Source organism: Candidatus Nebulibacter yamunensis, from assembly GCF_024208055.1.
Classification (GTDB): Bacteria; Pseudomonadota; Gammaproteobacteria; order Francisellales; family Francisellaceae; genus Caedibacter; species Caedibacter lacustris.
On the sequence record NZ_JAMBMW010000002.1, the window covers coordinates 57672 to 221514 of the forward strand.

The following is a 163843-nucleotide window of genomic DNA, read 5'->3' on the forward strand; positions in this document are numbered from 1 at the left end:
AACAAATGTATTGTCAAGTAATTCTGTAACAACTTGCTTCATTTCTTGATCCCAAAATATTTAATCCATTTCAAGTGCTTCATATGAATATATAAGCACGGAGTAAGTGATGGCGACCAGATCCTGGTCTTTTTCCTGAATTTGTTGTTTTTTGTTCACTTTTCATCATCACGGGCACCGACGTTACTATACTGTTTAGTTGCAGTAATGTCGTCTAGGGTGCTCCTGTGTCAGATCATCCTGTGTGATAGAGACTGGTTGTTGAAGGTTTATTTGCGTCAACTTTATATCAAGCGATGTTCATCCATTTGTGCATACTTAACATTGCTAATCCTTGGAGTAACTTCTTCAGCCGAGCATTGTGCATACTTAACGTTCCTGACGCTTGGACTTATTTCCTCCGCTTTACAAGCATGCAATATGGATTCTTGGGAAGCATAAGATTGGTTTTTCATAGTGTAAACTCCTTCTACGTTAATGTTCTACAATCGATTTATAAGCTTGAAAGCCTCCAAACGACCAAAGTCATCCCTGTCAGATGGCAATCACCTTGTAACAACTGTGCACTTGTCGTAATAGTGTTTGGGCTTTCGCAGGAAATTTTCTCGAATTAAGGATAGAAAGTACAGCCCCAGAATTCAGGTGTTTTTCACAAAATCTCCAATTTTTTTGTTTTCTTACGGATACGAATCAGATTAGCATTTTTATGTCCTCTGTCCTCTGTCCTCTGTTTATATACAAGATCCCGTGATAATAGGCAATGCTGACTGCATGAGCGATTGTTGTAGCGTTAAGCTTGCTCTTCAGATTCTTTATGTGCCATTCTATTGTATGTGACGATAGGTAAAGCTTAGTTGCAATTTCCTTGCAGCCTAAGCCTTCAGCTGTCAGCCGCAGTATTTCAGTTTCCCTTTCAGTTAGCATGGCTAATTTCCTTTTTTCACCCTCGCACACATTGTATCAGCTACGCAGTTATGGCACAACTAGGCTACGAGTATAATGTAGAGAATAAATGAACTGTCCTTAGTCTCAAGGTCTATATGAATATGGATGTGGAAAATATAGTTGACAATAAATAAAGCTGATATTTATAGGGCTTCTAAGCTTGCAATTTTGGTGACAACAGCCAAAACTTCAGTCGCTTTTTTAAGTTCAGTTACAGACGGTAATGAAGGTGCAATGCGAATGTTGCTATCAATAGGGTCTTTGCCATAAGGATAAGTAGCTCCTGCACTGGTGAGCTTGACGCCTGCATCTTGTGCCATTTGAACAATTTTTTTGGCAAGCCCAGGTTTACTGTTAAAACTAATAAAATAACCACCTTTAGGTTTATCCCAAGTGGCAAATTTACCTGCTGCTCCTAGTTCATGCGTTAACACTTCATTTACAATATCAAACTTAGGCTTTAAAAGTGCAGCATGTTTTGCCATGTGTACCATAAAGGCAGTCTCATCAGGTAGAAGTTTTAAATGGTGAAGTTGGTTGATTTTGTCGTGACCAATTGTTTGTACTTTTAAGTGATGTATTAGCCAATCGATATTTGCTTTGTTAGCTGCAACAATTGCAACACCCGCACCAGCGTAGGTAACCTTAGAGGTTGAAGCAAACATAAACGCTCGATTAGGGTTGCCAGCCTGTTCACACACATCAAGGATATTTAAAATTTCTACAGGATCATCGATATTTAGGTGATGAACGGCATAGGCATTATCCCACATGATTCTAAAGTCACTGGCAGCGGTTTGCATATAAGCTAAACGTTTAATTACTTCATCGCTATAACTCTCACCAGTTGGGTTGCTATATTTTGGGAACACACCACATTCCCTTGATGTTCTTATCTGCTTTAACAAGTGCTTCAACCTTGTCCATATTAGGACCTGAACCTGTTAAGGGTACGGAAATCATGTCGATGCCAAAAGACTCACAAATAGCAAAGTGGCGATCATAGCCAGGCGTAGGACATAAAAACTTGATTTTACCTTGCTCTGACCAGCTTTGCTGCTCGTTGGGTAACTTGTGAACCAGTGCTTTGATAATGGTGTCATACATTAAATTCAAAGACGAGTTCCCACCAATAATAATTTGTTCGGGTTTAATGTTAAGCACTTTGGCAAATACCGCTTTCATTTGTGGTAATCCTGTGAGTAAATCAGGCGGGCTGTAGTTACGGTAATCGGGGGCGATCACAACATCCTTATGGTTTAAGTTATGTAATAAATCATCTGATAAACTCAACTGTTGAGGGCAGGGTTTGCCACGCGTCATGTCTAATTTCAGGTTTTGTTTTAAAAAACCTTGATAGCGTGATTTCAGCTCAGCTAATTGATTTGATTGGATAGTTACTGTCATGTTTTAACTCCAAGCGACTACTAGATAAATGTAAATACCAATATAAAGCAAGATAAAAACAAAAGGCATATAAGTTTCAATGCGCTTAAGTGGTGTAAATGAACCTTTTTGCATAGCAGTAACCCTCTCTGCTGAAAAGATAGGACTAGATGGCAGACGCTTCTCAAGTGCGCCAATCACTTGTTCTTTAATATTGACTGTATGGCGATAAAAACGCACTACACGCCACCAGCAGTAGCAAATAGCAAGTAAGCCTAATAGTGGTAAAACCAATAGCCCAAGCGACAACTCAGCGCTTGATCGACTAATGCCAAGTGCCATGATTCCAACAATAGCGATGTTAGTAATCAAGAAGAATAGATTAATTGAAATACGGCGAAAGCTCGCACGATCTGCCATTTCAACATAGATCTTATATTGCTCAATCAAAAGCGAATAGTACTGCTCATTGCTGAAATTATCCTGCTCTTCATTCCATAGATTATCCATGTTGATATTATCAAAACGACTCATGAATGATTAACTCCAAATTGTTATCAAATTCTACGACAGTCAGATTAGCAGATTTATAGCTATCGGACTATTGTAAAATGTGTCAATTTTTTGTTTATTTTTAGGAGTTTTATAGAGACCATGCTCATATGAACAAGATTATTCCTGCTAGGCTCCAGATAGTAACTGAAAATGGTGAGATCATTAAAACTATAGCCATACCTGCTTTTAGTCAAGTACATAAAAGTTAACAACGCCTTAAATAGTATATATTTTTTCATTGATGATTCACCGAAAGTAATTTATGTGCCTTATCTTTTCTCATCAACCGATATTATAGAGCTTTCAGAGATTCTTAAACAAAACTTATATCCTGTTAAAATAGCATATAAGTGAGGAGAACGCTCTTTATTGTTATTTGAGTACGTTATATACTCAAACCAGTCAAGGATAATAAAGTGAGGATGCTATGGTCAAAGCAGCAGTAATTCAAATGAGCTCTTGTCTGGCAGTGGGTATTAATTTATTGACGTTGAAGCGCATGGTTGAGCGTGCAGCAAGTGCAGGTGCTAAGCTTATTATTTTTCCTGATAGATGTACTCTTTTTTCTGTTAACGCAACTGATTATGACATCAATAAGGAGGTTTTAGGTGAAGGAAGAATACAGGATTATATTCAAAAATTAAGTCGCGAGAATGACGTTTGGATTATTGCCAGTGGGATTCCCATCGTATCTGAATATAGTAAGTTAAAATATTATTTGGCTACGGTCGTTTACAATGACTTGGGAAATTTAATAGAAGTATATTACCAATTACCACCTACGTTACCTGCTGTGTTTCAATGGACGCATATGTTGTTGCAAAACCAAGAGTATGGAGAGTTTGTCAAAATTGTTCAAACACCGTTTGCGAACATTGGACTTAGCACAACGTATGACATATTTTGTCCAGAAATTTTTCGTTACTTCAAGAGGCAAGGCGCTGATGTATTTGTATTAAGTGCGGCGATGGGTAGTGATTTGGGTGTACACGCTTGGACTATGTTATTGAAAACCCGTGCATTGGAAAACAGTACGATGATTTTAGCAGCTAATCAAAGTGGTTTTCATGAAGATGCAAATATGCTTTCGCATGGTAATTCTGCGATTATAGATGATAGAGGTCAAGTTGTTGACAGTGTCGAAATTGGTGAAAAAGTACTTGTTGTTGAGCTGAATTGTAATTCTTTTAAAAATATTTGTTTTGATCAAAATCCATTCCAGTTACAATATCGCAGATAGTTCTTAAACGAGGTGTCATTTATTTGTACGCCTCATTTTTTTAAAGAAGGTTAAATATGCAATTACATATGCCAAAAGTAGGTTTTTTGAGCTTAGGCTGCCCTAAAAATTTAGTTGATTCTGAACGTATTATTACCAAGCTTAAAACAGATGGTTATGAAATCGCAGCTGACTATGCCAACGCAGACTTAGTTGTTGTCAATACATGTGGCTTTTTGAACTCAGCAATTGAGGAATCACTTGATGCAATTAAAGAGGCTTTGGATGAAAATGGCAAAGTGCTGGTTACAGGGTGTCTTGGCAAAAAGTCCGAGATGATTTTAGAAAGATATCCTGATGTATTGGGTGTTTCAGGTCCACAAGATTATGAAAACTTGATAAAAGCAGTGCATAAGCATTTGCCAATTGAACATCATGCCTTTACCTCTCTTGTGCCAGCACAGGGGATTAAGCTTACACCACGTCATTATGCATATTTAAAGATATCAGAGGGTTGTAACAATAGTTGTACTTTCTGCATTATTCCAGATATTCGTGGTAAGCTAAAGTCACGTAGGATTGATGATGTGATGATGGAAGCAAAACGCCTAGTCAATGCAGGTGTTAAGGAATTGTTAATTATCTCTCAAGATACCAGTGCTTATGGGGTGGATATTAAATATGAACAAGCAAAGTGGAACGATGAAGTGTATCAAAGTCGTTTTGTTGATTTAGCGCAAGCACTATCAACGCTAGGGGTATGGGTGCGGATGCATTACGTTTACCCTTATCCTCATGTCGATAAAGTTATCCCTTTAATGGCAGAAGGTAAGATTGCACCATATTTAGACATTCCCTTTCAACATGCCTCAGCACGTATTCTAAAGCTTATGAAGCGTCCAGCCAATGCAACCAATACACTTGCTACCATTAAGCGTTGGCGTGAAATGTGTCCTGATCTTACAATTCGTAGTACTTTTATTGTTGGTTTTCCTGGAGAAACTGAGCAAGAATTTGAAGAACTTTTAGCTTTCCTGGAAGAAGCAGAGCTTGATCGCGTAGGTTGCTTTAGCTATTCGGAGGTTGAAGGTGCTCAAGCAAACGATTTACCAGGTCTAGTTGCAGAAGAAATAAAGCAAGCGCGTTTAGAGCGTTTTATGTTGGTGCAATCTAAAATAAGTGCCAAACGTCTTAAACGTCATATTGGTAGTGTACAAAAAGTTATTATTGATGAAATCCGTCATGATGAAGGTATTGCACTTGCACGCACGCAATATGATGCACCAGAGGTCGATGGCGTTGTGATTATTGACAATATCAGTAACAAACAGCTTTCTAAGGGTTTGTTTGTGAATGTTGAGATTATACAAGCCAATCAACATGATTTGTTTGCACGACTTACTAAGTAAATCATTAGTTATATGCGTTGCATAATGCACAAAAGCCTTGAAATGTTTTAGATATAGTTGATTTGAGTATTAGATTCAATGCATCTTACGGGAACTTAATATTATAAAAATATAAAAAATAAATTGAATTTATGAGTAGAGGTACTTTAGAATTTTGAACCAAAGTGGTTTTGGATTTAGCTTTTGTAAACAGAAGTACTCAAGGAGAAAGTATGCGTTTTATAAATACAGTTTTGATGTTACTTACGATTATTGGTGGCTTTAATTGGTTCACTTTTGCGGTATTTAACTTTAATATTATTGCAACTATTTTTAGTAATTCAGCAGTAGGGCAAAAAATAGTTTATGTCATTGTTGGTTTGTCAGCTTTGTACTGTTTAAGCTTGATTAAGGTAGTTTATAAGAGTAAATAAGTTTTCAGTATGAAAGCCTGTTGTAAAATTAGTTATTTTGATTAGAGAAGGATAACGTTACCTTCACCCATGTAATGATGAGTTAGCTGATTTCTTAGTGATGATTGAGGCAATTACTCCAAGTATATCCCAGGGATGTATCACAACATAAGTAGGGGTAGTACGCAAAAGGTTGGGCATACTTTCTAGCATGTAGAATTTTCATTAAAAGGATTAGAAATAGTCCTATGAGACTTTCCCAGTACATTATCCTTATTACTGTCACTATTGCTTGGAAGATTTAAAATATAATCTGCTATTTCGGCTTTTTTAAGAAACTCCTCCTGTGACATTGCCATTAAGCGAGAAAAACCTGGATGATCTGTAGAAATTTGTTCTTTCACCAATTCCTTAAATTCATCCAAGCTCATTAGAGAATTATTCCCTTTCACCGAACCAAAATCAAAATCATATTGACCTGCTTCTTTAGCCTGCTCTGAAGTTACACCGTGAAAGACCGCAAAAGGCTCAAGAGCATCTGGATATAATTTGATGTAGTACTCCATAAAATTGATATTTCTGAAATCGTTGATGTAACCAGTTACTGTTTGATTTTGATGAAGACGGTATGCATTTTGATTTCGAAGATATGAGGCAGGATAATCGCTATTATCGTTAACCATTCCTGTGTGGTCTATCCCCGCATAGGCATAATGAATAGTGCTAAATGTAATTAATACTGCGACGCTGTATATTGTCCTTTTCATGTTGCTTTTCCTTTCTGAACTAAATTAAACCAATGAAGAAAGGTCATCTCCCTTTCTCACTATCGAATGGTAATAAAAAAAAGCATGAGGTCAATAGGTTGCAAACCATAAAAAATAATTATCCATAATCATTGTAAAATCTGGCAGAGTTTTATTTTAACTTGAAAGCATTATGTCTATACTTGCGAGACTGCTTGGTATTATACGTTTAAGATTTATGTGGAAAAAAACCGTTATTTTATCGACGTTTGTTGTTATGAGTGCAGCTGTTGTATTTGCAGGTGAAGTATCACTGCCCTCAGCTAAGTTTAACTTTCAAGTAAACACGATTTCATCGGATTCAACCTATAAGCCTTTCCTTGCTTTTGTTGATAATGAGAAGACATATATTCGTTTTCCTCCAACCGTAACAAATGATAACATGCCAATTATTTTAGTAGATCAACTAGGTGATGCTAATACACCGATCATTTTGTGGCAACAAGGATACGTTGTAATCAATCAGCCTTCTAGTCATATTAAAATTTATAATCCTAAAACAAAAAAGCTTATTTATGATTTGACTTTCCCCGAGCAGTTTAATTATGCGGTTGTGCCACCTTCACCTAGAATTTTGCCTTATGAGTATGCTGGTTTCTTCGTTGGAGCAACTGTTGGAGCATCAAATATAGATGGTAAAGGCATATCAGCTGCCGGTGGTATGAAGGCAGGTTATGATTGGCATTTCTTGAAAGGATTTTTGGCTGGATTTGAATTTGGCTTTAACTATGATGGTAAAGTGTCAAAAGATTCTGTTAACTATAAGAGCTGGAATATAAATACAATGCTAAGAGCAAAATATTTGTTCCAATCTGGGTTTAGCGTTACAGGTAAAGCAGGTATAGCATACGTCAAAAATAGTCAATCTACCCCAGCTGGAGCAGCAAGTAATAGCATACGGAATACAGTTGCCCCTCGATTTGGTGCGGAAGTGGGTTATTTGTTTACCAATGGAATTGGTTTAAATTTAGAATACGATCATTTATTCTCAAGTTCGAAAGTACTCTCATTAAATAGTTTTCGGTTTGGGGTTTCGTATATTTTTTAAGAGCTTTGTAAAAAATGCAAATATGGAGTTTGTTTATGAAAATTGCTACAACCCTTGTTTTATTGACACTAACGAGCACACTTCTATATGCAAAAGAAAATAATAAAATCAGTGTGGATTATGCTTTGGGTGATTATTACTACCCCTACATTGATAAGGGGCAAACAGATAATGGTTGCTTGACACGTTTTGTGACAAAAGTATTTAAGAGTCAAGGTATTGAGCTTGGAGAGATACGCTGGTTACCATGGAGCGTGGCATTAAAAAGTTTAAATTATACAAAATCTGCTGTTGTTTCGTTTCCATGGAGTTACACAAAAGAGCGTGCCAAGGATTATTTGTACAGTGATATTTTATATACTAAGCAAGCCTATATTTGGGCGTTAACTGAACAAAAAGATAAGTTAATTGACTTTACCAAGCTTAATGGTCAAAAGGTTTGTATTCCACAAGGTTATGGTGCCTATGGTCAGATGAAAAGCATGTTTGAAGCAAACAAAGCTATGCGTATTACGACACCAACGATGCAAGATTGTTTTAATCAATTAAAAAACAAGCAAGTCATAGCGGTTTATGCAGGTGATGATGCTATGAAGAACATGAAAAACGTTGATAAATCTGCAAATATGCTTTTTGCAAAAGCATTTGCTGCTGATATGCAAACGCATTATTTGATCGCAGGAAAAAGTAATTTTTTATCGGTTAAGCTAATTTCGGCTTTTAACAAAGGCTTGGAAGTGAATAAATTTGACTTTGATAAATATTGTAAGCAATAGCGTTAGCATGCATTGATCAATCTTGAGAATCACAAGATATATCAGTTCTCTAAAATTAAGAAGTTGTTAATAAGCATTTTATATTAATTATTAAATAATAATATATTTTAATTTGTTCTATGGGTTTGATACTATCAGTGACAAATTAAGAACTGTTTATTAAAGGTTAAGATCATGAAAAATGTAAAAGTGGCAATAGTTGGTGCAGGGACTGCAGGACTTTCAGCCAGAGCTCAAGTTGCACAAGTAACGGATGATTATGTTGTAATTGATGGGGGTTATATGGGTACTACTTGCGCACGTGTTGGCTGTATGCCATCGAAAGTACTGATTCAAGCGGCAAATGACTTTGATCGTCGGAAAGTGTTTACCAGTGAGGGAATCTACGGGGCAGAGTATTTACAAGTAGATCATCATCAGGTAATGCAATTTGTACGTAAATTAAGAGATAGGTTTGTTCGAGGTGTTATAACTGATATGCAAGGATGGCAACAAGAGAAACTCATCAATGAATATGTACATTTTGTTGATTCCCATACTTTGCAAACAGAAAGCGGTCTGAAAATAAGAGCAGAAAAAATTATTGTAGCAACGGGATCAAAGCCAATTATACCAAAATCATGGCAAGTTTTTAACCGTCATATTATTGATACTAACCAGTTTTTCGAACTTGAAGATTTACCCGAAAGGATGGTGGTTATTGGACTAGGGATTATTGGTATTGAATTAGGACAGGCTTTAGCTAAGTTAGGTATTGATGTGACGTTGGTTGGATTAGGTAAAAGTATAGGTGGTTTAAGTGATCCTGTCATTCAGGAATATGTGGCATCTAAATATGTAGAACAGCTCAATATTTCTTTTAATGGCGCCAACCTGCTTGGGATTGATCACAATGATAAGCTGCAAGTTGAAATAGAAGGCAAAATTAAATTATTTGATAAGGCATTACTAGCAATGGGACGCACTCCTAACTTAAGCCAGCTTAAGCTTGAGGTATTGGGCTTGTCATTAGATAAAGGCATTCCACGCTATAGCGAAACAACCTATCAACTACAGCAGCAACCACATATTTATTTAGTTGGTGATGGTAATGCTCAGCGTCCGCTATTACATGAAGCAGCAGACCAAGGTAGGATCGCAGGCTTTAACGCTGTGCGTGCAGATAGTCAATGTTTTACAAAACGCGTAGCTTTAGCAATTACATTCAGCGATCCTAATATTGCAACAGTCGGCATGCGTTACCAAGAAATCATCAGTAGTGATATAGATTTTGTCATAGGTAAAGTTAGCTTTGAAGGGCAAGGGCGCAGTATCGTTAAATCAAAAGAACAGGGTCTATTGCATCTTTATGCCAGAAAATCAGATGGTAAGTTGTTAGGTGTAGAACTACAAGCTCCTGAAGGAGAGCATTTGGCACATCTGTTGGCATGGGCGATTGCCAATCAGATGACAGTTGATGAAGTTTTGACGATGCCATTTTATCATCCTGTTATTGAAGAAGGTGTGCGCACCGCATTAAGAGATGCCTCCAAGCAGTTGGCGACTAAGGAGCATGATTTAGAGCTGTTTCGGTGTAGTGATATGCCAATTCGGTAAATCTGCTGAATTATAATTGTAGAGTTCAGTTTTTATATGCTATGGTTTGAGGCATTAAGAGAGATTGCAAATTTTTGTTGTGAAGTCATCGCGACAAGGTGGGTGATATATTATAATATGCAGTCAGAACTACCTAAGTGGTCAGATTACAAAGGTTAAAACAGACTAAATCAATAGGGATTACACTTGCATGAAGAAAAATGAATTTTTGCGAAATGCACTGTTCTGGGGGCTTATTGCCATTGGATTAGTGTTTATTTTTAGCAATATGAGTACTAAGACAGATTCATCAACAGCGATGAAGTACTCAAGCTTTATTCAACAACTTAATAGTGGCAGCATTCAATCAGTCATGGTTGATGGACGTACTTTTATCGGTACGACGGATACAGGAGAAAAGTTTACAACTTATGCTCCATTACTTGATCAAAGCATTGTTGATCAAATGCTGAGTAAGAATACGGAGGTTTCAGCCAAAGCGCCTGAGAAACCAAGTTTACTATTGGCATTTTTATTTAATTGGCTACCACTTTTATTGATTGCTGGTTTCTTTATTTTTCTGATGATGCGTGCAGGCGGTGGCAAAAGTGGAGCTTTTTCATTTGGTAAGAGTAAGGCCAAGCTTTTAGGTGAAGACCAAATTAAGGTTACACTTGCTGATGTCGCTGGTGTCGATGAAGCAAAAGAAGAGGTCAGTGAAATTGTGGATTTCTTAAAAAATCCGGCTAAATACGAAAAAATTGGCGGTAAAATTCCTAAAGGTGTATTAATGGTGGGACCTCCTGGTACAGGTAAAACGCTATTAGCGCGTGCGATTGCAGGTGAAGCTAAAGTTCCGTTTTTCTCAATTTCAGGTTCCGATTTCGTTGAAATGTTTGTTGGGGTTGGCGCATCTCGAGTTCGAGACATGTTTGAACAAGCAAAAAGACGTGCACCTTGTATTATTTTTATTGATGAAATTGATGCTGTTGGACGTCATCGTGGCGCAGGTCTAGGAGGTGGACACGATGAGCGTGAACAAACGTTAAACCAAATGCTCGTTGAAATGGACGGTTTTGCCGATAATGAAGGTGTGATTGTCATTGCTGCAACTAACCGTCCTGATGTTTTAGATCCTGCGTTATTGCGTCCTGGTCGTTTTGACAGACAAGTAACGGTTGGTTTACCAAGTGTCAAAGGTCGTGAGCAGATTCTTAAAGTACATATGCGTAAAGTAGCAGTTGGTGAGGAAGTGCGTGTTGATTGGATTGCGCGCGGCACACCTGGTTTCTCAGGGGCTGAGCTTGCTAACTTGGTCAATGAAGCTGCTCTTTTTGCTGCACGTTCCAACAAAGAAATTGTTGGAATGGAGGAGTTTGAAAAGGCGAAAGACAAAATCTTAATGGGAGCAGAACGCCGTTCTATGGCAATGAGTGATGAGCAAAAACGCTTAACTGCGTATCATGAAGCAGGACACGCTATTGTTGGTCGTTTGGTGCCAGATCATGATCCTGTGTATAAAGTGAGCATTATCCCTAGAGGACGCGCATTAGGCGTTACAATGTATTTACCAGATGGTGATCAAGTCAGTCAATCGCGTGAACAACTACTTAGTCGATTATCGAGCATCTTTGGTGGGCGGATTGCAGAAGAGCTTATTTTTGGCTATGACAAGGTGACAACTGGAGCTTCAAATGATATTCAAGTTGCAACTAATATTGCTAGAAGCATGGTTACAAAATGGGGGTTATCAAACAAGATGGGACCAATCTTGTTTGACGAGGATGATCAGCAACCATTTTTAGGGCAAAGTATGAGTAAAAGCCCTAAACATTTCTCAGATAAAACCGCGTTAGATATTGACGAGGAAGTACGTCGCTTGATTGATGAAAATTATGCAAGGGCAGAAAAAATCCTACGTGAGAACGTTGACATTCTCCATGCTATGGCAGAGGCGTTGATGAAATATGAAACGATTGATTCAATGCAAGTAGATGACTTAATGGCGCGTCGTGAAGTCAGAGAACCAGGTGACTGGGGAGATAGTTATGTTCCTAAAGAGGAAAAGCAAACTATAGCAAATAGACCAAGAAACAATGAATCATCTAATGTGTCAGAAACCACTCTAAAAGAGTAAACTACACCTTTTTAACTTGTGGGAAAATTGGCTATTCGGCTTAAGTAGTTGATTTCATCAAATGATTTTTGTATGCGGCATATAAGGTTGATATATCCTGTCCAAAATATTGTTGATCATTTTCTTAAACATCTTGAGATTTTTGCTCAAACTGAGTGTATCTTTTAAATGTCTTTCGTTCTTTGTATTTCCGTGACTGTAAGCTAAGTATTCCTTTTGCTCTTAGAACATCAAATGAATATCCACGCCCATTTTTATTGATCAATTTAATCAAACCATTGATCGCCTCAGTACAGGCATTAGTATATTGATAGTCAAAGTAATTAAAGATTTCATCCTTCCAGTTGCTCACGGTTTTTGCCACTGACTCATAAAATACTTTAACGTTATCATCAATAAGAGTGAGCCAAGTGTCATACGCTGCTAATGCTTTTTTTCTATCTGATAACTCAAAAATACAAAAGAAAGCTTCTTTTAGAACATAAACCTGTTCTAATTGAGGGAATTTACCAAACCAGTCATATAATATAATTTTTTCCATCTCAGATAAATCACGTTGGTGCTTCAATAATAAATAACGATCATTCTTTAATTGTTTTCTCTCTTTGTGTGATAAGGCAGACTTAATTGATTTTCTTGCTTTTTCAAGCGCCTCTTGTGCTAATTTGACGACATGAAATTTATCAATGACAACAACAGCGTGTGGTAAAAGCGCTTTCACAACACTATGGTAAGGGCGCCACATATCAATTGAGACGACAGAGATTTTATGTCTATCAGGTAAGTTACTAATGTATTTTGACAGTGCCACTTTATTGCGATCAACAAGCATATCAATAAGGCATTTTTCTTTAACGTTTGTAATCACACATCGAGCTTTTCCAATCAGATGTGCCTCATCAATACCAAGTATTGTTGGTGTAATTGGTTTGTAGCTATTTATTTCTGGCGTTAATGATTCTTTAAATATTCTTCTTACCGTTTTCTCATCTAGACCAATTTCATCCGCAACAGATTGGAAAGTCTTATTGAACGCATTTTTATAAATATACTCGTGCAATCGATTTGTCATCAATGCTTTTTCGTGCATCTCACACGAGTGCTGATATAAGGTAGCACCACAGTCTTTGCATTTATAGCGTCTACGCTTAAGATAAATACCAACAAACAACCCATGTAATGGAATGTCACGATAAAGTGTTGTTTTGCTGCCATTTTTAATCAGCTTGCCAGTATTACAGGATTTACAGGTGGTCGGATCAATAACTATTTCAGCATTGATATAGCATCTATGATCAGCATCCTTTTTTAATATTAATGACACGAATATCACTTAGTTGTAAGTTGCCCACTGTCTGCCTTTTCAGAATAAATCATATCTGCAATCAAAGAAGTAATTAATGCCATTTTTTCTTTTTGTCCTAGCGCTTGCATGCTTAAATCCGTATGAGTACGTAGACTATCTACAACAGCTCTTTCTACTGATTGCGGCAAACTTCCCTCCATTGCGCGCTGTTTATCGTTAGCATGAATTTGTGCCATGGTTTTTTCATCTTTTTTCACTTTATCTTTAACACTGGTCACAAAATTGATAGCATCTTCATCACTAAAGTCCCCCGAAAATAACTTATTGAATTGATCGATAATTTTGCTCAAAACTTCAGTTTTCTGATCTCGTGCTTTAGCTTGACCTGGGTTAATGGCATCTATTTTGCTGCCTTTCAAGTCAATGCTTTGGGTTGCCTGTTTAGTTAGCTTGTAGTTAGTAAGTACCACATCGCCAATATCAACCTCAGGTGCTAGTTCAGTGGTATATAAATTTGGCAACAAGCCACGCGCATAACTTGAGAATTTTTCTAGTTCAATATCATTATAATCATGCACCTGAGACAAGAAGTCGTACATTCTGATAAAGGTTGATAACGATTTTTTAAACACATCTAAGTAATTTTTGGCTTCTGAGACTTCTTTTAGCTGTGAGTTTGCATTTTTGATAGCAATCTCATCATTAGAATCCTTTGCGCGATTAAGCTCAAGTTGTGCGTGCTTGATTGCCTCAATAGTCTGTCTATAACGCCCTTTAAATCTATCTGCTGCGGGCTTAATAGCAGCGCTCATTAGATTTTGTAGGTTTTTGTGCTGATAAAATACTGCCGAATAAGCATTTATTTCAGGTGTGGTAAATATACCATATTCATCAAGCTTTTCATAAAGCTCATACACTAAATTTTCATCAGTTACATCGGTGATTTCAGCCGCCTTATAGTATGGCTCAAACGCTTCTTTTATATCTTGAGCTTTATTGACAAAATCTAAGATAAAAACATGATCTTTGCCCGTATAGGTGCGATTTAAGCGTGATAATGTCTGTACAGCATCAACACCACTTAATTTCTTATCAACATACATAGCGCAAAGCTTTGGTTGGTCAAAGCCTGTTTGAAATTTATTAGCAACAAGCATGACTTGATAATCATCCGTATCAAAGGCATCACGCATATCACGCCCCTTTAATGTAGGATTCATATTGAGCTCAGTATATTCCTTTTCATCCCCTTGATAATCATCATTAACTTTACCAGAGAAAGCAACCATTGCTGCAACGTTATCAAAAAGTGGATTACCTTTATTTTTTTCTAAAAAGCGATCAAACTCAATTTTATATCTTACCGCGGCCTTGCGTGAGGAGGTAACCACCATTGCCTTGGCTTGGTAGTTTAATAATGATTTAATTGAAGTGGCAAAGTGATGAAGAATAATGTCAATCTTCTGTGCAATCGCATAAGGATGTAAAGTGGTATAGCGCTTAAGTTTGATTTTTGCCTGCTTGGTTTCTACTTCACGCTCGCCATCTTTTGAGATAATCTTTAACGCGGTTTCATAGGTTGTATAATCTTTCAAAACATCGAGAATAAATCCTTCTTCAATGGCTTGTTGCATGGTATAAACATGAAATGGTAGTGGCGGGTTGTCCTTGCCTGTTGGTTTACTTCGATTTGCAGGTCGCCCAAACAGCTCCATGGTTTTGTGTTTTGGTGTGGCAGTGAATGCAAAAAAACTGATATTGGTTAGTTTGCCTTTACTCTCAAGAGTTGCATTTAATACATCCTCAGCACTCATCTCATCATCAAGCATTTCAGCATTTAATACTTCCTTCATTTTTTGCGCTGTTTTGCCTGATTGAGATGAATGTGCTTCATCGGCAATAATAGCAAAGTTTTTATCCTTTAATGAAGTGGTTTTTTGTATCTCATCCAATACAAAAGGAAAGGTTTGAATCGTCACAGGGATAATCGCAGCACCATCTTTTAAGGCGACAGCAAGCTGATTAGATTTGCTTTGAAAGCTCAAGTTTCTCTCAATAGGTACCACTAAGCCGTCAACTTGCTCAAATTGTTTGATCGTTTGTTGTAGCTGACTGTCCAAAACCGTGCGATCGGTAATTACAATTACGGTATCAAAGTAACGCCTGCCTTCATTACTATGCAATGATGATAATTGATGCGCAAGCCATGCAATAGAGTTAGACTTGCCACTTCCTGCACTATGTTGGATTAAATATTTCTGACCAACCTTTTCAGTATGTACGGCTTGAAGTAATTTTCTCACCACATCAAGCTGGTGATAACGCGGGAAAATCAAACCTTCTTTTTTCTGCTTAACACCTTCAGCTGTTGTTGTTTCACCAACTTGAAGATGTATAAATTTAGCTAAAATATTGAGCAAACTCTCTTTGCTTAAAACTTCCTGCCATAAATATTCAGTTGCAAAGCCCTCTGGTTTATGCGGATTGCCTTTACCGCCATTATGACCTTTGTTGAAAGGCAAGAAAAAGGTATTTTTGCCTTCAAGCTTAGTCGTCATATACACTTCATCGGTACTCACTGCAAAATGCACCAACGCACCACGCTTGAAAGTAAGCAATGGCTCATCTTTACGTGTCGGCTTATCTTTTGGTAAACGATCTGATTTATATTGCTCAATTGCATCGTCAACCGTTTGCGTAAAGTCGGTTTTTAACTCGATGGTTGCCACAGGAATACCATTAACAAATAACACCAAATCAATGCTATTTTTATTATTTTCAGAATAAAATACTTGCCTGACTACGCGACAAATATTGGCATGATAATTACGTTCCAAAGTCTCATTATGTAACTGCGGTTTAAATTGGCATAGTTTTAATCTTGCTGGATGTGCTTTTATTTCATGTCGCAAATAATGCAAAGCACCTTTGTCATGAATCTTTTTCGCAGCGAGTTTGCTAATCTCATCATCTGCTTTATTTTTAAAGCGGTTTTGATATTTCTCATAGGCTTCAGGTTGTGTCGTTTTAATATACTCAAGTATATCCTCTGTATATAATGCCAATGACTTATTGTAGCCACTTGAAACGCCTTCAACCCAACCGCACTCGGGTGCGCACATATCTAAAACAACTTGCTCTTCCATTTTTTTCTCGTGATGTTTTGTACTCATTTATTGCCTCTTCCCTTTGGTAATTGATCAATGGCTATATCAAAATCACTTAACCGCTGATCATTATGCTTTATCTCATTGGCATGAAATGTATGATAAGCTTGCTCTGCTAATTGATTAGTTGCCCATTGGCGGAATCTTGTTGCAACATGAGATCTAACCCGATATCCCACTGAGATGATCATATCCAAATTATAATAATCAACAGCTCTATTTACTTGTCTCTCACCCTCAAATTGAACTGTTCGGAAATTCCGAACAGTTGAAATTTGCTCAAGCTCACCTTCTTCATAAATATGTTTAATATGTTCGCTAACCGTTGATTTTGAAACTTGAAATAGCTCAGCCATGTTTTTTTGAGACAACCAAACGGTTTCATCCTGCAAACGGACTTCTATTTTTGTTTTACCTGATTCAGTCTGATAGATAATAAATTGCGATTGATTTTCCACTGACATTAAACACACTCCCTTACGTCCACTTTGCCTGTGACTACCACGGTGATTAAGGCAGTACGTTTTTCTTTTAGCAGCTCAATCGCCTGTTCTGCTTTCTCAATTGTTTGATCTATTTTGGCGGTTTGTTGGTCTAGGTAGTTTGCGATGGCAGCTTGTTCTTGGATAGGTGGATATGGCGACTCAAAGTCATTTATATTGCCTGTGGTTAATTGATTTATAGTAGTTGTCAGAAAACTTCCAGATTGATACTCAAATAACGATGAATTAAATACCCAATATAAGTATCTATTATCAACATTATCAGATCTAAATACTATGGTAAATGCTCCAAAAGATAAGCCACTAGAGCTATCATCTATCATGGCATTTTTACCAATTAATTTTCTACTTCCATTTCTTGAGCATATTAAAATATCACCTTTCTTGGTTGTTAGCTTTTCTGAAATTTTACTTGAGACATAAACATTATCATCAAACGTAATTATACCATCTTGAATATTTGAAGACCTTAAAACCAAAGTACCATTATTTTCATTAGCAACGTCATTTGGACTATACGTAAGTCCAATTATAGCTTTACCTAAAAAGCGAAACTTTGATATATTCCACTTATCAGGAACCTCCCCCAACCATTCAACACCACTATCTTTCATTGTAACCGTTGGATCTAAGCCTTTGGTCACACAATGGGTAATTAAAGCTGTGCGTTTTTCCTTGGAAAGCACAATTAGCTTTTGATAATTGGCAATAAGCTTATCTATTTTGGCGGTTTGTTTATCTAGATAGTTAGCAATGGTGATTTGTTCTTGAGTGCTTGGAATGCCAATATATATAGAGCCAACTGTTTCGCTGTTTAAATTAAGTTGGGTACCCATTTTTCCAAGTCCCTGATAAGGTCGTTCACTCTTGAAGTTGTAATATAAATAATCTGAATTCAAAGAAAGCCGATCAAAATAAACAAATCCATCATGGATGCATGCTTTTATTTTTGAAATTATAGGCTTCCCAACGCTTGCAGCAATACTTAAGAATAGGCTTTCAGGCTCTATGGTAACACTTAAAGACTTTCCTAAATTAGATACTTTTTGAGTAGATGAATATAAATATTTATCGCTAGATGTAACATCCGATATTCTCACCCAAGAATACTCACCGTTATCATCAAAATACTTTGGATCATCTATAGGTGTTGGTGATGCACCACGCTTTATAGTGGCATGTCTTTTAATCTGATTTACACCCCAATGCTCAGGAATCTCCCCCAACCACTCAACACCACTCTCTTTATATTTTGGATAAGGCTTCAGTTTACCACTCACTGCTTGTCTCCTTGCGGAAAGGGAATCACATTATCAATACCAGCGACATTTTCGCCCTCATTAATGCAATCGCCATCAAGATACGACTGCCAAAGCGCAATTGGTTTAGTGTACTCTTTTTTAGTATGTGGGTTGGTGATTAAGGCACTTTGCCAGTAATCCATTGTTTTATTACAAACTATTTGACTCACTTCACCATGGCGGAAACATTCAAACTCTAGGATTTGTTTAAATTGATTGAGATGTGTCGTCACACTGCGATTATCCGTTTTACAAAAATCAAGCTGCTTTAACTGTGGCTCAAAATAATCACGAATCTGGCAACCGTAGTCTTCAAACCTTGGAATTTCAAGCTCATTAATCGCCCATTCGATCATTGCTGGCAGCGAATCAAAGAGATATTTTGCACCACCTATTTCAAACAATGGGATAGCTAATGTGACTCGCGTGTTAACGTGCATAAACACGGCAACATCTTTGCGTTGGATTTTTAACAAATCAACTGCCCAATCATCATAAAAAGGTAAAGACTGCTCTTTTGATTGTGGCAAGTCCATTATTTTAAGCCTGCTTGCCATTTTAGCCGTTAATCTAAATTGGGCCATTTATGTTTCCCTTAAAACGCAAAAGCCGCTAAAGTGTGCGTGAATCAGAGGCATAGCGGCTATGTTGCCCCTAAGTATATTCGCAAGGATCCGAAAATGCAAGCACCTCATGAATGCACCTCGCCCAAAAGCGCTAATATCTCTTTGGTAACTGCATCTAATTCTGCGTCAATTTCTGCTAACGCGCGTGGTGATTTATACTCGTAAAAGTAACGATTAAATGGGATCTCATAACCAACAATACCAATGTTACCATCCTTCTCATCGCGTTTACTCTCATCAATCCAGGAATCTGCTACATGCGGTTTGACTTCCTTTTCAAAGTAATCATAGATATCCTGTTGTAATGGGATATTTTCATAATCTCTTAAGTCAGTATTTGGCTCGGGGTTGCCTTTGCTATCAACACAGATTTCAGCATTATCATTGGTTTGAGAGAAATGTTTTTGCAGTAATTTAAATTGTGCTGCGGTCAGCTTGACATTTAGGTCTTTTATAAATTGATCTCGCGATAAGTACTCTTCTTTTTTGCAACTTGTTAAGGCATTCAATATTTCCTGTTGTTGTTCATCTTTAAGCTTCAAAAACGCGTTATCCTCTTTAAGCGCATTGATGTTGTTCTCGTCTTTTGGGTAAAAGGCAAGCTTTAATGGTCGCTCAATGGTTACCCGTCTAAAACCAAACTCAGTATAATCAAATAACTTACTTGTCTTAGTTTGTTCAAAGTTGCCATACGCTTGAACAATGTCAGCAATAACATCTTCATCTAAGTATTTACGTTTAGATCCCAATGACTTACGCATGGGGCTGCCTTTATCTGCGGCATTAATCAGTTGCACTTTGCCTTTGCGCTCAGGTAATTTTTTATTGCTTAATATCCAGATATAAGTAGAGATACCCGTATTAAAAAACATATCCGTAGGTAAAGCAATGATGGCTTCCAACAAGTCATTTTCAAGCACATAACGCCTGATTTCAGACTCCCCTGAACCAGTGCCACCTGTAAATAAGGGTGAGCCATTAAGAATAATCCCAATGCGACTGCCACCTTCTTGTGAAGGACGCATTTTTGAAATAAGGTGCATTAAGAACAATAACGAACCGTCACTAACTCGTGGTAATCCAGCGCCAAAACGCCCGTTATAGCCTTGGATCTTATGTTCATCTTTTACTGCCTTTTCAACCTTTTTCCATTCCACACCAAATGGTGGATTAGATAGCATATAATCAAATTTTTTAGACGTAAGTTGATCGTCACTCAAGGTATTGCCAAATTTAATATTATCTGCATCTTCGCCTTTGATTAAAATATCTGCCTTACAAATGGCAAAGGACTCAGGATTCAACTCCTGTCCATAAGTTTTTAAATGGGCATTGGGATTAAGCTCCGCAATATATTCACTGGCTGATGTTAGAAAACCGCCTGTGCCAACCGTAGGATCATAGAGTGAGCGTACCACGCCTTGATCAGTTAACATCGCATTATCTGCACTGAAAATTAATGAAGTGGCTAAACGTACAATGTCTCGTGGTGTAAAATGCTCCCCTGCAGTTTCATTAGATTCCTCGGCAAACTTACGAATAAGCTCCTCAAACAAATTCCCCATTTCATAATTTGAAACAGCTTCAGGGCTTAAATCGCAATCTTCATTCGTAAAGCGCTCGATGACCTTATAAAGCAAATTGGCTTCATCTAGGTAATGTATTTGATCTATAAATTTAAATCGATTAAAAATATCTTTGATATTGTCACTAAACGAATCAAGGTAGGTAATAAGGTTTGCTCTTAAGTTATCAGGGTCAGCCTTTAATTTAGCTAATGTATATTCCGATGTGTTATAAAACGTGTTTTGCGACTTAGCAGTTAAAATGGCATTTAGCGGAATGCCTAAATCTTTGCGTTTGGTGTATTATCGACAACATCTTGCCTTGTCGGCGCAAGAACTGCCTCAACACGCGCTAAAACCGTAAAGGGCAAAATCACCTTACCAAAATCAGAGCGTTTATAATCACCGCGCAATAAATCTGCAATTGACCATATCAATGAGGATAAGTTTTTTGTGTTCATTTTGTATTATCTAAAATCTTGAATAATCGTGAATCTAGCAGTAAAGGATGTCAAAATCAATGGCATCATCAACCATAAAAGCCGATATTTAAAATAATATTCAAAAATAAATCAACTATGTAAGCTGAATAGCCTTAATTAGGTTTCATTGACTGTTTTTTGTTAATCATTATTTGATGATGGGAGGAGGTAGGTTATGCAAAAAAATGCTCAATCAATTCGCAAGTGTACCAAACTCCAACACCACTGATTTCGGTTGGAATAGGAGCAAGCCCACCTTTATGTTTGCAAGAAGCTAAATCCATGTGTAGCCAACGAATTTCTTTGCCTACGAATTGTTGCAAGAATTTAGCTGCAAGAATATGGTCGGCATTACCCGTTACATAGCATTGTTTTAAGTCAGCGATATCTGATTTCAGTTCTTCTAAATAATGCTTATCCATTGGGAATGGCCAGACTTTTTCTGCGCATTTTATGCCATATTTGACGAGATTGTGCTGCCAATCATAATTGTTACTGAAAATGGCAGAGTATTCAGTACCTAGCGCACGCACTGCCGCACCTGTTAAGGTTGCATAATCAATCAGTAGATCTGGCTTTTGCTGGCTAGCAAGACAGAGTGCATCGGATAGTACCATTCGTCCTTCGGCATCGGTATCAACAATTTCAATCGTTTTACCGTTTAAAGCGGTAATGACTTCATTAGGTAAAAAAGCATTTGCACCAATATTATTGGTGGTAATCGCCAAATAACAATGCACTTGGAAAGGTACTTGTAAGATGCTTAACGATAGCAAGCTGCCAACTGCAACCGCGCTGCCCATCATATCATCATTCATGCCATACATATGTTGTGGTTGCTTTAAGCTTACTCCACCTGTATCAAAGCAAATACCTTTGCCGACTAAAGCAATGGTGTTAGTAAACTCCCTTGGTGTATAGGATAGCTTAACAATGCCCGCGACTTCTGATGCACGTGCTACTGCACTGAAAGCGCCTGCCCCCATATCTTGAAGTTGTGCTTTGTCATACAGTGTATATCCCCAACCTTCTGTTTTAGCCATGTTGGCTAATATTTCAATATAGATAGCGGGGGTTAAATAATTTGTAGGTAAAATAGTAAGATAGCGTGCTAACGCATTGCCTTTATGTTTGGCGATAATTTCTAGAAAATCACTTTCGATATAATCGCCAATGATATCAATTTCAGCATTGCATGGCTTATTATCGCGTTTAAAGTTAGGCATGTTTTGAGTGTGGGCAAGAAGTGCTCGGACACATGCTTCTACTGTTACATTATCTGCGTGATTAGTAATCAAGGCAATGTGTTTGGCTTCTAATACATTTGCCTCAGAAAGCAATTTAGAAAGATCCTTTAACCATAAGTAAAGCTCACAATCGCCTAGATTTTGTTTAACAATGATTCGAGTTCCTCTAGCGTTAGGTAGTTGAGTTAAATAGCCTTTCTTGTCGTGTGGCGCATAATACATTTTGCGCTGATATATCGTTTCTCCATGAGGTAGACTTAACCATTGCTGCTCGTCATTAGAAATAGCAATAATTACATCATATTGCTGTTGTGTTTGATTATAATCTTGAATAAAGTTTAACCTTGTTGCTGAGAGTGATTGTAGTACGTTCATTAGTAAGTCCTTAGACAAAAAAACTTTTTGCTAGAATGCCTTAGTATAACGAGACTCACAAGTAGTATAAACCATAATTTTACATATTTTGGGACTTAAAATAGCCGAAAAATTTAATGCAATGAGTGTACAATATTATGCGCATGTTTTACTATGGCAAGACTAAAAGATACCTCATCATTTTAGGTACCTAAAATGATGATTAAAGTGAGAAAGAATGGCATTGATAACTGATCAATCCATAAAAGCTAATCAACATTCTAAATTAAAGTTTAAGAAAATATGAGCAATAAGATTATTTTAAAAACCCCTGAACAAATTGAGAAAATGCGCGTTGCTGGTCGTTTGGCTGCTGAAGTTTTAGAAATGATTGAACCATATGTGGCAGTTGGTATTACAACAGCAGAGCTAGATAAAATTTGTCATGACTACATCGTTGATGTGCAAAAAGCCACTCCTGCACCTTTAAATTATAAAGGTTTTCCTAAGTCGATTTGTACATCGGTAAACCATGTAGTATGTCATGGTATTCCATCGGATAAGAAGCTTAAAAAAGGCGATATTTTAAATATTGATGTCACGGTGATTAAAGAAGGATTTCATGGAGATACCAGTAAGATGTTTTTTGTTGGTGGCAAAGAAAGTGCATCGATTATGGCGCAACGTTTAACAGAGGTGACTTATGAGTGTTTATTAAAAGCCATTGAGATTGTAAAACCAGGAAATATGTTGTTAGATGTCGCAAACGTGATAGAAAAACATGCCAAATCTCATAACTTTTCAATAGTAGAAGCATTTTGTGGTCATGGGATTGGTCAAAATTTTCATGAAGAACCACAAGTCTTACATTATGTTTCTAAAAATCCACAGGAGCATAAGTGTTTAAAAACTATCTTAAAACCAGGAATGACCTTTACGATTGAACCAATGATTAATGCAGGGAAAAAGCAAGTGACGATTTTGCGTGATGGTTGGACGGCAGTAACAAAAGATAAAAACCTTTCTGCACAGTGGGAACATACGCTTGTTGTGACTGAATTAGGTTGTGAAGTCTTAACTAAGCGCAAAGATGAAGTGATTTAGAGACATATTATGTTAAGCCAACGTCAGATCAATGAAGCTTGTCAAATGTTAAAACGAGACGGGCAAGAAATTAGCATTGCTAAAGTGCGTAAGCTCTTGCAAGGGCATTATTCTTTTTTTGATGTAGCTGACAAAGTTTTGCTTTTTAAAGAAAATCCAGATAAGGCACGTGAGCTTGCCAAAAAAGAGGTTATTATTGAGGATAAAAGACCAAACGGTTTAGCTTATGTCATTGATCAAGTGTTACTTACTTGTGCTTTGCATGAACATAAACAAATTACTTTAAACCTTAAAGATAAGTTACAGAATTTTGTTGATGCTGAAATTAAAAGTAAGACGCATGATTATGAACATAAGCTTAGAAAACTGCGTCAAAAAAATGATCATTTGGAAGTAAACTTTTATAGTCTTCAAACCCGTATTTTGCAGCTTATAGAAACTCAAAACGTACTAAAAGAGCAAAATTACAGCTTGCAACAGCAGCTGCAAAAGGCGCTTGCTCAGAAAAACTATCGCTTACCAGAGGAGCAAAATACCCAAAAACCTGCACAAATTCGTGATTTTCAGACCCAGATATCGTTTTTAAAAGCTGATTGTTGTGCCGTTTATGATATTGAGAAGCAGAGAATTGTGGTGAAATTGCCACCAAAGCATAAGTTAGAAAGAGAGTTTCAAAAAGGACTAAATAGCATTTATTTGCGTGCTAACGCTATCTATGACTTTGAGATGAAGTGTTGGTTTTTAGATCAATTTGAAGCAAAGACGATTAACCTTTTGGTACGTAATAACTTCGTTATTTCTAAAGAGTTGGCTTATGTGCTGCAAAAGTTGCAGGAACAAACGACTAATTAAGACTTTCAAATACATTTGTTAGTGTTAAAATAATCTCATTTTCATGAGTCTAAGGGTGTCGATTATGCCGTTTGTAGTAACAGAAAGTTGTATTAAATGTAAGTATGGTGACTGTGTTGAGGTTTGCCCAGTAGATTGTTTTTACGAAGGTGAAAATATGTTGGTCATTAATCCAGATGAATGCATTGATTGTGCTTTATGTGAGCCTGAATGTCCTGTGAATGCAATTTATTCCGAGGATGAATTGCCAGAAGATCAACTGGAATTTGTTGAGTTGAATCGAGAACTCTCGCAAGTGTGGGATAATATTACCGAAAAGTGTGAGCCACCTGAGGATGCCGATCAGTGGCGTGACATTAAAGCCAAGCGTCAATATTTAATCAAGTAGGCACGTTTATAAATGTTTAAAAAGAAGCCAGCTTTAGTGATATTGGATCGCGATGGTGTAATCAACGAAGACTCAGATGCTTATGTTAAATCAAAGGATGAATGGCAACCTATTGTAGGAAGCATTGAGGCGATTAAACTTTTGAAAAAGCATCATATTCCTGTGGCAATTGCTACCAATCAATCAGGTATTGCAAGAGGGTTGTTTGATCTTTTTGCTTTGCATGAAATGCACCAAAAACTTTATACACTTTTAGGTCAAGATGCCGATGCCATTTGGCATATTGCGTTTTGCCCGCATGTGCCAGAAGATGAGTGCATGTGTCGTAAACCAAAGGTTGGGTTGCTAGAGGAAATTAGTCAAAAACTCAAAATTCCACTTAATAAAAAAGTCTACTTTGTGGGAGATAGTTTTAGGGACATTGAAGTTGCATATAATGCAGGATGCATACCTGTTTTGGTTAAATCTGGTAAGGGACTCAAAACACTTACTACGCATCAAGAGGCATTAAAAGAAGTACCTGTTTTTGACAATTTATATCAATTTGTGGAATCAATTTTATGAAATTAATACGCGCTTTATGGCATGGTGTGTTATGGTTAAGACAAATCATTTTTGTTATTTACATCGCATTATTAACATTTATTTTGGCATTAATAACAGTCATTCTAAGCTTATTGTGTTTGCCTATTCGTATTCGACTCATTCCTGCTCAAATTTGGTCGACCTTAATGCGCTGGGGATTGGTAATTTTTTTGTGGCTTAGAGTCAGAATTGAAGGTGAGGAAAACTTATTAAAAGAGCCTTGTATCTATATTTGTAAGCATCAATCATCATGGGAGACAGTAATATTACATGGACTACTTCATAATATTTGTTTTGTGTTAAAAGAAGAGCTTTTAAATATTCCATTATTTGGACAAGCATTAAAAGTGGTAGATAGTATTCCTATTGATCGGAAACAAAATCTAAAGTCCTTTAAGAAGATCTTGCAAATGGGAAAAGAGCGTTTACATTCTGGTTTGAGCATTGTGATTTTCCCTGAAGGTACACGCGTTGCTATAGGGAACTATCCAAAATTCCATAAAACGGCGATTACCTTAGCTAAGTCAACAGGAGCAATGGTTGTTCCTGTGGCACACAATTCAGGATGCTTTTGGCCAAATAAAGCAGGACTCATTAAACCTGGGTTGGTGACACTTTCTATTGGTCAGGCGATTTCATCATCTGAGCTTAATATAGACGAATTAAATAATTATTGTTACCAATGGATCAACGATAAAGTAAAGCAAATTGGTGGTTAAAATTTTAAAAGGATAAAAAAATGAAGATTACAAAGGCGGTTTTTCCTGTTGCGGGTTTAGGGACCAGGTTTTTACCTGCAACAAAAGCATCACCAAAAGAGATGCTAACAGTTGTAGATAAGCCTTTAATTCAATATGCTGTTGAAGAAGCCATAGAGGCGGGTATTAATGAGCTTATTTTTGTAACGAGTACCCATAAACGCGCTATAGAAGATCACTTCGATAAAAATTTTGAATTGGAATATAACCTTGAACAAAAAGGTAAGTTGGATTTATTGGAAACTGTGCGCAATATTTTGCCTGCTGATGTTAATTGTGCCTATATTCGACAGAAAGAAGCATTAGGATTAGGGCATGCCGTACTTTGTGCTAAACCTTTGGTAGGCAATGAACCTTTTGCAGTGTTACTAGCAGATGACTTGATTGACAACGCTAATGGCAAGGGTGCGTTACTACAGATGATGGAGCAATATTATTATCAAAAATGTGGTGTAATTGCGGTGCAGGAGGTTCTTAAAAAAGACACAGGTTCCTATGGTATCGTAAAGACAAGAGCTGATAATAGTATCCAAGCGATTGTTGAAAAACCTAAACCGGAAAGTGCACCTTCGACGAATGCAGTGGTAGGTCGTTATATTCTACCTGGTGAAATATTTGATTATTTGGAAAAAATTCCTAAGGGTGCAGGTGGTGAAATTCAATTAACGGATGCAATTGCTAAACTTGTTGAATCTCAGCGTTTGGTTGCTTACCATTTTGATGGTACACGCTATGATTGTGGCGATAAATTGGGTTTCTTGATTGCCAACTTTGAATTGGCTGCACGTGATAAGGTGCTAGGTAAAAAGTTTATGGCTCATGTCGAATCAATGTTAAAAAATATTAAGCAAGGATAGGTGTAGTGTGAGCCAACAGGGTAAGGTTTATATTGTTTCAGCTCCTTCAGGTGCCGGTAAAACATCTTTACTTAAAGCATTTATTAAAAATCAAACCAATCTTGGGATTTGTGTATCGCATACAACACGTAAACCACGACCATTAGAAATAAATGGGGTACATTATCATTTTGTGTCTAAAGATGTATTTGAGCAAATGATTAAGGAAGGTGCATTCATTGAATACGCTCAAGTTTTTGACCATTACTATGGAACGTCTAAAAATGCGATTTCAGTTTTGACAGAAAAAGGTTTAGATGTAATTTTAGAAATCGATTGGCAAGGAGCAACACAAGCACGAGAAAATTTTAAAAGTAATTGTGTGAGTATTTTTATTTTACCACCCTCACTCTCTGCTTTATATGAGCGTTTAAAAAAGCGTGGTCAAGATTCAGATGAGATTATTCAAAGGCGTATGCAAGACGCAAAGAATGAAGTTTCGCATGCAAATGAATATGATTATGTTATTGTGAACGATGACTTTGATGAGGCACTAAAAGATTTAGAAGCATGTTTTCGTGTTCAAAAATTAAAATCTAATTTAGACTATCAATTGTGATCATTAATGTCAGAAAGATAAAATATGGTAAAAAAAGCGCTTATATTGGCATCGTTGTCATTGAGTCCTCTTATGGTTAATTCAATGTGTGAGGTGGATAAAATAGATTGTTCTGAATTTTCGTTGTCTCCTGCTATTGGTTATTATAGCTATAGAGAACCTGGCTTGATGAGTATTAAGGGACCAAGTATTGCACTTGATGGTAGTTATCAGTATATCGAACGAAATAGAATCACTTTGATGATTGAAGGACAGCTTGGTTTTGTGAATGGCAAATATGATGGACGTTTGAATGACAAACAACAAACACCTTTTCAGATGAATAATGATAACAGTTTTATATTTGGCATTTCGCCACGGATAGGTTATTTATTCCAATTTCCTAAAGTTTTAATTACCGTTACGCCATTTTTAGGATTAGGTTATCGTTATTTAAATAATGATACTTCAAACGACTCACATGGTTATTTGCGAGCATCAAATTATTTTTATATACCTATTGGATTACAGTTTACTTGGCTTCATAAAAAACTGGTTCTTGAATCAAAATTAGAGTTTGATTATTTAATCAGAGGTATTCAATACTCAAGTGTAGATGGGGGTATTGTTAATCAACAACGTGAAGGTTGGGGTGCTAATGGTAATATTTTATTGGGACGTAACCAGGGAAGTTGGATGTGGTTGATAGGACCTTATATTAGGTATTGGAAGATACAAACTTCAGATATCGCAAATGGTAATGCAGAAAAAGGATGGTATGAGCCAGAGAATAATACACTAGGTGTAGGAGTGATGGCTAAGTTTGTTTTTTAATCATAAACTTCTGGAAAAAAATGCCACCGTCAGTTAGGTTTGTATAGACGGTAGTTTATGGAATGATCACCATGTGTGAAAAAGAGTTACAATTACCTACTTTACCTAGTATTTTTCTGTGTGTGCTGGCGTCAATGGTCATTTATTTTGTTGCGCTTTTTTTACCATTTGGTGAATTTTCTGCATCAGGGAAGCATGCGTTTGCTGTTTTTTGCGTTGCGGTATTTTTATGGATAATTAATATTTTCCCGCTTGCAATTACAGGTATTATCGTTCTGTTTTTATTACCTGCTTCTGGTGTGATTTTTGCTCAAGATGTATATAGTTATTTTGGTAATTCTGCAACTTTCTTTGTGTTGGGTGCATTTATTTTAGCAAGTCCAGTTATGCGTTCTGGATTAAGCAAACGTTTAGCGATTACGATTATTTCTAAATTTGGTAAAGGCTCTAAGCGTCTTTGTATGTCGATTTTTGGACTTTCAAGTACTATGGCTTTTTTCATTAGTGAACATGCCGTTGTTGCAATGTTATTGCCGATTGTATTGGAAATTGTTACTGCTGCAAATGTGAATAAAAAGAGTCGATTTGCATTCGCAGCTTATATGGCAATGGCATGGGGGGCAATGATCGGGGGCACTGCAACGTTGTTAGGTGGTGCAAGAGCGCCTTTGGCATTAGGTATTTTGCAAGATAATTTTGCAACAAATGCTAAGATGGCACACGTTAGTCATATTGGTTTCTTTGAGTGGAGTTTATGGGTAATACCAATTGTGTTAGTTATGCTTTGCCTTGCAAGTATATGTGTGTTGATTATTGCACATCAAAGTGGTGCTAATATCGAGTTAGCAAGACAAAAGTTAATAGCGCATAAAAAAGAAATTGGACGGGTGACAAAAAGAGAAGTTTTAACTTTAATGGTCGTCTTATTTACAATATTTCTATGGATTTTCTATGGCACGGCATGGGGGCTAGATTGGATTTCATTTTTGGGTGTGATTTTGGCTTTTATCTTGCGTATTACCAACTGGAAAGAGATTGAAAGAGATGTGCAGTGGGGTATTATTATTATGTATGGTAGTGCGATTGCTTTAAGCGTTGCCTTACGTAATACCGGAGCTGCCCATGAAATGGTACAAGTGATAATAGATTTAGGGATTTCATCACCTTTGCTGATTATAGTTTCATTGATTGTTCTGGTAGCTATACTAACTGAGGTAATGAGTAATGCAGCAGCGGTCGCTATATTGCTACCTGTAGGCTTAGCATTATCTTTAGAGTACGGTATTGATCCAAGAGTGATAACTGTTGGAATTGCCACAGGTGCTGGGTTAACTTTTTTGTTGCCGGTGAGTACTCCGGCAATGGCATTGGTGCTTCACTCTGATCATGTTAAAATTCATGCTGTAATGGCATGGGGGATATGGCTAAAAATCTCTAGTATATTAGTGATTATTGTTGCAATTATATTTTATTGGCCACTATTGGGTGCACATCTCTTAATACAGTAGTAGTGGATTTTTTGACTTTGTTGGTATTAAGCTCTGAAAAAGCATAGAGCACGTTTTCAAGCTACAAAAATAGCGAAATTTCAGTTCTCCATTTATCGCGCCCGTATTTTACAGTAAACTTATGTCGCAAATGTAAGACCAAAGTGAATTAAGGTAGTGTATTGTGATAAAAGAAGTTAAAACGCGCTTTGCCCCAAGCCCAACGGGGTATTTGCATGTAGGTGGCACAAGGACGGCGTTATTTTCATGGGTGTATGCGCGTAAAAACAAGGGTAAGTTTGTATTAAGAATAGAAGATACCGATTTAGATCGCTCGACACCAGAAGCTGTGCAAGCGATCTTAGATGGTATGGATTGGCTAGGATTGAACGCAGATTATGAACCTTATTACCAAACTCAACATTTTGAGCGTTACAAAGGAGTAATTAATCAGTTATTACAACAAGGGAAAGCATATTGTTGTTATTGTTCACGTGAACGTTTAGATGAATTGCGTGATAGGCAAATGGCAAATAAAGAAAAACCACGATATGATGAACATTGCCGTCATTTAAACCAAAGTGAACAGGATGTATCAAAGCCGCACGTTGTACGCTTTAAGAATCCCAAGGAGGGTATCGTTAGTTGGTTAGATGCAGTCAAGGGTCAAATTAATATTGCCAACACTGAGCTAGATGATTTAATCATCCAGCGTACGGATGGTTCTCCAACCTATAACTTCTGTGTTGTCGTTGATGATATCGATATGGAAATTACCCATGTTGTGCGCGGTGATGATCACGTTAACAACACACCAAGGCAGATTAATTTATATTACGCATTAGGTGCAGATGTTCCTATTTTTGCACATGTACCAATGATTTTAGGGAACGATGGTAAGAAATTATCAAAACGTCATGGTGCAGTAAGTGTGATGCAGTATAAAGAGGAGGGTTATTTACCACAGGCGCTTATTAATTACTTGATTCGCTTGGGTTGGTCACATGGAGATCAAGAAATCTTTAGTATGGATGAGATATTCAAGTATTTTGATTTAAATGATATTAATGCCTCAGCTTCAACTTTTAATACAGATAAATTGAATTGGTTGAATCAACATTATATGCGTAGTTTGCCAGTAGAAGAGGTAGTAAAGCACCTGAAATATCACTTTGAACAGCAAGGCTTAGACATTACTGAGGGTCCTGAGCTTGAGCTCATTATCCCTGTGATGGCAGAAAAAGTAAAAACACTAAAAGAGTTGACCGAGCAAAGCCGTTATTTTTATCAAGGTTTTGAAAGTTATGATGAGAAGTCCGCAGTTAAGCATTTAACCAATGGATCGATTAAGTCATTACAATATGCATTAAAGAAATATGAAGCACTGACAGAGGTAGATTGGCAAGATGAAGCTAAGTTGCATCATGTATTAAAAGAAATTGCACAAGAGCTTGAGCTAGGGATGGGGAAAGTCGGAATGCCTGTTCGTGTTGCCATTACTGGTACCGCGCAATCCCCTGATATTGGCTTGACACTTAAGTGGATTGGAAAAGCGCGCACTTTAAAGCGCTTACAACAAGCGATTGATTTTATAAAAACTCGTGATGCTTAGCGTTGACCAATTTTATTGAGCTTCACTCCATGTTCTAGGTCTTTTTCGATTTTTTCCAAGCTTACCCCCTTTGTCTCAGGAACAAAGAATTTTAAGAAAACCATAGATAGGATACAAAATCCCCCAAATACAAAGAAAATGGAGGCATTGCCATATACTTTCATGAAGCTCAGTGCATTGGCCATCACAATACCAGCAAAGGTCCAATTGATCATAGTAGTAACAGTCATGCCGATTTCACGCCCTTTTAATGGAAAAATTTCAGCACATACAACCCAAGCAACAGGTCCCCATGAGCATGCAAAACCAAAGATATAAACCACAGCTGAAATTAGTAATATTGCCTTAGGCACAGCGCCAGGTGTAGTGCCGCCATTCGCTATGACTAAAAATGCAAAGCCTGCTGTAAACATAGAAACCATCATTACCACAGCACCGACGTATAAGAGTTTTTTACGACCCCATTTTTCAATCCATTTAATAGCAGGGAAGGTAAAGAGCATGTTTACTGTTGGAATGGCAAGTAAAGCAATAATTCCTGTCATGCCAGCATAGCCAAAAATAGTTGGGGCATAATAAATCATCATGTTAATACCAACGAGTTGCTGAAACATTTGTAATACCACTCCGACAATTAATATTTTCCAAAAATAACCTTTGGATAGCATAATGATTCCAGAGCCTTGATTTTCTATAATGCTTTCTTTAATTTCAGCTATTTCATCATTTATTTCTTTTTCAGAAGAGCGTACTCGCCTTAGTACTTTTAGAGCTTTGTCTTCTTTGCCTTTTAACATCAACCAGCGTGGACTCTCAGGCAAAAAGAAACTGCCAATGAACATAATTAATGCAAATATTACAATGACGCTAAACATTAAGCTAAGTGAAATCTCGAAATGTCCTAATGCTTTGACAATCATCACATTAGTAAAAGCGATTAAGAAAATACCAATTGTGATCATCAATTGAAATAAAGTTGCCATTCCCCCACGAATAGAAGTTGGCGCTGTTTCTGATAAATAAAGTGGTACTGTAAAAGAGGCAATACCAACGGAAAAGCCTAATCCAAAACGACAAGCGATTAAAATTTCAAGTGGTGGTAAAAATGCAGATACAAGTGACAATAACGTAAATAAAAATCCAGATAGTATCAGTACTTTTTTGCGACCAAGTATCCTTGCAAAAATGCCACTTAATAAAGCACCAAGAATACCACCCCACGCCAGTACAGCAGAGTAATGTTCCCCTTGTGTAGTAGTTAGTTCATAAATGTGATCAATTGTGGCAAGCGAATTGGCGATAAAACCTTGGTCAAGACCAAATAATAATCCACCTAAAGCTCCAATTAAACAAATCATGTAAACAATTTTCTTATATTGTTTGTTAGAAGTTGATTGTATTGGCATAAAAGTCCCCTGTGTAAATTAAGACAGGCATATTTTGCGTAGTGTTAATGCAGATGTCAAATAGTTACATTAGAGAATAGTTATTTACATTGTTCACAATAAAGAAATAATTATTGGTAATTATTAATATTAAGTGTAAATATCTGTAGATATTGCAAAGCTGATATTGATTCAATAAACAAAGTAGACACGCTTTTATGCAATTTAATAGTTGATTAAAATGCTCATTTAAATGATGATCATGAGTAGAACCACGTTTAAGTGGACTTTATTGATGAGGTTAATACTGTATGGAAGAATTGCATCAGATGGAATATTACTACCAATAATGGCAAAAAAAGTAGAAGCAAAGTTTAACACTAAGCTACTTTTAATGTTTGAGATGGGCATAAAAATATGCCCAAAAGTAAAAAGCAAGCAAGATACAACGTATCAAAAATCTGTATAAATGTATGAATATTTAAATGGTTTAAGCCAATAGTGTAAGTAGCAAAAGTATAGTTCAAAAGAAGAATATTCGCTGAATATAGCGATTATTTCTGATATGATTCAATCAGTTTGAGTAGAAGGTAGTAAGTAGCGATGAAAATTGCAATATTTGGTACAGGTTATGTTGGGCTTGTAACGGGCACCTGCTTTGCGGCGATGGGTAACCATGTTTGCTGTGTGGACATTGACAATAAAAAGGTAGAGAATTTAAAAAAAGGAATTTCTCCAATATATGAACCAGGCTTAGATGATCTAATTAAACGCAATGTAGCTAAAGGCAGATTAAGTTTTACGACGGAGGCAAAATCTGCGATTGATGAAGCAGAAATTATTTTTATTGCAGTAGGGACTCCACCTGATGAGGATGGTTCTGCTGATTTAAAATATGTGCTTCAGGTTGCAAAAACGGTTGCAAAATATATGAGTGAATATAAAGTCATTGTCAATAAATCGACTGTACCTGTGGGAACAGAGTATAAAGTAACAGAGACGATTTCAAATGTGCTTAGATCGCGTGGCGTCACGCTTGACTTTGACGTTGTATCAAATCCTGAGTTTCTCAAAGAGGGTGATGCAATTAATGATTGTATGCATCCAGATCGGATTGTGGTTGGTGCACATTCTGAGCGCGCCGCGGATATGATGCGCGAACTTTATGCACCATTTGACCCAAACCAAAACCGTTTAATGATCATGGATGTGCGTTCTGCCGAGATGACGAAGTACGTTGCAAATGCGATGCTTGCCACCAAAATCAGCTTTATGAATGAGATGAGTCAAATTGCTGAGCGAGTAGGTGCGGATATTGAAAAAGTACGAATTGGTATTGGTGCGGATCGGCGTATTGGTTATCATTTCATTTATGCAGGATGTGGTTACGGTGGTTCTTGTTTTCCCAAAGATGTGCGAGCGTTGAGTCAGACTTCGCATGAATATGGTTATAAAGCAAGGCTTTTAAATGCTGTACATGATGTTAATGATGAACAAAAAGAAGTATTGTTTAATAAGTTTTACAATTATTTTAATGGTGAAGTTGAAGGCAAAATAGTAGCCGTATGGGGACTTGCATTTAAACCAAATACCGATGACATCCGTGAAGCACCTTCTCGAGTGTTGATTGAAAAACTATGGCAACACGGTGTGAAAGTAAAAGCGTATGACCCAGAGGCGATGAATAATTTTATCAACACATATGAGAACCGTGATAATTACGAGTTAGCACAAGATGCTTATGATGCGTTATATGGTGCCGATGCACTTTTTGTAGTGACAGAATGGCAAAGCTTTAGAAGTCCAGATTTTGCTAAAATCGCGAGTAGATTAGCGCAACCTGTGATTTTTGACGGTCGTAACCTATATGATAAATCTCGCATGAAAAAAATGGGGATTGAATATATTTCAATCGGGCGTTAAGCGGTTGAGATATAGTCAAAAATTTTTATTACGCTGTTGATGCATCACAAAGCTATTATCAGCTATTTTTTGCTCGTCTTTGGATAAATCTGCTTGATAACCAATAATCATAAGATAACCATTTTTGGATGTAACGTTAAAATGGTAGTAAATACCGTTGATCAGACAGCTTTGTTTGGCATCACATTCAATTTTTGGAAATATTCCGCTTAGTGTTTTAATTGATTGTTCATAGTTATAATTGCTCATGATAATGGCATTATCTACGATATTGTAGTTGAGTGTTAGGTAACCGTTGTAATTGTGTTTGAGCTCGGCTTTTAAATCCTGAGCAACGGTTTGATAGGCTTTAAATTTTACAAAAAAAATAAAACTCATAAAAAATAATACTCCAAGGGCAATAAGTGTAACAAGAAGTATTACGGTTAGTTTACCGCTTGAAACACTTTCTTGATTTTCGATTTGACTTTGTGACATGACGATTCCTTGTTAATTTATACCAAAATATTTTTTATATAATGTATCAATATCTTTCCAGCGCTTATCATCATAAGGTAATAGATTAGAGGCAAGATAATCCCGTTCGCTGTTAAATGAAATTTCATCGCCATCTGCGCCATAGATTGCAAGGATTTTGATACGGATATCTAAATTTTTAGGTTCGCTATTTAACGCTTCTTGTAAAATAGTTTTAGCGTGTGCAATATCTTGTGCCTCTAGTAGTTCGTTGGCTTTTTGGAGTAGTTTTTTAATTTCATCTTTGGATGCTTTTTTGCTAATACGCTCAGTCTCAGACTGTTTGTTGATCACGGCACCTTCTTTATCTTTTGTTGGATCAGATGTCTTAGCATAAAATTGATCTTTCATTACACGTGTATCATGCTGGGCAAAAGTCGCTTTGCGTTTTAAGCGTCGCTGCCAAATTAAGAATATGACAATAACAATTAGTATAATGATTAGCCACTGATTATAATCCGTTTTAGCTTTAGTATGGATATTGATATTTGTGTTTTCAGTATTCAGCCTGCTATCTTTATTATGGTCAACGTTGGTGTTAGTTATTGCTGGTGTAATGACAATGCCTTCAATAGTAGAGTTAGAGTGTTGGCTGGTATTTATTTGATTATTATTTGTATTGACTATGGAATTTTCAGGTAATGAATAGAGAGTTGAATCTGATTGTTTAATTGAGATAGTGGATTGCTGTTTTTTGTTAGCAAGTGTGAAAGATGTTTCTGTGAGGGATAACGCTTGCTCAAGAGTCGATGCTGGATTATTTTGATTAAGGTACAGCGTATGACGTAATGTGTATAGTTTAACGCCATCTTCTACTTCTTGTTTGGTAGTTGGAATGAGTAGTTTTTGGTTGATATTAATAATATCGTCGTTAATAGAAGGATTTTCTTTTGAGTTAATTCCCTTGATGGCTTGGATCATATCTTTGTTTGGAGTGCCTAAAATACCGTGCTTGCTCGCAATTCGCCATAACGAATCCCCTGACTTGACGGTGTATGTTGTAAGTGCAAAAGCAGGTAAAATAGGGAATAAGAATAATAATAGTAGCATAAGCTTTTTATGCCAACTAGAGAGAGTGCTCACGTTTGCTCCTTTTTGTGTGATAAATCTAAGCTGTGATTGTAATCTAAATTAATTAGAATGACCACGGGCAAAAATCGGATGTTTGTTACTTTATGAAGCTGCTTGAAAATAGTTGCTTTGACTATTTTCAAAGTTTCTTGTGTCAAATTCACATTAAGAAACTACAAATAATTTCAAAATCATGAATCATAATTTATATAAATTCATCGATTTGATGAATGTATGTTAAAAAAAGACGACAATATGACAGAGTATTTTATTATGGTCACCATTGTTGATTAATGATTTAGCAGACCTTGAAAAAACTTATATATCCAAGTTTGCTGTTACTGGGATTATCATGCAATGGAGTGTCGGCGCAAGAGACTAACTCTCCTGTAAATAACCTTGTAAGCAGCATGTTTCCACTTAGTGCAAGTGATATTCAAAGCACTAAAAGTGAGATTAGTGCAAGACAAAAGGCAGCAGCTGTTATGCCAGCTATGAGTGATGCAAAAGGAGTCTCTCGCGTGGTTATGGCTGATACTAAACCAGGCTTTGCAACTTCCCCTCCTAATGTAAGGCTTGGTATTGGTGTAGTGAGTTCAATTATTTTTACTGATGCAAAAGGAGTGGTTTGGCCGATTACTAGTTATGTGATTGGTGACACAGAGGACTTTGCAGTCAATTGGGATAAAAAGGGTGGAATTATGATGCTTCAATCTAAGAAACCTTATGCTAATACGAACATGGCTGTGATGTTGCAAGGACGTGCAACACCTGTGACTTTAATGCTGCAATCCACACAAAAAGAATGGGACTATGAGCTTTATGTTCGTGTTGCTAAAGCAGAGGATGATACTCATTTGGAAAACATTAGACAATCCCCTTATCTGTTATCACTTCTATCTGGAATAGTGCCAGAAGGTGCAAAATCGTTAAGTGTTTCTGGAGAGCAGAACACAGGAAAATTTTGGCTTTATCAAGGTCATTACCTCATTTTAACTTCAGGTACACTCATTTCTCCCGCCTATATCAATCATATTGAAGATAACACTTTAGGGACGACTAACGTATATGAAATTGTACCCACTCCTGTCGTAATGATCTCCGACAATGTAGGGGTGCATAAAATCAATCTAAAGGATGAATAAAGTCATGTTGAAATTTTTGAAAAATCATCCACGTATTAGAATACTCATTATTTTTGCCATACTTGTCATTGTCTCAATTACAATGCTATTAAAGTGCTCTAAAAATGGTCAAACTTATTTGCAGTCACAAGTGAATGATAAAAAAATTGAGGTAAACCAAAAGAATCCAATAAAGGATGACCAATACCAAAAGCTCGTAGACCAGGATAGACAACAAAAAATTAAGCAAGCTGAACATAAAAATAGCAGTTATATTGAAGATGTTTTTGCTTCCTCAACTCCAACTGAAAAACAAGAAAACCAGGCTCAGGATTATCAACAGAAACAAATGGATCCTGTTACGTTTTATGACTATAAAAATAATCAGCAACAGGTAAATAAGCCAAGCGACACACAATCAACTAAGCACTCGTATGCTATGTCAACTATTCAAGAAAATTTAGCTGTGGATCCTCAAACTGTGCAGAAAAATTTTGAAGTCATTTTAAAGTCTTGGAATAAAGTTCCATCAATGAAGGAGGAGTTTGGTGAGTTAGCAAATGGTTATGGAAGCAAAGAATCATTTAGTGCTCAATCTAAAATGGCGATGTTTAAAGCAGGTGATATTCTTATTGCGGTGATTGATACGGCTGTTAATAGCGATCAACCTGATACGCCAATATTGGCTCACATCGTTGTGGGACCTTACAAACATGCAAAACTGTTAGGTAGTTTTGTCAGAGAAGAAGACAAATTAGTGGTGAAATTTACGACTTTATCCATTCCAGATCGAGCAGCAAGTATCAACATCAATGCTTACGCTATTGATCAAGCCACAGCCCAAACTGCGTTGGCAAGTGATGTAGACCATCATTATCTTTTACGTTATGGCAGTTTGTTCTCAGCTGCTTTCTTGCAAGGGTTTGGGACCTACTTCACTAATGCTCAAAACAACAGTGGTTGGTGTTATGTTGATCCAATGGGTGGAAAGCATTGTCAAGGAAGTGAAGCTGCATTAACGACGAAAAATGCAGCATATGCTGGGTTAGGGCAAATTGGTACAGCATTAAGTAGTGCGATGACGAAGCAATTTGATAAACCTCCAACAGTTACTTTAAATCAAGGTAGTGCAATAGGGGTTTTGATTATGCAAGACATAAAAGTTTAAAGACAAATTTAAGGTATAAAGTAAATGAGCAACTATGATTTTTTTGAAGATAATGAGAAAAATAAGCAGCCTGATCAAGAACAAGAGGGCAGCTCCAATCAGCAAGGGATGGAAGAAACCTCAACTGTAAATGACAGAAATAGTATGAATCGCTTAAGTGACAAGCTTAAAAATTTTAAATTTGAAAAAATTTATCTTGCTTATGGCTTGGCAGTATTTATGTTGATGGCAGGCGCTTATTTTATTTTTAGCACTTTATTTGCCAGTGATGATACATCTCATCCTAGTAGGACATCACAAATATCCTCTCCAAATACAAATACGCAATTTGTCAAAACCGAGCAGCGTATAATACAAAATGTCGATAACAAAGAGCTAACACAACGCTTACAAACAATATCAACACAACTAAATGATTTACAAACATCACAGGATAATAATAGCCAGCGATTTGAAAAAACCATCATTGAAATGGCACAGCATATTAAAAGCTTGGAGTCCAATCAAGCTCAGATGCTAAAAAGTATCCAAAGTATAATTAAATCGCTGGATGATATACAAAAAGCAGACCAAAGCAAAACTTTAATTTCACTTGTTACTGAACTTCAAAGGCAGTTGCAATATATGAATGCCAAGGAAATAAATATGAATGAAAAACTGCATTTAACAGCAGTAATTGATGGAATTGCTTGGCTTGAAGACAAAAAAGGCAGATCGATTACCGTAAAAGAAGGTTCGCAATTAGATGGCTATGGTAAGGTTTTGAAAATAGACAGTCAGGCATATAAAGTCTATACAGCATCAGGTTTTGTGTTTGAGTAAATAATTAAGATGAGTGAAAGATGAATTTCTTGTATAAAAGCGTTGAAGGTTTATTTGCTTGGTTAAATGCCATTAGCAATAAAACGATCTACAGTTATTGTGAGCTCGAAAGTGCAGATGATGAAAATACTTTAATTGCTAAAGATGGCAGCTTGATTTCAATATTGGAAATCAATGGCGTTAAGCATATGGTTGGCAATGATGAATATATCTATTTATGTGAAAAAATTACGGCTATTTTAACACCTTTATTGCAAAAACAAGGTGTCAGGATTAAATGTTTTTTTCGTTATGATGCACAAAGTACAGCGCAAGAAATAGATGATTTACTGTTGCCTTCACAAAAGAGTGCTAAGCGCTTAAATCTCAATTTAGATGATTATTTTGAGGCAAAGAAAGAAAAATTAGATGAGGTTTGTGTATTTGAAAAATGTTACTTATGTATCTGGAGCTCAGCTGGTTTATTAAGTGCACATGCTCAAAAGCAAGCTTACAGGAATAAGACTGAGCGTTTAAAAGATCAGAATGTAAAAATATCATCAAAGACACAACATTTTTTGCATGTGCTTAATGAAGTGCGATTACAGCATGCTGCATTATTGACAATGCTATTAGAGTCATTTACAGCAATGGGGTTAAGTACGCATATCATGCAAGTACGGCATTTGCTACATACAATCAAAAGGCAAATTGCGCCAGACACAACAGATAAGAGTTGGCAGCCACATTTACCAGGCGATAATTTATATCTAGGATATGAGGATAAAGATTGGTCGAACTGGTTATGGCCTAGTCTGTCTTATCAGTTATTTTGTGAAGATGGTGCTAATGTTAATATGTCTGAGTGTGTAATTGGTAACTACCGATATGCACCTGTAACTATCAGTTTGTTTCCTCAACATATTCAAGCGTTTTATGTTTTATTTAAAACTTTGAAAGAATATCAACTGCCTTGGCAAATGTGTTTTTCACTTACAGGAAATGGCATCAAAATAAGCCAAGTAAAATCATTATTAGCACAGTTTTTAACGTTTAGTTCGCATGAAAATAAATTGATTTGTAATGCACACAAATTACTCAAGCACATTCAAGAACACAGCGATATGCCAGTGGTTAAGCTTTCAGTAAATTTAATTACTTGGGCACCTAAATCAGAGATCGAGGAATTTCAAAAGCGTAAAGCAGCCTTAAATAAAGCAATACAAAGCTGGGGGAGTGCGCAAACGACCGAAAATTTTGGTGACCCATTTGCCATTGTTCAATCAACCTTATTAGCAATCAATCGTGAAGGCTTTCCTTGTGCAGTTGGTGCCCCATTAGGAGACGCAATAAAGCTTATGCCATTTTTTCGACCTGCAATTTCATGGGATTATGGTGCAACCTTATTTCGTACTCCAGATGGCAAACTATGGCCTTATCAAAGTGGGTCTTCAAAGCAAGTAAGTTGGATAGAGTTAATTTATGCACGATCTGGTTCAGGTAAGTCAGTATTATTAAATTCTCTTAACCTGTCTGCTTGTCTTTGCCAAGGATTAGAAGAGCTGCCTTATCTTTCAATTTTGGATATTGGACCATCTTCAAAAGGTGTGATCGATTTGCTAAAGTCCGTAACTAAAACGCCGAATATTGCTGAGCATTATCAATTTACATTTAGTTATAACGATGCGATTAATCCTTTTGATACGCATCTAGGTGCACGCGTTCCTGGTCATGCACATAAAGCATTTTTAATTAACTTCCTTTCCGCTTTATTGTTGGAAAATGTAGAAGCTTCTTTACCGGAAGGGATGGAAGCTATGTTAAATTTAGTTATTGATGAAGTTTATAAATTACACAGTGACGTTTATCAACCAAAGCTATACCAACCAGGAATTAACCCCGAAATTGATGATAAAATTAACGTTTTTAAATCTAACGATCATGGGCAATCATGGTGGCAGGTAACGGATAAATTATTTGAGCAAAATGAAATACGTTTAGCTCAAAAAGCACAGCGTTATGCCATGCCGTTACTTTCTGATTTAATTAGTGCAGTCAATCAAACAAGTGTTATTGATTTATATAAAACGCTAAAACTTTCCAATGGTGAGAGCTATATTCAGTATTTTTGTCGTAATATCACGACGGTAATTAAGAATCTACCTTCATTAAATCTTGTCACACGCTTAGATGTTTATGCAAAAGTAGTGGCATTTGATTTATCCTCTGTTATGTCGGCTGTATCGGCAAGTGATTCACGCATTTCAGTTATTGCTTATATGTTAGTACGCCATTTGACCGCAAGTTACTTTTTCGTTAAAGCACAAGATTTAGAGAGTTTGGCAAATGATTATCGACATTATCACAAACATAAATTACAGGAGTTACATAACGTTCCAAAACGCATTGTATTTGATGAGTTTCATCGCACGCGTGGTTGTGCACCGATTTTAAGACAGGTTTTGACCGACATGCGTGAAGGTCGAAAGCACAATGTGCAAATTGCATTAGCATCACAGTCCTTAACTGATTTTAACCACACTATGCTTGAGTTTGCTACTTCCGTTTTTATTTTAAGTGGAGGCAATCAAAGTGCATTAGAAAACACGAAGTCTCATTTTGGTTTAAACGAAACTGAAGCGCTTGCGTTAAAGTATGCAGTGCATGGTCCAAATAGTAATGGCATGAATTTTATTGGTCAGTTTCACACCATTAATGGTGTAAATACTCAACTACTTAATTTAAGCTTAAGTGCCTATGAGGTGTGGTTATTTACAACTACTTCGGAGGATTGTTATTTGAAAGAAAAGCTTGTTGAGCATCTTGGTGTCATTCCAAGCTTAACGCTTTTAGCACGTAAATTTCCACAGGGTAGTGCTAAACCCTATCTTGAAACACAAGCAATACTGCATTCAGATAAATCTATAAAACAAATTGCAAATGAATTAGTAGAAACTTTCATTGATCAATATTATGGGAGTATAAAGCATGCGTGATGCAATCGACATTCATCATTTTAAGACAGAAATTATTAATTATTGGCATGGCTTTAGTAAAAAAGAACTCGTCGATTTATTGACGGTTTATGATATTAAGGAAGCACAAGAAAATGATTTTCAATTTTCAAATGAATTTTATGAGCAATTCTATGAGATTTGCTTAGAGTCCTATCAAAAAGAACTTCTATCAGAAGAGTATGTTGAGGCAATCGTTAACTTGTGTGCAAAATTACCAACCACATTGATGATGTATTTCATGCAAAATGTACACAAGAAAAATTCAAATTTGTTTCAATTGGTCTATCAAAAATTAAGCAGTGATTCTGATTATCATGAGCTTTATAAGCGTTGTATGTCATTTGAAAAAAATTTGCTTTTAACCAGAGTGTGTAGTGAGTCTCGATTATTAATAATAGATACCGTGCTGACAAGACTAATGGAGGAAAACCATGCAGGCTAATGTGTTAAAGGCGATTACTGAGAAAGCTGAATTTTACAAAAATAATTTTAGACTCATGATTAAAATTTTATTAGTGAGTGTATTGCTAAACTTGGTTTTACTTTTAGGTTTGTGGTATAGCCATAAAGAAGAAAAAATCTATTTTCTTGCAATTGATAATCAGGGTGTAGTTAAAGAGCTTAATTTACCTCAAACACCAGTTGTGACCGAAGATATGTTGATCAATTGGGTTAGTCAGAATGTAAATAAACTGTATAAATTTGATTTTCTTAATTATAAAGAGCAAATTTTAGCCTTGAGACCCCTTTTTACAGATCATGGTTGGCAGGCATTTAATGAAGCCTTTAAAGATACAATTAAGCAAGTAGTAGATCAGAAAATGGTAGCAAAAGCGGTACTAAATGGTGTGCCAGTGGTAACGGCAGTGGGGTATATTGCTGGCATAAAAAGCTGGCAAGTACAAGTGCCTATACTGGTAACTTTCTCTAAAGGGCATGAGGCTGGTAATAATAATATGATTTTGAAATTAACGCTTCAGGAAAACACAGATATTTCAGATTTAGCAAGTGGACAATATTTTGGAATTACACAAATTATTCAGCTTAATGAAAAATAATGAATTGAGAAACCTCATATGAAAAAAACAAAAGAAAGTAAAGAGAAAATTAGATTTCGTCGCACAAAGAAAATGTTTCTAATTGATTCGTTTCAAAAGCAGCATAAATTTATTGCCAATATCTTTAAACAGGTATTTAAAGTTAGGCAACCTGAGCATGAAATGTCATATGAAGACTTAGCAGCAATAGGTGTAGATAGTAATCGTGTAATTTATTTAATTAGAAGATTTACCTTTATGCTGCGACTATGTTTATTGCTTGCTGTCGTTGATTATTTTTATGCGCTGTATTTATTCATCCATGGTTATATATTAGTTGGGTTAATGGCCATATCGGTTTTGCTATTACTTTTGGCCAACGCCTTTAAATATCATTTTTGGCGCTATCAACTATTGAAGAAAAAGTTAGGATGTCATTTTAAAGAATGGTTTAGTGATTTAGTAAAAGGAGTCAAATGATGGCAACGGGTATAACAGAAAACTGGAGTGCCTGGCAGGTACTTGATCAGCTATTTGGTTTTGATAGCCAAAATACTTCGGCATCTGCCGCCTTGTCAGGGCAAGCAAGTGATGTTGCTTTTAGGGAGCTTATTTATTATTTCAATTGTGGCATTATTATGGCAGTAATTGCTATTTATGCTTTTATTCTGGTAATTGGCACGATTAATACAGCAAAAGATGGTACTTTTTTAGGTAAAAATTGGAGTTCTTATTGGATTCCTTTGCGAACTATTTTAGGTTCCGCATGTGCAATTCCATTAAAATCAGGTTTTTGTATGGCGCAATACTTTGTTTTTTTGATGGTGGGCGTGAGCATTAATTTTGCTAATCAAGTATGGCAAAATACTTATGAAAAACTCGATAAGGATAAAGTACCGCCTGTGATGAGTTTTGATATATCAGATGGAGTGAAGACTGACATTGCTTTGTATCTTTTAGCAGGTTTTTCAGCAGATATGTTAAAAAACGTTGGTATGCCTACAGGTAGTGATAATAAATACGATGCTTTAGATACGACTAAAGTGGATCAAATGTCTTTAGTACAAGCGGCAATGAAAATCGAAAAAAACATTACCCAAAAGATGATTGATGACAATCAATTAGACGATATTTATGTTACGAAAGACAAAAAAATTAATACAGCCAACATAGAAAGACTCAAACAAGGTATGCAGCAATGGTCAGTGATTGAGGATGATAACTATGTTCAATTCGATGTTTACAAAATCATTAACCACTATATATTTAGGTTACCTATCACTCAACCTGATCAGTATAAAGTTTCTACGGCGTTAAATACTTATTGTTATGTTGAAAAAAAGGATCAAGGATCACAACCACGTTCTTGTCAAGACATGGTTAATAGTATTACGGCTATTCATAACAATAGTATGGATATTAATAAGCACCTAACAAACGATGCAGATGTTATTTCTACGTTGTCTCAGGCGATTGCCAGAGGGTTTCAACAGAAATTAAAGGAAGAAGCAAAAAATACCGATCAAGATAAAGTCAACTCTACTGAAGATGATAAAAAGGAGGGTGAAAATGACTGGTGGAATGCAGATCAAAAGTACTTTAAATTGGATGGTAATTTTGAAGAAGTATTAAAAGCATTTCATAATGACTTTGCAATATTTGATGACTTATTGTATAACAACCAGCAAAGTCAAATCACTATTGATAAAGTGGGTGTGACACTACAGTATTTAAAAAATAACAATAGCATTAGTAGCTTAGTTGACCATTATAATGATGGTTCTCTTGAATATAGACTTTATCCTGACACCCATGCAGATGAAAAAAATCCTAAGCATAATAAAGAGGTCAAATTAACTGATTATACAGAAAATGATAAAACAGATAAGTTTATTCAGTTGGATGTCACTAAGCTTAAACAGCAAATGATAGACGTTTTTCATAACGTGTACGGAGATAAGGATAATCAGTACTGTATGGATCAATTTAGCAAGCTTTTTCCTAATCAGCATATTATCGATGGTTTTAGTTGTAAGGATTTAATCGATGCGGTTGTTCCTTCTTCTATTTCAACAGATATTGGTAAGTATTTTTTAGTTATTCAAACGGCACTTGCTAATAGTAAATCAGGGATAGAAAGCTTGAAAGCAGAATATATCAGCCAATTTTTGTACTTAGTGCGTTTGTTTCAGCTAAATAATGTCGGTTTTTTCCATGAAGGTGCAGTAGTTGCTGATATTGCTTCTCCTGCGGAGAGTTTTTTAAATGGAATTTTCCAAAAAATGAGCCTTAATGCTGATGCAGGAGGAATGTTAAGTCAAATTTATAATATTGGTGAAGCAGTAACTCCTGGCGTTGAAATGACAAATGCCTTTTCAGCGTTAAGACAGATCCAAGGTGTGGGGCAGTCATTAATTAAAATGGTAGTTGATACTTTGCAATCTGTTACCAAAAAAACAGAGAAAGCTTTTACAGATGTTTTAATTGAAGTATCTACTATTCAGGGTGCGTCAAAACTTGCTGCATTAGGAACTGCGGCTTTTAGTTATTTTACACCTGGGTTGCCTGGTGTGATTTCTTCAATTGGAGATGTTGGTGCACAATTGGCGACCCTTATTACTATGACGAATTTAACGATGTCATTAGTATGGTTACCTTTAGTATTTTTTGTTTTAGTGACCTTATTTACCAATGCAGTTTTATTTGCACTTATTATTCCATTGACCCCGTTTATCTTATTTTGGGCGGGAAAGATTGCATGGTTGTTACTCATTATTGAAGCTTTAGTTGCAGCCCCTGTTGTGGCATTAGGTATTGTTTATCCAGAAGGACATGAAGTATTTGGTAAAGCGGAACCTGCTATTCAAATCATGTTGAACCTTGTCTTAAGACCTGTATTGATGGTATTTGGGTTAATTACTGCGATTATTTTGACATATCTGGTTATTGCCATTTCGGCAAAAGGATTTCACGCTGTAGCAACTCAAATTAGCAATGTGTATGGTACATCGAGTGACAGTTATGTAACGGGGACATTAAACTTATTATTGGTATTTATGTATGCAAGCTTTATTGGTTTAGCCTTTTACAAGTGCTTTTCATTAATTTATATTTTGCCAGATAAAATATTGCATTGGGTAGGTGGCACACATAATGAGCGTGCAGGTGCTGAGGATATGCAAGAGATGAAGTCTTCTGGTATGCAAAATGCTCAGGGTATGGCACAAGCAGGCACACAAACGGCAGAGAAATATAATCAAGGCAAAACAGAAGAAATGCATGGTGTTCAAAACATGGGCTCTAGTGCGGGACATGTCGGCACGTCTGTGGATAATTACAAATATCATAAAAATCAGAAAGGTAGTAGCGGTGGAGGTGGAAATAGTGCACATCTTAATAACCCCGTTAATCCTAACAAATAAGGCTTAAATCTTGTCATAAGTTATGAATGGAAGTGGAGAAATAAGATAATGAAAAATAAAATTAAATTAATTATTGGTTTAGGAGTCATTATATCCCCAATATGGGCTTTTGCTGTCACAGACTATTATATTACGATTAAAAACAATACCCCTTATACTTTGGTAGAACCAGGAACTTGGGTGGATGAAGGACGAGGATTTCAGACGAGTAAATCTAATATTAATGGAGGTAAAGAGTATACCTATGAAGTAGATGCTACATCTGGACCAGGCGGTGATACACGAGTAAGGGGGGGGATTGCTTATAGAATTAATGATTTTAATAATGATCGTTTTATGGCTGGGATTAAATTTAACATTGATGCCCATTCGGATCAATCACCACAATGGGCAGAGGCCTATACGAATGGGGATGATAACTTATTACACGTTGATTATAGATTTACAGGAAGTCGTTATCTTGAAGTTACAGTGACAGTAGCAATGAACGTATTCCCCTATCGTTTTATTTCTTTGGGACTCGGTTCTTTGAATGTTATCGCTTGTGGTCAACATGCAACGCCATTAGCAAATGGTTTCTATGGTAATCCGTGTAAAGGAAACAATGATAGCTTTCTAAGTATTGGTTTTGCAAATTCTCCTGATTTATGTAGATTGACGATTAATTCTAATGGAGAAATTAAAGACGGGTTGATTTCTTGTAATATGGGGACCGAAGCGCGTTATATTAAAGATAAATCTGCAATTGTCTTTGTATGCCAATCCAAAGGTTATGGCACGAGTTCTTGTCCGTGGTTAACTTGGGAGGGACAATCTGATTCATACAGTAAAGCTATAAATGGCACTTTTTGAGTATCTTTCAATGTTGTCTGTCAAGATTGTAAATACGTTATAAGATTCAGCAATTTGATGAATCTACTTATATACTATGGTGTCTTTTGAATAATGCTCATATAATAACAACAGATTTAACTAAATATACTCTAGGGGGAAACAATGAGTAGTCAAAATAATAATGGTAGTAAAAATGAGCAGTATAAGGTTAATGTTGTTTCAGATGAAAAAGCAATTGCTGCGATGAAAGAAGCTTTTAAACTTTCTGCAAAATTAGAGCAGGATTCAATTAATCGTTTTTCACAAGACAATTGGTTTAATCAACCAATAGAAAAAATAGATTATGATGTTAAAAGTGGCTCAAATTATAAAGGTGATATTTTCAAAGGTGGTTCAGACGTTGGAACACAGAATACCCCAAGATAATTGTTATTGGATTATATAATAGCTTTATGAAGTCAAGTTGACTTAAACCAGTAAATCGATTTCATCAAGCTCTAAAAGTTTCAACTGATGTTTTGATTGCAAGGTCACCTAGCTCTTGCAAGAAGAAAAGTACACTTTCGTTCCCATGATTAACATCAATAGATAGCGTTTTTTTATTTTTAATAAAGAGGAATTTTAATATGTCATTTGATTTAAATAATACGATTTTTTATGCAGTAAAAAAAGATGGTGCAAACAACTATGAAATAAAGGCTGTAGAAAAAGTTGGGTTTTATTCTGATAAATATATGAAGGATCAAGATAAATCTAAAGAACATTACTTGCTGAGTGTTAATAATTTAAAAAAGGATAAACGTGAAAAATTGTTTAAAAAGGATAAAGACAATAAATTTGATCTGTTGGAAAAAACCGAATGGTCAGAACAAGAACTTAATGAAATATTGGGTGTTAATTGGAATAACAATAAGATTGATTTTCAACAAGGTGCTGATTATAACTTTGCGCAATTGACTAATCTAAGTCAGGTTAAAACAAAGGATGAAGCAAAAGCTTTGGTAGAGGTGTTAAATACGCTGCTTCCTCAAGGTAGTGATGGCACTAAATTACCAAAATTTGAGTTCAAAAAATTTAAGCAGGATAAAAAAGACAATGCCACAATTTACACGTTAAAATCAGGCGAAGATGCTTACACTATCACCCAAAAAAGTGATGGCATAACTCATATTGAAGCAAGTAATAACGGAAAAGAGTTCGCACTTTGTGTACTGGCGACTGCTGCAACTTTACGTGCTAATACCCGAGCGAATTTAAAAGCAAAGGTTCTAGAAGCGGTAGATAAGCTGGATAAAAACGATCCAGACTTTGAAAAGAAAAAATATGAAAAAGTAAGAGAAATACTAAATATAGGTTTACCTAAACAGCAAGTTAATCCGCCAAAAGAACACCCTAATAGTAATTCTCAGAATAAATTGAAACAACCAAATGAGAATAAAAATTTAAACAAACAAATTCAGCAGGAAATAGTTCCTACCGTTACATTGAAATTAAAACCAATCTATAAAAAGAAAGATAATAATAAAGATGATGATGATTTAGATTGGAAGCAATATGAGGCAATTAAGGAAGCTTACGATAAGGCAGGTGTTCGCGTTAGATTGGATGATACAATGTTTGCAAAAAATCAAAAAGGAGAGTCGGCATATTCAGCAGAAGCACAAACAAAGTTACAAGAAATCTTTAAGAATAATGATTATTCTGAAGCATTTATGAATTATTATTTAGGCAAGCAAAATACAACTAGCGCAGAAAATGTTGGCACATTATCAACTTAACTATCAACTTGTTAAGGTCAAATTAACCTGGGGGGCTTATGTCTTCATTACAAACAAAAATAAAACAAATATCACAACAATTATTAGAGCAGCAACAGGAATTTGAATTCAAAAAACCACTATTGCAATTTTTAAACCAGGTTTATATAGAGCAAGGTAAAATTCAAGTTTTGCAAGATAAACTGGAAAAATTCATAGAATTGTTAGGTCGATATTTAAAAACGTATGCACATGTACATAAAGTAAATGAAGAAATAAATGAAGAAGACCAAGAAAATTTAGATGAAACCTTAAAAGGAATAGAAGTTTTTTACCATGATTTGCATAACAAGTATGAAGAGCAACAGCATCAGTTTAAAAAGAAAGAAAAAGTTAAGTTAAAAGGTGTTTATAGTAAAAATAAAGAGGCACATGATGCAAACGATGTTTTAGAATCACAATATGGAATAGCCGAAGATGATAAAATGACACAGGAAAAGGTGGAATTATTGGTGCAAACTTTAGATAAAGAACAGCCTTGTATTTTATCTTTTTCGCTGACCGAGAATAGCTTGTATAATTTAACAATGATCGTGCAGGAAATGTTAAGTTGTGATTGGCTAAAAGATAATATTTGCTTAAATTTATGTAAGAGTCGTAAATCTAAGTTAAACGATAAATGTTTATCACATATACGTGAGCTGTCTGAATTATTATCTCCTGGTGAGTATCAAAACCCTTTGTCTTTCTTGTTTAAGGAAAATAATGAAAAACCAGAGCAAATGCTGAAAATCGGTAAATTAATGTGATCAACATTGTAAGCAAAGTGAGTTATTGGTAATAAAATATCACATAATTTTATTTTTAAAAATTAAAAACCTTAATGCTATAAACACATTGATCGTTTAGTAAAGTGTGTACATATTTCAAGTATTGTTTGTATATTGATCTTTAGGTGAATATAAAGTAGTATTTGCCCACATTGTTCTAGCTATACGTAGAGTTAAATGTCTATTTGTAACAGAAAGGAAAATCTTAAAAAGATTTATTTTCATCATAAAAGTAGAGTAATCAATAGCTACTATGATGTTGTGTCACAGTTGACCCATACATTTCAGGTATCAGATGCAAGTTATGATAGAGTATATAAAAATAAAAAGGTCATATCATTTCCTATTCTCGTTAGAGAAACAACAGAGGAATGGCTAGATACCAGTTCAATACATGAGCCTTTACACCTTTATGATAATTTATTAGAGTTACCTTGTGTGTCAACCCTTGAAGAAGTTATTCCTTTTATACGTGAACAAGAGATTATAGAGTGTGAATATGGCTTTTTTGATAGGGTCCGTGTCTTACCAAACATTGTGACTTATAGAGTGTATAATGAAGATGACTCTATTAGTTCCTTAACCATTGTTACTAAAAACGGAGCGTTTAACGTTCGCGAATATGATTGGTACTTTAAAAAAATTATTAAAGAGATAGAAAAGAGATTATTTAGTTCTGACACTTTATTCTATGAGTTATTTGACATCACTGAATATATAGAACCAATCAAGTTGAACATGGGAATAGAGCAAGACAAATTTCCCTTTCAGCTGACAGATTCTGAAAATAGTTGTTTTTATTATATTTATCATGGGCATTATGATGCAAAATCTTTAGCCTCAAAACTTTCATTATCTCATAGGAGCGTTGAGAGAATTATTGCATCATTGATTGAAAAACTAGGTTGTGTAAATAAATATGACCTTGTTGTCGCCATTTCTAAGCGTCATGACTATATTAGAAAACTAATACAACGAAGTACATCACCCTACATTCGACTAAGGTGAGTTTGTATAATAAAGTATATATGCTCATCGTAACCATTTAATCTTTCGAATGTGTTTGGTAGAGAATATCTCCACCTTTATCAAAGCTTGTTACCTCACCTTTTAATTTCCATTGTGGTGTAAGTGAAAACGTTGCAATACCTTGTTGTTCCCCTGTGAATATTCCAACACCATAACTCAAGTAGAGTCGTGGCGTTATTTGTTTACCAATGAAGACAGCGGTGTTATTTTGTGTATTGCTTGTTCCATTTGTGGTATTAGTTGAATTATTGCTTAAGTTGCCAAGCGAAAATTCAGTTAGTGATAGACGATCCTTTAATTCATCAATCACACTGCTGCCACCTTCGTTAATTGCAATTAACAAAGCCATTTGAGAAAGTGAATCGGATGAAGTCTGATTGCTGTTCGAGCTTGTCAATACTTGTCCAAATAGAATAAAAGATAAAATATCGGTTTGTGACATAGCAGGATTAGAGAAAAGCTGAACTTTAGGATTGTTTGCTGTTCCTGTAATTTGAATGCCGATTGTCTCTGGTACATCAGGTTGTGAAAGTTTGACAGAAGTTGGGATGTTATAATAAGTAGTGATTGAAAGTAGGGGGTTATTAACAGAAGAGCTATTAAACAAGACCCTTGATTTAGGATCAACTGTGAAACGCTTGCCATAAGCAGTAAATATGCCATTAACAGGTTGCAAAGCTCCTATACCAAGCATCGGTTCGTTGGATTTACTTATGATATTAAGCGTACCTTCAATATTTGTGTTAATTCCAAGTCCTGAAATCGAAGCATTTTGCCCCATATCGATGTTGATATTCATGCTAAATGGTATTTTTTTTTGCGGTTCAAGTGCCTGGTTGTTATTCACATAAACGACGTCATTTTGGATAGTGTTTTGTAAGTTGCTTCCTTTCATGCCTGCCAGATTAACAATGAGCTGATCGATAAAAATACTACCAGTGAGCGTGTTATCACTATTTTGTTGACTAAAGTTAAGCTTAGGTGAAACGATTACTTCTATATCAGGCGTATTGATAACCTTAAGCTTGTGACCAGTTATTGTAATATTAGTGTTGATTTTACCTTGTTGAAAGAGACTAGTTCCCGAAATCGACAATCGTTCATGATCAATCATCGCTTGAGCCTCTATTTGAGCAGTCAGAGGCGTGTTGATCTTTATATTAGCATTCAAGTTTGTAAGAGTTGTATTAAGTGGAAGTAATTCGATTGTGCCATTGTCGAGTTTTAGATTGCCATTGATATTTGGATTAGAGAAGTTATTGCTGATAGAAAGTTTTGCATTGAGCGCTCCAGTTTTAATCAAGGTAGGAAACTTTGGGAAGAAGTTACTGATCCAGCCTAAACGCGTAGATTTGACATTGATATTACCATTAATCATTGCGCTCGTTAAATGAGCAAATTCAAAGTCACTGCTTTTTAGTGCAGCTATTATGCTGTTTTGTGGGAAGTGAGCATCAAGTTTGCTGGTGAGCGTTTTATTCTTGAGATCTACACTTGCATTTATATGAGTGAGGTAGATGAGTTTATGAATTGGATCAATTGCTTGTAATTCTTTAAACCAGTTACTGTTATTGCCAAAGAAAAAACCCTTTCCAGTAACATTAACGTTGGCAATGGGATTCTCATTTGCTTCTTGAGAGTATGTGCTATCAAAATCAACGACAAAAGTATCATTGCCATAGGGTAGATTAGGCATTAATTTCACGGGGGTGATCCTTCCATGTAGTGTTGCAATTATGGCACGAGGTGAAAAGTTTGCTTCTAGGCATAGCCTATTATTAGAAGAGGTCATTAAACAAAGCGTTGATAATGAACTGTTAGTTGGAGAGAGTTTGATTGTACTTGGATGCATGATTTGCCAGCGTTGCTTAAATTTTTTCAGCGTAAGGTTAAGCGTATCAATCGTTGCAATAAGCGTCGATAGAGAAAGTGATTTAAGCTTACTCTGAAGAGCCAGATTAACATCGTTTGAATCTACGCTTAATGAAAGATTAGTATTGTCAACGTTTAGGATGAGTTTTTGGGTATCAAAATTTTTGTATAGAAAATCACGAATATCTAAGTTAAAAGAAAGTGTGTGATAGTCTTTGTCATCAATAGCGATATTACCTTTAGAGGAAATGCCCCCACTAATGCTGAAAGGGTAATGATTTAGGTTGGTAATAAATACTTCCCACTTGGCTTTAAGTAATGCATTATTCTTAGTTAGTTGAAGTACAATAGAATCATTATTATGTGGGTTGGTTAAAGAGAAATCGTCGAGTTGAAATAAGCGAGTTTTATTAGTGAGTTTAAGTACACAGTTAAGCTTGATTTCATTGGCAAAGACATCGCAAAATTTCGTCTTTAGCTCCAGTTGATCCTCTTTAGTGTTCAGTATACCTCCAGCATTAAGATGTACTGGCCAGGTTTGATTAAGCGATTTAATTGCCAGTGACCAATTTAGTTTGTTGCTAAATAGCAAGGTGTTATCAATTTCTGCAATATGATTCAAGATGAGTTTAGTGTCAATTTGAGCGCCATTGAACAGACTTGTAAGCACATAAGGATAAGGTTTTTGTTGATAATAAACGTCCCCTTTACTAACTATTTGAAACAGTTTGCCAAAATCACCACGTATCGTTGTGTCTTGAGTCGTTAATTGTACACCTTGTTGAGAAAGGTTGACGTTTAGATCAAGTGTAGTTGAAAAAGGAGCATTTAAAATAATAAAGCCTGTTTTCAAGAAAGCATGTGCTTGATATTGTGGCAATTGAGCAGCGACAGAATCAAGGCTTAACTTATCCTTGATAAGTGATACATTTTTAGCAGAAAATGATCTAGCCTGAACAATGAGCTCATTATTCATGAGGTAGTCTACTTGATCGATGCTTATGGCATAAGCATTCAAGTCAAGTGGCATGCTAAAATCGAAAGCTTCAATATGTTGAGTTTTGCTATCTGTAATTTCTTCTACATTCGTATTAACATCTACGTAAACTTTAGAAAGGTTAAGCTTATTGACATCAAGTTTTTGTTTTGCAACTAAAGCCCACAGCGATAAAGAAAGTTGAACATTGCTTAAATGAATATTAACGACATCATTTTTGATGTCTAAGTTTTGCAATTGTAAACGGTTGATTTGTCCCTTAATTTCACCTTCTATGCTAATGCCCAATGGTTGTAAAAAGTGATTGGCAATGACTTTTGTGATTTTAAGCCCAGGCGTGGTAAAAAGTAAAAAACCAAGCGAAATTAAGACAATGAGTAGTAAAGTAGAGACACTAATAGTTAACCATTTAAAACACTTACCTAATTTTTTCATAGGTTTACTCCTATGCTCAGATCAAAGCGCCAATGCTGATCGTTTCGGTTTAACGTGCGTGTAAAAAAAGCCATAAAAGGTCCTAAAGGGGTTTTATAACTTAAACCTATACCTCCAGCTTTTAATATTTGTATGTCACTGAGATTGGGTTTGTTTGAAGCATTTCCTAAGTTGTAATAAAGCATGGTACTAAAATTGCCATAAATGCGTTGCTCAACGCCAGCAAAACCTGTTGCTAAGTAGCGTCCACCTGTGACATTACCATTGACGGTAGGTCCTTGACTTAAATATGGATACCCTAATAAATTAGCAATTCCACCTGCGTAAAAGCGAAAGTTAGGTGCAACGTCTTGAATATTATTAACAGTGGTAAAACCCCAATAACCAGCAAATAGCAGTCGATTCCAATCGAGATTAAGTAGAAAAGAATAATAAATGCTCATCATGTTGCGAATAAAGTTTTGATCTGACAAAGGGGATTTAATAGAAGCTTGTAATAGATTATTCCAAATTAAACCTTCAGAGTAAAAACCATTTTGTGTTGTACTATCATAAACAAGCGCAATCCCTGGTACCAAATATTTGCCATTAATATTATTTGAATTGGCAACTGTACTGTAGTTGGTCAAATATTGTTGGATACTAGTAGTTGCTTGCCAATTACCGTATTTGTGCGTGTGAATAAGACCAAAGTTTGTTTGGCGCTCATTATAAGTATCAGTTTCAATATAACTTTGTTGGGCATTAATATTCCAGTTGTCATGTAACGGATCTTGGCCTGGAAAAGTGTAACTTGTGCTAAAGGTGGTGTTAGCAGGAGAGGCTTCAATGTTGAATGAAAATTGCTGTCCTGTATTTGTTACGTGACGAAAAAGTGTGCCAAAGCTTACACGTGGTCCGGTGAAAGTGCCATAACCCACACCAAAGGTATAGTTACGCGAGTAATTTGCAGTAAGCTTGACATTAATTGGCACGGTTTTATTTTGCTGATCTCTTTGAGAGATTAATGGTACTATTTGTGCACTACTAAAGTAACCACTATCTTGCAAGCGTTTATTTGCTTGCGTTATTTTGTTTTGACTAAAGTTGCTCCCTTGTTTGATCAGAATCAAATCGTAAATAAACTCTGGTGAATACTCATAGCGGTTTTGTTTGATGTTAATTTCCCCTATTTTGTATTGCTCTCCTGTATCAACTGTCAGAACGATCTCTGCACTGTATTTTAATAGGTTGATGCGAACTTGATGTTCAGTTAGTGTTGCATCTAAATATCCCTCATTGAAAAAACTATCCGTGAGTAAGAATTTTGCCTTTTCATATTGCGTTTGAGTGAGTATTTCACCTTCTTTTAATGGAAAGTTATGTAGTGTTTTTTTCGCAAACTTACTTCCTTTGCCTGCGCCAACGATGTTCACATGTAGTGAGTTAATATAAAGTGGTGCATTGAGCTGGATATTAAAAATAACAATCCATTTGTTATTTTGGACCTTAAAATCAGTGTTGATGACTGGTTTATAATAACCATAAGGCTCAAGTAGAGTTTTGATTTCGTCATCACTTTTTTTAAGCAGTAATTGCATTTGATTTGGATGTGCTAAGGCAAAGTCCTTAAAGCGTGATAGGGTAATGTTATCAATAAGGCTTTGTTTGACTTTAGTATCGTTTATACCATTAATTTGAATTTCAAGCTCTGATTTTACCGAATTTTCAGCATGAGTGATGGCAATTAGACCACAGGCAAAAAGCAAACAAAAAATAATTCTCCTTAGCATTGTCTTTTTGCTGTGCCTATCGTGTTAGTGAGTAAATTTAGTATATTATAAGTTATCTTTTGGCATATAGAAACACACGCGAGAATGTCTTTACCTGAACATGAAAAATGGATGCAAGTCGCATTACAACAGGCTAAAAAAGCGTTGCAATATGACGAGGTACCTGTGGGTGCTGTGATTGTTTTAAATAATGAAATTATTGGAACAGGCTTTAATCAAGTGATTCGCTTATCTGATCCAACGGCACACGCTGAAATTATTGCCTTACGACAGGCTGGTATGGCAAAGCATAATTACCGCTTACCTGAGTGTGATATATATGTCACTTTAGAGTCATGTATGATGTGTCTAGGTGCGATGGTACATGCTCGCTTGAGGTGTGTTTATTTTGCAACAACTGAACCAAAAGCAGGTGTGATTTGCTCTCAAGCTCATTTACATCAATCTAATTTTTTAAACCACAGGTTAGATGTTCAGGGTGGGGTGTTAATGAAAGAAGCAAGCCAGTTATTGAAAGATTTTTTTAAAAAAAAGCGCAGTATTAATTGTTAACGCTATCTAGTGGCAGAATCAAGTTGCTCATTTAATTTGGATAATTTGGAGTTTACAAAACCTCGTGCACAAAGGCATGATTTGCTGGTTGAAGTCAAAGGTGTATCGGTTAATTCTGTTGATACTAAATTCAGACAAGGCAAAATGGACAAACCAGGCAAACCAAAAATGCAATAGGTAGAAGATAAACGATACTTGTAAAGCCTATAGACAGTGGTATAAATTAACGCAGAGAATAATCAAGGTTATAGAGAGTTATGAAGCAGTTTAAATTTTATCTACAACGCTTTTACGGTTTTGCTCCACAACTAAAGAGTCCTTCTGATTGGCAGCAGTGGTATCAAGGTCAAACAAAACTGCATAAATGTGAGAAAGTAAAGACGACACATTTACCGGCAAGTTTAAAAAGGCGTTCAAGCGATAGTGTGAAGTTAGCACTGGATATAGCATTTGAATGTTTAGGACAAGAAACACAAGTTGATTATGTGATCTTTGCGTCACAACATGGAGAAAGTTCGCGTATACAGTTGATATTGCAGCAAATTAGCAATAGACAGATGCTCTCACCTACTGATTTTTCCCAATCTGTGCACAATACTGCCTCAGGTTTATTGTCGATTACCAAAAATATCACGAGCAATATCAATTCGATCTCAGCTGGAGAGGACACATTTTTTATGGCTTTTTTTGAGGCTGTCGTTTATTTGCAATTAAATCCAAAAACCAAAGTAATGATTGTTATTTATGATGAAGTTTTACCTCTTCTTTATGAACGTTACCAAGTGGTATATGATCAGCAATATGCATGTGCTTTTATATTGACCGATACTCAAGCTCAAAATACAATTGCTATGACGTGTGATGTGAGTGCTTGTAACAATAGCAAGCTAAGAAGCGTTCCACCTGCATTGATTTTTATGGCATGGCTATACAGTAATCAACAAAATAGCTTAACAATGGATAGTGTGTTTTGGCGGTTTAATTGGTATAAAGAAGAAGTGTTGTCATAAAAGGTTAGGTAAGCAGAATGTTAAAAAAACAGGTCGGTTTTATTGGTTGGCGAGGCATGGTGGGTTCTGTGCTAATCCAAAGGATGACTCAAGAGCAAGATTTTAATCGATTTAACTCTGTTTTTTTCAGTACTTCACAAAAGGGGCAGATTGCACCAGAAGTCATAAATGGTAATGCAATACTTCAAGATGCTTATGATATGAAGCTGCTTACAGAAATGAATGTCCTTGTAACTTGTCAGGGTAGTGAGTATAGCCAGCGAGTGTTGCCACAATTAAGAAAGCTGGGTTGGAAAGGTTTTTGGATTGATGCAGCATCGTATTATCGCATGGAGCAAGAAAGTATGATTGTGCTAGATCCGATTAATCGTAAAAAAATAGATGCAGCATTGAATTCGGGTATTAAGAACTATATTGGTAGCAATTGTACAGTCAGTCTTATGATGTTAGCTATTCAAGGTTTAATCAATGCAGATCTGATCAATTGGATTTCAGTTATGAGCTACCAAGCAGTATCAGGAGCAGGAGCCAATGCCATGCAAGAGCTTTTACAGCAAACAGCAATTTTAGATCGTGATGTAGTGGCGACAGGCGATATTTTAGAAACTGAAAAAGCAATACGACTTAAGTCACAAAGTGAAGCTTTTCCGTGTATGAATTTCATGACAGCTATGGCATTTAATGTGTTGCCATTTATTGATACGGTATTGCCAAATGGTCAAAGTAAAGAGGAATGGAAAATTCAAGCTGAACTAAATAAAATCTTGACAAGAGCAGATTTGATTGCAATTGATGGCATTTGTGTACGTGTTCCTGTATTAAGAGCACATAGTCAAGCGTTAACTATTGAGCTTAAAAAAACAGTTAGCTTAAGAGAAATAGAAACGTTGTTAAGTTCAGCTAATCCTTGGGTGAGGTTTGTTGAAAATACTCCACAAGAAACAGCAAAATATTTAACACCTATGGCGGTGACAGACACCTTGAATATTAGTGTAGGACGTGTTAAAAGGACAAATTTATCTAATCGTCATATTCAGCTATTTACAGTTGGTGATCAATTATTGTGGGGAGCGGCAGAACCGCTAAGAAGAATGTTAAATATTTGTGTGATGGAGTAATAATTTTGGCTATGTGCAGCATCCAGTCCTTGATTTACCAATAGATTTAACTAATATAACGATAAATATTTACAGGAACCCTTTATAAAGGAGATAGCTAACATGAAAAACTATATTGCTTTTTTAAGACGTGCTTTGCTTGTGTTGTCCATGCTACCACTAACCATTATGGCTTCGTACGCAACTGGGACACAAAACAATGCATTTTCTGCAATGACAGGACCGCTTCAACAAATTATGGATGTCATCTCAGGTCCAATTGCGCAAATGGCGGGTGTTATTTGTATTGTGATAGCGGGTCTAGGCATTGCTTTTGGTGAAGGTGGCAGTGGTGTTAGACGTTTATTTCAGGTTGTGATGGGGCTTGCGATTGCCTTTACTGCTGCAAGCTTGATTTCTGGACTATTTAATCGTGGGTCAGGTCTTATTTTCTAAACGTCCATTTCTAGTGGTATGCTTGTGTTTATGATTGTGAGTTTAATGCTTGCAGTAGATAAAGAGCAAGAGGCAAGCTTTCATCTTACAATTTAAGCGTTGCAATAATTTAGAGCTTGATTGAGTGGTTTAAAACTCTAAATATGTTTTGAAAATATATTAAAGGATGTGGTTTAAATGGCAGTGCCAGGTTTTGTGATTAGAATACATAATTCGTTGACAACACCATTGTTAACAGCAGGGGTACCTAGACAGTTTTTTATTTTAAATGGGACTTTGGGGGCAGCAATTGTTCTTGGTATGCAGTCTTGGTATGGTATTCCAATTTTCATCGTTTTGCATACTGTAGCAGTACTGATGACAAAGAAAGATCCACAGTTTTTTCAGGTCATGGTGCGACATATTAAACAAAAAAATTATTATGGTGTATAAGAGATATGTTCAATATTGCTGAGTTTCGCAAAAAACCTGACAGAATTACCGATTTATTGCCGTGGGCAGTGCTTGTTGATAAAGGTGTAATATTGAACAAAGATGGATCATTTCAAAAGACATTTGGTTTTCGTGGACCTGATTTGGAATCATCTACACAATCTCAACTTGTCTCAATTACAGCAAGGCTAAACAATACCTTAAAAAGGTTAGGTTCAGGCTGGGCATTGTATATTGAGGCAAGACGCAAGCCTGCAATGCGTTACCCTTCGGAGAATTATTTCCCCGATCCAGTAAGTTGGCTTATGGATGTTGAGCGTAAGGATCTATTCGAACGTAAGGGTGAAAACTATGAAAGTGAATATTTTTTAACTTTCCAATATTTACCGCAAAGAGAATCAGTATCCAAGTTATCAGGACTGTTTGTCAAAGAGAAAAAAAGTGATGATGAGCACGATACTGGTTACAAAAAACTGATGAATTATTTTTTGGCAACGATCAATCAACTGTACGATATCATGCAAGATTTCATGTATGAGATTGATGAGTTAAGCGATGAAGAAACGCTGACTTATTTGCATAATTGTATATCAGAGCGTGCACATAAGGTGACTGTACCGGACAATCCAAGCTATTTAGATGGAGTATTGGCAGACACGCCACTGTTAGGAGGGCTTGAACCTAAACTTGGTGAGTATTATTTAAAAACTATTTCTATCTTAGGTTTCCCAACAACTTCGGTGCCAGCTATTTTGGATGGTTTGAATCATTTACCGTTACAGTATCGTTGGGTCACACGTTTTTTGCCGTTAGACAAAGATGAAGCAGAAAAAGTACTCAAAAGTTATAAACGCCAATGGTTTGCTAAACGAAAAGGTGGTTTAACTATCTTAAAAGAGGTGATGTCCAAAAGCGAAAGTGCAATGGTTGATAGTGCAGCTGTGCAAAAATCCAATGATGCAGATGAAGCATTGTCAGAGCTATCAGATGATTTGGTATCTTTTGGCTACTACACGGCAACGGTGACGGTTTGGGATGCCGATAGGGAAAAAGTTTATGAGAAGCAGCGTGAAGTTGAACGGGTGGTAAATGGTTTAGGTTTTGTAACTGTTTCTGAAACGATTAATTCAGTTGAAGCTTGGCTATCGTCTATTCCTGGACAAGCAAATGCTAACGTGCGGACGCCTCTAATGCACAGTTTGAACTTAGCACATCTGTTACCATTTTCTGCCGTTTGGGCCGGACCAGAGATGAATATGCACTTGAATGCACCACCACTGTTGTATGCGCGTACTGCAGGCAATACGCCATTTAGGCTGTCTAACCATATTGGCGATGTTGGACATCAGATGATTTTAGGACCAACAGGAGCTGGTAAGTCAGTATTATTAAATGTGATGGCAGCACAGTTTCTGCGTTATCAAAATGCGCAAGTCTTTATTTTTGATAAAGGTGGTAGTTTTTTTGCATTAACTCAAGGGGTTAAAGGGCACTTTTATGAAGTTGGAGATGTTGGTAAGGGTGGTTTGGTGTTTCAACCTTTGGCTGAGATTGATCAAAATAGTGAACGAGTATGGGCACATGACTGGGTGCTTGGACTTTTGGAGAATGAGAAGGTTGAAATTACACCAGAAGTAAAAGAAACAGTTTGGCTTGCACTTATTAATCTCTCAGAAGTTCCCAAGGAGCAAAGGACTCTAACGGGTTTAAGGTCTTTCGTTCAAGATAGGGCACTTAGAATGGCGTTGGACTCCTATGTATTAGGTGGTCCATATGGAGAAATTTTAGATTGTGATGAAGAGCATTTTAGTGATGCAAATTGGCAATGCTTTGAAATGGAACGCTTAATGGCGATGCCAAAGATTATTGCTCCTGTACTTGCTTATATCTTTCATGTATTAGAAAAACGATTTAATGGTTGCCCAAGTTTGATGATTTTAGATGAAGCATGGCTTTTCTTAGATCACCCAATTTTTGCATCAAAAATCAAAGAGTGGCTAAAAACGCTTAGAAAGTTAAATGTATCGGTTATTTTTGCTACACAATCCGTGGATGATGCCATTAAATCTCCTTTAGTATCAGCACTTAACGAGTCGTGTCCATCACGAATTTTCTTACCAAATGATCGTTCAATGGAGCCTGCTGTATCACAAGGTTATGAATCATTAGGGCTGAATTTAAGGCAAGTGCAAATTTTAGGGCACGCGATTCCGAAACGACAATATTATTTTCAATCACACAAAGGGAATTGTTTGTTTGATTTGGGTTTAGGTCCAATTGCATTGGCATTTTGTGCAGTAAGTAAACCTCAAGAGAGAAAATACATGCGTGAGATTTTGGCGCAGAATAAAGGTTATAACTATTTTCTAAAAAGTTATTTACATGGCAAAGGATTGGATTGGGCATATGAAATAATAGAAAAGCATTATAAAGGAGTAGACTTAAATGCAACCCAATAGCTTTCCTTTTGGTAAGGAGGTTCAGTCTTATCGTCAAGCTGAGGTCATAACACCCTTTCAAAAGCAGAATCAGTTATTTGATAAACCAATCGGACAGCTTGTCTATAAGTCATATATTTGGCGCGTAGTATTTTTTTGTGGTGTTGGATTCAATTTTATTTTAACGCTTATTTTAATCGCTTACTTTAATACTATTCCTTATAAAATTTTGGTTGAACAGATAACAAATAAGGGTTTTTTAAAGTCCCCGCCTCAAATTTTAAGCCCAAATTACATTGTAAATGAAGCTGTTGTGGCTGAGTTTATCAAATCTATGTTATTAAGTGTAAAGGGTGATAAAGCGTATGAAAGTTTTGTTGATGAAGTATCATGGTCGATTTTACAAGCTGGTTTAAAAAGTTTTAACAAAACACAGATGACACAATCTGTATTTAAAAATTTCATGATTAACGGTAATAACTTTAGCGTTGAATTAGTCGATAAAAACAACAAAGCAATTTTGATGATTTCTGGGAGGTTTGTTCATCAGCCACTTGAAACACAAAAACAGGTGAATATAAATCCTTTAGGAATTTATATTCAAAAACTGACAATCCAAAGGTTGTAATGAATGAAAGAAGAGCAACAAGGTAAAACAAACTATCAACGAGCCTATGAAGAGTGGGAAGCTCGTATTGGTAGTGCTAAAAAGCAAGCACGTAATTGGATGATGGCAAGCATTGCGATTTTGATTATTTGTATTTTATTAGTGCTAGCAATTATCATCGAAGCAAATAGACAAAAAATGTATGTTTACGTTGCCGAAGTAAAACCACAAGAAAGTGTTGTCAATGTCCAAACAGCTTCACAGAGTTATGTTCCAACGGTGGCGCAGAAAATTTCGTTTGCAAGTGACTTCATTAAGAATATTACTGAAATTCCGCTTGATCCTATTGTTTTAAATCGCCAATGGCAAGCAGCACTACTTTCTGTATCAGGGCGAGCAGAAGATCAACTCAAACAAGTGTATCAAGCGCTTAACCCGTTAAAGTTGATTGGTGATAAAACCATTACCACAGTGGTGACAAATGCAAATGAAGCGAGTAATAATAGTTTTGAAATCACGTTTCAAACGACAACTTATAACAGAGATGGTGCAGTTGAGAGTGTAAAAATTTACTCTGGAATTTTTACTTTCTCACCCAGCATTCCACCAAAAACTTTAAACCAAATGATCATTAATCCATTAGGGTTAAAATTAGGGTTCTTCTCATTTAGCGAAAAAGGATCAAGTCAATGAAATTGAAAAAAATAAGCCATTTACTTCCAATAACCACTATTGTAATGCTAGGTTGTGCAACCAATAGTTATCAAGGTGATATTGATTCAGGTAAATTTGTTGAAGCAAAGCAAGAAGGTAGTGCAGGTGCTAAAGTAATTCGTGAGTATATTCCTGTGCCTATGCCAGGACAACTTCGCCCTGTACCAAATGCAGAAGTTGAAAAAACGACACAAAAACCAATTTTGACAAAAGAGCAAGCAGTTGCACAAGCGAATAAAAATGCACAACACTTTCCGGATCAAAACGATTTCTTTAATGCAATGATGACATATAGTTATATGCCAGGTGCGATGTACACAATTTATACAGCACCTCTTAACATTACAGATATCGTCTTTGAACCTAATGAAAAAATCATTTCGCAAGCAGCAGGTGATACACTTAGATGGCAGATAGCATCTACTTATAGTGGCGAAGGAAAAGATTTGCGTTGGCATATTTTAGTTAAGCCACAAAAATCTGACCTTACTAACTCAATGATTATCACAACAAATAAGCGGACGTATCACGTGATCTTGAAATCAGTAGATCCAGATCAGGCAATGGTTTCAGTTAGATGGCAATACCCAAGTGATATGGTGCAAGGCTTTAATGGTGGTAATTTAGGGAATTTGAATGCTGGAGTTGAAAATAGTACATTACTGCCACCACCACAACAATTATCAGGTATGGATTTAAATTTATCAGAGATGAAGTTTAACTATACTTGGAGCATGTTAAAAGGTGATACGCCAGCGTGGTACCCTGAGCAGATCTTTAGCTCAGGACATCAAACTTATATCAAATTCCCACATGAAGTCGTAGTCAGTAATGCGACGATGCCTGTCCCATTTATTAAATCAAATGATGGTGGTTATGGTACGGCAAACTTCAACTGGCGGATGAAAGGCGATTATATGATTGTCGATACAGTAATCAAAGATGCATATTTGAAAATTGGAACAAAACAATCTGGTGAAACAGTCGTTGAAATTTCACAAAAATAAATATAATCAAGGGTTATTATGGCTAAGAAAGAGCAAGATAAACTTTCGGTAAGAACAACGCCACCAAGGTCATCTGAGCTAAACAAAAAGTTAATTACGTTCGTTGGCGGAGCATTATTACTTATCATTATCGTTGCATTTATTTTTTCAATTAATGCACCTAAAAAAACAACCACAGACATCAATAGCTCGAATCTTAGTGCCCATTCATCAGGACAGAATCTCAAGGTTTCAGATGAACTGTCTAGCTATAAAGATGCACAAGCAATTCGTAAAAAGCTAGGGATGGATCAACCCGTTAAGGTCGTTCAACAGGAGAATCCAGAGTTGCAGCGCATGATTAATCAGCAGCGCTCACAACTGCAAGAGTTGCAAGTGCAAATTAATAACCTGAAAACTCAACCAATAGCACCACAAAAACCAACTGAGCCAAGTTACTCACCAATGGATCGGGAGGCGATGAATGCGCCGATTTTCTTTGGTGGTGGAGCGCCTCGCCCAATTCCACAAGATAATCAGCAGCCAGAAAAAGCAGCTCAAGATGGTCAACAAACTGGAAAAACAGCAGAAGAGCAGAGAGAGAACTTCATGAAAGGCGGGCTTACGGCTAAGGATATTACCAATCAAAACATAATTCAAAAACCCATATCTGACAACGTCATTATGGCGGGTAACTCAATTCCTGCGATTTTGCAAACAAAAATTATTTCAGACTTGCCAGGTACAATTGTTGCTCGTGTGTCAAAAGATGTCTACGATACTTTAAGTGGAGGGGTGTTACTGATCCCACGTGGTAGTTCCTTGATTGGTCAGTATAACTCTCAAACTGTCTATGGTGATACCAGTGTCCAGGTAAAATTTATTCGTTTGATTAGACCAGATGGTACATCAATTATTTTACCAAATCAGCAAGGCATGGATGACTCAGGAGTATCAGGCTTAGCAGATGAAGTGAATAATCACTGGGGACAACTCATTGGTGCTGCGGCATTATCAACTGTATTTAATGTGCCAGCAGTAGCGGCTCAGGTAGCCAGCCAACAAAGTGGTGCAGTTTGTACTGTCAATAGCGATGGAACCAAAAGCTGTACACCCGACTATGGCCAAGTAGCGCAAAGCTCAGTATTGCAAAGCTTAGGTCAAACAGCAACTCAAGTAGGTGGTAAGGTTACAGAGCGTGCAATGAATATTAAACCTACAATTACTATTAACGCAGGTAAAGAATTTTCTGTTTTGGTCACTAAAGACACTTATTTACCGCCTTATGGGCAGAGTGAATAATGAAGCGCGGAATAATTTTACTGTTGACGATATTGAGCTTACATGCCTATGGCAATGACTATGGTTCGGATAATGGTAACAATATGTATGGTAATACTCCTGCAACCTCAGCAACTAATAATAGCAGTAATAACAATAATAATGCGCAAGGAAATCAGCAGCTTCTGCAAGAGATGAATAAGAAAACCTCTAAAGGTTTGAAAGTTTTTGATAAATTGTTACGGGATGACGGTCAATCAAAAGAAGACTTTCTTGCCGATGTGGGACAAAATCCAACTGCTGATCAGTTTGAAGGTGGTGATAGTAGTGGTGGTCGTGTTGAAAACCCGTTTGCAAAAATATTGGGTGCTGATGCACAAAGTAATCAATAGGTAAATTATGGCAGATGTAACAAATGTTTTAGGTACACGGTTATTAGACGATATCCAGTTTGGATTTATTGGGCAGATCAATCAGCAGCTTAGCACATTACAGAATTCTGCTTTAGCATTGTTAGCAATTGTTGCAGGATTAGAGCTTGTTATATTTGGATTAGTCTGGATTATTAAACATGACGAAGGTGTAGGCAATCTTATCGTTAAGATCATTAAGATTGGTTTTTTCTTTACAATCGTTAAGTATTTCCCCGAATTGCTAAACATGATTTTAGTTACCTTTCTTAAAGTAGGTTATATTATAGCACCTGAAAAATCGCAAGCGTTATTGTATAGTCCTGGTAAGGTTTGGGTGATAGGTTTTAAAGCTGGAGTGTCGACGATGAAGATCTCAGTAGAGTATGGTACATTTAATGTGGGACTTTCTATGCTTTACTTGATTTTAGGAATGGGACTTCTCTTGATTTTTGCTGCTATTGGTGCGCAGATTATTATTTCTGTAGTATTATTCTATTTTGTTGCGGTTTTATCATTAATTGTGGTGCCTTTAGGTGTGTTTAAACCGACTCAGGATTTATTCTATAAAGCGATTCAGCATTTGTTGCGTACAGGCGTTAGATTGCTAGCAGTGATTTTTATTTTAGGAGTTGCATTTACATTGTTCCAAAGCTTAAAAATTACATCAATTAGTGATTCAACCAGTTTAGAGAAACCATTAGCATTATTTTTTACGTCGTTTATCTTACTGATTCTGATTTATACTTTGCCTTCTTATTTGGCAAGAGCAGTTGGTAAACCGGGTGGCAATATCTTCCAAAATATGATGGCCCCTGCAACGGCAAATGTTGTCGTATCACCGTCGATGCAATCCACACATGTTTCAGTATCTCCTGTGGGAGCTGCTGCGTCTATGCATGGTGTAGCAGGTTCTAGTGTCGCAATGGGTGGAGCGGTACAATCAGGTGCTACTATTGTATCAGGTGGATCTTATGCAGGTAGTGGAAATACCAATGTCAACGTTTCAACCACTGTTCAAGGTGCTTCACTTAATAGTCGTAAGCAAGACAAAGTAGCAGAGGCTTCAACTGTTAACAAGAGTATTTCCGATAGTACCATACGTAAAATTAAAGAAGATTAAAATAAATGATCCGCTTTGAAGCACTTTATAAGGGACTTATTACCATTGTAATTTTTTACGTTATATATTGGATATTGTACACCTTTCATATAGGTTTTATTAAACAACTTACACCAAGTATGCCACAAGGGTGGTATTTTACTTATCCAGTGATTGCGTTAGATAAAGGTGATAACGTTGTTTTTATGCCTAATGCGCAAACAGAAGATTATGTAGTTGAACGTGGTTGGTTGCCAACTGGAGTGCCATTTATAAAGAAAGTTGTTGGATTACCTGGGGATTTTCTATGTATAAAGGATCAATCCGTTTATATTAATGAGAAGTGGATTGCAAGCGTATATATCAAAGATGATAAAGGCAGGTCATTACCTGTATTTAGGTACTGTGCACAAATCCCAAAAGATCAATATTTTATGCAAGGTGTTGCCCATTCTCATTCTTTTGATAGTCGATATTATGGGCTTGTTAGCCGTAACCAAATTGTGAGTAAGGCAATAAAGTTATGATACAAAGAGTATTAATTGAAGAACGCCAATTAAACATGCTAAGAACAGCATTTGGTCAGCAGATTATGGCGTATTTATATGATGATAAAATTATTGAAATCATGTTAAACCCAGATGGTCGAGTACATTATGAACGTATTGGTGAGGGAAAGGTTGCAACCGATATTTATATTCCAGCAGAGCAAAGTGAGAATATCGTTAAGCTTGTTGCTTCATTTAAGAATCACGTGGCTAATGAGGAGCACCCTGAAGTAGCTGCTGAGTTGCCATTCCAAGGTGCACGTTTTCAAGGTTGGTTACCTCCTGTTGTAAATCGTGCTTGTTTTTCGATCCGAAGACGTGCGATTGCAATTTTTACTTTGGACCAATACGTTGAGCAAGGTGCATTAACCAATAATCAGTCAGAAGGGTTAAAACGTGCTGTGCATGAACGTAAAAACATTGTCGTGGTTGGCGGAACGGGTTCAGGTAAAACCACATTTTGTAATGCATTATTGGCTGAACTAACAGGTAGTCAAGATCGTGTGCTGGTGATAGAGGATTTACCAGAGTTACAGGTAGACGTTGACGATTTGGTGTCGATGACAACAACCTCTTTTGTTAGTATGCGCGAATTAGTAAAGGGTTCGTTGAGAATGCGTCCAGATCGGATTATTATTGGCGAAGTTCGAGATGGTTCTGCCTTGGACTTGTTGAAAGCTTGGAATACAGGGCACCCAGGGGGAGTATGTACGATTCACGCCAACAGCGTAGAATCAACACCTTACCGCTTTGAGGATTTGATTCAAGAAGCCGTAGTAACTGTACCTAGAACACTTATTTTACAAGCAATAGACCTTATTGTTTTTATTGCCAGAGATAGAGCAGGCAAGCGTAAGATTACCGATTTGGTTGAATTATCTGGTTATCAAAATAATCAATATCTATTAACGCCTTATAAAGTATAGTATTTACACTGTTTTTCTTACGAAGCTTAGTTATACTATAGACAGTTTTATTTAATGGACTAATGTGCATGTTGTCATTTTTGTTATCACGCTTGCAAAGCAGAACACTTATTGCAATTGATTGGTCAGATCGCTATTTGCGCATAGTCGTTTTAAAGAAAAAAGCTATAGGTCAGTATGTATTGGAAGTCGCAGATTGCGAAGTATTGGAAGCAGGGATCATCGAGAATAATCAAATTATTGATTTCGCAACTGTGGCTGAAACGCTCATCGATTTGTTAAAACGAAATAAGGTGAAGAGCAAAAAAGTAGGATTTGTCTTAAGCAGCACCAATGTTATTAGCAAAACAATACAGATAGATAAAGGACTTAACGAAACACAACTTAAAGATGCGATCTTATTAGACTTCAATAAATACGTTTCTTATCCGGTTGAAGATACATTTTTTGATTTTAAGTTAATACCACAAAGTGATAGTACTAGCCAAGCACTATTACTTATTGCAGCACATAAAGACCACATTGAACAATATCAACGTTTGGCTAAAATCTGTAGGTTATCGATTGAGGTTATTGATGTTGATAGTTATGTGTTGCAGCGTTATATGCAGATTTTTCATGTCAGTTATAATGAAGATTATAATGTGCTCGTCTGTTTGAATTATAAACGATTTAAGATTCACATCTTTGATAATGATAATATTTACCTAGCTGAACATAAAAGCGTTTCTGCAAGCTTAAACGAAGAAGACTATTTGAATACACTTTCCGCTTGGCTTATACGTAATTTGCAGATGTTTGATGTATCTAATAAAGGTAAAAAACTTGAGCGATTGATGCTTTATGGTGATCGTGTTGAGATTGATAATTTGACGCAAGTAGTAAAAGACTTTACAGGGCTAGAGGCCATAATGATCAATCCTTTTACTCATTTGTTGAATATGAACCAAGCTCAACAAATTAAGCATGGTGCAGGTTATGTCCTTACGGTTGGTTTAGCAACAAGAGAAGGAATCAGCTGATGCACGAATTTAACTTATTGCCGTGGCGACAAATTTGTCAAAAGAGGCATTTGCAAGCACTTCTTTTTGACTTGATTTTCGTAGCACTAATAGGTGTTTTAATTACAATTATTTGGGTGATCATCGCTTCACAAGGATTGTCGAATCAATATAAGCGCAATAATTATTTAAAAGAGCAAACTACAGTTTATGCAAAAGAAAATGCTCGCATCGTTAAATTAGAGGAGGAAAAGATAGCATTATTGGGAAAAATTGAGCTATTAAACAATTTAGAAACTGAGCGTCAGAGAGTATTATCAGTTTGGTCGGGCTTATCTTCAGCTTTGCCTACATCCGTTTATCTAACGAGCATCCACAAAAATAAAAATGAACTTTCATTTGAAGGACGTGCTGAGCATAGTAAAGCAGTTGCACAATTGATGCGTGCCTTAGAAAACGATCCAACTTTTGATAGACCAGTGTTATCTAATATTAGTTTAATTGGTAAGCCTGGTTATGGTGCTGAGAATGCCTTTAAAATAACTGTTAACATTACTCAAAAAATAAAAAAGGAACCACAATGAAGAAGTTGATAATTGTGGTATTGGATAGCTTAAGCGTACAACCATTTTGGATCAAGCTTATTTTAAACTTAATCACCCTATTGTTCGTAATAGGGCTAGGTTATGTTACTGTAGTGAGTATGCGTTATCAACAAAGAGAAAATGCCTTTGCTCTTGAGTCTCAGTATAAAGAACAGTTGGTTAAGAGTATTTCACGTAGTAAGGCGTTACCTATATTGGCACAGCAAGTAGAAACCTTACAAGAAATATTTAACTATTCGCTTGATGCGTTGCCTACCGATAGTGAGCTACCACAATTAATAGAACAGCTATCAGATTTAGCCTTTCAAAATGGACTGCGTGTTAAGTTACTCAATCCACAACCATTGGAGTATAAAGAAAATTATGCAATTTTGGATATAGATCTGTCTTGTGATGGAACTTTTGAGCAATTGTCTAATTTCGTTAATAAACTAGAAACATTACCGCGTATTATATTGATTGAAAACTATCGTATTGTGCCTTATACCTCAGTCAGTGAATATGGGATATTACAAATGAGTATGAGCTTGCAAACTTTTAGCTTGAAGCTCAAACCAAATATGGGAGAAAACCAATGAAGGTTTGGTGCTTGATTTGGTTAGTAACACTTATGTTGTTGCTTTGTGGAAAAAATGCGCTTGCCATGCAAACGGATTTAGTAAGTTACGTAAATGAAATTTCGGCTAAAACACCCGCACAGGAAATAGCACCTTTACCAAAAATTAACGTAGTAAAAGTTCAACAGCTGAATTTAACCAACCTGCGTAATCCATTTGACACCCCAGCAAAACTACTCGTCAAAGAAGCACCTAAACAAGTTGTTGATGATAATAAGTACCAACCAAATTTAGCACGTAAAAGGCTGCCTTTAGAGCAAATTCCACTTGAAGACTTAAGATTTTCAGGTGTAATTGAACAAGGCGATCAAATTTGGGCTATTATAACCAACATTAAAAATCATCATGCAAATGTTGTACAACTTGGAGACTATCTGGGGCGAGATTATGGACGGATAGAGAAAATTACGGCAGAGTATGTAGAGATAGACGAGCGTAAAAAAGGAAAAGAAGGGAAATGGTACAAAGTAACAACGCTTTTAAAATTAAATCAGGTGGCTAAAAATGCTGAAAACTAAAGCACTTAAGTTATCTGTATCTATACTAACATGCGTTTTTACTTTGTCAGTAGATGCAAGTATTTTGCATTTTGGTTCGTTTTTAACGCTTGAATTAGATTTGTCAAAATATTTAAATCAATCAGCTGTGATTGATAAAAAAAGTGATGCTCCTGTTCCAAAAACAAATTTAGCTGTCATTCAAGGTACTACGGTAAAAGAAATAAATTCGCCAGAAAATATTTTAGAAGTAATAAAAAACCAAACAAATTTAACTAATATTTCGCATACGCATCGATTTATTGAGGATATTCGCTATCAGCGTTCAGTGAATAATGGTGGGGTATTGAAACTGCTGTGGGAAAAACAACCGGAAGCAATTGATTTCTTGGAACATAAAAATACTTTAGTGATCACATTTAAGAATACAAGCATTGCAGATTATTGGTTACATAGTATTGATACTACAATATTTAATACAATTGTGTCTTCGCTTGATTTGCAGCAAGAAGGCAGTTCACTTATTATGATTATGCGGATGGATGTCCCATTTCACTATACTCATAAAACAACAAGTACAGGACTTGAAGTAGAAATTAGTAATAAGCAAACGGAAATCGATGGATTTAGCGTTAATAAGAAAATTTCACTTAAATTTCAAGATGTACCGATCAGGTCACTTTTGCAAACAATGGCCCAATTTGCTGGTTTAAACTTAGTCATAAGTGATGGGGTTGAAGGGCAGGTATCATTGAGTCTCACTCAAGTACCGTGGGAGGAAGCACTTAATATCATTTTGTTATCAAAGAGCTTAGGGAAGCGGTTGATGGGGAGCATACTCTATATCGCACCTAATGCAGAGATTGCGGCACAAAATCAAGAGGCTGCGGTAGCTGAGCAAGCCAATCAAGCAGCAGCACCACTGACAACAGAATATATTCATTTAAACTACGCCAAAGCTGAAAATGTGATGAAGATGCTAGAATCTAGTAAACAGGGATTTTTGTCTTCACGCGGTTCGATAGCAACAGATGAGCGTACCAATATGTTGATTGTGACGGATACCAAAGACTATATCAGTGGCATTCGCTCGATGATTAATAATTTAGATGAGCCTGTTGATCAAGTGCTTATTGAGGCACGCATCGTTGAAGTATCAAAAAAGTCAGCATTTGATTTAGGACTTGGTTATAAAGCAAATAATGGCAAAGATAGTAGTATTAGTATCTTACCTAATTATCAAGATCCATCTAAACCAAGCCAAGGTTCAACCAATGCAACTTTAGCGTTTGCAGGTTTGTTTGGTGGGATTGATCTTACTCTTGAGTTATCTGCATTAGAAACAGAAGGAGATGCAAAAATCATTTCATCTCCACACTTGGTTGTAGCAGAGAATACAGAAGCATTTATTAAGCAAGGTAAAGAGATTCCATATAATGAAAGTAGTGCTTCGGGAGCTGCTAGTGTTGCGTTTAAAGAAGCAGTATTAGAGCTTAAAGTGAAACCTCAAGTCGCCCCAAACGGGGATGTTATTTTGGATGTTACCGTTAAAAAAGATGCGCCATCTACTGATGCGGAATTAAGCACAAGTGGAGAACCTGCATTAGACAAAAGGGAAATAAAAACAAAATTGATGATTAAAAATGGTCAAACAGTTGTTTTAGGCGGTATTTATGAAAAAACGATTGAATACTCTAAGAGTAAAGTTCCATTTTTAGGTGATATTCCACTTTTGGGTTGGTTGTTTAGTAGTGTCAGTAATAGGGTTGAGAATAAGGAGTTATTGATTTTTATTACTCCTAAAATTATTAAAAGCGAAACAAAGATTTAGATTTTTAAACAAAGAACTTACGTTATTTATGGCTTATTTTGCTAGTTTCCCTAGACTCTTTAAAATTAAGCCAAGCATCTGTGCTGAACTCCCCTAGATATAATCGATGACTCAGAGCAGGCATTAGCGTAAACTTTTAATCGCTATATAACGTAGCACGAGGCATCTTCTATCGTGAATTATTTTGTAGTATTACGCAAAACAGTTTGTGATGGATATATAAAATTGATGGAGGAAATTATGCCAAATCAAACTAAAAAAGTAGCCGTATTATTAGCAGGGTGTGGTTCATTAGATGGCAGTGAAATTCATGAAGCTGTATTAACGTTATTGTCATTATCAAAACGTGGTATTGACTATGAGGTTATTGCCCCGAATAAAAATCAACACCATGTGATCAATCACATCACAGGCCAAGAAATGTCAGAAAATCGTAATATGCTGGTTGAGGCGGCTCGTATTGCAAGAGGTAAGATAAAAGACTTGGCTCAAGTGCAGCCATATGATTATAGTGCACTTGTCCTACCAGGTGGTTTTGGCGCAGCCAAAAACCTATGTGATTTTGCTTTTAAGCAAGATGCAACCTATCAGGTTGACTCACAAGTGAAAAAGTTTATTGAAGCGTTTAAAGGTGAGCATAAACCAGTTGGTTTTATTTGTATTGCACCTGTGATTGCAGCCGAAATTTACCCAAGCGTAAGCTTAACAATTGGTCAAGATGAGGCAATAGCGAACATACTTCAACAAAAAGGTGCAAAACACGTTAAGGAATGTGTCAGTAGTGTATGTATAGATCATGACAATCAAGTAGTGACAACGCCTGCATATATGTTAGGAAAATCGATCGCTGAGGTAGCTGAAGGTATTGATAAATTAATTGAAGCAGTTGCCAGCTTGATAGATGAGAAAATTCATGTTTAATGTCTTAATCAAGATAAAAACGTGTAACACGAGGGTTAATGGCGGTAAGTATGGCATAGCTTGAAGTACCAATTTGTTTGGCAATCTGATCAACAGTCAGTTTTGGTACACCAAACAAAGTCACGACATCTCCAATTTTGATATCATGATTTGCACCAATTTCAATTGCCATTAAATCCATCGAAACTTTGCCCGCAGTGGGATAGGGGATATCGTTAATTAACACAGTTGTCCCATTTGGTGTAGATTGTGGATAACCATCACCATAACCGATACTGGCAATTGCGATATACGTGTCTTCTTCAGCAATATATCTACGATTGTAACCAACCGATTCACCTTTTTTGATCGGCTGAATGGCAATCACATGGCTGTGTAAAGACATCACGGAGTGAAGTGTACAACCAAGATCTTTTGCATCTTGCGCACAAGCTCCATATAAAGCAAGACCAATTCGAATCGTGTTGGTTTTATCAATGTTAGCATTCAGTAGAGAGGCAGCAGAGTTAAATGCACTGATATTGACAAGTTGTTTATCTTGAATAAGTTGATAAAAACGGGTTAATTGTAACTGGGTAAAACTTTGATCTTTATTTTCTGATTCTGCTAAATGAGTTAAGGCGTTTAGTGGTTTTTGATAGAACTGGGCCTTGTTGTATAAATCATTAAACTCGTTATAATTTAAGCCTAAACGATTCATTCCAGTATTGACTTTAAGCCATATTTCAGCGTTGCATCTTTTAAAATAAGGTACAAGTAATTCATATTGGTAAGTGCTATGAATGATAGGGATGAGGCTGTGATTGATCAACTTTTGTGTCATTTGTTGACAGAAAAAGCCGGAAAAAATAATGATTTTAGTATTTATGCCATAATCGCGTAGCTCAATACCTTCTTCAATACTCGCAACGCCAAAATAATCGCATAAACCATCTAGTGCATGTGCAATTTCAATTGCGCCATGACCATAAGCGTTTGCTTTGAGCATGACAATCACTTTTTTGTGTGGATGTAGTACTTTAATGTTGTGTAAATTTTGGTGTAAGTTTGTAAGGTGAATATCTGCAAAAGCTCGCAGATTGTGGTAGTTATTCATAACAAAAAGGCAAATAAAGTTAAAAATTTAACGATGTGTTTAGGATAACGCCTTTTAGAGTAAGTACAAGTTGTTTTGCGAGGCTATTGTTCTTAATAAATCATTTACCCTGAAATCTTTACTCTTTTTCGATGGTGACCAGTACCCTCTAATTTTGATAAAAGTTTACCGCAAAAATCGCTTGTGGGTTTTATTGGTAATGGTAATATAAAACTTCGTCAAATATCTAAGACTATAATACATAAATTATGTCGGAAACTTATACAATGCTATCGGTTTCAAGGATGAAACAACTCGGTGGTATTTTACTTATTGCAGGCACATCAATTGGTGCAGGCATGTTAGGTATTCCCTATGTGGTAGCCGCGATTGGTTTTAAAAGCGCAGTGGTTTTGCTTTTTATTAACTGGATCATCATGTTGGCTACAGCATTACTGATTGTAGAAGTGAACATTAGGCAGCCGTTATCGGCGGATTTAAATACGATGGCTTATGCTACGTTAGGTAGAGTGGGGCAATTCATTAACTGGATTGCCTACTTATTGCTATTATATGCTTTAACAACTGCTTATATTTCTATGGGTGGGAGTTTGCTTAATCAATATGTTTTACATTTATCAAGCTCAAGTGGTTATGGCGCTTTATTGTTTACGCTTCTGTTCGGGATGGTGATTTATTTTGGTACATCAGCCGTTGATCAGCTCAACAAAGTGTTTTTTACACTTAAGACTGTGTGTTTTATAGCGATTATTGTGGTCGTTGTGCCTTATGTACAAACCAATTTGTTAGAAAGTGATAGTTTGGGTATTGGTTATGCTTGGTATGCCTTTCCAATTTTAATTACTTCTTTTGGTTTTCATATAGTGATCCCGACAATCCGTAATTATTTTAAAAACGATCAGGCCCTGAAAAAAATCGTTATAATTGGTGCCAGTGTACCATTTGTGGTATATGTTATTTGGGTTGCTATAACTTTAGGAGTCATTCCAGTATTAGGAAATTATGGCTTTCAATATTTAATGAAACATAACATAGATTTAGGGTTAGCTTATCACAACCTTCTGAATGTAGATGTAGTCAGTGGATTTATTGTTGGTTTTTCTAACGTTGCAGTTACGACTTCATTTTTAGGAGTAACTTTAGCGTTATTTCATTTTAACCAGGATACTTATAAGCTTAAAAAAACGATGAAAGCGCGACTTGTGAATTTTGTAATCACCTATGTTCCGCCGTTAATATTTGCTGTATTTTTTGTCAATGGCTTTTTAGCTGCTTTAGGCTATGCTAGTATCTTTGTCTGTATTTTATTAATCATATTGCCAGCCTGCATGACATGGTCATTAAGACAAAAAGAAAAGCGTAATGGGTTATTGAGTAAGGCTTATCTTTTGCTGTTAATTGTAACGGGTGTATTTATCGTTATTCTCCAATTATTGGCAAGCATAGGACTTTTAGCAGTATTATCGTGATTTAACTTGAGTTTTCGAGTTTTTTTAGTAATAATTCGCACATCGAGTTTACGTCTGAATAATATTTCTGCTAAACCTTGCTATGTAGCGCTCTTTCTACTTTTATGAAAGTAAATAACGAATACGTGGAAAATACGTAAACTTTTAGGCTTAATATTGATTTTTCTACGTATTATTGATTTCACTCGCTCAGTGCTGGCGTGTTAAAGGTATGCGTAGTGTAGTGTAAAATTCTTGAAATAAGGGAATTCATGTCCGAAGAGAATCAAATTACTTATGAAGAAGTGTCAGCGATTGCTGATCGGTTAAATAAGGAGGGTCGTCGAGTCACCCTGGAGTATGTGCGTAGAGAGTTAGGTAAAGGTACACATGCACAAATTGCTGTATTTTTAGGTAAGTGGCAAAAAGAAAATACGCATTTATCGGAACAGGAAAAATCAAAAAATAGAACTCAATGTTTTCGTGACAAAAACCATGATAGGTCAAACGCTCAAGGTAAAGAAAGATCTAATATGCTTCGAAGACCTGATATGTCAACCTTTAAAGAGCATCGAACTCATCGACAACAGCAAGATGAACTAGAATCATTGCAAAAGCGAGCTTTCGCTCGTAATTCGAAACCCCAATTTATCACAAATGGGAATGGGGAAGAATCGTATGAATCTATTGCACCAATGGAAGAGCTAACGACAGAGCGTTTACAAAAAGAGCCAGTCATTATTCAAAAGTTATTTCAAGCAATGATCGCGATTAAAGCAGCAAGGGCAGTGGCACTAGAAGAGTATCAACAAGCCCAAAGCGAGCTCTTAAGCACTCGCATGGAGTGTGATCAAAAAGTGCGTGAATTTAAAAAATACGCTAATGAGCAGTTATTGGCATTGCAAAGTGAATATAGCCGTCTTAAAGCAATTACTGAACGTGAAGTCATTGCTATTCGTCAACAGCTAGACATATAATAATATTGCTAAGTTGGTCAGACAGTCGCGTCTTACCACGTTATTACATTAGTGTTTAGCTTAAAATTATTGTCTAAAGATTAAGATGTAAAAAGTGGTAGGGTGAGGAAAGTCCGGGCTTCACAGAGCAAGATGCCAGGTAATGCCTGGGAGGTGTGAACCTACGGAAAGTGCAACAGAGAGTAGACCGCCGATGGTATCTAAATATACACAGGTAAGGGTGAAACGGTGTGGTAAGAGCACACCGCGCTTTTGGTAACAAAAGTGGCACGGTAAACCCCATCTGAAGCAAGGTCAAATAGGGTTGTGATAGCATTGCTCGTGTTGCAACTGGGTAGACTGCTTGAGCATGATGGTGACATAATGCCTAGATAAATGACTGTCCACGACAGAACCCGGCTTATAGACTGACTTAGTAAACATATTAATGTTTATTTCTATACTTTCACTAGGGTTTTTGACTCATTTTCGTTATGCTTAAAGGCAAAGACTCTAGGCATTGTTATAAATAACGGACAAAGTACAAATGGTGAAAGTTACTGATCGCTATGTTTTAACAAAGGATGGTTTTATTGACTTTGAAAAATGGTTACCTTTGTTAGAGGAGTTTTATCCAAAGTCTAGGTTACAAACGATTGCTGGTGCTATTGATATTCTGGTGGAATATGGCATAGATCAACCATCAGTACATGGTGGAACATGTTTTAGCTATGGTGTGGAAATGGCCGCAGTGCTTTTTGATTTGCAAGCAGATGAAGATTCTGTAGCCGCCGCCTTATTATTTGAGCTGCACTATAACCAAAAAATTCCGCACGAAAAAATCATTGAAAGATGTGGCGAATCGGTGCTTAAAATCTTAGATGGAGCGTGTGCGATGTCCGCAGTACGCGCTTTGCAAAATGTAAAACCTAGCCAAACGCAGGTTGATACCTTTCGTAAAATGCTATTAACCATTGTTGAAGATGTACGTATTGTGTTGGTGAAGCTTGCTGATCGTGTGTGTACGATGCGAGCAGTCAAACATTGGACAGAAAGTTATAAGCAAACGATCGCTAAAGAAATCCTCGAAATATATGCCCCTTTGGCTAATCGTTTAGGATTGGCTAAAACAAAATGGGAGTTAGAAGACCGTGCATTTGCTTGCTTGTATCCTGTTGAATATAAAAAAATAGCACGAGGACTTAAGAAGAAGCGGCTACAAAGAGAAGCCTATATTCAAGATGCGATGGATACATTGGCAGCTATTTTAGAAAAAGAAGGGATTCACTTTGAGTTAAGTGGACGTGTTAAGCATATCTATAGCATTTGGCGTAAGCTTAGGAAAAAAGAGCGTGATTTAAATGAAATTTATGACATCCGTGCGATGCGTATTTTAGTTGATTCAGTGGATGAGTGTTATCGCGTATTGAGTATTGTTAATGAGTTATGGGAACCGATTCCCAATGAGTTTGCAGACTATATTGCTACACCAAAACAAAATGGTTATCGCTCTGTACACACTGTTGTTTATGGTCCTGACGCATTGACGCTTGAAGTTCAAATTAGAACCTTTGATATGCACAACGAATCAGAAATGGGTGTGGCTGCACATTGGCGTTATAAAGAAGGGGTACGACATGATCCAAGTTATGAGGCAAGAGTCAATTGGTTAAGGTCATTATTAGATTGGGAAAGTGAGCTTGCCAATGAACTCAATAGTGATGAACTAAGAAAGAATATTACTAGTAATCGTGTTTATGTGTTTACACCCAATGGTGATGTTATTGATATGGAATCAGGTTCTACTGTATTAGATTTTGCCTATATGGTGCATACAATGGTAGGACATCGAACCAAAGGCGCGAAAGTTAACGGTAAGATTGTTCCATTAACAACAAAGCTTGATACAGGTGATAGGGTTGAAATATTAACCCAAAAGGAGCCACATCCAAGTTTGGATTGGGCAAATGTAAGCAATGGCTTTATTTACTCGGCAAAAATCAGAGCTCGTGTTGCGCGTTGGTTTAAGCAACAAAATAAGGAGCAAAATGCGCTACTAGGACGTGAGCGTTTACTAGATGAGCTGAAGCACCATCGATTGAGGTCTGTTGATTATAAACTGATTGCAGAGCATTTTAACATGTCTGATGAAGAAACTTTTTATGCAAGTATCGAAACAGGGGATCTTCGTTTTAATCAAGTGATTAACTATATTGTTGAGCACTATAAACAGTTAGACAAAACAGTCCACGATGATAAGGCATTAAAAGGGTTTAACACAACACAAAATCTGGATGAAAAGGTTAGGAAAACGGACTTAACAATTTATGGTGTGGATAATTTGTTATCACACATGGCTGGTTGCTGTAAGCCTGTGCAAGGAGACGATATCGTTGGTTATTTAACACAAGGTAGAGGCGTGACTGTGCATCGTACAGTATGTCCAAACTTCTTGAAATTACGCTTAAATGCACCTGAACGTGTACTTGATGTTCAATGGGGGAAAAAGGATTTGCGTCGCTATCAAGTTGATTTATTACTCGTTTGTAGTGACGTTATCAAGGCAGTGCATGAAGTAACAAGCATTTTGGCAATTGAGAAAATTACTATTGTTAGTTTGCAGCCATCATCTTCTGACAAGCACAAAATCATTAAACTCAACCTCATTTTAAGTGATATGCAAACCTTGGAGGCTTTAGTAAAGAAGATCAATAGTACGGAGCATGTTGAAACAATCTCAAGGGTGATTTGTTAGCTTTTACTTTGTCGTTCAAATAAACTGTTACCATCTAAAGACTTTTATAAAACTCTGCGTATAATGCTGGATAAATCCATCGTTACTTAGATCATAATGAATTACGCAAATCAAGCAAACCCTATAGAAGATAAGATATATTCCCTATTTGCCAGTTGTGCTAAAGGCATTGAGCTCTTGCTAAAAGATGAGCTTTTGAACTTAGGTGCACTAAGTGCACAAGAGAAATTAGCAGGGGTAATGTTTGAAGCATCATTGTCAACGAGTTACAAAATATGTTTACATTCCAGGCTTGCCAATCAAGTGCAGCTAAAACTTAACGAATTCAAGTTTAAAGATATAGATACTTTTTATAACGTGTTATATGGTTTGCCGTGGAATAGTTACTTTAGCGTTGATAAGTCAATTAAGATTGAAGTCTCTGGTAAACATCAAGCCTTTAATAACACTCAATTTGCGGCACAAAAAGCAAAAGATGCAATTGTGGATTGTTTTCGTGACCAAATGGATGAGCGTCCTAATGTTGCGTTGGATATGCCGGATATTTTTATTGCTATTCATTTTCAAAAAGATGAGGCTTATATTTATTTGTCTTTGAGCGGTGAGAGTTTACATCGTAGAGGTTATCGATTAGCTCAAGGTGAGGCTCCGTTAAAAGAAACCTTAGCTGCTGCGATTTTAGTACGTTTGGGGTGGATAGAAATGCTAAAGACAGAAGCGCCAATATTGGTAGATCCTATGTGTGGCTCAGGTACTTTACTGATTGAAGCGGCAATGATGACATATGATATTGCACCAAATTTAAATCGTGAAAATTTTTGTTTTATGCAATGGCGGAATTTTGACGTAGATGTTTGGAAAAGCTTGAAAGCACAAGCCATCGAAGCAAAAAAAGCTGGGTTAAAAAATCAGAATGTTCGTTTTATTGGCTATGATTATGATGAGAAAGTGATTGCTAAGGCAAAGGAAAATGTTTTAGCTCTAGGACTGACTGAATATATAGAGTTAGCGGTTAAGGACGTTAAGTATTTAACTAATTTAACCAAATCACACACGGGGTTGATTGTAACCAATCCGCCTTATGGCGAGCGCTTATATTATAATGAAACCGAAAAATTGATACGTCTATTTAAAACGTTTGGACAGATGCTTATAACCGAATTTAAAGGTTGGCGCGTGGGAATATTTAGTGCAGCAAGCGATTCGGTCAAGGCATTGGGATTGAGAGCATTCAAACACAATAAGTTTTTTAATGGTGCTTTAGCAACGACTTTGTACCAGTTTGAAATTTCTGATCAGTGGGTCATGAAGCATGAAACAACTAAACAAAAGTTAATGCGTCAAGCAAGTAATGCAATTTTACAGGATGATGCACATTTGGCATTTAAAAACCGCTTATCAAAAAATCATCAGCAATTACAAAAATGGGCAGTTCAGCAGGAAATCGAATGTTATCGTGTATATGATGCTGATATTCCAGAGTATGCAGTAGCAGTTGATTTGTATCATAGAAATGCCCACATTCAAGAATATCAGATGGGGAAAAACGTTGATCAAAAACTTGCGCAAAAGCGCTTACTACAAATGGTTTATCATGTAAGTGAAGTGCTAGGGGTGAAGTATGACAATATTTATGTTAAAACAAGGCAAAGGCAGCAAGGCGCAAAGCAATATGAGAAACAATCCGAAATAGGGCAATTTCGTGTGGTTAAAGAACATGACTGCTTGTATTACGTAAACTTTACGGATTACCTAGATACAGGTTTATTTTTGGACCACAGGAAAATGCGTCAGCTGGTTGCCAAGGCAAGCACAAATAAAACACTGTTGAACCTATTTTGCTATACCTGTACGGCAAGTGTGCAATCAGCCTTAAAGGGTGCCAAGACCATTAATGTTGATATGTCTAAAACTTATTTAGAATGGGGTAAACGTAATTTTAATCTCAATAAAATAGACCTAAGTCAGCATTTATTTATTCAGGAAGATTGCTTTAGTTGGTTAAAATCAGCATTTAAGATGCGTAAAAAGTTTGATGTAATTTTTTTGGATCCGCCAACGTTTTCAAACTCTAAGCGAATGCAGAATGTGTTAGATATTCAGAAAGATCAGCTGGAACTCATTGAACTTACAATGCAGTTGTTGACAAAAGATGGTGTGCTTTATTTTTCGAACAACTTCCGGAAGTTTAAGTTTGATGAAAGCTTGATGAAGAAATTTAATTGTCAAAATATAGATGATAAATGCCTCTCGCGTGATTTTTTAAGGCGCCCTAATATCCATCATTGTTGGGAGATTAGGGAGTTTAGAAAAATGGTAAAGAACTAAGGTTAACATCTATGCCATTTTCGCGTGCTTGACGTAGCCAGTAGTTGGATTTAAATAAATTGGCAGACACTCCTATCCCTTTTTTATACATATAGGCAAGGTAAATTTGTGCATCTGGATAGTCGTTTTTTGCTGCTTTTTCTATCCAATAAAAACCTACTGCAGGATTAGATTGTACGCCTAACCCTTGAAAATACATAAGACCAAGCTTAAATTGTGCTTCAGCATAACCAGTTGCCGCAGAATATTGAATATAATCAACTGCCTTATCAATATTGTAATTATCCACATTACTTTGCTGGCTATATTCTATTCCTTTATTGTATGCGTCTTTAGGAGAAAGATTACGGTAGTTGGTTTTATTTTCAGCATCGTTTTGCTTTTTAGTGACATGTCCATTTTGATTGTTAGTAGTAGCAGTTGTAGTTTCGGTACGATCAATTGTGTTAGCGTGAGTCTTGTGAAAAACAACAATCACTATTGCCGATATCAAAAGGCAAAAAAGGCTTAAAATTGACCAAAATGAAGGCTGTTTTTTTGTAATACTCATAATATACTCCAAACTTCTCGGGGCTATTATGCCTTGTTATGTAAATGCTCACAAGCAAATAACGTATTTTCAAGTAGGGTCACAATGGTCATAGGACCTACACCACCTGGCACCGGAGTAATATATGCAACTTTATCGATGGCGCTATTAAAGTCGACATCGCCTACAATACTACCATCTTCGAGGCGATTAATCCCAACATCGATAACAACGGCATCTTTTTTAAGCCATTTACCTTGAATAAACTGAGGTTTGCCAACAGCCGCAACGACTATATCGGCGCGACTTAAATGCGCTTGTAAATCCGTTGTGAATCGATGACAAGTTGTAACGGTTGCGCCTGCTAATAGAAGCTCCATTAACATCGGACGACCAACAATGTTTGATGCTCCCACGATAACAGCATGCTTACCCTTAAAAGTATCTATAGTAGATTCTAATAGTGTCATGACACCTTTAGGAGTACAAGGGCGCAGTAGGGGATTTCTTTGCATAAGTTTGCCAATGTTATAAGGGTGGAAACCATCGACATCCTTATCAGGGCGAATCGCCTCTAGAATGCGTTCAGCGTCGATGTGTTGTGGCAAAGGTAGCTGTATCAAGATACCATCAATTGTAGGATCATTATTTAGTTTATCGATTAAACTAAATAAAGTGTCATTATCGGTATCAGTAGCCAAATCATAGTTTTGAGAGAGAAAGCCAACTTCTTCACAAGCTTTACGTTTGTTATTAACATATATCCGAGAAGCTGGATCGTTACCAACAATAACAACGGCAAGACCCGGGAGGCGTTTACCCTTATTTTTGAGCTCAACAACATGTTGCTTGATATTTAACCTGATTTCTTTGGCTTTTTGTTTGCCATCAATGATGCTACCCATATTCGCTTACTGTACACATTCCATTTATTGGCTGTATATAATAGTCAATCTAGCGGTTATTTAAAACAAGAAGTTATCTTAAATTAGTGAGTTTTTTTATTAACTAGATGTATATATTTTGTGGTTTTAAAACTATCAAAAATTTTATTGGAAGATTATCCATAAGTATGATAGTTTTCTTTGCCATCTAAACTAATCATCTAGGTAACGTTCCTTGCAAGTGATATATGGGATGAATCTAAAATAAAGATGTGCGGAAAATGAAAGAAAAAAATAATAACCTTCAGAAGATAGAGCAATTTCGTTTAGATGAGCTAATTAATGAGATACTGATGACATTTAGTTGTTGTGGTGTGGATTACGCGTTAGTAAATCAATCGTTTACTTGGTGTACCCCTTTGCATGCTCATAGATATATTTATCGTTTTTATGGCAATAAGAACCAATATTGCTATCAAGATCCTTATCATAACTATAATTTAATTGGTTTATTGCCAAGATTTTGCCACTTATCTGAGATTGCAGTACATGCAAAAGCTTGGCAAGAGTTGTTTACTCCTGAGCATTCTAAGTATGGCGATTGCTATGCCGTATCTTATTACTTTTGGGGTGATACTAATATACATCGTTTTGTACTTTATTTTGATAATATCCATAATATAACCACGCTTTATCTTCGGTTTATAGATCTGTACCATACGCTAAACAAGCTTGTTTCTCATATTGCACCGTTAGTGACAAAATTTTTTGATGAGTTTGTCATTTACCCTGAACAGCTATCTTCATTAGCATTACCACCACATTGGTTAAGAGCGCATAAACATAAAAATATTCAGGTAGAATTTAACCTAAGTGATAAGGAAATGCACTTTTTTACGCTTTTAGGTCAGGGAATAACAGAAAGAAATGAATTGGCCCAGCACATGAATGCCTCAACACGCACTGTAGATAACTATATTCAAAAATTAAAGCAATTATTTCGTTTGACAGATAGTTATGAGTTGTTTGAATATATAAAGCGATATTGGCTGTTGGAGTAAATTGTTAGAGTGGATTTCCGTTTGGGTCGTAACTACCTATTTTAGTTGTGATACCTATATTATTTATATATTGTTGTGTAGAATGGATTGGGGAGCAATAAATTTGAATAATACTATTGATTATATGTGCTTGATAAGTCGAGTAATAATCAAACTTATTGCAATACGTTGTTACAATAGATGCGCTAGAATTGCGTATAGTAATGTTATTTAGGTAGCTGTGTTGTAACTTAGTGATATCTAACAAGTTTGAAGTTTCAACTTGGTTAAAATATAGGGTATATGAAGGGATATTGTTTCTTTCTACCTCTCCAACAAAAGTTGACACATCATTAGTCTTGATATTGTTGAAATATATGTTATTTGTTTTTATAACCTCATGATTATCTAAGTAAAAAAATGTATTAGCATTTATTGCTATAAAGTTTTCAAACTGGGTATTTGGTTGAATGTAAAGATTTCCACCTTCCAAGATTGCATGGTTTTCCCCATCAATGATGATACCTTGTGGAACCTTGATAGGCTCGGTAATTTTATAGGTAGTTGGAGCAAGCTTAATAATGACAGGATGATCCGCATCAAGTTTAGGTGAGATGTTTGGATCATTTTGTGCAATATTGATCACATCCTGTAATGATTGCCCACTATGCCCGTAAATGACACGATCTGATATTGCAAAGCCTTGTTTAGCTATGTTATCTACTCGAGTAGATAGATTCGTCAATTTTGTATTATATTTTTCATCTAAATCCGTTACAAAACCTTCTGTCTTATTAGCGCTATCTTTTGCTTCTTTAGCATTATTTTCAGCAGTGCTAATTCTTATATCGAACTGATCGACTTTATCGGCAGAAGATTTAGCTGCATCAGCGGTTTGTTTAGCATCATTAGCCTTTTGTTTTGCTTCTGTGGCATTGCTTTCAACAGTAGCAATCCTACTATCATAACTAGAAACTTTAGTCGTAGCTTCTTGAGCAGCTATTGAAGCAGCATCTGCTGTTTTATTGGCGCCTGCTGCAATTTGTTGAGCAGAAGTGGCATCACTTTCTGCATTAATTAATCTTGTATCAAATGTCTTAACAGTTGCTGCTGCATTTTGGGCAATCGTATTTGCTGCATTGGCAGTTTGTTGTGCATTTACTGCATTTTCATTTGCCGTGTTAGCAGTTATTTCAGCAGAGTTAGCATGGGTTTCAGCGTTATGCGTTTGATTTGTGAGTATTTCAATACTAGCGTTAATAGGTCTTTTCCAGCTTGTATTAAGGTCTACGGCTAACTCTCCAACGTGAGTGACGTTAGTTGGTAAATCTGGTACTGTATCTGCATAACTTAGTATAGTGAGAGCTAAACCAAGTGTTGTTATAATAAGTTTTGCTTTCATTTATGTTTTCTCCTTTTGATTTTAGTAATTGGTTTTCTTGATAAAAATTTGTATCCAAAGTTTTGTAGATTCATCTTTGCTGGTGATACGCTTATCGTGGTAATTGATTGGCTATGATTAGAATAGTTTTGAAGTTATTTATCACTTTTAATTTAAGTGAATATATACTTTAGTACCCAAAATTAAAGATTAAAAGCAAACTAAAGGTTAAAAATGGTATCCTAAGCTGGCAGATAGATTGAGCATATTTGGTACATAGCTACTACCATAATAAGGACCATAAATATTTTTACCAATACCAAAAATATACTTGGCTTCTATCCCTAGTGTAAAAGCATAGGGTAATTGGTATTGATACTCAATCGCCAAAAATGGGCGAATATTAATTTTAGAGCTTTTTGTCAGCTGTGGGTTTTGATAATTAGGTAAAGTTGTTTGTGGACTAAATTTGGAAAAAACTATAGTGGGTCCAGCAGAAAATAAAATTTCACTATTCACACTTGGTATTGGTAGATGAGTAGTAGTATAAAAATCAACCCCAGAAAAAGCCATTTTGCTATAGCCATTTGCTTGAATCACTGTTCCATTATCATTATCAAGTTGTGATTTTGTACTGCCTGCATTCCAATAGCTAACAGCAAATGACAAATATTTAAATGGACGTATGCCAAATTTAGCAGCAAAGTATGGTGACCATTGTTTGCTTGATTGATAAATGTCATCAGAGCCCCAGGGCTGAGTGATAATTTGTTTTGCACTAGGAAAAGCCTTGTATGATGCTCCACCATAGATATTAATATAAAACCAATAGTTAGTAGCTTGCGTTGTATAATGATCATCTTGTGCTAAGGTTTGTTGAATGGCTCTATCTAAGTCAGATATCGAATTGATTGAAAGATTATTAGTATTTGAGTCGGCATAACTTATCGTATTGATAATGCCAATTAAAGGTAATATAAAGCTAATTTTTTTCATTGCTGGTCTCTTCTCTTCTTTAGTCTATGTAAAACAGGGTGAAGTGTATTGAAAAACCTAAACAAGATCATGATGAAATTAAAATGTTAGACAAAATGATGAAATTAACGTAATTATATTGCAGGTATTTGAAACCTTGATTCAGTAAATCACTGTATGAGTTGAAAAGTTGTTAGCAGCTCGAAACTAGGCAGCCATCGAAGGTGGGATAAAAGAGGATGGTTGTCAGCATAAGGTTTGAGTAATAAACCAAGGTGATCTTTAAAGTTTGCTTGAAAGCCAATAATTTCATCTAAAGGCTGGGAGTGTTCTGAAAGCTCCAATATAGCTTCTTGAATAGCAAAAACATTATTCTTTTGTTTAACCATGGTTTGCCACTGATGGTAGTAATGGTTGAGTGTCTCTTGAGATTTTGTTGGTAGATAAATAATATATTGCTTAGGTACTTCGTTGTGAAAGGTCAGATCCAATAATTGAACATAACTACAAAAACCACATGCCAGTGTAAGGTTTTGCCAATCGTTATTATGGTAGTTATGATCAAGATTGATGATATAAAGTGAAGTGTTTTGTTGTTTACAAAAGTAACAACTCTCTTGTTGTTGAGCGAGTTTTTGAAAACAAGCATTATACTTTGGTGCATGTAAACGCTTTAAAAATAACTGCCCATTCATGGGAATAGACAAAAGCTTTAGCGGTATTTCAGATTTTGTCATGATTTAATAACTCATAAAGTTGATATTCATGTTGTAAAGCATTGATAACGTTTTGAACCATTGGTGAAGACATAGGTGTTTTTATCGCTTCTTCAAATTTCCAATGTGCAGTAATAGCTGCACCTTCGCTAAAGAATGTTTTTCTGCCCACATTGTTTAAAGCATACCAAAGGGTACGGTTAACTTTTTTTAACCATAAAAATGATGCGGAAGGGACAATTCCACTTTTCCTTGCTGTGTGTAAAAGTGCACATATAAGTGTGTAGGTGTAATGGTGTTGAGAAATAATTGCTTGGATATCTGAATGAGAAATACATTCGGTTAAGTGCGCATTAATAAATTGATTTAATTTGCGCGTGTTAATATATTTTTTAAATGAATTTGAGTTGTTGGTAAACTCGGCATTTAAATAACCAAAAAGCTTGTCAGCTTGTTTGCGCTTATCGCAGATACACAACGAAAAAGCAACAAATAACCCATATATTTCAATAGCCATTTGCTTTGTTCCAAGCCAACGTGAGCCTAGTTGTTGGCTTAAGTTATTATGTAGTGCATGGATATCAAGTTGCTTGTTTTCTATAAGTTTGTATTTTTGTAAATATTGAACCGGCGTTAAAGCAATATCAAAAGCAGAATCAACATTGCCTTGTAGGTCGTTTGGGAGGCAGACTTTTTTAAAATGTTTTCCAATAAAGCGCGATAAACTTTGCATTGAAAACGTTTGGCGATATTTCCGACTCGGGTGAAAGAAAAAAAGTATTCCGATAAGACCTGTGCCGACGATCCAGAATAGTGGTTTAAAAGCATCGGATATGTTGTAAGCTAAATACTTAAGTTGCTTAAGTGTGACAGTAGATTCTAATACATGATTACACCAATTCATAAGCATCATATAACGCGTATCCCACGACATGATAATCATTAGCTCAAGGCGTTTAATCAAAAAAACAACTCTAATGATCTGGTTGTGAAACAACCAATAAAATAGCAGTAGCATTAATAAAATAATGGATACGACGTAAAAAGGTGCCATCCCGTCGTCATTGTTATTAGGTGCATTAGCCATCGTTTTTTTCTCCTAAGATTTTATCTACATTTACTATATTATCTTGCGCTATACTCAGTAGCGCATCATAGGCAAATAAAATACTCATCAAATCAAATTGAGTATTATTTATGTTTGCCATAGAAGTATCAAAAACATAAAGATAATTACTATTAGCCTTTGCAATTAGCGAGTTGATTAACAAACCAGAATGCTTTAATTGAGCAAAATGCTTGTGCTGCTGATTTTCAATAAAGGTTAAGTCATGTTCTTCACTTAAGTGTTTAATAATGTCTGTCAGTGTCATCATTTGTTCTTTTTCATATTTAAGTTAAGTTGGAATGGTTTTTGGCTAAATAGTTCATTTACCTTACTTTCGGAAGTGTTTTTCAAATATTGGCTAGAGAGATTTTTTATATGTTGTAATTTTTCTATGATATGAGCTTTATTTTCACTTAACTTTAACCCGTTCATAGTGTTAAGGCGATAGAAAAGGTCACGTAGCATTTTACCATCAACGAGTTGCTGAGTTAAATTCGATTGTGTTAAATCAAAATATGCGTTATTTAATTTTGCTTCAAGAGAGATAGATTCAAACAAAATACTATCTTGCAACATCGCTATATCTTCGTCAGCTTTATTGGCATAATGATCTAAAGCTTGTTTGCTTTGATATGCTGATTCTGATGTGTTTGTTTGATAAGGAGATTGTTCACTCGATTTGCCGCTATCAAGTGCATATGGTTCGCCAACAGGAGCGTCATTTAAGTTGGGCATCCCTTCTTGTAATAGCATCGAGCTTAATGGTAAGGCATCTATTTTTTTATAGTGAGTATTTCCAAGTGCAATTTTTGTCGATTGAATAAAAGCAATACTATAAGGCTCAACTTTTAATAAGTGATTCAATGCAATATGCTTAGTTTTCTTAGGAGCTGCATAAAAAGAGCGCATTCTGACAATATTGGATTTAAAGAATACATGTGCTTCACCAGGCAGTTGATCTTTTAAATCCATAAGGTCAATCCTAGCACGTTTTTCAATTCCTGCTTCTCTTGAGTCTTTGTAACCTAAGCTATTGCCATCTTGTCCCATGTTGTAACTTCTAACGGTTGATACATATGCTTCTCCTGCCGTTTTATTGAAAAAATCCCAGGTTTCAGTAGGATCTTCAAGTTTCATACACAGTTTGATGTTAGTGTTGGCAAAAATAGAAGCAGCTTCTTCTTTAGATGCTTTTTGAAAGGCGGGAATATCTTGACCGGCAAACACAACAGAGAAGCCCAAAGAGCGTGCTTGAGCAGGAACCACAGCAAATCCTTCAACCGCATAATAACCATACTCATCTAGAATACATAAAAAAGGTGTGTCGGAGTTAGAAGGTTTCGATTCGATAACTTTTTTATATTCACCTTGAATTTTAGAACCAAGACCGGCTGCCAGCATGGCTTTCAATGAAGCGATAATAAGCTTTCCTAAATTAGACAATTCATCTGGTGATTTTTCTAATGCAGGTAAAAGTACAACTAAGATACGACGATTTAAAATCACATCACTAAAATCAACGTCCGCAAGGTTGGTGCGCATAATATGTGCATAAACATCAGCTAATGAGCCAAAGATGCGTGTCAATTGCATTGTGATGTAACCGTGTTGCTCATAAGTTTTATCTGATTGTTTACCAATGTTTTTTTGCTGATAACCAGGTAACGTTGCAAGATAGTTATACATCGGATCAGTAACATCCGTAGGAAGCGTTTCTTGGATGATAATGGTTTGGTTATTATGGTCGACTACTTTTTGTTTGTGTAGTAAATCCTCAACAACATCAAGTATAAAATATCTACGAATGGTATTGGCCTCAAGTAATAGATAACCTTTGTCTCGAAGATAAACAAGCAAACGCATCAGTGCCTCGACAAAAGAAATCGCTCTTCCTTTCCACATATCACCATCGCCACCACCGCTATCAGAGGATGACATCATACTCACGATTAATTGGGATAACATACTAGAAGAGCCTAAGGCAAATGGGTTTAAGGTATTAGAAATCATGTCCTTTTGAGGGCCAATAATGTCTTCAGCTCCTGTCATGTAGTTAATAACAAGTAAATCGTCTTCTCGCCCCATATATTTAGCCATTGAAAACACTTGAGCATATAGTGAATTATCTCCTTTACCATCAACATAAATAAAGCCTGAGCCTTGAGATAGTGCATTAAACGCAATAGAAAGTAAGGTTTGTGTCTTTCCTGAACCAGTAGACCCAAGGATAAGGGCATGGGTGCGCATATCTTCATCACTAAACCAAAGCTCTTGATTGTTGCTAATTTCGTTACCAAAAAAATAAAGACCAGCTGCTTTGGAGATTTTTTTTTGCAATAAGTTACTATTGGAAAGATCAGGATGTTTAGTGCCTAAGGGCAAGCGAAAAGGTAGTATTGGTATTTGCCAGAATGCATTCCAGAAAATCAGTAAAACTAAGATAAAAAGGAAGTCGCTTAATAATGGTAACCAAGTTAAAGCAAGAAGCGACAAAAAAATTAAACACATGCTTCCTAATCGTGATGAAGCAAGTTCATAAATTTGAAAGATTAAACCTCGTGTATCGCGAATACTGTCGCTTGGGCGCGCTTCTTGGGAGCGGGCGAGTCCCCTTAACCCTTTACTCATCTTGGTTGATCTTCTGCGTTAATTTCTCACGACCCAAAAGCCATTCTCTTAAATTTAATAAAAATACCCAAAGAGTGACTTGATAACGACTAAGTATAAAAAGCAATATACCTGTACCAATGCTTAGACATAAGGTCCATGTTCTAAAGTGAAATAAGCATAAAACAATGGGAATAAAAACCTGAGCTTCAATAATAAAGAACTTAGGCTTTCTACCGGAATCACGCCAATGTGTGTGACTGTTATTCATTATATTTCTCCATGTTGGTAGTAAAAATCATAAGTTTCTTTGCTAATGTAGTCTTCTTGTAATAATTGTGTGGCATGGTGAGTTAAGGACGTTTTGTTTTTATCCATTTCAGTATTGATAACAGTGGATACCTCATCAATTGAACAAGATAAAAGCTTGGCTCTTAGCATGGGATCAATCGTAATATACTCCCTTAAGGCGACACGCTTGCCATTTTTGCAAGGTATGAGCGTTTGCCAAATAATGGCTTGTGTGGTGCTAAAAAAGTCATAATAAATACGTGTTTTTGCTCCTTCATGGAAAAGCATCAGCAGTCGATTTATCGCCTGAGTTACCGACTGACTATGAAGTGTACTAAAAACGCTATGGCCAGTAAGGGCTGCTTCAATCACAGCAGAAATTGTTTCATTATCTCTTGATTCCCCAACCATGATGGCTGTTGGCGTACGTCTTAATGCGTTTCTAACTGCATAAGCAAAATCAGGTAAACATCTAGGCAGTTCAGATTGTGAAGTAATTGAGTTTCCAGTATGGATTGGTAGGATGTACTCAATTGGTGCTTCAAATGTAAGAATTTTTTCTCCTACAATACTTTTTTGAGCTCTTAAGGCCAACATTGAAGCAAGCAAAGTAGATTTCCCCGATCCTGTTGCACCACAAACTAAAACAATACCTTCTTTAATAAAACTTAAATTGATAAGTTCATTTGGTAATAATAGATTCTCAATAGGTGGTGGGGTTGTGGCTAATAATCGCATTGAAATTTGGATACCTAATTTTTCATATTGGCTTATTAAACTGGCATTTATCCTAAAACGCAGCGTTTGATTGCTATTTATCCGATGTGTGTAACTAAAATCAAGATCGCTACCACTTAATACTTTAGCTACAGCGTTGCTGCCGTATAAAAGATTAATAAAGTCTTCCACTTCATTAGAGCTAAGACACCTAGTGGTCAATTTTTTATGCTGTCCATATTGTAGTCCAAATATCGGGCTGTCTGTTTGCACTGTCAGGTCACTGATATTAATATCTGCTGCATGAGTTAACAGTGCATAGTAGTGCTCTTGCAAAAAATACGGTGGTTCATGTGTGAATAAAAGAGAAGTCACGCCAGTCATGGTAAGCTCATTTATTTTTTGTTATTACTTATTACATCGTGTAGTGGATCAAGCATGACTTGCCATAGTTCAGTATTGCTTTGAAATTGTGGTTCAATTTTTAAATTGATTTCTTTATTATCAATAGCCAGATTATCAGAATCAGATATGATGGCTTTTGTTTCTTTAGTGATGTAAGGTGGAACAATCATATTGCGGTTTATAAGTTCATAATACATAACCATGCCACGAAAATCCCGGTTTAACTTATACACTTGCTGTTTAAAAATATCCACCGCTTGTTCGATACCGCTCTCCCAAGCATAGCGAATAACTGTTTTCCAAATCTTTTGTTCTTCCTCATTTTGTGGAAGTACGGAACGATCAGGTAATTCAGGTTGAGTAAAGTGGGTAATAAGGTAATCACGCCAAGTTGGGACAGTTGAGACGAAATAAGCTTGCCTTGTAATATGATATGACTGACCATTTAAAGTTATTTTACGGTTATCAGTACCAACATTGGATTGATTATAACCTGTTTCAATAATAGGTGGTAAAATGTTGTCACTTAATAATAACGTATTAAAGTTATAGGTCTGATACAACATAGGTGCCAGTTTATCTAGACTTTTATTAATCATGTTTTGACCAACATAGAGTCCACTTTGAATGCCTAACTCTAAAGCAGCTTCTTTAATTGCTTTTTGCCTTAAAGTGAGGTGAGTGCTATCGTATTTTACGATTGGAGCATTTGTGTTCAAATTTTCTAGTTGGTGTAATTCGATTGCTATCATGCTTGTAAATACCTGACACTGATGACTTTGGCTTCTGTATTAATACTTAAGCTTGCTTGTTTACCCGCTTGAACAGCGATATTCCTTAAAATATTAAGGGCAGTTTCTTGTATAGGGGCATTAAGTTGACCAATAATGATGACAATTGGAAAGGGGGGTGTTTTACCAAAGTATTGCACCTTATAATTTACCGCTAAGCCAATTTTAGTTAGCACATTTTCTAACGGACCATAATAAGTTAGTGAAAGTGTTTGCAACAGCTGAGCATCATTAACGTTAGCAAAAGGAATATCAGGGTTGCCATAGCGAATGGTGTTAGAACGATTGAGCTCATTAAGTGAGCTTTGAATTGACTCACTCGAGGTTTTAAGCTCATTAATTACCATATTGTTGATGTACTCAGGCTGGTATTTCTCTGGCGTGCTTGTGTCAACATGACTGCATGCGCTCAGTAGTACTATAGAAAGAGAAAGAATAAGTGATGTAGTTTTCATAAGTTAGAACTCTGATAAAGTTAAATTATTTGCTAAAAATATTTTCGTCTTGTACTTCAAAAGTTTTTGTTGCACCATCTTGTCCCATGTTTTTTGAGATCGTTCCTTGTAACATTTGAATAGCTGGTACAAGGCACATTAAGAATACACCAAGTACAAGGTGACCTGCGCCATGTTTAACATGTTCCCCTTGAGTGCCTTGAGTGGTGTGATGTTTTCTAAAGAGTTGTAATGCACTATATACAAACCACATACCAACCACTGTAGCGACAATTTGAACGAACGTCTTTATTTGTTCAAAAAAAGTGACAATTCCTTGGGCCCACTCACCAAATTTATGGACAGTGCCAGAGGGAGTATCAGCATAACTAATAGCACAAGTAAGCGTTAATAAAAAAACACCAATTAAAAATTTTTTGATGCTAGGGATATTCATTTTCATATTTATTCTCCATTTCTTGGTTTGGGTTTAAGGGTTTTGATTTTTATCTATATCACAGTGAGTAAAAAGTATTTTTTATGGTCTTTACCCAGTCATATATTGTTTAAAGTCATATATATTATTTAAAATTGTCATACAATAAGCCGCATTCATGCCTACAACCCCCGCAATAAGATGACTTACAACTTGTCCAATTCCACCCTCATGTTGCCCTTCTGATACTTTAATTAGTAAAAAAACGCCGCGAATGAGTGAAATAAATCCCACGATTGCAAGTAGTGAAAACACTAAATACTGCTGGGCAATATTAATATCTTTAGACTTCTCTGCCCCATCTGCATAAGCGCTGATCGTATTAATTGGATTAAGTGACGTATCTTGAAACAATGCAGTACTTACCATTTCTAGAAAGCCTGTCATTGACAATAACATAACCCCTGAGAAAAGCATCAATATGGTGGTTGATGGTGCGTAATAGCGAAACATCTGCTGAGTTTTACCATGTTTTGATAAGCGAATAATGGCAATAAATAAGAGGCAAAAGCCTATGATTGTGCCAATGACGCGTATTAAATCAAACACGGTGAAGTCTGTGGTATTTTCAGTACCAATCAGCATTTTAAGTATCCCAACGATATAGTCGATGGCTTCGGTATTATTCTTATCCATGGATTTTCAGCGTTTTACAAGTTGTTTTCGATTGTTTGGCATTTTTTTCTAAAAGCAGTTACTCATCAATAGGTTTGAAATAACTTCATCATTTTGTCTTAAACTTTAATGTAATTTTCTAACTTTCGAAAAATGAATAAAAATAGATAAAGTGTGATCTTTTAAATATTGATTGGTTATCATAATTATGCGTAGTTTTACGCTATTTTTTTTACACTGATCATGTATTATACGCATCTAGTGCAATATTCTTTAAATGAATTTTGATTGCTAATTAAGTATGACACTTGTTAATTTCTGGTTAGTACATTATTAATTTAATATCACTAAGCATTTAAAGAAGACAGCACTAATTGAAAATGGGACGTGTTTAAATATTATGGTCATTATGGGGTTAATTATGACGCAATATCAATTTGCCTTTTTTGAAAAGGATAAGTCTGGAAAATTAGTTAACATTAATAAACAATATTTAAGCTATCTTGGAATACAAGATGAAATCGAGCTTCAAGGTAAGAATGAAGTGGATATAGCAGAGTTAAAACCATTTCATAAAATGTATTCAACTGGAGAACAAGAAGCACGTTTGCTCAAAGGTGTATCGATACAAAAGGAATTATTTTATTTTGATGGAAAAGGTCCTGAGTCAATTATTACTACGCGCACATATATTAATTCAGATAAAGTTGAAATCAGGGGGTTCTTTTTTAAAATAGCGAAAGTACCTGTAACTTGGGATGGTAAGAATCTAACGATATGGAATTACTTCAAACCTGTTAAATTACCTTTGCTTAAGTTTTACGTACTGACATTAAAATGTCGAGGTCATAATAACCTTGAAATTGCTAATCGTATTTTTCGTGCAGAATCTACCGTTAGAAATATCGTTCAGGATTTATATTGTGCATTTGAAGTCTACGACTTTGTGACCTTAACACGTTATTATGACTTAGGAGAATGGTTAAATAAACTGACCATCCAGCTATTGAGTGAATCTTTTTAGCGCAATAATCAGTTAATCTCACCATGAACTCCTTGACACTTAATAACACCCTAAAATAGTGCAACTTGTATAGAGCAATTTCGCTCTCCCCACTACAATTAAACTTAACTCTTGATATAAGAGCATTATCGCAAGCAGATTGTTAAAAGTCCCTTCTTTGTATATATAAAATGAAAAAATACGTTTCATTTTATTATTTTTGATAACTTGGGTGTAGTGTTAGAAAGATATAGTATGATTTGTGTCACTACACTGAATGGGTGCGTTAAACAGATAGCCTTTTCCGTGTATGGTTTTAATTATTTTAGGGTTCTGTGGATCGGTTTCTAGTTTTTTTCTAATACGCATGATCATGATATCAATATTCCGATCATACCCATTGTACTCACGTCCATATAAAGATTGAATCAAGTCATTTCTAGATAAAGTTTGTCCATCGTTTTCAACAAGTAGGTGCAATAATTCAAATTCTTTTGTTGTTAATTCAACAGATACACCATGATCGTTAATTAATGTTCGCTCTCTAAGATCAAAACACCAGTTGTTAAAGTAAATATAATTAGCATTGTGAAATTCTTGGTGCTCCATTGAATTGCTATTTTTAGTCGTTCTACGAAGTACAGCCTTTATAGTGGCAAGTAGGACTTTTGGATTAAAGGGTTTTGTTATGTAGTGATCTGCACCTACCTCATAAGCAAGCACACGATCAATATCGTCGTCGGATGCTGTTAGCATAATAGTTGGAATAGGGTGTTGGCTATGTATTCTCCTACAAAAATCGATACCATTTTCTATGGGTAGATTAATATCCAGTAGCATCAGGTTAGGCTTTTGTAAGTTAATTTGCTCTTGGGCCTCGTTGACGCTTCCCACTGTGATTGCTTTGTAGTTATTTTTTGTTAATGTATCGGATAATAATTTTCTTACGTCATTATCATCGTCAACAATTAAAATTGTAGCTTGTAACATTGTTGTCTTCTCTTAACTATATACAAAAATCATAATTTGAAGATACTTTATACCTTAAAGCCTCTTTGTTCAAGTGAGTTATTTTGATATTTTGACTAGGGCATTTGAAACGCAACTTTAACAGTTAATCCATTTGCATTTTCATTATTGTATATCATTAATTCAGCATTGTTATGCGTCAGTATTTCTTTAACAATAGCTAATCCAAGACCAGATCCTGGTATATTATGACTACGGGCACTGTCAACACGATAAAAAGGATCACATATTTTAGTCAAGTGTGCATTTGCAATACCTGGACCTGAATCAGTAAACAATAAATATAATTGTTGGTTACTTTCTTCAATGTGAACCATAACGCTACCTGCATATTTTATCGCATTATCAATTAAATTTTGCACAACACGCTTTAGTGCCTTATGTTGAAAGATGACGATTGCTTTTTGTAAAGTCGTTGAAAAGCTCACTGCAAAACCGTTAATTTGGTATTCATGACACACTGATTCAGCAAAATCAATCAGGTCAATTTTCTGACGCTTTTCTTTAAAATAGGTTTTCTTTGCATAAACACTAATTTGAGCGAGTAAATATTCCATATCATCATAATATTTAATTAGTTCATCGTGGTATTTTGTTGGGATATTATTGTACATATAAAGCTTAGCTTTAGTAATAGGTGTTTTAAGATCATGTGATATAGCTTGTATTGTATACATTTTCTCATCAATTAAGGTATTGAGTTTACTACACGTTTTTTCCATTAAATCAGCTAGATTCTTGAAGTTAAATGGTTTAGTGACAGTGGAGCCACTGGTTAAATTCAATTTATCTGCCAAGGCTTGCATGCGTAAAAATGGTTGGACCAATTTTTGTTTATAGACAAAGTGGATTGGGATAAGCAAAAGCATGAATATTAAAAAAAGCAAAAGCAAAAAATAAAGATAATAAAGATTGGGAAGCTCAATTTTAAAATTTGCACATTGTTTAAGGTCAACATAGCAAATAGAAACATCTTTTGAGTGAAAAAAAGGAAGGCTCCCAAGCTCAGTTTCAATTTGTTTTCTTATGTCCGTATATAAAAAATAACTATTTTTTTGATACTTCGTAGGAATATCTAACCCAATTACTGGATAAAACGTTGGTTTATCGCTAAAAAAATACGAAATGTAGCGTGGGACACGATGTATATTTGCTTGATCAGAACTTTCTAGTGCATTGTTGTGACGTAAATAGACTTGAAATATTGTATTTGTTAATGAATGCAGCGTTTTATGATACTGGCTATCACGGTATTGTTGGTAGGAAAGAATAATGAAAATAAGGTTTAGTGTCATAAAGATAAGGAATAAAACGGGGAAGAACCAATAACTAAGATGTTTTTTAATATTCACTTTGTTTCCTCTTTATCAAAGTCAAATGCTATAAGATTCTCTATGGTAGAAAATCTACTTCTCTTTTTCCTTCCCTGTCAATTCATAGTGTCGATAAAATAGTTAAGTGTAAGTTTATCTAATAGGCTTATCACGAATCATTTTACAGAGTTTTTGTCTTTGAATTTGATGGTGAGGTTCTTTTGTTTTTTTACCTTTCAGCGTAGATCACTCATACGCTTAACACCACTTCCCCACCTCTTTAAAAATTGTATTCACAAATAAACTAAGATAGCAAGTGTGTCAGTTGATTTATTTGTAAATACATATTGATTTCTGGGATGATTTATTATCTATGTATACAAATTCATTTGCATACATAGAACCTATTGATACGATTTCTAATGAATATGTGAGTTAAGTTGTACTGCAATCTGATTCAAAATAGCCCAATATGCTTGTTCAGGTGTCACAGCGAAGTGTTTAGCTGTAGCTTGTGCAAAAGAGACGATCATTTTTGCAAAGGCATTTTTATCGCTGGCTTGTGCTATAGCTTCATAATTACTTATCGCTGTCAAATCTGTTTTCATTATAAACATCAATGCTTGATAACTGTCGGTTAGTCCTGTTTTATTCTCGGCATTGTGGACAAAATCAATAACGCTTTGTGGTAGTTTTAATGTAAATATTGTTACACCAAAAACTTTGATTGGCACGTTAATATTCAATGCCGATTCTAAGCCATTATTAACATCGACAACAGCTTGAGTGACCCCCGAAACAGTCGCATTTTGGCGCAACAAAGCTACATTTGACTTTAAAATTTCAGGGGTGATGTTATAGACGTCATCAATTGCACCTTGCTTGATTTTGACATAAGCATTTTGTGCATCAATCTGAAGCTGATAGGCCATAGTATTGATTTGTACATAGCTATCCTTGGCATGGTCCATGCCTTGTTTTTGGATGTTTGCCAAACCATAAATCATCATGTAATTTACAAAATGATTAAAATCTTGTGCTTGCTCGCTACTGTTTTCGTTTTTCCAGAATGCAACGCGTGCCTGCCATGCTTTATCAAAGGCGCTCTTATAATTTACTAGATGCTGATCCATAATAGGAAGTATATTGATGTTTTGAAGTGCATTATAGAGTTCTTTGGCTGCATCTTTAGTTTGCTTACTGGCTTCTGTTACATTGACATCTTTATTGTAAATCGGATATTCCTTAATAATTAAATCGGCAAAAGATATACCTTTAGTGATGGTATTGATATAAGATTTGCTCTTTGCTGCATTATAAAATGCATTCAATTGTTTAATACTCTCAGGATTACCAGATAAACTCTCTGCTGAGAAGTTTTGTAAAGATTCGCTAATAATATTTTTGTCAATCGGTGTTTCTTGTGATTGAGCATAATTTGCATAAGATACATTCGCTGTGATAACGGCTATAGATAAAGGTGCTATGAACAGTTGAAGCTTCTTAAAATTCATTTATTTATTTCTCCTTTTATTGATTACATATTGATGTGCACACTATTTCTTGTGAGCGCTGCTGATTCTAATCGCCTTAAAATGAAACGTTTATGAATTCATATCAAAAACGGACAAACTGTCTTTAATTACAAAAGTTATTTTCAGAAAGTAGAAAATTGGGAGGAGTGTAAATTCATTTCTTACAATTCATAAGTCTATAGAGAGAATATGAATAAAATAATAATACTTTTCAGCTATTTGGTGTGACGTAGGTTGTGTTGTTAATATTTAAAGGAACATTGAAAATAGTAGTTGGATAAGGTTTCTGTGTTGTTTTGTGAGATGTGAGTTCAGTATTTGCATTTAAAAATCGATTTTTTTGATAAAGGTTGTAGAGACTTCCAAAAATCACCATCGCTGAACAGAAAATGGTAGTGGCAAGTCCAAAAGTGGCCATATTAGCACCAATGCAAAATAAAACAACTGCCAAGATACCCAGTGCAAGCGTTGTGATGGTATAAAAGTTCAGTGGCTTTTCTAAGCGATAATATAGTTCACGCTTTCTGACTTGACTTTTGCATAGACCCAATGCAAGCGTTGCCTCATGATGTTCATTTGATTTATTTGCGTCAGGATGAGTAAGAAGGTTGTTTTCAAGTGTTTGTAAAGATTGCATAAAGTTCTTATAGCTTACTTCGCTATTTTGACCTTGCTCGATTTTATTGCACCAGTTTTGATAATTTGTGGTGGTTTGTTGTATGATTTCAGATGGAACAAACATTGACAATTTTTCTACACACAAACGTTCATGGATTAAATAATCAATACGAGCATCACATAATTTAGCAGTGCGCTGACTAAGTGCCCATGAAATGACCAAAGCAATTACTCCACCCACTCCTGCTGCAAGTTGGCTCGCAAGGCTTAATGCGCTACAAGTGCTTACCAATAAAGCACTCAGCATAATGCTATTACAGATCATAAGCTGTGATGAGCAAGAAAGATTGACATTTCTTGCCCAAGTATCCTGTTTTTGATCAGCATATATAGCCATAGTTGTAATGATAAGTGTGTCAAATAATTGCCAAGCTAGCCCAATAAATGGTAACTGCATAGTTAGTGGTTTTACAGTAAGGGCGATCAATTCATAAAGGTTACGAAATAAATTTAGCCAATCAACACAATATATATAAGTGTGAACAATTTTTTCAGTCACGGTTGGTAAACCTTGTTGAAAAAGATAGTCAAGTTTTTTCAATATCAGTAGGTCAGCTGGATGATCAGAATGAAATTTCGCACGTAGGAAAGCTTTAAATTCTGGAGATACATTATGAAGGTTTTCTAATTCTAGCAGGGCGCGTTCCCAATGTAGATTTGTTGATCCTTGGTAAGAAAAAGGCCAGAAATCCAGTGTCGGTTTTCGTCGATATTTAACTTCGTTGTTTGTGAAAATTGGCATAATGTTTTTTCTCTTACAATTAAAAAGAAAATCTAAAATTCTAGGTTAAAAGTATCCACTAAAGGGATGTTATGCAATAAAAGAAATTAAATTCAGACACATTGATTATGATCACTTCTGTGACTAATTAGTAAAAATCCTTATTTTATATTTTTGAATTTCAGATAGTGTGGAAAAACCAAGGGGCAGTTGCTTCATTATGAATAAACGAGCTTAATCTAAGGATGAAAGAATTACATAGGCATTAGGTTTTATTGAACAGTTTCTCTATAAACCAATCAATTTGTCCGATAAAAGTGCTAAATATTGTGCCTTAAAATTAAATCTTGTAATTTTATCGCAAGGCGTCAGTACAGATGCTTTGGTAAAAACAGTTAAAAATTAATGTTAGGAGAAAAATATGGCGATTAAAATTTTACTTAAAGGTAGTAATGAATTTTTTACTATTAATAAAAGTACCACTTTTTTTAATAAAGGTAGTAAAGCTGTTGATGGAAATGCAAGCTACTTTGAAACTGGAAGAGCACATAAGCGAGGCGTTTATTCTGAAGATATAGAACAAGCACTAATCGAATTAGCTAAAGTTGAAGCAATAAAAAACGAAACCCCCGGTACATTCGGGGGTATAAAACCAGGTGTATCTGGGGGGTTTAAGATAACAGGGTTAGATAAACATGTAGTTCGTAATGAAAATGGCGATTTTATTTTATCTCCAGAGTACTATCATAAGCTTAGGTTATGTTATAGCTTAGACACTTCAAACAGTGAAGAAACCAGAGCTTCAATAGAGGCTATTACTAACTTAGGGGACATTGTTAGATCTGCTAAGGAAAACTCCGTTGATAATGAGAAAGCGCTTAGAGACTTTAACGCAAATGTAATAAAGCATTTTTTGCAAACTGACATAAAGAATACAGAAGTTCTCCAAGCGAAGATTAAACAGGAAGCTGGAGTATTGCAACAAGCTTTAGAGTTTAATTCCCCTTCTTGGTCACAACGTGCTGGTAATCATATTAAAGATGGATTAGATAGAGTAGTTACGGCTATTGTTAATTTCTTTAAAGATGTATTTAACAAGCTTGGGCTTTTTAAGACTTCTGCTTTAGAAAAAAGACAAGCAGCATTAGAGTTAGAACTACAAGCTAAACTACCTGGAATTTACGAAGATAAAGACATAGTTGGACAACTAAAAAGCTTAATGGCTGAGTTTGATCAATCAAGGAACGTTGGTGTTCCAGTTATGGTAAGTGATGTGTACAGTTTTATAGAAAAAGATTCTTCTCGATATAAATCTTTAATCGATAGCGTCGGCTTAAACAATGCATGTGTAGCGATAACAAATGCGTATCTACCTAAAGAGTTAGATGATAAAAAAGCAAGAGATCAATTAGCACGCAATAATCATAAGCCTAATTACTCGAGAGCTAAAGATAGAACTCAAGGAACAAAAGATGAGCATAGAAAGAATTTTGATCAGAATCTTGCAGAGTATTTCACGCAACGAAGAGAAAAGGAAAATCCCAATCAAAATCATAACAGTGAGGACTTAGATACAGAAGTGAGGGATAGAAGGCTAACTCCGTACCTAAACGCTTATATAAATTCAGCAAAGGGAATAAATAAAATTGGTGAGGTAAATACCCATAGCGTTGAATCTAAAGTTTTATCACCTGAAGATAAATTAATTAATTTGCTTGCATTTATTGATAAAAACACTATGCCAGCAAATGAAGTAAACGGTTGGAAAAATGGTACGTATACATATAATGCAGAGTATCAAGGCAAGACTTACAAGCTTCCTTTTGATATAGTAAAAGCATATCGTGCTCATTACTATAAGGGAAATGAAGTTAATATGGATACCTTAAGCAAAGGAATATTAGAAGATCTAAAAGGTAGCTCATCTGAGAATATTATTACGAAAGTTATACAGCAAAGAGGTGACAATAACTATGGTGTAACGAATACATATCTGGAAGCTTTAGGTGCCGTTAATGGATCTAATCCAGATAAGAGGTTGGTATTAGAAAAAGTTAATAAGAGGAACTCCAACTTTGATAACGTTCTTCAGTATGGTGATATAAACAAACCACAAGTTGATATGAGTCAATCTAATAACGAAAAGCTGTTTGATCGTAATACCCGAACAATACGTAATGAAGCTACATTAAACAATTAAATAGTACGTGATTATAGTGGAGACTAATTAGTAACAATCCAAAAATAAATTAGTCTAATCACTTCACCTCTCTTGGGGGGATTTACTCGCGCTGTTTTTCAGCGCGAGTAAAGAAATAGAAGTACAAGTTTAATATATTCTTTTTGTTACATAAGGGGTCAGATCAACCTTAGTTGTGTTTTACCATTACCACTAGCTGATATGACCCACTTTAAAAGTAAATGAAAATCAAACAATCAACTTAGTATGTCCTGCAAATGGCTAATCTATGTACACAAGTTATGATTTGGTAGCAGTATTTTGAAGCTCCGAAAGTTGTGTGCATAGATGAGCCTATAAAGGTAGGAATAATTTAACATAAGATAGTAAATAGGTGAATCATGATAAAATATCAACTAAAAGAAAATGGTGGTAATAACAATAACGATTGTTTAATCATAGCAATTGGTCGTCTAGCTAATCCAAATTTGAGTGAGCAAGCAGCAGTAGTAAAAGGCTGGCAGGCTGTTTTTGATGGTGTTAATACTATGGAAACAGACGCTTTAAAAATGCTTTATACCGAATTAAAAGGTGCTTACGTAGAAGATATTGATAATATTAACAATTATTTTTCTTTAGATTTTAACGATGATAAAACGATAGAATCATTCGAAACTGAACTAAAAAAAACATTTGGGGATAATAATTTATCACCAGAAATTATGCAAGATCAGTTGCATGATAAAGTCAAGCAAGAAGTTACGGGTTTTTTAAGGCATTTACAACAGCAAGAAAATCTTCAAAAGTATGTTGAATTGCTTAAAATCATTCCTGAGGATAAAAAACAAAATCTGATGCTGGTATCTATAGATCATTTAAATTCTCAGCCTGGTCAGGTATATGAAAATTTTCGAGAATTCATTATAGCAGGTAAGGTACCACATTTTCTGGTACACAATGGTATGCATTATAGCAATATAGTACCAACTACTATTGACCATAATGCATACGACCAAGCTATTGATCCAGAACCTTTAATCAAAAAAGCCTTTGCTGATCTTATGAATGATGCTTTAGCAGATGCTGCTGGATTTACCCATCCTAAAGTTCTTAAACAATTAGAAAATGGTAATGAGAATCCAAAATATACGTTTGAAATATTAGAGCAAGATATTAAGCTAGAGCAGGATACTCGAAAAAATCGTGCTAAGGTTGAGGAGAAACTGACTCAATTACTTCAATTTGTCAATGATAATATCGATCAGCAATATCTTAACAACACACGTTATACCTACCAGCTTCAATATAAAGGGCATACCTACAGCGTTCCTTGGAGTTTAATGCAAGCATATGACCCTAGAAAGTTCGGTAGTTACGACGAAAATAGAATATTACAGGGGTTGAAAGCGGATCTTGGAAAAGAAAATGCGGTTGAAATTATTTCTCAAAAATTACGTGCGCCTATGTATGGTACTATATGGAATAACACATATGGGGTAACAAATCAGTATTTAAATAGCCTGGTGAATGCAAGTCAGTTCAATGAAGTGATTATGACAGCTGATGAGAAAAAAGGAACTTATCAATCCTATTTTTTAAACGAATTGAGCGAAATTTTGTTTGATAATCAAAAAATGATTGACGCTTTGGTAGCACTTGAAGTGTTACGTTCTAAAACAGGTGAAAAATTAGATAATTCGGTGATAAAAGCGGGGCTTGAGGGTTTAAATACAGCTAATTTATTTGATTATCAAACAATAGCAGATAATTATAAATTGGATTCTTCTATTTCTGCTGAAGCACTTGATCAATATGGTGTGAAGAGTAATAGTTGGTCAGAAGCGCAACGGTTGTTTTTTGGTACAGCGATAACTTGTGCGGCAAACAAGACGTTTCAACATTTTATTCCGCAAGATCATGAAATTAATTCTGAAAATGATTTTAAAAAGCTCGAATATTTAAAACCAACTGGTGGATTGTATCAAGACCTTATAAAGAATTCTATATACCAAGATATTATCCAATCAGCAAAGAATAATTGGGCTGTAGAGAAGGATAATGAATTCAGTTTATTTAATCCTAAAAACCAAGAATACTTATTAGCTAACAACAATCTAAATAAGTAAATGTAATATGTAAATTTAGGCGTAAAAGCTTTTGTAACGCGAATAGGAGGAAATAAAACCACAATTTATTTTTTGCTAGTTTTGCTGGTTTGCAAGCAGTTTTCAAAAGAAGCGGCAAGAAAGGTCGGTTTTTTGCTGACATTATAAAACATATATTTGTATTATGGGTGCGCTATATGTCTAAGATTTTAAAACTAATGCATAAAAATGGGTATAGCATTGATAGTGAAGGTATGTGCTATGGAATAGCTCATGTTGCTATACTATCGGCTTTAAAAGGCAAGTTTAATGATTATGAAAATCGCTTAGAAAAGATACAGAGCAAAGATAATAAATTGTCATATCAAAGCAATGATGATTTGGATATTCTTGCATTTTTTGATGAGGTATCCTGCTTCTATTTTCAACAATCTTCGGAACTAGTAAAAGAGCAAGACCAATATGCAAAAAAAAATCTAAAAGAAATTTTTTCAGGAATACAGGATGCTGTTTTTGTATCTCAGAAGTTGAAGAATTTGAGTCGAGAAAGTCATGACGCGCTTTATTTAAAAAGCAAGCACCTTAAAGTTTTTAATAACGATAATACTAGCCATTTTGAAAGTTTCTTAAACACTTTGAAAGGCACTTCCAAGCAATTTGGGGTTTCTATATCGTCGATTGATCATACAATTGCAGTTGTTTTTGATAATAATAAATGGAGATTGATCAGTCATGATAAGGTTACAACGAGTGAAACGTTATCACCATCTTTATATTAAAGAAATATTTAAAGTTATAAATAATAATGAAAAGCATTTTGCAGTTTCCATAATCGAATATGCCAACCACCCAATTTCTGAACAGGCACCTGAAAAGTACGATATGCCCGATAACATTATGAATATTATAGAAGCCACAAATCTCATGGTGGTGGCAAACAATGAGGGGCATAACCAGGCAATTGAGGCATATGTTAAAGCTGTTTTCAACTCAACACTAGATGATCAGAAAAAATTTGATCTGCTGTTGGCAAAAGATTCTGATGGAGATCCTTCGATTAGAATGGCATTTCAAAATGGCCACCATCAGGTAGTTGAGGCATATGTTAAAGCTGTTCTTAATTCAACACTAGACGATCAGAAAAGATTTGATCTGCTGTTGGCAAAAATTTCTAACGGTGGTCCTTCCATTAGAATGGCATATCGAGAATTATCGAAACTGACTCAATTACTTCAATTTGTTAATGATAATATTGATCGGCAATCTATTAGCAATACACGTTATACCTACCAGCTTCAATATAAAGGGCATACCTACAGTGTTCCTTGGAGTTTAATGCAAGCATATGATCCTAAAGTGTTGAATGATTATAACGCAGGAAGGATATTGCAGGGGTTGAAAGAGGATCTTGGAAAAGAAAATGCAGCTGAAATTATTTCTCAAAAGTTACGTGCACCTATGTATGGTAATTTATGGAATAACACGTACGGAGTGACAGATCAGTATTTAAATGGTCTCATGGATTTAGATCAGTTGAACAAAGTGATCATGACATATGATGAGAAAAAAGAGGTTGATGTTAAAACAATTTTGCATTCAAAACTAGATGATCAGCAAAAGTTTAATTTACTTTTTAACGGGAATCCTTCTATTAGAATGGCATATCGAGAATTATCGAAACTGACTCAATTACTTCAATTCGTTAATAGTAATATTGATCAGCAATATCTTAATAACACACGTTATACCTATCGACTTCAATATAATGGGAACACTTATAGAGTTCCTTGGAGTTTAATGCAAGCATATGGCCCTAGAAAGTTTGGTAGTTATGATAAAGGGAAGGTATTACAAGGGTTAAAAGAAGATCTTGGAAATAAAAACGCTGCCGAAATTATTTCTCAAAAGTTACGTGCGCCTATGTATGGTACTTTTTGGAATAACATATCTGGAGTAACGAATCATTATTTGAATAGCCTAGTGAATTCAATCCAGCCCAATAAAGTGGTAATGACAGAGAATGAGTTTAGTTTATTTAATTCTAAAAAAGAATTAAATAACAACGAGTTTAATAAATTCTTAGGATAGGTAAATGTAATATATAAAAAAGCTAAAAAGAGTAAAGTTAATATATTGCTTTGGTTGATTGCCTATTGTTTTCAAACTTAAAAAACCAAGTTTACGTGCTGAAAAAATGAGTGGGTTGTATTATAAACTTTTATATCTAACCCAAGTTAAGTAAAGGAAAGTCTATGGAAGTGACATTTGTAAACTCAACTGAAAGAGTGACTGTAACAAAGACAGATAAAACTCAAAAAATAGATGGTAAGAACTCAAGAGGTGGTAGCCAATATAATGGTTTTTATACATTTTATAAAGAAGGTCAAAATCCAAATGAACAAGGTGAATATTTTATAAAGGTTCCTAAAAAAGAAACTGAATTTTTCTTTGAAGCCTTAGCGGCAAGGATTATTTGTAAATTTAAAGATAACAAAATACTACCGCAGGACTATCACGATTTGCTTGTGACTGCGGAGCCTGTTACTATTTTTGATGGGGATAAAAAGACAAAGGCGCTTGCATCAAAAAAGGCAAAGGTTACTGAGCTTTTTAAACTCTTTTTCCCTTGGGAAAAAAGAAGCATAAGAAGTAATAAGTTAGAGAAATTTGATAACAAATATTTATACCAGCTGATTACTAGCTTTAAATCTGCCAACAGTGGGTTATCAATGGTTATATTTATCTCACTTTTGCTTGGTGATTATAGTGTTCACTCAGGTAATATTTTTGGCACAATAGGAAAAGATGGCAAGATTTGCCTTGGGAAATTAGATTTTGGGGCAGCTTTTCGTGACTTTATGAAAAACAAGAGTCTTGTTAAGGCATATGAATATGAAGTTAGTTTATATAAAAAATGGTATAAAAATTATCTTGAGTATTATCTGAGAATCCCAGGATTTATAGAATCGTTGGAAAAGGCGAGAAATACTTTTTTCTCCCAAGCGTCTCCAGATATCATACTACAGTGTTTTAACGAGGCATTTGATGAATGTTATAACTTTTTTGAACTTGATAAAAATAAGACACTTCGACAATCATTGTCCGAATACAGTGGTCTTAACTTTGAAAGTCCAAAAGATAGAACAGATCAGTTTAATCGTGTAATTTCTGATAGAATGACACAAAGTTTAATCAGCAATACGTCTGAATACGACGATAAAAATATAAAGGCATATAAAAGATATACAACTATCGTTAATAAAAAAGAAGAAGGGGACTGTAGTACTGATCATTGTAATATTAGTAACAAACAAGAGCGATCTGAAAACGATAATCCACAAGGAAGTGATGCTAAGAATAACTTGCGGAGCATCCTCCTGAGTGCATATGAGCGAAAAAGTAACGATAATGAGTTTAATATGAAAGCGCTTTTTACCAGCTTGATGAAACTTTATGCGCATATGCTAGGAAAAAACTCATCTAAAGAGGCAGTACATAATAAAGATTTAAGAAGGCAAAAATATAATATTTTAAGTAACCTCATAAAAGATATCAGTGAGATTTTGACCAACAGCAATAGTAATGGTAGTGATGGGCAAAAATCAAAATATCAAAGTGTTATGAAAAAGTTTAATGAAATCGAGAATAATGGTGCTCTAAGTTGTCTAGATATCCATTCCTCTAGATGGAAAGAGCTGTTACGATCTTTTGTTTATTTAGTTTTATGCCCTATGCTACTCTTTATACCATTAGCATTTCAATCCTTTAGAGAATGCGTGGCACCAACGAGCGCTACGCTTTTCAATCAAACAAAAAACATACTCAAAAAAACAAAGGAAAATGACTTTAATAATATAAATATATAAAAAATTTATCCGCTATATATTAGCAATTCAATGTCCCCAATGTATCTAAATCAGGCAAAATTGAAAGTTAGAAATGGTGTAAAATGGCTAGTGATGAGTATATACTAGTGCAAGTATAAAATTAACCTTAATTAGCTTACATGAAAACAGCAAAAGTCATTGCACTTCTACAACAAAAAGGTGGCTCAGGTAAGACCACAACAGCTATGAATATTTATGGTGGATTAAAAGAATTAGGGCATAACGTTCTTGTTATTGATATGGATAAGGATAAGCCAGATGCTTGGTCATGGGCAGCAAAGAGTGAAAGTCTGGCTGATAGTGTGATTCAAGTTGACGAAAAACATGCTAGAGAAACCATTACCGAAATTAAATCAAAAGCTGATTTCATTGTGATTGATACGCCACCTAATTTTCAAACAGCAGCGCTAAAAGCTGCACTTTTAGCTGATTTGGTAATTATTCCCTCTGCTCCTAGCGGCATGGATTTATCCGGACTCTTAGAAGCAAAGGATTTAGCATTAACTGCTGATCGTCCCTATCGGTTATTAGGTAATCGTGTCATGAAAGGCTCAAATATGTCTAGAAGCTTGTTAAAGGTATTGGAAGAAGAAGGAAAGTCTTTTAGCACTTATATTCCACAGAGTGTAAAATTTGTAGAAGCAGAAGCATCGGGCATGTATATTGGTGATTATGCGCCAGAGAGTAATGTTCATATTCAGGTTAGGAGGTTAGCAAAAGAAATTGTAGCATTTTTTGTGGGAGTTTCTGCATGAATGCTAAAGTATCATTGGCGAACCGAAAGCGTATCCACGAATTAGGCAACAAAGAAGGTAATTCTGACAGCAAAAAAGATGAACTTTTGGCACTACAGCTAAAGCAATTAAATGATAAAGCACAAAGTGCAGGTACGTTGCGTGATATGAGGTTAACAGAGTTGTTACCCGATCCTAATCAACCGCGTAAAATTTTCAAAAATATCGATATGCTAGCGCAAAGTATTGAACAAAAAGGTATCATCCAACCGATTATAGTTACGCCTAAAAAAGAAGATGGTTTTTATCATATTATTGCGGGTGAGCGACGTTTTCGAGCAGCAAAGGAATTGGGCTTGTCTGTTGTGCCGTGCATTTTACGCGAAGAAGCTGATAATGAGATTTTAATTGTTCAGTTATTAGAAAATGAACAGCGTGAAAAAGTATCTCCATTTGAAGAAGCAGATGCGCTAACCGAGTTAGTTCTAAAGCGTAAAATGAATAAGATAGATGTTGCAAAATCATTGGGGCGAGAGCCAAGTTGGGTGTCTATGCGCTTGAAAATTGCGAAGTCTTCAGTTGCAATACGCATGTTAACGGTGGATGGTTTTATCGAAGATGTGCGTACACTTTATGAGCTGAAAAAACTAGAAGATGAGCTCCCACAAGTAGCCAATCAATTTGTCCAAAAAGTGCGCGATAATAAGGTACATGGTGCTTATCGTCAAGCAATAAAACGTGCCAAAGAAGTTTGGTATAAAAAGCAAGAGCAGTTAGGTGGCAAAGAAAGCGCAATTCAGATAGAAGAAGTTTTGAACTTAGATGACGGGCTTATTGGTTTTAAGTCAGAAAAAGCACATGCTAGTAAGCTTTATACGTTTAAGCTATCCAAAACCGCAATCATGCAATTAAAAGAGATGCTTTAAGGTAATAAAAAATGAAGGTTGCATTATTGCAAGCCGATCATATTCCTGAGTATCGGCGATGCGTATCAGGTGGTAATTATCCTGAGATGTTTGCTAATCTTTTTTTAAAGGTCTCCACAATAGTTGATATTGATGTGTTTGATGTAACGATTGGTCAATACCCGCATGATTTAAATAAGTATGATAGATACATTATCACTGGCAGCAAAGCCACAACTTTTGAGAGATTGGATTGGATTTACGAATTAGAAGGAAAAATACGAACCTTATATACACTTAGGAAAAAAACCATTGGTATTTGTTTTGGACACCAAATTTTGGCTCAAGCATTAGGTGGTCGTGTTGAGCGCTCTATAAAGGGATGGGGTGTGGGTGTTCAATGTATTAAAATCATGGAAAGAAGAAGTTGGATGCATCCCTTTTATGATCATTTGAGTTTAAATTTTTATCATCAAGACCAAGTTGTTACATTGCCAGATAATGCAATAATAATTGCAACAAATACATTTTGCCCGATCCAAATGTTTGTCATAGATGATGTGGTTTGGGGGATGCAAGCACATCCTGAGATGTTGCGTGCACATAATCATCTTTTAATTAAAGAACAAAAAGAAGCATTGGCACATTGTTTTAAGCCTAGCATAGATAGTTTAAGGATGCGTGATCATGGACAAGTGGTTGCGCAGTGGATGGTAAATTTTTTTGAGGGAGTCATAAATGAAGATTGGTAGTATTGTCGTATTTGGGGATAGCTTACAAGATAATGGGAATGTAGTTAAAACTTTAGGCATTCCAGGAGAGCCATACGATCGTGGGCGCTTTTGTAATGGTTTGGTTGCATGTGAACACTTAGCCGATATGATTAAACAAAGGCAAGGTGCAGCGGCGATGATGCTTACGAATTATGCCATTGGTGGTGCATATACTACAGGTAAGAACCCAAAATCACTCTTAACCGATCACGCATTTTCAGTGTGTCAGCAGATTGATCGTTTTGTAGCACTAGAAGGTCGATTTCAACATGATTCATTAGTGATGATAAATGGTGGCGGTAATAACTTTTTATTTGCTATTCATAACGAAAAGCCATACTTTAATTTACCTGCTGTGTATCGTGTTGCCAGTGATCTTGTAAGGAGTGTTGATCGTATCGTTAAATTGGGTGCACGCAACATCGTGGTTTGGAACGTTCCTGATGTGACGGTAGCACCTGCTTATAAAGTTATACCCTTGCCAGGCTGGTTAGTCGTAAATCTTAAAAAATATATTAAAAAGCATATTGTCAAAGAAAACAAAAAACTAAGTCAAGGTATCTTGGAACTGCAAAAGAAGTACCCTGATGTACAGATTAGGCTTTTTGATGCTTATTCATTCTTACATGAAGCATTAGACTCACCTTTGGCATTTGGTTTTGAGGATGCAGTAGAGGCTTGTGTTAAGAGTTTTGGTGGGGTAGATGCAAAAGGGGAAATTCAAAAAGATATTTCAATTGAACATGATCCACAAACCTATTTGTTTTGGGACTATGTTCATCCAACTGCAAAAGCACAAAAAATGTTGGCTGAGCGTATTTTTACACTCATCTACCCATTATAAAAATACCCTTGAACTATGTGTTTATTTCTTCCAAGGAAAGGTATCAAAATGCTTGAGAGTTCACGATCTTTAAGCTATTATGTGCTGCGTTTTTATTTTGCGGTATCTAGGATGGGCCTAGGTGGCGGCAATAAAATTGATAAAGAGGTTTTAACTTATGAATACTGAAATTCAACCAAAATACGAAAAGGTAAATGTGAGCTGTAGCTGTGGTAATACATTTGAAACATATTCTACAAAATGTGCTGATATTAATTTGGATGTCTGCTCTATGTGCCATCCGTTTTATACTGGTAAACAACGTGTTGTGGATACAGCTGGGCGTGTTGATAGCTTCCAAAAACGTTTTGGTAGTCTTAAGTCGCGCAAGGTCTAAATAGCTTAGCTGCTTGAGTTTTGAAGCAGTAACACAAATAAAAAAGGCGCTCAGTTTAAGCGCCTTTTTTATTTGTGCAAAGAATCCGTGCTCAAATGAGGGTATGGAAGATAAATTGAGCGCTTCAGATGGGGGCTGAAGTTCTTTGCACACGCGTCAAGATTAATCACGTTAATGATTAATGTAAAGGGGTGTTGTGTAAAAAGCTGAAGAATTTGTATGTTTTTTTGTTATATCTATAAGTAAATCTTATGCTTTTTGTAATTAATATACTCTACATTTTAATGTAGAAAGTCCTAATGTGATAAAGGTATCGTTGCTTTAGCTTTAAAAAAAGCAATCTTTATACGGTTGTTTTTATTGTTTTCTGCTAGGGGCATAAATAAAATGTGAGCTGTTTGTTAAATCCTGTCAATTGCAAGGAATTTTTAATGTTATTATGGCTCACAAATTGGCTAAGCCAGTACTTTAATCCATTTCATATTTTTGGGAGTTATGTGACAGTTCGTGCGTTGATGGCTGCTCTTAGTGCACTTATCATCAGCCTTTTTATGGGTAAATCAGTGATTAGATGGCTGACGAATATGCAGATTGGTCAAGTGGTACGTGACGATGGTCCACAAACCCATTTAGTCAAAAAAAACACCCCAACTATGGGGGGATGCTTAATTATTTTTTCAATAATAATTGCAATTTTATTATGGGCAAAATTAAGTAGTCCATTTATTTGGGTGCTTTTGTTTGTATTAGTGAGTTTTGGATTGATTGGCTTTTTAGATGATTTTTTAAAACTGGTATTAAGGCATCCAAAAGGATTAAAGGCAAAATATAAATATTTGATGCAGTCGGCGTTTGCGCTTGTGGCAATGGTATGGATTTATTGGCTTTTAAACAGTTATATGGACTTTAGTTTATCGATTCCATTTAGCAAAAATTTATCTATTCCATTAGGATTTGGGGTAATTGTATTAGGTTATTTTGTTATTGTTGGTAGCAGTAATGCAGTAAATTTAACGGATGGTTTAGATGGACTTGCAATCTTGCCTATTGTATTAGTAGCGTCAGGTTTAGGAATATATGCTTATGTGATTACAAATAGTGCTTTCGCTGGGCATTTACTTTTTGATTATATGTCAAATGTAGGCATTGAGGAGCTTGTTGTATTTTGTGCAGCAATTGCAGGCGCGGGTTTTGGTTTTTTATGGTTTAATGCCTATCCTGCTGATGTGTTTATGGGGGACGTTGGCTCTTTAGCTCTAGGGGCAATACTTGGTACCGTTGCAATTATTATTCGCCAGGAGCTTGTGTTTTTTATCATGGGATTTTTGTTTGTTATGGAAACGGTATCTGTGATTTTACAAGTAGGATCATACAAACTTAGAAAGAAACGTATTTTTAAAATGGCGCCTCTACACCATCACTTTGAATTAAAAGGTTGGTCAGAGACAAAAGTGGTTGTGCGTTTTTGGATTTTAACAGTGATTTTTGTATTGATTGGTTTGGCAGCGTTAAAAGTACGTTAAAGATGGGGCAATTAGATGAATAGACCAATATTTTTTTACCAAAATCGCGAAATTAAAAAGGTACTTATTGTTGGTTTAGGCATATCTGGTTTCTCGGTATTTAAGTGGTTTAATCAATATGACGTTATCATTGATACTTATGATCAAAAACATTATGAAGTAAGCACAAATGCTTATTTTGACGATTTTAACGCCCTTGAATTGATGCATTATGATTTAATTGTAGTAGCGCCTGGTATTCCAATCAATAAAGCACCTTTTAATCGACTTTCTCAATATTGGGATAAAGTAGTTGGTGATATTGAGTTATTTGCTTTAGAAGTAAAACCATTAGGACAAAAAATGCTTGCAATTAGCGGTTCAAATGGTAAAAGTACAACTGTTTCACTACTTTATCATGTGTTACGTGATCTGGACATAAAAGTAGCATTAGGTGGAAATATTGGTACACCTGCATTGAGCTTAATTGATCCAAAAGTCCAAGTGTATGTGCTAGAAATTTCTAGTTTTCAAATTGATTTATTAAAAAAAGCACAGTTTGATGTAGGTTGTGTGTTGAATATATCACCTGATCACTTGGATCGTTATCCAAACTATGCGGCATATTGTCAGTCAAAGCTTAAGCTTTTTGAGCATAGTCATTATAAAGTAACAAATGGCAAGCAACGAGAATTAACCCTCGCAGACAAAGCAAATATGAGTTATTTTAATTCAAAAGACTGTTGGATAGATGGTAAAACGTTGTTTTTTCAAGGACAGTTGTTTTGTACAACTGATGAGCTCCTTTTGCAAGGAGCCCATAACCTTGAAAATATATTAGCAGTCTTGTTGGTATTAGAAAGTTTAATGGATTTAAATGAAGCTGCATGGGCAAAAATAAAGCAATCAATTAGGCATTTTCGTGGTTTACCACATCGTTGCCAATTGGTTGCCACAATTAATGGTGTAAAATACATTAATGATTCAAAGGGAACTAATATTGGTGCAGTAGAGGCTGCATTGAATGGCTTAGCGCAGGATGAAAAGAATATCATTATTTTCCTTGGTGGGTTAGCTAAGGGTGCGGATTTTAGCATGCTTATTCCTGCATTAAAAAAATCTGTTAAGAAAGCGATCATCTACGGTCAGGATAGATTGCTCATTACAAAAGCCCTGGAAAAAGATATAGAATGTATAATTTACCCTCACCTTGATGAAGCATTTGCTACAAGCTTCGCATTCGCAAAACAAGGAGATATTGTGCTATTATCGCCAGGGTGCGCAAGTTTTGACGCATTTTCTGGGTTTGTACAGCGTGGTGAGTATTTTGAACAATTAGTCAATCAATATAAGGTCCAGTAGTGTTGTTTTTTATTCGGAATTTATTTAGTCAGCGCAATACTAAGAAAGTACGTTTAAGAGCGAACATTGAACTTGATATGGCATTTGTTTTTTTTGTGTTGGGATTGCTTGCTTTTGGTTGGGTTATGATTACCTCTGCTTCAATGGTGGATGCTAATTATGACTATGGAAACCCTTATTTTTACTGCATTCGTCAGGGTTTTTTTGCCGTTTTAGGCATTATTGCTATGACTGGGGCTTTACTAATACCAACGGATAACTACCAAAAGATTTATAAGCTATGGTTGGTCGTTGCATTTGTGCTTTTGATTGCAGTATTAATTCCACATATTGGACGTGAAGTGAATGGTTCAAGGCGTTGGATTCCCTTGTTTGTCATTAATGTTCAGGTATCAGAGCTTGTAAAGCTATGTGCAATTATGTATTTTTCTTCTTACTTGGTTCGTTTTGGTGATTTGGCCAGGGACACTTTAAAAGGTGTAATCAAGCCACTTATTATCTTAGCAGCTATTGCTGGATTATTATTAAGAGAGCCAGATTTTGGTGCTTGTGTTGTGATGTTTACCTGTGTGTTTGGCATTATGTTTATGGCTGGTGTTAAACTTAGGTGGTTCATTATTTTGATTGTATTAGGTGGCGTTGCTGCAACTTTTTTAGTGCTATTTGAACCCTATCGCTTGGCACGTTTAAATGGGTTTTTAGATCCGTGGGCAGATGCTAATAACACAGGCTATCAATTGGTTCAGGCGTTGATTGCCTATGGGCGAGGGGGGTGGCTTGGAGACGGACTAGGCAGTGGGATCCAAAAGCAGTTTTTCTTACCAGAGGCACATACCGATTTTATTGTCTCAGTCATCGCGGAAGAATTAGGTGTGGTGGGCGTTATAGTATTGTTAGCCGTTTATACTTACCTTATATGGAAAGGCATGAGAATTGCGAGTTTTGCCTATCAGCTGCAACGTTACTTTCAAAGCTATATTGCCTATGGCATTAGCTTTTGGGTTGCATTTCAGGTAATCGTTAATATTGGTGTTAATATTGGTGTTTTGCCAACTAAAGGTTTGACCTTACCATTAATTAGTTATGGTGGTAGTAGCTTATTGATTATGTGCTTTGCTCTAGGGATTTTGCTTAGGATTGACTTTGAAAATAAAGTTATTGCAGATGAGATTTCACCAAGATATGTTTATAAAAAAGTAAGAGGGAGTAGACAAGTTGATAGAGATATATGACAAAACAGATAACATACGCATTAAAGACAAGCGCAACTTGGTACCTTCTGGTGTCATCCATGACGAACATCCGATCACCAAGGAGGCAATTACAACAGTAATTGCAGCAAGAAAAGCCGTTTCAAATGTTTTGCACGATAAAGATGACCGACTTGTTGTGGTGGTAGGACCTTGCTCTGTACATGATGTGAAAGCAGCTAAAGAATATGCACAGTTATTGCTTAAAGAGGCTAAAAAACACAGTAATGAACTTGTGATTATCATGCGTGTATATTTTGAAAAACCTCGCACAACAGTTGCTTGGAAAGGGTTAATCAATGATCCTGATTTGGACAATAGTTTTAAAATCAATAAAGGTTTGCGTATGGCACGCCAATTGCTTTTGGATATTTCTGACATGGGATTGCCTTGTGCAACCGAATTTTTAGATGTGATTAGTCCGCAATATATTTCTGATTTAATTGCATGGGGTGCAATTGGCGCGCGTACAACAGAAAGCCAAATACATCGTGAGTTAGCCTCTGGATTATCATGTCCAATAGGATTTAAAAATGGCACTAAAGGTAGTATTGGCATTGCAGTGGATGCAGTACGTGCAGCTAAATCCAAACATCACTTTTTGGGTGTGACAAAACAAGGTACCACAGCGATTTTTGAAACAACAGGTAACAGTGATGCACATATCATTTTAAGAGGTGGCAACGATGGTCCAAACTATGAGAAGGTACATGTGGACTATGCAGCAGAAGCCTTAAAACCTCATAATTTGCCACATAAGGTGATGATTGATTGTAGTCATGGCAATAGCAGTAAAGATTATAAGAAGCAAACGGTTGTTATTGAAGATATTTGTCAACAAGTCAATGCGGGTAGTGATAATATTTTTGGCGTGATGATTGAAAGTAATTTAAAAGAAGGCAACCAATCGATATTCGTTACACCTCTAGAATATGGTAAAAGCATTACCGATGCTTGTGTTGGTTGGCAAGAAACAGTAGAAATGTTGGACAAGCTTGCTCAAGCGGTTAAAGCACAACGTCATTTAGGATAAGTTTTATAAATCGTGAAAACCATCGCTCAAATTATCAATTTTTTTTCTAAGCAAGGACTTTTATCACAAGTGCACTTTAATCAACAAAATGCATATGTTCTTATAGAAAATTTATGCCAAGATCATAAAGGATGTCAAAAGGGTGATATTTTTATTGCATTAAAGGGTCAGCGTCATGATGGACACCAATATGTGTCAGCTGCATTAGAAAAAGGCGCAAACCTCATTGTTGTAGAAGACATTCATTTAGTCCCTGATAGTGTCAATAAAGACGACTTATTAGAGGTTAGAGAAATAAAGCATCATTTATCTGAATTTGCTGGTTGGTTTTATGATTTTCCATCACAACACCTCCAAATTTATGCTGTGACTGGAACTAATGGCAAAAGCACTATTGCTCATTTTATTGGTCAGTTATTGACTAAGCTGGGATATAAATCAGGTGTGTTAGGCACAATTGGTAATGGTATTTACCCTAAGCTTTATGCTTCTTCCCTTACAACTTTGGACACAGTAAACTTAAATAAAGTATTGAAGGACTTTGTGCGAACTAAAGTAAAATCTGTCGCAATGGAAGTTTCATCACATGCAATTGACCAGAATCGGATTAAGGGAATCAACATTGAAATCGCAATTTTCAGTAATTTAGATGTTGATCACTTGGATTATCACCAATCGATGGTTGACTATTTTGAGGTCAAAGCACGCTTGTTTAGAATGCAAAACGTGCAAAAATGTATTATTAATATTGATAATGAATATGGTGTGAAACTCTACCAAGATCTTCTTTCGTTAAAAACTAAACAAGTGCTTACTTTCAGTATTCAAAATAAAAAGGCAGATTGTTTTATTGCAATTGAACGTTATCTGCAAACTGGTTTTGAAGTCAGTATTTACTGGAAAGAAGTTAAAATAACACAGATGTTATTGCCGATTATGGGAGAATATAATCTAAGTAATATCGCTGCTGCGATAACCGCATTATTGGCAAATGGTTATTCATTGGAAAGTGTGAAACACGCATTACCTTTTATTCAAAATGCTAAAGGACGTTTAGAGCAGCTAAAGTTCCGTAACAAAGCATTGGTTGTTATTGACTATGCACATACGCCTGATGCGTTACAAAAAGCTTTACAAGCCTTGCAATCACAGCTAAAAGGTAGACTTTATTGTGTTTTTGGCTGTGGTGGTGAACGTGAAACAAGCAAGCGACCGCTCATGGCAAAAGTCGCTCAAATTCATGCGGATTTTTGTATCATCACTGAAGATAATAGCCGTACAGAACCAATAGATAATATTATGGCGGATATTTTAAGAGGTTTTGATAAACAATTTAGCAAATATATCGTGATAAAGGATCGTAAAAAAGCAATTGAATATGTGCTTACACATACTACAGCAGACGATATTATTTTGCTTGCTGGTAAAGGGCATGAAACCTATTTAGATAAAAACAATTTTAAAATACATTTTGATGAACGTGAAGTTGTCATGAATTTATGGAGTAAAGATGATTGACTCATTAAAAACTTTAGTAAGTGAAATATCAGGAGAGTACATCGGAGCAGATGTAAGTATTACAGGTGTACATATCAATTCAAGAGAAATTGAAAAAGGTCAATTGTTTGTTGCGATTAAAGCTGATCGTGATGGTCATGATTTTGTTCAAAATGCAATTGAAAATGGTGCATGTGCAGTTTTGGTTAGTGATAAACAACATAATCTAGCTGTACCACAAATCGTTGTTGGTGACACGCGTAAAGCATTGTTTGATTTAGCGCAAGCGTATAGAAGTAAGCTTAATATGCCGGTTTTATCACTAACAGGAAGTTGTGGCAAAACAACAACAAAAGAAATGCTGGTGTGTACATTGTCCGCTTTTGGTAAAGTTCACTATAGCAAAGGTAATTTCAATAATGACCTAGGTGTGCCCATCACGATTTTATCTACGCCAAACGATGCTGATTTTTTAGTTGTTGAAGCTGGAACCAATGCGAAGGGTGAAATTCCATATTTAGCAACCTTAATTCAGCCAGATATAGCAGGTATTACGAATGTATCAGCTTCACACCTAGAAAAGCTTCAATCATTAGAGGGAGTGATGTTGGAAAAAGGTGCTTTATTACAAGCATTGGTTAACAAAAATGGTTGCGCAATTATTAATCTAGATGACGGTAGAATCGTGCAATATGCTACAAGCCTTGCTGTTCAAAAAGTTAGTTTTTCTATGCAGCAGCAAGCTGATGTGCAATTAGTTAGCTATAAAGCAAGCAGTAATAAGTTGGATTATGAAGTTAGAGTTGATGATATTATTTACAGTGGTCAACTTAAAATAGTAGGAAAGCATAATATTCAAAATGCTTTAATGACATTAGCTTATATCAAGGCGTTAAAACTTGACATCCAAAAGTCTTGTATAGCGCTTTGTAATTTTAAACCCTATAAAGGACGTTTCTCTTTACATCAAGTAAATTCCTATTTATCTGTCATTGATGATACCTATAATGCAAGTGTACAATCGGTTAAAGCAGCGATTGAGGATTTGTCTTCTTTTGATGGCGTGAAATATATTGTACTTAGTAATATGGGTGAGCTTGGTGAGCATGCGGAGTTTTATCATCAACAAGTAGGAAGATGGATAAAGGAAGCCAGAATAGATCACGTTTATTTATATGGACATAAAGAGTGGATGGAAATTATGAGAGCAGAAGTTGATAGTCATGTGCAATATTTTGCAGCAAAGGAAAGCTTAATTTCGACTTTAATAACTCAACTAAAAAATATGATTAAGCAAAACACGCGTGTACTGATTAAAGGTTCAAATGCCAATAAAATGGGAGAAGTTGTAGTGGCAGTTTTGGAGCAATATCCTGCTATTCTATGACAACAAAAATTACATGTGACCCAAAATTGATGTTGTCACAAAATTTGCGTACGGTCATAGTATACTTTTGGTATGTACTCATGTATCGTTACATTTTTATTGAACTATGGAGGCTTTTGTATGCAAAAATCATTAGGTGGTGCATTTTTAGTAGTAGGGACTACAATTGGTGCAGGGATGTTGTCGTTACCACTTATCACCGCCGCATGTGGTTTATTGGTGTCAATTATATTAGTAATTATTTCATGGTCGGTGATGTATTTTACGGCTATACGCCTAATTCATGTTTGCTCTAGTCAACCTTTAGGTGTCAATTTTACAACACTCATTAAAGAACAAATGCCAAAAAGCTTACAAGCTATTTTTACCTTGATTTACCTATTATTGTTATACGCATTAATGGCTGCTTATACTACACAAGGAGCATCCCTTGTAAATTTAGTATCGCAAGCTGAACTACCAATCATCAGCGTAGATGCTATTGTATTTGTTATAATTTTTGGCTTAGTTATTTTAAGTACCCGATTAAGCGATTATGTTAATCGATCGTTTGTTTCAGTTAAGCTTGTGTTTTATGTTTTATGCGTAGTTAGCATGTTATTTGTCTTAAAGTGGGCAAATATGTTTAAAATGCCACTTTCGTTTTATGCACTTGTGTTCGCGTGGCCGACTTTATTACCATCATTTGGTTTTCAGAATATTATTCCTGTGTTGTATGAATATCAAAAAGGCGATGTGAAAGCGGTTAAGCGTAGTGTATTTATTGGTAGCAGTGTGGTGCTTGTGATTTATATTATTTGGTTGATAGTTTGTTTGACCATTTTGCCTCAAACAGGTATCCATAGTTATGAGACCATATTTAAAAACGGTAATACCTTAACGGCGCTTATCAATGCAATAAAAGAAGCAACACAGAGTGTAATGATCAATACTTTTTTATCGGTTTTTATTAATATCTCAATTATTACATCTTTTATTTGCGTTGGATTATCACTTTATCACTACATAAAAGACACTTTTAAGCGATTTGGTATTGAAATTAATAAAATAATTGGTTTTCTGTTAACCTTTATTCCACCGTTTATATTTACTGTGTTTTACCCAAAAGGATTTATTCTTGCTTTGCAATATGCAGCTATTTTTGCTGTTATTATTTTTGTATTTACCCCCATTTACCTCGATAAAGACCATAGAAAAAAGGTTATCAATTGGTATCCATTGATTTTAGGTTCACTGGTGATTGTGGCTCAAATACTCAATTTGTTAGGAATAAGCGTACCATTTTAAAAGATTTGTTGAGTATTACCCTTAACATATAAACTGCGCTACTGAATCTACCTTATCTTTAAATAAGTAATTTGGCACTAAGTTGAAATTGAAATTAACGAGGAGACTCAAGTAAGCAACAGCAAGTCAGGAAAACATCCATGTGAATTACGCTAGGGGGAGTGCGCTACTGCTTGTTCTGTCGCTTACTGGTTGTGAATAGTATAGTGTTTATGCTTGTAATGCAAGTTGTTGATCTCTAATTAGGTTGCAGATATTTCAGCGTGTGGGTGAGATATTTGCTCGTCATAGCTTGGGTTATTTCTATATAGATTTGCCAGCGATACTGATAAAAGTAATGATGATCTAAATCTTTAGATTTTTTAAAAAAACGATTTATGATAAACTTCTGAGTTTGTGTTAACAAACTAACAATAAAAGCAAAATGCTTATCGTTGCCTTATTTAGTTTATTAATGTTACAAATGCTTGGCGTGATGCTGCCTGGACCTGATTTCTTTATGGTGTTGCGATCATCGATTAAGTACGGGCGTAATTCTGCCGTTCTTGTTGCATTAGGTATTGCAATGGGTGTACTTACTTACGCAACCGTGGTTGTACTGTTACTAGATTCCCTTAGTGATAATTTTCTAATGATCGTGCATTGGATATCATTCTTTGGTGGCTGTTATTTGCTTTATATTGCTTATAATTGTTATCGCTCTTCAAAAGGCAAGCACTCATTGGCTGAGGTAGATGTACAAATTGCGGTTGCATCTAAAAAACATTTATTTTTGTTGGGACTTTTTTGTAATTTATCCAATCCCAAGGTGATTATATTTTTTGTGAGTCTATTACCACTATTTGTTTTAAAATCAACCGCACTTTGGTACCATCTAGCTATTATTTCAATTATGTTCTTAAGTACATTTATTTGGTTTGGTTTTGTGGCTTATGTGATGGGATCACAACATATTCGAGGGCTTTTTATAAAGCATATGGCAAAGCTTGAAATTGTATTTTCAATTATCCTGACAATTTTTGCGTTATTATTGATTTACTCATTTTTTTCTACTTTATTTATTTTTAATTACGTTATTTGACGTAATTTTGACGTAAAAAAACTTTTACGTTTTGATTACAGTCATTTCAATCAAAGGTGTATAACTCCTAACTTTAATTGAAAATATAAAAATGTCCTAGTGCGTTAGGTGTGCTGATGTTATACAAAAGATTTGAAGCAAGTTGATGCAATTATTGTCGATAGCAAATTTCACTATACTAAAAATTGGAATCAATTAATCTTTCATGCAAGATAAAAAGAATTTACGTTATTTTGACGGGTTTTGGTGCTAAGTAGACATGTGAAAAGAGTTGAAATATTTTGGTTGCCCACGAGACCATAAACCAAAACAAATAAGAGATTTACTTGCACAGTTTGATAAAGTTCTTTATATTTTGGTCTCATTTAGTCTTATAGCAATATAAACAGGAAAATATGAATCAACAGGATAATGACATTATTACTATCAGTGACTTGCTGGTGACATTAGCAAAATATTTTAAATTATGGTTAGCACTAACCATCATTGGTGTCATAATGAGTATTGCGTATGCAGTCTACCATAAAAATAATTACCAATATAGTGCAAATATTGTTGGACCAAGCTACATTGAGAATGGGAGTTTGCATGAGATCATTCCTCAGAATCAATTATCTCAGTTAGTAAATATTTATTATCAGCAATTTCGACAACTTGAACAAAAGCAAAATACGTTAGTAGATCATCTTAATTATGAAAAAGAAAAGTCGATGCTAACAACTAATGCTAAAGGAGAGAATATGTCGCAGGTAGTATCTTTATTTTATAATTTTATTCAGTATGTGCAAAAGCAAGAACAGTATATTAATAGAATTCAAAATTGGCAAAACAGCGTACAATTTAACCTTGAGAAATTAGAAGAGCAAAACAAAATTTATGAGCAAAACGTGAAACAATTTCAGCATAATATCGACAGTCTAACTACAGCCAATGACTTGGCAAGCTTAAATGGTCAGGCATTACTGAATAATTTATCAAACATGATTACATCGTATCAACATCAAATGTTTACCAATAATATTCAGATTCAGAATTACCAATCGCAACTACAATCGCTAAACAAGAATATTACGATGTTGGGTGGAGTTTTAAAATCAATTAATCCAGTTGGGTTGACATCGGTTGTTATTATTATTTTGGGTATGATTTTAACGATTATTTTAGTAACAATTGTTGTGTTTATTATTGAGTTTATTCGTAACACAACGTTCGAAGTCAGGCAAAAGCTTAAAACTTATGACAGATAATTTTAACTTAATGGCGCAAACAAACTCATCAATTCGGTTTCACTGAGTTTAAATTCTGCTTGACCTTGTTTGTCATATAATCCACTAGCAAGTGTTGCTTTTTTCTCTTGTAGTTTTAAGATTTTTTCTTCGACACTGTCTTTGGCAATGAGTTTATAAACATTGACAGGTTTATTTTGACCTATGCGATAAGCGCGATCAGTTGCTTGCGCTTCAATTGCAGGATTCCACCACGGATCATAGTGAATAACTGTATCGGCAGCAACTAAGTTAAGCCCAGTACCACCTGCTTTTAAGCTAATAAGAAAGATATTGATTGTAGGATTGTAACTGAATTTGTCGATGAGTTGTTGACGGTTTTTAGTTTGACCAGTGAGTTGAACATAGTTGATTTTATGATTGTTAAGAGACTCAGCAATGATGTCAAGCATTTCAGCAAATTGAGAAAATACTAGGACTTTTCTATCTTCAGAGACAAGTAAATCAAGCATTTCAAGCAGATAATGTAATTTAGCAGATTCGTTGACCTTTTGCGCATTTTCAAGTTTAACAAGTTGTGGATGACAACAAGCCTGCCTTAACTTAAGAAGCGCATCAAGGATGTGGATATGGCTTTTTGCTAAACCTTGTGATTTCAAAATTTCACGTACTTTTTTCTCCATTCCCATGCGCACACTTTCGTAGAGTTGCTTTTGAACGGTTGGAAGTTCAATAAGTTCAATAGACTCAGTCTTTTCAGGTAAATCCTTAGCAACAAGTGCCTTTGTACGCCTTAACATAAAGGGTGCAATGCGACTTCTTAATAGCTTTAAACGTTCCGTATCTTGGGCACCTTCAATTGGATTTTTAAAGTATTTACGAAACTGCGCATCATTACCTAGAAAACCCGGCATTAAGAAATTAAATTGTGACCACAATTCACCTAGATGGTTTTCGATTGGCGTACCAGTTAGACAAAAGCGTTGTTTGGTAGCAAGGGAGAAAATTGTTTGTGCTTGTTTGCTTTTAGCGTTCTTAATTGTTTGTGCTTCATCTAGAATAATAGCGCTATAGCTATTTTGATTATGTATCTCTTCGTCTTTTAAAATTAATGGATAACTCGTGACGACAATATCGTATTGAAGTAATGTGTCATAGTTTTTAGCTCGATCGTTACCATGCAAAAGTAATATTTTTAAGTTGGGGGTGAATTTTTCTGCTTCACGCAACCAATTACCAATGACCGAAGTTGGGGTAATAATTAAGGCAGTTGTGAAATCTTTATTATTTTCTTTTTGTAGTTGTAACCAAGCTAAAGTTTGTAAGGTCTTTCCTAGTCCCATATCATCAGCAAGGAGCCCACCCATGCCATGAGTGGATAAAAATTGCATCCAACTAACTCCATGCTGTTGATAATCACGAAGCGTGGCCTTGACGTTTTTAGACACAGGGAGAGATGGTAGGTTTTGAATGTTTTTAAGTGAGTCAACGAAGGATTTAAGTGCTTTGGCTTTGCTGTAATTTATCGCACCACTCTTACCTAGCTGCTCTTCTAAGCTCATAAGTGAGCCAATCTGCCATTTTGGAAGTCTAAGTCTTGTGCCTCTATTATCGGATAATTCTAATAATGAATTAATTACAGGCTCAATGAGCTTATAATAGTCAAGTTTAAGTTTGTATTTGTTATCAAGTACGACCAATAAGTCGCTTTTGTTTTTGTCACCAGATCGCTGTAAATATTTGACAATAATCGGTTGTAAATCAATTGCTTGACCATTGTGATTTACACTTAAATGAACGTTAAACCAGTTGTTTTGTGGACCGTCTTCAATATCAATATGAATTTCATTTGGATGGATATAGTGACTATTAAAGTCATCGGCAAACGTTACCTGCCAGCCGAGAAGCTTTAGCTCTTCTAAATCATTTAAATAAAAATCTTGCCATTGATCTTCAGGTGTTTTAGGCGGCAATGATTCAAGCACATAACTAGCTATAGGTCGCGTGCGTTGACGTACAGATTGGGAATAAACAGGTTTTTGTTTTTTAAAGCCAAAGTTTGACAGGGTAAGTAATTTAATGTATTCAAACTCAATGTCTTTCTCAATAAGCTGACCTTTTAAATCTATCAAAGGACTGCTGCCATCATGTGGGGAAAAGAGTTGTCCTTCATAATTGAAACTGACATCACCAAAATAACCATAGTATGGCCATTCCATGCTAGCAGCACGATGAAACTCAATCATTGCAATAGGTGTCACCTTGTGTGATTTGATCTGTTGAATATTTTTTGGAAAAGTAATGTTTTTGGCAAGTGGAGAATATTCAATTAGATTACGAACAAATAACATATCTTCTTTTGATATGTCATGTAGTTGAGATAACAACAATAATTGTGTTCCTGGAATATCACTTTTGAGCTGACCAATATTGTTGTAACTAATGTAAAAGGCAGGTGAAGTTGGGATGACCTTAATTTGGTCTTTACCATTTATTGTGATGTTAAAGCGAAATCGATTATTGATTTCTTGCCAATTAAATTCAGGAACTAGCTCTTCAGCGCGTATTAATTCACTAGTAGGTGAAACTTCAGCTTTATATAGGCGCTTTGTATCGATAAGAAGAGATAAGAGTTTAGAACCATTTTCACCCTCGAGTTTAAGGTTTTGTTTAGTTATATAATACCTATTATAATCCGCACTTTGGCGGATATGGCTTAAAATGATATGATCATCAGTAGTTGCACATTCTGGATATCGGGTATAGCCTAAAATGAGGTTGAGTAAATTAAGTTTTTGTGGTTTAGCAAGGCTATTATTTTTTAATATGCGTACGGTACTTGCATGTAGCTCATACCATGTTTGCCCTGATTGAGTGACTTCTTTAATCTGATAAGCAATAAACGTATCATGGATGTTTTGTTTTTCTTGAACTAGTTGATGTGTTACTTTACGTAAACTTTCTGCAAACTCACGTTCAAATTGATTACGATTAAAATGCGCAACAGAAAAAGTATCTTTATTTTTTGTGCTTATGTTATTAATAGGAAAAGTGGTGGTTGTATCAGTAGGGTCTACTATTTGCGGAGACGTTTCGAGCTTTTTAAGTTCTTCAAATAATGTTTTATTGAACATAAAGATAATGGCATAAGTATGCTTACAGAAATCGCCAAAAGGACAAGAGCACTCAGCATCCAGTACTTCTGTCAGTGTGTTTGTATTTTTATCAAACGCAAGTAGAATAGATTGTGAGTAAATATTTGTTCCTGAGCCAAAGACTTCACCTTCTACAGCAATAGCATTGTTGATGCTATCAGAACGTCTGGGTTTGATTGAGCGAATTGAGTGCTGGTTACAGTAAGTATGAGCTCGTGAAATCGTAGCCGATGTGAACTGTTTTGTAATAGTCTTCGGTAAAAGGCTTGACGAGTGTGTCATTTTATAAAAATGCAATAAAAGTAAATCCGTCTAGTTTAGCATTTAATATGTGGAGTGGTTAAGTTAAATTTTCTATTGTTGGATAATAGTCTGGTACCTACTGAGCATGTGCCATGACTTTCTCGATAGCTTTGTCTTTTAATTTGATACTGGTTAATCCTTTTATCATGGTTTGTTTAGCAACAGCTGTGCTGACAATTTTGAGGTAACGCTTGATGGTCGTTAAAAGTAAGATGCGTCTTGGAATTTTAGTAAATAGATATTTATGGATGAGATGGATTGCTTAAGGTCAATAAGGTGTAAAAAAATTAATGGATAGTGAGAGAATTATTCAATAAATACTCTAAACCATAATCGTCATCAGTCATAAAATCACGATTTTGATTGGCTATAGTCATATCAAGTACCCATATAAACTGCTCGATTGTAATAGACTGGGTGCTAAGCATCATAATTTGATTGATCACAAACTCAAACTCATAGGCGTTGATATCACCACTAAGATAGAGCTCATTTAGAATCATTAATCCATTATCAGGAATAATCACTTTTTCGACATTGCTAAAAACTCGTATGGTACCTTTTTGATAGTCAAATGGGTCAACTTCATTCAGTTTGGCAAAGCCTTCAAGCCATAGCAGTGTGTTTTCAAGTGTAGACTCATCTAGACCTGCTTTTTTTAATTCACAAAAGAGTTCGTGTGAGTTGGTCATTTTAACAACATCCTCTTCTATTTGAGTCATGTTGTTAAATAAAGACATTAAAACTTGTAAAATGACAGGTTTACTACTCATGTTGCCTTAATTAAATTCGTTGATAACCTCCAGGAACAGCACAAATAAGTGCCTCCATCTCAAGTTCAAATAGTATGCCAGTAATTTCCGCATATGTTAAGTTAGTATTTTCTATTATTTTATCTATGGTTGTGCAAGCTGAACCGATTGCGTCAAATACTCTTTGCTGGCACTCATTAAGTAAAAGTGATTGTTGATAAAATGGTTGCTTAAGTGTGAATTGTTGTGGAAGATTAAGTTCGGTAGCGATATCTAAAGCATTCCAGACTAACTTAGCACCCATCTGAATAAGCTTATTACAGCCTTGGCTTTCTGTGTGAAAAATGTTACCAGGGATTGCAAAAACTTCGCGATTTTGCTCAAGAGCATGCATAGCCGTGATTAAAGAGCCACTTTTTTCAGCAGCTTCAATTACAAGTACACCTAAACTTAGACCACTGATGACTCTATTTCTTTGTGGAAAGTGATAGCGCTTTGGTGCTTGACCAAGGAGAAACTCAGAGATAATTAAACCATTTTGTTGGATTTGTTGATATAGGTTACGATTTTGATTGGGGTAGCAAATATCAACACCTGTACCTAGAACAGCAATGGTTTTGCTTTGCAGGGCTAATGCCTTTTGATGGACTAGGGTATCAATACCTAATGCCATGCCACTGGTAATAGTGAGTTTAAGATCAATCAGTTTAGGTAAAAGTGCATCAACCACCTTTATTCCATAGTGACTCAATTTGCGCGTACCAACAACAGCAAGTTGTAGCGTTTGTAGTAGGTTAATATCACCTATACAGTACAATGCAAGTGGTGGGTCAGAAATTTGTTTTAGTTGCGGTGGATAAGCTTCATCATCAAAGCAAATTAACTGGTGGTTTGAACTTGATTTAAGCCATTGATCAATCTTTTTCAAGTAAGGCTGATAATTTGCATGAGTAATAAAATCAATTGTAGTTTCGCTAAGTCGAAGCATAGTTGCAAATTTATGTGGCTGGCTAATAAATAAGCCAAGATCAATATTAGAAGCAATCAGTTGTTGATAATGCTTAAATTGAAAGTTAGGTATGTAATGCAAAATAGCGATATTACTGTTCATGATTTTTAGACAAGCAGGTGGATACTAGGCTTTCACTGGTGATTTCTTGTTTGGCATCTGTTATTAGCGCAATTGCATTATGGCTTGCCAAGCGATAAACAAAACCCTTCCCAATGTATTGTCCAGGAATAGCATAACCTTTTACTTTCATTTGTGGTGATTGAAAATAAACACGCATACCCATTTTAAGTCCATTGGCTTCGCCAATATTAATGAGTACAGATTGATAAGTGCCAGCAAAGTCTGCTGTAGTTTCCATGTGTGTAACAACACCTTCAATGTTTCTATCAGCAACGATTTCTTCTTCTGGGAGTTGATTATTGATTAAATCAAATGCCACAACGTGATCACCTATGTTAATCTCTTGCGTGGAATTTACTACATGCATGATCAAGGTGTTTTGATAAGTATTATTAAGCTGTGCTTCGCCTAAACGCCTAAAGACATAATTAAATTTGTTTTTAGCGTAGGGAGTGGGGATGCTGTTTACGTAAGAAAAGATATAATATTTAGAGCTTTCTTTTGTTTTAGAAACAAAAATGGTATTCGCCGTTGAAATAAGCGATGCTTTATTAGAGGAAGCGATGATTTTACCAGCTTCTGTCAAAGGAATGTCCAATAGGTAATAATTACTGAAAAAAATATCATATTGTTTTTCTAGAGTTTGCGCGTAAAGTTTGTGCCCAGACCACCCATTCAGTGTTAATAAAACAGTTAGAGATGCCCAAAAAAAACGGCATGGGTTATGTATCTGTGCTATAAACGAATGTTTGTACATTTTTTATAAATCTCGTAGAATATGCGTGTTAGTAACCTTAAAAACTCTAGCTGAATTGTTAGAGAAAAGCAAAAAAGACAACCTAGGATTTACATGAAAATAAAAGCAGATAGCTTTATAAAAATGCATTTTAAAATTCGACTTAAAGATGGTTCGATTGCAGAAGATACCAACACTTATGATCGTCCCTATATTTTTCAAATGGGAAAAGGTGTTTTTTCCGAGCGTGTCGAAAAAGAGCTTTGCGGACTTCAAATAGGTGCTAATCGCAAAATGATGTTAATGCCAGAAGATGCCTTTGGTGATAAGAATCCGGCAATGATTTATGAGGTACCTAAAAAAAGATTTCCTTCTGATATGGAGCTTGAAGAAGGTCTTATTGTTGCATTTTCACAAAAAGATGGTACCGAATTACCAGGTGTCATTACTTTGATTCAAGAGAATGATGTAACAGTTGATTTTAATCACCCACTTTCTGGGCAAGTGATTTTATTTGATGTTGATATTTTAGATGTTTCAGATAAGGATTTTGGATAATGAAAATCATTTTGGCGAATCCACGTGGTTTTTGTGCAGGAGTTTCTCGTGCAGTGGATGTTGTTGAGCGTGTGTTAGCGCTTGAACCTCATCCAATATATGTTCGTCATGAGGTTGTACATAATCGTGCAGTGGTTGAGAGTTTGAAGCAAAAGGGTGCTATTTTTGTCAAAGAGTTGGACGAAGTTCCAGATCATGCAGTTTGTATTTTCAGTGCGCATGGGGTATCTCAAAGAGTGAAAGAAGAAGCACAATGCAAATCTTTAAAAATTTATGATGCAACCTGTCCTTTGGTGACTAAGGTGCATAGAGAAGTACAAAAAGCAAGTAACACTGGAGTTGAATGTATATTGATCGGTCATAAAGGGCATCCTGAAGTGGAAGGAACTTTAGGTCAATATCAGAGTAGTTATGCACAAATTTATTTGGTTGAGAATCTTCAAAACGTGAAAGATTTGCAAGTTAAAAACCCAAATAAATTGGTATATGCTACCCAAACGACACTTTCGGTAGATGAAACGAAAGACATTATTCAGGCACTCAAAGAAAAGTATCCTAATGCAGGATCTCCCAAGAAAGAAGATATCTGTTATGCCACTCAAAATAGGCAAAATGCAGTAAGAGAATTAGCAAAAAAAGTCGACATCTTATTAGTTGTGGGTTCCAAAAATAGCTCTAACTCAAACCGGTTACGTGAACTTGCAGAGAATCATGGAGTGAATGCTTACCTTATTGATAATAAAGATGATATTGATTTAATGTGGTTTGAGAATAAGGCAAGTTGTGGTATTACAGCAGGTGCTTCTGCTCCCGAATATTTAGTGCAGGAAGTGATAGAGTTTTTAAAAAATCATTTTGAACATGCGCAACTAGAGGACTTTGAAGGAGTGAAAGAAGAGGTTACCTTTCCATTGCCAAAACTATTAAAGCAGATGCAGTTTGTTGATAAAGTGATACAACCGTAGGAAACGTTCAGGAATTTACACAATGAAAAACGAGCAATTACCCAATATACAGCGCAGTAAAGGTATTTATATTTTGCCTAATTTATTTACTTCAGCAAGTTTATTTGCAGGATTTTATTCAATTATTGCCGCTTTTAATAGTCACTTTGTGTTGGCATCTGTTTGTATTTATTTAGCAGCGATGATGGATTCACTAGATGGACGTGTAGCAAGATTAACCAACACACAAAGTGCATTTGGTGCTGAATATGATTCATTGGCTGATATTGTTTCATTTGGCGTGGCACCTGCATTAATTATTTATTTCTGGGCGGTGAAACATTTAGGTCAATTTGGCTGGGCAGTGGCATTTATTTATTTGGCATGTGTTGGATTGCGTCTGGCACGTTTTAATACCCAATTAGATGATAATTCACCAGAGAGTAAGCGTTATTTTACTGGGTTACCATGTCCTGCATCTGCAGCGACAGTTGCCGGTTTTGTATGGTTTTGTAATAGCTTAGGGCATACAATTGCAGAAGGTTGGGTGACGTTTTTTGCAACGATTATTACACTTTATCTATCTGCAATGATGGTGAGTAACATTAAGTTTAGAAGCTTCAAAGATTATGATTTAAAAGGTAAGTTTCTATTTACCCAAGCCGTCTTTGTTGTGTTTATAATCGCAATTATCTTTATCGATCCATCGATTACTTTATTTGTGTTGTTCATGATGTACGCGCTTTCAGGAACATGTACACGCTTATTTTTTAAAGGAAAAACTAAACATCAAGCTAATTCTTAAGTGTACGTATCTTCAGTTTGGAAAAGTGCGATAAAACTTGTTTTTGGCTGTTATTCATCATTCGATACTTGACAGTCGCAGTTCTAATACTTGAAAATGCTTTGTTTTGAAATTTACCACAAAACTATTTTGCAATTTTTTGAAAGTAAAAAAGTTGAATATTAAGTAAAAAAATAAAAAGCTGGAGTTAAAGAATGCCTGTTATTACTTTGCCAGATGGCTCAAAACGCACGTTTGATGGGCCAGTTTCTGTTTATAACATTGCTTTAGATATTGGTAGTGCCCTTGCGAAAGCAACCTTAGCGGGTATCGTTGATGGCAAAGAAGTTGATACAAGTTTTATTATTGAGAATGATACAACGCTTACGCTTATTACGGCAAAAGATGAAAAGGGTTTAGAAATTCTACGCCATTCTTGTGCGCATTTGTTAGCACAGGCAGTTAAACAGCTTTACCCAACAGCACAAGTAACCATAGGACCTGTTATTGAGAATGGTTTTTATTACGATTTTTCTTATGAACGAGCGTTTACTCCTGAAGACTTAGAAATAATTGAAAAACGCATGACTGAGCTTACTGCTTTGTCACAACCTGTTACAAGATCAGTTAAGTCACGCGATGATGCAATTACTTATTTTGAAGCAATCGGTGAGAAATATAAGGCTGAAATTATTGCAGATTTATCAGAAGACGAAGTTTTAAGTTTATATAGTCAAGGTGATTTTACTGATTTATGCCGAGGTCCTCATGTACCAAATACGTCATATTTGAAAGCTTTTAAACTCATGCGGGTTGCAGGAGCTTATTGGCGTGGAGATTCTAATAATGAGACGTTGACGCGCATATATGGTACTTGCTGGGCAGATAAGAAGCAGTTAAAAGAATATTTAATACGTTTAGAGGAAGCTGAGAAGCGTGATCACCGTAAAATTGGCAAAGCATTAGATTTGTTTCACTTTCAAGAAGAATCTCCTGGAATTGCTTTTTGGCATCCAAAAGGGACAGCTATTTGGCGTGTGGTTGAGGACTATATGCGTGCATCAAATACAAAATTTGGTTGTAGTGAAATTAGAACGCCATTGATTGCCGATATCTCAATGTGGGAGAAATCAGGACATGCTGCGAAGTATTCCGAGAACATGTTTATGACTCACTCAGAAAACCGTCAATATGCAATTCGACCTATGAACTGTCCAACGTGTGTCCAAGTTTATAATCACAGTTTGCATAGTTATCGTGATTTACCCATTCGCATGGCTGAGTTTGGTGCGGTACATCGAAATGAGGCATCAGGAGCATTGCATGGGCTTTTACGTGTAAGAAGTTTCACCCAGGATGATGGTCATATTTTCTGTAGCGAAGCACAAATTGAGTCAGAAGTCACGCAAATGGTTGAGCAGTGTTTTGATGTGTATCGCGATTTTGGTTTTACTGAATTTGATGTCAAACTTGCGCTTCGCCCAGATAATCGTGTCGGTTCCGATGAGATATGGGATAAGTCAGAAAAAGTATTGGCAGAAGCACTGAATAATCATGGAGTAAAATTTGATTATCTACCTGGTGAAGGCGCGTTTTATGGACCTAAAATTGAATTTCATTTAAAAGATGCAATTGGTCGTAGTTGGCAGTGTGGTACAATTCAATTGGATTTATCTATGCCAATGCGTCTTGGAGCAACTTATGTTGATGAAAACAGCGAAAAACAAGTCCCAGTTATGCTACATAGAGCGATCGTTGGTTCACTTGAACGTTTTATTGGGGTGCTGATTGAGCATTATGCAGGTAAACTTCCTGTGTGGTTGGCACCTATTCAGATCGTAGTAGTTGGAATCAGTAATAAGCAGGATGAATACCTACAAGAAGTCGAGCAAAAACTCATAAAATTTGGCATTCGCACACAAATTGACTTGAGAAATGAAAAAATTGGGTTTAAAATTCGCGAGCACACATTAGCACGCGTGCCATTTATTGGCATTGCTGGCGAGAAGGAACAATCTTTAGGACAGATTACTGTAAGAAAACAAGACGGTACTGATCTAGGTGCATTGAGTATTGATGCATTATGTAAATTGTTGTTGGCAGAAATTGGCAAAAAATGCCGTGTAAATCTAAATAATTAGGAGTTCGAGATATTAGTAAGGTAGAACAAAAATCGCCGGTAAACGAGCATATCAAGGCGAAAGAAGTCCGTTTAATTGGACTAGATGGAGAGCAAATTGGCGTAGTCTCATTAAAAGAGGCGCTAGAAAAGGCTGAAGAAGCAGGTGTTGATCTGGTGGAAATGGTGTCACAAGCCACACCACCGGTTTGTCGAATCATGGATTACGGTAAGTATCTATTTGAGCAAGGCAAGAAAAAAGTAGCTGCGAAGAAAAAGCAAAAGCAGATGCAGGTCAAAGAAATTAAAATTCGACCAGGCACTGATGTTGGGGACTATCAGGTAAAACTACGCAACCTTATAAAGTTCCTAGAAAGTGGCGATAAAGTCAAGATCACAGTACGTTTTAGGGGGCGTGAAATGGCGCACCAAGAGCTGGGTGTAGATATGCTTAAGCGTTTGGAAGCGGATTTGGAACCTTATGGAGTGGTTGAGCACCGACCAAAAATGGAAGGTCGCCAAATGATTATGGTTTTAGGACCTAAGAAAAAGTAAATGCGTTGAAAGAAGTTCCTTTTAGCGTGAATAAAAATGGTGAAATGCGGAGTATATTATGCCAAAAATTAAAACAAATCGAGGTGCTGCTAAGCGCTTTAAAAGAACTGGTAAGGGTGGTTTCAAGCATCGTTCTGCAAACCGCGCTCACATTAACACTAAGATGACGACTAAGCGTAAGCGTCATTTACGTGGTATGTCTCAAGTAGCTAAAGTAGACGTGCCAAGTTTGATTCAACAAATGCCTTATGCCTAAGTGTTAATAAATTTTTAAAGTGGAGTAGATTATGCCTAGAGTAAAAAGAGGTGTGCAAGCACGCCGTCGTCATAAAAAGATTTTAAACCAAGCTAAAGGTTATTACGGTGCACGCTCGCGTGTTTATCGTGTAGCTAAGCAAGCGGTGATTAAAGCAGGTCAATATGCTTATCGTGACCGTAAGCAAAGAAAAAGACAATTTAGAGCACTTTGGATTGTGCGTATTAATGCCGCAGCACGTCAGCACGATATGAGCTACAGCATGTTTATAAATGGACTTAAAAAAGCCAATATTGAGCTTGACCGTAAGGTGTTAGCTGAATTAGCTGTTTTCAACAAGGATGCGTTTGCGCAATTAGTTGAAAAAGCAAAAGCTGCACTTGTTGCTTAATAAGCGTAAATTAAAGGGTTTTGTTAAAGGGCATATCTTTTCTTAAGATATGCCCTTTTTTATATGTTTTAATGAAAGCAATATGATTTTGTTACTGTTTATTTAGCTGAAAATGTGAATGTATTTGTTGTGGACAATTAAAGCTTTGAAAATATTAAAATAATTGTTAATGGGCTCAGCTATTTAAAGTTTTGAGTTTGCGTTATAGAGATAAAACTTTTTTGTAATGAAGATGGGAGAAAACATGCAGAAAAAACAGTATATGAATTTTTGGATGCTGGTAGCCTTGGTTTCTGGCAATATGGTAGGCTCGGGAATATTTTTATTGCCGTCAGGGTTGGCCAAATTTGGTACAATCAGTATTTTAGCATGGATTTTTACAGCGCTAGGGTCGGTGTTGTTAGCTTTGGTGTTTTGTAGTTTTAGTCGTCTTGTTCCTAAAGTGGACGGCGGACCTTACATCTATGTCCGAGTTGGCATGGGTAAGTTTATGGGGTTTCAAAGTGGTTTCGGTTACTGGATATCATTGTGGGTTGGAAATTGTGCGATTTCTTTGGCGGCAGTTGGTTATTTAAGTTTTTTCTTTCCAATTCTTGAAAATAGGACGGTTGCTGGAATTACTGCAATTGGTATTATTTGGCTATTCACCGGATACAATATGTTTGGTGCAAGGACAGTAGGGTGGTTACAGATTTTGTCAATGATTGGTAAGGGTCTTCCATTATTATTTATTATTTTTGTGGGTATTTGGTATATTCATCCTGAATATTACCTTGAGTTTAATCGCACAGAAAACTCAAGTTTAAATGCAATTAGTGCAGCAGCATCGCTAACGCTGTGGGCATTTATTGGGCTTGAGTCTGCCACAGTCACAGCCAGTAAGGTTAAAAACCCTAAAAAGACCATTCCTTTGGCAACGCTTACCGGGACATTGATTGCAGCATTTATTTATATTTTAAGCTCGACAGTTATTATGGGAATGCTGCCAGCAGCAGATTTAGTAAATTCAAATGCACCATTTGCGTTAGCTGCAAAAGAAATTATTGGTCAAAGTGGTGGTGTGATAATTGCTGTTGCCGCAGTTATAGCATGTTTAGGAACACTTAATGGCTGGATAATGGTGGCATCTATCGTTTCTAAATCAATTGCTGAAACAAATCTATTTCCAAAAATATTTGCTAAGCAGAATAGGTATGGTGCTCCAAGTTTTAGTTTAATTTTATCAGGTGTGCTTATGACAGTGTTGTTATTGTTGACAATGTCAAAAACATTGGTTGAACAGTTTGAGCTTATTATTCTAATGGCAGTTTTAACAGCACTTGTTCCTTACTTCTATACTACAATTTCAAACATTTTAGTTATTAAGCAACAAGATGCCAATAGCCCATTTTGGCAAACAGCAATTATTATTGCTGTATTAGCTTGTGGATATTCTTTTTGGACTATCGTAGGTTCAGGTCAAGAAGTTGTTTATTATGGTATGATTTTGTTCTTCTTAGGTACCCCAATCTATGCGATTGCCGAGTGGATGAATTTACAGAAAAAAACTCAAAGTAGCTTTTAGAGTTTTCCTTCATAGCGACATAAACAAGGTCTTTACTTGTGGAAACCTTTACTCAAGGGAATGGGTATGTTTTTTTGTTAAATTAAGCTTTGTTTTGATGTAAAGGTTGTCTTTTATCAGACGATTCGTTACACTTCAACGTTTATTAATCATAAGGAGTAAATATTATGGCACAAGCATCGGCTCGCCACATTCTCGTTCAAACTGAAACAGAATGTGAAGCACTTAAAAAAGAAATTGAAGCAGGTAAGGATTTTGCTAAAGCTGCTGCTGAGAAATCTCTTTGTCCCTCTGGACGAAATGGTGGTGAATTAGGTACGTTTAGTCCAGGACAAATGGTTCCGGAGGGGGGTGCAGGTCATTTTCGCTGATTTTTTACATGCAGCTCAAGATGGGGAAACCATTTATTTTAATGACTTTTAGTAACATTTTTTATTTTCGGAGAAAGAAGTTTTTCCTCTCGGTTTTATTATTTTTTGTTACCTATATGTTACCTGTAAATGCTATACTATGACCATTGGTCTACCTAAAACCAGGAATAAAATGCCCAAATTAAAATTAACTAAAACAAACATTTCTGAACTAGAACCAACCAATAAAATAATAGACTATTTCGACTCAGAAGTTAATTGCTTAGTTTTAAGAGTATTTCCATCTGGTGCTAAAACTTTTTCAATAATTTATCGGAATTCTGAAAAGAAGCAAAAGCGTTATACCATTGGCAAATTTCCTACAATCCCCTTGCCGGTTGCCAAAAAAGAAGCGCAACGACTGTTGCTTTTAGTGTCACAAGGTCAAGACATACAAAAAGAAAAAGCACAACATGATAAATTAACATTAAAAAACTATCTTGACCGTTTCTATTTAGATTGGAGTAAAAAAAACCATAGAAGTTATAAGCAAACGCATCATAGGCTTTTGGTTGTATCCAAGTCATTGCATAATATGTTACTAAATGAGATTGATTTAAAAATTCTAAATAATTTCTTATTTCAATATAAAAGCGAGTCGAATGTTTCAGATTCAACCTTGAATAAAACTGCTACCGTTTTAAAAGGGGCAATAAGTAGGGCTGTAGAGTTTGGTTATTTGCAAGCAAATAAGTTAACTGGATTTAAAAAATTCAAGGAGTCTTCTGGTAAAATACGTTATTTATCTAGTCGTGAATCTGAGGCGTTATTAACTGCATTAGATGGTGCTGACAAATTGATTCGTAACATAGTCACTCTCGCTTATTATACAGGGATGCGCAGAGGTGAAATATTTACACTTAAATGGAGTGATATTGATTTAAAAACTAATCAAATTACTTTAGATAAAGATAACACTAAATCAGGTCATGCTCGCAGTATTCCCATGCACAAAAATGTCCGGCAAATGTTTCTTGATATTTGCAGTAATGGTAATCAGAGCGGGCTTGTTTTTAAGTCACCAATAACGGGTGGCAAGTTGGATAATATTAATAAGTCGTGGATTACATTAATGAAAAAAACAGAAATAGATAATTTCCGTTTCCATGATTTACGACATAACTTTGCCAGCCAGCTTATAATGAAGGGCGAAAGTTTATCAGTAGTTAGAGAGCTGCTTGGTCACAGTGATTTTAAAATGACACTTAGATATGCGCATTTAGCCCCGGAACATAGACAAAAGGCAGTTGATTTGTTATGAAATTATCTTATTTTAGGATTCGCAATCTACTCGTTTAACTGTTTAAGCGTCAACTGAGCGCTTGTTTGATACCCTTGTTTACTAAGGGAGTGTGTTGCTGTTTTAACATACCAGTCCTGCGGTATATCCTCACGCAAGCCTTTGATTTTAATCGGCACGCCCGCAATAATATCTGGATTGCCGATGGTTGTAATATTCAAGGAGTCAGTATCAAGCGCGTACCCTTTTAATTCTCTGTTAGCTGCTGCTTTTGCCGCTGCTTCGTTTTCGTATGTCCAGGATAGGGCGAATTCAGGTTGCCCACTCCCTACAGTTACTTTTTTTGTTTCGGCGCTATCAACATCGTGATATTTCGCATTCACACTTCTAAACTTTGCTTCTTTTTTACTGCTATAGCTTAGCTGTGATATTTGTTTTAGGTCGAGTGTAAGTGTTAAGATGTCCTCGTCTTTGGCGTTTTTGCCTTTCTCATCAAGCACGACTAGTTTAGTGTGCGTAGGTTTTAATGTGCAACCATGCTGCCTAACTACTCGATACAAAAAACCGATATTGCCCTCATCGGTTTGGTCGATGTGCTCAATTTGTATTTTACCTAGCCCTGGTATAACAGATGACTCTAGCCCATGCTCTTTTGCAATTATATCCACTAAACTTGCAAGCGTTATATTGTCAAAAGAGCGTGTTTGTTGGGTCTGCATCGCCTTGTATGTATTTGATGCCGCAAAGGGCACGCTATTAGCATTTAAACTTAATACGCTTGGCGGATAACGGTAGCTCATCGTATCAACAAAGAAAAAACCAAAATCATGCAGATTGTCTTTGTAGCCAAGATGTACATTAAGCTTCGCACTAGACTCAGGAAATTTAAGCGAATCCGTGTAGTCTGCCAGATGCAAACTTAATCCATCGGCATGGTCTCCTGTTGTATCGGTAATCGTTAAGCTCACCAACGCTGCTTTTATCTTTGCGGTGATGTCTTTATCATCGGCTAAGATTTGGTAATCAATTACCATAAGGTTACTCTTCTTTTAGCTGTTGGCTTTTCAATCTCTGGTAATTCAATGGTAATACCAGATGGGAGTACTGCACCTAATTTTGCCAGCTCACGATTTGCCTCAAGCACTTTGTTAGTAACTTCTGTCGTGCCGTAATACTTGTAGCAAATATAATCGAGCATATCTCCGTCTTTCGTGGTGTATTTAGCCATAATACAAAAATCCTTAAAATTAACTTTTTTTATTGATCTTAGCAGTGCCAACTGCGCGCTTAATCATGAAATCAACATCTGGTTGAGCATTAACATACGTTAATTTTACATCAGGATAACGTGTTGTAAAAACACGAAAAACTTCATCGGCAAAGCCCTGCCCAATCAACCGAATTCCCGCAAAATCAATCACTGCTTCTTTAAACTCATTAACTCGTGTCAGCAAACGTTTGGCTTGTGAACGTGAAACTAGTGCTTCATTTTCATATTGAATTAATTTTGCCTTTATAATTGTCTTTGAAAACATATATTCTCCCTCCTCATCTATAACTGTATATTGCTTGAATATTGCAGTGACAGATTTAGGGGTAAATTTATTTATTTTAAAAACAACTTTTGTCCCTTCATACATACTTCTTCTGGCCATGCCCTCAAGCTCAGAAAGACTATTAACATCAAGCTCATGATGAAAAATTAAACCATGTGAAATTATGGAAAATTCATCACTAATTTTAGAAGAAAAGAAGATACCCTCTCCAGAGTGAGCTTCTGGCATTGTTGTTAGGCGCCCTTTTGATAACTCAAACATAGCATGCTGCTCATCTTTCAAATTCTTATATCTACAGATTTTTTTAAAAATACCCACCCCGTTATCAGTAATCGATACCAAATATCCATATGCACTTTCAAATAAAGCAATCCTTATAGTATCACCTTCAGAATGTTCTATTGCATTGTTTAACATTTCTGTAAAGACATGAAACATTGAGTCTTTAAGCTCGATATCATTTTTAATAAGGGACAGAATATGTTTAATCCAAATATCGTATTCACTAGCTTCTTTTGTAATATCTTTTAGTTTAAAATTCTGAGCAAATAAGCGTTTTTGCAATAAATGGAGGTATCCCTTACTGCACTCAAAAATTTGCATTGGCTTCTCTAATTTTTTCAGATGTTGGTACACGTTTTGGACAGTTACACCATGCTTTTCCGCTATGTTTTTTGCCACTTCTGATTTTTTACGATTTCCTGAATCAATCATTTTCAAAATTTCAATAAGCACATCCGACATTTTAAACAACCATTTATTTTTTATTAAATTATACTCAATTTTTTTATAAACTCCAATGGTGAATTTTAGATCGCATTTTTTACATAAGCTTTCGCTTGGTCAATTGCCGTGGTTTCTGGATAGCGTGATAAACTCACCGAGTAACTTGTGTTGCTGTTGTTGGTGTTCTCTTGCTGGATATTGGTTATTGCCCATTTGCCGTAAATAAAGCCATCTAAATCAAATAAAAAATTACTGTCTTGACTGGCTGCGAGCTCTCTTAATGCTACAAGAGCGCCTTTTGCCCCTAGATTGTCACACGGAAAGGTCACCCCTGAGATAGTCATGGTTTCTGACTGGTCCCCCGTATTTTGCAGAGCTGGGCTATTATTAACCCGCTCTTGCGTTGCCCAGTTACTTGAGTAGCTTTTGCTTATCTTATTGTAAGTTGCAGTATTAACACTAAATGGCAACTTGCCAAGTACTAACGGAATAAACGCCATTTTTAAACGCCTCCATAATTAAAGTCATATAGTGCCTTTTGCGTGGCTTCTTCAACCCCTTGCATAATCGATAATTTATCGCCATTGCCTTGTACCGTAACTTGATTGGTGATTGTCACATTATTGGTTTTATTGCTGTTGTTGATTTGCTGATTAGCTGCTTTAACTTGCTGTTGCAATTGACTGAAATCCTCCGTTTGCAACGGCTTATAGTTATTCCAGCTGATTTTATTTTCAGCATTTGCACTTTTTTCTGCTTTATCACTGCCACCAAGCCCAAAGAACTTAGCCACTGAGGTCGCCTTCTCCGCTACCCATTTAATCATTTTTACCTGTGGCTCAAACAGCTTTGCAATAAAATCAATCGCGCTGTTGAATATGTTTTTTATGCCGTCCCACAAGCCTGCAAAGAAGTCTTTAATAGGCTCCCAATATTTGTATATGAGTAATGCCGCTGCGGCAATTCCTGTGATTGCCAAACCAATGGGATTCGTCAAAAAAAGTCGACTCACCAGCTTAAATGTAGTGCCAAGCCCTTTGATGACTGAGCCTAGATTCATAATTTTATTGACCATGCTAAACGCCATTGTCCCGCCGACTATTTTGAAGGCATTATCTAGTCCAATGGTTGATTGAATAAAGCTCCCAACTGCCTTTACACCACTAAACACTGAGCTAATCATACTACTAAAGGATTTCACCCATTCGCCTATTTGCCCGCGATTTGCCGCAATCCATTCGGTCATATTCGTAAATAAAATTGTCATTTTCGGCATAAGCTCATTGGCAACTGAAAAAGCTACGCTCTGTAAGCTTAGTGTCATTCTCCCATAAGCATCGGTATTGAGCTCTGCTGCACGTAATGATTTTTCTTCAAACACAGCACCCGTTTCATGCGCTTCTTTACCCAGTTCTTTTAAGCCTTTGGAGCCATTCTTAAGCATATTCACCATGTCAGCACCTTCACGTCCAAATATCCGTGTGGCAATGCGCAAGCGTTCTTGGTTATTTGCCACCCCATTCATAGCATCGGCAATAAGCCCTAATGCCTGGTCTGGCTTTAATGATTTAAGTTCCTCAGCACTTAAGCCCAGTTGATTTAGAGCATCTTTTGCTTCACCTGTCCCATTGGCGGCATCCACCACATTTTTTTGCATAAACTCTAATGACTTGTCGAGCTTTTCGGTTGATATGCCCGCAAGACCAGCGGCATAACGCAGTTCTTGCAATGCGTCTGTACTCAGATTAAGCTTGTCGGCGGTTTTGGCAATATTGTCAGCATGTCCAGCAAAGCTACCCACTAATTTCATCGTAGCAGCTCCTATTGCACCAATGGCAGCTGTAACACCTAATGCGACATATTTGAGCTTACTTATGCCAGCGCCAAGCGTTGATAATGTGTTGCCTTTAATCCTTGCCTGTCTTTGCGTTTTTTCTAACTGCATTTGCAAACGTTTTTCTTCTGACGTTAAGTTAGCGGTGTCAATACCTGCTTTTTTAAGTGTGGTGCCAAGCTCCTTTAATCCTTTTTTTTGAGATTGGAGTGCCGCATTCGTTTTATTTACCTGCTGCTGTTTTTTGGATATTTTTGCCGATAATTTATCATCTTGTCCGCCTGCCGCATTGTACGCGCGCTGCAAGGCTTTAAGCTCAGCAACTTGTGATTTATAGCTTGTGTTTGTTTTAGCAATTGCCGCTTGATCAGCTTGTAATTTACCAATAAGCGCTTGGTTATCTTTTAATGATTTCTCTTTTCTGCCTAGATAATCCAGACTCTTGGCAGCACTGTCGGTTGCTTTACTAAAGCTTGGATTAATACTGCCGCCCAATTCAAGACTAACTTTTTTGTTCCAGTTTGCCATCGTTTACTCACTATTTATCTAAGCCACTTTTGGCTTTTATCCAATCCACTGCAAGCTTGTAATATTCAATCAGCTCAGACAACGGCAAATTGTCTAACTCACTGACTTGCCAGCCCGTTTGTGTTGCTATAACAAAGATTAATTCGTTATATGCTTTGGGTCGTAATCGGCATCCGTAATCTCGCTTAATGCCTGCTGCAGCTTAGCACTATCTGCCATCACCACATCATCAAGTGATGCCAATGACACGCCCGTCAGACGACTGATCAGCATATCTTCCTTGGCAATATCATTCTCAATATTAGCAACGGCTTTTAGATCACCACGCGTGGGCTCCCTAAAATGAATGATATTGGTGTGTTCACCACTGGTTAATTTGACCTGATTGCGTAAGGTTACTTTCATTGTTTCATCCTTTCTTTTTATTTTTTTCTACTTTAGTTTGAAATATTGGCTAATACGCCTTCAAGCTGGTTGCTGCCATTGAGGCTGCGGACATTGTTAATCGGGTCGACCTCAATCAGATCCTCACCATCGGCATTAAAGCGATAATAACTGACTGACAGGGTGACACTCGTCTCACCCAATGACTCAGCATTAATGGTGCCATTGTCATAGTCTTTAACAAGCCCTCTCATTTCAATCGTGAGTTTCTTTTCTGTGCCGTCTTTATTACGCAAACTGCCACGGATAATTAATGGCGCTTCTTTGTTACCAATCAGTTTGATTGGGTCGGTTTGTAAGCCCTTAAACTTAATCACAGACTCCATCTTTTCAACTTTGCCCGTATCCACATCAACCGTGCCTGACATGCCTGCAGCTGTCCATTCTTCCGTTTTGACCGTAACTTTTGGCAGCTGTACTTCGCTAGCAGTTCCAAGATAAGCAATGCCGTCCAGATACACACCAAAGTTAATTAAAATATTGTTAAACATGCTTTTTGCTCCCTATTACTCTTTATTTAATTAAAAGATTTCCGAAATATAATCATTTACTAAATGGCTATTAAATGTAATATGTTGGGCGGGATAAACAGGCGTAAAATCAAAACTAAATGTCACATGCCCGTTAGCAATCTCATTCTCACTGTTTAACTCTGGGTCCGCCCAGCATTTACCACCCAAGATGCGTCCTTGGGCAACGAGTGATCTAAGATAACCATTGACGCTCATCACAATATCATCGACAAAGGTCTTGCTAATACCCCTATCAACTGCCCAGTTATGTGCATATAGCAGCGACTCGTTTAACATATCTGCAGTTCTACGCACACTTAAAAACTGCCACTTAGGATCATTTGAGCAGGTTAAGTTACCCCATAACCTAAAACCATTTTGATTAATAATGGTTGCTATCTTGTTTTCGTTTAAGTAATTCGCACGACATTCGCCATTTAATTCAAAGTCAATAGCGCGCTCTGTCCCCGTTACGCCATAAATCTCATGATTTGATGGTGAGTAATGCCAACCATACGCTTTATCAATACGAGCAATTAAACCTGCAATACGTGGCGAGCTTGGCTTGGCAACCTCCACGCCACTGGCTAAAACCATTACGCGCGGGTCAATTACATAAACACGTGCCGAACCAAAGTTTTTCCGATAAGCAATAGCAGCCGTATCGGTGGTGCTCGGCGCCTCGGCAATAATCACCGCTTTTAAGCGCTCGGCAATGCTCATTAACTCCTGTACAATCCCCACCTCATTGCTAAAATTTGGCGCAATTAAAATGCGGGGGGTTAAACCCAATGTGGACCCCGCATCCAAAAATGCCTGCACACCCGTGCGCTGCCCTGTATCACTGTCAATACCTCCTTGCACATTGGCTAACATTTGTGCGTTATCATCGGCATGGTCAACGCGTACTACTACCACCATTGCCCCAACTTGGTCAAAGATGCCATCGATTGCATCTGGCAATGTCCCATTACTGCCCAACTTTGCCGCTTCGGTTCTGTTACCCGCAATTAGCACAGGCACATTGAGTGGAAATACCGCATTATCGGCATCTGGAGCGGTCCCAATTAATCCAATCACACTGGATTTAACCGTGCGAATTGGACGCGCACCGCCATCAATTTCAACAACTTCCACCCCATGGTAAAATGCACTCATTATACTTTCCCCTCTTTCTCATTAATATTTATCAATCATTTGCTCCAAATACGCTCTAGCTCTGCCAGGTCCTGCTTATCTTGATTCGCCAAATACAATGCTTCTCGCGTTTTTAAATAACAGCTTGCAAGCTTGAGTTCATTTTGTATTGTGGCACAGCCGTGTACTAACCTTTGCTCCATTAGCTCAGGCGGGATATGCCCAGAGACTTGCGCGCGCGGAAATAAGCTGCAACCGCCTAACAATAAAAACGTTAACGATAAAACAATTTTCATTTAACATCTTCTTGGATTTTGAGCCCCTTCGGTGGCGTGTATAACATTTCTTGGACATTCATACTGTAACTCTCCAGCCATTTACTGCGCTCATCTTGCGGTAACGCATGGATGTAACTGGTAAATGTATCCATCTGCTTACCAAAAGCCTTATTAATTTTAATTTGTTCATTTTGGTTTTTGACGGTTACTTGATTGGCTGATAGCCACATGTCATTCATTTTGTTAAGCTTACTGTCTAAATAATAAGCTCCACCTAAAACAAACAGTAAAATAATCATGCTTGGTAATATACTTAATATTGCCCTAATCACATTCACACGGATAAAACCCCCTTAGTCTGATTAACAGTGTAAAGTCTTAAATGTATAAAGTTTGTGCGAATTAATACTAGTTTTATCAAACACCCCTATACATCTTAATATTTTTAAGGCTCCTCTCCGCATCTTGCTTAAACTGCTCAAACAGCCCGTCCACTTGAGCAATACTTGTCGCGTGTTGGACCGCATCAACTGCTTTAATCTCTAAACCATCTAATTCAGCATTTTGCAATGCTAAAATATCCGCCAGTTCAATTTGTCTTTGCGCTAATTGTTCAATCGTCTCACCAAACCCGCGCTTGGTTGCTTCAATCGTTAGTTGCTGTTTATCTACATCCGTAGCTGCACCCGCCAATACCCGCCTTGCCCGTTTTTCTTTTTCTACCCAGCCCACCATGCGCTCAGCTTCTGAATAGTTTGATAGTTGCATCCGCACCTGTTTGGTAAAAGCTAATATGCGATTGATTGTATTTTCTTGACGTATATTTAATTTAATCCGCGCTTCTTCTTTTTTTGTTATGTTTAATTTGTCTAACCTGTCTATTGGTACACTTTTTAATATTTGACCGTCCGTTAAAATTACACTCTGTATTACATTCATATTTTTATCTCTCCCCAAAATTACAATTAATCTTCTAAATGTTCTAGATAAGGCAAATACCCCCACCGTGGATTTGCTCTATCTAGTGGGAAACGACCTGCCACATTGGCAAGCATGCAAAATAAGATTTCACCTGATTCCGAAGATGGGTAAGGATGAGGATGAATGTATGACGTATCTTCCAAAGAATATGTAACACCGCACAACCCCCACTTATCAGTTATTCCTTCAAAGTAAGCTCCATTATTGATGCTAATTCCCCCGTTGATAAGCTTGGAATAACACCCTACAGTGACAAAATTGTGATAATTTATAAACCAATAAAAAAGCCAATATTTCTCCACGGTATAATTATTATCTATTACGCCACTCCATCTAACACGCACTATATTAAAATAGGGTGGGTAAAAATATCGTTGACCGTAACGCCCCATTGCAGTTAATATTTCCTGCTCTTCGGCATCGCGGTTTTCCCAAGGGACATCTGAATGAATGGTTTTATAAATCTCAAAACTAATGGTGATATTGGGATTGATAACAAAGTAATCTAATCTCCCATTGGTTATTGTACCTAATTGATTGCGTGACAATCGCCAATAAGGATAGCCGTAGGCTTTATTATCAATCTCTGATTTTAGATAATAGCGCTCATCGTGTTGATGCTCATTAAACGTTTTAAAATCGACAAAGCTATCTGATGGCACGATAAGCGATACACTAGCCATGTCGCTACCACTAAAGGTCAAGTAAATATTAATTTCAGCCTCAATATTTGCATCTTGTGTGTATTTAAAACTGTTAATCGGTCCGTAGGCAAATACGTCACCTTGCTCATCGTACAAATAGCATTTTTGTACCACATCATTGATTGCGAGTCCTGCTGGCATTAAACATTTAACGCGCAAGGTGGTCGCATTCTCGTTGCTAATACTTGATATCCCACCCTTATATAGATTGTCGCCTTTTATCTCAAGTGTGGCATCTGCGCTGTTGGTTAATTCAAACTGGCTCAGTTTTACCTGCACCCCTGTTTGTTGTGCGTTGGCAAGTTTTGCCAGTGCGTTTTGTGTTAATATTAATTGTGGCATTTTCCCCCCTTTTTTTAATACTTTTACTTAAATCTCAATCGCATCATTACCCCACATCCAACAAAAGCGATAACTTTATTAGTTGGGATGCCTTGGCGCAAGATTACTCTCGTCTTATTGCCTGCTTTGATAGTGTTGTATACATGAGTTTTAACTGATAATACACACACAGTTTGTACATTTTTATTAGCGTTTATTGTGTTACTAATTAAATCTGTGTTAAACGCTCCCGGTGATTGTTTAGTAATATTGACCTTAATCGTGTGCGGCGTGCCGTTGTATTCGTACCATTCTTTTACAGTAATATCATAGTCGGCAATATTAAGTGCTTTTTTAAGCGCCCCAAGCGTGCCCTTTTGGCGGTGTATTTCAACCGATTTTTTGATATATTCGCGCTTTTCTGATTCGGTTAAATCGTTGTAAATTGCAAAATCAACACTAAGCGCACTTGCCAAATAAGGCAAAAACTCATACGGGCATAAATCTGCATTCCAAAGTTTTTGGATTAACAAGTCTTTATTATTTAATACCCTTTCAAATGATTCAACAATTGCCTTTTCTAGGTCCGTGCTATTGGGCGGTAATAAACTCATATCCCAGCCTCAATAATGTTAATTGCAGTACAATAAGGCGTTTGATGTTTACCTGCTTTAATATTTACCTTAGGCTCGTTTAATTGCTCAACAACAGCAACTCCTTCAATATTGAGTTTGGCATATATTTCAGATAGGGCAACGGTAGCCCCGATTCTGTGCTTTTGTGCGACAAGCTCATTGATTGCATTGAGCATATGTTTTTTAACCGTTTCAATATCTGCCGAGCGCTCAAACTTGACCACCGCATCGATAGTATAATTTAGTACCTGTACACTATTCACAATGACTTGCGCCCCTAGTGGCTTTCTATCTTCGTGGTTTAAATAGTTTGTAACCACAGTAATCAGGTTGCTATCCGCTTCGCCGTTATCACTCGCATTTGATTGTATTGTGACAAAGGCTTTGGCTGGCTGTGCTATATCATCATATGCTTTAACATCCGACACGCGTGTATCTGCCTCGAGACTGAGCGCTTCATATGCGCGTGCTACCCCTGCCGTGCTCACCTTATCAAGCGCTGTTAATATCCGTACTCTAAAGCGCTTATCTTCTTCATTTTCTTGTCGAGTTTCGGCAAGTAAGGCACCTAAATTATCTAAATCAGCACCTTTGGCAAAGGCAATTAAGACTGCCTTAATTTGATCGTTGCGCTCTTGGTCTTTAAGTGTTAACAAGTAAGCACATGCCTCAAAAGTCTTAATCACTGGGTCTGATTCTAAATATGCATCGTAATCTGGCGTTAGCTTTTTAAATTGCTCAAGCAATGCAGTAAAGTTCGCTTCATAATCTACAGTTCTGATAGATACAGGTAATGGTAATTTGGCAAGATTAAACGCACTCATAACACCACCCCGCGCAACTGAGCAGGTTTGCCATTAGGTTGATAAGTAAAATCAACGTCGATAGTTAAGCGACCGCTATTGGTAATCGTTGGCACAACGCGCGTAAGTTTGACCCTTGGCTCCCATGTATCAATAGCTTGCGCTGCTGCTAATATCACTTGTACAATCGTTTGGTTATTCATCGGTTTGTCAATAAAATCAAACAAACGACTGCCATAGTTACGCAGCATTACACGCGTCCCAATTGGCGTGGTTAAAATATCTCTAATTGATTGCTGGACGTGCTCAATATCATCAATGGCACGTCCTGTAAAACGGTCTACCCCTCTCATTATTTTTACACCCTCCCCCGATGGTATAGATCAAGAATGGGGCTAAATATGAGTTAAGATTGTGCGGGATCATGGCGAGATACACTTGACATGTACTCATTTATTGATTACGATGCAATATATATAACGGGAAAATTGGATTAAACTATATCGAAATTGATGAGGTGAATAAACATGAGCACTGATGCAATCAAATACATGGACCAATTGTTAGGTGATCAACAGACATTTGCAAATACATTACAGGCTCTACGCAAATGCGAAGAAATCACACAGGCAGACTTTGCTAAAAAAATTGGCATCCCCAAACAACATTTGTGTGATATTGAACATGGTCGCAGACCTGTTGGTATTAAACTTGCTATGCGTTTTGCAGAAGCACTGGAAATGAATCCAAAAAGCTTTATAACCCTTGCTTTGCAAGATGTTATTAATCATGAGAATTTACACTACACTGTTGAATTGCATGGTGCTGCCTAATCACCTAAAATAAACATACAAAATACCAACAAACCAAGTTTTCAAAAATTTGGTTTTAGATCACTTTCAATACAACCTCAAACTTATTGCTTCAAAAGAAACACAACACAACTACCCACAAAATAACCTACCAAGCTAAAAATACAGTATTTCGTTAAACTGATCGTATTGCTACCATCAAAAAATCCAAGATTTAGCAATAAAAACACATTCATCATAGTAATTAATGTGCATAGTAGAAAACTCTCTACCACTTCAAGCATTGTAATCTCCTTTTTTTACCTAGGCGCTGACGTACTGCCACCACTATCGCCAGTATGCGTATGCCCTTTAAGTGAGATGCCATCAGCGACCACATCATCAGTTACATTAATCGCCCCTTGAATGGTTGCCGTTTTACCACCGCCTTGGTTGTAGCCTGTCATGCCTTGCATATACGTTAAACCACCTTGTACTAACAAGTTGCCCGTGCAAATCATATTAGGCGCATCAATTTTGACTTGCGTGGGTGTTTTGATGTCAATATTGCCCGTAAAATCAATGCTGAGTGTCTTAGCACCTTTAATGGTTACCGAGTCTGTAATATCGGCAGTGAGCGTCTTAGCGGCTGTGATTTCAATATCACCAACGCAATTTACAGATAGCTTCTTTTGCGCATAATCATAGCTAATACGAGTGCCATCTTTGTAAACCGTTGTGTGCTCATTTTGGTTTAGTGTTGGTTGATTTTTAGTGTAAATGGCAGGTAGCACAATACCATTATTTAACTCACCAGAGGGACTTAAAACAAGCACCTGTTCACCAACGGACGGCTTCCACCATGTGACGCAATCCCCTGTTCTTTGTGTCACCCACGGCAGCCACCCCGTGCTATTATCGCCCAACTTTACCTTTAAGCGTGTGTCATTTGTCTCAATAACTGTACCCACGCGAACCAAATTATTTAAACGCCGTTGCATGTCTGTTAAGTATTGCATCACGTCCATCGCTAATCCAGATTGCTATTTACTTCAACATCAGGCGAGGCGCCATTTTCTTCGTATACCGAATCACCATAGTAAAAACGGATTAAAAACAGGATTTCCCAACTGATATAACCGTCCACTTCTGGCGCAAAAAAGTCCTGTTGGTTGGCAATGACTTGCGCGGCCTCTAATTGTTCGCTTTTAAAATAATTACCATCAATAAACGTACTGAGTGCAAGCGCTGCATCACGAATATTAAGCTGCCCCAGGGAGGTGTCATTAAACAACAAACGCAATGCAAAAGTGCATTCAACGGTATTTAAATCCGTGGTGATTTTTGGCGTTAAGTCAAAGCTTTGTAGCTCTAAATGCGCCAGTGGCAATTTAGCGCCACTCAATGTTTGCACCTCCGGATATAATTGCCAATCAATGCGCGGTTCATGTGTTTGTAATGTGTTTAATATATGCTCGCTTAATGCACGCGTATTTCGTATGCTGTTTTTCATCAATTGCCACCAAACTTAAATTTAACCAACTGGGTGAACTCTTTCTCAAAGTAATAATAAAAGTAGTAAGGCAATAGCTTCTGTAGCAAATCTTCTGCTGCTTCATCAATTGGCAGCACTGCTAGTTCACTTGTACCACGCAAGCGCACACGTCCTGCTTTTGTGATATAGGCATTGCTTGCTGTAATACCTTTCACAATCACGTCAGCACCACTTTTTCTCGGTTTGCCGAGAGCATCTAATGGCAAATCATTTAAACCTGCCCAAACCTTGTAAGTGCGATTTTGGTCCGCTTGCTTAAAAACAAACAGTCGTTTTCTTAATAACTTTAACGGAATATCTAAACGGCTGGCTATTTCATGCGTTACGCGCTTATTGGCATAATTAACCGCACGCCCTATGGATTGGTGATAAGCATTAGCAAGCTCTTTCTCAGTTGCTTGTATGCCACCTATCGCATCAGCAATAGCAAATGCCTCTGACTTAGAAATCGATATACTCATTATTTACCGCATCACTTAAAATCAGTTTGACCAGTCCACCGCCCTCTAGCATCTTATGCTCGACGCGATACGTCTGTGCACTGTTTAATAATGTCAGCATGTCATGCCGCTCGATTTTGTTTTTGTCAATAAATTTAAGCCATGCCACACCTGAGCAGTTTTTATATTTAGCAAGGCTTAAATCGTGCAGACTTTCGATTAAATCGTGTTTGACAACTAAAGTTTGACCCGTACGCTCAACGCGTACAGGCTCACCAAAATCATTAAACAAGCAATCAAAATTATCCAAATACAACGCCATAGATTACTTATCAGTTGCTTTGGTTTTCTTTGATGATGCTTTCTTTTTTTCTGGCTCTGGCTCTGGCTCTGGCTCTGGCTCTTTAGGATTATATAATTGAACTAAACCACGCGCTGCTAAAAAATCAAACTCATGCGCACTTAATTCCACCACGTCCCCCACCTTACGCGCTTGACCTGCAGCAACAATGGATCGCAACAACTCTACCTTCATTTTTAGCCCCTTATACTATTTTTTTGTTGGCAATCGCAAACGACTCAGGGCGGCGCACGGCAAAGTCCACACTTTGCATCACGACCAAACGAATACCACCTGATTTGTCCAAGCTATAAGGGTTTACGGTCAAACGCAAACCATCCCACAGCCCAATAATTAACTGACTAAAATCACCAAAAATAACCTGCTTGGCTTTAATCTGATTAGTGACCTCTACCGTATAACCGTTAATAGTGTTACCCGACTCCCACACGGTCATCTCACTACCTGGTAATCTTGGCGTGGTTTTTGCCGCACCCCTGAGCGCAGGATTCAATAGATAACGCATATTGGCAACATCGGCATTTTGTAACGCAATACTGGTTTCTAAGCCGATATAATCCGCTAAAGACGGACTATCCCCAGTGTATTCAACTGCCGTGATGCCACTAACCCTAGTCAAACCTAACGGTTGATGATTGCTGCCTGTGCCATATAATGCTGCCGTATCAATCCCCAATGCCACAGCTGCCAACAAGTCATTGCGCACCATGGTTTCAGCATCTAGTGAGCTATTAATCATCAGCATACGCGAGACTTCTAGGTAAGCCCCCAAAGTTTTAGGCGTTAAATGAATCTGGTCAGTGGTGACTTTACCTTCGCCAACATCCTGATTCTCACCCACCCAGTAAATGTTAGACCCTTCCACTTGACGCGGAATATCTACATTGCCTCGCAAGCCCGATAATCTCCGTGCAATACTCAGCATAATCGATTTATTGCGTAACATATCAATAAAACTAGACGCCTGTAGTTGCGTTGGGACTAATGCATTACCGCCAGTGGCAATACTAAAATCACGCTGTAACACATCTGGCGGGATCATAAGCGAATCATCATTAATGCCAAGCTTACGCTTTGCGGCATCGGACGCCTCAAACTCAAAACTGGCAGCCTCACGCGCTTTTATATCAAATGGATTCACCAATGCACGCACTGCACGTGAGAGACTAAACTCTCGCGTTTCTTTGTCATTCATCCCGATATTATTAGCACAGGATTGCACCGCATTGACTTGTGGGCTTTGACTTTCCAACATTTTTAATCGTTCTCTTTGTGTGGACTGTACATGCAAGAGTAAATCTTTCTGAAATGTCTCAAAGCCTGTACCATTATCGATGTAGCTTCGGGCAAAGTCCGCTTGCTTAAACTCGCGCGCCAGTGCATCAATTTTTGCTATACGCTCACGCTCATTTTTAACCCCATCTTTTAACCCCTCATCAAATGAGCGTGTGACTTGTGGCTCTGTTTTAACTTCTCTTGCTTCTTGGTTCATTCTCTCCCCCTCTGGATTGATATTATTTACGTTTTGGTTTACTTGATTTAAAGCCGATTTTAGTTCAGCAACGTCATCGTTGTTATTTTGTGCAAGATTGCGTCCAATGCCGACCGTAACATCGGCAGGCACACTAACCAATGAAATTTCAAACGGCTGCCAGCGAGTAACTCTCACCGCTTTGTTGGTATGGTCAGGCTCCGCTCTGTCGACTTTATAGCCAACGGAAACATTGGCAATAATCCCATCTTGGACATCCTGGAAAAAATCCTGTGCCTCTTGACGCTTGGAAAATTTAACCACCGCGCGCGCTTTATCCCCATCTATATAAGCATGCTCCACCACCCCTATTTGACGATTCCAATCGTGATTAACGAGCAGAGCGCCTTTGTTGTTTAAACGCGATAAATCAATTGCTCCCGCGCGATGCTCTAATACCTCATTGGCATCTTGCCAGCGCTGATAAGGCGTATTGCTCGAGAAACTGAGCTCAACCGTGCGCTTATCCACGTCAATCTTGCTATGCGTGGCGTTAAATGTGTAATCACGTGTCAAAACTTCCGCTTCTTTAATCGTCTTGATATAGCCCTGCATTATTTACCCCCTCCTCTACTTGTTTTTTAATGTCCCCCTCAGTGCTTATTTGATTAACGATACCTAACTCTTTTAAGCGCGCTAAATCAGCGGCAATCTGGTTTAAGGTATCCTCAGGGTCGCCACCTGCATCTAAAATCGCTTGTGACAAGCTCATCGTGTGATTGTTAATGCTTTCCGAGGTGCCTTTGGCATCTTTTAGCGGGTCAATCCACGCCCATGAGCGAGTTTGGAAGCGTACTGTGTCGATTAAATTATCAAAGCTTAATACGCTGATATTCCCCAATCTGCTACTTGCGTACTCAACCTCAAGCCAACTTTCAAAAATTGGGCGCATCAGCGCGTCAATAACAAGTGTTTGCAGCATGCGCCACGCATCACGCTCGCTTAATAGCCCTTGTCTTGCGCTTGAGTAACTCACTCCACTTAAGTCATTGCCTAGATTGATGTAATTCACCCCATAGCCTAAGCTTGAGCTAATCGCTTTTAAAATTGATTCTTTAAAAGGGGCGTAGTTGGAGCTTGGAAACTGCCCGTCAAACTTTTCGAGCTTGTAACCTGACTTGATGACATGAAATTGCGCGCGATCATCCAATGTTTGGATGTCAAAGCTATTATCTGCGCCCCCGTCTCTATCGATTAATGCGCTATAATCAACCTCTGTTTCTGCTTGATTAAAAAAGCCCATCGATTTAGCGTTACATCTGGCATTATCCACCGCAGCCGTTTCAAACTCTTTTAGCAGACCTAATCGAATTAACGCCGTAGCAATCGTCGAAATGCCGCGCTTTTGCCCAACAAATTCGTGAATAAAGCCGTGAATCATGTTATTAGCCGCAATGCGTTGTGTATCCGCACCATCATCAGCCACTAAATAATAGGCTTGAGGCTTACCAAATTGGTTCAGTTCAATCCCGTTAATAATTCTATTGCCATTGCTTAAGCTCGCGCGTTTAGTCACATCGATGCGTGTGTTGTCAATTAATTGCAATTGTAACTGCCCGTCAATGACATGTTTTAGCACAAAAAACTCACCGTCTCGCAGTAGTGAGCGCACACACGCCAATTGCACATCAATAAGTGATAGTTGCCCCGTAACATCACACTTGCCACGACGCGCCCAACGATTAAAGTTCAGCTCCACTTTGTTGTTGAGTGATTCGCTTTTAGTTTTGCATTGGATGCGGATGCCTTTGTGCCCGATGATATTAGTGCATGCCATTGATATATAGCCTTTTACATAATCATTATTGGCATAAGCTTCACGGGCGCGCCTTACAATTGCACTGGCTTGAGACTCGATAATCTCATCAATATCCCCACCACTAAAAATATCACGTACTAATTGCGAGCGAGCAGACTCGTACATTCTTTGATGTTGGACACCTATCCACTTTTGCCCTATGTATCTAGAGGGCTTTGAGCGCTTAAAAAGCGATAACAAACCCATCAGCGCACCCTGAAGCTTGCTGTTACAATACCGTACGGATTTTTACCTATTTTGATTAATTCCAATTGTTTAATTGCAAACACAAGTTGCGATTCTTCCGCACGCAAGTTTTTTAAATCACGATAGTTTGCCGTGTTACCAGCTGCACCATATGACGCAATATGCGCATTAGCCAACGCTTTGTTAATCGATGCGCGTATCGACTGCAATTCAGTTTTCTTCTGTTGTAATTCTTCGTCTATATCCATATCCCCTCCCCCCAAGGTTATATGTTCATTTTAGAGCAGGTGGAGTTGGCGTTTGTGCAATGTTTGTTCAAACTGAACACACGTAAGCAATTCAAAAAAAATAGTTATTTTTTAAAAAACCACTTGCTTTACATGGCGTAACGCCATATAATAGTACACATACCAGGACGGACCTGGTAGCGGAAAGCCTCCCGGGAGCAGGCAGTAAAGGAAATAAAAAATGGCTAACTATACAGTGACACACATATGCGGACATACTAAAGAGCATAACATCCTTGGCACAAATGTGCGTAACGAGAGGGAGCATAAAGCAGCATGGCTAGCCGAGCAAATTTGCTATGATTGCAAAGAGAAAGCAAAACAAGACAAAATTGACACTATAAATGCCACTCTAATCCCGTTAAATGGATCCCCTAAGCAAATAGATTGGGCAAACTCAATACGCGCCAATGCAATGCAACACTTAAAAAAAATAAGGGGGCAAGTGGACGAGGCTTATGCAAAAGCTGAGGACCAACAGCAGCAAGCCAGACTTATCTGTGCACAGCAGGCAATTGACGACCTGATAAATGCTGCTAATAGCAAGACTTGGATTGATGCAAGAGATAGTTTTACTAGTCTGCTCAAAACATTTAAATACTTAGAGGGCAAGGCGCTTGAGATATATAAAAATAAATAAATAATAAGGTTTAGATTATTTTTTAATATGGTATTAGATTAAACAAACATAGGAGTAATGAGAGATGGCAATTATCCAAACTAAAAATAACACCCCTTCAGAGATTTTTGATAAGTTAAAGCAAGGTGCTACAAGGACCACCCCAGACGAGGCATTTTTTGAGGGTACGGGTGTTAGGATAAAATTAGAAAATCAAAAAGTATTATGCTATGTAAATAACGAGTTAAGTTGTATTTACGTTCAATAAAAAAAAGAATAAATAAAAATGACAATAGCAAAAACTAGCAGTTAATTAAGTTGGCGTTTAATTAAGGCGCTTGAGAAATTTGAATGATTGATAAATTGATGGAGGATGAATTATGAGTTTAGAGTATATAAACGAGCATTATGGTGTAACAGCTTATAAAGGACAAAGAGTTATTTATACAGGTGATGGTAATCCAACATCAGGGGTTATTATTGGAGCTAGAGGCTCTTATTTAAAAATAAAAATGGATGATGGGATGACGGGATTTTATCACCCAACGTGGGAGTTGAGTTTACTCAGCTAAGGAGATAATATTGAGCAATAACTATCTAACGCATTTAACCTTGCCAACTGGTGACAAAGATAGATGCTATCGCAACACCATAAACGATAAAACAATAAAATTATTAAAACCGTGGCTCAAAAAGTGTATTGACTCTCGTATCGCACAGCCTCTGCCTGTCCCCGATTTAGCACACTACTCTGCAAAAATACTAACAGATCACAGTATATTAATTGTTACTGTTTATGGTCCTGCCGCTCCTCATGAGCAAGCTCAGGCAAGTAGTGCTGGCATCCCACTGACAACAAGCTATATAGTCCAAAGATCAAGGCAAGCAGTGCGAGCGTGGATGTTGATTAAAGAGCATTTTAGATTTTTGACAGCAAAAGTAAACGCGCAGCAAATACCTAATGCTCCGTCGATCACAACGGTTATACATGACTGTGGAGCGTTGTATCTTGATGCATTTTTGTGGCTTGCCGATTTTGAGCGTTGCATTGCCTGGACATGGATAACTGACAAACCACAACTTGAGGTTGTTTAATATGCAAAGTAATAATCAATTAGCTACTCCAGCGCTCGTTAAATCCGTGCGCAAAAAACTTGGATTAAATCAAACGCAACTTGAGGTTATATTGCTTGGTCACGACCGCAGCAAAGGCAGACATGTAAATCGATGGGAAAACGGAAAAATGAATCTATCTTATTTAGCCGAGCAGATATTGTTGTACTTGCATAATAATGATAGGGCTTTGGATGATGATTTCATAAAAATTTTATTCAAAAATATTTAATATTTTTTAAAAAACCACTTGCTTTACCTGGCGTAACGCCATATAATAGTACACATACCAGGACGGACCTGGTAGCGGAAAGCCTCCCGGGAGCAGGCAGTAAAGGAAATAAAAATGAAAACAATATTTGAAGAATATCCAATAATCGAAACTAAAGAAATCGAAACTTTTTTTGGAGTGATTAGATTAGTCAAACTTGAAGACCATCAAGATGATTACCCTGCTTTTGGATCAATGCCAGCCAAACTATACGATTACCCAGAGCAATGGGTAGCCGAGTTTGTTGGCGGGGATTATGCGGGTATAAATGTCATGCCTACAGTGCGAGAGGAATATGAATGGTGTAGCACAGAAGGAGATGCGCTTAGAAAAATTTTAAAACTTGCTGTGTCTATTAAGTATGCTGACAAATTGCATCATGAGTTGATCTGGAAGGAGGCTGAAAAAAACTTGCAAAAAAAAATTAAATAGTGTTTACTAACTTAGTCGCTATATTAACAGTTAATATAGCGTTGGATTGAAACTTTTATTTGTTGTTAAAATTTAACATAAAGAAAATATTAGTCGCTATTTAAAATATTTAAATAGCGTTGGATTGAAACTTTTGTTTGTTATCAAAATTTAATATAAGTCGCTGTTTTAATAAACAGCGTGGATTGTAATAAGTAATTGTTATTTTTAAAATAAGATGTTTGCCACCGTTGTCGTTGGCAATATAAATCACATAACTGGTTTAAGGACAAAAATTATGCGCTGGAAAAAAATAGATAGAGCTTGGCATATTTCAAAGATCAGCCCAACTCCCTCCCAACAAGATCACATTGAAAAAAATATTTTTACACATGTTGATCATGATGTATTAGAGTCCATGACGTCAAAACAAATAGCCCAGCTATTTATTATCCATAATATCAGTTGGCATGATGCAAAAGCTCATGCAGGAGCGGAATATTTAAAAGGAGATGACTGCGTTTGGATTGGTAGAGATGTACAAAAATTAATCTCAGTTAGCGCTCTAAAAGAAATAGCATAACAGGTGACTAATGGCTACACACCGATCAATAAATCAAAGACTAAACCGCGCTAAGAAAATAGAATCAAAAAAGCTACCGCAAATGAATGGATTGATGACTGGTACAAAGACCAGTTAGCCGAAATAAAAAAACTTGAGCGTGCGATATCACTAAATGACTATGATGCACTTTGTCGAGCAACAGGCTCACTTAAGCAAATAACGCTTAAACGCTTTGCTGCTCTACCAAACGTTATTGATCATTTTGTGGACTTAATTGATATCGATTATGAGTAATTGCAGCTCAAAACTGACTTCACACTAAACTGTTCGGAGTTTCCGAACAGTTCACAGTTTATAGCCTTTTTGAGCAGGCGCTTTCTGTGCTTTTTCCTTTGCTTCTTTCAACAGCTGCTGGCGCTTTAAACTCAAATCAATATTGGTAATTCTTAATGCAGCCAGTGCATAAATATAAGTATCTAGCACTTCGTTACGTTTGTCAGGCGCAACATTATGCCATTCATATTTTGGGAAGCCTTTTTGATAACGTAGCAGACGTTTCTCAGCTGTCAATTGTCCAAAATAACGCGCATCACAGATAGTGGCATCGAAATGGATAACGCTAGCACCTATGCGTTCTTCAAGTTTTAATCGATTATATAAAATACTTTTACCTTCATCGGTGCCAACCATGTATAAGTCAAACGCTTTTTTATTGGGCACACGTTTGCGACTGGGGGCGGATACAAATGGGTGCTCACCGCCTCGCCCTTTAATCGCAAATGGCAATCCTACACGACTGCGTCTGACATAATCGTACGCCTTAGAGGTCATGTTATTGGTGCCGCCAGTATCTAAACAGGCAAAGGCAATTGGCAGCTGTTTCCCAGACTCATGCTGATAACGCTTATGCAGGAGGTATTGCGTCAACTCGCGCCAAACCTCATCCTCACTTGTCTCGCCGTGAAAGATTTTATAATCAATCACCCAGCTTTCTTCATCCACTCCCCAGCCAACTGCTTGGAGCTCAATTCTATCCTGCTGAACATCAATACCTGCAGTGATTAACACGATTCCCTCTGGTAATACCTCCCAATGCTCAACACGGGCAAGTAAACTGCCTGCTTCGACCTGCTCACCTTCTTCCTCCCACGTTTCAGCAAGGGATACATTGACAAAGGTTTTTAAATCACCTGTTTGTTTCTTCTCCAAAAACGATTGCACAATATCAGCAAAGGTTCTAAATGGACTGTATAACTCATTTAAATGAAAGCTTGCATGTCCATTAAATGGCATTCTTGCCTGCCATTCACCTTTACGTATCATTGCAAGTTTCTGTCCATCGTTGATTAAGCTGCCACAGTGCTCACACGTATAATACGCGCTTTGTGTGTCATGCTTGCCTTTGTCACTATGCCAAGTGACGTTTTTCCACTGCAACACCTGATATTCCTCACAATGCGGGCAAGGTACATAGTATTGACGCTGATCGCCTGACAGATAACTCATCTCAACAAAAGATGCACCTTTGTGCGTGGGTGTGCTCGTGATTAATAGCTTACGCTTACTGCCAAAGGTTGCCGCACGTTGCCATAACAAATTAACTGGATGCCCCTCGCTGGTGCGTTCATAACCGTCGACCTCATCGGCATAAATCTTAGGTGCTGAACGACCTCGCATGGTGTTGGGGGACCCAGACCAAGAAAGCATTAAAAAACCACCGTGATAAGACTTCATCTTTTGGTTATTGACTCCCTCACGCCCGCGTGGCTTTGCCAAGCAATCACGGATGCTTGGGCAATTATCCACCATCGGGTTAAACTTAGTTTCTAACCACGTTTTAACATCTGATTCAGACGGCTGCATCACAATCTGCGACTCGGGTTGATGCTGAATATAGTAGCCAAGGCTGTTGTTTAAAATTGATGTTTTGCCCAATTGTGCCCCGAACATCAGCGTAATCTTGTTGGTTTTTGGAGATTCAATCGCTTCAAACACGCCTTTTTGATAGGCAATCGTGCGCCACCTGCCTGGCACTGCTGAGGTCCCCGCAGGTAAGTACACATGCGATTCTGACCAATCGCTTATCCCCAGGTCTTTAACGGGCTTGAAGTGCTGCTCAAAGGTTTGTTTGATTAGTTTAGATAGCACGTTAGTCAAAAATAATACTTTCAAGATTTTGGTATTCATCGTGTGTAATATCTTCTGTCACAAGCAAATCACCAATAACTGTAGCGGCTCGCTTTCATAATCACCCCAACCCGCTTTTATCGCTCAAAGTGGGACCACATTAATTGACTCTATAAATATTTTCTGACCCACATTAAATGACTTTATAAATTTCTCGACCCACATTATTTGCATCTGGGACCACATTAAATGATTT

Annotated in this window: 161 protein-coding genes, 1 other RNA gene and 2 pseudogenes (1 of these 164 running past the window's edge); 95 read left to right on the forward strand and 69 right to left on the reverse strand. The window is 36.5% G+C overall.

Annotation, left to right across the window (positions count from 1 at the left end; genetic code table 11):
• The 6 genes from M1V25_RS01270 to M1V25_RS01295 all read right to left on the reverse strand — a co-directional run.
• Positions 1–42, reverse strand: partial view of a hypothetical protein gene (locus M1V25_RS01270; protein WP_498842208.1) — the 5' portion only. Its footprint begins 1170 nt before the window's first position; the window shows 42 of its 1212 coding nt (coding positions 1–42); the start codon lies at positions 40–42; the stop codon falls past the left edge of the window.
• 242 nt (positions 43–284) lie between these two features.
• Positions 285–455 carry a hypothetical protein gene (locus M1V25_RS01275; RefSeq protein WP_498842209.1) on the reverse strand — a complete coding sequence of 57 codons (171 nt, stop codon included), beginning with the start codon at positions 453–455 and terminating at the stop codon, positions 285–287.
• 235 nt (positions 456–690) lie between these two features.
• Positions 691–924: a response regulator transcription factor gene (locus M1V25_RS01280; RefSeq protein WP_498842210.1), complete on the reverse strand. Its 234-nt coding sequence runs from the start codon at positions 922–924 to the stop codon at positions 691–693.
• Between the two features lie 164 nt (positions 925–1088).
• Positions 1089–1817, reverse strand: a complete 729-nt coding sequence (locus M1V25_RS01285; protein WP_498842211.1) for a PLP-dependent aminotransferase family protein — start codon at positions 1815–1817, stop codon at positions 1089–1091.
• The gene (locus M1V25_RS01290) at positions 1801–2352 is read right to left on the reverse strand and encodes a PLP-dependent aminotransferase family protein (protein WP_498842212.1); all 552 of its coding nucleotides are present in this window, start codon (positions 2350–2352) and stop codon (positions 1801–1803) included. Before M1V25_RS01290 ends, M1V25_RS01285 begins: the two co-directional genes overlap by 17 nt.
• A 3-nt stretch (positions 2353–2355) precedes the next feature.
• Positions 2356–2865 (reverse strand): RipA family octameric membrane protein, encoded by a 510-nt coding sequence (locus M1V25_RS01295; protein ID WP_116963243.1) that lies wholly within the window; start codon positions 2863–2865, stop codon positions 2356–2358.
• A gap of 448 nt (positions 2866–3313) precedes the next feature.
• Between M1V25_RS01295 and M1V25_RS01300 the strand changes: the two genes are divergently transcribed.
• From M1V25_RS01300 to M1V25_RS01310, 3 genes are all read left to right on the forward strand, one after another.
• Positions 3314–4126 carry a nitrilase-related carbon-nitrogen hydrolase gene (locus tag M1V25_RS01300; RefSeq protein WP_498842213.1) on the forward strand — a complete coding sequence of 271 codons (813 nt, stop codon included), beginning with the start codon at positions 3314–3316 and terminating at the stop codon, positions 4124–4126.
• A gap of 56 nt (positions 4127–4182) precedes the next feature.
• On the forward strand, positions 4183–5514 hold the full coding sequence (gene rimO, locus M1V25_RS01305) for a 30S ribosomal protein S12 methylthiotransferase RimO (RefSeq protein WP_498842214.1): 1332 nt from the start codon (positions 4183–4185) through the stop codon (positions 5512–5514).
• Between the two features lie 212 nt (positions 5515–5726).
• Positions 5727–5927, forward strand: coding sequence for a DUF378 domain-containing protein (locus tag M1V25_RS01310; protein ID WP_116963246.1), 201 nt, complete (start codon positions 5727–5729; stop codon positions 5925–5927).
• 185 nt (positions 5928–6112) lie between these two features.
• Here the strand turns inward: M1V25_RS01310 and M1V25_RS01315 are convergent, their stop codons facing one another.
• The gene (locus M1V25_RS01315; RefSeq protein ID WP_498842215.1) at positions 6113–6673 is read right to left on the reverse strand and encodes a hypothetical protein; all 561 of its coding nucleotides are present in this window, start codon (positions 6671–6673) and stop codon (positions 6113–6115) included.
• Between the two features lie 172 nt (positions 6674–6845).
• Here M1V25_RS01315 and M1V25_RS01320 point away from each other — a divergent pair, with 172 nt between their 5' ends.
• The 4 genes from M1V25_RS01320 (at position 6846) to ftsH (ending at position 12248) form a co-directional block, all read left to right on the forward strand.
• A complete protein-coding gene (locus tag M1V25_RS01320; RefSeq protein ID WP_116963248.1) occupies positions 6846–7760 on the forward strand; it encodes an outer membrane protein in 915 nt (304 codons plus the stop codon).
• Between the two features lie 35 nt (positions 7761–7795).
• A complete protein-coding gene (locus M1V25_RS01325) occupies positions 7796–8536 on the forward strand; it encodes a substrate-binding periplasmic protein (RefSeq protein WP_157966547.1) in 741 nt (246 codons plus the stop codon).
• 174 nt (positions 8537–8710) lie between these two features.
• A complete protein-coding gene (locus M1V25_RS01330) occupies positions 8711–10132 on the forward strand; it encodes a dihydrolipoyl dehydrogenase (RefSeq protein WP_498842216.1) in 1422 nt (473 codons plus the stop codon).
• A gap of 190 nt (positions 10133–10322) precedes the next feature.
• Complete coding sequence (gene ftsH / locus M1V25_RS01335) at positions 10323–12248, forward strand: ATP-dependent zinc metalloprotease FtsH (RefSeq protein WP_498842217.1); 1926 nt, start codon at positions 10323–10325, stop codon at positions 12246–12248.
• 124 nt (positions 12249–12372) lie between these two features.
• Here the strand turns inward: ftsH and M1V25_RS01340 are convergent, their stop codons facing one another.
• The 9 genes and pseudogenes from M1V25_RS01340 to M1V25_RS01380 all read right to left on the reverse strand — a co-directional run bounded on the left by M1V25_RS01340 (position 12373) and on the right by M1V25_RS01380 (position 22820).
• The gene (locus M1V25_RS01340; protein ID WP_498842218.1) at positions 12373–13572 is read right to left on the reverse strand and encodes an ISL3 family transposase; all 1200 of its coding nucleotides are present in this window, start codon (positions 13570–13572) and stop codon (positions 12373–12375) included.
• Between the two features lie 5 nt (positions 13573–13577).
• Positions 13578–16727: a type I restriction endonuclease subunit R gene (locus tag M1V25_RS01345; RefSeq protein WP_498842219.1), complete on the reverse strand. Its 3150-nt coding sequence runs from the start codon at positions 16725–16727 to the stop codon at positions 13578–13580.
• Positions 16724–17185: a virulence RhuM family protein gene (locus M1V25_RS01350; protein ID WP_498842220.1), complete on the reverse strand. Its 462-nt coding sequence runs from the start codon at positions 17183–17185 to the stop codon at positions 16724–16726. The genes M1V25_RS01345 and M1V25_RS01350 overlap by 4 nt, the downstream gene beginning before the upstream one ends.
• Positions 17185–18504, reverse strand: a complete 1320-nt coding sequence (locus M1V25_RS01355; RefSeq protein ID WP_498842221.1) for a restriction endonuclease subunit S — start codon at positions 18502–18504, stop codon at positions 17185–17187. Before M1V25_RS01355 ends, M1V25_RS01350 begins: the two co-directional genes overlap by 1 nt.
• Positions 18501–19109 carry a DUF6933 domain-containing protein gene (locus M1V25_RS01360; RefSeq protein WP_116963256.1) on the reverse strand — a complete coding sequence of 203 codons (609 nt, stop codon included), beginning with the start codon at positions 19107–19109 and terminating at the stop codon, positions 18501–18503. Before M1V25_RS01360 ends, M1V25_RS01355 begins: the two co-directional genes overlap by 4 nt.
• 107 nt (positions 19110–19216) lie before the next feature.
• On the reverse strand, positions 19217–20791 hold the full coding sequence (locus tag M1V25_RS01365; protein WP_498842222.1) for an HsdM family class I SAM-dependent methyltransferase: 1575 nt from the start codon (positions 20789–20791) through the stop codon (positions 19217–19219).
• Positions 20792–20824: 33 nt separating this feature from the next.
• Positions 20825–20995, reverse strand: a pseudogene (locus tag M1V25_RS01370) (hypothetical protein); the annotation flags it as partial.
• A gap of 2 nt (positions 20996–20997) precedes the next feature.
• A complete protein-coding gene (locus M1V25_RS01375) occupies positions 20998–21177 on the reverse strand; it encodes a type I restriction-modification system subunit M N-terminal domain-containing protein (protein ID WP_498842223.1) in 180 nt (59 codons plus the stop codon).
• Positions 21178–21371: 194 nt separating this feature from the next.
• Positions 21372–22820: a M17 family metallopeptidase gene (locus tag M1V25_RS01380; protein ID WP_498842224.1), complete on the reverse strand. Its 1449-nt coding sequence runs from the start codon at positions 22818–22820 to the stop codon at positions 21372–21374.
• A 282-nt stretch (positions 22821–23102) separates the two neighbouring features.
• Here M1V25_RS01380 and map point away from each other — a divergent pair, with 282 nt between their 5' ends.
• The 10 genes from map (at position 23103) to gltX (ending at position 31853) form a co-directional block, all read left to right on the forward strand.
• A complete protein-coding gene (gene map / locus M1V25_RS01385; RefSeq protein WP_116963259.1) occupies positions 23103–23903 on the forward strand; it encodes a type I methionyl aminopeptidase in 801 nt (266 codons plus the stop codon).
• Between the two features lie 9 nt (positions 23904–23912).
• Positions 23913–24755, forward strand: a complete 843-nt coding sequence (locus M1V25_RS01390; protein WP_116963260.1) for a hypothetical protein — start codon at positions 23913–23915, stop codon at positions 24753–24755.
• A gap of 64 nt (positions 24756–24819) precedes the next feature.
• The gene (fdxA, locus tag M1V25_RS01395; protein WP_116963261.1) at positions 24820–25143 is read left to right on the forward strand and encodes a ferredoxin FdxA; all 324 of its coding nucleotides are present in this window, start codon (positions 24820–24822) and stop codon (positions 25141–25143) included.
• Between the two features lie 12 nt (positions 25144–25155).
• Positions 25156–25707 (forward strand): D-glycero-beta-D-manno-heptose 1,7-bisphosphate 7-phosphatase, encoded by a 552-nt coding sequence (gene gmhB, locus M1V25_RS01400; RefSeq protein WP_498842225.1) that lies wholly within the window; start codon positions 25156–25158, stop codon positions 25705–25707.
• The gene (locus M1V25_RS01405) at positions 25704–26447 is read left to right on the forward strand and encodes a lysophospholipid acyltransferase family protein (protein ID WP_116963263.1); all 744 of its coding nucleotides are present in this window, start codon (positions 25704–25706) and stop codon (positions 26445–26447) included. Before gmhB ends, M1V25_RS01405 begins: the two co-directional genes overlap by 4 nt.
• A gap of 20 nt (positions 26448–26467) precedes the next feature.
• Entirely contained in the window at positions 26468–27343 is an 876-nt protein-coding gene (gene galU, locus M1V25_RS01410; RefSeq protein ID WP_498842226.1) for a UTP--glucose-1-phosphate uridylyltransferase GalU, read from the forward strand.
• Between the two features lie 7 nt (positions 27344–27350).
• Positions 27351–27941, forward strand: coding sequence for a guanylate kinase (gene gmk / locus M1V25_RS01415; protein WP_116963265.1), 591 nt, complete (start codon positions 27351–27353; stop codon positions 27939–27941).
• 24 nt (positions 27942–27965) lie between these two features.
• Entirely contained in the window at positions 27966–28754 is a 789-nt protein-coding gene (locus M1V25_RS01420) for a hypothetical protein (protein ID WP_498842227.1), read from the forward strand.
• 71 nt (positions 28755–28825) lie between these two features.
• Positions 28826–30262, forward strand: coding sequence for an SLC13 family permease (locus M1V25_RS01425; protein WP_498842228.1), 1437 nt, complete (start codon positions 28826–28828; stop codon positions 30260–30262).
• Positions 30263–30425: 163 nt separating this feature from the next.
• On the forward strand, positions 30426–31853 hold the full coding sequence (gene gltX / locus M1V25_RS01430) for a glutamate--tRNA ligase (protein WP_498842229.1): 1428 nt from the start codon (positions 30426–30428) through the stop codon (positions 31851–31853).
• Here gltX and M1V25_RS01435 read toward each other — a convergent pair.
• Positions 31850–33259, reverse strand: coding sequence for a sugar porter family MFS transporter (locus tag M1V25_RS01435; protein ID WP_116963269.1), 1410 nt, complete (start codon positions 33257–33259; stop codon positions 31850–31852). The genes gltX and M1V25_RS01435 overlap by 4 nt on opposite strands.
• A 582-nt stretch (positions 33260–33841) precedes the next feature.
• On the opposite strand from M1V25_RS01435, the gene M1V25_RS01440 reads away from it, so the two are divergent.
• A complete protein-coding gene (locus M1V25_RS01440) occupies positions 33842–35161 on the forward strand; it encodes a UDP-glucose dehydrogenase family protein (protein WP_116963271.1) in 1320 nt (439 codons plus the stop codon).
• Positions 35162–35176: 15 nt separating this feature from the next.
• Here the strand turns inward: M1V25_RS01440 and M1V25_RS01445 are convergent, their stop codons facing one another.
• Together M1V25_RS01445 and M1V25_RS01450 are read right to left on the reverse strand one after the other, a co-directional pair.
• The gene (locus M1V25_RS01445; RefSeq protein WP_116963272.1) at positions 35177–35638 is read right to left on the reverse strand and encodes a hypothetical protein; all 462 of its coding nucleotides are present in this window, start codon (positions 35636–35638) and stop codon (positions 35177–35179) included.
• Between the two features lie 12 nt (positions 35639–35650).
• Positions 35651–36760, reverse strand: coding sequence for a LysM peptidoglycan-binding domain-containing protein (locus M1V25_RS01450; protein ID WP_498842230.1), 1110 nt, complete (start codon positions 36758–36760; stop codon positions 35651–35653).
• A gap of 398 nt (positions 36761–37158) precedes the next feature.
• On the opposite strand from M1V25_RS01450, the gene M1V25_RS01455 reads away from it, so the two are divergent.
• From M1V25_RS01455 to M1V25_RS01515, 13 genes are all read left to right on the forward strand, one after another.
• Positions 37159–37893 (forward strand): DotH/IcmK family type IV secretion protein, encoded by a 735-nt coding sequence (locus tag M1V25_RS01455; protein WP_116963274.1) that lies wholly within the window; start codon positions 37159–37161, stop codon positions 37891–37893.
• 4 nt (positions 37894–37897) lie between these two features.
• A complete protein-coding gene (locus M1V25_RS01460; RefSeq protein ID WP_157966550.1) occupies positions 37898–39040 on the forward strand; it encodes a TrbI/VirB10 family protein in 1143 nt (380 codons plus the stop codon).
• A 24-nt stretch (positions 39041–39064) separates the two neighbouring features.
• Positions 39065–39862, forward strand: a complete 798-nt coding sequence (locus M1V25_RS01465; RefSeq protein WP_498842231.1) for a hypothetical protein — start codon at positions 39065–39067, stop codon at positions 39860–39862.
• A gap of 20 nt (positions 39863–39882) precedes the next feature.
• Positions 39883–42837, forward strand: a complete 2955-nt coding sequence (locus tag M1V25_RS01470) for a putative type IV secretion/conjugal transfer ATPase (protein ID WP_116963277.1) — start codon at positions 39883–39885, stop codon at positions 42835–42837.
• Positions 42830–43300, forward strand: coding sequence for a type IVB secretion system protein IcmW (locus tag M1V25_RS01475; RefSeq protein WP_498842232.1), 471 nt, complete (start codon positions 42830–42832; stop codon positions 43298–43300). The genes M1V25_RS01470 and M1V25_RS01475 overlap by 8 nt, the downstream gene beginning before the upstream one ends.
• The gene (locus M1V25_RS01480) at positions 43290–43916 is read left to right on the forward strand and encodes a DotI/IcmL family type IV secretion protein (RefSeq protein ID WP_116963279.1); all 627 of its coding nucleotides are present in this window, start codon (positions 43290–43292) and stop codon (positions 43914–43916) included. The genes M1V25_RS01475 and M1V25_RS01480 overlap by 11 nt, the downstream gene beginning before the upstream one ends.
• An 18-nt stretch (positions 43917–43934) precedes the next feature.
• Positions 43935–44375 (forward strand): hypothetical protein, encoded by a 441-nt coding sequence (locus M1V25_RS01485; protein WP_498842233.1) that lies wholly within the window; start codon positions 43935–43937, stop codon positions 44373–44375.
• A complete protein-coding gene (locus tag M1V25_RS01490; protein WP_498842234.1) occupies positions 44372–47317 on the forward strand; it encodes a DotA/TraY family protein in 2946 nt (981 codons plus the stop codon). The genes M1V25_RS01485 and M1V25_RS01490 overlap by 4 nt, the downstream gene beginning before the upstream one ends.
• A 48-nt stretch (positions 47318–47365) precedes the next feature.
• Entirely contained in the window at positions 47366–48169 is an 804-nt protein-coding gene (locus tag M1V25_RS01495; RefSeq protein WP_498842235.1) for a hypothetical protein, read from the forward strand.
• A gap of 144 nt (positions 48170–48313) precedes the next feature.
• Entirely contained in the window at positions 48314–48577 is a 264-nt protein-coding gene (locus tag M1V25_RS01500) for a hypothetical protein (RefSeq protein ID WP_116963283.1), read from the forward strand.
• A 200-nt stretch (positions 48578–48777) separates the two neighbouring features.
• Positions 48778–49929 (forward strand): hypothetical protein, encoded by a 1152-nt coding sequence (locus M1V25_RS01505; protein WP_498842236.1) that lies wholly within the window; start codon positions 48778–48780, stop codon positions 49927–49929.
• A 38-nt stretch (positions 49930–49967) separates the two neighbouring features.
• Entirely contained in the window at positions 49968–50717 is a 750-nt protein-coding gene (locus tag M1V25_RS01510; protein ID WP_498842237.1) for a hypothetical protein, read from the forward strand.
• A gap of 198 nt (positions 50718–50915) precedes the next feature.
• Positions 50916–51746 (forward strand): hypothetical protein, encoded by an 831-nt coding sequence (locus M1V25_RS01515; RefSeq protein ID WP_498842238.1) that lies wholly within the window; start codon positions 50916–50918, stop codon positions 51744–51746.
• 37 nt (positions 51747–51783) lie between these two features.
• Here the strand turns inward: M1V25_RS01515 and M1V25_RS01520 are convergent, their stop codons facing one another.
• Positions 51784–55071, reverse strand: a complete 3288-nt coding sequence (locus M1V25_RS01520; RefSeq protein WP_498842239.1) for a translocation/assembly module TamB domain-containing protein — start codon at positions 55069–55071, stop codon at positions 51784–51786.
• Positions 55068–56843: an autotransporter assembly complex protein TamA gene (locus M1V25_RS01525; RefSeq protein WP_498842240.1), complete on the reverse strand. Its 1776-nt coding sequence runs from the start codon at positions 56841–56843 to the stop codon at positions 55068–55070. The genes M1V25_RS01520 and M1V25_RS01525 overlap by 4 nt, the downstream gene beginning before the upstream one ends.
• An 84-nt stretch (positions 56844–56927) precedes the next feature.
• Here M1V25_RS01525 and tadA point away from each other — a divergent pair, with 84 nt between their 5' ends.
• From tadA to elbB, 20 genes are all read left to right on the forward strand, one after another.
• Positions 56928–57395 (forward strand): tRNA adenosine(34) deaminase TadA, encoded by a 468-nt coding sequence (gene tadA, locus M1V25_RS01530; RefSeq protein WP_116963289.1) that lies wholly within the window; start codon positions 56928–56930, stop codon positions 57393–57395.
• 257 nt (positions 57396–57652) lie between these two features.
• On the forward strand, positions 57653–58405 hold the full coding sequence (locus M1V25_RS01535; protein WP_498842241.1) for a beta-ketoacyl synthase chain length factor: 753 nt from the start codon (positions 57653–57655) through the stop codon (positions 58403–58405).
• 17 nt (positions 58406–58422) lie between these two features.
• Positions 58423–59523 carry an aspartate-semialdehyde dehydrogenase gene (gene asd, locus M1V25_RS01540; RefSeq protein ID WP_498842242.1) on the forward strand — a complete coding sequence of 367 codons (1101 nt, stop codon included), beginning with the start codon at positions 58423–58425 and terminating at the stop codon, positions 59521–59523.
• Positions 59524–59625: 102 nt separating this feature from the next.
• Positions 59626–59958 carry a TrbC/VirB2 family type IV secretion system protein gene (locus M1V25_RS01545; RefSeq protein ID WP_116963292.1) on the forward strand — a complete coding sequence of 111 codons (333 nt, stop codon included), beginning with the start codon at positions 59626–59628 and terminating at the stop codon, positions 59956–59958.
• 177 nt (positions 59959–60135) lie between these two features.
• Positions 60136–60390 (forward strand): VirB3 family type IV secretion system protein, encoded by a 255-nt coding sequence (locus M1V25_RS01550; protein WP_116963293.1) that lies wholly within the window; start codon positions 60136–60138, stop codon positions 60388–60390.
• Positions 60391–60395: 5 nt separating this feature from the next.
• Positions 60396–62849, forward strand: coding sequence for a conjugal transfer protein TrbE (trbE, locus tag M1V25_RS01555; RefSeq protein ID WP_498842243.1), 2454 nt, complete (start codon positions 60396–60398; stop codon positions 62847–62849).
• Positions 62836–63456: a hypothetical protein gene (locus tag M1V25_RS01560; protein ID WP_116963295.1), complete on the forward strand. Its 621-nt coding sequence runs from the start codon at positions 62836–62838 to the stop codon at positions 63454–63456. Before trbE ends, M1V25_RS01560 begins: the two co-directional genes overlap by 14 nt.
• Before the next feature lie 3 nt (positions 63457–63459).
• Entirely contained in the window at positions 63460–64128 is a 669-nt protein-coding gene (locus M1V25_RS01565; protein WP_116963296.1) for a VirB8 family type IV secretion system protein, read from the forward strand.
• Positions 64125–65156 carry a TrbG/VirB9 family P-type conjugative transfer protein gene (locus M1V25_RS01570; RefSeq protein ID WP_498842244.1) on the forward strand — a complete coding sequence of 344 codons (1032 nt, stop codon included), beginning with the start codon at positions 64125–64127 and terminating at the stop codon, positions 65154–65156. The genes M1V25_RS01565 and M1V25_RS01570 overlap by 4 nt, the downstream gene beginning before the upstream one ends.
• A gap of 18 nt (positions 65157–65174) precedes the next feature.
• Complete coding sequence (locus M1V25_RS01575) at positions 65175–66437, forward strand: TraB/TrbI/VirB10 family type IV secretion system protein (RefSeq protein ID WP_116963298.1); 1263 nt, start codon at positions 65175–65177, stop codon at positions 66435–66437.
• Complete coding sequence (locus tag M1V25_RS01580; RefSeq protein ID WP_116963299.1) at positions 66437–66808, forward strand: hypothetical protein; 372 nt, start codon at positions 66437–66439, stop codon at positions 66806–66808. Before M1V25_RS01575 ends, M1V25_RS01580 begins: the two co-directional genes overlap by 1 nt.
• A gap of 7 nt (positions 66809–66815) precedes the next feature.
• Positions 66816–67949, forward strand: a complete 1134-nt coding sequence (locus tag M1V25_RS01585; protein ID WP_116963300.1) for a type IV secretion system protein — start codon at positions 66816–66818, stop codon at positions 67947–67949.
• A gap of 5 nt (positions 67950–67954) precedes the next feature.
• Complete coding sequence (gene lepB / locus M1V25_RS01590) at positions 67955–68455, forward strand: signal peptidase I (protein ID WP_498842245.1); 501 nt, start codon at positions 67955–67957, stop codon at positions 68453–68455.
• Positions 68452–69402, forward strand: coding sequence for a P-type conjugative transfer ATPase TrbB (trbB, locus tag M1V25_RS01595; RefSeq protein WP_116963302.1), 951 nt, complete (start codon positions 68452–68454; stop codon positions 69400–69402). The genes lepB and trbB overlap by 4 nt, the downstream gene beginning before the upstream one ends.
• A gap of 68 nt (positions 69403–69470) precedes the next feature.
• A complete protein-coding gene (gene pilM / locus M1V25_RS01600) occupies positions 69471–70424 on the forward strand; it encodes a type IV pilus biogenesis protein PilM (RefSeq protein WP_192877923.1) in 954 nt (317 codons plus the stop codon).
• Positions 70424–70987, forward strand: a complete 564-nt coding sequence (locus M1V25_RS01605; RefSeq protein WP_116963304.1) for a PilN domain-containing protein — start codon at positions 70424–70426, stop codon at positions 70985–70987. The genes pilM and M1V25_RS01605 overlap by 1 nt, the downstream gene beginning before the upstream one ends.
• Positions 70984–71586, forward strand: coding sequence for a type IV pilus inner membrane component PilO (locus M1V25_RS01610; protein WP_116963305.1), 603 nt, complete (start codon positions 70984–70986; stop codon positions 71584–71586). The genes M1V25_RS01605 and M1V25_RS01610 overlap by 4 nt, the downstream gene beginning before the upstream one ends.
• Positions 71587–71651: 65 nt before the next feature.
• Positions 71652–72143, forward strand: a complete 492-nt coding sequence (locus M1V25_RS01615; RefSeq protein ID WP_498842246.1) for a pilus assembly protein PilP — start codon at positions 71652–71654, stop codon at positions 72141–72143.
• Entirely contained in the window at positions 72130–73953 is a 1824-nt protein-coding gene (locus M1V25_RS01620) for a type IV pilus secretin PilQ (RefSeq protein ID WP_498842247.1), read from the forward strand. The genes M1V25_RS01615 and M1V25_RS01620 overlap by 14 nt, the downstream gene beginning before the upstream one ends.
• A 240-nt stretch (positions 73954–74193) precedes the next feature.
• Positions 74194–74874 (forward strand): isoprenoid biosynthesis glyoxalase ElbB, encoded by a 681-nt coding sequence (elbB, locus tag M1V25_RS01625; protein WP_116963308.1) that lies wholly within the window; start codon positions 74194–74196, stop codon positions 74872–74874.
• Positions 74875–74878: 4 nt separating this feature from the next.
• Here the strand turns inward: elbB and alr are convergent, their stop codons facing one another.
• Positions 74879–75970 (reverse strand): alanine racemase, encoded by a 1092-nt coding sequence (alr, locus tag M1V25_RS01630; protein ID WP_116963309.1) that lies wholly within the window; start codon positions 75968–75970, stop codon positions 74879–74881.
• Between the two features lie 266 nt (positions 75971–76236).
• On the opposite strand from alr, the gene M1V25_RS01635 reads away from it, so the two are divergent.
• The 5 genes from M1V25_RS01635 (at position 76237) to rlmKL (ending at position 83457) form a co-directional block, all read left to right on the forward strand.
• Positions 76237–77439 (forward strand): amino acid permease, encoded by a 1203-nt coding sequence (locus tag M1V25_RS01635; protein ID WP_116963310.1) that lies wholly within the window; start codon positions 76237–76239, stop codon positions 77437–77439.
• Positions 77440–77690: 251 nt separating this feature from the next.
• Positions 77691–78395, forward strand: a complete 705-nt coding sequence (locus M1V25_RS01640; protein WP_498842248.1) for a DNA-binding protein — start codon at positions 77691–77693, stop codon at positions 78393–78395.
• Positions 78396–78404: 9 nt separating this feature from the next.
• An RNA gene (gene rnpB / locus M1V25_RS01645) (RNase P RNA component class A) lies at positions 78405–78814 on the forward strand.
• A 107-nt stretch (positions 78815–78921) separates the two neighbouring features.
• Positions 78922–81129, forward strand: a complete 2208-nt coding sequence (locus M1V25_RS01650) for a RelA/SpoT family protein (RefSeq protein WP_116963312.1) — start codon at positions 78922–78924, stop codon at positions 81127–81129.
• A gap of 96 nt (positions 81130–81225) precedes the next feature.
• A complete protein-coding gene (gene rlmKL / locus M1V25_RS01655) occupies positions 81226–83457 on the forward strand; it encodes a bifunctional 23S rRNA (guanine(2069)-N(7))-methyltransferase RlmK/23S rRNA (guanine(2445)-N(2))-methyltransferase RlmL (protein WP_116963313.1) in 2232 nt (743 codons plus the stop codon).
• On the opposite strand, the gene M1V25_RS01660 is transcribed toward rlmKL, so the two are convergent.
• On the reverse strand, positions 83435–84007 hold the full coding sequence (locus M1V25_RS01660; protein ID WP_498842249.1) for a tetratricopeptide repeat protein: 573 nt from the start codon (positions 84005–84007) through the stop codon (positions 83435–83437). The two genes, rlmKL and M1V25_RS01660, sit on opposite strands and share 23 nt — an antisense overlap.
• 26 nt (positions 84008–84033) lie before the next feature.
• Complete coding sequence (gene folD / locus M1V25_RS01665) at positions 84034–84891, reverse strand: bifunctional methylenetetrahydrofolate dehydrogenase/methenyltetrahydrofolate cyclohydrolase FolD (RefSeq protein WP_498842250.1); 858 nt, start codon at positions 84889–84891, stop codon at positions 84034–84036.
• A 260-nt stretch (positions 84892–85151) separates the two neighbouring features.
• On the opposite strand from folD, the gene M1V25_RS01670 reads away from it, so the two are divergent.
• Entirely contained in the window at positions 85152–85931 is a 780-nt protein-coding gene (locus M1V25_RS01670) for a hypothetical protein (protein ID WP_116963316.1), read from the forward strand.
• 4 nt (positions 85932–85935) lie between these two features.
• Here M1V25_RS01670 and M1V25_RS01675 read toward each other — a convergent pair whose 3' ends face one another.
• The 12 genes from M1V25_RS01675 to M1V25_RS01730 form a co-directional block, all read right to left on the reverse strand.
• Entirely contained in the window at positions 85936–87312 is a 1377-nt protein-coding gene (locus M1V25_RS01675) for a hypothetical protein (protein ID WP_116963317.1), read from the reverse strand.
• A gap of 207 nt (positions 87313–87519) precedes the next feature.
• Positions 87520–88287, reverse strand: a complete 768-nt coding sequence (locus M1V25_RS01680; RefSeq protein ID WP_116963318.1) for a hypothetical protein — start codon at positions 88285–88287, stop codon at positions 87520–87522.
• A 149-nt stretch (positions 88288–88436) separates the two neighbouring features.
• Positions 88437–89003, reverse strand: a complete 567-nt coding sequence (locus tag M1V25_RS01685; protein ID WP_116963319.1) for a hypothetical protein — start codon at positions 89001–89003, stop codon at positions 88437–88439.
• Positions 88990–90069 carry a secretion/conjugation apparatus DotM-related subunit gene (locus M1V25_RS01690; protein WP_116963320.1) on the reverse strand — a complete coding sequence of 360 codons (1080 nt, stop codon included), beginning with the start codon at positions 90067–90069 and terminating at the stop codon, positions 88990–88992. Before M1V25_RS01690 ends, M1V25_RS01685 begins: the two co-directional genes overlap by 14 nt.
• Positions 90062–90358 (reverse strand): hypothetical protein, encoded by a 297-nt coding sequence (locus M1V25_RS01695; RefSeq protein ID WP_498842251.1) that lies wholly within the window; start codon positions 90356–90358, stop codon positions 90062–90064. Before M1V25_RS01695 ends, M1V25_RS01690 begins: the two co-directional genes overlap by 8 nt.
• Positions 90355–92718, reverse strand: a complete 2364-nt coding sequence (locus tag M1V25_RS01700; protein WP_116963322.1) for a type IV secretory system conjugative DNA transfer family protein — start codon at positions 92716–92718, stop codon at positions 90355–90357. Before M1V25_RS01700 ends, M1V25_RS01695 begins: the two co-directional genes overlap by 4 nt.
• Positions 92711–92968 carry an IcmT/TraK family protein gene (gene icmT / locus M1V25_RS01705; RefSeq protein WP_116963323.1) on the reverse strand — a complete coding sequence of 86 codons (258 nt, stop codon included), beginning with the start codon at positions 92966–92968 and terminating at the stop codon, positions 92711–92713. The genes M1V25_RS01700 and icmT overlap by 8 nt, the downstream gene beginning before the upstream one ends.
• Positions 92968–94089 (reverse strand): type IV pilus twitching motility protein PilT, encoded by a 1122-nt coding sequence (locus M1V25_RS01710; protein ID WP_116963324.1) that lies wholly within the window; start codon positions 94087–94089, stop codon positions 92968–92970. The genes icmT and M1V25_RS01710 overlap by 1 nt, the downstream gene beginning before the upstream one ends.
• Before the next feature lie 11 nt (positions 94090–94100).
• Positions 94101–94862, reverse strand: a complete 762-nt coding sequence (locus tag M1V25_RS01715; RefSeq protein WP_116963325.1) for a type IV secretory system conjugative DNA transfer family protein — start codon at positions 94860–94862, stop codon at positions 94101–94103.
• Positions 94859–95356, reverse strand: coding sequence for a DotD/TraH family lipoprotein (locus tag M1V25_RS01720; protein WP_498842252.1), 498 nt, complete (start codon positions 95354–95356; stop codon positions 94859–94861). The genes M1V25_RS01715 and M1V25_RS01720 overlap by 4 nt, the downstream gene beginning before the upstream one ends.
• 25 nt (positions 95357–95381) lie before the next feature.
• Positions 95382–95798 carry a hypothetical protein gene (locus M1V25_RS01725; RefSeq protein ID WP_239986711.1) on the reverse strand — a complete coding sequence of 139 codons (417 nt, stop codon included), beginning with the start codon at positions 95796–95798 and terminating at the stop codon, positions 95382–95384.
• Positions 95799–95882: 84 nt separating this feature from the next.
• Positions 95883–96467, reverse strand: coding sequence for a hypothetical protein (locus tag M1V25_RS01730; RefSeq protein ID WP_116963327.1), 585 nt, complete (start codon positions 96465–96467; stop codon positions 95883–95885).
• 400 nt (positions 96468–96867) lie between these two features.
• Here M1V25_RS01730 and M1V25_RS01735 point away from each other — a divergent pair, with 400 nt between their 5' ends.
• Positions 96868–97470, forward strand: coding sequence for a helix-turn-helix domain-containing protein (locus M1V25_RS01735; RefSeq protein ID WP_116963328.1), 603 nt, complete (start codon positions 96868–96870; stop codon positions 97468–97470).
• 219 nt (positions 97471–97689) lie between these two features.
• Here the strand turns inward: M1V25_RS01735 and M1V25_RS01740 are convergent, their stop codons facing one another.
• The 4 genes from M1V25_RS01740 to M1V25_RS01755 all read right to left on the reverse strand — a co-directional run bounded on the left by M1V25_RS01740 (position 97690) and on the right by M1V25_RS01755 (position 102746).
• Positions 97690–98439, reverse strand: a complete 750-nt coding sequence (locus M1V25_RS01740; RefSeq protein ID WP_116963329.1) for a response regulator transcription factor — start codon at positions 98437–98439, stop codon at positions 97690–97692.
• A 95-nt stretch (positions 98440–98534) separates the two neighbouring features.
• A complete protein-coding gene (locus tag M1V25_RS01745) occupies positions 98535–99830 on the reverse strand; it encodes a sensor histidine kinase (RefSeq protein ID WP_498842253.1) in 1296 nt (431 codons plus the stop codon).
• A gap of 380 nt (positions 99831–100210) precedes the next feature.
• On the reverse strand, positions 100211–101305 hold the full coding sequence (locus M1V25_RS01750; protein ID WP_498842254.1) for a hypothetical protein: 1095 nt from the start codon (positions 101303–101305) through the stop codon (positions 100211–100213).
• A gap of 232 nt (positions 101306–101537) precedes the next feature.
• Entirely contained in the window at positions 101538–102746 is a 1209-nt protein-coding gene (locus tag M1V25_RS01755) for a hypothetical protein (protein ID WP_116963332.1), read from the reverse strand.
• 400 nt (positions 102747–103146) lie between these two features.
• On the opposite strand from M1V25_RS01755, the gene M1V25_RS01760 reads away from it, so the two are divergent.
• The 19 genes from M1V25_RS01760 to M1V25_RS01850 all read left to right on the forward strand — a co-directional run bounded on the left by M1V25_RS01760 (position 103147) and on the right by M1V25_RS01850 (position 126174).
• Complete coding sequence (locus tag M1V25_RS01760) at positions 103147–104925, forward strand: hypothetical protein (RefSeq protein ID WP_498842255.1); 1779 nt, start codon at positions 103147–103149, stop codon at positions 104923–104925.
• A gap of 380 nt (positions 104926–105305) precedes the next feature.
• Entirely contained in the window at positions 105306–107030 is a 1725-nt protein-coding gene (locus M1V25_RS01765) for a hypothetical protein (protein ID WP_498842256.1), read from the forward strand.
• 176 nt (positions 107031–107206) lie between these two features.
• Complete coding sequence (locus M1V25_RS01770) at positions 107207–107788, forward strand: hypothetical protein (RefSeq protein ID WP_498842257.1); 582 nt, start codon at positions 107207–107209, stop codon at positions 107786–107788.
• Positions 107742–109097, forward strand: a complete 1356-nt coding sequence (locus tag M1V25_RS01775) for a hypothetical protein (protein WP_498842258.1) — start codon at positions 107742–107744, stop codon at positions 109095–109097. The genes M1V25_RS01770 and M1V25_RS01775 overlap by 47 nt, the downstream gene beginning before the upstream one ends.
• 164 nt (positions 109098–109261) lie before the next feature.
• Positions 109262–110875 carry a hypothetical protein gene (locus M1V25_RS01780; protein ID WP_498842259.1) on the forward strand — a complete coding sequence of 538 codons (1614 nt, stop codon included), beginning with the start codon at positions 109262–109264 and terminating at the stop codon, positions 110873–110875.
• Between the two features lie 140 nt (positions 110876–111015).
• Entirely contained in the window at positions 111016–111651 is a 636-nt protein-coding gene (locus M1V25_RS01785; RefSeq protein ID WP_116963337.1) for an AAA family ATPase, read from the forward strand.
• Positions 111648–112556 carry a ParB/RepB/Spo0J family partition protein gene (locus tag M1V25_RS01790; RefSeq protein ID WP_498842260.1) on the forward strand — a complete coding sequence of 303 codons (909 nt, stop codon included), beginning with the start codon at positions 111648–111650 and terminating at the stop codon, positions 112554–112556. Before M1V25_RS01785 ends, M1V25_RS01790 begins: the two co-directional genes overlap by 4 nt.
• Before the next feature lie 11 nt (positions 112557–112567).
• Positions 112568–113287 (forward strand): glutamine amidotransferase-related protein, encoded by a 720-nt coding sequence (locus M1V25_RS01795; protein ID WP_116963339.1) that lies wholly within the window; start codon positions 112568–112570, stop codon positions 113285–113287.
• The gene (locus tag M1V25_RS01800; protein WP_116963340.1) at positions 113274–114152 is read left to right on the forward strand and encodes an SGNH/GDSL hydrolase family protein; all 879 of its coding nucleotides are present in this window, start codon (positions 113274–113276) and stop codon (positions 114150–114152) included. Before M1V25_RS01795 ends, M1V25_RS01800 begins: the two co-directional genes overlap by 14 nt.
• A 157-nt stretch (positions 114153–114309) precedes the next feature.
• Positions 114310–114528 carry a 50S ribosomal protein L31 gene (gene rpmE, locus M1V25_RS01805; RefSeq protein ID WP_116963341.1) on the forward strand — a complete coding sequence of 73 codons (219 nt, stop codon included), beginning with the start codon at positions 114310–114312 and terminating at the stop codon, positions 114526–114528.
• A 431-nt stretch (positions 114529–114959) separates the two neighbouring features.
• Positions 114960–116051, forward strand: a complete 1092-nt coding sequence (gene mraY / locus M1V25_RS01810; protein WP_116963342.1) for a phospho-N-acetylmuramoyl-pentapeptide-transferase — start codon at positions 114960–114962, stop codon at positions 116049–116051.
• Between the two features lie 15 nt (positions 116052–116066).
• Entirely contained in the window at positions 116067–117392 is a 1326-nt protein-coding gene (gene murD / locus M1V25_RS01815) for a UDP-N-acetylmuramoyl-L-alanine--D-glutamate ligase (protein WP_498842261.1), read from the forward strand.
• Positions 117392–118624 (forward strand): putative lipid II flippase FtsW, encoded by a 1233-nt coding sequence (gene ftsW, locus M1V25_RS01820; protein ID WP_116963344.1) that lies wholly within the window; start codon positions 117392–117394, stop codon positions 118622–118624. The genes murD and ftsW overlap by 1 nt, the downstream gene beginning before the upstream one ends.
• Positions 118608–119675: a 3-deoxy-7-phosphoheptulonate synthase gene (locus M1V25_RS01825; RefSeq protein WP_498842262.1), complete on the forward strand. Its 1068-nt coding sequence runs from the start codon at positions 118608–118610 to the stop codon at positions 119673–119675. Before ftsW ends, M1V25_RS01825 begins: the two co-directional genes overlap by 17 nt.
• Before the next feature lie 69 nt (positions 119676–119744).
• The gene (locus M1V25_RS01830; RefSeq protein ID WP_498842263.1) at positions 119745–121193 is read left to right on the forward strand and encodes a UDP-N-acetylmuramoyl-L-alanyl-D-glutamate--2,6-diaminopimelate ligase; all 1449 of its coding nucleotides are present in this window, start codon (positions 119745–119747) and stop codon (positions 121191–121193) included.
• Entirely contained in the window at positions 121186–122559 is a 1374-nt protein-coding gene (locus tag M1V25_RS01835; protein ID WP_498842264.1) for a UDP-N-acetylmuramoyl-tripeptide--D-alanyl-D-alanine ligase, read from the forward strand. Before M1V25_RS01830 ends, M1V25_RS01835 begins: the two co-directional genes overlap by 8 nt.
• Before the next feature lie 120 nt (positions 122560–122679).
• Positions 122680–123846 (forward strand): amino acid permease, encoded by a 1167-nt coding sequence (locus M1V25_RS01840; protein WP_116963347.1) that lies wholly within the window; start codon positions 122680–122682, stop codon positions 123844–123846.
• A 424-nt stretch (positions 123847–124270) separates the two neighbouring features.
• Complete coding sequence (locus tag M1V25_RS01845; protein ID WP_498842265.1) at positions 124271–124927, forward strand: LysE family translocator; 657 nt, start codon at positions 124271–124273, stop codon at positions 124925–124927.
• Between the two features lie 395 nt (positions 124928–125322).
• Positions 125323–126174 (forward strand): hypothetical protein, encoded by an 852-nt coding sequence (locus tag M1V25_RS01850; RefSeq protein WP_498842266.1) that lies wholly within the window; start codon positions 125323–125325, stop codon positions 126172–126174.
• Between the two features lie 2 nt (positions 126175–126176).
• Here M1V25_RS01850 and M1V25_RS01855 read toward each other — a convergent pair whose 3' ends face one another.
• The 4 genes from M1V25_RS01855 to M1V25_RS01870 form a co-directional block, all read right to left on the reverse strand.
• The gene (locus tag M1V25_RS01855; RefSeq protein WP_498842267.1) at positions 126177–129590 is read right to left on the reverse strand and encodes a DEAD/DEAH box helicase; all 3414 of its coding nucleotides are present in this window, start codon (positions 129588–129590) and stop codon (positions 126177–126179) included.
• A gap of 308 nt (positions 129591–129898) precedes the next feature.
• Positions 129899–130384 carry a DUF494 family protein gene (locus M1V25_RS01860; protein WP_116963351.1) on the reverse strand — a complete coding sequence of 162 codons (486 nt, stop codon included), beginning with the start codon at positions 130382–130384 and terminating at the stop codon, positions 129899–129901.
• A gap of 10 nt (positions 130385–130394) precedes the next feature.
• Positions 130395–131474 (reverse strand): DNA-processing protein DprA, encoded by a 1080-nt coding sequence (gene dprA, locus M1V25_RS01865; RefSeq protein ID WP_116963352.1) that lies wholly within the window; start codon positions 131472–131474, stop codon positions 130395–130397.
• Positions 131464–132252 (reverse strand): hypothetical protein, encoded by a 789-nt coding sequence (locus M1V25_RS01870; protein WP_498842268.1) that lies wholly within the window; start codon positions 132250–132252, stop codon positions 131464–131466. The genes dprA and M1V25_RS01870 overlap by 11 nt, the downstream gene beginning before the upstream one ends.
• 93 nt (positions 132253–132345) lie before the next feature.
• Between M1V25_RS01870 and fkpB the strand changes: the two genes are divergently transcribed.
• The 10 genes and pseudogenes from fkpB (at position 132346) to M1V25_RS01920 (ending at position 141073) form a co-directional block, all read left to right on the forward strand.
• Positions 132346–132789: an FKBP-type peptidyl-prolyl cis-trans isomerase gene (gene fkpB, locus M1V25_RS01875; RefSeq protein ID WP_116963354.1), complete on the forward strand. Its 444-nt coding sequence runs from the start codon at positions 132346–132348 to the stop codon at positions 132787–132789.
• Complete coding sequence (ispH, locus tag M1V25_RS01880) at positions 132789–133754, forward strand: 4-hydroxy-3-methylbut-2-enyl diphosphate reductase (protein WP_116963355.1); 966 nt, start codon at positions 132789–132791, stop codon at positions 133752–133754. The genes fkpB and ispH overlap by 1 nt, the downstream gene beginning before the upstream one ends.
• A gap of 22 nt (positions 133755–133776) precedes the next feature.
• Complete coding sequence (gene pssA / locus M1V25_RS01885; RefSeq protein ID WP_116963356.1) at positions 133777–134538, forward strand: CDP-diacylglycerol--serine O-phosphatidyltransferase; 762 nt, start codon at positions 133777–133779, stop codon at positions 134536–134538.
• A gap of 194 nt (positions 134539–134732) precedes the next feature.
• On the forward strand, positions 134733–136658 hold the full coding sequence (thrS, locus tag M1V25_RS01890; protein WP_498842269.1) for a threonine--tRNA ligase: 1926 nt from the start codon (positions 134733–134735) through the stop codon (positions 136656–136658).
• An 11-nt stretch (positions 136659–136669) separates the two neighbouring features.
• Positions 136670–137191, forward strand: coding sequence for a translation initiation factor IF-3 (infC, locus tag M1V25_RS01895; protein ID WP_116963358.1), 522 nt, complete (start codon positions 136670–136672; stop codon positions 137189–137191).
• Between the two features lie 58 nt (positions 137192–137249).
• Entirely contained in the window at positions 137250–137447 is a 198-nt protein-coding gene (gene rpmI, locus M1V25_RS01900; protein ID WP_116963359.1) for a 50S ribosomal protein L35, read from the forward strand.
• A gap of 31 nt (positions 137448–137478) precedes the next feature.
• Positions 137479–137838 (forward strand): 50S ribosomal protein L20, encoded by a 360-nt coding sequence (gene rplT, locus M1V25_RS01905; protein ID WP_116963360.1) that lies wholly within the window; start codon positions 137479–137481, stop codon positions 137836–137838.
• Between the two features lie 244 nt (positions 137839–138082).
• On the forward strand, positions 138083–139402 hold the full coding sequence (locus tag M1V25_RS01910; protein WP_157966556.1) for an amino acid permease: 1320 nt from the start codon (positions 138083–138085) through the stop codon (positions 139400–139402).
• Positions 139403–139569: 167 nt separating this feature from the next.
• Positions 139570–139749: pseudogene (locus M1V25_RS01915) on the forward strand (peptidylprolyl isomerase); the annotation flags it as partial.
• Positions 139750–139945: 196 nt separating this feature from the next.
• Complete coding sequence (locus M1V25_RS01920) at positions 139946–141073, forward strand: site-specific integrase (protein ID WP_192877918.1); 1128 nt, start codon at positions 139946–139948, stop codon at positions 141071–141073.
• A gap of 26 nt (positions 141074–141099) precedes the next feature.
• Here the strand turns inward: M1V25_RS01920 and M1V25_RS01925 are convergent, their stop codons facing one another.
• From M1V25_RS01925 to M1V25_RS01995, 15 genes are all read right to left on the reverse strand, one after another.
• Positions 141100–142086 carry a phage late control D family protein gene (locus tag M1V25_RS01925; protein WP_498842270.1) on the reverse strand — a complete coding sequence of 329 codons (987 nt, stop codon included), beginning with the start codon at positions 142084–142086 and terminating at the stop codon, positions 141100–141102.
• The gene (locus M1V25_RS01930) at positions 142080–142280 is read right to left on the reverse strand and encodes a tail protein X (RefSeq protein WP_116963106.1); all 201 of its coding nucleotides are present in this window, start codon (positions 142278–142280) and stop codon (positions 142080–142082) included. Before M1V25_RS01930 ends, M1V25_RS01925 begins: the two co-directional genes overlap by 7 nt.
• A gap of 19 nt (positions 142281–142299) precedes the next feature.
• Complete coding sequence (locus tag M1V25_RS01935; protein ID WP_498842271.1) at positions 142300–143352, reverse strand: STAS-like domain-containing protein; 1053 nt, start codon at positions 143350–143352, stop codon at positions 142300–142302.
• 65 nt (positions 143353–143417) lie between these two features.
• On the reverse strand, positions 143418–143834 hold the full coding sequence (locus M1V25_RS01940; RefSeq protein WP_116963104.1) for a phage tail protein: 417 nt from the start codon (positions 143832–143834) through the stop codon (positions 143418–143420).
• Positions 143835–143836: 2 nt separating this feature from the next.
• Positions 143837–145696 (reverse strand): phage tail tape measure protein, encoded by a 1860-nt coding sequence (locus tag M1V25_RS01945; protein WP_498842272.1) that lies wholly within the window; start codon positions 145694–145696, stop codon positions 143837–143839.
• 138 nt (positions 145697–145834) lie between these two features.
• Positions 145835–146101, reverse strand: coding sequence for a phage tail assembly protein (locus tag M1V25_RS01950; protein ID WP_498842273.1), 267 nt, complete (start codon positions 146099–146101; stop codon positions 145835–145837).
• A 32-nt stretch (positions 146102–146133) separates the two neighbouring features.
• Positions 146134–146631, reverse strand: coding sequence for a phage major tail tube protein (locus M1V25_RS01955; protein WP_498842274.1), 498 nt, complete (start codon positions 146629–146631; stop codon positions 146134–146136).
• A gap of 30 nt (positions 146632–146661) precedes the next feature.
• A complete protein-coding gene (locus M1V25_RS01960) occupies positions 146662–147810 on the reverse strand; it encodes a phage tail sheath C-terminal domain-containing protein (protein ID WP_498842275.1) in 1149 nt (382 codons plus the stop codon).
• 35 nt (positions 147811–147845) lie between these two features.
• Positions 147846–148085, reverse strand: coding sequence for a hypothetical protein (locus M1V25_RS01965; protein WP_498842276.1), 240 nt, complete (start codon positions 148083–148085; stop codon positions 147846–147848).
• Positions 148082–148405 (reverse strand): hypothetical protein, encoded by a 324-nt coding sequence (locus M1V25_RS01970; protein WP_498842277.1) that lies wholly within the window; start codon positions 148403–148405, stop codon positions 148082–148084. The genes M1V25_RS01965 and M1V25_RS01970 overlap by 4 nt, the downstream gene beginning before the upstream one ends.
• Positions 148406–148484: 79 nt before the next feature.
• Positions 148485–149006 carry a hypothetical protein gene (locus tag M1V25_RS01975; RefSeq protein WP_498842278.1) on the reverse strand — a complete coding sequence of 174 codons (522 nt, stop codon included), beginning with the start codon at positions 149004–149006 and terminating at the stop codon, positions 148485–148487.
• 26 nt (positions 149007–149032) lie between these two features.
• Entirely contained in the window at positions 149033–150094 is a 1062-nt protein-coding gene (locus M1V25_RS01980; RefSeq protein WP_498842279.1) for a hypothetical protein, read from the reverse strand.
• A 23-nt stretch (positions 150095–150117) separates the two neighbouring features.
• Complete coding sequence (locus M1V25_RS01985; protein ID WP_498842280.1) at positions 150118–150687, reverse strand: phage tail protein I; 570 nt, start codon at positions 150685–150687, stop codon at positions 150118–150120.
• Entirely contained in the window at positions 150684–151532 is an 849-nt protein-coding gene (locus M1V25_RS01990; RefSeq protein ID WP_498842281.1) for a baseplate assembly protein, read from the reverse strand. Before M1V25_RS01990 ends, M1V25_RS01985 begins: the two co-directional genes overlap by 4 nt.
• Entirely contained in the window at positions 151529–151864 is a 336-nt protein-coding gene (locus M1V25_RS01995) for a GPW/gp25 family protein (protein ID WP_116963093.1), read from the reverse strand. Before M1V25_RS01995 ends, M1V25_RS01990 begins: the two co-directional genes overlap by 4 nt.
• A 174-nt stretch (positions 151865–152038) precedes the next feature.
• Between M1V25_RS01995 and M1V25_RS02000 the strand changes: the two genes are divergently transcribed.
• Positions 152039–152344: a helix-turn-helix transcriptional regulator gene (locus M1V25_RS02000; RefSeq protein WP_498842282.1), complete on the forward strand. Its 306-nt coding sequence runs from the start codon at positions 152039–152041 to the stop codon at positions 152342–152344.
• 83 nt (positions 152345–152427) lie between these two features.
• Here M1V25_RS02000 and M1V25_RS02005 read toward each other — a convergent pair whose 3' ends face one another.
• Genes M1V25_RS02005 through M1V25_RS02045 form a run of 9 tightly spaced genes read right to left on the reverse strand, consistent with a single transcriptional unit; the run spans position 152428 to position 158442 of the window.
• A complete protein-coding gene (locus tag M1V25_RS02005; protein ID WP_498842283.1) occupies positions 152428–152607 on the reverse strand; it encodes a hypothetical protein in 180 nt (59 codons plus the stop codon).
• A gap of 15 nt (positions 152608–152622) precedes the next feature.
• Positions 152623–153330 carry a phage baseplate assembly protein V gene (locus M1V25_RS02010; protein WP_498842284.1) on the reverse strand — a complete coding sequence of 236 codons (708 nt, stop codon included), beginning with the start codon at positions 153328–153330 and terminating at the stop codon, positions 152623–152625.
• Between the two features lie 2 nt (positions 153331–153332).
• Positions 153333–153815 carry a hypothetical protein gene (locus M1V25_RS02015; RefSeq protein WP_498842285.1) on the reverse strand — a complete coding sequence of 161 codons (483 nt, stop codon included), beginning with the start codon at positions 153813–153815 and terminating at the stop codon, positions 153333–153335.
• Positions 153815–154318, reverse strand: a complete 504-nt coding sequence (locus M1V25_RS02020) for a hypothetical protein (RefSeq protein ID WP_498842286.1) — start codon at positions 154316–154318, stop codon at positions 153815–153817. Before M1V25_RS02020 ends, M1V25_RS02015 begins: the two co-directional genes overlap by 1 nt.
• Entirely contained in the window at positions 154299–154619 is a 321-nt protein-coding gene (locus tag M1V25_RS02025) for a hypothetical protein (RefSeq protein ID WP_498842287.1), read from the reverse strand. Before M1V25_RS02025 ends, M1V25_RS02020 begins: the two co-directional genes overlap by 20 nt.
• Positions 154620–154622: 3 nt before the next feature.
• Positions 154623–154832, reverse strand: a complete 210-nt coding sequence (locus tag M1V25_RS02030) for a hypothetical protein (RefSeq protein ID WP_498842288.1) — start codon at positions 154830–154832, stop codon at positions 154623–154625.
• A gap of 10 nt (positions 154833–154842) precedes the next feature.
• Positions 154843–156744, reverse strand: a complete 1902-nt coding sequence (locus M1V25_RS02035; RefSeq protein WP_498842289.1) for a phage major capsid protein — start codon at positions 156742–156744, stop codon at positions 154843–154845.
• On the reverse strand, positions 156719–158194 hold the full coding sequence (locus tag M1V25_RS02040) for a phage portal protein (protein WP_498842290.1): 1476 nt from the start codon (positions 158192–158194) through the stop codon (positions 156719–156721). Before M1V25_RS02040 ends, M1V25_RS02035 begins: the two co-directional genes overlap by 26 nt.
• Positions 158194–158442 carry a hypothetical protein gene (locus tag M1V25_RS02045; RefSeq protein WP_498842291.1) on the reverse strand — a complete coding sequence of 83 codons (249 nt, stop codon included), beginning with the start codon at positions 158440–158442 and terminating at the stop codon, positions 158194–158196. The genes M1V25_RS02040 and M1V25_RS02045 overlap by 1 nt, the downstream gene beginning before the upstream one ends.
• A gap of 220 nt (positions 158443–158662) precedes the next feature.
• Between M1V25_RS02045 and M1V25_RS02050 the strand changes: the two genes are divergently transcribed.
• The 7 genes from M1V25_RS02050 (at position 158663) to M1V25_RS02080 (ending at position 161478) form a co-directional block, all read left to right on the forward strand.
• The gene (locus tag M1V25_RS02050; protein ID WP_498842292.1) at positions 158663–159121 is read left to right on the forward strand and encodes a hypothetical protein; all 459 of its coding nucleotides are present in this window, start codon (positions 158663–158665) and stop codon (positions 159119–159121) included.
• Positions 159122–159185: 64 nt separating this feature from the next.
• Positions 159186–159368 (forward strand): hypothetical protein, encoded by a 183-nt coding sequence (locus M1V25_RS02055; RefSeq protein ID WP_498842293.1) that lies wholly within the window; start codon positions 159186–159188, stop codon positions 159366–159368.
• Between the two features lie 112 nt (positions 159369–159480).
• Positions 159481–159672, forward strand: coding sequence for a hypothetical protein (locus M1V25_RS02060; RefSeq protein ID WP_498842294.1), 192 nt, complete (start codon positions 159481–159483; stop codon positions 159670–159672).
• A 10-nt stretch (positions 159673–159682) separates the two neighbouring features.
• On the forward strand, positions 159683–160195 hold the full coding sequence (locus tag M1V25_RS02065) for a hypothetical protein (protein ID WP_498842295.1): 513 nt from the start codon (positions 159683–159685) through the stop codon (positions 160193–160195).
• 1 nt (position 160196) lies between these two features.
• A complete protein-coding gene (locus M1V25_RS02070) occupies positions 160197–160445 on the forward strand; it encodes a hypothetical protein (RefSeq protein ID WP_498842296.1) in 249 nt (82 codons plus the stop codon).
• 114 nt (positions 160446–160559) lie between these two features.
• Complete coding sequence (locus M1V25_RS02075) at positions 160560–160916, forward strand: hypothetical protein (protein WP_498842297.1); 357 nt, start codon at positions 160560–160562, stop codon at positions 160914–160916.
• A gap of 277 nt (positions 160917–161193) precedes the next feature.
• On the forward strand, positions 161194–161478 hold the full coding sequence (locus M1V25_RS02080; protein WP_498842298.1) for a hypothetical protein: 285 nt from the start codon (positions 161194–161196) through the stop codon (positions 161476–161478).
• 327 nt (positions 161479–161805) lie between these two features.
• On the opposite strand, the gene M1V25_RS02085 is transcribed toward M1V25_RS02080, so the two are convergent.
• Complete coding sequence (locus M1V25_RS02085; RefSeq protein ID WP_498842299.1) at positions 161806–163647, reverse strand: phage terminase large subunit family protein; 1842 nt, start codon at positions 163645–163647, stop codon at positions 161806–161808.
• Between the last annotated feature and the right edge of the window lie 196 nt (positions 163648–163843).

Coding starts and splice junctions, on each gene's coding strand:
- ftsH (WP_498842217.1), top strand. CDS start 10,323: ATGAAGAAAAATGAATTTTTGCGAAATGCACTGTTCTGGGGGCTTATT.
- rimO (WP_498842214.1), top strand. CDS start 4,183: ATGCAATTACATATGCCAAAAGTAGGTTTTTTGAGCTTAGGCTGCCCT.
- M1V25_RS01720 (WP_498842252.1), bottom strand. CDS start 95,356: ATGAAAACTACATCACTTATTCTTTCTCTTTCTATAGTACTACTGAGC.
- icmT (WP_116963323.1), bottom strand. CDS start 92,968: ATGAATAACAGTCACACACATTGGCGTGATTCCGGTAGAAAGCCTAAG.
- M1V25_RS01640 (WP_498842248.1), top strand. CDS start 77,691: ATGTCCGAAGAGAATCAAATTACTTATGAAGAAGTGTCAGCGATTGCT.
- M1V25_RS01855 (WP_498842267.1), bottom strand. CDS start 129,590: ATGACACACTCGTCAAGCCTTTTACCGAAGACTATTACAAAACAGTTC.
- M1V25_RS01580 (WP_116963299.1), top strand. CDS start 66,437: ATGAAGCGCGGAATAATTTTACTGTTGACGATATTGAGCTTACATGCC.
- M1V25_RS01795 (WP_116963339.1), top strand. CDS start 112,568: ATGAAGGTTGCATTATTGCAAGCCGATCATATTCCTGAGTATCGGCGA.
- M1V25_RS02050 (WP_498842292.1), top strand. CDS start 158,663: ATGGCTAACTATACAGTGACACACATATGCGGACATACTAAAGAGCAT.
- M1V25_RS01275 (WP_498842209.1), bottom strand. CDS start 455: ATGAAAAACCAATCTTATGCTTCCCAAGAATCCATATTGCATGCTTGT.
- asd (WP_498842242.1), top strand. CDS start 58,423: ATGTTAAAAAAACAGGTCGGTTTTATTGGTTGGCGAGGCATGGTGGGT.
- M1V25_RS01535 (WP_498842241.1), top strand. CDS start 57,653: ATGAAGCAGTTTAAATTTTATCTACAACGCTTTTACGGTTTTGCTCCA.
- M1V25_RS01485 (WP_498842233.1), top strand. CDS start 43,935: ATGAAAAAAACAAAAGAAAGTAAAGAGAAAATTAGATTTCGTCGCACA.
- M1V25_RS01675 (WP_116963317.1), bottom strand. CDS start 87,312: ATGAAAGCAAAACTTATTATAACAACACTTGGTTTAGCTCTCACTATA.
- M1V25_RS01320 (WP_116963248.1), top strand. CDS start 6,846: ATGTCTATACTTGCGAGACTGCTTGGTATTATACGTTTAAGATTTATG.
- M1V25_RS01910 (WP_157966556.1), top strand. CDS start 138,083: ATGCAGAAAAAACAGTATATGAATTTTTGGATGCTGGTAGCCTTGGTT.
- M1V25_RS01310 (WP_116963246.1), top strand. CDS start 5,727: ATGCGTTTTATAAATACAGTTTTGATGTTACTTACGATTATTGGTGGC.
- M1V25_RS01350 (WP_498842220.1), bottom strand. CDS start 17,185: ATGTCAGTGGAAAATCAATCGCAATTTATTATCTATCAGACTGAATCA.
- M1V25_RS01800 (WP_116963340.1), top strand. CDS start 113,274: ATGAAGATTGGTAGTATTGTCGTATTTGGGGATAGCTTACAAGATAAT.
- rlmKL (WP_116963313.1), top strand. CDS start 81,226: ATGAATTACGCAAATCAAGCAAACCCTATAGAAGATAAGATATATTCC.
- elbB (WP_116963308.1), top strand. CDS start 74,194: ATGCCAAATCAAACTAAAAAAGTAGCCGTATTATTAGCAGGGTGTGGT.
- M1V25_RS01975 (WP_498842278.1), bottom strand. CDS start 149,006: ATGAATGTAATACAGAGTGTAATTTTAACGGACGGTCAAATATTAAAA.
- M1V25_RS02030 (WP_498842288.1), bottom strand. CDS start 154,832: ATGAAGGTAGAGTTGTTGCGATCCATTGTTGCTGCAGGTCAAGCGCGT.
- M1V25_RS01390 (WP_116963260.1), top strand. CDS start 23,913: ATGTTAAGCCAACGTCAGATCAATGAAGCTTGTCAAATGTTAAAACGA.
- M1V25_RS01495 (WP_498842235.1), top strand. CDS start 47,366: ATGAAAAATAAAATTAAATTAATTATTGGTTTAGGAGTCATTATATCC.
- alr (WP_116963309.1), bottom strand. CDS start 75,970: ATGAATAACTACCACAATCTGCGAGCTTTTGCAGATATTCACCTTACA.
- galU (WP_498842226.1), top strand. CDS start 26,468: ATGAAGATTACAAAGGCGGTTTTTCCTGTTGCGGGTTTAGGGACCAGG.
- M1V25_RS01740 (WP_116963329.1), bottom strand. CDS start 98,439: ATGTTACAAGCTACAATTTTAATTGTTGACGATGATAATGACGTAAGA.
- trbB (WP_116963302.1), top strand. CDS start 68,452: ATGATACAAAGAGTATTAATTGAAGAACGCCAATTAAACATGCTAAGA.
- M1V25_RS01565 (WP_116963296.1), top strand. CDS start 63,460: ATGAAAGAAGAGCAACAAGGTAAAACAAACTATCAACGAGCCTATGAA.
- M1V25_RS01670 (WP_116963316.1), top strand. CDS start 85,152: ATGAAAGAAAAAAATAATAACCTTCAGAAGATAGAGCAATTTCGTTTA.
- M1V25_RS01490 (WP_498842234.1), top strand. CDS start 44,372: ATGATGGCAACGGGTATAACAGAAAACTGGAGTGCCTGGCAGGTACTT.
- M1V25_RS01990 (WP_498842281.1), bottom strand. CDS start 151,532: ATGAGTGCGTTTAATCTTGCCAAATTACCATTACCTGTATCTATCAGA.
- M1V25_RS02045 (WP_498842291.1), bottom strand. CDS start 158,442: ATGGATATAGACGAAGAATTACAACAGAAGAAAACTGAATTGCAGTCG.
- M1V25_RS01520 (WP_498842239.1), bottom strand. CDS start 55,071: ATGAAAAAATTAGGTAAGTGTTTTAAATGGTTAACTATTAGTGTCTCT.
- M1V25_RS01445 (WP_116963272.1), bottom strand. CDS start 35,638: ATGTCACAAAGTCAAATCGAAAATCAAGAAAGTGTTTCAAGCGGTAAA.
- M1V25_RS01950 (WP_498842273.1), bottom strand. CDS start 146,101: ATGAAAGTAACCTTACGCAATCAGGTCAAATTAACCAGTGGTGAACAC.
- M1V25_RS01920 (WP_192877918.1), top strand. CDS start 139,946: ATGCCCAAATTAAAATTAACTAAAACAAACATTTCTGAACTAGAACCA.
- rplT (WP_116963360.1), top strand. CDS start 137,479: ATGCCTAGAGTAAAAAGAGGTGTGCAAGCACGCCGTCGTCATAAAAAG.
- M1V25_RS01620 (WP_498842247.1), top strand. CDS start 72,130: ATGCTGAAAACTAAAGCACTTAAGTTATCTGTATCTATACTAACATGC.
- M1V25_RS01750 (WP_498842254.1), bottom strand. CDS start 101,305: ATGAATTTTAAGAAGCTTCAACTGTTCATAGCACCTTTATCTATAGCC.
- tadA (WP_116963289.1), top strand. CDS start 56,928: ATGTCTTTACCTGAACATGAAAAATGGATGCAAGTCGCATTACAACAG.
- M1V25_RS02070 (WP_498842296.1), top strand. CDS start 160,197: ATGCAAAGTAATAATCAATTAGCTACTCCAGCGCTCGTTAAATCCGTG.
- gmhB (WP_498842225.1), top strand. CDS start 25,156: ATGTTTAAAAAGAAGCCAGCTTTAGTGATATTGGATCGCGATGGTGTA.
- M1V25_RS01850 (WP_498842266.1), top strand. CDS start 125,323: ATGAATCAACAGGATAATGACATTATTACTATCAGTGACTTGCTGGTG.
- M1V25_RS01870 (WP_498842268.1), bottom strand. CDS start 132,252: ATGTACAAACATTCGTTTATAGCACAGATACATAACCCATGCCGTTTT.
- M1V25_RS01730 (WP_116963327.1), bottom strand. CDS start 96,467: ATGGATAAGAATAATACCGAAGCCATCGACTATATCGTTGGGATACTT.
- M1V25_RS01695 (WP_498842251.1), bottom strand. CDS start 90,358: ATGATGACACTGACAGACATTATTAAACACTTAAGTGAAGAACATGAC.
- M1V25_RS01985 (WP_498842280.1), bottom strand. CDS start 150,687: ATGAGTTTATTACCGCCCAATAGCACGGACCTAGAAAAGGCAATTGTT.
- M1V25_RS01925 (WP_498842270.1), bottom strand. CDS start 142,086: ATGGTAATTGATTACCAAATCTTAGCCGATGATAAAGACATCACCGCA.
- M1V25_RS01455 (WP_116963274.1), top strand. CDS start 37,159: ATGTTTCCACTTAGTGCAAGTGATATTCAAAGCACTAAAAGTGAGATT.
- M1V25_RS01610 (WP_116963305.1), top strand. CDS start 70,984: ATGAAGAAGTTGATAATTGTGGTATTGGATAGCTTAAGCGTACAACCA.
- thrS (WP_498842269.1), top strand. CDS start 134,733: ATGCCTGTTATTACTTTGCCAGATGGCTCAAAACGCACGTTTGATGGG.
- M1V25_RS01500 (WP_116963283.1), top strand. CDS start 48,314: ATGAGTAGTCAAAATAATAATGGTAGTAAAAATGAGCAGTATAAGGTT.
- M1V25_RS01425 (WP_498842228.1), top strand. CDS start 28,826: ATGTGTGAAAAAGAGTTACAATTACCTACTTTACCTAGTATTTTTCTG.
- M1V25_RS01770 (WP_498842257.1), top strand. CDS start 107,207: ATGTCTAAGATTTTAAAACTAATGCATAAAAATGGGTATAGCATTGAT.
- trbE (WP_498842243.1), top strand. CDS start 60,396: ATGTTCAATATTGCTGAGTTTCGCAAAAAACCTGACAGAATTACCGAT.
- M1V25_RS01550 (WP_116963293.1), top strand. CDS start 60,136: ATGGCAGTGCCAGGTTTTGTGATTAGAATACATAATTCGTTGACAACA.
- M1V25_RS01945 (WP_498842272.1), bottom strand. CDS start 145,696: ATGGCAAACTGGAACAAAAAAGTTAGTCTTGAATTGGGCGGCAGTATT.
- M1V25_RS01465 (WP_498842231.1), top strand. CDS start 39,065: ATGAGCAACTATGATTTTTTTGAAGATAATGAGAAAAATAAGCAGCCT.
- M1V25_RS01315 (WP_498842215.1), bottom strand. CDS start 6,673: ATGAAAAGGACAATATACAGCGTCGCAGTATTAATTACATTTAGCACT.
- folD (WP_498842250.1), bottom strand. CDS start 84,891: ATGGGTAGCATCATTGATGGCAAACAAAAAGCCAAAGAAATCAGGTTA.
- M1V25_RS01475 (WP_498842232.1), top strand. CDS start 42,830: ATGCGTGATGCAATCGACATTCATCATTTTAAGACAGAAATTATTAAT.
- ispH (WP_116963355.1), top strand. CDS start 132,789: ATGAAAATCATTTTGGCGAATCCACGTGGTTTTTGTGCAGGAGTTTCT.
- M1V25_RS01515 (WP_498842238.1), top strand. CDS start 50,916: ATGTCTATTTGTAACAGAAAGGAAAATCTTAAAAAGATTTATTTTCAT.
- M1V25_RS01980 (WP_498842279.1), bottom strand. CDS start 150,094: ATGCCACAATTAATATTAACACAAAACGCACTGGCAAAACTTGCCAAC.
- murD (WP_498842261.1), top strand. CDS start 116,067: ATGAATAGACCAATATTTTTTTACCAAAATCGCGAAATTAAAAAGGTA.
- M1V25_RS01835 (WP_498842264.1), top strand. CDS start 121,186: ATGATTGACTCATTAAAAACTTTAGTAAGTGAAATATCAGGAGAGTAC.
- M1V25_RS01290 (WP_498842212.1), bottom strand. CDS start 2,352: ATGACAGTAACTATCCAATCAAATCAATTAGCTGAGCTGAAATCACGC.
- M1V25_RS02085 (WP_498842299.1), bottom strand. CDS start 163,647: ATGAATACCAAAATCTTGAAAGTATTATTTTTGACTAACGTGCTATCT.
- M1V25_RS01615 (WP_498842246.1), top strand. CDS start 71,652: ATGCAAACGGATTTAGTAAGTTACGTAAATGAAATTTCGGCTAAAACA.
- M1V25_RS01690 (WP_116963320.1), bottom strand. CDS start 90,069: ATGGCTAATGCACCTAATAACAATGACGACGGGATGGCACCTTTTTAC.
- M1V25_RS02015 (WP_498842285.1), bottom strand. CDS start 153,815: ATGAAAAACAGCATACGAAATACGCGTGCATTAAGCGAGCATATATTA.
- M1V25_RS01840 (WP_116963347.1), top strand. CDS start 122,680: ATGCAAAAATCATTAGGTGGTGCATTTTTAGTAGTAGGGACTACAATT.
- M1V25_RS01790 (WP_498842260.1), top strand. CDS start 111,648: ATGAATGCTAAAGTATCATTGGCGAACCGAAAGCGTATCCACGAATTA.
- M1V25_RS01700 (WP_116963322.1), bottom strand. CDS start 92,718: ATGAGTAAAGGGTTAAGGGGACTCGCCCGCTCCCAAGAAGCGCGCCCA.
- M1V25_RS01525 (WP_498842240.1), bottom strand. CDS start 56,843: ATGCTAAGGAGAATTATTTTTTGTTTGCTTTTTGCCTGTGGTCTAATT.
- M1V25_RS02035 (WP_498842289.1), bottom strand. CDS start 156,744: ATGCAGGGCTATATCAAGACGATTAAAGAAGCGGAAGTTTTGACACGT.
- M1V25_RS01510 (WP_498842237.1), top strand. CDS start 49,968: ATGTCTTCATTACAAACAAAAATAAAACAAATATCACAACAATTATTA.
- M1V25_RS01440 (WP_116963271.1), top strand. CDS start 33,842: ATGAAAATTGCAATATTTGGTACAGGTTATGTTGGGCTTGTAACGGGC.
- M1V25_RS01935 (WP_498842271.1), bottom strand. CDS start 143,352: ATGTCGGATGTGCTTATTGAAATTTTGAAAATGATTGATTCAGGAAAT.
- M1V25_RS01760 (WP_498842255.1), top strand. CDS start 103,147: ATGGCGATTAAAATTTTACTTAAAGGTAGTAATGAATTTTTTACTATT.
- M1V25_RS01325 (WP_157966547.1), top strand. CDS start 7,796: ATGAAAATTGCTACAACCCTTGTTTTATTGACACTAACGAGCACACTT.
- M1V25_RS01775 (WP_498842258.1), top strand. CDS start 107,742: ATGATAAGGTTACAACGAGTGAAACGTTATCACCATCTTTATATTAAA.
- M1V25_RS01685 (WP_116963319.1), bottom strand. CDS start 89,003: ATGACAAAATCTGAAATACCGCTAAAGCTTTTGTCTATTCCCATGAAT.
- M1V25_RS01660 (WP_498842249.1), bottom strand. CDS start 84,007: ATGAGTATTACAAAAAAACAGCCTTCATTTTGGTCAATTTTAAGCCTT.
- M1V25_RS01755 (WP_116963332.1), bottom strand. CDS start 102,746: ATGCCAATTTTCACAAACAACGAAGTTAAATATCGACGAAAACCGACA.
- mraY (WP_116963342.1), top strand. CDS start 114,960: ATGTTATTATGGCTCACAAATTGGCTAAGCCAGTACTTTAATCCATTT.
- M1V25_RS01330 (WP_498842216.1), top strand. CDS start 8,711: ATGAAAAATGTAAAAGTGGCAATAGTTGGTGCAGGGACTGCAGGACTT.
- M1V25_RS02025 (WP_498842287.1), bottom strand. CDS start 154,619: ATGGCGTTGTATTTGGATAATTTTGATTGCTTGTTTAATGATTTTGGT.
- fdxA (WP_116963261.1), top strand. CDS start 24,820: ATGCCGTTTGTAGTAACAGAAAGTTGTATTAAATGTAAGTATGGTGAC.
- M1V25_RS01785 (WP_116963337.1), top strand. CDS start 111,016: ATGAAAACAGCAAAAGTCATTGCACTTCTACAACAAAAAGGTGGCTCA.
- M1V25_RS01575 (WP_116963298.1), top strand. CDS start 65,175: ATGGCTAAGAAAGAGCAAGATAAACTTTCGGTAAGAACAACGCCACCA.
- M1V25_RS01710 (WP_116963324.1), bottom strand. CDS start 94,089: ATGACTGGCGTGACTTCTCTTTTATTCACACATGAACCACCGTATTTT.
- M1V25_RS01375 (WP_498842223.1), bottom strand. CDS start 21,177: ATGAACACAAAAAACTTATCCTCATTGATATGGTCAATTGCAGATTTA.
- M1V25_RS01460 (WP_157966550.1), top strand. CDS start 37,898: ATGTTGAAATTTTTGAAAAATCATCCACGTATTAGAATACTCATTATT.
- pssA (WP_116963356.1), top strand. CDS start 133,777: ATGAAAAACGAGCAATTACCCAATATACAGCGCAGTAAAGGTATTTAT.
- M1V25_RS02060 (WP_498842294.1), top strand. CDS start 159,481: ATGAGTTTAGAGTATATAAACGAGCATTATGGTGTAACAGCTTATAAA.
- fkpB (WP_116963354.1), top strand. CDS start 132,346: ATGAAAATAAAAGCAGATAGCTTTATAAAAATGCATTTTAAAATTCGA.
- M1V25_RS01570 (WP_498842244.1), top strand. CDS start 64,125: ATGAAATTGAAAAAAATAAGCCATTTACTTCCAATAACCACTATTGTA.
- M1V25_RS01280 (WP_498842210.1), bottom strand. CDS start 924: ATGCTAACTGAAAGGGAAACTGAAATACTGCGGCTGACAGCTGAAGGC.
- M1V25_RS02000 (WP_498842282.1), top strand. CDS start 152,039: ATGAGCACTGATGCAATCAAATACATGGACCAATTGTTAGGTGATCAA.
- map (WP_116963259.1), top strand. CDS start 23,103: ATGAGCAATAAGATTATTTTAAAAACCCCTGAACAAATTGAGAAAATG.
- M1V25_RS01995 (WP_116963093.1), bottom strand. CDS start 151,864: ATGAGAGGGGTAGACCGTTTTACAGGACGTGCCATTGATGATATTGAG.
- lepB (WP_498842245.1), top strand. CDS start 67,955: ATGATCCGCTTTGAAGCACTTTATAAGGGACTTATTACCATTGTAATT.
- M1V25_RS01420 (WP_498842227.1), top strand. CDS start 27,966: ATGGTAAAAAAAGCGCTTATATTGGCATCGTTGTCATTGAGTCCTCTT.
- M1V25_RS02010 (WP_498842284.1), bottom strand. CDS start 153,330: ATGGACGTGATGCAATACTTAACAGACATGCAACGGCGTTTAAATAAT.
- M1V25_RS01585 (WP_116963300.1), top strand. CDS start 66,816: ATGGCAGATGTAACAAATGTTTTAGGTACACGGTTATTAGACGATATC.
- M1V25_RS01635 (WP_116963310.1), top strand. CDS start 76,237: ATGCTATCGGTTTCAAGGATGAAACAACTCGGTGGTATTTTACTTATT.
- M1V25_RS01940 (WP_116963104.1), bottom strand. CDS start 143,834: ATGGCGTTTATTCCGTTAGTACTTGGCAAGTTGCCATTTAGTGTTAAT.
- M1V25_RS01680 (WP_116963318.1), bottom strand. CDS start 88,287: ATGAAAAAAATTAGCTTTATATTACCTTTAATTGGCATTATCAATACG.
- M1V25_RS01560 (WP_116963295.1), top strand. CDS start 62,836: ATGCAACCCAATAGCTTTCCTTTTGGTAAGGAGGTTCAGTCTTATCGT.
- M1V25_RS01405 (WP_116963263.1), top strand. CDS start 25,704: ATGAAATTAATACGCGCTTTATGGCATGGTGTGTTATGGTTAAGACAA.
- M1V25_RS01765 (WP_498842256.1), top strand. CDS start 105,306: ATGATAAAATATCAACTAAAAGAAAATGGTGGTAATAACAATAACGAT.
- M1V25_RS01380 (WP_498842224.1), bottom strand. CDS start 22,820: ATGAACGTACTACAATCACTCTCAGCAACAAGGTTAAACTTTATTCAA.
- M1V25_RS01960 (WP_498842275.1), bottom strand. CDS start 147,810: ATGAGTGCATTTTACCATGGGGTGGAAGTTGTTGAAATTGATGGCGGT.
- M1V25_RS01845 (WP_498842265.1), top strand. CDS start 124,271: ATGCTTATCGTTGCCTTATTTAGTTTATTAATGTTACAAATGCTTGGC.
- M1V25_RS02080 (WP_498842298.1), top strand. CDS start 161,194: ATGCGCTGGAAAAAAATAGATAGAGCTTGGCATATTTCAAAGATCAGC.
- M1V25_RS01955 (WP_498842274.1), bottom strand. CDS start 146,631: ATGTTTAACAATATTTTAATTAACTTTGGTGTGTATCTGGACGGCATT.
- M1V25_RS01505 (WP_498842236.1), top strand. CDS start 48,778: ATGTCATTTGATTTAAATAATACGATTTTTTATGCAGTAAAAAAAGAT.
- M1V25_RS01435 (WP_116963269.1), bottom strand. CDS start 33,259: ATGCCAATACAATCAACTTCTAACAAACAATATAAGAAAATTGTTTAC.
- M1V25_RS01295 (WP_116963243.1), bottom strand. CDS start 2,865: ATGAGTCGTTTTGATAATATCAACATGGATAATCTATGGAATGAAGAG.
- M1V25_RS01605 (WP_116963304.1), top strand. CDS start 70,424: ATGCACGAATTTAACTTATTGCCGTGGCGACAAATTTGTCAAAAGAGG.
- M1V25_RS01735 (WP_116963328.1), top strand. CDS start 96,868: ATGACGCAATATCAATTTGCCTTTTTTGAAAAGGATAAGTCTGGAAAA.
- M1V25_RS01545 (WP_116963292.1), top strand. CDS start 59,626: ATGAAAAACTATATTGCTTTTTTAAGACGTGCTTTGCTTGTGTTGTCC.
- M1V25_RS02040 (WP_498842290.1), bottom strand. CDS start 158,194: ATGGGTTTGTTATCGCTTTTTAAGCGCTCAAAGCCCTCTAGATACATA.
- M1V25_RS01965 (WP_498842276.1), bottom strand. CDS start 148,085: ATGAAAATTGTTTTATCGTTAACGTTTTTATTGTTAGGCGGTTGCAGC.
- M1V25_RS01360 (WP_116963256.1), bottom strand. CDS start 19,109: ATGGCCCAATTTAGATTAACGGCTAAAATGGCAAGCAGGCTTAAAATA.
- M1V25_RS02075 (WP_498842297.1), top strand. CDS start 160,560: ATGAAAACAATATTTGAAGAATATCCAATAATCGAAACTAAAGAAATC.
- pilM (WP_192877923.1), top strand. CDS start 69,471: ATGTTGTCATTTTTGTTATCACGCTTGCAAAGCAGAACACTTATTGCA.
- M1V25_RS02020 (WP_498842286.1), bottom strand. CDS start 154,318: ATGAGTATATCGATTTCTAAGTCAGAGGCATTTGCTATTGCTGATGCG.
- M1V25_RS01300 (WP_498842213.1), top strand. CDS start 3,314: ATGGTCAAAGCAGCAGTAATTCAAATGAGCTCTTGTCTGGCAGTGGGT.
- rpmI (WP_116963359.1), top strand. CDS start 137,250: ATGCCAAAAATTAAAACAAATCGAGGTGCTGCTAAGCGCTTTAAAAGA.
- M1V25_RS01715 (WP_116963325.1), bottom strand. CDS start 94,862: ATGATAGCAATCGAATTACACCAACTAGAAAATTTGAACACAAATGCT.
- M1V25_RS01930 (WP_116963106.1), bottom strand. CDS start 142,280: ATGGCTAAATACACCACGAAAGACGGAGATATGCTCGATTATATTTGC.
- M1V25_RS01650 (WP_116963312.1), top strand. CDS start 78,922: ATGGTGAAAGTTACTGATCGCTATGTTTTAACAAAGGATGGTTTTATT.
- M1V25_RS01780 (WP_498842259.1), top strand. CDS start 109,262: ATGGAAGTGACATTTGTAAACTCAACTGAAAGAGTGACTGTAACAAAG.
- M1V25_RS01860 (WP_116963351.1), bottom strand. CDS start 130,384: ATGAGTAGTAAACCTGTCATTTTACAAGTTTTAATGTCTTTATTTAAC.
- M1V25_RS01470 (WP_116963277.1), top strand. CDS start 39,883: ATGAATTTCTTGTATAAAAGCGTTGAAGGTTTATTTGCTTGGTTAAAT.
- M1V25_RS01345 (WP_498842219.1), bottom strand. CDS start 16,727: ATGAGTACAAAACATCACGAGAAAAAAATGGAAGAGCAAGTTGTTTTA.
- M1V25_RS01725 (WP_239986711.1), bottom strand. CDS start 95,798: ATGAAAATGAATATCCCTAGCATCAAAAAATTTTTAATTGGTGTTTTT.
- dprA (WP_116963352.1), bottom strand. CDS start 131,474: ATGAACAGTAATATCGCTATTTTGCATTACATACCTAACTTTCAATTT.
- M1V25_RS02055 (WP_498842293.1), top strand. CDS start 159,186: ATGGCAATTATCCAAACTAAAAATAACACCCCTTCAGAGATTTTTGAT.
- rpmE (WP_116963341.1), top strand. CDS start 114,310: ATGAATACTGAAATTCAACCAAAATACGAAAAGGTAAATGTGAGCTGT.
- M1V25_RS02005 (WP_498842283.1), bottom strand. CDS start 152,607: ATGCTTGAAGTGGTAGAGAGTTTTCTACTATGCACATTAATTACTATG.
- M1V25_RS01480 (WP_116963279.1), top strand. CDS start 43,290: ATGCAGGCTAATGTGTTAAAGGCGATTACTGAGAAAGCTGAATTTTAC.